The following is a 226,402-nucleotide window of genomic DNA, read 5'->3' as shown; positions in this document are numbered from 1 at the left end:
AGGCTGGGGCCGGTGCCGTCGGCCCGGGCCGGGGTCGCGGTGAGCAGCAGCGTGGTGGCGGCGGTGAGGGTGAGCACGAGACGGGTGGGGGTCACTGGTGCCTCACCCGGAGATCTTGATGCTGGCGGAGGTGAACGTCGGCAGCTGGAGGGTCACTTCGGTGGTGTCCGTGGGCGGCGAGGGAAATTGCATGAACACCGGTAGGGACTGGCCTCCTTGCAGCGTGCCCAGACCGGTCGTGGTGAGCGGACGGCCTTCCGTGTCGCGGAGTACGTAGTAGCGCTTCCTGCCCTTGGAGTCGACGAGGGTGGCACCGCCCAGTGACGGGCCGTTCTTGGTGATCTCGGTTTCGTTGCCGCTGAGGGCGGCCGGGATGAGCAGTTCCTTGGCCGCGTCGTTCTTCAGGTTGCCGTTCACCGTGACGAAGCCACCGGAATCACGTTGCGCGGACGTGACCTGGAGCAGCAGGCCGCCCGACCCCCTCAGTTCGGCGAGCGGCTGGTCCGACTGGCCCTCCTGGGGGCTCGGGCCGGAGTCACCCGTCTTGGAGGCGGACGACGAGCTGTGCGGCTTCTTGGCGTCATCGCCGCCGCTGCCGCCACAACCCGTCACGCCGACGGCCAGACCGGCCGCGAGAGCCCACGCGACCATCCCCCTGCGGGCCTTCGCAGTGAACCGAATGCTCATCGCTCCGCTTCCTTCGTCATTCATCGTTCGCTTGTCGGTCGGCTCGCACGGTCCGGTCGGCTCAGCCGGCCAGGTGGACGTCGAAGAGGTCCTCGGGCTTCGGAAGCCCCGCCGGATCGTCCGGCTTGGGCTGCCAGACCTTGTCCTTGCAGGTGAGTTCGGGCAGATCGGCGCCCTTGGCACCCGCGCCGGGGAGCTTGAACGTGCAAAGGGGTTCGATCTCGGCGACGGCATGCGCCGTCGACCTGACGTTCTCCGTCCCGGGCACGACGGAATGGCCGACGGACTTGTTCGTCTCCACGTCGGCCCGGTACTTCAGCAACTCCGGGGAAGAACAGGCGCTCAGCCGGGCGTCGTTCTGCGTGGCGAGCACCTGGGCCCGCCCGCATGGAGCGCCTGGGTCATCGATCCCCGCCTTGCCGTCGAGGATGTCCTGCCACTTCGTCGGGTCCAGCAGGACCTTCACCCACGCGCCCGTGAGCTGGTCACGTGTGTTCTGGGCGGCGGCGAGGGCCGCCGAATCGGCAGCTGTCTGGGCGCCGCTGCGGTTCACCGAGGCCTGGCCGACCGCGAGGTAGGCGAGAGCGAGAAAGAGCAGGCCTGCCACCACCGTGATGTAGATGGGGAAGGCCTGCCCTGCGTCGTTGCGCGGAGAGATCAGCCGCCGGTGACCTGGGCGATCTTGGTCCGGATCGCATCGAAGATCGTCTGCCCGATGCTCGTACCCGTGATCGCCAGCACGATCGCCACGACCACCGCGATGATGCCGAGGTACTCCACCGCGGTCTGGCCCCGGTCGCTGCGGGCGGCGCGGGTCTGCAGGTACGCGACGGTGGTGTTGAACCATTTGCTCACGGTTTTCCCCTCCAGCTTCGCCTCCGATCCGGGCACCGTACGGCCGGACGCGGTGGTCGTCACAGGGCCCCTGGGCCCAACTCCAGGCCCACTCCCCCATGTCACGCCACCCCCAGCCACTTCGCCGCGGCCTGGGATCTGGTGGCGGTCTGGAGCTTGGCGAAGATGCGGTTGATGTGGTTCTTGACCGTCTTCTCGCTGATGAAGCAGGTGGCGGCGATCTGCTGGTTGGTCATGCCGGACGCGATGAGGTCCATGATCTCCGCCTCCCTCGTACTCAGCCGGTACCGGGACCGGGACGACTGTCCCATAGAGGGTTGCATATGCGAAAGCGGTTTGGTTGAGCTTTCCCGTAAAATAAGGGGGAGTTGGGGGTTCACATGTGCAGATGCACTCGACTGGATCCCTTCCAGCAACGCCTTCGCCGCCCCCGGTGTCACGTGCGGCCGGCCCTCGTGCACATCCCGTACGGCCCGCACCAACTGCTCCGTGGTGAACTCGCCGTGCACCAGATAGCCTCCCGCCCCCAGCCGCAACGCCTCCCGCACCGTCTCCGTCTCGTGGCTGTAGGTGAGCATCATGACCGGGGCCAGCCGCACCAGGTGCGGCAATGCCGAGATTCCGTCGGTCCCCGGCATCCGGACGTCGAGGAGGACGACGTCGGGGCGGTGCCGCAGCGCCGCCTCGTAGGCCTCGCGGCCGTCCGTCGCCTCCGCCACCACCGTGGTGTCCGCGCGTCCGGACAGCAGGGCCGTCAGGCCCGCCCGGACCACGGGGTTGTCGTCGGCCACCAGCAGCCGCAGCGGCGGGGCGACGTCCGTGCGCGGCGGGAAGGGGTTCATCGCTGCCTCCTCTCGGGCCCGGCCACGATCGGCAGGGGAAGTTCCACGCGTACCTCCGTGCCCCGTTCCCGGTCGCCCCGGCCGATCCGGATCCGGGCGCCCGTCTGTGCCGCCCGCTCGACCATGCCGAGCAGACCGAAGTGGCCCGAGGCGCGGAGCCGGTCCAGGGTCGTGTCCGGCGGCAGGCCGGTGCCGTCGTCGAGGACCGACAGGCGCAGCAGGGCGCCGTGGATCTCCGCCCGCACCTCGACGTGGGTCGCGGACGCGTGCCGGTGGACGTTCTCCAGCGCCTCCGCCGTGATGGACAGCAGGTGGCGGGCCAGGGGGGAGGGCAGGGCGAGGGGTGTGGTGTCCGGGGGCGGGAGGGTGCACGTCACCGGTAGTCCCGTGCGGGCCGTGAAGTCGTGGGCGTACGACCGCAGTTCGGGCCACAGCGGCGTCCGGTCCCGGGCCTCGGCCACTGCTTGCCCGCCCTCCGGCGCCGCCTCCCGGCGCAGATCCCGCAGCAGCTCTCTCGACTCCGTCGCCGCCCTGCGCGCCGAACGGGACACCAGGCCGGCCTCGGACCTGATGCGGGCCGGGTCGGGGGACTCGGCCGAGGCGGTGGCGGCCAGGCCGTCGGCCGCGAGGGCCACGCCGTACAGGGTCTTGGCCACGGAGTCGTGCATCTCGCGGGCCAGCCGGGCACGCTCGGCGCTCACCGCCTCCGCCGCCGCGAGGCGCGCCTGGGTCGCCGTCAGGGCCTGGGTCGCGGCGCCGAAGCGGAGCATCAGGCCGCGCAGGGTCGAGCCCATGGCGCCGGAGATGACGCACAGGCCGGGCAGGAGCAGGGCCTCGGCGACCGGTGCGTGCCGGTCGGCCTTCAACGTGGCGTGGACCAGCAGCAGGATCAGGCCCTGGAGGGAGGCGAAGCAGGCCGCGCCCCGCCAGCTGTAGACCAGCCCGGCCAGCAGCGGGGTGCACACGCTGACGTAGGCCAGGGTCGTGTCCGGGCCGGCCGAGACGAGGAGGAGGGAGCCTAGGAGGGTGTCGGCGGCGAGGAGGCTGGGGTGGCGCAGCAGGAGGGGGCCGAAGCGTTCCCAGTCGCGGAAGAGGACGTAGGACACCATGAAGGTGACGACCACGGCCACGCCGACCAGGCGGACGCCCAGTCCCGGGGCCGCGTGGAGCAGGGCCGCCGGTGCCGCCAGGGCGATCATCGCCAGCCGGAACCCGAAGACCTGCCGGCACATCGCCTGGAGCGCACTGACCTGGATCTTCTCGGAGGGTTCGGCCTGCCGCGCCGCCGGCCCGGCCGCAGTCGTCGCCGCGGCCACCGCCTTCGGCCGACGCAGGAACCAGCCACCGATCCCGGTCAGCCGTCCCCCGCGTCGGCGACCGACCCCGGTCAACCGCCCCCCGGACCGGCCACCGCCTCCCGTCAGCCACCACCCGAACCAGCCGCCAATCCCCCTCAGCCACCCCGCGACCGCCCTCACCCGCCCCCCGGCCAGGGCACCGGCACCCGGCCACTCGCCCGCAGGTCCCCCGCTCCGCTCCGTCGCGCCGGCCACCGTCACCTCCGTCTCACTTCCCCGTGAGCGAGCCGAAGTCCACGCCGGAGCCCAGGATCAGGCCGGCGCCCAGCAGGAGCATCGTCGCCGGGACCATGAACGTGGTGATCATCAGCGTGGCCTTCGGTACCGCGCGGGCGGCCTTGCGGCGGGCGTTCTGGGCGTCGGTGCGGCGCATGTCCTTCGCCAGGGAGACGAGCGTGTCGACGATCGGCGCGCCCAGCTCCTCGCCCTGCTGGAGTGCCGTCACGAACATCGCCACCTGCTCGGAGTCGTTGCGCCGCCGCAGCTCCGCGAAGGCCTGGCGGCGGCTCATGCCGAGGTCCATCTGGCGCAGGGTGATGCGCAGTTCGTCGGCCCAGGGGCCCTCGTAGTGGGAGGCCACCCGGTCCAGGGCCTGGCGGAAGCCGAGTCCGGCGCTGACCACGACCGCGAGCACGTCGAGGAAGTCGGGCAGGGTGCGCTCGATGACGTCCTTGCGGACGCGGATCGCCGACCAGATGCCGACCTCCGTCCAGAACGCGCCGAAGAGCAGCAGCAGTATGGCGACGAACCACTGGCCGCGCAGGAGGAAGACCACGAAGCCGACGAGGCCGAGCGCGCCGTAGACCGCCCGCCGGGCCGCGTAGCGGTCTATGGTCAGGCCGCCGGGGTTGCCCGCGAGGTCGATCTTGCGGCGGTACCTGGCGACCAGGCGCGGGCCCATCAGGCGCAGCACGGCGGGGGCGTAGCGCATGCCCATGCGGTCGATGACCGAGCCGACCGCGCCGGTGCGGGTGGCGCCGACCTCCAGGGCGACGGCGAGGTCGCCGGGAAGCCTGGCGTCCGCGCGGTACATGCGGAGGCCGGCGAAGGCGCCCCAGACGCCGAGCCCCATCAGCAGCGCGAGCAGGATTCCCACCATCGGGCTCACTGTCGGACCCCCCATCGGATCGTCCGCCCCCTCACACGTCGATCCGGCTCAGGCGCCGGATGAGGACGAAGCCGACGGCGTACATCGCGAAGGCGACGACCACGCAGGCCTGACCGATCGATGAGCCGGTCATGCGGTCCAGCGCGCCGTCCTTGACGCCGTTCATCAGGAACAGCGCGCCGACGCCGAGGACGGGGACGGCGTACGAGGTCATGGTCACCTGGGAGAGCTGGGTGCGGATCTCGCGTCTCGTCTCCTTGCGCTCCTCCAGGGTTTCGGTGAGGTTCCGCAGGGCGGACACGACCTGGCCGCCCGCCCGGTTCGACAGCACCAACGTCGTGACCAGGACGACCAGTTCGCGGGACGGCAGCCGGTCGGCCAGCTCGCCCAGCGCGTCGTCCAGGGACTGACCGATCGCCAACTGGTCGGAGACCTTGGCCAGTTCCTGGCCCGCCGGGGCCTCCAGTTCTTCCGCCGCCATGCCGATCGCGGTGCGCAGGGCGAGGCCGGCCTGGGTGGCGTTGGCCAGGATGCGGGCCAGTTCGGGGAGTTGGCCGATGAAGCGCTCGATGCGTTTCTGGCGCTGCCAGTTGAGGAACTGCACGGCCACGCCGATGCCGAGCAGGCCGGCCAGCGGGCCGAAGAAGGGGGCCAGGGTCGCCTGGCCGATCAGCCAGAGCGCGGCGACCACGGCGAGCATGTAGACGAAGAACTCGCCCGGGGTGACGTCCAGTCCGGTGGCGGCGAGCCGCCGTTCCAGCCAGCGGCCGAAGCGGGTACGGCGCAGTCGCCGGTCCACGTCACGGAAGCGGCGCCGACGGCCGCCGGCCGACTCCGGGCCCGCGTGGGTGAGCCGGTCCACGAGGGCCGCGCGCTGGGCCCGGCCCGCGGCGTAGGCGTGCAGCCCGGCCACCGCCAGGGCGCAGGCCAGCAGCGTCACACCGGTGGTGAGCTGGACGAGGGTGTGCAGTTCCATGGTCCTGGTCCTACCTGGCTTCTCGGGTGGTGAGCTGGGCCGCCGTGTGGGCCACGCCGAAGGCCTGCGGGAGGGGCTGGCTCGCCATGTAGAGGCGGTCGGCGGTGCGGCGCGGGAGGGGGAAGTACTGGAAGCTGCCGTGGACGCGGCCGTCCGGCGTCATCGGCTGGGCGTCGAAGCGGGCGACCGTCGCCAGCCGGTACGGCTCCCCGCCGTGGCTGTCGAGCACGGCGATCTCGGTGATGCGGCGGGCGCCGTCGGCGAACCGGGTGAGCTGGACGATGACGTCGACGGCGCTGTTGATCTGGTCGTGCAGCGCGACGAAGGGGACCTCGACGTCGGACATGGAGGCGAGGGTCTGGAGCCGGGTCAGCGCGTCCTCGGCGCTGTTGGCGTGCACGGTCGCGAGCGAGCCGTCGTGGCCGGTGGACATCGCCTGGAGCATGTCGAGGGACTCGCCGCCGCGGACCTCGCCGACCACGATCCGGTCGGGGCGCATGCGCAGCGAGTTGCGGACGAGGTCGCGGATGGTGACGTGGCCCTTGCCCTCGACGTTCGGCGGGCGGGACTCCAGGCGGACCACATGGGTCTGCTGGAGCTGGAGTTCGGCGGAGTCCTCGATGGTGATGATGCGCTCGTGGGAGGGGATGAGTCCGGAGAGGGCGTTGAGCAGGGTCGTCTTGCCGGTGCCGGTGGCGCCCGAGACGATGATGTTGAACTTCGCCTGCACCAGCCCGGCCAGCAGATACACCATGTGCTCGTCCAGCGAGCCGAAGGAGATCAGCTCCTGGAGGGTGAAGGAGCGCGGGAAGCGGCGGATGGTGAGGATCGGGCCGGTCAGGGACAGCGGCGGGATGATGACGTTGACGCGCTCGCCGGAGGGGAGGCGGGCGTCCACCATCGGGTTCGACTCGTCGACCCTTCTGTTCACCGTCGAGACGATCCGCTCGATGGTCTGCATCAGCTGGTCGGCGGAGACGAAGCGCAGCGGCAACTGCTCGACGCGGCCCCCGCGCTCGACGAAGATCGCGTCGGGGCCGTTCACCATGATCTCGGTGATCGACGCGTCCTCCAGCAGCGGCTCCAGGATGCCGAGGCCGAGCGCCTCGTCCACCACGCGGCGGATCAGCTGGGCGCGCTCGACCGTCGACAGCACCGGGCCCTCGCGGCTGATGATGTGTCCGAGCACGCGCTCCAGCCGCGCCCGGCGTTCGGCCGCCGCGAGCGAGCTCATCTCCGCGAGGTCGATCTCCTCCAGCAGCTTGGCCCGGTAGGAGGCGACCAGGTGTCCGTCCTCGCCCCGGCTGCCGTGCTCCTCCGGAGTGCCGATGCGTGCCCGCAGGCTCATGGAATCGCTTCTCCCGGGTCAGTGGTCGAGGGGCATGGTGGCGGTCTTGGTGGCGTCGCCGAAGTCCCAGACGATCTTCGGGATGCGGACGGTGGCCGTGACGGTCACGGAGTCGCCGCCGGAGCCGGACGAGCAGCTCACCGTGATGCCGCTGCTGACGGCTCCGGCGCAGGCCTGCTGGGCGTCCTGGCGCAGGGAGGCGGCCCGCGCCCCGGCCCGGGCCGCCGTACCGGCCTGCTCGGCGGCGTAGGCGACGACGCCGATCTGGATCCCGGCCAGCGCGACGATCAGCAGGACGGGGATGAACCCCAGGTATTCGATGGCCACTTGGCCGCTGTCCCGGCCACGAAGGCGACGGCGGTACGGCATCTCAGTCCTTCACCTCCTCCACGGCACCGGCGTGCCCGTGCACGGTGAGGGGGAAGTCGACGGAGCCGGGGAAGAGGACGGGGACCTTGACGCCCACGTCCACGGTCACATAGCCGCTCTGGTCGCAACCGCTCACACTGGCACCCCCTCGCCACGCCCCCGACAGATGCTTCAGTGCCGCCTGCCGGCACACCCCGTACCGCTCCCCCCGCGGCGCCGCCGTCCCCGCCCGCACCCCCTCGTCCGCAGCATTCCCCGCGAGCGTGAAGGCGTACCCCACGAGCACGGCCTGCCACATGAGCACCAGGGTGAGAATGATCAGCGGTGTCATCCCGAGGAACTCGATGCTCACCTGCCCCCTGTCCCCGCCGGGCCTCCTCATCGCCCGCTCACTCCTTTCGCCGCCGGAATCCCACCGCGCCCCGTCCGCCGCCCCGATGGCCCTCCTCAGCCGCCGCCTTCACGAGGCCCAGCTCTCCGGCGAGCGCCCACAGCGCCTGCTTCACGGTGCTCCTGCCGTCGAGTTCATGGACCCGTCCCGCGTCCACGACGGCCTGAAGTTCCTTGAAATTGGCGGGTACGGCGGTGCGCGCGAGCGCCGTGCCCGTGATGCGCCGGACGAGCGCGGGCTGGATCTCCGCGCTGCGCGCCAGCCGGTTGACGACGGTCGTCGTCTCCTCGGCCTTGCGGATCTGGAGCCGGTCCCACATCCGTACGGTCCGTTTGGCGGCGCGTACGGCGATCACGTCCGGGGTCGTGACCAGCAGCGCGGTGTCGGCCATCTCCACGGCCGCCGCACCCGCGCCGCTCAGCTGGGCCCCGCAGTCGACGACGACGACCTCGTAGCGGGAGCGCAGGGCGCGGACGATCTGCCGGGCGGCGCGGTCGCCGACCTCCTCGCCGCGTTCTCCCTCGGCCGGGGCGAGGAGCAGGGCGAGCCCGGTGTCGTGGCGGAAGACGGCGTCGGCGAGGACGCGGGGCGAGATGTCGGTGATCGCGGCCAGGTCGGCGACGGACCGGCGGAACTGGATGTCCAGGTAGGAGGCGATGTCCCCGGTCTGGAGGTCCAGGTCGACCAGGGCGGTGGGCCGGCCGGAGGCCTGCGCGGCGAGGGCGAGCTGGACGGCGGCCAGCGTCGTGCCCACTCCCCCCTTGGCGCCGCTGACCGTGACGACGGTACCGCCGACGCCGCCCAGCACGTCGGTGCCGTGGCCGAGATGGCGCCGTACCCCGGTCGACCACTGGGCGACGGCCTGGACGCGGCTGGCGAGTTCCTCGTACGACAGCGGGAGGGCGACCAGGCCTCGGGCGCCGGCGTCCATGGCGGCGGCGAACAGCCCGGGGCTCGCGTCGGTGGTGACGAGGATGACGCCGACGGCCGGGAAGCGGAGCGCGACCTCGCGGATCAGATCGAGGGCCGCGACCGGGCCGACCCGCTCATGGACGACGACGACCTCCGGCAGTTCCTCCACGGACTCGGCGGCGAGCCGGGCGAGGGTGTCGACGAGCTGGGTGGAGTCGACGACGGGCGGCTGCGGCTCGGCGTCGGGGAGCTGGCTGAGGAGGGTGACGAGGGAGCGGACGGCGTCGGGGTCCGCACCGGCCGGGAGGATCCTGGTGGGCATGCGGGCCGCCTCTCACTTGTCCGTCGCGAGTTGGTACGTGCGGTCCTTGTCCGGAACGCTGGTCTCGCTGCCGGGGGCCACCAGGGCGAGCCGCACGCGCTGGGCGAAGGACTCGGCGTAGGTGATGCGCTGGGCGTCGAGGGTGGACAGCGCGAAGGTGATCGGGACGGCCTCGCTGGGCTGGCTCTGACTCTGGCTCTGGGTCTGGTTCTTGGTGGAGTCGTCGAGGGCGGTGATGCGGCCGACGTCGAGGACCCGGGCGTTGGTGACGATGATCTTCGACTGGTCGGGATCACCGTTGTTCTTCCCGGCGAAGGTGGCGTACACGTTGACCCGGGAGCCCGGAGTGATCTTTCCCGCGACCCCGGTCGCCGCGTCGATCATGATGGCGACCTCCTGCTGTCCGGGCTGGAGGGCGGGCTGGTCGACGATCATGTCGTTCTGGAGGAGCGACCCGGCGTGCAGGGTGGTGACGGCGATCTTGCCCTGGATCTGCCGCAGGTCGGTGACGGCGTTGGCGGACAGCCACCGCTTCGGCATCTCGATCTTCTCGAACTGGCCGGTGTCCAGGGCGGTGTACGGCTTCACGTCGGACCTGACCCGATAGGCGCTGACCTCGGGCCCGACCTTGGAATTGACGTTGTGGACGACGGAGAGCACGCCGGCGAACGCGCCGAGAGCGCACAGGACCGACAGGATCAGCAGTATCACGCCGCGGCGCTGACGGGAGTTCATGAACCGTGCAACCTCGTTGGGGGAATCGGTCGAGCGGGATACGAGTCTGTTTTCCGGGGCCGGTCAGGCGGGCGAGCGCTGTTCCAGGGCGCGGGGTGCGGCGGGTTCGTGGGCGGGCGGGGTGGCGGAGCAGAAGACGCACAGGTCGCCGATGACGTCCAGGCCGCACCAGTGACAGCTGGTCTGCCGTACGGAGGTGACCAGTTGGTAGAGGACCGACAGATCGGCGAGGTAGCCGCAGAACTCGATCACGCGGCCGGTGCCCCACCAGTCCCGGGACTCGGCGGGCAGCGGGACCTCGCGCACCCCGTGCACGCTCCACTGCCCGCCGAGTCCGCCGACCCACTCGCTCTGCAACTGCCCCTTGGCGACGAGCATCCAGGTGCTGAACTCGGGCCCCTTGAGCGTGGCTTCGGGCGCGATCTTGACGAGCTGCGGCTCGGGGTGGGCCAGCACGGCGAACTGGCTGCCCGGCACCCAGGATCTGGCGTGGGCCTTGAGCCCGACCGGCACCCGGTCCAGGCGCGCGACCGAGCCCAGCACCGCCCCGGCGTGGAGGTAGTGGGTGAGCAGCCGCCCGGCGGAGGCGAGGATCCCCGGGCTCAGATCGCAGGAGGCGAGCTGGCGCAGCTGCCGGGCGAGCACGGCGATGCCGAGCGGGGGCAGTTCGGGCCGGAAGAAGGCGACGCGGTCGCTCTCCAGCAGTGAGCGCAGGGTGTACAGCCGTTGCATGACGCTCGCGGGCGTGGCGCTGGAACAGACCACGACGAGGTACCCGTACTGCTCGATCAGGGCGTGGAGTTCCACGACCGCCTGCTCCAGCGGCTTCTGGTCGATACCGCTCAGCACGACGGCGGGCACGGTCCGTTCGTCCTGAGCCGGCAGTGCCATGTCGGCACTGGTCACGGCAATGGCAGTTGGCACGCGCAGCTCCCCGCTCTTCACACCCGCCGGCCGTCCGGGGCCACTCCCGTTCCGCCGGGACGACTTCACTGCGTGACTACCTGAGCACTGTATCCACGGCCGTATGGCCGGAGAACAGCGTTTGTGAAGCTCGCGTGGAACTCTCTCGGCACAAGTACCGCGCAAGTCCCGCCAAAACAGGACAGGTTGAGCGAGGTTGCGAAATCCATTTTGGTCTGGACCTCTTGACACCCGAATTGGTCTGGACCAAATTGTCAGCCCAGCGACGGCAACCATCCCTCCCCCCATCTCCCCATCTCCCTCCCGGAGGCCCCAGTGGAGCGCGCACCAGACACAGGCATACCCGGATACGGATACGGCAGACGGCGCATGACCCTGCTGTGGTCGGCCGTCACGACCCTGGCCCTGTCGGTCGCGGGCCTCACGGCGACCGCCGCCCCGGCAGCCGCGGCGGACGTCAACAACGCGACGAACGCGGGCTTCGAGTCGGGCCTGAGCGGCTGGACGTGCACGGCGGGCAGCGGCACGACCGTCTCCTCCCCGGTCCACAGCGGCTCGTCGGCACTGAAGGCGACCCCGGCCGGCCAGGACGACGCCCAGTGCACCGAGGCGGTCGCGGTCGCGCCCAACTCGACGTACACGCTGAGCGCGTGGGTGCAGGGCGGGTACTCCTACCTGGGCGTGACGGGCACGGGCACGACGGACGTCTCCACCTGGACCCCCGACACGACCACCTGGAAACAGCTGTCGACGACCTTCACCACCGGCGCGTCAACGACCTCGGTCACGGTGTACACGCACGGGTGGTACGGCCAGGCGGCCTACTACGCCGACGACGTCTCGGTCTACGGCCCCGACGGCGGCGGGGGCGGAGGCGGCACCCCGCCCCCCACGGTCCCGGCGACCCCGACCGGCCTGTCGGTCTCGTCCACCACGTCCTCCTCGGCCACCCTCTCCTGGTCCCCGGTGTCGGGCGCGACGGGCTACGACGTGTACCAGGACGGCACGAAGGCGACGGCGGTGACCGGCACGTCGGCGACGCTGACGGGCCTGTCGGCCGCCACGTCCTACTCCTTCCAGGTGTCGGCGACGAACGCGGCGGGCGAGTCGGCGAAGTCGACGGCGGTGACGGCGACGACGTCCTCCGGACCGAGCGGCGGAGGAGGCGGGGGTGTGCTGCCGAAGCACGCGGTGACCGGCTACTGGCAGAACTTCAACAACGGCGCGACGGTCCAGAAACTCTCCGACGTCCCCTCCTCCTACGACATCATCGCGGTGGCCTTCGCGGACGCGACGACGACGCCGGGCGCGGTGACCTTCAACCTCGACTCGGCCGGCCTCGGCGGCTACACCGTCGACCAGTTCAAGGCGGACATCAAGGCGAAGCAGGCGGCCGGCAAGAAGGTCGTCATCTCGATCGGAGGCCAGAACGGCACGGTGTCGGTGAGCGACTCGACGTCGGCGGCGAACTTCGCGAACTCCGTCTATGCGCTGATGCAGACGTACGGCTTCGACGGCGTCGACATCGACCTGGAGAACGGCCTCGACGCGACGTACATGACACAGGCGCTGCGCGCCCTGTCCGCCAAGGCCGGCTCGTCCTTCGTCCTCACCATGGCCCCGCAGACGATCGACATGCAGTCGACGTCGAACTCGTACTTCCAGACGGCCCTGAACGTGAAGGACATCCTGACGGTCGTCAACATGCAGTACTACAACAGCGGTTCCATGCTGGGCTGCGACGGCAAGGTCTACAGCCAGGGCTCGGTCGACTTCCTGACCGCCCTCGCCTGCATCCAGCTCCAGGGCGGCCTCTCCCCGTCCCAGGTGGGCCTCGGCCTCCCCGCCTCGACGAGCGCGGCGGGCAGCGGCTACGTGTCGCCGACCGTGGTGAACAACGCCCTCGACTGTCTGACGGCCGGCACGAACTGCGGCACCTTCAAACCGTCCAAGACCTACCCCGACCTCCGGGGCGCGATGACCTGGTCCACGAACTGGGACGCGGCATCGGGCAACGCGTGGTCGAGCCCGGTGGGGGCGCATGTGCATGCGCTGCCGTGAGGTGAGACAGCGGTAGTGGCGACGCCCGGGCCTTTGGGGTCCGGGCGTCGCTGCCTGTCGCGAGCGGTGACGGCCGCAAAGCTCCGGCTCACCCCTCGGCGAACAGCTCCGCCGCGTCCGTGGCGTGTACGGCCCGCTGGGCCCAGATTTCGAGCTGGTTGAGGTCCGTGCAGGCTTCGACTCGCTCGCGGATGGTGCCGGGGACCGGGATACCGCGCCGTTCCAGGACGCGGAGGACCGTCTCGCGACTCTTTTGGACGAGCCCTTCTTCCCGTCCTTCCTCGCGTACCTGCTCGGCCAGCGGGTGTCGCCAGAAGTACTGGATCGCGGTCATCAGGTCCCTCCGCATCTGCTTCGCCCGGGGGTCGGTCAGGCATGAGTCGATGAACTGCACGAAGACGGCGGCGCTGTCGGGGTCGATGGTCCGCAGGGCGGCGGCCAGGGATTCCGGTACGGCCGGAGCCTGCGGGCCACGCCCGTGTGTCATCCGGGCGCGGAAACAGGGCGGAGATCCTCGTCAATGGCCTGACGGTCCGTCAATGCGATTCCCGCGCCGCCTGGGACGGCACGACCCGCTGGTCACGGCCGACCGCACCCGCAACCCACCGGTGCAGAATCCGGCAGGGACTTCGGTGCTCGTGTCCGGAGCGCAAGCCACTGGTGCCGACGCGCCGGCTCGGACAAGCTGCGGCACATGGACTGGACGCCCCTGCTCTCCACACTGACCGGTGCCGTCATCGGCATCGCAGCCACTCTGATCGCCGATCGCAACCGGTGGCGGCGGGAGGAGGCCAGGCACGCGCTGGAAGTACGGCGCGAGGTGTACACGGAGTATGTTTCCGCCCTCAAAGCCGCAGGTGAGGAGATACGGGCCGTCGCTCTGGGCGACCACATGTCCGAGTCGGCGCGCGACGCGGCGGTGCGGGAGGCCGTGCGCGGCACCGGCATCTACACGGCAAGCGAACGCCTCTGGCTCGTGGGCCCGCCGCAGGTCGTGGAGGCGGGTAACGAGGCGTTCCACTGCCTGCGCGCGCTCCGTGACGCCTATGCCTGTGGAGTGGCTGTCGGCTCCGCCGACGACGCGCCCCTGATAGAGCGGCGACGCAAGGCCATGGCGCAGATGCGTCGCCTCATGCGTGAGGACCTGGGCATCGGACCCCTCGGAATCGAGTGATGGGTCTCCAGCCCGAGCTCGGCCCAGCCTCGCGAGGTCCCCGCCCACGGCGGCGAGCAAAACGAGTGGAAGGTGTGGGCGGCGTATTTCTGCTCGCTCGCGCAGGACAGCCTGTCGAAGGAGACCGAGTCGCCGTCACCGAGGCCCAACTCGTCCACTGAGGAACCGCCGGTCGGGCACGACCCCGACCGGCGCGCGTTCCGTCTCCGCCTACTCGCCGTCCTCGAAGTACGCGTCCAGCACCGCGTCGATCTGCTCGTCCCACTCCTTGAAGCGGGACTTCGACGCCGCCTCGATCTCGATCGGGTACCAGCGGCGCTCGGGGGTGTGGACCGTGATCGTGTAGCGCTTGCCGAAGCGGGGGGACTCCGTCTCGACCGCCGCGATCTCGTCCCAGCGGAACTCGCAGGACTCCTCGTCGAGGCGGAGGCGGACGCCCTTGCGGTCGGCCACTATCCGCGCCCGGCGGTCGGACGCCTCGAAGACCGGGCCGTCGCCGTCAGCGGCATCGCTGTCCGTGGTGCCGTCGGCCGTGACGTCGTCCGGCGTGGCGGTACCGGCCGCCTCCTCCGACTTCTCCGGAGCCGGAGCCGGATCCGGGTCCGGGTCCGGCTTCGCCTCCTTCGGCGTCGACGTGTCCGCCTTGGCCGGAGCCGTGAGCCCCGGGATGAAGGCCGGGTCGAAACCGGCGCCCGTGACGGGCTCGGTCTTCAACGGCTCGGCCTTCGACGGCTTGCTGCTCGCTCCTGTGCGCTGCTCCACGGCGGCAGTATGGACGACTTCCCTGTGCCGGAACCAGTCGGACCGCTCATCCCATGGGCAACATCAGTCACCTTCGGAGCCTTCAGGGCCTTTGGAGCCTTCAGACGAACAGGCTCACGGCCGCCGCCACGGCGAAACCGGACACCGAGAGCACGGACTCCAGGACCGTCCAGGTCCTGAGCGTGTCGCGTTCGCTGATGCCGAAGTACTTGGCGACCATCCAGAAGCCGCCGTCGTTCACGTGCGAGGCGAAGATCGAGCCCGCCGAGATCGCCATGATGACCAGGGCCACGAAGGGCTGGGAGTGATCGCCCTCGGTGAGGAGAGGGGCCACGATGCCCGCCGTCGTCACGATCGCCACCGTCGCCGAGCCCTGCGCCACCCGCAGGACCAGCGAGATCAGGTAGGCGAGGACGATCACCGGGAGGCCCACGCCGTGGAAGGTGTCCGAGAGCGCCTGGGCCACCCCGCTCGCCTTCAGCACCGCGCCGAAGATCCCGCCCGCGCCGACGACCAGCAGGATGTTGCCGACCGGCTTCAGCGACGAAGTGGACACGGCCTCAAGGGACTTGCGGGTCCAGCCGCGGCGGATGCCCAGCAGGTAGTACGCCAGGAGCAGGGCGAGCGTCAGGGCCACCATGGGCGTGCCGAAGAACTGGAGGACCGAGCGGGTGGGGGACGGGTCCAGGACGATGGAGGAGAAGGTGGCCGCGAGGATCAGGACCAGCGGGGTGCCGATGATCGTCAGGACCACGCCCAGCGGGACCGGGTTCTCCCGTGGTTCCACGCCCTGCGCGCGCTGCTCCGCCGTCACCGCCCGCTTCGCCTCCTCCGCCGCTTCGGCCATGTCCTGCGGTACGGCGACGAAGATCCGCCGGCCGATCCAGGCGGAGAAGGCCCACGCGGCCAGTACGGCGGGGATGCCGCAGACGACGCCCATGAGGATGACCCAGCCGAGCTGGACGTGCAGCAGGCCGGCGGCGGCGACCGGGCCGGGGTGCGGGGGCAGGAAGGCGTGGGTCATGGAGAGGCCGGCGAGGAGGGGCAGGCAGTAGAGGAGGATCGACTTGCCGCCTCGTTTCGCCGCGGCGTAGACCAGCGGGGCCAGGACGAAGATGCCCACGTCGAAGAAGACCGGGATGCCGAAGATCAGGCCCGTCAGGCCCATGGCCAACGGGGCCCGCTTCTCACCGAACAACGTCAGCAGGCGCGCGGCCAGTACCTCCGCTCCGCCGCTCACCTCCAGGATCGCGCCGAGCATCGTGCCGAGGCCGATGATGATCGCGACGTGGCCGAGGATGCCGCCCATGCCGGACTCGATGGTGGAGACGGCGCTGGAGCTCTGGACGGTGCCGAAGAGTTCGGTGACCGAGAGGCCGGCCAGCAGGCCCACGGCTATGGAGACGGCGAGGAGGGCCACGAAGGGCTGGAGCCTGACCTTGATGATCAGGAAGAGGAGGAGGGCTATGCCGATTCCGGCGACCGTGAGGAGTCCGGGGGTGCCGCCCAGGAGGAGGAGCAGGCCGCCGGTGTGGGGTGGGGCGGGTGGGGTCGTCGCGGCCAGGGGGAGGGAGAGCGGATGGGACATTCGGGGGTCCTCTTCGTAAATGCATCGTGCTTTCGGGCAGGGCGGGGCGCGGCACGGCGGCCCGGGGGTGGGGGACGCCGTGCCGTGCGGGACGTGCGGGAGGTGAGGGATCGTCAGGGACTCAGCCGAGTACGGCGAGCGCGTCGATCTCGATGAGGAGGCCGGCCGGGAGACCGACGTAGACCGTGGTCCGGGCGGCGGGCGGCTGGGTGAGGCCCTGCTCCTCGAAGTAGGTGTTGTAGATCTCGTTCATCTCGGCGAAGTGGTCCACGTCCGTCAGGTAGACGCGGATCATCATCACGTCGTCCCAGCTCGCGCCGCCCTCTTCGAGGATCGCCCGGACGTTGGCGAGGGTCTGGAGGGTCTGCTCGCGCAGGGTGGGGCCGGCCGGCGTCGGGGGCCTGCCCTCCTCGGCGGGCAGGAAGCCGACCTGGCCGGCGACCTGGAGGATGTTGCCCTTCCGCACGCCGTGCGAGAACTTCGCGGGCGGGGTGGTGTGCGTCTTCGGGGTGAGCGCGGTCTTCTCGGTCATCAGGGGGTTTCCTTGATCGGGGTTCTGCCGGAGTACTCGCCGCTGATCGCGTCCGCCGTACGGCGCACCAGCGGGAGCAGGGTGAGGAGTTCCTCGGCGGTGACGACCACGTTCGGCGCGGAGACCGACATCGCGGCGACCACCCGGCCGTCGGCGCCGCGGACGGGGGCGGCGACGCAGTTGATGGACTCCTCGTGGCCGCCGAGGTCGGTGGCCCAGCCCTGTTCGCGCACCGTGGCCAGCTCCTTGAGGTAAGCCTCGGCGTTCGGTGTCGAACGGGCCGTGTACAGGGGGTAGTCGAGCCGGTCCGCGAGGGCGCGGCGCTCGGGTTCGGGCAGGTCGGCGAGGAGGAGCTTGGCGACGGCCGCGACCGTGATGGCGACGGGCTTGCCGATCCGGGAGTACATGCGGACCGGGTAGCGGCTCTCCACCTTGTCGATGTAGAGGACCTCGCTCTCCTCGTGGACGGCGAGGTGCACGGTGTGGCCGCAGGCCTCGTTGAGGCGGACCAGGTGGGGGTGGGCGATCTCGCGGATGTCGAGGTTCTCCATCGCCTCCTGCGCGAGGGCGAACAGGCGGGCGCCGAGGCGGTAGCGCTGGTCGGACTGGCGGTAGACCATGCCGTGTTCGTGCAGGGTGCGCAGCAGGCGAAGGGCCGTGGACTTGTGCACGCCCAGGCGGTCGGCGACCTGCCCGAGGTCTGCGGGGCCCTCGGCGAGCAGCGGCAGGATGCTCAGGGCGCGGTCGACGGTCTGGCTCATGGGGTGTTCGCCTCCTGTTCGGCCACGTCGGCTTGCGTCCAGCCGGGGCCGAGTCGAAGTCTCCCCCATGCGGCGCCGCCGAGGGCGCTCAGCCGGTCGGCGTGGTCCCGGGCGGGGGGCGGGGCGAGGTCGCCGGGGGTGGTGAGGGCCGCGGCGGCGAAGAGGTGGCCGTGGCGCAGCCGGACCGACAGGGGCAGGCCGCGCAGGGTGGCGGAGAGGAAGCCGGCGGCGAAGGCGTCGCCGGCGCCGGTGGTGGCGACGACCTCCACGCGCAGGGCCGGTTCGAAGACGGGCGGCCGATGGCTCGCGAACGCCGTCGCGCCCCTCGCGCCCTGCTTCACCACCAGCACGTCCGGCTCGGGCAGCGCCGCGCGGACGGCCTCGGGGCCGCCCTTGATCCCCCAGGCCTGCTCCGCCTCGTCCTCCCCCACAAACACCATGTCCACGCGCCGGGCCAGGTCCAGCAGCACCAGCGGCCCTTCGGCCGTACGCCACAGCCCCGGCCGGTGGTTCACGTCGAAGGAGAGCAGCGGCCGCCCGGCGCGGGGTGCCGTCAGCGCGTGCATCAGCTCCCGGCACTCGGGCGACAGCGCCGCCGTGATCCCCGACAGGTGCAGCACCCGGCCCGCCCGTGCCGCCCCGAGGTCCACGTTGCCCGCGCTCATCACCGACGCCGCCGAACCGGTCCGGTAGTACACCACCTCGTGCGCGCCCGTGCCGCGGTCGCCGGCCGTGCGGAAGTAGATGCCGGTGGGCCGGAGCGCGTCGGTGCCCACGGCGCTCGTGTCGACCCCGTATCCGGCGATCCTCTCGACCAGGTGCTGCCCGAACCCGTCCGCGCCCACGCGGCTCACCCATCGTGCGGAGTGCCCGGCGGCCGCCAGCACGCAGGCCACGTTGGACTCGGCGCCGCCGATCGCGCGGTCGAAGGAGGGCACGTCCGCGAGGCGTCCCGGGCGGCTGGGCAGGAAGGTGACCATGGATTCGCCGAGCGTCACGACGTCCACAGGCTCGTGCGGAACGGTCCTGGCGCACATGGTGTCGTAAGCAGCGTCGTCGATGATGACTCCTGTCGATGCCCGGGCGGCGGCTCCGTTGACCCGGTGTCGGCGAGATGCTAGACACCAGTTAGCAATACATGCAATGACCGTTGCACAGATTGCAACAGTCAGGAGAGGGGCTCCATGCGCACCGAAGCGCTCGCCCGGCTGGCCGAGGAACGTGTCGACCACCGCTTCAAGGGCCTCCCGCCCGACGCCGACGGCCTGACCGTCGGCGAACTGGCCGCCCAGCGCCGCAACCTCTTCCGCGCGGCCGACGGCTTCGCCACCCCCGTCCTCGCCCTGTCCGCCGAGCGCCTGGAGCACAACCTGGCGCTGATGGAGGCGTACGCCGCCCGGCACGGGCTGGCCTTCGCCCCGCACGGCAAGACCTCCATGGCCCCGCAGCTCTTCCACCGCCAGCTCGAACACGGCGCCTGGGGCATCACCCTGGCGGTGCCCCACCAGGTGCGCGTCGCCCGGGAGTTCGGGGTCCGGCGGATCTTCCTCGCCAATGAACTCGTCGACGCCGCCGCCCTGCGGTGGATCGCGGCCGAGCTGGCCGCCGACCCGGAGTTCCGGTTCGTCGCCTACGTCGACTCCGTGCGCGGGGTGGAGCTGATGGACGCCGCGCTCAAGGGTTGCGCCAGGCCCGTCGACGTCGTCGTCGAGCTGGGGGCCGGCGACGGAGCCCGCACCGGTGTGCGCACGGAGGCGGACGCGCGGGCCGTCGCCGAGGCCGTGGGCCGTGCGTCCGGCACGCTGCGGCTCGTGGGGGTCGCCGGGTACGAGGGCGAGGTGCCGCAGCCCGATCCGGAGCGGGTGCGGGCGTATCTGCGGCGGCTGGTGGCGCTCGCCGCCGGGCTGGACCGCGCCGGGCTGTTCAAGGGCGCGCAGGAGATCGTCGTCAGCGCGGGCGGCAGCGGCTGGTTCGACTCGGTGGCCGAGGTGTTCGCGGAGATCCCCGAACTGTCCGCGCCCGTGCTGAAGCTGCTGCGCTCGGGTGCGTACGTCTCGCACGACGACGGGCACTACCGCCGGATCACCCCCTTCGCCCGCGTCCCGGAGGAGGGCGCGCTGGAGCCGGCCTTCCGGCTGTGGGCGCAGGTCGTGTCGCGGCCGACCCCGGAGCAGGCCTTCGCCAACGCGGGCAAGCGCGACGCGGCCTACGACCTGGACCTGCCCGCCGCCCAGGTGGTACGCCGCGGCGAGGTCGAGCGCCCGGCCGACGGGATCACCGTGACCGGGCTGTCCGACCAGCACGCCTGGCTGCGCACCGAACCGGGCGCGGACGTGGAGGTCGGCGACTGGATCGGGCTCGGGCTGTCGCACCCCTGCACGTCGTTCGACAAGTGGCAGCTGATCCCGGTGGCGGAGGCGGACGGGACGGTGGTCGACTTCATCCGTACCTACTTCTAGGGGGCCTTCCGTGCAGGACCTGGTCATCCGGGACGCCGACGTCGTGGACGGCAGCGGCGAACCGTCGTACCGCGCCGACGTGGTGATCGACGGCGGGCGGATCGTCTCGATCGTCAAGGAGGCCGCCCAGGCCGGCTGCCAGCGCCCGCGCGCCATGCGGGAGCTGGACGCGGAGGGCCTGGTCCTCTCCCCCGGCTTCATCGACATGCACGCCCACTCCGACCTCGCCCTGCTGCGCGACCCCGACCACAGCGCCAAGGCCGCGCAGGGCGTCACGCTGGAGGTGCTCGGCCAGGACGGGCTGTCGTACGCACCCGTGGACGACCGCACGCTCCAGGAGGTGCGGCGGGCGATCACCGGGTGGAACGGGTACGGCGACGACCTCGTCGTCGACTGGCGGTCGGTCGGGGAGTACCTGGACCGGCTGGACCGGGGCATCGCCGTGAACGCCGCGTACCTGATCCCCCAGGGCACGGTCCGGGCGCTCGCCGTCGGCTGGGAGGACCGCGCGGCGACGCCCGAGGAGCTGGACCGGATGCGGCGGTTGGTGGCCGAGGGCATGGAGCAGGGCGCGGTCGGGATGTCCTCCGGGCTGACGTACACGCCCGGCATGTACGCCCCGGACGCCGAACTGACCGAACTGTGCCGGGTGGTGGCGTCGTACGGCGGCTACTACTGCCCGCACCACCGCTCCTACGGCGCGGGCGCCCTTGAGGCGTACACCGAGATGGTGGAGCTGGCCCGGGAGGCGGGCTGTGCGCTGCACCTGGCCCACGCGACGATGAACTTCGGCGTGAACAAGGGCCGGGCGCCCGAGCTGCTCGCCCTGCTCGACGCGGCCCTCGGCGCCGGCGCGGACATCACGCTGGACACCTATCCCTACACGCCCGGCTCCACCACGCTGGCCGCGCTGCTGCCGAGCTGGGCGAGCGCGGGCGGGCCGGAGGAGATCCTGGCCCGGCTCGGCGACCCGGCGACGGCCGGGCGGATCCGGCACGGCCTGGAGGTGACCGGCGCGGACGGCTGTCACGGGGTGCCGGTGGAGTGGGAGACGATCGAGATCTCCGGCGTCACCGCCCCCGCGCTGGGCGCGTTCGTGGGGCGTACGGTCCGGGAGGCGGCACGGCTGCGCGGCGAGTCCCCGTGGGACACCGCCCGGCACCTGCTGCTGGCGGACCGGCTCGGCACGACGATCCTCCAGCACGTCGGGCACGAGGAGAACGTCCGCGCGATCATGCGGCACCGGGCGCACACCGGCGGCTCCGACGGCATCCTGCAAGGCGCCAAGCCGCATCCGCGGGCGTACGGCACGTTCCCGCGCTATCTCGGCCACTACGTACGGGAGTTGGGCGTGCTGGGCCTGGAGGAGTGCGTCGCGCATCTGACGTCCCGGCCCGCGGCCCGGCTGAGGCTGGCGGACCGCGGGCTGGTGCGCGAGGGGTACCGGGCCGACCTGGTGCTGTTCGACCCGGCGACGGTGGCGGCGGGCGCCACCTTCGCCGAGCCGCGCAGGCTGCCCGTGGGGATCCCGTACGTCCTGGTCGACGGCCGGTTCGTCATCGAGGACGGCAGGCGGACGGACGTGCTCGCGGGCCGCTCCGTCCGCCGCGCTCCGAAGTGACCCTGTTTCCCTACGGCTTGGGCAGGGTGCAGCCGGAGGCGTCCAGGTTCAGCTTGTTGCCGGTGGTGAAGCAGGCCGGGATGCCGTACGTCTCCTCGGCGTAGTTGATGCCCTGGCGGACGGTGACGTTGCCGCTCTCGTCGACCTCGCAGGGGTTGTTCTCGGTGCAGCGCTCGCCGTCCTCGTTGCCGGTGTTGTTGACGGCCACGACGTTGCCGGTGGCGGTGTCGATCACCGGGGAGCCGGAGGTGCCGCCGATGGTGTTGCAGGCGGAGGTGTAGCGCAGGGAGTCCTTCCAGGTCCAGTCGCCCTCCTTCAGCCGGTACACGAAGCCGTCCACGGCACAGCTGTAGATCGTCTTCCAGTAGCCGGAGACGACCTTGATGGCGGTGCCGGCGGTCGGGTGGGTGTCCTGCACGGTCAGCGGGCTGATGCCGTAGCTCTTCTTGATCGCCGCGTACGTGGTGGTCGTGCGGTAGATCGTGACGTCCGTGTCCGTCATCGTCGAGTACACGACCTGGTTGGCGCGCAGGGTGGCGATCTTGCTGCCGGCGGAGTTCAGCAGGCCGAAGGTGCGGCTGGAGGACTGGCCGGTGATGACCTCGCCGGGGCTGGGGAAGCCGGTCTCCAGGCAGTGGCCGTTGGTCAGGACGAGGGCCGGGTCGGTGTCCGCGGAGCCGGGGAAGCGGATGACCGAGCCGGAGCAGTTGCTGAGCGAGACGGTGCCGGCGAAGTCGACCGTGACCGCCTTGGCCGCGGGCGCCTTTGCGGTGTGCGGCTGCGCCGGGTGCGGGGCGGCCACCGCCGGGGTCGCGCCCAGGGCGGCCAGGGCCACGGAGGAGAGCACGGCAAGGAGAGGCTTGTTCATGTGGGGGTCCCCTCTGACGACATGGGCGACCGGAGATCTTCCGGCCGCCCTCATGCTTGTCATGCGCATTCTCAAGGTGCGAGAGGGGTGTGAACAAGAAGGCGTCAAGCGCCATAGGGGTTTCCCTGTGCGCCGCTCAGCGTCCCCACGGGCGCCCGGCGGCACCACCCGCGTGTCTCACGTGGCGGAAGACACGGCCCACGAGGCGATACCGGGCCGTAAGCTCACACATATGCAGGTGATCCAGTCGACCAAGCTCGCCAACGTCTGTTACGAGATCCGGGGCCCGGTGCTGGAGGAGGCCATGCGGCTGGAGGCAGCCGGTCACCGCATCCTCAAGCTCAACACCGGCAACCCGGCCGCCTTCGGCTTCGAGTGCCCGCCGGAGATCCTGGAGGACATCCTCCGCAACGTCTCGACGGCCCACGGGTACGGCGACGCCAAGGGTCTGCTCGCCGCCCGGCGCGCGGTCGTCATGCACAACCAGACGCTCGGCATCGAGACCGACGTCGAGCACGTCTTCATCGGCAACGGCGTCTCCGAGCTGATCGTGATGGCCATGCAGGGGCTGCTCGACGACGGCGACGAGGTGCTCGTACCGGCGCCGGACTACCCGCTGTGGACCGCCGCGGTCTCCCTCGCCGGCGGCACGGCCGTGCACTACCGCTGCGACGAGCAGGCGGACTGGACGCCGGACCTCGCCGACATCGAGCGCAAGGTCACCGACCGCACCAAGGCGATCGTGATCATCAACCCGAACAACCCCACGGGCGCGGTCTACGACGAGGCGGTGCTCAAGGGGCTGACGGACGTCGCCCGCCGGCACAACCTGCTGGTCTGCTCCGACGAGATCTACGACAAGATCCTCTACGACGGCGCCACGCACACCCCGACCGCGAAGGTCGCGCCCGATCTGCTCACCCTCACCTTCAACGGCATGTCGAAGGCGTACCGGGTGGCCGGGTACCGGGTGGGCTGGATGTCGATCTCCGGGCCGCGCGCACACGCCGACTCCTACATCGAGGGCCTGACGATCCTGGCGAACATGCGCCTGTGCGCCAACATGCCGGGACAGCACGGCGTGGTCGCCGCGCTCAGCGGACGCCAGTCGATCAACGACCTGGTACTGCCGGGCGGCCGGCTGAAGGAGCAGATCGACACCGCCCATGAGCTGCTGACCCAGATCCCGGGCGTGAGCTGCGTGCGGCCCAAGGGCGCGCTGTATCTCTTCCCGCGCCTCGACCCGCAGGTCTTCAAGATCAAGGACGACCGGCAGATGGTCCTGGACCTGCTCCGCCAGGAGAAGATCATGGTCGTCCAGGGCACGGGCTTCAACTGGCCCGAGCCGGACCACTTCCGGGTGGTGACCCTGCCGACGGTCGGTGATCTGCGGGACGCGATCACCCGGATCGGGAACTTCCTGGACGGATACGGCCAGTAGTAGTCGACGGACTTCATTCCGTGACACGACTCAACTTTAGACGAAATCCAAGCTAGGATGGTTTCCTGTCACGCACAGGAGGCCATCCCCCATGTACGAACCGATCCGCACCAAGTCGGTCCACAGCACAGTGCCCGGCGCCTCCTGCGACTTCCCCCACCGGTCGCGCGAGGAGGAACTGGACATCCAGCTCGCCGGACACCTCGCCGCGCTCCTCGCGGTCACCGACGAACTGCGCGGGCTGACCCCGTCGGCCGACCTGGACACCGCCGCCGAGCGGCTCGCCGGACAGGTGGCCCGGCTCCGCGGCGGGCGCCCCCCGCTGCGGGCCACCGCGTCCGCCGCCGGCGACCCCGCCGCGCTGCACCGGCGCGCGCACACCCTCGCGGGCCGCGCGCTCGTCGTCGCCGCGTCGCGCGCCGACACGGCGGTGGCGATCCTGACGGCCGGGCGCATGGACGCCCACGCCGCCGCGCTCACCGACCCGAAGGAACTCAGCACCACCCGCTGACCCCGGCCGGGGCACCCCGCGGGGCGCGTTGCAGTGCCGGGGCCGTGAGACGAATCGCGGGAATCGTCCTCGCGGTGCTGCTGATCGGCGGTGCGGTGGCCGCCGCCGTCGCGGCCCTTCTGCTCGCCGCTCGTCGTCGTGGCCCACCGCAGCACGGCCGACGTCCTCGCCGCCAACGGGCTCGCGGTGCTCGACGGCAGGGGCGGGGCTGTACGGCGCGGGCGCGCTGATCGCCCCGCCGGAGCGGCCCGCGCGGCCGGACTTCCCGGGCCCGCTGGAGCAACTGGCGTCCGTCCGGGCCGACTTCGGGAAGCTGACGGACTGTCCGGCCGGTGTCGACCTGCCGTCCGAGGCCGCCGCACGGCTCGCCGCCCTCACCGGGCTGCCGGCCGCGCTGCTGGAGCCGGGCTGGGTCGCCGAGGCCCTGGCCCAGGACGCGGAGGCGGTGGACGCCTTCGTCCGCACCCGCTGGTGGACCCGGCTGGCCCCGGGCACCGAGCCGCCCGAGCGGCATCTGGAGCGCCGGCTCGGCGCGCTGCACGAGGAGGCCGAGCGGCCGGCCTCGGCGCTGCGGGACACAGAGGGGCGCCGGCAGGAGGCGCACCCGCGGCACTTGGAGGACCGGGGCAACTGACACGGGTGCCCCGCACGCCGTTGTGCGGGGCACCCGGGGTCGTCCCACGGCCGGTCGTGACGATCGCTGGTCAGGGCATCCCAACCGGCCGTGGAGTCCGGGGCGGGGCTACGGCACTAGCCGAGGCGCTCCACCAGGGCGTGGTACTGGTCCCACAGCTCCTTCGGGGTGTGGTCGCCGAAGGTGTTCAGGTGCTCGGGGATGAGCGCGGCCTCCTCGCGCCACACCTCCTTGTCGACCGTGAGCAGGAAGTCCAGGTCGGACTCGGACAGTTCGAGACCGTTCGTGTCCAGCGCGCCCTTCGCGGGGAGCACGCCGATCGGCGTCTCGACGCCCTCGGCCCGGCCGTCGAGGCGGTCCACGATCCACTTCAGGACGCGGGAGTTCTCGCCGAAGCCCGGCCAGACGAACGTGCCCTCGTCGTTCTTGCGGAACCAGTTGACGTAGTAGATCTTCGGCAGCTTGGCCTGGTCCTTGCCCTTGGCGACGTCGACCCAGTGGCCCATGTAGTCGCCCATGTTGTAGCCGCAGAACGGCAGCATCGCGAACGGGTCGCGGCGCAGCTCGCCGACCTTGCCCTCGGCGGCGGCGGTCTTCTCGGAGGCCACGTTGGCGCCGAGGAAGACGCCGTGGTTCCAGTCGAAGGACTCGGTCACCAGCGGCACCGCGGAGGCGCGGCGGCCGCCGAAGAGGATCGCCGAGATCGGCACGCCCTTGGGGTCCTCCCACTCGGGCGCGATGATCGGGCACTGGGCGGCGGAGACCGTGAAGCGGGAGTTGGGGTGCGCGGCGGGCTCGGCCGAGTCCGGGGTCCAGTCGCGGCCCTTCCAGTCGGTCAGGTGGGCCGGGGTCTCCTCGGTCATGCCCTCCCACCACACGTCGCCGTCGTCGGTGAGCGCGACGTTGGTGAAGACCGCGTTGCCCCACAGGGTCTTCATCGCGTTGGCGTTGGTGTGCTCACCGGTGCCGGGCGCGACGCCGAAGAAGCCGGCCTCGGGGTTGATCGCGTACAGGCGGCCGTCCTCGCCGAACCGCATCCAGGCGATGTCGTCGCCGATGGTCTCCACGGTCCAGCCGGAGATCGTGGGCTCCAGCATGGCGAGGTTGGTCTTGCCGCAGGCGCTCGGGAAGGCGGCGGCGACGTACTTGGACTCAGCCCGGCTGGAAGCAGAAGGGGGCGGGGTGAGCTTGAGGATCAGCATGTGCTCGGCCAGCCAGCCCTCGTCACGCGCCATGACGGAGGCGATGCGCAGCGCGTAGCACTTCTTGCCGAGCAGGGCGTTGCCGCCGTAGCCGGAGCCGTAGGACCAGATCTCGCGGTCCTCGGGGAAGTGCGAGATGTACTTGGTGGAGTTGCACGGCCACGGAACGTCCTGCTGGCCCTCCTCCAGCGGGGCGCCGAGGCTGTGCACGGCCTTCACGAAGAAGCCGTCGTCGCCGAGTTCGTCGAGGACGGCCTGGCCCATGCGCGTCATCGTGCGCATGGAGACGGCGACGTAGGCGGAGTCGGTGATCTCCACGCCGATCGCGGACAGCTTGGAGCCGAGCGGGCCCATGCAGAAGGGGACGACGTACATCGTCCGGCCGCGCATCGAGCCGCGGAAGATCCCCTTCTCACCGGCGAAGATCTCCCGCATCTCGGCGGGGGCCTTCCAGTGGTTGGTGGGGCCGGCGTCCTCCTCCTTCTCGGAGCAGATGAAGGTCCGGTCCTCGACGCGCGCGACGTCGGACGGGTCGGAGGCGGCGTGGTAGGAGTGCGGGCGCTTGATCGGGTCGAGCTTCTTGAACGTTCCCTTGGCGACCAGTTCTTCGGCGAGCCGCTCGTACTCGGCCTCGGAGCCGTCGCACCAGACCACGCTGTCCGGCTGCGTCAGTTCGGCGATCTCGTTGACCCACGAGATCAGTTCCTGGTGGTTGGTGGGGAGGGGAGCCGCGTTGTCGCGCGCCACGGTTGCTCCTAAGTGAGGGTTTTTGGTTTGTCGCCCCGTGGGGGCCGCGACCCGGATGCTTCGCCGCGCCGATCTTGCGCGCGCTCATCCGGTGCCGACCGCACTCATTTGATCATCCGATGCGAATGCCCATCTGTCCAGGGGGCGTCACAGGTGAGCGACGTGACCCATGCCACGATTTTCATGAGTTCCGTGATTCTTTGCGTCCATGTTGGATTCAGCGGAAAGTTCTTTTGCGTTTTCCCTGGTCACCATCAGCCGTTGACGGACGACTTACGGTGTCGTAGGTACCATGCGCGCATGACTGCGTCCGTCCCCGACGCGCCCACGGACACGCCGGCCCACGGCCGCGGTCCCACCGCGCTCTCCTTGCCGCAGCAGGTCAAGCCGAAGCTGCGTGGCTGGCTGCACCTCGGCATGTTCCCGGCCGTACTCATCGCGGGGCTGGTGCTCACCGCCCTCGCCGACTCCACCAGAGGCCGCATCGCCTGCGGCATCTACATCCTGACGGCCTGCCTGCTCTTCGGCGTCAGCGCGCTGTACCACCGGGGCAACTGGAGCCCGCGGATGGACGGCGTCCTGCGCCGCCTCGACCACGCCAACATCTTCCTGATCATCGCGGGCACCTACACCCCGCTGACCCTGCTGCTCCTGCCGGGCGGCAAGGGCGAGTGGCTGCTGTGGGGGATCTGGGCCGCCGCCGCGGCCGGCATCGTCTTCCGCGTCTTCTGGGTCGGCGCCCCACGCTGGCTCTACACGCCCTGCTACCTCGCGATGGGCTGGGCGGCCGTCTTCTTCCTGCCGGACTTCATGCGCACGGGCGGCATCGCCGTCCTGGTCCTCGTGATCGTCGGCGGCCTGCTCTACAGCGCCGGCGGCGTCGTCTACGGCTTCAAGCGGCCGAACCCGTCACCGCGCTGGTTCGGCTTCCACGAGGTCTTCCACTCCTTCACGCTGGCCGCGTTCGTCGTGCACTACGTCGGCATCTCGCTGGTGGCGTACCAGCACGCGTAACCCCCACCGCCCACCACGGCCACAGCTCACCCGAGCTGTGGCCGTTTTTCATGCGCGTGACATCAACTCCCCATTGACAGTAGCCATATTTTGATAGCTACTCTCATTTCATGGTTGCTGTCACTGCGAACCCTCGACGCTGGTGGGCCCTCGGGGCCCTGGTCGCGAGCATGCTCACGCTCGGCTTCGACATGACGATCCTCAACGTGGCGCTGCCGACGATGGCCGCCGAGCTGGGCGCCGGGACCGGCGAGCAGCAGTGGATGGCAGACGCGTACGTCGTCGTCTTCGCCGCCCTGATGCTCCCGGCAGGCCTCCTCGGCGACCGGTTCGGGCGGCGCCGGATGCTGATCACCGGACTCGCCCTCTTCCTGGCCGGCTCCCTGATGGGTGCGCTGGCTCCCGACGTGAACTGGGTCGTCGCGGCCCGGGCGTTCATGGGCGTGGGCGGCGCGCTCGTCACCCCGCTCGCCCTGTCCGTGCTGCCCTCGCTCTTCGGCGCCGACGAGCGCGCCAAGGCCGTCGGCATCATCTCCGCCGCCTCCGCGCTCGGCCTGCCGCTCGGCCCGATCATCGGCGGCTGGCTGCTGAACCACTTCTGGTGGGGCTCGGTCTTCCTGGTCAACGTCCCGATGGCCGCGATCGGCATCGCCGCCTGTGTCCTCCTGCTCCCCGAGACCGGCGACCCCGCCTCCCCGCGCGTCGACGTCCTGTCCGCCGCGCTCACCGCGACCGGCCTCGGCGCCCTCATCTACGCGATCATCGAGGCGCCCGACCGCGGCTGGCACGACCCCCTGGTCCTGACGACGTTCGCGGCGGCCGCGGTGCTGCTCACCGCACTCGTGCTGCGCGAGCGGCGGGCCGAGCGCCCCATGCTCGACATGACGCTGCTGGCCCACCGCGGCTTCCTGTTCAACACGCTCGCCGCGACCCTGGTGATGTTCGTGCTGTCGGGCCTGCTGTTCGTGCTGCCCCCGTATCTCCAGGCCGTCCTCGGCCACGACGCCCTCGGCACCGGCGTGCGGCTGCTGCCGATGATGGGCGGCCTGATGGTGGCCGCGCGGGGCGCCCAACCGGTCGTCGCCAGGTTCGGCGCGCGGGCCGTGGTGAGCGCCGGGCTGGTGGTGCTGGCCTTCGCCGCGCTGCTCGGCAGCCGTACGACGGCGGGCTCCGGCTACGGCTTCGTCGCGCTGTGGCTGTCGATCACCGGCGTCGGCTTCGGCTTCGCCGTCGTGCCCGCGATGGACGGCGCCCTCGCCGCCCTGCCCCGCGACCGGGCCGGCAGCGGCTCGGGCCTGCTGATGACGCTGCGCCAGGTCGGCGCCGCCGTCGGCATCGCCCTGCTGGGCAGCCTGCTCGCCGGGATCTTCCGCGACCGGCTCGACGTCACCGGGCTGCCCCCGCACGCCGCGCACACCGCCGGCGACTCGGTGGTCGCCGCACACCTGATCGCCCGGCAGGCGGGCCCCGAAAGCGCGGCCCGCCTCGCCGCCTCCGCGAACGACGCCTACGTCCACGGCATGGGCGTGACCTTGCTGGTGTGCGGGATCGCCGCGCTGGCCGCCGCGCTGCTGGCGGCGGTCCTCCTGCCGAGGACGCCGTCACCCGCGCGGGAGGCGGAAACCGACGGCGCCACCATGGTCGTCGCCGCGGAGGATGCCTGACAATGAACCGTATGACGGCCGCACGTTCCCCCCTCTCCCCCGCCGAGCGCCCCCAGCTGGGCCTGCGCGAACGCAAGAAGATCAAGACCCGCGAGGCCATCCGCACCGCGACGTACGCGCTGATCAGGGAGCAGGGGTACGACGCCACGACCGTCGAGCAGATCGCCGAGCGGGCCGAGGTGTCGCCGTCGACCGTCTTCCGGTACTTCCCGACCAAGGAGGACATCGTCCTCACGGACGAGTACGACCCGCTGATCGTGGCGGAGTTGCGCGCCCGGCCCGCCGGCGAGCCGTGGATGGAGTCGATGCGGCACGTCATGCACAAGGCCCTGGAGGCCGGCACGGGCGAGGACCCCGAGGTGGTGCGGCTGCGCACCCACCTCACGGTGCAGGTCCCCGCCGTCCGCTCCCGGATGTTCGAGAGCATGTCGGAGACCGGCCGCCTGCTCCGCGGCGCCCTCGCGGAACGCTACGGCCTGGACCCCGACGCCCTGGAGGTCCGCGTCTACGCGATGTCCCTGATCGGCGGCCTGATGGAGGTCTCCATGTACTGGGCCGAGAACGACTTCGCGGGCGATCTGGGCGACCTCATGGACCGGGCCCTGACCGTCCTGGACCGGGGCCTGCCCCACGAAAACCGCTGAGAGCGCCCCGCCCCGGCATGCGATGCTGACGGGGTGAACGCAGCCGAGATCCACGTCGAAGTCGCCCCCGCGCTCCATGTGTTCGTACCGCAGTCCCGGCGCGGTGGTTCGACGGTGCTGGCCACGGACGGCGTCTCCACCCTCGGCCATGTCATCGAGTCCCTGGGCGTCCCGCTGACCGAGGTCGGCGCGCTGGTCGTGGACGGCCGCGAGGTGCCCGTGTCGCACATTCCGCGGGCGGGCGAGCAGGTGCGCGTGCGCCCCGTCGAGCGCCCCCAGCGGGTCCCCGGCGCCCCGCTCCGCTTCCTCCTCGACGTCCATCTGGGCACCCTGGCCCGCCGCCTGCGCCTCCTCGGCGTGGACACGGCGTACGAGTCGACGGACATCGGCGACCCCGCCCTCGCCACCCGCTCGGCGGCCGAGAAACGCGTGATGCTCAGCCGCGACCGTGGCCTGCTGCGCCGCCGCGAACTGTGGGCCGGCGCCTTCGTCTACAGCACCCGCCCCGACGACCAACTCCACGACGTCCTCGACCGCTTCGCCCCCGACCTGCGCCCCTGGACCCGCTGCACGGCCTGCAACGGCCTGCTGAAGCAGGCCACGAAGGACGAGCTGGCCGACCAGCTCAAGTCCGGCACCCAGCGCTCGTACGACGTCTTCGCCCAGTGCACGTCCTGCGGCCGGGCGTACTGGAAGGGCGCGCACCACGACCAGCTGGAGGCGATCGTGGAGCGCGCCCTGTCACAGCACGGCTAACGCCTGCTCGCATCCCCCTTGTCGCACGCGGTTCCGTTCCTGTTCCGGTCCAGCCCCAGCGGGTCGTCGCCGCCGTTGACCTTCAGGAGCCCGTAGCCGTTGCGCTTCAGCCAGGCGCACCGGGCGGCCGTCGTCTTCTGCACCCCGGGCGGGAAGGCCGTCGGCACGCAGACGTTGATCGAGCCGTAGTGCCGGTCGCAGCCGGACAGCGTCGGGCTGACCTGCTGGGACGTGCGCTTCTTGGCGGGCCCCGCGACCTTGCCGGTGAGGCCGTCGGCGAAGGCGTGGATGTGCGGGGACGCGGCGGTCAGGGCCGCCGGGCCCGTCAGGTGCACCCACTGGGCCACCGAGGGCACCCCGTTGGCGTCCACCGCGAAGAGCATGTACCAGCCGGGCGGCGCCAGGTTGGGGTTGTTCGTGATGTTCAGGTCGACGTTGTTGCCGTCGACCGAGAGGGGCAGGTCGACGAAGCGCTGGTTGGGATCGGAGGAGTGGGTGACCGCGGCCGGGCGGATCAGCTCCGCCTTGGCGATCGGGCGGTCGACGGTGATCCGCTGGGTGTCGCCGTACTTCCACTCCTGGCTGATCACCGAGGTGATCGTCGGCCGGGGGCCCTTGAAGAGGTAGGGCGGGGTGTAGATCGACACGTTGTGGTTCCAGCTGCCGTTGCCCGGGTTGTCGCCGGTGGCCATCACCCGGCCGTCGGGCAGCAGGAACGCCGAGGAGTGGTAGCCGCGGGACTCGGGGTCGGCGGCCACCTGCTGGAAGGCGTTGGTGGCGGGGTCGTACAGCGAGGACTCGTACACCGGGTTGGCGCGGTTGTGCAGGGCGCCGCCGGTCTCCAGCACCTTGCCGTCGGGCAGCAGCACCGTGGAGACGTACATCTTGCCCTGGCTGCCGGTCTCCGGGACCTTGCCGTTGCCCAGGTCGACCGTGCCCTGCGGGATCGGCGGACCGGCGACGTACGACGGGTTCGCCTGCTTGAGGTCGATCACGTCGGTGAGGCGGCCCGCGTCCGGGTTGGAGTCGATGTTGCCGCCGCCGACCGTCAGCACCCGCTGGTCCTGCGCCGGAGGCAGCAGCACGGACGACGACTGGTCCCGCTGGTCCTTGTTCTGCAGTCCCGGGATCTGGGTCACCGTGTTGGCGCCGTAGTCGTAGATCGCCGAGCCGGTGCCGGGGATGTTGTTGCCGAAGACATGGCTGCCCGTGTAGAAGAGGCGGCCGTCCTGCATGAGGACCATCGCCGGGTACAGGCCCCAGAACGACCAGGTCTGGTTGACCTTCCACGTCGGCAGCCACTGCTGGTCCTTGTCGGACCAGCGCTCGGCGGTCACGGACCCGGTGGAGTCCTCGCGCAGCCCGCCGAAGGTGATGACGTCACCGTTGCCCAGCTCGGTCGCCGACGGGTACCAGTGGCCGTCGTTGAGGTCGTTGGTCCTGGTGTAGTTCTCGGTCTTCGGGTCGAAGATGTACGAGTCCTTGAACCCCTCGTACCCGTGCGTGCCGTTCGGGTCCGGATAGGCCTTGTTGCCGCTCAGCACGAGCACCCGGCCGTCCTGCAACTGCACATGCCCCGCGCAGAACATGTCCTTCGGGGTGGGGATCACCTTGTACGTGCCGTTCACCGGGTCGTACACCGCGCTCGTGAACGTGCCCGCGTTGAAGGCGTCCTGACTGTTGCCGGAACCGGCGATCAGCAGCACCTTGCCGTTGCTGAGGACGACGGAGTGCATGGAGCGGACCGGGTTCTGCGTCGGCAGGACGGACCAGCTGCCGCCCGCGCACTGGTCGTTGGTGCCGGTGCACTGGGCGGGCGGGGTCACGTCCGGGACCTGGTCCATGGTGTAGTCGTCGGTGGTCGCCGAGCCGGTGCCGTAGACGGAGACACCCCAGGTGATGCGGTCGGTGCCGGGCGGGATCTCGGGGGTGCGGACGGTGGCCTGCGTCCAGGCCGAGGCCATGTCGAGGGTCTTGACGTCGGTCCAGTACTGCCAGCCGGCGGTCGTGTCGTGCCGGAACAGCGTGACGTTGGCGTCCGGCGTGGTGGTCTTGTACCAGACCCCGAGGTCGTACTGCTTGCCGACGGTCACGGCCGGTGCGCAGTCGGTGGACTCGGTCAGCATCGCCTTGCGGTCGCCGTCGACCCGGCGGGTCAGCGTGACCTTCATGGCCGTCGACCCGGAGTGCGCGTCCGAGGTCGTCTCGAAGCTGAAGTCGTTGTCGCCCCAGCCCGATTTCTCCCAGCAGTACGGCATGCCGTCCGTGCCGGCGGTCTCGAAGCCGGGGTTCTTGATCAGGTTGGCGGCCTCGGCGCTCTGCGGCGCGGCCAGGAGCAGACCGGCGGTCAGGGCGCCCACCCCGGCCAGCGCGGTCCGTCTGCGGTACTTGCTCAAGCGGCTCTCCTTGCTCGGCTCCCCCGGCGGCGGGGGAGGTAGACCAGCGCTTCGGTCCCGACGAAGCGCAGGACGAACGTCATGACCAGCGCGAGTGCGGTGGCCGGCAGGGCGCCCATGCCGAACCGGCCGACGAGCAGCGCGATCAGCGGGATGCGCAGCACCAGGTCGGCGTTGGCGAGCAGCGTGAACCGGCCGAGCCGGTCCCACCAGCGGCGGTGCGCGCGCCGGTCGCGGAACAGCAGTTGCTCGATGAGCAGGAAGTTCCAGGCGACGCCGAACTGGTTGGCGAGGATCTCGGCGGGCACGTAGTGCATGCCGAGGTCGGTGAGCGCCCACAGCCCGGCGAGGTTCGGCACGAACCCGCTGGCACCGATCAGCCCGAAGCCGACCATGCGGGCGACGGGCGAGGCGGTGCGCAGTCCGGCCAGATGGCGCAGGAAGCGGAAGCCCTCCTGCGCGGTCGACTTGGACTCCCCCGCGAACCGTTCCTGGAAGACGAACGGCACCTCGGCGACCCGGCCCGGACGGCTGCGGACGGCCAGCTCCAGGAGGATCTTGTAGCCGAGAGGCTTCAGCACCTCGGCGCTGACCGCGCTGCGCCGGATGGCGAAGAAGCCGCTCATCGGGTCGCTGATGCCGTGCAGCCGGCGCGGGAAGAGGGCCTTGGTGAGCCAGGTCGCGCCGCGCGAGACGGCCACCCGGTAGCCGCCGGCGAGCCCGGCCCGGCTGCCGCCCTCGATGTACCGGGAGGCGACGACGAGCCCGGCGTTCGCCCGCTCGCCGGTGGCCACCAACTCCGGTATCAGGGACGGCGGATGCTGGCAGTCGCCGTCCATGACGACGATCCACTCCGAGGTCGCGGCCTTGAGCCCCTCGACGACCGCCCCGCCGAGCCCGCCGACGGGTTCCGCACGGTGCAGCACGGCCACCGGGAACGGGCAGTCCTGGGCGGCCGCGCGGATCACCTCGGGGGTGTCGTCGGTGGAGTCGTCCACGAAGACGACCTCACAGGGCAGCCGCGCGGGCACCGACTCGGTGATCAGCCGCAGCAGCCGCCGGATGTTCGCGGACTCGTTGAAGGTCGGGACGACGACGGTGACGGCGCCGGGCTCAGCTATCTCTGCGGCGTCCAGGCCGGGTATCGGGGCGGTGTACTCGCTCATCGGGCGCCGCCCACTGCCTGGATCCGGCGGATCTCGATGCGGTCCGGGCCGCTGCCGAAGGTGGCGACCGGCACGGAGTGCTGGATGGCGGCCCTGACACCCGGCAGGTCCTTGGCGTCGCGGCGGACGGTCGGCGAGGCGACGACGTAGTCGATGTCCCGCCAGCCGTGCGGCAGGGTCCTGGTGACGGCCGGGTCGAGGTCGGCCTTGTAGAACCAGATGGCGCCGAGCCCGGGCCGGTACCCGGCGTGCACGAGGTCCAGCCAGAGGGCGTCGTCGACGAGGACCCGGGTGTCCTTCGGGTCCGCCACCTGGGTGCCGAGCCAGTGGGAGGCCTGCCGGTAGGGCTTGTTGGCGTCGGCGGTGACGGCGGTGCGGTCGCCGTCGTACCAGTGCGGCACGACGTAGGCACAGGCCGCGAGGGCGAGCACGGCGACGGCCGCGTACCGGCCGCCGGTGACGTACCGCCTCTCGCTCTCGGTCCGCCGGCGGCGCAGCACCGCGTGTGCGACGCACGCCACGCCGCCCGCCAGCACCAGGGCGAGGAAGGGCAGCGCGCCGATGATGTACATGGCGGGCAGATAGCCGTTCGGGCGCAGGGCGACGAGCGCGAGGACCGCCACGGCCAGGGCCGGTCCGGTGAGCGCGCGGGCGGTGCCGGACCAGCGCCGGGTGAGCAGCAGGAGCAGGGCTCCGGCGAGGCCGCCGAGGGGCAGGACGCGGTCGTAGTACAGCCAGGAGTGGAGCACGCCGTACGACCCCGAGCCCCGGTCGAGGAGGAAGCCGGAGCCCGGCCGGGACATCTGGTAGGTGATGCCGTCCCACAGGGACACGTGTCCGGCGCCGGGGAACAACTCGCCCTTCAGCAGCGCGAAGAGCGGATACGACAGGCCGATCAGGGCGCAGGCGGTGACGGCTCCGGTGAGGGCGAACTTACGGGTGTCGCGGTGGCTGTGCCGCCACATGGTGACGAACAGGGCGGGCAGGACGACGAGCATCGTCTCCTTGGTGAGCACGCTCGCGGCGGCGGCGAGGCCCGCGCCGAAGTGGTGCCAGAGGTGGCGGCTGGGCGAGGCGGCGAGGCAGAACGCCAGCAGCAGCCACAGCACGGCGATGTTGTCGAGGAAGATCTCCCGGCTGAGGACGACCGCGAGCGGGGAGAGCCCGAACAGGGCCGTGCCGAGCGCGGCGGCCCAGCGCGGCAGCGAGAGCCGGCGGCCGAGGACGTAGACGAGGACCGCGCTGACGCCGCTGATCCCGAGCATGGCGAGGCGCATGGTGGCGACCGTCATGGAGCCGGGGCTGAGCGCCGAGGGGATCCAGCCGAGCAGGGCTATCTGGATCCAGCCGAGCGGTGGGTGGTCGTACCAGTAGGTGTAGTGGGCGAGGCCCCGGCCCTGCTGGACGGCCCAGGCCTGGGCGAGGTAGGTGCCCTCGTCGTCGCTGAGGGTCGGGTAGTCGGCGATGTTCCAGCCCTGGACGACGAGGATCACGACGAGCAGGGCGCCGCAGAGCAGCAGGTCGGGCCGGGAGGAGCGGAGCCGTACCGGTGGCTCGGCCTGGCCCGCCGGAGGGTCCGTGGGCACAGGCCGGCCCTGCGCGGGGACCGTGGCTGCGGTCACCGCGGGAAGAGTGGAGGTCACGCGGGAACGTCCTCTCGGATCGGCTCGGCCGCGGTGAGGTGCGCGCCGACGTGCGAGGTCAACTCCCAGTCGTTCCGGCCGCGTTGCTCACGCCACACGGCGCGGATCGCGGCACCGGCGAGGAGGACCTGGTAGAAGGGGCCGCCCACGATGAGCTTGACGTAGTGGGTGAGGCGGACCCGCAGGCCGTACTGGACGCCGAAGTCGTGCAGCCCGACCACCTCGAAGACGAAGGTGACGACGGCGGTGACCAGCGGCAGGAAGGTGAGGAAGGCGACGCCGACGGGCACGTCGAGGAAGAGCGCGACGGCCGCGTTCAGCGGGATGACGACACCGGAGAAGGCCTGCATGAACGGGGTCATCAGGGTGTACCGGGCGAGCAACCGCTGCCCGAATCCCGGGAGTTCGCGCCAGTCCTTCTTCCGGTACACCTGGAGGAAGCCCTGGTTCCAGCGGGTGCGCTGCTTGAGGAGCGACATGAGCGAGCCCGGCGTCTCCTCGCGGGTGACCATGTCGGAGTCGTAGGCGACGACGACCTTCTTGCCGACGGACGAGAGCCGCACGCCCAGGTCGCAGTCCTCGGCCAGGCAGTCGGGGTCCCAGCCGTCGGCCTCCCTGAGGACCTGCGTCCGGACGAAGACGGTGTTGCCGCCGAGCGGGATGAACCCCTTCTGCGCGTGCAGGTGCAGCCGGGAGCGGAACCAGAAGAAGTACTCCAGGCAGTTGCGCAGGCTGTACCAGCTGGAGTGGAAGTTGATGAGCTGGACGCCGCCCTGGACGACGTCCGCGCCGGTCGCGCGGAAGGCGTGGTCGACGTGGGCGAGCAGCTCCGGATGGACCTGGTCCTCGGCGTCGAAGACCCCGACGACGTCGCCGCGGCAGTGCGGCAGCGCCGTGTTCATGGCCTTGGGTTTGTTCTTCTTCTCGTGGGTGTCGACGACGACCCGCACGCGCGCGTCACGCGTGGCGGCCTTCTCGGCCACCTCCGTGGTCTCGGGGTCGTCGTGCCCGACGATCACGATGATCTCGAAGTCGGTGTGTGTGGACTCCAGCAGCCGCTGGATGGTGTGGTCGAGTACGGCTTGCTCGTGCCGGGCCGGCAGGAGCAGCGAGAAGGACAGCTGCTCGCCCCCTTCCGGTCTGCCGAAGCGGGTGGAGGCGAGCACCTCGGGCGTGCGCCACGCGTGCATCTGCCACCACAGGGTGAACGCCGCCATCCAGAAAAGGGCAAGCGAGACGGCAGCGATGAAGACAGACGTCAGCAAAAGATCCCCCCAGATCCCCCTGAATCCCCTGAGCGCACGACGGTCGGTCATCACCGGGTCACTCGTCGTGTCGCTGTGGAGATCGTAGGAGGGATCTGTGAAGTGTGGGAGCTCTTCAGATAAATAGCTTGTTTCGGAACGGGGATGCGGTAAGCGGTATCTATCCGAACACCCGCTCACTTTCGGACAGTTGCCGCTTACCGCCTGCCGTGCGTGTCCGCAGCTCAGTGCTCGTTCAGGGCCGTACGCAACCGCTCCGGATCGGTCGTCGGCGCCTCGCACGTGAAGTTACGGCAGACATAGGCCGCGGGCTGACCTTCGACGAGCGGGCGGTCCGCGAGAAGCGGGAACTCGTCGCTCCCCGCCGCGCCCACGGCGACGACGGCACCGGGGGCGGTGCCCAGAAGTGCGGTGCGGTGCAAGGCCGTTGCGCTCTTGTCGGGGGTGGTGCCGGTTGCGACGACGGCGATCTCCCGCGGCCCGTCGCGCAGGGCCTCGGCGACGGCGAGCCCCCAGCCGATGAACCGCGGCACACGCGGCCCGAGCGTGGTGACGACCCCCAACGCCCGCTCGGCGGCGGTCCGATGGGGCTCGGAGCCGGTGTGCGCGGCGTAGCCGAGCAGCGCGCCCGCCGCGGCGGTCCAGCCGGAGGGGGTGGCGTTGTCGGTGGGGTCCTGCGGGCGGCGGATGAGCCGCTCGGCGTCGGCGGCCGTGTCGTACAGCGCGCCGGTGTCCGGGTCGGCGAAACGGGTGAGCACGTGGTCGAGGAGCAGCCCGGCGAAGTCGAGCCAGACGCCCTCCCCCGTGACGGAGGCGAGCGCGAGGAAGCCCTCGGCGACGTCGCCGTAGTCCTCCAGCACCCCGGCGTTGGCACCGGCGCGGCCGTCCTTGCTGGTCCGGGCGAGCCGGGCGTGCTCGTCGAGGTGCACGCGCACGAGGAGGTCGGCGGCGCCGAGGGCGGCCTCGACCAGGTCGGGCCGGTCGAAGTAGGCGCCGGTCTCGGCGAGCGCGGCGATGGCGAGCCCGTTCCAGGCGGCGACGACCTTGTCGTCCCGTCCGGGCGCGGGCCGCTGCCGGCGCTCGTTGAGCAGCCGCTCCCTGATGGCGGCGATCTTCCCGGCGTCGAAGAGGGTGTCCTGCTGGGGAAGCTGGAGGACGGACTGCCCGTGCTCGAAGGTGCCCTCGTCGGTCACGCCGAAGTACTGGGCGGCGAGGTCGCCGTCCGCGTCCCCGAGGACGGCGCGCAGCCGCTCCGGCGTCCAGACGTAGTACGCCCCCTCGACGTGCCGTCCGCTGCCGTCGTCGCTGTCGGCGTCGAGCGCCGAGGCGAACCCGCCCTGTTCGGTGCGCAGTTCACGGACGAGGAAGTCGGCGCTCTCCAGGGCGACGCGCCGGGCGAGATCGGCCCCTGTGGCCCGCCACAGGTGCGCGTACACGCGGCAGAGCAGCGCGTTGTCGTAGAGCATCTTCTCGAAGTGCGGCACGACCCAGTCGCGGTCGACGGAGTACCGCGCGAACCCGCCGCCCAACTGGTCGTAGATCCCGCCCCGGGCCATGCGCTCACAGGTGTCCCGGGCCATCTGCAGCGCACCCTCGGCGCCGGTGCGCGCGTGGTGCCGCAGCAGGAACTCCAGCACCATGGACGGCGGGAACTTCGGCGCCCCGCCGAATCCGCCGCGCTGCGGGTCGTACTCCCGGGTCAGCCCGAGCAGCGCCCGCGCCAGTTCCTCCTCGCCGGGCACCCGGTCGCCCTGGTGGCTGATCTCCCGCTGGGCGAGGTCGCGCACGATCTTCCCGGCGACCTCGCCGACCTCGTCCCTGCGGGTGTCCCACGCCTGCCGGACCCCTTCCAGCACCTGCCGGAAGGAGGGCATGCCGTGCCGGGGCGCGGGCGGGAAGTACGTGCCGAAGTAGAAGGGTTCGGCGTCCGGGGTGAGGAACACGGTCATGGGCCAGCCGCCCTGCCCGGTGGCGGCCTGCACGGCCTCCATGTAGACGGCGTCGACGTCGGGGCGCTCCTCGCGGTCGACCTTGACGCTGACGAAGTGTTCGTTGAGGTACTCGGCGGTGGCGTGGTCCTCGAAGGATTCGTGCGCCATCACGTGACACCAGTGACAGCTGCTGTATCCGACGCTCAGCAGCACGGGCCTGTTCGTCCTGCGGGCCTCGTCGAAGGCCTCGGCCGACCAGGGCCACCAGTCGACGGGGTTGTCGGCGTGCTGGAGGAGATACGGGGACGTCTCATGCGCCAGTCGGTTCACCGCTCCACTCTCCCACGGGCTCGGGGAGGGCGTAGAAACGCATCATCACCGGGCGCGCCCCCTCGGGCGCCCCCTCGCGCGCGTGCCCGAACCGGTCGAGCAGCGCGTGGTACTCCCTCATGAACGCGAGCAGTTCCTCCCGGGTCAGCCAGGTGCCGTGGCGCTGGATCTGGGCCCAGCCCTCGGGTCCGCGGTACTCCTCGTGGGCGCGCCGGTAGAGGGCGGAGTCGAACTCGATCTTGAGGTGGGCCAGTTCCGCGACGGCCGCGTACTCCTCGGGGGCCATGGTGGCCGGGTCGGGGGTGGTGTGGCTGAACGGCAGCGACCGCCACCACCGCTCCCGCCCGCCGGACTTCTCCGGGATCTCCTCGATGAGCTTCTGCTCGGCGAGTTTGCGCAGGTGGTAGCTGGTGGTGCCGGAGCTCTCGCCGAGTTCGCGGGCGAGCACGGTGGAGTTCGCCTCGCCGTGCCGGCCGAGGTATTCGAGGATCCGGCGGCGCAGCGGATTGCCGAGGGACTTGTAGAGGGCGGTGCGCTCCAGGCTGGTCATCTCGGGCATGCCGTCGGTCATGGCGCCACCGTAACCCTGAGAACCCTGAGACGTCCCTGATAATTGCCGAGATTTATTTGCAGAACTTTCTCTGCAGTCTACGGTGAAGACAGTCGCAGTCCGCAGTCCACAGTCCGGAGAGCGGAGACGCGGAGACGCGGAGACCAGGGACGGGAGAGGTGGCGAGGGGGACATGAGCATGGGCGGGAAATGGGCCCTGGTCCTGCTGGGATCGTCGGCGGTGCTGCTGGTGCCGTGGATGGTGGTGCTGGCCATGACACTGCCGGGCAGCGCACAGGTGGACAACTGGCCGCTGGCCTGGATCGGCCTCGACGTCCTCATGGCCGCGGGCTGTGCGGCGACGGCCCTGCTCGGCCTGCGCGCCGACCCCCGCGCCCGGCTCACGGCCTCGGCGACGGCGTCGGCGGCGGTGCTGGACGCCTGGTTCGACATAACGACGGCGGGCACCGGCGCCCCACTGGCCGAGGCGCTGCTGTGCGCGGTGGCGGAGGCGGCCCTCGCGGGAGCGTGCGTCCACTTCGCCCTGGCCAGGGACCGCCACCGCCGGCCGGCCGTCGGCACGAAACCCTCACCCCTCCGGTGATCGTCGCACCCTCGCCATCTCGTCCCGCCCGAAGGACACTCGTAGGCAAGGACATTGCCGCCGGAGGGGACGGGACATGCGCGAGAACCATCGGGCGGAGGCCGAACGGCTGCTGGTGCGGGCCGTGGAGGAGGAGGTACGGCGCTCGGGCGGCCGGATCGACGGGCAGATACTGCTGTCGCGGGCGCGCGGCGCGCTGGAGGCGATGGCGGGGGCGGCCGGCGAGGAGTACGAGGCGTACACCCACGCGCTCGACGAGACCGAGGCCGGACGGCTGACCTTCGCTCAGCGCTACGGCCGCGCGGGGGCCGGAACCTCCTTACTGGTGGCGGCCGTTGCCGCGGTCGCCGCGGCGGTGACCGACCTGTCCCTCGGCACCGGCGCCGGTACGGCCGTCGGCACGGGCGTCGCCGCGGGCGTGGCCGGTGCCGCCGCCTCCGTGGTGAGGGTGGCAGGCTCCCATCTGCCCGCCGCCCACCACCACGCCGGTGCGACGGGGCAGCCCGGCGGGCCCGAGCAGTTGCGGTTGCAGTGGCTGACCGCGCTGGAGGTGCGGGGCATCCGCCCGTTCCTCGACCAGCAGCGGATGCTCAGCGCCTCCACGGGCCCGAAGAAGACCACGAGCCCCACCCTGCGCGGCGCGGACAAGAGCGCGGCGGCCCGCAGGCGCACGGTGCTGGAGCAGTCGTTCGGCCAACTCCCCGAGCCGGACGGCCGGTTCGCGGGCCGCAGGACGGAGCTGGCGCGGATCCGCCAGTGGGCGCAGGCGGCCCGCGCGGCCACCGAGACCCGGCCGACGGTGGTCGTCCTGCACGGCGAGCCCGGCTCCGGCCGGACCACGCTCGCCGTGCGCGCGGCGCACGATCTGCGGGACCACTTCCGCGGCGCCGTGGTCGTGGACCTGCGCGGCGGCGGCCAGGAGCAGGCTCCGCTCCCCACCCGCGACGCCCTGCTGCACCTGCTCAACCGGCTCGGCGCACCCCGCGAACAACTGCTGTTCCGGGAGCGCTCGTCCCCCGACCAGCAGCTCAAACGGCTCTCCGAGCTGTACCACCAGCACCTGACCGGCCTGCCGGTGACGATCGTGCTGGACGACGCCCGCGACCCGGAGCAGGTGCGGGCCCTGGTGCCGGAGCGCTCCGACAGCCTGGTCCTGGTCACCGCCCGCACGGACCTCGACCTGCCCGCGGACCTGCCCGCCTGGGTGCACCACCTGCCGGTCGAGGCGCTGGACGCGGCGGGCGCCGAGGAGTTGCTGAACGCCGCCGCCGAGGACGCCTCGGGCCCCTACGACGCCGACTCCGCCGACCGGATCCGGGACCTGACCGGCGGTCTGCCGCTGGCGCTGCGCGTCGCGGGCTCCGCGCTCGGCCCCCGCTCGCCCCGGCAACTGGCGGCGGACCTGAGCGCGTACGGCCCGGTGGAGCCGGCGGAGCGCGCCCTGTGGCTGCGCTACAGCGACCAGCCGGAGCCCGAGCGCCGGCTGCTTCGACGGCTCGCGCTCGCGGGGCGCGCCTCGCTCGGCGTCGCGGCGGCCGCCGCACTGCTCGCCACGGACGAGGCCGAGGCCACCCGCCGGCTCACCGCCCTCGCCCGGGCCGGACTCCTCGACCATGTGCGCGGCAACCGCTACCGGCTGCACGACGTGGTGCGCGTCTTCGCCCAGGCCCGGCTGCTGGACGAGGAGGACCCGGCCGAGCGCACGGCCGCGCAGGAACGGCTGATCGTGAACTACGCGGATCTGGCCGACTCGGTGCTGCGCCTGGTCGACGGGAACATGTCGACGCGCTCGCACCAGTTCGGCCCGCACGGCTTCACCTCGCTCGACGAGGCGCTGCGCTGGCTGGACGACGAGTCCAGCTTCATCACGGCGGCCCTGCGCCAGGCGGAGGGCGTGAACCAGGCCGCGGTGCTGAACCTGCTGGGCGCGCTGTGCGACTACTGCCTGCTGCGCGGCGACCTGTACCGGCTCGGTGAGATCAGCGAGCTGGCGCAGGCCGTGGACGAGGGGCTGCTCATGCGCTCGGTGCAGTGGCGCACCGGCATCGCGGCCCGGCAGCTGGGCGAGCTGGACAAGGCGCGCACCACCCTCGCCTCGGTGGTCGACCTGTACCGGGAGGCGCATCACGACGCCGGCGCGGCCCGCGCCCTGTGCTCGCTCGGCATCACGCTGCACCACCAGGGCAACCTCACCGAGGCCGCCGCGAAACTCCAGGAGGCGCTGGACCTGCAGGCATCGCCGGAGCTGGCGACCGACCGGGCCTGGACGATGCACGCCCTCGCGGCCGTCCAGCGCGACCGGGCCCGGCTGTCGGAGGCGCTGGAGCTGCTCACCCGCTCCCTGGTCCTGCACCGCGAGGGCGGCTCGGTGCACGGCGAGGCCTGGGCCCACTTCCAGCTCGGCCAGCTGGCCCTGCGCATGGGCGACGTACCGCGCGCGGAGACCGAGCTGCGCACCGCTCTGGAGCGGTACGGGCAGACGCGTGACGCGCGCGGCGAGGCCTGGGCGCTGACCCAGCTGGCCCGGGCCCGCCTGGTGGACGGCGACGCCGCGCCGGCCGTCGAGGGCCTGCGGCAGGCGGGCGCCCGGCACCGGGAGAACGAGGACGCGCGCGGCGAGGCGTGGACGCTGTACTACCTGGGCCAGGCACTGGAGGAGTCCGGCGAGCTGGACCAGGCGGTGCGCGACCTGGAGCGGTCGCGCACCATGTTCTCCCGCATGCGGGACGTCTACGGCCTGGCCTGCGCCCGGCACCACTCGGCCCGGGTCACCCGGGACCAGCGGGCCGCGCAGACCGGTTCGCTGCGCAACTCCGGCTTCGCCCGCCAGCTCCTCGTGGACGCCCGCGCCGACTTCCAGCGCATCGGCGTCGCCCACGGCGAGGCGTGGACCTGCCTGGAACTGGCCGTGGTCGACGCGGGCAACGCGCGCACGCAGGCGGCGCTGGCCCTGTGCGACGAGGCACGGGACCTGTTCGCCTCCTACGGCGACCTGCGCGGTGAGGACTGGGCCCGCTTCCTGCGCTGCACCCTGCTGCCGTACGCGGCACCGGGCGGTACGGAGGTGGGCACGGCGGTCGCCCAGGAGGAACTGGCCCAGCTGGCCCGCGCCTCGCATCCCCTGCGGGACGAGAAGCTGGCCGAGGGCCTCGCGGCGTACGCCGTGCTGCTGGAGCGGGGCGCCAGCCTGGAGGCGGGCTGGCAGGCCTGGCGCCTGCGCATGACACCGGACCGCCACGCCCGCGAGGTGATGGGAGTGGCGGTACCGGCGGGGCGCTGACGCCCCGGGTCAGCCCCGCTGCGCCGCGGAGTCCGCCTTCTGCTCGGCCTTCGTGTCGGAGGCCTCCTTGAAGTCGACCTTGCCCATGTGCTTGCTCATCGACTTCATCAGGCCCCACACGGCCAGGGCCATCACCGCGAAGACGATGAAGCCGAGGACACCGGGGGTGACCTTGTTCTCGTCCACCTCCTTGGCGAGGGGGACGAGGTGCGTCACTGCCAGGCTCACGCTTGCGCTCATATCAGGCATTGTCGCGGATGCCCGCGAAGAGGTCGTCCTCGGGGAGGGATGTATCGACGAGGGACTTCGCCAGCTCGTACTCCTCCGTGGGCCAGACCTCCTTCTGGAGCTCCATCGGCACCTTGAACCAGCCGCCGTCCGGGTCGATCTGCGTGGCGTGCGCGATCAGCGCCTTGTCCCGGATCTCGAAGAAGTCCGCGCACGGAATGTGCGTGGTCAGCGTGCGCTCGACGCGCTCGATCTCGCTCCAGCGCTTGAGCCACTCGCCGTACGGCGACTCCAGTCCGCGGTCGAGCATCGCCTGGTGCAGCGCCTCGGTGCGGGGGCGGTTGAAGCCCTGGTTGTAGTAGAGCTTCAGCGGCTGGTAGGCCGGGCCGTACTCGCTCTCGGGGTACTTCTCGGTGTCCGCCGCGCCCTCGAACGCCACCATCGAGATCTTGTGGGTCATGATGTGGTCGGGGTGCGGGTAACCGCCGTTCTCGTCGTAGGTGGTGATCACCTGCGGGCGGAAGGCGCGGATCTTGCGGACCAGTTCGCCGGCCGCCTTGTCGATGTCCTCCAGGGCGAAGCAGCCCTCGGGCAGCGGGGGCAGCGGGTCGCCCTCGGGCAGGCCGGAGTCGACGAAGCCGAGCCACTCCTGCCCGACGCCGAGGATCTCGCGGGCCTCGTCCATCTCCTTCTTGCGCACCTCGTGGATGTGCTCCTCGATGTACGCGTCGCCCTGCAGCTTGGGGTTGAGGATGGACCCGCGCTCTCCCCCGGTGCAGGTCACCACCAGGACGTCGGCCCCCTCGGACACGTACTTCGCCATGGTGGCCGCGCCCTTGCTGGACTCGTCGTCGGGGTGCGCGTGTACGGCCATCAGTCGCAGCTGGTCAGTCAAGACTCAATCCTTGGTTAAGTCGGCGCCCCGCGGCTTGGGGTGCGTTCGGCGGCTTCTATAGTGACCGAATCGGGGGGCGAATAATTCCGCGGAGAGGACGATCATGAGTACGGCGAGTGCGCGGCTGCCCGAGGGCCGCTACGGCCGCTCCTCGGACGAGCGTGCCGACCGCAAGCTCCGGGTCGCCGCCGTGGTGCTGGGCGCCCTCCTGCTCTCCCTCGTCGGCTACTTCGCCTACCACTACGTCGCCGAGACCAAGATCAGCGCCCAGGTGATCACCTTCGAGGCCTCCGGCAACGCGGTCCAGGTCCATCTGGAGGTCCACAAGGACTCCGGCACCGACGGCTACTGCACCCTGCGCTCCCAGGCCGCGGACGGCTCCGAGGTGGGGCGCGCGGACTTCCGCTTCGACGGCAGGGCCACGCGGATCGACAAGGTCGTCACGCTCCGTACGACGGCGAAGGGCACCACGGCCGAGCTGCTCGGCTGTCACACGGGTTGATCCATCACCCCCAACAGGCACATGCTGACCTGCGTTGATGTGATTCTGATGGCTTATGTCCTCCCCCTTTGGCCCGTGAATTGTTAGGCTCGTGGTTTCGCCCATCCAAGAGGGAACATTCTTCTGGGTAGGGCGATGCTTTGTATTCCCAGTACCGACGAGGAGCACCCTGTGACCCAGACCAGCGAGAACGTCACCTGGCTGACCCAGGAGGCGTACAACAAGCTCAAGGCCGAGCTTGAGTACCTTACTGGTCCTGCGCGCACGGAGATCGCCGCCAAGATCGCGGCCGCGCGCGAGGAGGGCGACCTGCGCGAGAACGGCGGGTACCACGCGGCCAAGGAGGAGCAGGGCAAGCAGGAGCTGCGTGTGCGGCAGCTGACCCAGCTTCTTGAGAGCGCTCAGGTGGGCGAGGCTGCGACCTCCGCCGACGGCGCCGTCGCGCCGGGCATGGTCGTCACGATCGCCTTCGACGGTGACGAGGACGACACCCTTGAGTTCCTGCTCGCGTCCCGTGAGTACGCGAGCACCGACATCGAGACGTACTCGCCGCAGTCCCCGCTCGGCTCCGGCGTCCTCGGCCACAAGGTCGGTGAGGACGCGGAGTACGAGCTGCCGAACGGCAAGAAGGCCTCGGTGCGCATCCTGAAGGCCGAGCCGTACTCGGGCTGACCCACCGGCCCTTCCTGGCATCGAGCCCCCGGTGTCCGCCGGATCCCGTGGACACCGGGGGCTTCGCCGTGCCCGGAGCCGTCAGGCGGTGGCCGAGCGGTACTTGCGGACCGCGAGGGTGCGGAAGACGGCGATGATCAATATGGAGTAGATCAGCGAGGCCCAGACCGGGTGCTCCATGGGCCAGGCGTGCGAGGTGGACTGCCCGGGATCGGCGAAGAGCACGCGGCAGGCCTGCGCGGTGGCGCTGAAGGGGTTCCACTCGGCGACGTGCCGCAGCCACGGGGTCATGTGGCCGGGGTCCACGAAGGCGTTGGAGATGAACGTGACCGGGAAGAGCCAGATCAGTCCGCTGGACGTGGCCGCCTCCGGGGTGCGGACGGACATGCCGATCAGCGCGCCGATCCAGGTGAACGCGTAACCGAGCAGGAGCAGCAGGCCGAAGGCGGCGAGGACCTTGGCGACGTTGGTGTCGCCGTGGGTTCCGACGCGCCAGCCGACCAGCAGGGCGACCACGGCGAGCACGACCAGGGTGACGGCCGTCTGCACCAGGTCGGCGAGCGTGCGTCCGGTCAGCACCGCGCCCCGCGCCATCGGCAGGGAGCGGAAGCGGTCGATGAGCCCCTTGTGCATGTCGTCGGCGATACCGGCACCGGAGCTTGCCGTCGCGAACGTGACCGTCTGCGCGAAGATGCCCGCCATGAGGAAGTTCTTGTAGTCGACGGCGCTGGTGCTGCCGCCGATCTGCATGGAGCCGCCGAAGACGTAGGTGAACAGCACCACGAACATGATCGGCTGGATCAGCCCGTAGATGATCATCTCCGGGATCCTGGACATGCGGATCAGGTTCCGCTGCGCCACGACCATGGAGTCGCGGACGGACCAAACGAGAGGGTTTCCCGGCGGTGCCACCCGCACGGCGTCGGTGACGGCGCTCACTTCACGGCCTCCTTGCCGCCCCGCGGGCGGCTCTCGTCGTCGTTCTCGTCCCGGGCGTCCGGGCCGTCCGCTTCGGCGACGTGTCCCGTCAGCGACAGGAAGACGTCGTCGAGGGTGGGGCGGCGCAGCCCGATGTCGTCTATCTCGATCCCGCGGCTGTCCAGCTCCCGGATGATCTCGGCGAGCAGCTTCGCGCCGCCGGTGACCGGGACCGTGAGCTTGCGGGTGTGGTCCTCGACGGTGGTGTCGCCCTTGCCGAAGCCCCGCAGCACCCGCGCGGCGGTCGCGATGTGCTCGCGCTCGTGCACCACGACCTCGACGCGCTCGCCGCCGGTGCGGGCCTTGAGCTGGTCGGAGGTGCCCTTGGCGATGACCCGGCCGTGGTCGACCACCGCGATGTCGTGCGCGAGGTGGTCGGCCTCCTCCAGATACTGCGTGGTGAGCAGCAGGGTCGTACCGCCCGAGACGAGCTGCTTGATGACCTCCCACAGCTGCTGGCGGTTGCGCGGGTCGAGGCCGGTCGTCGGCTCGTCCATGAACATCACCGGCGGCGAGACCACCAGGGCCGCGGCGAGGTCGAGCCGGCGGCGCATGCCTCCGGAGTAGGTCTTGGCGGGTCGGTCGGCGGCGTCCGCGAGGTGGAACTGCTCCAGCAGCTCCGCCGCGCGCGCCTTGGCCGCCTTCGACCGCAACTGGTACAGCCGGCCGACCATCTGGAGGTTCTCCCGGCCGGTCAGATACTCGTCGACCGCCGCGAACTGGCCGGACAGGCCGATGGAACGGCGCACGGTGTCGGGGTGCTTGAGCACGTCCACGCCCGCGACGACCGCCTTGCCGCTGTCGGGGCGCAGCAGGGTCGTCAGGCAGCGGACGGCCGTCGTCTTGCCGGCGCCGTTCGGCCCGAGCAGGCCGAGCACCGTGCCCTCGGGCACATCGAGGTCGACGCCGTCCAGAGCCCTTACGTCGCCGAAGGTCTTCACCAGGCCTTCGGCATAGATGGCGCCTGGCATGTCTGTCTCCACGTCGTCGGGAATGGGACGTCCGGAGTTCTCCGGGAAAGCGTAGGTATGCACGCTCGAATACGCCTGCGGTTTTCCCGGTGCGGGCAGGCGGTCCGGCGGCACACGACACACCATAACGCGATGTATCGCGTCTCTCAAGAGGGATGACGACGGATTACGAGGGCTTACTCGAACGAGTGACCGTAGGGGGCGGGCTTCAGTCCATGACCGTGTAGCCCGCGTCGCGCAGGGCCCGGCCGACCTCGGCGCAGTGCACCGGGCCCTTCGTCTCCAGGTGCAACTCCACCTCCGCCTCCGTGAGCCCGAGCCGGGGGTCGGTGCGGACGTGGCTCACGTCGAGGACGTTGGCGTCGACCGCCGACAACACGCCGAGAAGCGTGGCGAGAGCGCCCGGGCGGTCCGTCAGCCGCAGTCGAACGGCCAGGTAGCGGCCCTGCGCGGCCATGCCGTGCCGCAGCACGCGCTGCATCAGCACCGGGTCGACGTTGCCACCGGAGAGCACCGCGACGACCGGGCCCTCGAAGGTGTCCGGCGCGGCCAGCAGCGCCGCCACCGGGCTCGCTCCGGCCGGCTCCACGACCAGCTTGGCCCGCTCCAGGCACAGCAGCAGGGCCGCCGACAGCTCGTCCTCGCCGACCGTACGCACCTCGTCGACCAGGTCCTTGACGATCCCGAACGGCACCACGCCCGGCCGCCCCACCTTGATGCCGTCGGCCATCGTCGCCGGGTTCTGCACCGACACCGGGTGCCCGGCGGCCAGCGAGGGCGGATAGGCCGCCGCGCCCGCCGCCTGCACGCCGACGATCCTGACGTCCGGCCGGATCGCCTTCACCGCGACCGCGATGCCGGCCGCGAGCCCGCCGCCGCCCATGCCCACGACGATCGTGCGCGCCTCCGGGCACTGCTCCAGGATCTCCAGGCCGACCGTGCCCTGACCGGCGATGACGTCCGGGTGGTCGAAGGGGTGGATGAACACCGCACCCGTCTTCGCCGCGTACTCCTCGGCGGCGGCCAGCGTCTCGTCGACCACCTGGCCGTGCAGGCGCACCTCCGCGCCGTACTCCCGGGTGGCGCTGATCTTCGGCAGCGGCGCACCCTTCGGCATGAACACCGTGGCGTGCACGCCCAGCAGCGCGGAGGCCAGCGCGACACCCTGCGCGTGGTTCCCGGCGCTCGCGGCCACCACCCCGGCCGCCCGCTCCTCCGGCAGCAGCCCGGCGATCCGCACGTAGGCGCCGCGCAGCTTGAACGAGCCGGTCCGCTGGAGGTTCTCGCACTTGAGGTGCACCGGCGCGCCGACCAGCTGCGACAGGTGCCGGCTGCCCTCCATCGCGGTCACCCGTGCCACGCCCGAGAGCATCTTCTGGGCGCCCCGCACGTCGTCGAGGGTGACGGAACGCAAGGAGTCAGCCGTGCCGTAGCTCATGACTCCAGCATCGCAGTTCACGGTCGTACCCGGCGGGTGTGACCAAGCACCGAGACCGGTTTGCGCAGCGCCGGTACGGGCCACGCCCGGGCCGCGTACCCTGTCCCCCAACCCAGCAGTCCTTCATGAAGCGAGCCTCCGGCCATGCCCACAACACCTGAAATGTCGATGGACATGACGACCGTCGGTGACACCGGTCTTCTCGACACCCTCCAGCACGAGGTGGCGGTGTTCGCGCGCCGTGCCGAACAGACCCGGCTCGGGGGCGTCGGGCAGGTGCGCAACTCCATGGACCGCGCGGCGTATCTGCTGCTCAACCGCCTTGACCGGGAAGGCCCGATGGGCGTCAAGGCGCTCGCGGCGAGCATGGGCATCGACTCCTCCACGGTCACCCGGCAGGTGGCCCCGCTGGTCGACACGGGGCTCGTCAAGCGCACCTCGCACCCCGAGGACGGGCGGGCCGTGGTGCTGCAGCTGTCCCCGCGCGGGGCGGCACGGCTGCAGGAGGTGCGCGACTCCAGGCGTCAGCTGATGGCCGAGCTGACCGAGGGCTGGGAGCCGGAGGACCGCGAGCAGTTCTGCTCGCTGCTCACCCGCTTCAACCGCGCGCTCTCCGCGCGGATGACACCGGGGAGCGTACCGGCGGAGCAGCCGCCGGCCTCCTGACCGCGGGGCACGCCCGACCGCGGCCACCGCCCGTTCCCTCCGACCGCCGCCAGGCCGTCCCCCGCCGTCACCACCGGTCGGTTCCGGCCTCTTGACCGGGGGCCGCCGCTGTCCTCATATGAGACCGGGTCCTGCGTCGTACGCGGTTCACCTGTCCCGTACCGGACAGGGCCCCGTGCGTGGGGGGGGAGGAACGGTGTCTGATCGGCAGGCGGCCCGACATGCCCGCCGGGCCCGGGAGTTCGAGACGTTCGTCGCCGGCGCCGCCGGGCGCCTGCTGCATGCCGCCACGCTGCTCACGGCGGAGGCACCGGACGCCAACCCGCGCGCGCGGCGCCTGCTGACGCACGCGCTCGCCCACACCTACGCGCACTGGGACCGCCTGCACGGCGAGGACCCGTACGACTGCGCCCGCCAGTTCCTCGCCGGCCGCTTCGCGCGCGCGACCTGGCACCAGTACGGCGTCTTCGGCCGCGCCCGACCGGATCCGCGCAGCCCGCTCGCCGCCCTGGCTCCGCAGGAACGGCTGATCCTGGTGCTACGGCTCTACGAGGGCGTCGCCGAGCAGCAGACGGCGGCCCTGCTGGGGCTGCCCATCGAGCGCGTGCACACCATCTGCGACCGCGCGACGGCCACCGTGTTGCACCCCGCCCGCCCGGCCGCCCCGCGCGCGGTGGGCACGAAGGTGGCACCGTCGTGAGGCGGGGCGTCCGTCACGAGACGTGCGGTGTCACGGCGGGTCCCACGCGTGCGTGGCGGGCGTCGTGAACCGAGCCGAGCGGGAGGCCGCCGTACGGCAGATCATGGAACGGGCCTCGGCGCCGGTACCGCAGGACCTGTGGGCGGAGGCGGTGCGCCGCGGTGAGCGTCTGCTGCGGCGCAGACAGGCGGTCCGCCGGATGCTGTGGCTGCTGGCGTGCGCCGCCGCCGTCGCGTTCTGTGTGTGGGCGGCCCGCGTGCACCCGTGGACACAGCCGCCGTCCCAGACGACACCGCCGCTCACGGGCTGGTGAGCCCGCCGCCCGGCACGCGTGCGCGAGCGCGCGTGCCGGGCGGGTACGACGGAGGTGCGGGGACGGCGTGCGGGGACGGCGGATCAGGCCTGGCCCAGGGCCTGCTGAAGGTCCTGGAGCAGGTCGTCGACGTTCTCGATGCCGACCGACAGACGCACCAGGTCGGCGGGGACCTCCAGCGCGGAGCCCGCCGCGGAGGCGTGCGTCATCCGGCCGGGGTGCTCGATCAGGGACTCCACACCGCCGAGCGACTCGCCGAGGGTGAACACCTTGGCGCGGTTGCACACCTCGACGGCGGCCTCCTCGCCGCCCTCGACACGGAAGGACACCATGCCGCCGAACGCCCGCATCTGCTTGGCGGCGGTCTCGTGACCGGGGTGCTCGGGCAGGCCCGGGTACAGCACCTGCGTCACGCGCCCGTGCCGGGTCAGCATGTCGGCGATCCTCGTGGCGTTCTCGCTGTGCCGGTCCATGCGCACCGCGAGGGTCTTGGTGCCGCGCAGCACCAGCCAGGAGTCGAAGGGGCCGGCGACGGCGCCCATCGCGTTCTGGTGGTAGGCCAGCTCCTCGCCGAGCGCCTGGTCGGAGACGATCAGCGCGCCGCCGACCACGTCCGAGTGACCGCCCATGTACTTGGTGAGCGAGTGCACGACGACGTCGGCCCCGAGCGCCAGCGGCTGCTGGAGGTACGGCGTGGCGAAGGTGTTGTCGACGACGAGCTTCGCGCCCGCGTCGTGGGCGACCTGGGCCACGGCGGCGATGTCGGTGATGCCGAGCAGCGGGTTGGAGGGGGTCTCCACCCAGACGGCCTTGGTCTTCGGGGTGAGCGCGGCGCGCACGGAGGCCGGGTCGCTGGTGTCGGCGACGGACCACTCCACACCCCAGCGGGTGGCGACCTTGGCGAAGAGCCGGAAGGTGCCGCCGTAGGCGTCGTTGGGGATGACCACGTGGTCGCCCGGGGTGAGCAGCGTGCGCAGCAGGGTGTCCTCGGCCGCGAGGCCGGACGCGAACGCGAGACCGCGGCGGCCGCCCTCCAGCGCGGCGAGGTTCTCCTCCAGGGCGGTACGGGTGGGGTTGGCGCTGCGGCTGTACTCGTAACCGCCGCGCAGCCCGCCGACGCCGTCCTGCTTGTAGGTCGACACCTGGTAGATCGGCGGGACGACCGCGCCGGTGAGGGGATCCGCGGTGTTGCCCGCGTGGATCGCGAGGGTCTCGAAGTGCTGACTGATGTGCCTGTCGCTCATGTGCACCGAGCGTAATGCGCCTTACCGGATGCCGTCGCCCGCCGGGCCCGAGGAGCGGTGCGAGGAGCGCCGGAAGAAGGGATTTCCCTGTGTCGGACGCCGCCCGTCCGGTACCGGGCGGCGCCTCGCCTGTCATGCCCCCGACGGGAGTTTTCCACAGTCTCCGGCGGGGGTTGGCACTTTGTCGGCGGTGTCTGGTTCGCTTGGGGCATGGCGATTCTCTGGCTGCTGATGGCGCTGCTCATGCTGAGCTTCGTCCTGCTCCCGTTCATGCGGCGCAGGCGCGGAGTGATCGAGCAGGTCCCCCCGGAACACCCGGACGCCGCCGACCCGGCGGCCTACGGCTTCGTGCGCCAGGAGGAGCTGGACATACGGATGCCCGGCGCGGACCAGGATCTGCTGGACGTGCTGGAGCTGGTGCAGCGCACGCAGGACTACCGCGCGGCGGCCCAGCTGCTGGCCGGCACCGAGAAGGAGGGCGAGCGGCGCCGGCAGCGGGTGCAGGCCTTCGCGGGCGCCGCCGCGCTGGAGCTGCAACAGCGGCCCGGCGGGGTGCACGAGACGCCGGGCGGCCAGTGGCTGCGGGTGTGGCGGGCCGAGCAGCCCAAGGACGCGGGCGGTGCCGCCGTGCACGCGGAGTTCCTGACGCAGCAGGCGTGGCGCACGTCGACGCCGGGCACGGACGACTTCCGGATCATCATGGAGGAGGCCCGGGAGGCGTGCGGACAGGCGGCCCTGCTGGCGCCCGGCGACCCGGTGCCGTACATCGTCGAGCTGTCCGTCGCCCGTGGACTGGCCTGTCCGCAGGCCGAGTTCGAGCAGCTCTGGCTGAAGATCCTCGACCGCGCGCCGCATCACATGGGCGCGCATCTGGCGGCGCTGCACTACTGGTGCGAGAAGTGGCACGGCTCGCGGCAGCTGGCGTACTCCTTCGCCGAGGCCGCGGCGGCCCGCGCCCCGCAGGGCTCGCTGCTCGCCGCGCTGCCGCTCTTCGCGGTCTTCGAGCACCTCCCCGAGGTGAACCTGGTGGCGGGCTTCTACCAGAGCGAGGTCGTCACCAAGGCGATGCACGGCGCCCTGCACGCGGTGCACTCGGCCCGCCCCGAGGACCCGATGCTGGCCCACGTCCGCCATCTGCTGATCTTCTTCCTGGTGCGCGCCGAGCGCTGGGCCGAGGCCATGCACCAGCTGATACACGTCGACGGGCACGTCGGTGCGCTGCCCTGGACCCTGTCCGCCGACCCGGCCGCCGAGTTCGCCGTCTACCGCGCACTCGCGGTGGCGGGTTACGAGGCCAACGGCGGCAGCCCCGCGAGCCTGCCGGGCTGAGCGGACGAGACGGTCCGGGTGAGCGGGGCCGAGTCCGCGGGCCGACCGGACGGGCCGGGTCCACGGGAGATGTGACGCAACGCTGACGGCGAGGGCGTGACCGGAATTCACCCACACCGCCGGACGTTCCTCCTGCGTGCCGGCCCGCTCACCGGGACCGGCCCCGCTCCGACCGACAGGGAGACCCCATGCTCTTCGGCCGCGTCCCGCAGCTGCCCACCCCCGAGCAGGCCCTCACGGGCCGCCCCTCACTCCCCTACGCGGTCCCCGACCGCCACACCGTCCTCGGCGCGCCGCTCCTCGGCCCCTACCCCGAAGGCCTGGAGATCGCCGACTTCGGGATGGGCTGCTTCTGGGGTGCCGAGCGCAGGTTCTGGCAGCTCCCGGCGGGCGTGTACACGACGCTGGTGGGCTATCAGGGCGGCTACACGCAGTACCCCACCTACGAGGAGGTCTGCTCGGGCCTGACCGGCCACACGGAGGTGGTCCGCGTGGTCCACGACCCGAAGGTGATCTCCTACGCGCGTCTGCTGAAGACGTTCTGGGAGTCCCACAACCCGACCCAGGGCTTCCGCCAGGGCAACGACGTGGGCACGCAGTACCGCTCGGCGATCTACACCCACACCCCCGACCAGGCCACCACCGCCGAGGCCTCCCGCACCGCCTACCAGCAGGTCCTCTCCGCCTCCGGCTACGGCACGATCACCACAGAACTCCTCCCCTCCGAAGGCCGCCCCTTCTACCCGGCGGAGGCGTACCACCAGCAGTACCTGGACAAGAACCCGGCCGGCTACTGCGGGCTGGGCGGTACGGGGGTCAAGCTGAGCGCCCCCTTCGAGACGAACTGGGGGGCTTCCTGCCCGACGGGCGTCGCTCCGGCGCCGGAGGTCACGGACAAGTAGCCGGTAGCCCGGTGTGGGTCCGACGCGGGCGCCGTGGCACCGGCAATGCGTACAGTGCCGCGGCGGGCGCTCTGCGTCGCAGTGAGCGGCAGTCGAAAATCGGTGGCCGCCTGTACCGGCTGACTCCACGCTGTACGCCATGGAACAACCGCAACGCGAGATCCGTGCGGACTACGCGGACTCCACGATCACCGTCTACCAGGCGTACGCCCCGGAAATCGGCCTGCCCGCCGTCCAGGAGGGCCGTTTCCCCACCGCGTGGAAGCGCGACAGGATGACGTGGATCAAGCCGTCGTTCCTGTGGATGATGTACCGATGCGGCTGGGGCGCCAAGGAAGGCCAGGAGACCGTTCTAGCGGTCGAGATCAGCCGTGACGGCTTCGAGTGGGCGCTGCGACACGCATGCCTGTCGAGCTACGTCCGCGGGGTTCACCCGAACCGGGCCGCATGGCAGAGCCAGTTGAAACGCGCGCCCACCCGCGTGCAGTGGGACCCCGAGCGGGATCTGCACCTGCGACCCCTGCCGTACCGGTCCCTGCAACTCGGCCTCTGCGGTGAGGCCGCACGACGCTATGCGGACGAGTGGACAGTCTCCATCCGCGACATGACCCCACTCGCCCACGAGATCCACGTCCTGGTCAACAGCGGCGATCTGGACTCCGCCACCCGGCTGCTGCCCCAGGAACGCCCCTATCCCGTCGAAGACGAACTTCTTGCCCACCTACGCGGATGACGGGCTGCTCCCCCGGCAACCGGCTCCGCCCTCCGGGTCACATGGCAGCACAGGCTCGCCAGGACGGAGGTCAAGCTGAGTACCCCGTTCGAGACGAACTGGGGGCGTCCTGCCCGACGGGGCTCACGTCGGCTCCTGCGGAGGAATGAACGGTGCCGGTGATCATGTCCGTTGATCGCCGGACGGACCCTGCTGCGCGCGCTGGAGACTTTGGAAGCCGGCCGAGCGGTCCGGCTCGACGAGGTCGACGCCTTCGCCGCCCGGCGCCACGCGGAGAAAGCGGCCGGCCGACGGACCCCACGCCGCATCGACGCGGCGTACCGGCCGGGGCCTCGCTGGCCGAGCCGCACGGCACCCTCTCGCCTTGGGCTCGTCGCCGCCGTCGCAAACCGTCACACGGCGTTCCGGCGTTCTCCCTTCCCGGACGAGAGCCTCTGCCTGGACGATCAGGTACAGCAACTGACCGACCTGAACGCCCGCCTCGACGGCTGCGCCACCCTGTACCTCACGAACCTCGGCCGGGTGGACGCTCCGACCCGGGGCACTCTGGCCGAGACGATCAGCGGAATCGAGCGCCTCATCCGTCCGGGCTGGGCGCCCCTGAACGGTGATCTCCTCCTGCGGCTGCGTTTCGCGGACCTCGTCGCATACGCCGCAGCGGTCCCGCTCGGGCATCGAGCGGTGCCCGACGAGTATTGGCTCCGGGCCGCAGGCGGGATGCGGGAGTCGCGAGTGGGGGGTGCGGGGAGGAACATCGGAGGCATGGAGGCAAGGTGGTGGCTATGGGGACGCCGTCCATGCATTTCAGCGAGAGTCCGGAGGATCCCTTCGCCCTCGGTCGTGGCGCCTCGGCCGTGCTCGACGATCGGGGCATCGTGGTCGGCTGGAGCACACGTGCGCAGGAACTGCTCGGGTACCCGGCCGGGGAGGTGATCGGAAGGGCCTGGCAGGACCTCCTGGTCGACGCCCGTGACCTGCCGGTCGTACGGTCCGTCGTGGTGGACGCCATGAGGGCGGGTGGATGGTTCGGCGTCCTGCCCGTCCGGGGCCGCGACGGACGCCGTGTGGAGATGGGTTTCCGGGCCCGTGCGGTCACCCGGGAGGGCGGTCAGGAGTGGCTCCTGGTCGGTGCTCCCGCCGCGGAGGTCATTGCCTGGCAGCGGGACCGTGCGCTGTTGGACGGCTTGTACCACCGGTCCCCGATCGGCCTGGTCACCTACGACCCGGACAGGAAAGTGATCCGGGTCAACCGTGCGGTCGAGAAGGCGAGCGGTGTCCCGGCCGAGGCGCCGGTGGGCCACCGCCCCCGCGCGTTCATGGTCGACGAGGACGCGGGTCCGGCAGACGAACGGGTCCGGCACGTCCTGGAGACCGGTGAGCCGTTGATCTTCACGGAGCAGTCCGCCCGGGCACGCCACGATCCCGGTCGGGAACGGATCGTGTCCGTCTCGGCGTTCCGCATGGAGGATCCATCGGGCCGGGTGCTCGGCGTGGCGGAGACGATCGAGGACGTGACCGACCGCCACCGGGCGCGACGCCGGCTCGCCCTGCTGAACGAGGCGAGCGCCCGGATCGGCACCTCCCTGGACGTGGCCCAGACCGCTCGGGAGCTGGCCGAGGTGGCCGTCGAGGGGCTGGCCGACTACTGCTCGGTGGACCTCCTCAAGCCCGTGACACTGGGTGACGAACCCGTTGCCGGCACGGCGGTTCCGCTGCTCCGGGCCGCCTTTTCGCCGGCGGAACACCGCCTCCCGTTCCGGGAGGGCGACATCGTCCCGCTGCTTCCGGAGTCCCCGCAGGCGCGGTGCCTGGCCGAGCGCCGCCCGATCCTCGAAGGGCTGCTGTCCCTCCGCCCCGAGTGGTACGCGATGGACCGGCGGCGCATCGAGATCGCCCTGGGTCTGGGCGTTCATTCGCTGATCGCGGTACCCCTGCTCGCGCGCGGGCTGGTGCTGGGCGTGGTGAGCCTGTGGCGGTCGCGCAGTTCGGAGCCCTTCGAGGACGACGATTCCGCGGTGGCCCAGGAGCTCTCCTCGCGTGCGGCCGTCTGCATCGACAACGCCCGCCGCTTCACCCAGCAGCAGAGCGCCGCGCTGACGCTTCAGCGCAGTCTGCTGCCGAGCGCGGCGTCCGACCTGCCGGCCGTGGAGGTGGCCTGCCGGTACCTCCCGGCCAGCGGTGAACCGGGCATCGGCGGCGACTGGTTCGACGTGATCCCGCTGTCGGGGGCCCGGGTCGCCCTCGTCGTGGGCGACATGGTCGGCCACGGCATCCACGCCGCGGCCTCGATGGGCCGGCTGCGTGCCGCCGTGCGCACCCTGGCCAGCCTCGACCTGGAACCGGACGAGGTGGTGGCGCGGCTGGACGACCTGGTCAGTCTGCTGGCGGCCGAACGGGAGGCGAACGCCGACGGCGACCCGTCGGCGATCGACCAGGTGCTCGGGGCCACCTGTCTCTACGCCACCTACGATCCGGTGTCACAGCACTGCTCCCTGGCCCGCGCCGGCCACCCGGCACCGGTGGTGGCGACCCCGGACGGCGAGGTGACCGTGCTCGACCTGCCCGCGGGACCACCGCTGGGCCTGGGCGGACTGCCCTTCGAGACGTACGACCTGGACCTCCCCGAGGGCAGTCTGCTCGCGCTCTACACCAACGGCCTCCTGGAAGCACGGAACGGCGACATCGACGCCGCGCTGGGGAGCCTGCGCACCTGCCTCGCCCACGCCACGGAACCCCTGGACCACACCTGCCGCAGCGTGGTCGAAGCGCTGCTGCCCAAGGACCACCTCCCCACCGACGACATCGCGCTGCTGATTGCCCGTACGCGGGTGCTGCCGCCGCAGGACGTCGCCTCATGGCAGCTGCCCCTGGAAGCGACCGCCGCCGCCCGCGCCAGGGAGCTGACCACGGCGCAACTGACCGAGTGGGGGCTGCCCGAACTGGCCTTCACCACCGAACTGGTCGCCAGCGAGCTCGTCACCAACGCCTACCGGTACGCGGCCGGACCGGTCACCCTGCGCCTCGTCCGTACGCACTGCCTGATCTGCGAGGTGTCCGACACCAGCCACACGTCCCCCCACCTCCGACGGGCCCTCAGCACGGACGAGGGCGGACGCGGTCTCTTCCTGGTCGCGCAGCTCACGGAGCGGTGGGGCACCCGTTACAGCCACGACGGCAAGACCGTCTGGACGGAGCAGCCGCTGCCGCCCGCGTGAAGCCGGCGGCCGTCGTTCACTGCGCGTGGAAGCCGCCCTCCGGCCAGGCCGGGGTGGGTCCGTCCAGGACGGGCTCGGCCGGGGGGGGTGAGCGTGGTGGATCATCAGCCGGGCGGCCTCGGTGGTCATGCAGGGCGCGGGGCCGCCGGGGCCGGGCCGGGCGGGGTGGTACATCGACACCATGAGCTGCCGGGGGCCCGCCGAGGGGACCCACGGGTCCGGGCGGTGCGCGTCGACGAGGTGGAGGGTGTCCCGGCCGACGGCGTACGGCCCGGTCGGGGCGGGCAGTTCGGCGGACCGTACCTGCTGTGGCTGCTGGGCCGCCGCGGCTGAACCGGTCGGGTCAGATCGTGGCCGTGTCGATCACGAAGCGGTAGCGGACGTCGCTGGACAGGACCCGCTCGTAGGCCTCGTTGATCTCCTGCGCGCCGATCAGCTCGATCTCGGCGCCGATGCCGTGCCCGGCGCAGAAGTCCAGCATCTCCTGGGTCTCGGCGATGCCGCCGATCATCGAGCCCGCGAGGGTCTTGCGGCCGCCGATCACCGAGAACAGGTTGAGCGAGATGGGCTCCTCGGGCGCGCCCACGTTGACCAGGGCGCCGTCCACCTTCAGCAGCGACAGCAGCGCGCCGAAGTCCATCGGCGCCGAGACGGTCGAGACGATCAGGTCGAACGTGCCGGTCAGCTGCTTGAAGGTCTCCGGGTCGCTGGTGGCGTAGTAGTGGTCGGCGCCCAGCTTCAGGCCGTCGTCCTTCTTGCGCAGGGACTGCGACAGGACGGTGACCTCGGCGCCCATCGCGTGGGCGATCTTGACGGCCATGTGGCCGAGGCCGCCCAGGCCGACGACCGCGACCTTCTTGCCGGGGCCGGCGTTCCAGTGGCGGAGCGGGGAGTACGTGGTGATGCCGGCGCACAGCAGCGGGGCGGCCACGTCCAGGGAGAGGCCGTCCGGGATGCGCAGGACGAAGTTCTCGTCGACGACGACCTTCTCGGAGTAGCCGCCGTAGGTGGGCTCGCCGTCCCTGCCGACGGCGTTGTACGTGCCGACCATGCCCTTGAGGCAGTACTGCTCGTGGCCGGCCAGGCAGTTCTCGCACTCGCGGCAGGAGTCGACCATGCAGCCGACGCCCACGCGGTCGCCGACGGCGAACTTCGTCACGCCGGTGCCGACCTCGGCGACGACGCCGGCGATCTCGTGGCCGGGCACCATCGGGAAGACGGCCTCGCCCCAGCCCTCGCGGGCCTGGTGGATGTCGGAGTGGCAGATACCGGCGAACTTGATGTCGATCAGGACGTCGAACTCGCCGACCGCGCGCCGCTCGATGGTCGTCCGCTCCAGCGGGGCCTTCGCGGCGGGCGCGGCGTACGCAGCAACAACAGTGGTCATGCCGGGGTTCTCCTCGTGGGGGTGGGCGCGCCCTGGCTGTCTTCTGCCGGGCGTGCTCTCCAGCCTGCCGGACATCCGGCGGTTCACCCAGGTCACAGCCCTGCGTACGACTGCTGTGCCTACCACTGGCGGGGTCAGGATGCCGTACGTACGACCAGGAATACTGGGCGTATGGAACGCAGCGACACACAGCCCGGAGCAGCCGCCGCGGGGCACGCCCTGGACCGGCGGGCCGAGCTGAGCGAGTTCCTGCGCAGTCGGCGGGCCCGGCTGAAGCCGGAGGACGTGGGGCTGCCGGACTTCGGGCGGCACCGGCGGGTGCCGGGGCTGCGCCGCGAGGAGCTGGCGCAGGTGGCCGGGGTGTCGGTGGCGTACTACACGCGCCTGGAGCAGGGCAACGGCCGCAACGTCTCGGCGGAGGTGCTGGACGCGATCGCCCGCGCCCTGCGGCTGACGGACGCCGAGCACGCGCACCTCACCCACCTGGCGAAGCCGAAGTCGCACAAGAAGAAGCCGGCGGCGCGGCAGCAGCAGGTGCGCCCGGCGCTGCGGCAGCTGCTGGACACGATGGACGGCGTACCGGCGTACATCGTCGGGCGGCGCTCGGAGATCCTGGCGTGGAACCGGATGGCGGCGGCGGTCTTCGGCGACTGGGCGGAGCTGGCGCCGGCCGAGCGGAACTGGGCGCGGCTGGTGTTCCTGCGGCCCGACTACCGTGAGCTGTTCGTCGACTGGCAGCAGAAGGCGATCGACATCGTGTGCGCGCTGCGCATGGACGCCGGCTGCTACCCGGACGACCCGCGGCTGTCGGCCCTGGTGGGTGAACTCTCCGTCAAGAGCGAGGAGTTCCGGCGGCTGTGGGCCACCCATGACGTCAAGGAGAAGAGTCACGGCGTCAAGCGGCTGCACCATCCGCTGGTCGGCGATCTGGCCCTGCACTTCGAGTCGTTCCGCCTGGCCGACGACGCGGACCAGTCCCTCGTCACCTACCACGCCGAACCGGACTCCGGGTCCGCCGACTCCCTGCGCCTGCTGGCCAGTTGGGGCACGGACGCGAGCCGGGCGGGCTCCTCCGTCTAGCCGGCCCCAACCGGTCGGCGGCGCAGGTCATCTGCCGAAGTACGCGTCCCAGATCGTGATGTCCGACGTGTTGCCCTTCTTGTCGGTGATCACGCAGCGGAGGGAGACGGACCGGCCCTCCGCCGGGTTCTTCAGGGTGATGCTGCCGTCCTCGACGGTGACCTTCCGGAAGGTCCTGCCGTCGTAGGAGGCGTACACCGTCAGGGACTTGAGGTTCCTGCCCGCGGCGGGGCCCTCGACGGTGACCGGGAAGGTGACGGTCCGGCCTGCGGGGACGCGGCTGTCCAGGCCGGTCCGGATGCCGTAGTGCGGCACGGAGGCCGGCAGTTCGGTGAACCCGTCACGCTTCTCGGAGCGGAAGGTCCAGGACGCGTCGATCCGCGAGGAGGCCCGCGCGACCTTCGCCGAGCGATTGACCGAGGTGGTCAGCCGGTAGGCGGCGTCCCCGGCGGGCACCGTGAAGGGCTCGCCGAACAGCGCGTCGCCGTTCGAGCCGGTCTCGGTGCCGTCGCGGTACAGGGTCGTCCGCACCGAGGTGAAGTCGGAGTACCCGGCGTGCCCGCCCGAGTCGGCGAACAGCGGCAGCGAGCCGTAGATCTTGTCGCCGTCGCGGAACAGACCGAGCCCGGCCCCGACGTGCGGGCCGAAGACCGCGGTGTTGACGGTCTTGGTGTAGGTGCGGCCGGCCTTGAACGTGAACTCGCCGAGCTCGTAGCCCGCGTCGGCGACCGCGTCCTGGCCGCTCCCGGCGTTCTGGGCGAACTCAAGCTGCCAGTTCACCCCGCCGATGGCGGACAGGTGCAGGGTCCGGGTGCCGGGCAGTTGCTGCGGGAAGCTGAGCGAGGTGGCGCCGTTCGCGCCGGGCAGCCGGCCGACGGCGTTCAGCGTGCCGGTCTTGCCGTTCGCGGCGGCGCCGAGCCGGGCCTTGACCGTGGCCAGCTCGCCCGCCCCGAAGTGCTTGGTGTAGCCGGTGGCGAGCTCGCTGACCGGGCCGCCGGTCGTGATGTCGTACTGCTCGCTCGCGCCCTTGGTCCAGTGGCCGTCCCACTGCTGGAACAGCGACCCGGCGGGCAGCCGCGGGCCCAGGTGGGCGCTGCGGAAGTTCCGGTACGAGTCGAGGAACATGCCGTAGTCGTACTCGCCGCCCCCGAGCGTGAGGGCGTATCCCGGATAGGCGAACCGCGAGGTGACGCCCTTGGCCGGGACGGTGATGTCCACCGGTCCGGCCCTGCGCGCGTCGATGGTGATCGTCTGCTTCCCGGACACGGTCAGCTTCGGCTGGGCGATCCAGTCGGTGCCCTTCGCGCCCTCCTTGTCCGCGTAGACGGAGGAGTTGAGGACGTACGTGCCCTTCCGCAGGCGCACCGTCACCGTGCCGGACGGGTCGTACGGGCTCAGCTGCGCGCCGGCCGCGAGACCGGCGACACCGTCGAGGCCGGTGTCGTAGTACTTCGCCGGCCTGCCGTCGCGGCCGATGACCTTCAGCGTGACGTCGTACGACTCCACCTCGCGTGTCACCGCCGCGGCCGTACGCACGCTCTGGCCGGCGCCGGTCGCGGTCACGTAGGCCGCGTAGGCGCCGTCGAGGGTGCCGCCCAGCCTGGTGTCGGCCGTGAGCCCGACGGAGGCCGTGCCGTGCGCCGGGACCGTCACCCGCTTCGCGCCGAGCGTGAAGAAGCCCGCCGGAGCCGCCTTCCCCCTGGGGTCCGTGGCCGTGCTGCTCAGGGTGAGGGTGACGGCCTTGTCCCCGAGGTTGCGGTACGTCATCTTCCCGGTGACCGGCTTGTCGTCGGTGTGCGGCCACTGCTGGACGCCGAGGTTGACCGAGACCGGGTCGGCGATCACCGACTGCGTGAGGGCCCTGTCGACCGCGACACGGCCCGCGCCCTGCTGGAACGGCGTGTAGTGGCCGCCCTCGGCGGAGCCGGTCAGCGCGCCCTTCAGCTCGGCGTAGCCCCAGTCCGGGTGCTCCTGTTTCAGGATCGCGGCGGCGCCCGCGACGTGCGGGGCGGCCATCGAGGTGCCGGAGAGGGTCAGGTAGCCCGCGGGCTTCTCGCCGACCTCCTTGTCGAGGACGCTGCCCCCCGCCGCGGCGGCGGTGATGTCCACGCCGGGGGCGGTGACGTCCGGCTTGATCGCGCCGTCGCCGGCGCGCGGGCCGGAGGAGGAGAAGTCGGCGAGCCTGTCCTTGTCGTCGACGGCGCCGACGGTGAGCGCGGCGTCCGCGCTGCCCGGCGAACCGAGCGAGTTCGGGCCGTCGTTGCCCGCCGCGACGGCGAACAGGATGCCCCTGGTCTCGGACAGCTTGTTCACCTCGGCCTCAAGGGGGTCGGTGCCGGGGCTGTCGTAGCCGCCGAGGCTGAGGTTGACGACCTCGGCGCCCTGCGCGGCCGCCCACTCCATGCCGGCGAGGACGCCGGAGTCGTCGCCGGAGCCGGTGTCGTCCAGGACCTTGCCGTTGAGGATCTCGGCGTCGGGCGCGACGCCCTTGTACGTGCCCGCGGACGCGGTGCCGGTGCCCGCCACGATGGAGGCGACGTGCGTGCCGTGCCCGGAGTGGTCGGTGGCGTCGGCGGCCGAGGTGAAGTTCCTGGACGCGATCACCCGGCCCTTGAGGTCCGGGTGGCCGGTGTCCACGCCGGTGTCCAGGACGGCGACCTTCACGCCCTTGCCGGTGTAGCCGGCCTGCCGGGCGGCCGGGGCGCCGGTCTGCGGCACGGACGTGTCGAGGGAGGCCTTGCGGACGCCGTCCAGCCAGACGTGCGCGATGCCGGAGGCCGCCGCGTCGCCGTCGGTGACGGCGCGCCACAGGGCGGCGGTGTCCCGCACCGGGGTCTGCACGGCGTCGGCGTCGAGCGCGGTCAGGGTGCGCCGCAGCCGGCCCGCGTCCCGGACGACGGCCTTGGCGGCCGCGGCGCCGCCGCGGTAGCCGACGATCACCTTCAGGCCGTCCTTCTGGGCCCTGCGGGTGGCGGTCCTGTTCAGCTCGGTGATGTCGAACAGGCGCTGGTCCAGCGTGCCGGAGGCCACCAGGCGGGCCGCGTCGGCGGGGATCACCAGCAGGTGCCCCGCGGCCCTGCGGACCTGGAACGGTATGTGCGCACGGCCCTCGGCCCGCTCCAGGCCGATGACCCGGCCCTTCGCGTCGAGGTCGACCCGGTCGCCGGTGATGAGGGTGACGTGGGTCTTGGCGGTGAGCGCGGAGCCGGTGGCCGGGGTGCCGAAGGCCGTGGCCGGGGGGCCCGCCGGCGGCCTCGCCGACGCAGGGCTGGTCACACCCGCGGCGAGGGCGACGGCCGCTGCCGCGGCCGCACCGGCCACGGCAACGGTTTTCACTTGTCTGCGCAAGTTCTCCCCCTGGAGACGGAGTGCCGGGCGAATACCCCGTTCACCCGGCCGGGGGTGGTCGTGTGCACATGAAGGCCACCCCCCGGACCACGCAGTATGCCGGGGGGTGTTCAAACGCCTCAACAGATGTGAGGACGGTAAGAGAAAGGTCGGGAAACTGTAACCCGGCGGACTGGTCACCGTTACACGACCGCGAAGTTCCTTATGGGAAAGCCGTGTTGGATCAAGGTCGGATACGAGTCAGGCGCCGGCGTTCTCCCTTACCGTGATCTTTCCCTTGCGGATGGTGGCCAGCCGCGGCGCCTTCTTCGCGAGGGCGGAGTCGTGGGTGACCATGACGAAGGTCAGCCCGTGCTCCTTCCACAGGCGTTCGAGCACGTCCATGATCTCGTCCCGCATGCCCTCGTCGAGGTTGCCGGTCGGCTCGTCGGCGAGCAGCACCTTGGGCTTCTTCACCAGGGCGCGGGCGATGGCCACGCGCTGCTGCTGCCCGCCGGACATCTCGCCCGGCAGATGTCCGAGGCGCTCGCCGAGGCCGACGGAGTGCAGGGCCTCGGCGGCGAGTTCGCGGCGCTCCTTGGCCTTGATGCCGAGGGGGACGAGGGCGGTCTCCACGTTCTCCTGGGCGGTGAGGGTGGGGATGAGGTTGAAGGACTGGAAGACGAAGCCGATGTTCTCGCTGCGGACCCTGGTCAGCCGGGCCTCGCTGAGCTTGGCCAGGTCGGTGCCGTCCAGGATCACCTCGCCGGAGGACGGCCGGTCCAGGCCGCCGAGCATCTGGAGGAGGGTGGACTTCCCGCCGCCGGTGGGGCCCTGGATGACGAGCCGGTCTCCGTCGCCGATGGTGAGGTCCACACCGTCGAGGGCGTGGACGGTGTCCTTGCCTCTGGTGTAGCGCTTGGTCACGTTCCTGAGGTCGTACATGGTGGCTCCTGGGGGGTCGGATTGGCGTACTGACGGACGAGCGGCCCTACTCCACCCGCCTCAGCGCGTCCGCCGGCCGCAGCCGCGACGCGCGCCACCCGCCGAACGCCCCGGCGACGAGGCCGCCCGCCACCGCGAGGCCCACCGCGAGGACGATCGTCGTGACGCTGACCGGGGCCGTCAGGGCGACCTCCAGGGTCTTCGCGGCCTGGCGGCCCGGACCGCCGAAGCCGCCGCCACCGCCACCGAACCCGCCTCCGCCGCCGAATCCGCCGCCGCCCGTGCCGCCGCCACCGCCCAACTGCGCCTGGAGCGTCGGGCTGACGGCCGTGACGACGTAGGCGCCGGCCAGGCCGAGCGCGATGCCGAGGGCGCCGCCGACCAGGCCGTTGACCATGGCCTCGCCGACCACCTGCCGGGTCACCCGGCCCGACCTCCAGCCCAGCGCCTTCAGCGTGCCGAACTCGCGGACGCGGCGGGAGACCGCGGACGAGGTGAGCAGGCCCGCGACCAGGAAGGCGGCGACCAGCACGGCGATGGACAGCCACTTACCGACGTTGGTGGCGAGGGAGGAGGCGGTGGACAGGGAGCCCGAGACCGTCTTCGCCAGGTCGGCGGAGGTGGTGACCGTCGTACCCGAGACGTTCTTCTGGATCGCGCTCTTGACGGAGTCGATCTTCTGGGAGTCGGTCGCCTTGACGTAGATCGTGGTGACCTTGTTCGCGTTGTCGCTCAGGGTCTGGGCCTGCTTGAGCGGGATGTACAGGTTGGCCGCCGCGTCGCCGCTGGTGGCCGTCGCGATGCCGATGACCGAGTACTTCACGTTCTTGATGGTCACCGTGGAGCCGGCCTTGAGGCTCTTCTCCCTGGCGTACGAGGCGTCGGCGACGGCGACCTTCGCGTCCGTCTCGGCCGTGGTGAACGTACGGCCGCTGGTGATCTTGGAAGAGGTCAGCGGGCCGAGTTCCGGCCTGGCCACGTCGGTACCGAAGACCGAGTACTGGTTGACGTCGAAGTTGGCGCCGCCGCCCTTGACCTCGCCCTGCGGCCCGCCGGTCCCGCCGCCCCGGCGGAAGCCGCCGGCGTCTCCCCCGTTCTGCTGGAACTGGCCGCGGGTGAACTGACCGCTGACCTTGAGCACGCGCAGGCTCAGCCCGCCCACGGCGGACGAGACGCCCTGCTGGTCGCCGACCTCGGTGACGGTGGAGGAGGCCAGGGTGGTGAAGCCCTGCACCATGACGCGGTCGCTGCTCTGCGTCGAGCTGTCGCCGTCGGCCTTGGCGCCGAACTGGAAGCGCGGCCGCTGCGCGTTCCCGGTGTCGGCGCTCGCCGCCTTGGTCACCGTCATGTCCGTGCCCAGGCCGTACAGCGACTGGAGCACCTTGTCCTGGGCCTTGCCCATGCCGCTCGACACGGAGTTGACCACGATGACCAGCGCGATGCCCAGCGCGAGTCCGGAGGCGACGACGAGGGCCGCCTTTCTGCGGCGGCGCAGTTCGCGCCTCAGGTAGGTGAAGAACATGGCCGCAAGCTAGGTACGGTCCGTGATGGCACCATAAGGCGGACATAAAAGAAGCATGAGAAGGCTGTGGCCCCGCCCATGACCGGCCCGGAAACACTGATGCCGCCCCCCGGGGGGGGCGGCATCAGAAAGCTGTGGGATCAGCGGCGTCAGACGGCCGAACCGGCCTTCCACTGCGCCCAGTTCATGTTCCAGCCGTTGAGGCCGTTGTCCGGCTGGACCGTCTTGTCACCGGTGTTCTGGACGACCACGACGTCACCGACCAGCGAGTTGTTGTAGAACCACGCGGCCGGCATGTTCTTGTCGCCCGCCCCCTTGACGTCCTGGAGGCCGACGCAGCCGTGGCTGGTGTTGACGCTGCCGAAGACGGACGGGGCGCCCCAGTAGTTGCCGTGGATGAAGGTGCCGGAGCTGGTCAGGCGCATGGCGTGGGGCACGTCCTTGATGTCGTACTCGCCCTTGCCGTCGGAGTCGGTGAAGCCGACCGTCGCGCCGTTCATCCGGGTCTGGGTGAACTTCTCCGCTATCACCATCTGGCCCTCGTACGTGGTGTGCTCGGGCGAACCGGCGGAGATCGGGATGGTCTTGACGACCTTGCCGTCCTGCGTGACCTTCATCTGCTTGGTCTTCGCGTCGACGTAGGAGACCTGGTTGCGGCCGATGTGGAAGGTGACCGTCTTCTGCTGGACGCCGTAGACGCCGCTCGCGCCCTCGACACCGTCGAGCGCCAGCTTGAGGGTGACGGTGGAGCCCTCCTTCCAGTACTGCTCGGGCCGGAAGTCCAGGCGGTTGGCGCCGAACCAGTGGCCGACGACCTCCTGGCCGCTGCTGGAGGTGACCGTGATGCCCTTCTGGACGGCCGCCTTGTTGGAGATCGCCTTGTCGAAGTTGATCGACACGGGCATGCCGACGCCCACGGTGGAGTCGGCGTCCGGGGTGTAGCTGCCTATGAAGCTGTTGGCCGGGGAGACCGTGGTGAAGGACGCGTTCTCGTGCGCCACGCGGCCCTGGGAGTCCGTGGCCTCGGCGGCGACCTTGTACGTGGTGGAGCGGTCCAGCTGGGCGGTCGGCTTCCAGCTGTGCTTGTCGGCGGAGAGCTGCCCGGCGACGGTCTTGCCGTCCTGGGTGGTCATCTGCACGCCCGTCAGGGTGCCCTTGGTGACCGTGACGGCGGCGGAGTTGTTGATGGAGGCGTTGTCGGAGCCGTCCTTCGGCGTGATCGTGATCTGCGCCTCGGACGACTTCTTCGCAGCGGCCGCGTCGGCCTTGGCCTGCGAGCTGTCGCCGCCGGCGGAGGCCTTGCCGCCGCCGGAACACGCCGAGAGCATCAGCACACTGCCGAGCAGGGCGGACGCGGCCATCAGGCTCCTGCGCCGCTTACTGTCCGTCATCACAAGCTTCTCCATCGTTGCCGAGTCGCGAATCCCCGAGAGTCCCCGTAAGACCTTTAACCTTCAACGCTACGGCCACGTCGTCCCGTTCCGGATCCAGTGGATCTGTGGGGCACACCACGTCCGCGACGGAGCGGAGGGTGCGGGAGGCGGCTCGTGCGCTGTCTGAGACGACGAAACCCCGGACGGCGGTTGCCGTCCGGGGCCAACACTGCCCCCGGGACGCTCAGACCATGCCGCCCACTTCCTCGTCGTCGCCGTCCACATCATCCTCGTCCAGGTCCCAGTCGGGCGAATCAGGGTCGTAGGCGATCCGCTCGCTCGACCAGGACGCCTGTTGGAGTTCCACCCCGGGCACCTCGCTGACCAGGTCGAACGGATCCACGAGATAGGCGAGGGCCTCCGCGGTGTCTTCCGTCACAGCGCCCTCGGCATGGGCCCGCTCGGCCTCCGGCAGCTCCGGATCCCGCGCGAGCCGGTCCAGCGCGGCCTTGGTGATCTCGTCCTCGCCGTGCACCTCAAGGACCAACTCCACCCGAAGCCGCACAAAACGTGATGTCTCTTCGTCGCTCATGGCGCGAGCGTACGACTGAAACCCCTTGTGACTTTCCTGTGACCCGCGCCTTTCACTAACATCGCCTCACACGGCCAATTCGCCAGCGTCACAAGGGGGATCGATATTCCGTGTCATCCGCTCGCCGTCCGCTGCTGACCGCCACCGCCGCGGGCACTCTGCTCTGCGCGCTGTGGTTCGTCCCGTCCGCGAACGCCTCGCAGGACTCCCCGGCGGACACCAGGGCCAGAGCGGCCGTGTCCGAGTACTCGTCGTACTCCACGACGTCGATCACGCAGCAGGCCCGAGCGGTCTCGCGGGCGACCTCCGCGACCGCACAGGACGCCGCCGACGCCACCGAACTCGCCGACACCGGAAGCCCCGACACGACGCCGTACGTCGTCGGCGGCACCCTTTTCCTCGCCGTGGGCGCCGGGTTCGTGGTGTATTCGGTGCGCCGCGAGCGACTGGGTTTCTGAACCGCCGACCTGACGTGGCAACAGGGCCCCCGCACCGGCGGGGGCCCTGTTGTGCTGCCGTCCCCTACTGCAGCGGACCGGTGACCGACTCGACCGCGGTGACCAGGTGGCCGCCGCGCACGAAGGCGTCGGCCGCGGCCAGGTCGGGCGCGAGGAACCGGTCCGGGCCCGGGCCCCGCACCCCGGCGCCGCGCGCGGCCTCGATGGCGGCCTGCGAGGCGGGGGCCGGGGTCAGACCCTCGCGCAGCTCTATGGCGCGGGTGGCCGCGTACAGCTCGACCGCGATGACCCGGGTGAGGTTGTCGACGGCGGTGCGCAGCTTGCGCGCGGCCGACCAGCCCATGGACACGTGGTCCTCCTGCATCGCGGAGGAGGGGATGGAGTCCGCGGACGCGGGCACGGCGAGCCGCTTCAGCTCGCTCACGAGCGCGGCCTGGGTGTACTGGGCGATCATGAGCCCGGAGTCGACACCGGCGTCGTCCGCGAGGAACGGCGGCAGGCCGTGGCTGCGGTTCTTGTCGAGCAGCCGGTCGGTGCGGCGCTCGGCGATGGAGCCGAGGTCGGCGGCGGCGATGGCGAGGAAGTCCAGGACGTAGGCGACCGGGGCACCGTGGAAGTTGCCGTTGGACTCGACCCGCCCGTCGGGCAGGACGACGGGGTTGTCGACGGCGGAGGCGAGCTCGCGCTCGGCGACGAGCCGGGCGTGCGCCATGGTGTCCCGCCCGGCGCCGGCGACCTGCGGGGCGCAGCGCACCGAGTAGGCGTCCTGGACGCGCGGGGCGTCGTCCTGGTGGTGCCCGGTGAGCTGGGAACCCTTGAGCACGGCCAGCATGTTGGCGGCGGAGGCGCCCTGGCCCGGATGGGGCCGGATGGCGTGCAGCTCGGGCGCGAGCACCTTGTCGGTGCCGAGCAGCGCCTCCAGGCTGAGGGCGGCGGTGACGTCGGCGGACTTGTAGAGGGTGTCGAGGTCGGCGAGCGCCATGACCAGCATGCCGAGCATGCCGTCGGTGCCGTTGAGGAGCGCCAGGCCCTCCTTCTCGCGCAGCTCGACCGGCGCGATCCCGTGCGCGGCGAGCAGCTCACCGGCGGGCCGCACCTGACCGTCGGGCCCTTCGGCGTCGCCCTCCCCCATGAGCGTGAGGGCGCAGTGGGACAGCGGGGCGAGGTCGCCGGAGCAGCCGAGGGAGCCGTACTCGTGGACGACCGGCGTGATCCCGGCGTTCAGGACGTCGGCCATGGTCTGCGCGACCTCGGGCCGCACACCGGTGTGCCCGGAGCAGACGGTCTTGAGCCGTAGGAACATCAGGGCCCGTACGACTTCGCGCTCGACCCGCGGCCCCATGCCGGCGGCGTGCGAGCGGACGATGTTGCGCTGCAGCTGGGCGCGCAGTTCCGGGCTGATGTGCCGGGTCGCCAGGGCTCCGAAGCCGGTGGAGACGCCGTAGACCGGGTCCGGCTTGGCCGCCAGCGCGTCCACGATCCCCCGGGCCGCGGCCAGGGCCGCCACCGCCTCCGCCGACAGCTCGACGCGGGCGCCGCCGCGCGCCACGGCGAGAACGTCGGACGCCGTGACACCGGACGTCCCCACCACCACAGTGTGCATATCCATATTCAGGAGCGTACGCATTGAATGCGGTGATGTCACTAGGGTGGATGTCACGAGTGGAGATCAGGAGCGACCCTTACCGAACCGTACGCCCTCCGCCTCACGGCAGACGCCCGCGGAACCGCCGCCGCTCGGCGGGCGCGAGATGCGGCGGCTCGTCCACCAGCCGTACGACCGGATCCTCGGCCCCCTCCCGCCCCGCCACCACCGGCCGCTCGGCGCGCAGGGCCTTCGCCCGGTACTGGGCGGCGTCGGCGAGCCGGAACAGCCGCCGCGCGTCGCCCACCTCCCCGATGGCGTCCGCGGTCGAGGCGACCCCGCACGCCACCCCCTCCCCCGGCTCCAACTCCCCTGCCCGGCGGCACAGTTCGTCGGCGGCCTCGACGACGTCGTCGACGGGCGGCCCGACGGCCAGCAGACAGAACTCGTCGCCGCCGAGCCGCGCGGCCAGCGCGCCCGGCACCATCGCCCCGCACAGCGACAGCACCGAGCCGAAGCGCTCCAGCAGCCGGTCGCCGACGGCGTGCCCCAGGGTGTCGTTGACCCGCTTGAGCCCGTTGAGATCACAGACCACCAGGCTGACGATCACGCCTTCGGCGCGGTGCCGTTCGACGGCCTCCTCCAAGTGGACGTCCACGGCACGGCGGTTGGCGAGCCCGGTGAGGGAGTCGGTGAACGCGAGCCGGCGGGCCTCCTCCAGCCGCTCGCTCTGCGCGAGCCCGGCGGCCACGACGGCGGCGAGCACGGTCGCGAACCCGGCGTCGCCGGGACCGAACACCGCGGCCCGCACCCCGCGGGCGACATACAACTCGCCCCAGGCCCGCCCGTGCAGCACAACGGGGGCGACGACACAGCAGCCACGCCCGCGCCGGCGCAGGGCGGCAACGCGCTGGTGGAAGTAGCCCGGCGTGCCCGCGGCCGTCCCCTCGGCGGTCTCCACCCAGGCGTTGGCCCCGCCCCCGCCCGCCCACCGCTCGTGCAGGAACTCGGTGATCTCCGGGAACTGGTGCACCGGATAGGTCTCCGCCTCGGGAAACTCCTCCTCGTCCGGCCGCCGGTCCCCCACGTTCACCAGGACCCTGAGCCGCCCCACCCCCCGCTCCCACACGGACAGCGCGGCGAAACTGCCGTCCAGCGCCCGGCACGCCCCGAGCGCGGCGGCCTGCCACGTCTCCGGTGGGGTACGCGCCGCCGCCATGCCCTGCGCCAGCGCGACGACGGCCGCAAGCCGCTTGTCCTCACCCATTACTCCAGGTTAGGGAGAATTCCGGGCAATCGGGACATCGGTCTGCCGCCGGAGGCGCCGCTTCACTCCCCGGGCCACTCCGGCTTGCGCTTCTCGTTGAAGGCCGCCACGCCCTCCGCCCGGTCCCCGGAGAACGCCACCGAGCGCCACGCCGCGTCCTCCACCTCCAGCCCGGCCCGCAGATCGAGCCCGTGCCCCAGCCGCAGCGCCCGCTTGGCGGCCCGCAGCCCGACCGGCGAGTTCCCGGCGATCCGCGCTCCCAGCGCCAGCGCCTCCTCCCGGTCCCGTCCCTCGTCCACCAGCTGGTCCACCAGCCCCAGCTCGGCCGCCTCCGCCGCCGCCACCCGCCGCGCCGAGAAGATCAGCTCGGCCGCGCGCGCCGCCCCGACCCGGCGCGGCAGCAACTGCGTACCGCCCCCGCCCGGAATGACCCCCACGGACACCTCCGGCAACCCCACCACCGCCGTGCGGTCGGCCACGATCAGGTCGCAGGACAGGGCCAGTTCGAAACCGCCGCCCAGCGCGAACCCGTGCACCGCCGCCACCGTCGGCATGGGCAGCTCCAGCACCCCGGTGTACGCCCCGCGCGTCACCGGCCGCTGCCGCAGCAGATCCGCGTCGCTGAACGAGTTCCGCTCCTTCAGATCGGCCCCGACGCAGAACGCCCGCTCGTGCGAGGACGTCAGCACCACCACACGCGCGTCCCGGTCGGCGGCCAGCGCCGTACACGCGGCCACGAGCGAGCGGGCCATCTCCGTGGAGACGGCGTTCATGGCCTTGGGCCGGTCGAGCACCAGCTCCGCGACCTGCCCGTGCCGCCGCACCAGCACGAACTCCCCGAACCGCTCCTCGCTCATGACACCCTCCGGCTCACGTGTTAACGCGGGTTAACTCCCTGTCGGCCCGATCATCGCAGCCGTACCGACCCCGGAAAACCCCGGGGGGCTACGCCCGTTCGAGTGACATCCCGCCCGACTCCCCGCACATCACCCACAGGACCGCATAGCGTGCGTCCGCCACGGCAGAGCCGGGGCGCACGGCGGGGAGGGAAGCCATGACACCGATACGTGCCCAGTTGCGTACGGCCGTCTCCACCACGGAAGCGGCACCGGACGAGAGCACCCCGCCCGGCGGCGTACGACGCGGTCGGCACCGCAAGCCGCGCCCCCGCAAGATGCTCCTCGCGGCCGGCGGCCTGGCCCTGGCCGCCGGCGCGCTGAGCCTGGTCCGCGTGGCCTCCGACTCGGGGGTGGACTCCCCAGCCACGGCGGAGGCCGACCCCCGCACCACCGGCACGACCGACCACGCGGCGAACACGGCCGCCTCGGTCACCGGCTCCCCCACCGCGCTGCCCTCGGCGACCTCCGCCATGGGCGGCAGCAGCCCGCTGCCGGCACGGCCCCGTCCGACCGCGGCCCGGCCCGCCGCACCGACGGCCGCCACGGCACCCCCCGCACCGGCGACCACCCCACCGCCCACGGCCACGCCGTCCCCGACGCCCTCGCACCCGGCCCCCACGGCCACGCGTCCCGCCCCCACCACCGCCGCGCCCACTCCCGCTCCGAGCCGGAGCGGCGAGGACCCGGCCCCGGGCGGACTGTGCGTACCGGTGATCGGCCTCTGCGTCGACACCCCGGGAGGCCCCAGGGGGTGAGCGTCAGGCGGGGGTGTCCCGCCGGGCCAGCAGCCACGGCTCGACCACGCCGAGCCCGCGCACCGGCCGCTGCCACATCGGCTGGAGCCCGAAGCGGTACGCCGGCGGCTCCTCACCCTCCTTCTCGGCGGCCGCCGCGGCCTCGGCCGCCTCCGTCTCCGAGGCGGGCGCCTCACCGGTGCGGATCAGCTCCTCGGCGAAGGCGCTGTCCACCAGCACGGCGTCGCGCGGCGCTATCGAGGTCAGCCGGGAGGCCAGGTTCACGGTCGTACCGAACACATCACCCATCCGGGTGGTGACCGTGCCGAACGCCATCCCCACGCGCAGCTCCGGCATCGTTTCGTCGTGGGCCATCGTCTCGACCAGCCGCAGCGCGATGTCCGCGGCCGTACCGGCGTCATCGGCCGCGTACAGCACCTCGTCACCGAGGGTCTTGATCAGCCGCCCGCCCCGCGCGGCCACCAGGTCGGCGGCGGTGGTCTCGAACGCCTCGACCAGCTCCCCCAGCTCCTCCTCCTCCATCCGCCGGGTCAGCCGCGTGAACCCCACGAGATCGGCGAACCCCACGGCGAGGCGCCGGTCGACCATCTCCTCGTCGTCGGCGGTCTGCACCACCCGCCCGGCCGACGCGGCGAGCTGCCGCCGCCACACGTAGACCAGGAACTCCTCCAGCTCGGGCAGGAGCAGCTCGACGATCGGATACGTCACCTCGGTGCGGGTCATCCCCGGCTCCGGAGGCTCGGTCAGGCCCTCCAGAAAGGAATCCATCTGCCATTCGGCCAGTCGGGCGGTGGTCTGCCCCGTGGACCGCGCCACCTGGACGGCCATGGCCTCGCTCAGCAGCCCCGCCTCCACGAGACCGGCAAGGCGCCGCAGGGCCAGCACGTCGGCCTCGGTGAGCGCCTTGGCCTGCCCGATGTCCGCGAACCCCATGGCCCGCCAGAACCGCGACGCCAGCTCCATGGAGACACCGGCGCTACGGGCCGCCTGGAAGGGGGTGTAACGGCGCTCCGCACCCAGGATGAGGTGTTCGAGACGCAGCGCGAGCGGGTCCTCGCCGGAGTCGGCGGCCTGCGGATCCGCTCCGGAGCCCGTGTCGTCGACGGTCACGCCTGCTGCCCTTCCGATCTGTCACGGTCAGATATCGACCGGCCTCAACTCTACGGCAGGTGTGCGCCAGCTCACTCCGTCGGGTTCGGCGGGGGGGGTTCCCCGCGCCCCTTCGTCAGGCAGGCCGCAGATGCACGATGTCCCCCGCCCCCACGGGCTCCTGCACCCCCTCCGCCGTGGCGATGACCAACCGCCCGTCCCCGTCCACGGCGACGGCCTCCCCCACCACCGCCCGGTCCCCCGGCAGCAGCGCCCGCACACTGCGCCCCAGCGTCGCGCACCCGGCGGCGTAGATCTCCTGGAGCCCGCAGGCGCCCGGATCCCCACCGGCCTCCCGCCAGCGCCCGTACCACTCCTCCAACGCCCGCAGCACGGCCCGCAGCAGCGGATCCCGGTCCGTCCCCGCCGCCCCGGCCAGCGCCAGCGATCCCGCCTGCGGCACCGGCAGTTCCTCCGTCCGCAGCGAGACGTTGATGCCGACGCCGATGACGACACCGTCCTCCCCCGCCCGCTCCGCGAGGATGCCACCGGCCTTGCGCTCCTCTCCGCCGACGGTCACCAGCAGGTCGTTCGGCCACTTCAGCGCCGTGTCGACACCCGCCGCCCGGGACAGCCCGGTCGCCACGGCGACCCCGGTGAGCAACGGCAGCCAGCCCCACCGGGCCACCGGCACCCCGGCGGGCCGCAGCAGCACGGAGAAGAACAGCCCCGACCGCGGCGGCGCCGTCCAGCGCCGGTCCAGCCGCCCCCGCGCAGCGGTCTGCTCCTCCGCGACCAGCACCACGCCCTCCGCCACGTCCCCCGCGGCGGCCCGCGCCACGAGGTCGTTGTTGGTGGACCCGGTGCGCTGGACCACCTCCACCTCGGTCCACAGGCCCCCGTCCCGCACCAGGGCGCGCCGCAGCGCACCGGCGTTGAGAGGGGGACGGTCCAGGTCGGACCAGCGGCTGCCGTTGTCGTCTGCTGCATCTCGGGGCGTCATGCAAGCCACCCTAGGTGTGGGAAACGCCGCACTGCTGATCGGTAGGCACGCCACTACGCTACGGATGAGTAATCGTCCCCCCTTTTGAGCAGGCAGGGAGCCGCGATCCCGATGTCCGAGCCGGCAGAGCGCAAAGAGATCGACATCCATACGACCGCGGGCAAGCTCGCGGATCTCGAGCGCCGTATTCACGAGGCGACGCACGCCGGCTCGGCACGTGCGGTCGAAAAGCAGCATTCCAAGGGCAAACTGACGGCCCGTGAGCGCATCGCCCTCCTCCTCGACGAGGACTCCTTCGTCGAACTGGACGAGTTCGCCCGCCACCGCTCCACCAACTTCGGCCTGGAGCAGAACCGCCCGTACGGCGACGGCGTCGTCACGGGCTACGGCACCGTGGACGGCCGCCCGGTCGCCGTCTTCTCCCAGGACTTCACGGTCTTCGGCGGCGCCCTCGGCGAGGTCTACGGCCAGAAGATCGTCAAGGTCATGGACTTCGCGCTGAAGACCGGCTGCCCGGTCATCGGCATCAACGACTCCGGCGGCGCCCGCATCCAGGAAGGCGTCGCCTCCCTCGGCGCGTACGGCGAGATCTTCCGCCGCAACACCCACGCCTCCGGTGTGATCCCGCAGATCAGCCTGGTCGTGGGCCCGTGCGCCGGCGGCGCGGTCTACTCCCCGGCGATCACGGACTTCACGGTCATGGTCGACCAGACGTCCCACATGTTCATCACCGGCCCGGACGTCATCAAGACGGTCACCGGCGAGGACGTCGGCTTCGAGGAACTGGGCGGCGCCCGCACGCACAACACCGCCTCCGGCGTGGCCCATCACATGGCGGGCGACGAGAAGGACGCGATCGAGTACGTCAAGCAGCTCCTCTCCTACCTCCCCTCCAACAACCTCTCCGAGCCCCCGGTCTTCCCGGAGGAGGCGGACCTCGCCGTCAGCGACGAGGACCGCGAACTCGACACCCTCGTCCCGGACAGCGCGAACCAGCCGTACGACGCGCACTCGGTGCTCGAACACGTCCTGGACGACGGCGAGTTCTTCGAGACCCAGGCCCTGTTCGCGCCGAACATCCTCACCGGCTTCGGCCGGGTCGAGGGCCACCCGGTCGGCATCGTCGCCAACCAGCCGATGCAGTTCGCCGGTTGTCTGGACATCGCGGCCAGCGAGAAGGCCGCCCGCTTCGTGCGCACCTGCGACGCGTTCAACATCCCGGTGCTGACCTTCGTGGACGTCCCCGGCTTCCTGCCCGGCGTCGGCCAGGAGCACGAGGGCATCATCCGCCGCGGCGCGAAGCTGATCTACGCCTACGCGGAAGCCACCGTCCCCCTCATCACGGTCATCACCCGCAAGGCCTTCGGCGGCGCCTACGACGTCATGGGCTCCAAGCACCTCGGCGCCGACCTCAACCTGGCCTGGCCGACCGCCCAGATCGCCGTCATGGGCGCCCAGGGCGCGGTCAACATCCTGCACCGCAGGACCATCGCCGAGGCGGAGGCGAACGGCGAGGATCTCGAAGCCGTCCGCGCCCGCCTGATCCAGGAGTACGAGGACACCCTCCTCAACCCCTACGTGGCGGCCGAGCGCGGCTACATCGACGCGGTGATCATGCCGTCCGACACCCGCGCCCACATCGTCCGCGGCCTGCGTCAACTGCGTACGAAGCGGGAATCCCTGCCCCCGAAGAAGCACGGCAACATCCCTCTCTAGTCGCTGGTCCCCCCCAAGTCCCCGCCAAGCCGTGCTGCCCCTGGGAGCGGTCATGAACATCAAGGTCGTACGAGGCAACCCGACCCCGGAGGAGCTGGCCGCCGCCCTGGCGGTGGTCCGCGCCCGCGCCGCGGTGGCAGCGACAACGCCGCCCGGCGCGAGCGGCCCGCGGGACGCGTGGTCCGACCCGTCCCGCATCGCGGCCAGGCGCGTCCCGAACCCGGGCCCGGCGTCGTGGACGCGCACGTACTGGCCGGCCTGACGCTTCGGTGGACGAGACCGTGCGCCAACTTGAGTAGCCGTACTCAGGCGCGCGCCCGCCACCGCACCGCACGCTGGACGCGTGCTCTGGTCAGACCCTGAAGACGAGCCGCCGGAGGACCTGCGCGAAGCGCAGGACATGCTCCGGCGGCTCGGTCTCTTCATGGCCGTGGCGATGATCCTGGCGATGCTGGTGATCGGTCTGAGGTGAGTAATCTGACCCCATGACCGCAACGCGCCGCAGGCGACTCATCCTCGCGTCGAAGTCCCCCGCCCGTCTGGGCCTCCTGCGCCAGGCCGGCCTCGAACCCGAGGTGATCGTCAGCGGGGTCGACGAGGACGCCGTCACCGCCCCCACCCCGGCCGAGCTGGCCCTCGCCCTCGCCGAGGCGAAGGCCTCGGTGGTGGCGGCCAAGCCGGAGGTGCACGGCGCCCTGGTGATCGGCTGCGACTCGGTGCTGGAGCTGGACGGCCAGGCCCTCGGCAAGCCCGCCGACGCCGAGGAGGCCACCGCCCGCTGGAAGGCGATGCGCGGCCGGGCCGGCACCCTCCAGACCGGACACTGCCTCTGGGACACGGAGGCCAACCGGTACGTCGCCGCGGTCGCCTCCACCGTCGTCCGCTTCGGCGAGCCCTCGGACGACGAGATCGCCGCGTACGTCGCCTCCGGCGAGCCCCTCTACGTCGCCGGGGCCTTCACCCTGGACGGCCGTTCGGCGCCGTTCATCGAGGGCATCGACGGCGACCACGGCAACGTGATCGGCATCAGCCTGCCCCTGGTGCGCAAGCTGCTGGCCGAACTGGGCATCGGCATCACGGAGTTGTGGGCACCGGCCGAATGACGAGCTGGGCGGGTACGGAGTCCTGCGGGTCCCCGTCCCCGTCCCGGGGCTCGCCGGGGGCCGTACGCGGCGCCGGGACGGCCGCCGCTCCCGGAGCCGGGGCGGAGCCCGGCTCGCCGGCGGCCGCGGGCTCCCCGCCCGCTCCCGCCCCGCCGCCGGAGGCGTCCGGCCGCACCCCGCCGTCACGGTCGTACGTCATCAGCAGCAGGACGATGAGCCCGAGCACGACCACCATGAACAGGAACGCCGTCCAGCCGACCAGCCCCCAGGCGAACGCCCCCAGCAGGCCGTGCACGACCGCGGCGCTGATCAGCACGACCCGGCCGAAGCCCGCGGGGGCGCGGTCGCGTATCGCGACCAGGACGGCCACCAGGGCGCACAGGGCGAAGTAGAGGCCGAAGACGACGCCGCCGATCTTCGAGGACGTCGCCATCGTCGACGGGTCGAGGCCGGCCAGGGACATGTCCTGCCGGTCGACGACGATTCCCAGGAACCAGTTCAGCGCCGCGATGAAGACCGCCTCCGCCAGAAGGACGACCGCCACGACCCACGCCACAGGTCTGCGCACCACCGCGGATCCACCCACTCTCGTGCCAGCGTTCCAGTTACCCCAGGTACGTTCGGTACATCGCGAACGCTACTAACGGGTAAACCGGGGGACAAGGGTTCGCGCGCCAGCAAAGAATCATTGGGCCATTCGTAGGGACTCGACAAAGAAACGGAGTGGGCCGCAGCACGCTCTCACAGAGACCTTGACCACATAACAGAGCTAGGGTTTCCCGGAGGAGCCGTGCGTGCTGTGGCGCGACAAGGGGTTTCGCGGTCGAGCGAGCCTCGAGTCACGCTCCGTGTGGGCAAGCTCACCATTGGGGACGGGTCGAAGTGCCGTGTCGGCAGTCCCTAAACTCGGCTTGTTTCAAGGAGGGAGCCTCAATCGTGCGCAAGGTGCTCATCGCCAACCGTGGCGAAATCGCTGTCCGCGTGGCCCGGGCCTGCCAGGACGCCGGAATCGCGAGCGTTGCCGTCTACGCCGACCCGGACCGGGACGCATCGCATGTCCGCGCCGCGGATGAGGCGTTCGCCCTGGGCGGTGACACCCCGGCGACCAGCTACCTGGACGTCGAGAAGGTCCTGAACGCGGCGCGCGAGTCCGGCGCCGACGCCGTCCACCCCGGCTACGGCTTTCTCTCGGAGAACGCCGAGTTCGCCCAGGCGGTGCTGGACGCGGGCCTGATCTGGATCGGCCCGCCGCCGCAGGCCATCCGCGACCTGGGTGACAAGGTGGCGGCCCGTCACATCGCCCAGCGCGCCGGTGCCCCGCTGGTGGCCGGCACGCCGGACCCGGTCAGCGGCGCGGACGAGGTCGTCGCGTTCGCCGAGGAGCACGGCCTGCCGATCGCGATCAAGGCGGCCTTCGGCGGCGGCGGCCGCGGCCTGAAGGTCGCCCGGACCCTGGAGGAGGTCCCGGAGCTGTACGAGTCGGCGGTGCGCGAGGCGGTCGCCGCCTTCGGCCGCGGCGAGTGCTTCGTCGAGCGTTACCTGGACCGCCCCCGCCACGTGGAGACCCAGTGCCTGGCGGACAAGCACGGCAACGTGGTCGTCGTCTCGACGCGTGACTGCTCGCTCCAGCGCCGGCACCAGAAGCTGGTGGAGGAGGCCCCTGCGCCGTTCCTGACCGACGCCCAGGTCGCCGAGCTGTACCGCGCCTCCAAGGCCATCCTGAAGGAGGCCGCCTACGAGGGTGCGGGCACCTGCGAGTTCCTGGTCGGCCAGGACGGCACGATCTCCTTCCTGGAGGTCAACACCCGGCTCCAGGTGGAGCACCCGGTGACCGAGGAGGTCGCCGGCATCGACCTGGTCCGCGAGATGTTCCGGATCGCCGACGGCGAGGAGCTGGGGTACGACGACCCGGCCCTGCGCGGTCATTCCTTCGAGTTCCGCATCAACGGCGAGGACCCGGGCCGCAACTTCCTCCCGGCCCCCGGCACGGTGACGAGGTTCGACGCGCCCTCCGGTCCCGGTGTCCGCCTGGACGCGGGCGTCGAGGCCGGCTCGGTCATCGGCCCGGCGTGGGACTCCCTGCTGGCCAAGCTGATCGTGACCGGCCGTACCCGCAAGGAGGCCCTTCAGCGGGCCGCCCGCGCCCTGGACGAGTTCCAGGTCGAGGGCATGGCGACGGCGATCCCCTTCCACCGTGCGGTGGTGAAGGACCCGGCCTTCGCCCCCGAACTCACCGGCTCCGCCGACCCGTTCACGGTCCACACCCGCTGGATCGAGACCGAGTTCGTCAACGAGATCAAGCCCTTCGCCGCCCCGGCCGACGCCGAGGCGGAGGAGGAGGCCGGCCGCGAGACGGTCGTCGTCGAGGTGGGCGGCAAGCGCCTGGAGGTCTCCCTCCCCTCGTCGCTCGGGATGTCCCTGGCCCGCACCGGCCTCGCGGCGGGCGCCAAGCCCAAGCGCCGCGCGGCCAAGAAGTCCGGCCCGGTGGCCTCCGGCGACACCCTCGCCTCCCCGATGCAGGGCACGATCGTCAAGATCGCGGTCGAGGAGGGCCAGGAGGTCCAGGAGGGCGACCTGATCGTCGTCCTGGAAGCCATGAAGATGGAACAGCCCCTGAACGCCCACAAGGCGGGCACCGTCAAGGGCCTCGCCGCCGAGGTCGGCGCCTCCGTCACCTCGGGCGCGGCGATCTGCGAGATCAAGGACTGACCGCGCCTTCGACACCTTCGGCGAAACGCCCGGCGGACCGACTTCGGTGGGTCCGCCGGGCGTTTCGTTTCAGCTGGGCGCCGGACACGCCCGGACCGGGAAGCCGCCCAGGAGGCTAACGCCGCCTCATGTCCGCGACGCGCCCCCGCTCGGCGCCCGTCGGCTCTCCCATCCCCGCGCCCGAGCGGAGCGGCATGTGCCCCCTGCGTGGCCCCGGCAGGGGAGCGCGGCGGGTCGCCGGGACCTGTTCACCCCCCGGGTTCCCGCTCGCCCCGGCCACGGCGATCTGCACCCCTTGGTCGGCAAGGGCCTGCAACTCGGTCGCGGCGCGGTCGTCGTGGGCCGGAGGCTCGTCGGTGACCAGGCGGGTGATGAGGTCCGTCGGCACGGTCTGGAACATGGTGTCCGTACCGAGCTTGGTGTGGTCGGCGAGGACCACGACCTCGGCGGCGGCCTGGACGAGCGCCCGGTCGACGGACGCCGAGAGCATGTTGGAGGTGGACAGGCCGCGTTCGGCGGTCAGACCGCTTCCGGAGAGGAAGGCCTTGGACACCCGCAGCCCCTGGAGGGACTGTTCGGCGCCGGAGCCGACGAGGGCGTAGTTGGAGCCGCGCAGGGTTCCGCCGGTCATCACGACTTCCACGCGGTTGGCATGGGCCAACGCCTGGGCGACCAACAGGGAGTTGGTGACCACGGTAAGTCCCGGTACCCGGGCGAGCCGGCGGGCCAGCTCCTGCGTGGTCGTACCGGCCCCGACGACGATGGCCTCGCCTTCTTCGACGAGGCCCGCGGCGAGGTCGGCGATGGCCGTCTTCTCGGCGGTCGCGAGATGGGACTTCTGGGGGAAGCCCGACTCGCGCGTGAACCCACCCGGCAGTACCGCACCGCCGTGCCGGCGGTCGAGGAGTCCTTCTGCCTCCAGTGCCCGCACGTCCCGCCGTACGGTCACTTCGGAGGTCTGGACGACGCGGGCGAGTTCACGGAGCGACACGGCACCGTTCGCTCGCACCATTTCGAGAATCAATTGGCGACGTTCAGCAGCGAACACGAAACTGACAGTAACCCCAGCGACCGTCTGCTTTCAGCAGTTTGCGCCGAATAACAGAAGTTGTTCGCATGGTGGGGCGGGAAGTGGTATAGGACCTATCCGCCCCGACTATGCCGTACGCACACGCGGCAACTCCCCGTGACCAGCGGGGAGTCCGGGTCCGCCGTCAGGCCTCGGCGCTCGCCTTGCGGCCGTGAAGCTGACGCGCCACCTCCGCGATCGACCCCGAAAGGGAGGGGTACACGGTGAACGCGTTCGCGATCTGTTCGACCGTCAGATTGTTGTCGACGGCGATCGAGATGGGGTGGATCAGTTCCGAGGCGCGGGGCGCCACGACGACACCGCCCACGACGATGCCCGTGCCCGGCCGGCAGAAGATCTTGACGAAGCCGTCCCGGATGCCCTGCATCTTCGCGCGCGGGTTGCGCAGCAGCGGCAGCTTCACCACCCGGGCGTCGATCTTGCCCGCGTCCACGTCCGCCTGCGAGTAGCCGACGGTCGCGATCTCGGGGTCGGTGAAGACGTTGGAGGAGACCGTCTTCAGGTTCAGCGGGGTCACCGCGTCGCCGAGGAAGTGGTACATGGCGATACGTCCCTGCATGGCGGCGACGGACGCGAGCGCGAAGACGCCCGTCACGTCACCGGCCGCGTAGACGCCCGGAGCGGTCGTACGCGAGACCTTGTCGGTCCAGATGTGACCGGACTCGCGCAGCTTGACGCCGGCCTCCTCCAGCCCCAGCCCGGCGCTGTTCGGAATGGCGCCGACGGCCATCAGGCAGTGCGTGCCGCTGATGACGCGCCCGTCGGCGAGCGTCACCTCGACCCGGTCGCCGACGCGCTTGGCGGACTGCGCGCGGGAGCGGGCCATGACGTTCATGCCACGGCGCCGGAAGACGTCCTCCAGCACGGCGGCGGCGTCCGGGTCCTCACCCGGCAGCACGCGGTCCCGGGACGACACGAGCGTGACCTCGGACCCCAGCGCCTGGTAGGCACCGGCGAACTCGGCGCCGGTCACACCGGAGCCGACCACGATGAGCTCCTCGGGCAGCTCGGTCAGGTCGTACACCTGGGTCCAGTTGAGGATGCGCTCGCCGTCGGGCTGGGCGTCGGGCAGCTCGCGCGGGTGACCACCGGTCGCGATGAGGACGGCGTCGGCGGTGAGGGTCTCCTCGGTGCCGTCGGCGGCGGTGACGACGACCTTGCGGGACCCGTCGAGGCCCTGCATGCCCTCCAGCCGGCCGCGCCCGCGCAGGACCCGGGCGCCGGCGCGCGTGACGGAGGCGGTGATGTCGTGCGACTGGGCGAGGGCCAGCCGCTTCACCCGGCGGTTGACCTTCCCGAGGTCCACCCCGACCACCCGGGCCGCCTGCTCCAGCGGCGGGGTGTCGTCGGCGACGATGATGCCGAGCTCCTCGTACGACGAGTCGAAGGTCGTCATGACCTCCGCCGTCGCGATGAGAGTCTTCGACGGCACGCAGTCGGTCAGCACCGACGCTCCGCCCAGACCGTCGCAGTCGACGACGGTCACCTCCGCGCCGAGCTGAGCGGCCACCAGCGCCGCTTCGTATCCGCCGGGTCCGCCACCGATGATCACGATCCGAGTCACGTACCCCATTGTCCCGCACGCTTCAAGGTGCTACTGCCCGGGGGCGGACGTGCGTGCCGCAGCAGGCCTTCTGTGGCAGGAGTGAGGGGAGGTCCGCGCACCGGGGGCTGCCGTACCCTCTGTCCATGTCGCTCTATGCCGCGTACGCCGGCAACCTCGACGCACGGCTGATGTCGCGCCGCGCACCGCACTCCCCGCTGCGCGCCACCGGCTGGCTGAACGGCTGGCGGCTGACGTTCGGCGGCGAGCAGCTGGGCTGGGAGGGCGCGCTGGCGACGATCGTCGAGGACCCGCTGGCGCAGGTCTTCGTCGGCCTCTACGACATCGCTCCCCCGGACGAGGAGTCCCTCGACCGCTGGGAGAGCGTGGGTCTCGGCGTCTACCGCCGCGTACGCGTGCGCGTGCACACCCTGGACGGCGAGGAGCCGGCCTGGACGTACGTCCTCGACGGCTACGAGGGCGGACTCCCCTCGGCGCGCTACCTCGGCGAGATCGCCGACGCGGCGGAGTCCGCGGGAGCACCACACGATTACGTGATGGAGCTGCGCAAGCGGCCCTGCTGACCGGGACCGGCTTCTAGACTCGGAACACCGGCGCACCGAACGGGAGATCGCATGGCCCCCACCACATATGACGTCTACTACACGGTGCAGGCCTCGGAGGCCCGCGACCGGCTCGACGACCGGCAGCGCGCCGCCTTCGACAAGGGCATCGCCCTGCTGGCCCGCGACCCCTTCCTGCCGGTGTCACGGCCCATAGGGTCCACCGGCGACGACCGTACGATCCGCCTCACCCAGAACATCCTGGTGGAGTACACCGTCAGCCGCGGCCGTCTGCTGATCTTCATCGTCGAGGTCTTCAACGACAAGGACGTCCTCATCACCGACGAGTGACACCCGGGCGCTCGCGGCATCCCTTGTCGGAAACGACAAGACAACGATCGCGATCCCGTGACGTCTGTCATCTACGCGCGTAGGCGAAGAGCGGCTACCCTCGACGACGTGAACGCATCTCTTCTTCCGGACGACATCCAGGGCGACCCGTACGCCGCCGCCGACGCCGCCGCCGCGCGCCTGCGCGAACTCACCGGCGCCGAGACCCACGACGTCGCCCTCGTGATGGGCTCCGGCTGGGCTCCGGCCGTCGACGCCCTGGGCGCTCCCGACGCCGAGTTCCAGGTCACCGAGCTGCCCGGCTTCCCGCCGCCGGCCGTCCAGGGGCACGGCGGCAAGATCCGCTCGTACGCCTTCGGTGACAAGCGCGCCCTGGTCTTCCTGGGCCGCACGCACTACTACGAGGGCCGTGGCGTCGCCGCCGTCGCCCACGGCGTGCGCACCGCCGTGGCCGCCGGCTGCAAGACCATCGTCCTCACCAACGGCTGCGGCGGCCTGCGCGAGGGCATGCGCCCCGGCCAGCCGGTCCTGATCAGCGACCACATCAACCTCACGGCCACCTCCCCGATCGTCGGCGCCAACTTCGTCGACCTGACGGACCTCTACTCCCCCCGCCTGCGCGCCCTGTGCAAGGAGATCGACCCCACCCTGGAGGAGGGCGTCTACGCGCAGTTCCCCGGCCCGCACTACGAGACCCCGGCCGAGATCCGCATGGCCCGCGTCATCGGCGCGGACCTGGTCGGCATGTCCACGGTCCTGGAGGCCATCGCCGCCCGCGAGGCCGGCGCCGAGGTCCTGGGCATCTCCCTGGTCACCAACCTGGCCGCGGGCATGACCGGCGAGCCCCTCAACCACGAGGAGGTCCTCCAGGCGGGCCGCGACTCCGCCGCGCGGATGGGCGAGCTGCTGGGCCAGGTGCTGGGCAAGCTGTAAGCGGGCCGAACGGGGGTCTGGGGGCGAAGCCCCCGGCGAAGACAAGGAGAGGTTGATTCCAAGGTGCACGACGATCTCATCGCCAGGGCCAAGGCATGGCTCGCCGAGGATCCCGACGCGGAGACCCGCGACGAACTGGCCAAGCTGATCGACGCCGGCGACGTGGCGGAACTGTCGGCCCGGTTCTCCGGCACGCTCCAGTTCGGCACCGCAGGCCTGCGCGGCGAACTCGGCGCCGGCCCGATGCGCATGAACCGCAGCGTCGTCATCCGGGCCGCCGCCGGCCTCGCCGCGTACCTGAAGGCTCAGGGCCACACCGGCGGGCTGGTCGTCGTCGGCTACGACGCCCGCCACAAGTCCGCCGACTTCGCGCGCGACACCGCCGCCGTGATGACCGGCGCGGGCCTGCGCGCCGCCGTACTCCCCCGCCCGCTGCCCACCCCCGTGCTCGCCTTCGCCGTACGGCACCTCGGCGCGGTCGCGGGCGTGGAGGTCACCGCCAGCCACAACCCGCCCCGCGACAACGGCTACAAGGTGTACCTCGGCGACGGCTCCCAGATCGTGCCGCCCGCCGACGCGGAGATCGCCGCCGAGATCGACGCCATCGCGAGCCTGAACGACGTACCGCGCCCGGAGTCCGGCTGGGAGACCCTGGACGAGTCGGTCCTGGAGGCGTACCTGGCCCGTACGGACGCCGTCCTGGCCCCCGGCTCCCCCCGCACCGCCCGCACGGTCTACACGGCGATGCACGGCGTCGGCAAGGACGTCCTGCTGGCCGCGTTCGCCCGCGCCGGCTTCCCCGCGCCGGTACTGGTCGCCGAACAGGCCGAGCCGGACCCCGACTTCCCCACGGTCGCCTTCCCGAACCCGGAGGAGCCGGGCGCGATGGACCTGTCGTTCGCGCAGGCCCGCGCCACCGGCCCGGACCTGGTCATCGCCAACGACCCCGACGCCGACCGCTGTGCCGTCGCCGTGAAGGACGGCGCCGACTGGCGGATGCTGCGCGGCGACGAGGTCGGCGCGCTGCTCGCCGCCCACCTGGTGCGCCGGGGCGCGACCGGCGTGTTCGCCGAGTCGATCGTCTCCTCCTCCCTCCTCGGCCGCATCGCCGAGAAGGCGGGCCTCCCCTACGAGGAGACCCTGACCGGCTTCAAGTGGATCGCCCGCGTCGACGGCCTGCGCTACGGCTACGAGGAGGCCCTCGGCTACTGCGTGGACCCCGAGGGCGTGCGCGACAAGGACGGCATCACGGCGGCCCTCCTGATCACGGAGCTGGCCTCGGGGCTCAAGGAGGACGGCCGCACCCTGCTCGACCTCCTCGACGACCTCGCCGTCGAACACGGCCTGCACGCCACCGACCAGCTCTCGGTCCGCGTCCAGGACCTCTCGCTGATCGCGGACGCCATGCGCCGCCTGCGCGAGCAGCCGCCGACCGAACTGGCCGGCCTGCCGATCACCCGGTCCGAGGACCTGACCCTGGGCACGGACAGGCTGCCCCCGACCGACGGCCTGCGCTACACCCTCGACGGCGCCCGCGTGATCGTGCGCCCGAGCGGCACCGAGCCGAAGCTGAAGTGCTACCTGGAGGTCGTCGTCCCGGTCGCGGACCACACCGCTCTCGCGGCCGCCCGCGCCCGCGCGACGGACCTCCTCGCGGCGATCAAGCGGGACCTGTCGGCGGCCGCCGGCATCTGAGCCGTACGCACGGCGACAGGGGCGGCCCCGGTCCGGGGCCGCCCCTGTCGCCGTGTGCGCTCAGTCCGAGGAGTCGGCGGGGATGCCGGCCGGCAGGCACGTCATCAACGCTGCGGGATTGCCGACGAGTACCAGGCTGCTGAGGAGCCCCCCGGTGGCCAGCTGGGCCGGCGCGCGGCAGGAGGAGAGGATCGTCGTTCCGCGATCCGGGGCAACGGGTGTGGGGGCGGCCCAGGCGGCGGAGGCCTGGCTCACTCCCGCAAGGGCGAGGAGGACGACAGCGGTCCGGGTGATCTTTCTTGCGTTCATGACCGTTTCAACGATCACCCCGTACCACAAGGCATTGCTCCCTTGCGGTGAGTCGCGGCGCAGCTTCGCCGCACCGGCACGCCTCAGCCCGTCGCCAGCAGGATCGCCAGCAGGATCGCGCCCGCCACCGCCGGCGCGGCCACCTCGTAGGCCCAGCGCACGGTGATCTCCCCCTGCGCCGACTCCGCCGCGCCGCGTCGCTCCAGAAGCTCGCGCAGCTCCCCCATGGCCTGGTCGGACTCCGCGCGGGTCGCACCGGCCGGGGCGGCGCCGCCGCCGACGGCACCGAAGCCGCCGAAGCCGCCGAGCCCGCCGAGGTTGCGTCGCGCGGGCCGGTCGCCGCGGGCCGCGTCCGCCGCCGCCCGCGACGTGCGCATCTCCGCCTTCTTGCGGGCCCGCAGCGAGACGGGCAGCGCCCAGAGCTGGTACTTGCCGCCCGCCTTCACGACGACCTCGTTGGAGTAGCCGGAGCGCAGGGAGGCGATCTCGCCCCAGGGCAGGCTGATCACGCGGAAGGGGTTGCGGATCCGCAGCCGGTCCTCGCTCGCGTAGACCGCCGGGCGCAGCGTGAAGGCGATCACCAGCGGCACGACCAGGATCATCCCGGCGAGCGCCAGCCACGGCGCGCGGCCGTGCCCCTGGAACAGGGCGTCGCAGCCCAGCCAGAGGATGACGGCGAGCAGCAGCACGCCGCCCACGAGCGCCATCGGCGAGCGGTAGGCCCGGTCCTTCACGGCGAGGGACGCGGGGGGCTGGTGGTCCGGGGTCGTCATGGCCCCGATTCTGCACGACATCCGCGGCGGCGGCCCACGTACCCCGGCACCGGCGCTCATCCGTGACCTCCGAAGGAGAGATGAGCAGCACAGGGCTTCCCGGGGGTATACATCCGCTACGCGCGTAGATATGCTCGTCTGGTGACCATGCCCACTACTGCTCCCCCAGCACACGCGCTCGCCGACGTCACCGCGTCCGACAGCACGCTGCGCCGCTTCCTGCACGGGCTGCCCGGCGTCGACGCGGTCGGCCTGGAGGCGCGGGCCGCGTCTCTCGGCACCCGTTCCATCAAGACCACCGCGAAGGCGTACGCCATCGACCTCGCCATCTCGATGGTCGACCTGACGACGCTGGAAGGCGCGGACACCCCCGGCAAGGTCCGGGCGCTCGGCGCCAAGGCGGTCCATCCCGACCCGACGGACCGGACGACCCCGACGACGGCGGCCGTCTGCGTCTACCCCGACATGGTGGCCGTCGCCAAGGAGGCCGTCGCCGGGTCCGGCGTCAAGGTCGCCTCCGTCGCCACCGCCTTCCCGGCCGGCCGTGCCGCGCTCGACGTGAAGCTGGCCGACGTCCGCGACGCCGTCGCCGCGGGCGCGGACGAGATCGACATGGTCATCGACCGGGGCGCGTTCCTCGCCGGCAAGTACCTGAAGGTGTACGACGAGATCGTCGCCGTGAGGCAGGCCTGCGGCACGAGCGCCCGGCTGAAGGTCATCTTCGAGACCGGCGAGCTGTCGACGTACGACAACATCCGCCGTGCCTCCTGGCTCGGCATGCTGGCCGGCGCCGACTTCATCAAGACCTCGACGGGCAAGGTGGCGGTCAACGCGACCCCCGCCAACACCCTGCTGATGCTGGAGGCCGTGCGGGACTTCCGTGCGCAGACCGGCATCCAGGTCGGCGTGAAGCCGGCCGGTGGCATCCGCACCACCAAGGACGCCGTCAAGTTCCTGGTCCTGGTCAACGAGACCGCGGGCGAGGACTGGCTGGACAACCACTGGTTCCGCTTCGGCGCCTCCTCGCTCCTGAACGATCTGCTGATGCAGCGTCAGAAGCTGGCCACCGGCCGCTACTCCGGCCCCGACTACGTGACGGTGGACTGATCCCCCATGGCTTTCGAGTACGCTCCCGCGCCCGAGTCCCGCTCGGTCGTCGACATCGCCCCCTCCTACGGCCTGTTCATCGACGGCGAGTTCGCCGAGGCGGCCGACGGCAAGGTCTTCAAGACGGTCAGCCCCAGCACGGAAGAGGTCCTCTCCGAGGTCGCCCAGGCGGGCGAGGCGGACGTCGACCGCGCCGTGAAGGCCGCCCGCAAGGCGTTCGAGAAGTGGTCGGCGCTGCCCGGCTCCGAGCGCGCCAAGTACCTGTTCCGCATCGCCCGGATCATCCAGGAGCGCAGCCGCGAGCTGGCCGTGCTGGAGACGCTGGACAACGGCAAGCCGATCAAGGAGACCCGCGACGCGGACCTCCCGCTGGTCGCCGCGCACTTCTTCTACTACGCGGGCTGGGCCGACAAGCTCGACCACGCCGGGTTCGGCCCCGCGCCGAAGCCCCTGGGTGTGGCCGGTCAGGTCATCCCGTGGAACTTCCCGCTCCTGATGCTGGCGTGGAAGATCGCCCCGGCCCTCGCGACCGGCAACACGGTCGTCCTGAAGCCCGCCGAGACGACCCCCCTGTCCGCCCTGTTCTTCGCGGACATCTGCCGCCAGGCGGGCCTGCCGAAGGGTGTCGTCAACATCCTTCCCGGCTACGGCGACGCGGGCGCCGCCCTCGTCGCGCACCCCGACGTCAACAAGGTCGCCTTCACCGGCTCCACGGCCGTCGGCAAGCAGATCGCGCGGACCGTCGCCGGTACGTCGAAGAAGCTCACCCTCGAACTGGGCGGCAAGGGCGCCAACATCGTCTTCGACGACGCCCCGATCGACCAGGCCGTCGAGGGCATCGTGACCGGCATCTTCTTCAACCAGGGCCAGGTCTGCTGCGCGGGCTCCCGCCTCCTCGTCCAGGAGTCGATCCAGGACGAGCTGCTGGACTCCCTGAAGCGCAGGCTCTCCACGCTGCGCCTCGGCGACCCGCTGGACAAGAACACCGACATCGGCGCGATCAACTCCGCCGAGCAGCTGGCCCGGATCACCGCGCTGGCCGAGCAGGGCGAGGCGGAGGGCGCCGAGCGCTGGTCGCCGAACTGCGAACTGCCCTCGTCCGGCTACTGGTTCGCCCCGACGCTCTTCACGAACGTCACCCAGGCGCACACCATCGCCCGCGACGAGATCTTCGGCCCGGTGCTCTCCGTCCTCACCTTCCGCACCCCGGACGAGGCCGTCGCGAAGGCCAACAACACGCAGTACGGCCTGTCCGCGGGCATCTGGACGGAGAAGGGCTCACGGATCCTGGCGGTGGCGGGCAAGCTCCGCGCGGGCGTGATCTGGTCCAACACGTTCAACAAGTTCGACCCGACCTCGCCGTTCGGCGGTTACAAGGAGTCGGGCTTCGGCCGCGAGGGCGGTCGCCACGGCCTGGAGGCTTACCTCGATGTCTGACCGCACCAATGAGCGTCTGAGCGTCTTCAAGACCTACAAGCTGTACGTCGGCGGGAAGTTCCCGCGTTCCGAGAGCGGCCGGGTGTACGAGGTGACGGACTCGAAGGGCAACTGGCTGGCCAACGCTCCGCAGTCCAGCCGTAAGGACGCCCGGGACGCGGTCGTCGCCGCCCGCAAGGCGTTCGGCGGCTGGTCCGGCGCGACGGCGTACAACCGCGGCCAGGTGCTCTACCGCGTCGCGGAGATGCTGGAGGGCCGCCGCGAGCAGTTCGTGCGCGAGGTCGCCGACGCCGAGGGCCTGTCGAAGTCGAAGGCGGCCGCGGTCGTGGACGCCACGATCGACCGCTGGGTCTGGTACGCGGGCTGGACCGACAAGATCGCCCAGGTGATCGGCGGCGCGAACCCCGTCGCCGGGCCGTTCTTCAACCTCTCCTCCCCCGAGCCGACCGGCGTGGTCGCCGTCCTGGCCCCGCAGGAGTCGTCGTTCCTGGGTCTGGTCTCGGTCCTCGCCCCGGTCATCGCCACCGGCAACACCGCGGTCGTGATCGCGAGCGAGAAGTCCCCGCTCCCCGCCCTCTCCCTGGGCGAGGTCCTGGCCACCTCCGACGTCCCGGGCGGCGTGGTCAACGTCCTGTCCGGCCGTACGGCGGAGCTCGCGGCCCCGCTGGCCGCGCACCAGGACGTCAACGCGATCGACCTGGCCGGTGCGGACGGCGAACTGGCCAAGGAGCTGGAGATCGCCGCGGCCGACAACCTGAAGCGGGTCCTGCGTCCACAGGCTGTGGATTACTCCGAGACGCCGGGGACCGAGCGGATGACGGCATTCCTGGAGACGAAGACGGTGTGGCACCCGACAGGCTCGCTCGGCGCGTCGGGGTCGTCGTACTGACCCATCGGAAACGCCACCGGGAAAGGGGCGGGGGTTGCGGCGGTGGCACACATCGCGCGGCCCCACGCCCCTTTTCGTGGCGCCTTCAGATGCCCGGCCCGCCCAGCACCCGGTCCGCCCCCGGCAGGCTGCCGATGGACGGGGCCTCCGCCACCGGCCCCGTCACCGTCTGCGTACCGACCGGCTTGAAGTCGGCCAACTGCGTGCCCACGCCGTTGTCCAGGGGGTCGACGCCCGTGCCCGCCAGGGGGTTGGGCTTGAGGCCGGCCACCGGGCCCGTGACGTAGGGGACCGTGGCCGCGAGGACCGCCAGGCCCGCCTGGGGGTCGAAGTCCCCGAGGGAGGTCGGGCGCGACGGCACCTTCACGGGTGGCGCGGCCGACTCCGCGTGCGCCGTGACGGCGCCGGCGCCCAGGGCCGCCCCTGCGGCCGCGAGGGCGATCAGGGCGCGCGGTGCGACGGGGGGTCGGGGGGAGTGCTGTCGGGCCATCGCTGGTGCCACCTTCCGGCGCGCAGGGTAATGGTATCGACACGCAGGGTAGTTGAGGCGGGAGTCACGCTCAAAAGCCGACCCGCGGGGTCGGCAGGCGGCCCACCATGCGTCAAACTGGTGTTCCGTGAGCATTCATCCTCCGGCCCCCGCCCGCGTCGTGCTGCTGTGCGGCCCCTCGGGTTCGGGCAAGTCACTCGTCGCCGCCCGTTCCGGGCTCCCCGTGCTGCGCCTGGACGACTTCTACAAGGAGGGTGACGACCCGACTCTGCCCCTGGTGCAGGGGAGTTCGGACATCGACTGGGACCACCCGGAGTCCTGGGACGCGGACGTCGCCGTCGAGGCCGTCATCCGGCTGTGCGCCACGGGCTCGACACCGGTGCCGGTGTACGACCTCGCGCTGAGCGCCCGTACCGGCGAGAACACGCTGCACATCGGCCGTACCCCGCTGTTCATCGCCGAGGGCATCTTCGCGGCGGAGATCGTCGAGCGCTGCCGGGAGCTGGGGGTGCTCGCGGACGCGCTGTGCCTGAGCCGCGGCCCGTTCACCACCTTCCGCCGGCGCTTCCTGCGGGATCTGCGGGAGGGCCGCAAGTCGGTGCCGTTCCTGCTGCGCCGGGGCTGGCGGCTGATGCGCGCGGAGCGGTCGATCGTCGCCCGCCAGGTGTCCCTGGGCGCGCACGCCTGTGACCGTGACGAGGCGCTGGGGCGGCTGACCGCTGCCGCGGCGGGGCGGCAGGTCCGGCAGCAGACGGCGGCCTGACCGGCGTACAGAAGCCGGCATCCAGCGAAAAAGCGGGACTGGACAGGCCCCCCCGGCCCTCCAGTCCCGCTTCTCGCGCTCCCCCGTGTTTCCCCCGTTCCCCCTCCCTGTTCCCCCCGTGGGCCCACCCCCCAGTGGTGTCCACGGCGGCCCCCGTTGTTCCCCCGTGTCCCCCTCGGGCCACCCCTCGGTGACCCCGGCCTTCAGGCGACCAGTTCGCCGAAGGCGTTCTCCTCGTCACGGCCGAAGCTGAGGACCTCGTCCTCGCGCAGCCGGCGCAGCGAGCGCCAGATGCTGGACTTCACCGTGCCGACACTGATGTTGAGGATGTCCGCGATCTCCGGGTCCGTGCGGCCCTCGTAGTAGCGCAGGACCAGCATGGTGCGCTGGAGTTCGGGCAGCCGGGCCAGCGCCTGCCACAGGACCGCGCGCAGCTCGGTGCCGCGCATCGCGTCCGTGTCGGAGGGCGTCTCCGGCAGTTCCTCGGTCGGGTACTCGTTGAGCTTGCGGCGCCGCCAGGCGCTGATGTGCAGGTTGGTCATGGTGCGGCGCAGGTAGCCGCCGACGGCTGCCTTGTCGCTGATCCGGTCCCAGGCCCGGTACGTCGAGAACAGCGCGCTCTGGAGCAGGTCCTCGGCCTCGAAGCGGTCGCCGGTCAGGTGGTAGGCGGTGGCGTACAGGGAGGCGCGGCGCTCCTGGACGTAGGCCGTGAACTCCGCCTCCGTCAGCGAGCGACGCCGCTCCCCCGAGCCCTCCCCCGTGTGCGTGTCGACCACCGACATGTACGTCGGGTGCTGACGCCCGGTGCCGCGAGCGCACCCCCGCCCGCTCACGGCACCGGACTTCTCGGAACCGGACCGGTGCGTGTGCACGTCGTGCAGACGCGTGACCACTGCGCTGGTGCTCATGCTGTGCAGCGTGTTCATCTCGCGCTCCCCGTCGTGGACGTCCGGTGGTTCGGTCCTGCCGGGCCGGCTTCCGACCGATCCGGTCGGCCGCCTGGCCCGTGACGAAAACTCTGCCGGGGGCACTTCATGGCCGTGTCCGCCGACTGTCACAGACCTGTCACAGGGGTCCTGCTCAGGGATGTCACAGGAAGTGCACATGTCGTGGCGGTAGGGAAGGGCTGGTGCGGGCAGGTGGGAGGACGGCGGGTCCATGGGCCAGAATGAGCCCGTGGCTTCCCTGTTGCTGATCGAGGACGACGACGCCATCCGCACGGCCCTGGAGCTCTCGCTGACGCGCCAGGGCCACCGGGTGGCGACCGCTGCCAGCGGTGAGGACGGTCTGAAGCTGCTGCGCGAGCAGCGGCCCGACCTGATCGTGCTGGATGTGATGCTGCCCGGGATCGACGGCTTCGAGGTGTGCCGTCGGATCCGGCGCACCGACCAGTTGCCGATCATCCTGCTGACCGCGCGCAGTGACGACATCGACGTGGTGGTCGGGCTGGAGTCCGGCGCCGACGACTATGTCGTCAAGCCCGTGCAGGGGCGGGTGCTCGACGCCCGCATCCGGGCCGTGCTGCGGCGCGGGGAGCGCGAGTCCAGCGACTCGGCGACGTTCGGCAACCTGGTCATCGACCGCTCGGCGATGACCGTGACGAAGAACGGCGAGGACCTCCAGCTGACCCCGACCGAGCTGCGGCTGCTGCTGGAGCTGAGCCGGCGGCCCGGTCAGGCGCTGTCCCGCCAGCAGTTGCTGCGGCTGGTGTGGGAGCACGACTACCTCGGCGACTCGCGCCTGGTGGACGCCTGCGTGCAGCGGCTGCGTGCCAAGGTCGAGGACGTGCCCTCGTCGCCGACGCTGATCCGTACCGTCCGTGGTGTCGGCTACCGCCTGGACACCCCTCAGTGACGGACAGGCAAGGGGGGCTGCGCGGCTGGACCGCGGGGCGTGCGAGGGGTCTGGCGCGGCTCAGGTTCACCAGTCTGCGGCTGCGGCTGGTCGTCGTCTTCGCGCTGGTGGCCCTGACGGCCGCCGTCTCGGCATCCGGCATCGCGTACTGGCTGAACCGCGAGGCGGTGCTCACCCGCGCCCAGGACGCGGTGCTGCGCGACTTCCGCCAGGAGATGCAGAACCGCGCGGGCGCGCTGCCGGCACACCCCTCGCAGGACCAACTCCAGCGCACCGCCGGGCAGATGGCGACGAGCAGCCAGGGCTTCAGTGTGCTGCTGGTCGGCCAGGACGCGAGCGGCAGGACGGTGTACGGCAACTCGGGCGGGATCAACGGCTTCTCGCTGGAGGACGTGCCGAAGTCGCTGCGCGCGGCGGTGAACAGGCAGCAGAAGGTGTCGGGCGCCAACAAGGAGCCGTACCACCTGTACTGGCAGCGGGTCGTGGCGCACGGCACGCCGTTCCTGGTGGCCGGTACGAGGGTGATCGGCGGCGGTCCGACCGGCTACATGGCGAAGTCCCTGGAGCCGGAGGCCAAGGACCTCAACTCGCTGGCCTGGTCGCTCGGCATCGCCACGGGTCTCGCCCTGATCGGCGCCGCGCTGCTCGCGCAGGCCGCCGCGACGACCGTGCTGAAGCCGGTGCACCGGCTCGGGGTCGCCGCCCGGCGCCTGGGCGAGGGCAGGCTGGACACCCGGCTGCGGGTCTCCGGCACCGACGAACTCGCCGATCTGTCCCGGACGTTCAACAACGCGGCCGAGGCGCTGGAGCACCGGGTCGCGGAGATGGCTGCCCGGGACGAGGCCTCGCGCCGGTTCGTCGCCGACATGAGCCATGAGCTGCGTACGCCGCTGACCGCCATCACCGCCGTCACGGAGGTGCTGGAGGAGGAGCTGGAGGCGGAGTCGGGCAGCATCGACCCGATGATCGAGCCGGCGGTGCGGCTGGTGGTCAGCGAGACGCGGCGCCTGAACGACCTGGTCGAGAACCTGATGGAGGTCACCCGCTTCGACGCGGGCACCGCCCGGCTGGTCCTGGACGACGTCGACGTCGCCGACCAGATCACCGCCTGCATCGACGCCCGCGCCTGGCTGGACGCCGTCGAACTGGACGCGGAGCGCGGCATCCACGCCCTGCTGGACCCGCGCCGGCTGGACGTCATCCTCGCCAACCTGATCGGCAACGCGCTCAAGCACGGCGGGTCGCCGGTGCGGGTGTCGGTGCGGGCGGCGGACGAGGAGGTGGTCATCGCGGTGCGCGACCACGGGCCGGGCATCCCGGAGGATGTCCTGCCCCACGTCTTCGACCGCTTCTACAAGGCGAGCGCCTCCCGGCCGCGGTCCGAGGGCAGCGGACTGGGCCTGTCCATCGCCATGGAGAACGCCCACATCCACGGCGGCGGGATCACCGCCGCCAACTCGCCCGACGGCGGGGCGGTGTTCACCCTGCGGCTGCCACGGGACGTCTCACGGCTGACCGAGGAGCCGGACGAGGGCGACGGCAAGGGCGGCGGGACCGACACGGACAGCACGAGCGGCACGGACAGTTCAGGAAAGGAGGGGTCATGACCGTACGACGCGCGACGGCACGAAGCCGGGCCGCACGCCGACTGCTGGCGCTGCCCCTCATGGGCCTGGCGCTCTCCGGCTGCGGCATCCGGGCCACGGAGGTGCCGACCGACTTCGGGGCGGCGCCGTCCCGGGTGCCGTGCTCGCTGGCCGGGCCGGACCGGTCCGCGCAGTCCTCGCGGGGCGTGCCCGTGCAGGTCTTCCTGCTCTGCGGGGCGTCCCTGGTGACGGTCGACCGGACGGTCGGCGTCGCCGTGGGCACCCCGGACGCCCGGCGCCGGGTGATCGTGGCCCAGGGGCTGCTGGACCAGCTGGCGGCATCGCCGTCCGCCGCCGAACGCTCCGCGGGCTACACGACGTACGTCCCGGGCGGCCTGAGCGTGTCGGGCCCCGGTCCGAAGGACCCCGAGGACATGCTCCGGCTGAGCACGCCTCCGGCGCACCTGACGTCGTACGCCCTGGCGCAGGTCGTCTGCACCCTGTCCGACTCGGCGGCGACGGAGGGCGACGGCTCGGTCATCCTGGCCGGCCCGGTCCCCGACACCCCCCGCCGCTACGCCTGCACGGACGACGTCCGCAACCGCCCGGGAAACGCGCAGCCGCCGTCGAGTGCGGTGCCGGCGAACTAGCGCCGCCGGGGTGCGGCCGGACCGTGGATGACACGTCGGGGAAACCGATGCGGAACCGATCGTGCCCGGGGCTGCGTCTAGGGGGTCGTGCAGCGTCAAGGCTCCTTCGGCGGCAGCGCCGCGTTCCGCATCAGGGTGGCAGGAGGCGTCCTCCTCGTCGCCCACCTCGCTCTCGTCGCCTGGCTGACGCTGCGCCCGCTGGACGTGCCCTGGGTGACACCGCCCAATCTGCATCCGCTGGCCGGCATCCGCGCCGACCTGGCACTCGGTGACCGGGAGGCGGCCCGGCGCCTCGGTGAGGGGCTCGCCCTGCTCGCCCCGCTGGGCGTGCTGCTGCCGGCGGTGCACGGCAGGCTGACCGTCTCCCCGCTCGCCTCCCTGATCCGTACGGCCGCGGCGGGCGCCCTGATCTCCCTCGGCATAGCGCTGCTGCAGACCGGGGTGCCCGGCCGGGTCGCGGACGTCGACGCGCTGCTGCTGAACACCGCGGGCGTCGTCCTCGCCCACCTGGCCGTCGTGCCGGCGGGCCGCGCCTGGCTGCGCCGCCGTGAGGCGGGGGGCGCGTGTGCCGCGCGGGAGGGCGCCGGCTCCGGGGCCGGGCGGCCCGTCACGCTCCAGGAGGAGCTGTCTCAGGGTCGCACCCCGACGATTCCCAGGGTCGGGATCGCCCCGTAGAGCGATGCTTCGCCCCCTTCGTCTCCCTACCGTGGAAGAAGGTCGAGGGACGCCACCGGGGCGGCCCCGGCCACCGGCCCGGCAGCGGGCCGACGACACGGAGGAGCCGCGATGACCGCCCTTGCCCGCCCCACCCACGGCCGCGTGATCGCCGGCGTGTGCGCCGGACTGGCCCGGCGTTTCGGCACCTCCGCGACGACGATGCGGGTGATCTTCCTGCTCTCCTGCCTGCTCCCGGGCCCGCAGTTCCTGCTCTACATAGCCCTGTGGATCCTGCTGCCCTCCGAGGAGAAGTCCCGCACCGCCTGGTAGACGTGCGAACGCCGTTGGGGCGCCCCGGAGGACAACTCCGGGGCGCCCCAGCGGCGTTGTGCCGGCCGGCGGCCGGGTCAGGCCGGGTCGGGCGGGGTCAGGCGACCGGGAGGCCGTTCACCGGGAGCCCGTGCGTGGGCAGGCCCGTGTGGGCCGTCGGCAGTCCGCCGAGCAGCCCGGCGGCCGGGGCGGTCGGGCTCTTGGCGAGGGCGTTCTGCGCGGCCGGCTGCGCGGCGGCGGCCGCGGTGCCCACGGCGCCCTGCCCCCGGCTCAGCGCGGCGTTGGCGGCACCCGGCAGCGTCTGGGTGACGGAGCCCAGGGCCTGGCCGGATTCCGGGAGGGCCGGGGCCGCGTTGGCCGCGCCCGCACCGACGGCGGCGAAGGCGGCGCCGAGGGCGGCGACACCGAGAGTCTTGACAGCAGACTGCTTCATCGTAAATGCATCCTTGAATGCGGAGACGGGAGAGGAGACGGGAGATCAGAGTCGATCCCAGCGGTCCTCGACCGTAAACACGCCGAACCGCACGCCGCAAACACCGAAATGCGGACACTATGTGAAAGCGCGTCCGCATTTCATGCCGAATACCGGGTGCGCTCACTCCTCCGAGTGAGCGGAGCCGCTGGTGGAGGCCGTCTGCTGGAACAGCCATTCGGATTTCAGTTCTGCATATCCGGGCTTGACGACGTCATTGATCATCGCAAGTCGTTCATCGAAAGGAATGAACGCGGATTTCATCGCATTGACGGAGAACCACTGGAGATCGTCGAGCGTGTAACCGAATGCCTCGACGAGATGCTCGAATTCCCGGCTCATGCCGGTGTGCGACATCAGCCGGTTGTCCGTGTTCACCGTGGCCCGGAAGTGCAGCCGGCGCAGCAGCCCGATCGGATGCTCGGCGTACGACGGCGCGGCCCCGGTCTGGAGGTTGGAGCTGGGGCACAGCTCCAGCGGGATCCGCTTGTCCCGGACGTACGACGCCAGCCGGCCGAGCCGCACCGAGCCGTCCTCGCGGACCTCGATGTCGTCGATGATCCGCACCCCGTGCCCGAGCCGGTCGGCGCCGCACCACTGCAGCGCCTGCCAGATGGACGGCAGCCCGAAGGCCTCGCCGGCATGGATGGTGAAGTGGTTGTTCTCGCGCTTGAGGTACTCGAAGGCGTCCAGGTGCCGGGTGGGCGGATAGCCCGCCTCCGCGCCGGCGATGTCGAAGCCGACCACGCCGGAGTCCCGGTACCGGTTGGCGAGTTCGGCGATCTCCAGGGAGCGGGCCGCGTGCCGCATGGCGGTCAGCAGCGCGCCGACCCGGATCCGGCGGCCGTCCTCGCGGGCGAGCCGTTCGCCCTGCCGGAAGCCCTCGTTGACCGCCTCGACGACCTCTTCGAGGGTCAGCCCGCGCTCCAGGTGCTGCTCGGGGGCGTAGCGCACCTCGGCGTAGACGACCCCGTCCGCGGCGAGGTCCTCGGCGCACTCCCGCGCGACCCGGACCAGCGCGTCCCGGGTCTGCATCACGCCGACGGTGTGCCGGAACGTCTCCAGATACCGTTCCAGCGAGCCGGAGTCGGCGGCCTCGCGGAACCAGATGCCCAGCTTGTCCGGGTCGGTCTCGGGGAGGTCCGCGTACCCGGTCTCCTGGGCGAGGGCGACGACGGTGCCGGGGCGGAGGCCACCGTCGAGATGGTCGTGCAGCAGAACCTTGGGCGCCCGGCGGATCTGGTCCGGCGTCGGAACGACCCCGATCGGTGCAGTCTGGCTCGTCATTTCCGCACTCTAACGCCTACGCGCGTAGAGGACCCGGTGAACGCGACGGCTCTTTCACCGCACTTTTCCGGCGCTTTCCCGCCGATACGCAACAGTGACCGCACGTACGGGTTTGGTACACCGCCCCTTCTGACACTGTTCTGTCATGGGACAGCAAGCGACGCCGGTCCGAACGGCCGGGCTGGGAAAGGCAGTCGGCCCGGAGCCGACGGCGGTGAGCGGAGCGGTGCTGCTGCTCCCCGGCGGGGAGGAGGTGTCCACCCGCCGGCCGTCCCCCGTGCGGGCGACGCTCGCGCTGCGCCCGCTGGGCCGCCGGTTCGTGCGCGCGGGGCGAGCCGAGGGGCTGGCCGTGCACACCGTGCGGTACCGCTACCGGGGCTGGAACGGCAGCGAGGCGCACCTGGCGGCGGACGCGGGGTGGGCCGTCGACGAGGTCGTACGGCGGTACGGGGACGTTCCCGTCTGCCTGGTCGGGGTCGACATGGGCGGCCGCGCGGCGCTGCGGGCGGGCGGCCACGAGGCGGTCAACTCCGTGGTGGCGCTGGCTCCTTGGCTCCCCGAGGACGACGTGGCCGCGCCTGCCGAGCCGGTGAAGCAGCTCGTGGGGCGGCGGGTGCTGATCGTGCACGGCACGAACGACCAACGCACCGATCCCGAGCTGTCGTTCCGGTACGCGGCGCGGGCGAAGAAGGTGAACCGGGAGGTGTGCCGGTTCGAAGTGCACTCCGACGGCCACGGGTTGACCGGGCACCGGGACGAGGTCGGGTGGCTCGCCGTCGACTTCATGCTCGGCGCGCTGTACGGACACCACCTGTCCCGGCCGGTCGAGGACGCGTTGGCCGCGCCGCCGCCGATCGGGTTGCGGATGCCGCTCGCGGCGGGCTTCGGCAGATCGTTGAAACGGTAGACCCGTCAGGGCAGCAGGTTGCCCCTTCGCGACAGCAGGAACTTCTTGAAGGCGGCCACCGGCGGGGTGTCCGGGCGGTCCGCGAGCCAGGCCACGCCGATCTCCCGCGCCGCCCTCGGGGCCGTGACCGTCAGTTCCACGACGCCCGGCCTCGGGACCGTCGGCGGGGGCAGGAGCGCGACCCCCAGGCCCGCCGCCACCAGGCCCCGCAGGGTCTCCGCCTCCTCGCCCTCGAAGGCGATCCGGGGGCGGAAGCCCGCCTCGCGGCACAGGGCGTCGGTGATGCGGCGCAGGCCGTAGCCGGGTTCCAGGGTGACGAAGGTTTCCTCGGCGGCCTCGGCCAGGCGGATGCGTCTGCGGCCGGCCAGGGCATGGTCGGCGGGGACGACCAGACGGAGTTTCTGCTCGTCGAGGCGGCGGGCGACCAGGTCGGGGGCGTCGGGGACCGGGGAGGTCAGGCACAGGTCCAGCTCGCCCGCGCGCAGCCGCTCCAGCATGGCCTCGCCGTAGTTCTGGACCAGGCTGAAGCGGATGCGCGGGTGGTCGGCGCGGAAGGCGTGCAGGAGGCCCGGTACGGTCTCGGCGCCCATGGTGTGCAGAAAGCCGAAGGCGACCTTGCCGGTGGCCGGGTCGGCGTCGGCGCGGACCTCCTCGGCGGCCCGCTCGACCTCGGCGAGGGCGCGTTCGACCGAGGCCAGGAAGGTGCGGCCGGCGGGGGTGAGGGAGACGGTGCGGCCGTGCCGGGCGAAGAGGTCGACGCCGAGGTCCTGCTCCAGGCGGACCATCGCGCGGGAGAGGGTGGACTGCGGGACGTTCATCTCGTGCGCCGCCCGGGTCACGTGCTCGGTGCGGGCCACGCCGGCGAAGTAGGCGAGGCGGGGGGCGAGCACCTTCGACATCTCAGACATGTCTTCTGTGTCACTGTTCGATGACAGGCGAGCCTGTGAGCTCTGCTGATGCGCCATGGGAACGATTATGGCGATTCCATGCATTGGACGCATGAGGCGGGCCGTCCCTACGGTCTAGGTATGTCTCCCGCCAGTACCGGGGCGTCCACCACCGTGGTCGCCACCTCGCCCGTCCCCGCCGCCGACGCCTCCGTCGACACCTGCGACTCCGCCGTCGACACCCGGCTGACCCCGGGCGGCCCCGGCTACCGCCGGATGAGCTTCGCCCTCTTCCTCGCCGGTGTCGCGACGTTCGCGCTCCTGTACTCCACGCAGGCCCTGCTGCCCCTGATCTCCGGCGAGTTCGGGGTCGCGGCGAGCGACGCGAGCTGGACGGTGGCGGCCGCGACCGGCGGACTGGCGCTGTTCGTGCTGCCGATGAGCGCCCTGTCGGAGCGCTTCGGCCGCCGTGCGGTGATGACGGGCTCGCTGGCCGTCGCGGTCGCCGTCGGCCTGCTGGTGCCGTTCGCGCCGTCGCTCGGCGTGCTGGTGGTGCTGCGAGCGGTGCAGGGCGCGGCGCTGGCCGGTCTGCCCGCCTCGGCGCAGGCCTATCTGGCCGAGGAGGTCCGGCCGAAGGCGCTGGTCACGGCGATCGGTCTGTTCGTCGCGGGCAACAGCGTCGGCGGGATGAGCGGCCGGATCATCACCGGCTGGGTGGCCCAGGCGTGGGGCTGGCGGGTCGCCGTCGCGGTGATCGGCGTGATCGCGGTCGGCTGCGCGGTCGCCTTCCGGCTGCTGCTGCCGGCGCCGAAGCACTTCACGGCGGGCTCGCTGCGGCCCCGGATCCTGCTCGGCACGGTCCGCGACCACCTCGCCAACCCGCTGCTGCGCCGGCTGTACGCGATCGGCGCGCTGTTCATGACGGTGTTCGGCGGCGTGTACACCGTGATCGGCTACCGCCTGACGGAGGCGCCGTTCGGGCTGCCGCAGGGCATCATCGGCTCGATCTTCCTGGTCTACCTGGTGGGCACGGTGTCCGCGTCGACGGCGGGCCGGCTGGTGGGCCGCCTCGGCCGACGGGGCGCGCTGTACCTGGCGGGCGGTACGACGACGGCCGGTCTGCTGCTGTCGCTCGCGCCCTCGCTGCCGCTGGTGCTGCTGGGTCTGGTGCTGATCACGGCGGGCTTCTTCGCGGGGCACGCGGTGGCGTCCTCGGCGGTCAGCAAGACGGCCACCCAGGGCCGTGCGCAGGCCTCGGCCCTCTACCAGTCGATGTACTACATCGGCTCCAGCGTCGGCAGCACGGTCGGTGCGACGGCCTTCCACGCGGACGGCTGGGGCGGCACGGTCGCCGTGGGTCTCCTCGCGGTCGTCGGTGTCGTGACGATCACCGTCGCCGGCTCGCGGGCGGCCCGGGTCGCGGCCCGGACGGCGCCCGTCGCCGCGCACTGAGTCCCCTCGTACGACTCGTACGACGCTTTCACCGAACCCCCTGCTCAGGGGCGGTTGTCAGTGGGCGCGGATATCGTCCGCCCTTGGTCAACCGGCCCACTGAGCAGGGGGTTTGTCGTATGGAATTCCGGATCGCGCGCGGGGAGCTGGCCGAGGCGGTCGCCTGGGCGGGGCGGGCGCTGCCCGCGCGGACGACGGTGCCGGTACTGGGCGGGCTGGTGCTGAGCGCGGAGCCGGGGCGGCTCTCGGTGTCGGGGTCCGACTTCGAGACGGCGGCGCGGGCCGGGGCCGACGCCGAGGTGGCGGTGCCGGGCCGGGTGCTGGTCCTCGGGCGGCGGCTGCTGGACATCTGCCGGGTGCTGCCCGACGGCCCGGTGAGCTGCGCGCTGGAGGGCAGCCGGTTCACGGTGGAGGCGGGCGGCACCCGCTTCGGGCTGTCGACACTGCCGTACGAGGAGTACCCGGCGCCGCCGACGGCGCCCGCGCCGTACGGCGAGGTGGACGCGGCCGGGTTCGCGACGGCAGTCGGACAGGTGGCGGTCGCGGCGGGCCGCGACGACACGCTGCCGGTGCTCACCGGGGTCCAACTGCGGCTCGACGGCGCGGAGATGACGCTGTCGGCGTCCGACCGGTACCGGTACGCGGTGCGCGCGCTGCCCTGGCGGCCGAGCGGCCCGGACGGTGAGGCCGTGGAGGTGCTGCTGCCCGCGCGGCGGCTGCTGGAGGTGGCGCGGGCGCTGGGGAAGTGCGGCACGCTGCGGATCCTGCTGGACCCGGCCACGGCGCAGAGCTCGGGAGCCGTCGGTTTCGAGGGCGGGGACACGCGCGCGGTGCTGCGGCGGCTGGAGGGGCGGCTGCCGGGGTACGGGACGCTGTTCGAGGTGGCGGGGGCTGCCGTGGCCGAGGCGGAGTGCGCGGCGCTCGCGGAGGCGGTGCGCCGGGTGGCCGTGGTGGCGGACGGGAGCAGCCCGGTGCGGCTGGACTTCTCGGCCGCCGAGGGCTCGCTGCTGGTGCGGGCGGGATACGGGGACGACGTGGCGGCGCAGCGCCTTCCGGTCGCCCTGAACGGGGCGGACGAGGTGACGGTGGCCTTCAATCCGTCGTACCTGCTCGACGCGCTGAACACCTTCGAGGGCGGTGAGCTGCGGCTGGAGATGCTGGGGGCGGGCCAGCGGGTGCTGCTCGGCGCGGGCGGGCCGCGGTCCGCGCACCGCCATCTGCTCATGTCCGTGAAGCAACTGGTCTGAGCTGGGCATTTTCGGACTCGGGGGGCCATTGTCAGTGGGCTGCGGTAGCTTCCGAAGTGCTGGGGCGCGAGGGTGCGCGAACAGGGACGGCCACAGGGGTGGGTGGACGATGGGTGACAGCACGGCGACGGTGGACCTGGACGTCGCACTGGAGAAGCACCGGACCGAGCTGACCGGATACTGCTACCGCATGCTCGGCTCCTCCTTCGAGGCCGAGGACGCGGTGCAGGACACCCTGGTGCGGGCCTGGCGGAGCTACGAGAAGTTCGAGGGCCGCTCCTCCCTGCGCTCGTGGCTGTACCGGATCGCGACGAACGTGTGCCTGGACATGCTGACGGCGGGCAACAAGCGGGCGAGGCCGATGGACCTGACGGAGTCGACCCCACTGGCGCAGGCGGCGCTCTCCCCCCGCCCGGAGAACACCTGGCTGGAGCCGATGCCGGACGCGCGGGTGCTGCCCCAGGTGCAGGACCCGGCGGAGGCGGCCGTCGCCAAGGAGTCCATCCGGCTCGCGTTCATGGCGGCACTGCAGCAACTGCCGCCCAAGCAGCGGGCGGTGCTGATCCTGCGCGAGGTGCTGGCCTGGAAGGCGAGCGAGGTCGCCGAACTGCTGGGCACCTCGGTCGCGTCGGTCAACAGCGCGCTCCAGCGGGCCCGGGCCACGCTCGCGGAGCGTGCCGACGCAAGCCCCGAGGGCGCGGTGTCCGACCCGCTGGACGAGGAGCAGCAAAAACTCCTGGAGCGGTACGTCAAGGCCTTCGAGGGCTACGACATGGCGGCGCTCACGGCGCTGCTCCACGAGGACGCCGTCATGACGATGCCGCCGTTCGACCTGTGGCTGCGCGGTACGGCGGACATCACCGGCTTCATGACCACCCTCGGCGCCTCCTGCGCGGGCTCCCGTCTGCGGCCGGTCATGGCCAACGGCCTGCCGGGCTTCGCGCACTACAAGCCGGACGAGGAGAAGGGCGGGTTCAGCCCCTGGGCGGTGCAGATCCTGGAGATCTCAGACGGCCGGATCACCGGTTTCCACTGCTTCCTCGACACCCGGCGCTGGTTCCCCCTCTTCGGTCTGCCCCTCCACCTGGAAGCGGAGTCCGACGAGGTCGAGAAGGGAGAGTAACGACGGGGCGGGATCCCGCAGCCGTATCCGCCCGCCGGCCCGGCGGGCGGTCAGCTCCAGCCGCGCCAGCAGATCGACGGCGCCCAGCCCCGGGGGCCCGAGCCCGCCCACGTCACACACGACGACCCGTGCACCGGTCGCCGCCAGCAGCGCCCGCACGTCGTCGCACAACTCCGGCACCTGGTCACGGCTGACGGCGCCGGGCAGCACGAACACGGCAGGTGTCTCGGCATTCACGACCGGTAGACCGCCGGGACGGTCGTAACTCATCGCGCACGCCGAAGGGGACCGGCGCAGGTCCACCGATCCCCTTCACCCGAACGGGAAATCCCCTGGTCAGGCGATCCGCTCCAGCACCACCGGCGACGCCGTGAAGTCCGTGCCGGCCGGGGCGATGTCGTACGAGCCCTCCACGGCCTCCAGCGCGTAGGCGAAGCGCTCGGGGGTGTCCGTGTGGAGGGTCAGGAGGGGCTGGCCCTCCTTGACCGTGTCGCCCGGCTTGGCGTGCATCTCGACGCCAGCGCCCGCCTGCACCGGGTCCTCCTTGCGCGCACGCCCCGCGCCCAGGCGCCAGGCGGCGACGCCGATGTCGTACGCGTCCAGACGGGTCAGCACGCCCGTGGACGTGGCCTTGATGACGTGCTGCTCCTTCGAGGTGGGCAGCGTGGCGTCCGGGTCGCCGCCCTGGGCCGCGATCATGCGGCGCCAGACGTCCATCGCCGAGCCGTCGGCCAGGGCCTTCGCCGGGTCGGCGTCCTTGACGCCGGCCGCGTCGAGCATCTCGCGGGCCAGGGCCAGCGTCAGTTCCACGACGTCCGCCGGGCCGCCGCCCGCCAGGACCTCGACCGACTCGCGGACCTCCAGGGCGTTGCCCGCCGTGAGGCCCAGCGGGGTCGACATGTCCGTCAGGAGGGCGACCGTCCGCACGCCGTGGTCGGTGCCGAGGCCGACCATCGTCGAGGCCAGTTCGCGGGCGTCCGCGAGCGTCTTCATGAAGGCGCCCGAGCCCACCTTCACGTCCAGGACCAGCGAGCCCGTGCCCTCGGCGATCTTCTTCGACATGATGGAGGACGCGATCAGGGGGATCGCCTCGACCGTGCCGGTGACGTCGCGCAGTGCGTAGAGCTTCTTGTCCGCCGGGGCCAGGCCGTCGCCCGCCGCGCAGATCACCGCGCCCGTGCCGTCCAGCACGGACAGCATCTCCTCGTTCGAGAGCAGCGCGCGCCAGCCGGGGATCGACTCCAGCTTGTCCAGGGTGCCGCCGGTGTGGCCGAGGCCGCGGCCGGAGAGCTGCGGGACCGCCGCGCCGCAGGCCGCGACCAGCGGGGCCAGCGGGAGCGTGATCTTGTCGCCGACGCCGCCCGTGGAGTGCTTGTCCGCCGTCGGGCGGGACAGCGACGAGAAGTCCATGCGCTCGCCCGACGCGATCATCGCCGCGGTCCAGCGGGCGATCTCGCGCCGGTTCATGCCGTTGAGCAGGATCGCCATCGCCAGCGAGGACATCTGCTCGTCGGCGACCTCGCCCCGCGTGTACGCGTCGATGACCCAGTCGATCTGCTCGTCGGTCAGCTCGCCGCGGTCCCGCTTGGTGCGGATGACGGAGATGGCGTCCATGGCCATGGCGTTCCCTTCGGAAGATGTGCGAAGTGTGCGGCCCCCCTGCGCGGATGCGGGTCAGGGGGGCCGTACACCGGAGTTACTTGGTGAGATGGGCCGGGCCGAAGGCCTGGGGCAGCATCTCGGAGAGGGGCAGGACGCCCTCCGGGGTGTCCAGGAGGAGGTCCGGGCCGCCGAACTCGTGGAGGAGCTGGCGGCAGCGGCCGCAGGGGACCAGCAGGGCGCCCTCGCCGTCGACGCAGGTGAAGTGCGTCAGCCGGCCGCCGCCCGAGCGCTGGAGGTCCGAGACCAGACCGCACTCGGCGCACAGGCTGAGTCCGTAGGAGGCGTTCTCCACGTTGCAGCCGGTGACCGTGCGGCCGTCGTCGACCCGGGCCGCCACGCCGACCGGGTAGCCGGAGTAGGGGGCGTACGCGCGGGACATCGCCTCGCGCGCCACCACCCGCAGGGCCTCCCAGTCGAACACTGCGGCTGCGCCCGTCACTTGCCCTGGCCCTTCCGGTAGCGCATGCCGTCCGCCTTGGGCATCCGCAGGCGCTGTGCCGACAGGGACAGCACCAGCAGCGTGACGACGTACGGGGTGGCGCCGACGAAGTCGCTCGGAACCGTGTCGGTGAGCAGGTACCAGACCAGGATCACCGCGGCCACGGCGAGGCTGACCACGCCCTGGAGCATCGCCTTGCGGTACAGCTTCCAGGCGGCCAGGGCCACCAGCAGCACCACCAGCAGGAGCAGCAGCGCGTGGACGGTCGTACCGCCGTTGCGCAGCTGGAGCGCGTCGGAGTAGCCGAACAGGCCGGCGCCCATGGCCAGGCCCCCCGGACGCCAGTTGCCGAAGATCATCGCCGCGAGGCCGATGTAGCCGCGGCCGCCGGTCTGGCCCTCCAGGTAGGTGTGCGAGGTGACCAGGGCGAGGAAGGCGCCGCCGAGGCCGGCGAGGCCGCCGGAGACGGCGACGGCCGCGTACTTGTAGGAGTACACGTTGACGCCGAGCGACTCCGCGGCGGTCGGGTTCTCGCCGCAGGAGCGCAGCCGCAGGCCGAACGGGGTGCGCCACAGCAGCCACCAGGTGCCGGCGAACAGCAGCGCGGCCAGGACCGTGACGACGGACAGGTGGGTGACCAGGCCGCCGAGGATGCCGGCGAGGTCGGAGACCAGGAACCAGTGGTGTTTCTCGATCGACTGCAGGCTGTCGGAGAGGCCGGGCACGGTGACGTCGGGCAGCGCGGCCACCGGCGGGGACTGCTTGGGGTTGCCGCCCGCGTTGGCCGCCGCGCCGCTGTTGAAGAACAGCTTGGCGAGGTACTGCGTGGCGCCGAGGGCGAGGAGGTTGATCGCGACACCGGAGACGATGTGGTCGACGCCGAAGGTGACGGTGGCGACGGCGTGCACCAGGCCGCCGAGGACGCCGAAGGCGATGCCCATCAGCAGGCCGAGCCAGGGGTTGGTCTGCCAGCCGATCCAGCCGGCGCCGAAGGTGCCGAGGATCATCATGCCTTCGAGGCCGATGTTGACCACGCCGGCCCGCTCGGACCACAGACCGGCGAGACCGGCGAGGCCGATCGGCACGGCGAGGCCGAGGGCGGCGCTGACCTGTCCGGTGGAGTCGAGGTCCTGCGAGCCGGTGATCACGCGGACGGCGGCGAGGAGCAGCAGTCCGCCGGCGACGATCATGAGGATCTGGCCGACGGAGCGGCCCGAGCGCTGCGGCGCGCCCGCCGCCTTGGGCGCCGCGGGCGGCGGCGTGTCGGTCATCGTGGCAGTCATTACGCCACCTCCTGCTTCTTCGTCGCGGCGGCCTGGGCCGCGAGTTCGGCGCCGACCTTCTGCTGCTGGCGCTTGAGGCCGTAGCGGCGCACGACCTCGTAGGCGATGACGACACACAGGACGATGACGCCCTGGATGACGCCGAGGATCTCCTTGTCGTAGCCCTGGAACTCCAAGTGGTTGGTGGTGCGTTCCAGGAAGCCCCACAGCAGGGCGCCGATGGCGATGCCGATCGGGTTGTTGCGGCCGAGCAGGGCGATGGCGATGCCGGTGAAGCCGATGCCGGTCGGGAAGTCGCTGCTGAACTGGTAGCTGTCGTTGAGCAGGGTCGGCATGCCGATCAGACCGGCCACCGCACCCGAGATGATCATGCTGGTGGCGACCATCTTCTTCACCGACACACCGCTCGCGGCGGCGGCGCTCTCGGACTGGCCGACGGTGCGCAGGTCGTAGCCGAAGCGGGTGCGGCCGAGGATGAACCAGTACGCGATGCCGACGGCGGCGGCGATGAAGATGAAGCCCCACAGCTCGCCGGACGGGCCGGTGTTGATGTTGAAGAAGTGCGACGAGGACGGCAGCGGCTTGGTGGCGACGACCGTGCCGCCCTGGTAGAGCTGGGCCAGCTTTCCGGGCTGCAGCAGGTAGGCGATGATCGCGGTGGCGATCGAGTTCAGCATGATCGTCGAGATGACCTCGCTGACGCCCCGGGTCACCTTGAGGATGCCGGCGATGGCCGCCCACAGGGCGCCGGTCGCCATGGCGCAGATCAGGATCAGCGGGATGGCGAGCCAGCCGGGGACGGTCAGCGCGCCGCCGAGGACGGCGGCGAAGAACGCGGCGAGCCGGTACTGGCCGTCGACACCGATGTTGAACAGGTTCATCCGGAAGCCGATGGCCACCGAGACACCCGCGAGGTAGTACGTGGTCGCCTTGTTGAGGATGTAGACCTGGCTGTCGCTGGCGAAGCCGTAGGTCAGCATGTCGTTGAAGGCGGGGCCGGGGTTCTTGCCGGTCGAGAGGATCACCAGGGCGGTGACGACGAGCGCGGCGACGACCGCCAGCAGCGGCGCGGCCAGGCCGAGAAGCAGCCGCTCCTTGTCGATCCGTGAGGTCAGCTTGTTCATCGCTCGTCGTCCTCTGTGTGCTCCAGGTGGCCGGAGGCCGCACCCGTCATGGCGGAGCCCAGCTCCTCGGGGGTGATCGTGGCGGGGTCGGCGTCGGCGACCAGGCGGCCGCGGTACATCACCCGCAGGGTGTCGGAGAGCCCGATCAGCTCGTCCAGGTCCGCGGAGATCAGCAGCACGGCCAGGCCCTCGCGGCGGGCCTCGCGGATGTAGTCCCAGATGGCGGCCTGGGCGCCGACGTCCACGCCGCGGGTGGGGTGGGCGGCGATGAGCAGCTTGGGGTCGTGGCTCATCTCGCGGCCGACGATCAGCTTCTGCTGGTTGCCGCCGGACAGCGAGGCCGCGGTGACGTCGATACCGGGGGTGCGGACGTCGTACGCCTCGACGATCCGCTCGGTGTCGGTGCGGGCGGCCTTGATGTCGAGCAGCGCGCCCTTGGAGTTGGGCTTCTCGGTGACGTGGCCGAGGATGCGGTTCTCCCACAGCGGCGCTTCGAGGAGCAGGCCGTGGCGGTGGCGGTCCTCGGGGATGTAGCCGATGCCGGCCTCGCGGCGGCGGCGGGTGGGGGCGTGGGAGATGTCGGCGCCGTCGAGGGTGATCACGCCGGCGTCGGGGTCGCGCATGCCCATGATCGCCTCGACCAGCTCGGACTGGCCGTTGCCCTCCACGCCGGCGATGCCGAGGACCTCGCCCTTGTGGATGGTGAAGGAGACCTGGTCGAGGACGATGCGCTCGATGCCGTCGAGGTCGGTCTGCGCCAGGTGCAGGCCGTCGACGTCGAGCATCGGGACGTCCGTGACGGTGGACTCCGTGGTCTCCGGGGTGGGCAGCTCGCTGCCGACCATCAGCTCGGCGAGCTGCTTGGGGGTGGTCCTGGACGGCTCGGCCGTGCCGACCGTCGTGCCGCGCCGGATGACGGTGATCTCGTCGGCGACGGAGAGCACCTCGCCCAGCTTGTGGGAGATGAAGATGACGGTGAGGCCCTCGGCCTTGAGCTCGCGCAGGTTGTCGAAGAGCGCGTCGACCTCCTGCGGCACGAGGACGGCGGTGGGCTCGTCGAGGATGAGGGTCTTGGCGCCGCGGTAGAGGACCTTGAGGATCTCCACGCGCTGGCGGTCGGCGACGCCGAGCTCCTCGACGAGGACGTCCGGGCGGACGTTCAGGCCGTACGCGTCGGAGATCTCCTTGATCTTGGCGCGGGCCCTGCCGCCGATGCCGTACAGCTTCTCCGCGCCGAGGGCGACGTTCTCCAGCACGGTGAGGTTGTCGGCGAGCATGAAGTGCTGGTGCACCATGCCGATGCCGCGGGCGATGGCGTCGCCGGGGTTGTGCAGGACGACCTGCTCGCCGTTGACCGTGATGGTGCCCTCGTCCGGCTGCTGCATGCCGTAGAGGATCTTCATCAGGGTGGACTTGCCGGCGCCGTTCTCACCGCACAAGGCATGGACGGTGCCCGTGCGGACGGTGATGTCGATGTCCTTGTTGGCGACGACGCCGGGGAAACGCTTGGTGATGCCGCGCAGTTCGACGGCAGCGGGAGGGCTGGACGCGTTGATGGCGCACTCTCCTCGGGGAAAGGGGCTGCATAGGGGAGGTGGCAGGCGTCGGCGACGCTAGCGCGGCAACTCCACGCTACACGCGTAGAGTTGACACATTGTTATGGCTCGGCGAGGGGTCGTGGGGACGACGCTCCCTCACCGAGCCGAGTCCGGCGAACCGGCCGGGTCCCTCAGCGGGAACCGGCCGGATCCGTCAGGTCACGGGGTGGTCTTGACCTTGATCTGACCGGCGATGATCTTCTGCTTCGCGGCGTCCAGCTTGGGCTGGATGTCGGCGATGAAGCCGCCGCTCGTGGCGAGCGAGACGCCGCCCTTGGCGAGCGAGTAGACGTTGTTGCCGGTCAGCGGCTTGCCGTCCTTGACGGACTTGATGAAGTCGTAGACACCGACGTCGACGTTCTTGACCATCGAGGTCAGGATCGAGCTCTTGTACTGGGCGAGACCCGGGATGTTGTACTGGTCGGAGTCCACGCCGATGGCCCAGGCGCCCTTGGCGCCGTGCACGGCCTCGATCGCGCCGTTGCCGGAGGAGCCGGCGGCCGAGTAGACGACGTCGGCGCCGTTGTCCAGCATGCCCTGCGCGGCCTGCTGGCCCTTGTCCGGGCTGGAGAAGCCGGAGGTGTCCGCGCCGTGGCTCAGGTACTGGGTGTCGACCTTGATCTTGGCGTTGGTGTCGTGGACACCCTGGACGTAACCCGCCTCGAACTTCTTGATCAGCGGGCTGTCGACACCGCCGATGAAGCCGACGTGGTCCTTCTTCGTCTTCAGCGCGGCGGCCACACCGGCGAGGTAGGAGCCCTCCTCCTCGGTGAAGGTGATGCTGTTGACGTTGCTGCCGGGCACGACGGAGTCGATGAGGCCGAACGAGGTCTTCGGGAACTGCTTCGCCACCTGCTGCACGGCGGGCGCGTAGGTGTAACCGACGGCGACGATCGGGTTGTACCCGGCCTGGGCCAGGTCCGTGAGGCGCTGCACCCGGTCGGCCGGGGTGTCCGAGGTCTTCGCGGTCAGTTCCTTGATGGAACCGCCGAACTCCTTCTCGGCCTTGTCGGCGCCGCGCGCGGCGGAGTCGTTGAACGAGCGGTCACCGCGGCCGCCGACGTCGTAGGCGAGACCGATCTTTACGCCGCCCTTCGCACCACCCGAGGAGGAGCTGGCATTGTTGTCGGAGGACGTGCTGCCACACGCGGTGGCAGTCACGGCGAGTGCCGCGGTCGCGAGACACGCAGCGGAAAGCTTGGCTACCCGGCGCACGGGAGGCTCCTTCACCTGACCTGAGCGCCGTGTCGGCGCTTGATGGGAGCACCTTGCCGGTGCTCCAGCCGGGACGCCCCGTCGGCGTCGGCTTCGCGGCATCGTAACGCGCGTAGATGTCGCAAAAAACCCCCTCTCGAAGCCGTTATCGATTCGAGGCAAACAGCATCTGAACTCACCCTCTTCGCCCCTGACACGGGGGTGTCGCGGTGTGTGCACGAATGGCTTACGGGCGTGTTGCGCCAGTCGGCGGAATGAGTAAGAACGAGTAAGAAAGAGCCCCCGACGAGGCCCCTTCTTACTCTTCCTTCCCCTCCGGGCTCAGGCCGGGGCGCCGTTCGCGTCCAGGAAGGCCGCTGCCGTGAACATCTCCACGCCGACCGTGATCGCGTGCTCGTCGGCGTCGAAATCACCCTGGTGCAGGTCGCGGACCGTGCGCTCGCCGGGGCGCCGGACCCCGAGCCGGGCCATGGCGCCCGGGACGCGCTCCAGGTACCAGGAGAAGTCCTCGCCGCCGAGGCTCTGCTCGGTGGACTCCACGGACTCCCGGCCCCGGCGCGCGGACATCGCCCGGCGCAGCAGGTCGGCGGACTCCTTGTCGTTCACGACCGGCGGCACCCCGCGCACATAGGTGATCTCGGACTTGGCGCGGTGCATCGTGGCGACCTCGTCGATGGCCGCGTGGATGATGTCGGGCGCCTGCCGCCAGGCCTCCAGGTCCAGGCAGCGCACGGTGCCGGACAGCTCGGCGTGCTGCGGAATGACGTTCGGCGCGTGCCCCGACTGGATCCGGCCCCAGGTCAGCGCCAGCCCGACCCGGGTGTCGACCCGGCGGGCGATCAGCGCGGGCACGTCGACGGCGACGCGGGCGGCGGCGGTGACGAGGTCAGTGGTCAGATGCGGCCGTGCGGTGTGCCCGCCGGGGCCGTCGAGCGCGATGTCCAGCCGGTCGCAGGCGCTGGTGATCGGCCCGTGCCGCAGCCCGACCCGCCCGGCGTCGACGCGCGGGTCGCAGTGCACGGCGAGGATCCGGCCCACGCCCGCCAGCACGCCGTCCTCGATCGCGTCCAGGGCGCCGCCGGGCATCACCTCCTCGGCGGCCTGGAAGATCAGCCGCACGGGCCGGGGCAGCAGGCCCTTGCCGTGCAGGTCCGCGAGGACGAGCCCGGTCCCGAGCACGACGGTGGTGTGCACGTCGTGCCCACAGGCGTGCGCCCGGTCGGGCACGGTGGACCGGTAGGGACAGTCGGTCTTGGTGTCCGGGATGGGCAGGGCGTCGATGTCCGCGCGCAGGGCGAGCAGCGGTACCGCCGTCCGCTCACCCTCGGTGAGCCCGATGTCGCACACGAGTCCCGTTCCCTTGCCGAGCACGCGGGGCTTGAGCCCTGCCTGCTCCAGCCGCTCCTTGATCGCGGCCGTCGTACGGAACTCCTGGTTGCCCAGCTCGGGGTGCATGTGCAAGTCGCGGCGGAAGGCGACGAGTTCGGCGTGCAGGGCTTCGCTCAGCGCGCCGGGGAGCACATCCCCCGCGAGGCCGGCCTCGGACTCTAGGGACATCAATTGCTTCACCCTCTGAAGGGTAGGACGCCCGGGTGGTCAACTGCCCCTCGATCAACAAAAGTTCAGCCCGTTAGGGGAGAAAATCTGACCAGCGGACGCATGGCGGCGGACTCTGACGGGTAAAACCACTGTTTCTCCTTCCACGGATACCATGCCTCACTACAGTCCTGCTCGACGTGTCCAGGAACCGGACCGGAGCCGCACCCCCTCCCGATAGGGTCCGGACGCGTGACCGACGCGACGGAGACGTTCCTCCATCCCACCCGGACCTCGTACGACACGATCGCGAAGGAGTACGCGGCCCGGTACCCGACCGGGCTCACGCACCCGCTGGACCGCACCCTGATCACGGCCTTCGCCGAGCTGGTCACGGCGAACGGCCCGGACCCGGTCGCCGACCTGGGCAGCGGCCCCGGCGGGGTCACCGCGCTCCTGCACTCCCTCGGGATCCCGGTCTTCGGTGTGGACCTCTCCCCCGCCATGGTGGCCCTGGCCCGCGAAACTCACCCCGGCCTGCGCTTCCATGTGGGTTCGATGACCGCCCTGGACCTCCCGGACGCCACGCTGGGCGGCATCCTCGCCCTCTACTCCACGATCCACGTCCCCGACGACCACCTGCCGGCCGCCTTCGCCGAATTCCGGCGCACCCTGCGCCCCGGCGCCCACGCCCTGCTCGCCTTCCAGACCGCGGACGAGCCCGGCCGCCTCCACCTCCCGGAGCGCTTCGGCCACGAGATCGACCTCGACTACTACTGGCGTACGCCGGAGCAGGTCACGGCGCTGCTGGCGGGGGCCGGGCTGGAGCCGGTCGCGACGGTACGGCGGGAGCCGTCCGGCGAGGAGCGCCGGGCGCGGGCGTTCGTGCTGGTGAGAAAGGCCGGCTGAGCCCCGGCCTGGCCCGAACCTTCCTCGCGCGCGGTGTCGTACACGATGCCGAGCGGCCGGCCGGGATCTTCGGTGATCGCGCCGGTTACCGGCGGTACGCGCTCCTGGCGCCGTCTGGTGACGAACGCACGGCGTCGCGAGAATCACCCTGAGTCACTACCTCCGAAAGAGGGGCTGCACAGTGGGCGTTCTCTCGCGGGCCGCATCCTGGCCGACGGCCGTGCTCCTGACCGCGTTCCTGTCCTGCGCGCCGACCGCCTGGGCCGGGCCACCGACGCCGGGGCCACCCGCGTTCCCCTCACCCGGGTGGACGGTGCCGGTCGCCGGGCAGTGGAACGCGCCGCCCTCGGCACCAGCCCCGAACGCCGTGGTGTCCGAGGTCAACAGGCGCCGTTCCGAGGAGGGTTGCGCAGCGGTACGACTGCGCACCTCGCTCGACCGGGCCGCCCAGGCACACAGCTCGGACATGGCCGCACACCGGCTCCTCACCCACACCGGTACGGACGGCAGCGCCCCCGAGAACCGGATGCGGACCGCCGGCTACCGCCCCGTCGCCACCGGCGAGACCATCGAGATCGGCCCCGCCGACGCGGGCGCGGCCGTCGCCGCGTGGATGGCCAGCCCGCCGCACCGCGCCATCCTTCTCACCTGCCGCTACACCGACGCCGGCGTCGGCAGGACGGACGGCCCCGACGGCGCCTGGTGGACCCTGGACCTGGCCTCGCGCGACTGACTTCTTCAGCCAGAGAACGCCACCGTCTGCAGCCGGTGCACGTCCTTGGCCGTTCCCGTGACGCCCGACAGGAAGCCCTGGGCGCGGGGGGACGCGGTCTCCGTCAGCCAGGTCGGGTCGATGTCGAAGACGGCCACCTTCACGCCCGTGCCCACCAGCGCGAGCGGCAGGGTGTGGACGACCGTCGAGGGGAAGCTGAGGATCGTGCGGCCGATCGGGCCGCGGCGGGCGATCAGTTCGAGGGGGAGGTCCGGGCGGACGATCTCCAGGCCCGTCTCGGTCGCCAGGCGGTGGAGTTTGTCCGTGCTCTCGCGGCGGTGGGCGAAATAGCGCGTCGCGCCGTGGGTCCTGGAGAGGGTGCGGACCGCTTCCACGTAGTGGTCGGCGTCCACCACGCCCGTCTCCACCAGTGACGTTCCGACCATGTCCGCGCCCTTGGTGATGCGCGGCGGGCCGAAGCGGGCGCGGGTCCACGAGAAGTCGTTGGCCGTGACCGTCACGCCCTCGGGCGTCTCCGTCACCGGCATCGAGGAGAAGACCTCCACCCGGCGCTTGGCGTTCGGCGTGAGCCGGCGGCGGGCCGAGGCGGAGACCGGGGCGAAGAGCAGGTCGCGCGGGCCGGGGCGGCCGCCCTTGCGGTGCCAGCGGACCAGGCGTTCGCCGCGGGCGAGCTGGGCCACGAACTCCATCGTGGCCGTGCCGTCGTCCACCACGACCAGGTCGCGGGCCTTGGTGATCGTCAGCAGCAGTTGGACGTAGCGGGAGAACGGGTCTCCCATCACGATCCGGTCGGCCCGGCGGAGCGCGCCCGCCAGGCCGCCGATCGTCGCGAAGGGCGCGGCCGGACCGCCGCGCGCCTCCTCCCAGCGCACCGTGTGCCCCTCGTCCCGGGCCAGCTCCGCCATGCGGCGCAGCTGGCCCCGGGTCATCGGGTCGGTCGGCGACAGCACGACGAGGGTGAGTTCCGCGCCGGCCGCTGAGGGGTCACCGGCCATCGTCCGCCGCACCTGCGCGGGCACGGACGGCAGCGGGTCCGGGGCCGGGCCCTGCAGTCCGTGCAGGTGTGCCCACTCCAGTACGTTCAGCAGCTGGACCGGGCTCTCCACGAAGGCGAGCGTGCGGGGAGGTTGGCCGGGCTGACCGGCGCGGGGGCTCATCGGCGTACGACCGTCCCGTCGTAGGACACGTAAGGGGCTCAACAGGCCGGGGCCGGGGGTCAGACCGTGACCGGCTCGCCCGCCGCCGCGGCGATCTCCGCCTCCGCGACGACACCGGCGACGCGGCGCAGCTTCTTCATCGGGCCCAGCTCGGAGTCGTAGACCTTCTTGACGCCGTCGCCGAGGGAGGCCTCGATGGTGCGGATGTCGCGGACGAGGCGGGTGAGGCCCTGCGGCTCGACGGAGGCGGCCTGGTCGGAGCCCCACATGGCGCGGTCGAGGGTGATGTGGCGCTCGACGAAGGTGGCGCCGAGGGCGACGGCGGCCAGCGTGGTCTGCAGGCCCGTCTCGTGGCCGGAGTAGCCGATCGGGACGTTCGGGAACTCCTTCTCCAGCGTGTTGATCACGCGGAGGTTCAGCTCCTCGGCCTTCGCCGGGTAGGTCGAAGTGGCGTGGCACATCAGGATGTTGTCGCTGCCCAGGACCTCGACCGCGTGGCGGATCTGCTTCGGGGTGGACATGCCGGTGGAGAGGATGACGGCGCGGCCGGTGGCGCGCAGGGCCTTCAGCAGCTCGTCGTCCGTCAGGGAGGCGGAGGCCACCTTGTGGGCGGGGACGTCGAACTTCTCCAGGAAGGCGACGGCCTCGGTGTCCCACGGGGAGGCGAACCAGGCGATCCCCTTCTCCTTGCAGTACTCGTCGATCTGGCGGTACTCGTCCTCGCCGAACTCCACGCGGTGGCGGTAGTCGATGTAGGTCATCCGGCCCCAGGGGGTGTCGCGCTCGATGTCCCACTGGTCGCGCGGGGTGCAGATCTCCGGGGTGCGCTTCTGGAACTTCACGGCGTCGCAGCCGGCCTCGGCGGCCACGTCGATCAGCTTGAAGGCGTTCTCCAGCTCACCGTTGTGGTTGATGCCGATCTCGCCGCAGATGTAGACGGGCTTGCCGGGGCCGACCTCGCGCGAACCGAACGAACGCATACGGGAGTTGGTGCTCATGGCAGGAGATGTCCTTACTTGGGGAGGGAATCGAGAGAGGGGCCGAGGATCCAGCTGGCGATCTCTCGGATCGCGCCGTCACCGCCGGGGAGGGTGGTGACCGCGCGTGCGGCGCCGCGTACGACGTCGTGGGCGCTCGCGACCGCCACGGGCCAGCCGACGAGGGCGAAGCACGGGAGGTCGTTGACGTCGTTGCCGACGTAGAGCACGCGCTCCGGCGCGATGCCCTGCTCCTCGCACCACTGCTTCAGCGCGAGGTCCTTGCGGTCGATGCCGTGCAGCACCGGGAGCTTCAGCTTCCGGGCGCGGGCGGCGACCACAGGGTTCTGTTCCGTGGACAGGATGAGCATCTTCAGGCCGCTCTTGCGCAGGGCCGCGATGCCGAGTCCGTCGCCGCGGTGCACGGAGACGAACTCCCGTCCGTCGGAGTCGATCAGCACCCGGTCGTCGGTCTGGGTGCCGTCGAAGTCCAGTACGACCGCGTCGACGTCCTCGGCGGTCGGCAGCGAACCGGGACGGTCCGCGTCGAAGAGGGGGGCCAGCGCGCGGGCGCGGGCCAGGTCGTGCGGGTCGTCGATCTCCAGCACGCGCGCGGGGTCCGTGCGGACGAGTTCCGTACGGCCGAAGAAGCGGTGCTGGTGCTTGCGGAAGCCGGCCGCGTCCATCGCGTAGGCGGCGCCGGTCTCCAGGAAGTCCTGGGGGCGGTCCTGGCGGCGGGGGCGGAAGGACTTGTCGTGGTTGACGCCCACGCCGCCCTCGGCCTCCGCGTCGGCCTCGCGCCAGACGAAGCCGTGGAAGGGGGCCACGGTGACCGCCGTGTCCGCGCCGTTCTCCACGACCGCGCCGGCCACCCCGTCGATGTCCTCGCGGACGATGAACGGGCTGGTGCACTGCACGAGCAGGACCGCGTCGACCGCCGCGCCGTGCAGCGCCTCGTGGGCGTCCATGGCGTGCAGGACGGCGGCCTCGGAGGTGGCCGTGTCCCCGGCGATGGCGGCGGGCCGCAGCACGACCTCGGCGCCGGCCTGCCGGGCGGCGGCCGCGATGGCCTGGTCGTCGGTGGACACGACGACGTCGGTCACCAGCCGGGTCGCCCGGCACTCGCGCACCGCGCGCGCCACCAGCGGCACACCGCCGACGGGGGCCAGGTTCTTGGCGGGCACGCCCTTGGAGCCGCCGCGCGCGGGGATCACCGCGAGCACCCGGCGCAGCGTCGCGCCCGGTCCCGCCTCGGGGTTGGACATGGAGTCTCCTTGGAAGGTCACAGCTCCCCCATCCGCCGGATCACGGGGGCCACGCGCTGCACGCCGTGGCGGTAGGCCCCGCGCGCGGCGCGGCGCACGATCTGGCGCACCGGGCCGGGTTCCTTGTCGGCGGCGGGCGCGCCGGGCAACGGGGCGCCGTCGGGGCCGAGGTGGTGGCGGGCGAGGATGCCGGGCAGGTATCCGGGCGCCGTCTCGGGTGTGTAGTAGGGGTTCAGCGGGGGCAGCCCGCCGGGCCGCTCCAGCAGGCCGGCGATGCGCTCGCGCGCGGTGTCGAAGGCCGTCTCGTACGAGCCGTCGACACCGACGCCCTGCCGGGCCACCCACTCCTCGTCCGCCGTCGGCCGGTGTCCGGCGTCGAGCTGGTCCCAGGAGGCGAGGCACCCGGAGCCGGTGAAGTGGTGGTTGCCGAGCACCTCGCGCACGCCCAGGTCGGTGAGGACGACCGTGGGGACACGCCGGTGCAGGGCCTCCAGGGCGGCCGTGGAGCTGACGGTGACCAGCAGGTCGGTGCGGTCCAGCACCTCGCCCATGTGCCCGTACACCAGCCGGAAGTTGGCGGGCACGGACATGCCCTGGACCAGCTTCTGGTACGGCAACTCCTCGATGTGGGTGGTGTGTTCACCCGGCTTGGAGCGCAGCTTCAGCAGCACCTCGCGCTCGGGGTGCCTGCAGGCGTGCTCGATGAGCCGGTTCAGCAGGTACGTACGGTCCTTGCGGCTGTCCGGGACGGACGGCTGGGCCGCGAACACCACGGTGTACGGCTCGTGTTCACCGGTGTACGGCGCCCCGCCGAGGAAGGGCAGGGCGACCTCGGTGACCGCGGAGGCGTCCGCGCCCACGCCCTCGTACACGGCCCGGAACCGGTCCGCGTCGTGCCGGGAGTTGGCGAGGACGAGGTCGGCGCCGTGCCGCAGCAGCAGGCCGTCGGCGAGCTTCTCGTAGACGACGCCGACGTAACCGGTGACGACCACCGGGCGCTCGCCCGAGCCCCAGGCGCCCCGCAGTCCGTGCAGCATCGCCTGGACACCGCCGCCGACCAGCGCGAGGACGAGGAGGTCGTAGGGCTCCCCGGTCGTCGAGTCGGTCATGGCGCGCAGGAACTCGACGCCGGTGACCTCGCGGAGCGAGTCCGCCCGGACGCCCACTTCCCTCAGCTGGCGGGCCGTGGGGGTGGCACGCCCCCGCAGGAGGTAGCCGTCGAGCCGGATCTCGGAGTCGGTGGGGGCGAGGCGCTGCGCGGTGAGCGCGCCCCACTTCCACCGGGTGTCGGAATCGGCGAGGACGGCGACCCGCAGGGACTTCGTAGCTCTTGCTGGCACGCCGAAGACGCTAGGAAGCGATTCCGTTGTGCGGCCCAACCCGAATGCAACAAACGGTTAACAGCACATCGCCGAATGGCGAATCGGGCCGTCAACTCGCCGGAAAAAAGCCCGGTTCACAGCTTCGCCACGTGTCGTTCACCCAGCATCAAGCAAGGCGTCAAGACGAATCACGGGCTTCCCCCTAACGTCCCTGACGTGGTCAAGCTCTCCGTCATCGTGCCGTTCTACAACGTGCAGCAATACGCTCCCGACACCCTCAGGAGTCTGAAGGCGAATGCCCGGGACGACTTTGAGTTCATTCTCGTGGACGACTGTTCCCGCGACGGGACACCGGACATTCTCGCGCGCGCGGAGCGCGAGCTGCCCGGGGCGGTCCATGTCCGGCACGAGCAGAACGGGGGGCTGGCGACCGCGCGCAACACCGGGATCGACCGGGCGCGCGGTGAGTACCTGACGTTCCTGGACGGCGACGACTGGCTCGCCCCCGGCTACTTCCCCCAACTGGTCGCCGCCATAGACGAGTTGGGCTGCGACTTCATCCGTACCGACCATGTGCAGTGCACCGCGCGCTCGCGCCAGGTGCACCGGGTGCCGGTCGGCCGGCGGGGCGTGGTGACGAGCCCGCGCGAGGCGATCCTGCCCGCCGACCGCTCGACGTCCGTCGACTACGCGTACGCGTGGGCCGGCATCTACCACCGGCGGCTCGTGGACAAGGGCCTGCTGCACTTCACCGACGGGCTGCGCACGGCCGAGGACCGGCCGTGGATCTGGAAGCTGCACCGGGAGGCGGAATCCTTCGCCGCGGTGAGCATGCTCGGTGTGTTCTACCGGCGCGGGGTCGCCTCGTCGCTCACCCAGATCGGCGATGTCCGGCAGCTGGATTTCATTCGCGCGTTCGACCAGGTCGTCGCGGAAACCGCCGAGGATCCGCAGGCCGATGAACTGCTGCCGAAGGCCGTCCGTACCTATTGCGCCATCATTTCCCATCATCTGGGATCCATCGAAAGGTTCGAGCCCGCGGTGGCGAAAAAGCTGAAATCCATGAGTGCCGCGGCCCTGCGGCGCATGCCGCAGGACGTGCTGGACGACGCGCTGGACTCCATGGACTTCCAGCGCGCCTCCAAGCTGCGCCGGCTGCGCCGCCGTCCCGCCCCCGCGGGGGCCGCCGCATGACGACCCAGATCTTCCAGGCGTCGACGCTGTACGGCACGGCCACGCTCGCCGCCGCCCTGGACTCCGGCTGCTTCGGCCCGGCCGACCGGCGGATCCTGCTGGTCTGCAACAACTCCACCACCCCGGAGACGACGCCCGCCCTGGACGAGGCACCCGGCTTCGAGAAGCTGCGCGACCGCTTCGACGAGGTGATCTCGTACAACGAGACGATCTTCCCGTTCCACCCGGGCGGCTGGGCCCCGCGGGTGGACGACATGCCGCTGTGGGAACGCTTCCTGCGCCACGAGTGGCGGCTGGGCGAGGACGACGTCGAGCTGGCCGTCGAGTCGATCCAGGTCAACCCGTCGCTGGCGCTCGGCCAGATCTTCACCGGCGCCCCCGTGACGGTCTACGCCGACGGCCTGATGAGCTACGGCCCCACCCGCAACAAGATCGACCCGCTGGTCGGCACCCGGGTGGACCGGGTGCTGCACCTGGACCTCGTCCCCGGCCTGAAGCCGCTGCTGCTCACCGAGTTCGGCGTCGAGGGCGAGATCGTGCCGACGGCCGCCTTCACCAAGGTGCTCGCCGGCCTCGGGCCCGTGAACCCCGAGGACGCGGAACTGCCGGACGTCGAGGAGCCGGCGCTGCTGCTCGGCCAGTACCTCTCGGCGCTGGAGATCCTCACCGCCGAGCAGGAGGACCAGCTGCACGTGCGGATGCTGCGGGGCGCGGCCGCGCTCGGGCACACCAAGGTGGTGTTCAAGCCGCACCCGTCCGCACCGGCGAGCTTCACCCGCTCGCTGGAGCAGGAGGCGCGGAAGCTGAAGGTCGAGCTGACCGTGCTCGACACCCCGGTCCTCGCCGAGGTGCTGTACCAGCGGATGCGTCCCGCGCTGGTCGTCGGCTGCTTCTCCACCGCCCTGCTCACGGCCCAGGCGCTCTACGGCCTGCCGGTCGCCCGGATCGGCACCGAGCTGCTGCTGGAGCAGGTCACGCCGTACGAGAACAGCAACCGGATCCCGGTCACCATCGTCGACGCGCTGCTGCCCGCGCTGGGCGACAGGGCGGCCGTCGAGGAGCAGCGCCGGGGCATGGACGTCGAGGAACTCGGTGCGCTGGTGCGGGCGGTGGGCTTCGCGATGCAGCCGAAGATCCTGCCGGGGCTGCGGCCCGAGGTCGAGGGCTGGCTGACGCGGAACCAGAACCCGCGGACCCTGCGCTACTTCAAGCGCCGACGGCTGACCTCCCTGGCCCTGCCCGGCGGGGTGCCGGCCCAACTGGCCTTCATCCCCCGCAACGCCACGGTGCGCCGGGTGGCCCGCAAGGCCCGCAGCCTGCGCCGGGGCGCGCGCAACTGAACCGGGCCGCGGGTCAGGGGCGCGCGAGCGGCCGGGCCCGGCGACGGCAGAACTGTGAAGACCATCCAGGAAGGACATGACCTCCATGGCAGCGTCACCGTCACCCCCCGGCCTCGCCGCCGCGCCCGGCCCGTTGATACCCCGCCCGGCCGCCGCACCGTCCGCCGCCGGTGGCGGACGCGCGAGCCGCCTCATGGCCCTGGACGGTCTGCGGCTCGTGGCCGCGCTGATGGTCTGCCTCTACCACTACACCGGGCGCGGCGGCACGGTCTCCGCGTCCTGGCACGGCAGCCCGGCGCACCTCTTCCCGACCCTGTCCCGGGCGGCCGTCTACGGCAACTTCGGGGTGCAGTTCTTCTTCGTCATCAGCGGCTTCGTGATCTGCATGAGCAGCTGGGGCCGTACGCTCGGCGACTTCTTCCGCTCCCGCGTGTCGCGCCTGTACCCGGCCTACTGGGTGGCGCTGTTCCTGGTCACCGGGGCGTCGCTCGCCATGCCCGTCGTCGTCCACGCGGTCCGGCTGGACGAGTTCCTGGTCAACCTGACGATGCTCCAGCAGCCGATGGGCGCGAAACGGGTCCTCGGCGTGTGCTGGACGCTCTGGGTCGAACTGCGCTTCTACGTGCTGTTCGCGCTGCTCGTCGTGGTGCGCGGGGTGACCCGGCGCCGGGTGGTGCTGTTCGCCTGTGTGTGGACGCTGGCGGCGGTGCTGTGCCACAGCTCCAGGAACGAGCTGCTGAACCAGGTGATCATGCCCGAGTACGCCCCCTTCTTCATCGGCGGCCTGGCGCTGTACCTGATCCACCGCTTCGGCAGCGACCTGCTCTCGTGGGGCATCGTCGCGATGTCCTGGCTGCTGGCCCAGCGGGAGGCCACCACCGGCCTGTGGGGCCACCACCCGCACCGTGATCCGTACGTCGTCATCCTGATCGTCACCATCGCCTTCGCGGCCGTCGCCGTCGTGGCGCTCGGCTGGGCGAGCTGGGCCAGGTGGCGCTGGCTGGTCACGGCGGGCGCGCTGACGTACCCGTTCTACCTGGTCCACGAGCACCTGGGCTGGTTCGTCATCCGGGTGCTGCACCGGAGCCTGGGCCTCGGCCCGTGGCCGACGCTCGTGGTGACCGTGCTGGGCATGCTGGCGCTGGCGTGGCTGATCCACCGGTTCGTGGAGAAGCCGTTCGGGCCCCGGTTGAAGCGGGCCCTCAAGACGGCGGGCACCGGTGTCCCGGAGCGGGCGGTCAGCTGACTCCGTACCGCGCCCCGATCCCCGCGACGACGACCGCCAGTCCTTCCTCGAACTGGCGGTCGTAGTCGTCGAAGAGCAGCTCGCCGGCCGCCGCCGCGAGCGGGAAGTCCGCGAGCCGCCGGGCCCGTTCCCCGACGTCGTACCCCTCCCGGCGCTCGCCCGGCAGGGGCCGCACGCCCTGTTCCTCGGTGACGAAGCCGATCGTGTACGCGTTCGCCGTCCGGCCCGCGTCGACCGCCTGTGCGAGGGTGAACCCGGCGTCCGTCAGCAGCCGCAGGTTCGCCTCCAGGGCGGGGGCGTGCTCGGTGCCCGTGAAGCGTGAGCCGCTGTAGACCTTGGCGCCGTCGCGATAGCCGAGCAGCGCGCCGCGCAGCCCCCGGCCCGTCTTCAGCAGCCGCTCCTGCCAGCTGTCGTCCGGATCGAGCGGCGTGGCGGCGACCATCCGCCGGTACATCTCCGTCGCCATCTCGTCCAGCAGCGCCTGCTTGTCCTTGAAGTGCCAGTACAGGGCGGGCGCCTTGACGTCCAGTTCATGGGCGATGGCGCGCACGGTCAGGCCGTCCAGTCCCGCCTCGTTCAGCAGCCGCAGGGCGGTGTCGGCGACGCGGCGGCGGTCCAGGGGGGCGCGGGGTGTGCGTTTCTCGGGGCTCACACTTGACAGCTTAACAGCGTTAAGGGCACCCTCATGGGCGACGGCACTTAACGCCGTTAAGGAGACGAAGGAGCATCGCGATGGACGTTCTGATCGTGGGCGCGGGTCCGACCGGTCTCGCCCTCGGCGCCGACCTGGCCCGGCGCGGAGTGGAGGCGCTCGTGGTGGAGCGGGCCGACGGCCTGTTCCCCGGCTCGCGCGGCAAGGGGATCCAGCCCCGCACCCAGGAGGTCTTCGACGACCTGGGCGTACTGGCCCAGATCCGCGCGGCGGGCGGACCGTACCCGGACCGGATGATCTGGAAGGACGGCGAGCGCGTCGGCGGGGAGCCGATGTTCGACACGGTCGCGCCGGACGAGGGCGCGCCGTACACCGAGCCGCTGATGGTCGCGCAGTGGCGCACGCAGGAGGTGCTGTACGCGCGCCTGCTGGAGCTGGGCGGCCGGGTCGCCTTCGGGTGCGAGGTGACGGGCGTCGCGCAGGACGCGGACGGGGCGGCCGTGGAGCTCGCCGACGGTACGGCGCTGCGCGCGCGGTACGCCGTCGCGGCCGACGGCGGACGCTCGGTGATCCGGCGGGCGCTCGGGATCGGCATGGCCGGCGAGAGCGTGGACCCGGCGCCGTTCATGGTGGCGGACGTCCGGGTACGGGGCCTGGACCGCGTGCACTGGCACACGTTCCCGAAGGACGACGGCACGGTCGTGGGCCTGTGCCCGCTGGCCGGCACGGACGACTTCCAGCTCCAGGCCCGCCTCCCCGAGGGCACGGCCCCCGACCTGTCCCTGGACGGCATCCGCACGCTGGTCGCCGCGTACACGCACCTGGACCGCGCCGACGTGACGGAGCTGCGCTGGGCGTCCGACTTCCGCCCGCGCGCCGCCCTGGCGGACCGCTTCCGGGCGGGCCGGGTCCTGCTCGCGGGCGACGCGGCCCACGTCCACTCCCCGGCGGGCGGCCAGGGCCTGAACACCAGCGTCCAGGACGCCTACAACCTGGGCTGGAAACTGGGCGCGGTGCTGCGGGACGGCGCCCCGGACACCCTCCTCGACACCTATGAGGAGGAGCGCCGGGCGAACGCGGCGGCCATGCTGGACCTGTCGACCGGGGTGCACCGGGGCGAGGTGCGACGCGGGCGCGAGACGGTCCAACTCGGCCTGGGCTACCGGGAGTCGAGCCTCACCGAGGAGACCCGCGCGAACCCGGCCGGGGTGCGGGCCGGCGACCGCGCGCCCGACGGCACGGCGGGCGGCGTACGCCTCTTCGACGCGTTCCGGGGGCCGCACTGGACGCTGCTGGGCGCTCCCGACGGCACGGTCCCCGGGGTGCGCTCGCTCCCGGCGGCCCCGGAGTCGTACGGCCCGGGTGTCTTCCTGGTCCGCCCGGACGGCTACGTGGGCTGGGCGGGCGAGACCACGGACGGACTCGCGGCCTATCTCTCCCGGGTCGGCCGCTGAGGAGCGCCGGTCCCCTGGGAGCTGCGAGGGCTACGAACTCGCCAGCGACAGCTTCACGGCGAAGCCGAGGAACAGCGCGCCGGCCGCCGACGTGGCCGTGGCCGACAGCCGCTTGCGGCGCCGGAACGCGGCGGCGAGCCGGGTGCCGCCGAATATCAGCGTGCTGAGGTACAGGAAGCTGGCCAGCTGGCCGAAGGCGCCGAGGATGGCGAAGGAGAGGGCCGGGTAGGCGTAGCCCGGGTCGACGAACTGCACGAAGAAGGCGACGAAGAACAGGATCGCCTTGGGGTTGAAGAGGCTCACGACGAGGGCCCGCCTGAAGGGCCGCTCCCCGGCGGCCCGCTCGGGCTCCGCCTGCGCCACGTCCTGCTCCCGCCGCGTCCGCCACAGCTGCCAGGCGGACCGCAGCATCCCCGTCGCCATCCAGGTCAGATACGCGGCGCCCGCGTACTTCACGATCCCGAACAGCACGGCGTCGGCCTTCAGCAGGGAGGCGACACCGGCCGCGGACAGCGTCATCAGCACGGTGTCCCCGCAGAACACGCCCGCGGCGGCGGTGTATCCGGCCCGCACGCCGCGGCGGGCGGCGACGGACAGCACGTACAGCGAGTTGGGACCGGGCAGCAGCACGATCAGGGCGAGGCCTGCCAGGTAGGTGGGGAGATCGATGACGCCGAACATGCGAATGAGTGTCGCACGGAGGTCTGACAATCCCCCCTGCCCGGCCGCTCAGAAGACGTCATGGGGTTCGTACCTCCCCCACACCTCCCGCAGCGCGTCGCACACCTCCCCGACCGTCGCCCGGGCCCGCAGCGCCTCCCGCATCGGATACAGCGCGTTGTCCTCGCCCCCGGCCGCCTTCTTCAGCGCGGCCAGCGCCGAGTCCACCGCCCGCCGGTCGCGCCGCGCCCGCAGCCGCTCCAGCCGCTCCGCCTGCCGGGCCTCGATCGCCGGGTCGACCCGCAGCGGCGCGTACGGCTCCTCCTCGTCCAGCCGGAAGCGGTTGACGCCCACGACCACCCGCTCGCCGGAGTCGGTCTCCTGGGCGATGCGGTACGCGTTCCGCTCGATCTCGGCCTTCTGGAAGCCCTGCTCGATGGCGGCCACCGCCCCGCCGAGATCCGCGACCCGGCGCATCAGGGCGAGGGCCGCCGCCTCGACGTCGTCCGTCATCCGCTCCACCGCGTACGACCCCGCGAACGGATCCACCGTCGCCGTCACGTCCGTCTCGTACGCCAGCACCTGCTGGGTGCGCAGCGCCAGCCGGGCGCTCTTGTCCGTCGGCAGCGCGATCGCCTCGTCGAAGGAGTTGGTGTGCAGCGACTGCGTGCCGCCGAGCACCGCGCCGAGGGCCTGGACGGCGACCCGGACGAGGTTCACCTCCGGCTGCTGCGCGGTCAGCTGGACCCCGGCGGTCTGGGTGTGGAAGCGCAGCATCAGCGACCTGGGGTTGCGCGCGCCGAACTCGTCCCTCATCACCCGCGCCCAGATCCTGCGCGCCGCACGGAACTTGGCGATCTCCTCCAGCAGCGTCGTACGGGCCACGAAGAAGAACGACAGCCGGGGCGCGAACGCGTCCACGTCCATGCCCGCCGCCACCGCCGTGCGGACGTACTCGATGCCGTCGGCGAGCGTGAACGCGATCTCCTGCACGGGCGAGGCGCCCGCCTCGGCCATGTGGTAACCGGAGATCGAGATCGTGTTCCACCGGGGGATCTCGGCGGCGCAGTACCTGAAGATGTCCGCCGTCAGCCGCAGGGACGGCTTCGGCGGGAAGATGTACGTCCCGCGCGCGATGTACTCCTTCAGCACGTCGTTCTGGATCGTGCCGGTCAGCCGGTCCGCCGGGACGCCCTGCTCCTCCGCCACCAGCTGGTACAGGAGCAGCAGCAGGGCCGCCGGGGCGTTGATCGTCATCGACGTCGAGACCTGGTCCAGCGGGATGCCGTCGAACAGCGCCCGCATGTCCTCGACCGAGTCGACGGCCACGCCGACCTTGCCCACCTCGCCGTGCGCGAGCGGCGCGTCGGAGTCGTGGCCCATCTGGGTGGGCAGGTCGAAGGCGACGGACAGGCCGGTGGTGCCGTGCGCGATCAGCTGCCGGTAGCGGGCGTTGGACTCGGCGGCCGTGCCGAAGCCGGCGTACTGGCGCATCGTCCAGGGGCGGCCGGTGTACATGCTCGGATAGACCCCGCGCGTGAACGGGTACCCGCCCGGCTCGCCCAATTGCCTCGCCGGGTCCCAGCCGGTGAGGTCGGCCGGCCCGTAGACCGGCTCGATGGGCAGCCCGGACTCCGACTCGCGTGCCTCCGGCTCAGCTGCCATGAACGCCTCCGCCCGCCGTACGTTTTGTCCCCTCTCACCATGCCCCGTAGTTCGGCGGCGGTCACGCGGGGAAGCATCCCCGGCATGAGGATCAGGGGCATCAGGGGCCCGCTCGCCGCCGTACGCATCTCCTCCGCCGCTCTCGCCGCCCTCACCGCCCTCGTCGGCTGCACCGTGCAGCCGATGACCGGCGCCGACGGCAAACCCGTCCCGCCCGTGCGCGTCGGACCGCCGTCGGGCGGCGCTCCCCGCACCGCCCGGACGGCCCCGGCCCCGACCGCCGCACCGCCCTCCCCGGCACTGTGGTCGCCGGGCGACAGCGGGCCCGGGGTACGGGAACTCCAGGCCCGGCTGCGCCAGCTGGACTGGCTGTTCGACGGGCCGACGGGGTCGTACGACGATCTGACCGAGCGCGCCGTCGAGGGGTTCCAGGGCAGGCGCGGGCTGCCCCGGACCGGGCGGACGGACACCGTCACCTGGCAGCGGCTGGTGGCGATGACGCACCCGCCCGGCGAGTGGGAGCTGTACCTGATGGGCGGTCAGCCGGCCGGCCCGCCCGATCCGCGCTGTCTGACCGGGCGCGTGCTGTGCATCGACAAGACGACTCGGACGCTGCGCTGGATGGTCGACGGGCGGACGGTGTCGGCCATGTCGGTGCGCTTCGGCGCGCAGTACTCACCGACCCGCGAGGGCGTCTTCCACGTCTACTGGAAGGCGCGGACCTGGACCTCCACGCTCTACCACTCGCCGATGCCGTACGCGATGTTCTTCAGCGGCGGGCAGGCGGTGCACTACTCCTACGACTTCGCGGCGCGCGGCTACGCGGGCGGCTCGCACGGCTGCGTGAACGTCCGCGACAGGGCGGCGATCCAGGAGCTGTTCGCGCAGGTGCGGGTGGGCGACAGGGTCGTCGTCCACTGGTGACGGACCCGTCGGCGACGGAGTGAAGGAGACGACGAAGGAGATAGGGCGCGGGCGGGACCGGGGGAACGTGTCCCGCCCGCGCCAGGTGCACGAGCCGTGGGTACGGGGGGAACCCCGGCTCAGTGCGACGGCCGATGACCAGTCGGCTCACTCTGTACTGCGTCGCAGGCTCCGGAAACGTCACACCCCGCGCCGAAAAAATTTCGTCGGTCACAAACGAGCAGGTCAGGAGCTTGACGGAGCGGAGTCGCCGTGGGATCCGCCGCCGTTGCCCTGGTCGCCGCCGCTGCCGCCCTGGCCGTGACCGCCTCCGTGACCGGGGCGGTCGCCGCCGTGGTCGCCGCCTCCCGGGTGACCGCCGCCGTCACCCTGCCCCTGGTCGTCACCGCCCTTGCCCTGGCCGCCGCCGTTCCCCTGGCCCTTGCCCTTGTCCTTGCCCAGGGGCTTTCCCTGGTCGCCGCCGTTGCCGCCGGACGCGGAGTCGAAGGCACCCAGGACCACCTTGCAGAAGCGGTCGATGTGCGAGGACCCGCCCGCCAGGTTCTCCAGCGTGCGCATCCGGCCGGAGTCCGGCGCCTTGCCGTCGCGGATGGCCCGGCAGGCCCCGGCGACGTCCTGCCAGCCGCCGCCCGGAACCCCGCTCGGGGCGCCCGCGGGTCCGCCGGGGCGCGGTCCGGTGCTCGCGCCCGGGGTGGCACCCGGGCTCGCGCCCGCGCCGCTCGGCACACCCGGACCCGGGCTCACCGGGGCGGACGGCGAGACCGAGGCGAGCGGTGAGGAGGAGCTCTGGTCGGCCGAGACGGAGGTGGCGGGGGCGGGCCGCTCGGTCCCGAACGTGGGCAGCACCCCGCTCCCGACGGCCATGGCGACCCCGCCGAGCATGCCCGCGCTCACTCCCGCGGCGAGCGCCAGGCGCGCGGGGCGGGCCCAACGGGGGCGACGGGGACGGCCGCCCGGGATTCCGGTACGGGCCGTGGGGGCCGGGCGGGCCGGGGCGCCGATGCGGATCAGACCGGCGTCGGAGGGCGAAGTGGGCGTGCCGGAGCGCTCGCCGGAGGCGTCCTCGGCGAGGGCGGCGGCGGTCCGCTCGGCCTCGGCGGCCTCGCGAGCCTTGCGGAACGCGGCCAGGGCGGCCTGTTCGCCGGGGAGTTCACCGGTGGCGGCAGCGCCCTGCGCGGACAGCGCGCCGAGCGCGCGGGAAAGTCGTTCGGCCTGGTCACGCGCGCGAGCGTCGACGACTTCCAGCGACTCACCGCGCAGCAGACGTTCCGCCGTCTCACGGTTCAGCCACTTGTCGTGCTCGTCGGCCATCACATGTCCTTCTGCGTCCGCGTACGCGTATGCGTCACAGTTGCGGACGACACCGCGCCGCGGCGCGGTTCTCGCTGGGGTGGGAGCGCGTCGAGGGCGCCCGCCGATTCCGGATCCTGGCCGAGCAGCTCCGCGAGCCGCTTCAGGCCCCGGTGCGCCGCGGTGCGTACGGCGCCGGCGCGTTTGCCGAGCGTCTCGGCGGCGGTCTTGGCGTCGAGGCCGACCACCACGCGCAGGACGACCGCCTCGGCCTGGTCCTGCGGGAGGCGCGCGATGAGGGAGAGGGTGCTGTCGGTGGCCAGCGCCTCGATGGCCTCGCCGGCCGTGTCGGACTCGGCGGCCCGGCCGGTCAGCTCCGTCTCGTCGCCGCCTATGGCGGGGCGCCGGCCGCGCATCCGTATGTGGTCCAGAGCGCGGTTGCGGGCGATCCGGGCGGCCCAGCCGCGAAACCTGTCGGCGTCTCCGCTGAACCGGTCCAGGTCGCGGGCGATCTGCAACCAGGCCTCCGACGCGACGTCTTCGGCGTCCGGATCCCCGACCAGCGTGCGGACGTAACCGAGCAGCCGCGGTTGCACGGCGCGGTACACCGTACGAAATGCGGTCTCGTCCCCGTCCTGTGCCGCACGCACCGCGGCGGTCAGCTCCGCGTCGTCCCCCAGCACGTGACTCCCTTTACGCCTGTTTCCTGGTCCGGCGCGAAAGGCACGTTACGGCGTCAAAGCGGTCCTCGTCCATGTCCGTCGACGAGTCTGTAGACGATGCAACTAACTCGTGACCAGGTGCGGGAGTGCGCAGGGTGAGCATCCGCGGGATCGGGGTGTGACAGAAAACGCACGCATGGCGCTGTAGGAAGTACGGGCCGCGCGCGGCCCGTCCGCGCGACGGCCGGGGCCTCTCCTGTGGGGGGTGGCGGCCCCGGCCGTTGCCCCGGCGGACCGCTGTTGCTTCTCCCGAGCCGCTACTTCTTCTTGTGGGACGGCTTCGAACTCGCCGCAGAGCGGCCGGATTTACCACTTCCGTCCTTGACAGCAGGACTTTGCGGCTTATCAGTGGACTTGTCAGTGGATTTACCGGTTTTGCCCCTGCTGTCGGTCTTCTGCTGCTGGGCGCAGTAGGCCGCGACGTGGTCCCTGCCGCCCGCGGCCGTCAGCAGCCGCTGCCAGGCCGTGGCGTCGAGCGCCTTGCCCTCACCCTCGACCTGCTCGTACGCGCGGCAGTGCGCGAGGGTGTCCTTGGCGGTGTCCGGGCGGTCCGGGTGCGCGCCGGGGGCGGCGGACGACCCGGCTGACGCGCCGGCACCGGCCCGCCCCGGGGCGCTCGTCACCGGGTGCGCGGGGTGCCCGGCGCCGTGGTCGCCGCCCGACGAGGAGCCGACCGCGCCGATCGCCGCCACGGCGACGCCGCCCAGCGTGAGGCTCGCGGCGAACACCGAGAGCGTGGCCTTCACCGACAGCCGCGCACGCCACGGCTGCCGGGGCCGCCAGTCGTCCCGGCGCCGGGTCCGCGCCCGGTGCGGGCCGGCGTCCCGTGCCGCGCGGAACGCGCTCACCGCGTGCTGCTCGCCGTCGGGGTCGACGGGACCGGTGCGCAGGACGTCCGCGAGGCTCGCCTCCAGTGCGGCGAGGCCGGCGCCGGGGACGTCGGCGGTGGACCGGGATCCGGGGGCGGCGTCCGCGCCGGGGTGTACGTGCCGACGGCCGGGCAGTCCGCCGCCGCTGTGCCGTTCACCCATGTCAGTTCCCGTCCCTGTCCGATCTGTCCGCCACAACTGCCGCACGCATGCCGTCCGCCTGGCCGGTCGCACGCCGCACGTCGCACGGGGCGCACGCGGCGTCCCGGCCCGGCCTTGTTCCATACGGCCCGTGGCCGCCGGCGTTCATCCGCGCGGTCGCGGGTGCCGGTCCGCCGTGGTTCATGTCGACTCCCCCAGCGTGCCGGCGCCGTCATCCGTCACACCCAGCTGGCGGGCGAGACGTTTCAGGCCCCGGTGCGCGGCCGTGCGCACGGCGCCGGGCCGCTTGCCGAGGACCCGTGCGGCGGCCGGTCCGTCCAGTCCGACGACGACGCGCAGCAGCACCGCCTCCGCCTGGTCGGGGGGCAGTGACCGGACCAGTTCGAGGGCGCGCTCGGTGGACAGGGACTCCAGCGCCTGGTCGTGGGTGCTGTGCGGTCCGGGCAGGTCCAGTACGTCCTGTTCGAGCGCGGTCGCCCGGGGCCGTACCCGCTGCCGGCGCAGATGGTCCAGGGCCCGGTGCCGGGCGATGGTGGCGCTCCAGCCGCGGAATCCGGCGCCGTCGCCCTTGAACCGGCGCAGGTCCCGGGCGACCTCCAGCCAGGCGTCGGAGGCCACGTCCTCCGCGTCGTCGCCGACCAGGCCGCGCAGATAGCCGAGCAGCCCGGGCTGGACGATGCGGTACGCGACCGCGAAGGCGGACTCGTCCCCCGCCTGGGCACGTGCGACGGCCTCGCCCAGCTCGGCGTCGTGCGCCTGCCGGCGCCGGCGTTCCCCTCCGTGACCCAAGAACCGTCCTCGTCCGTACCCAGCGAATGTGCGCGGTGCGATTCGATGCGCTCCCGCCGCGCTCGTCCCCCCAGCCAGATCAGCGCCGGAGCTCACAGAAACGTCACAGTGCCGGGGCCTCCCGCACGTCGTGCGAACGTCACCGGACGGTGCTCGCGTCGCGGCACAGCAGACGCAGGGAGCCGTGGCCGCCGTAGGCGCGGCGGGCCTCGTCGATGGGGTCCCAGATCCGGCCGTCGGGGGTGCGCACCCAGTGCTCTCCGCCGGTCGCCCACCACTCGGCGCCCGTCTGGCGGACGATCACCTCGCCGGCGTAGGCGCCGAAGCCGCGCAGCGCGCTCTCGACAGCGGCGTACGGCGGGCTCTCGCGGCGGATCTCGTCGATCATGCGGTCCACCCGCCACAGGCTCTGCGCCGAGTAGTCGAGCCGCACCCGGGCGCCCTCGCGCGCCATCGCCACGGTGTCGGCCGCCCACCGCAGCGGCTTCGCCGCGGCATGCGGCCGGGTCTCCTGCTGTGCTGTCACGTCCTGGGCTGTCACATAGGGAAGAGCGACCCGCACGGGCGAAGCGTCACCGTGTTCCGGATCGATTCGCCAACCGTTTCAGGACCACCCCAGGTCCACCCCAGGTCCGCCGCAGGCCGATCACAGGACCGCCCGCCCGCGTACCTCCCAAGCGCCTTCACGGAGCACTGCGCGCCCGCCTCGACACCACCGCCCGCAGCACCCGGCGCCCCTCCACCGAGACGTCCAGGGCGCCGCGCAGTCCGTGGGTGCCGTGCTCGGCGAGGAGGTCCAGGACGGTGCGCTGGCGGCGCAGCTCCGCGGCGACCAGCGGCGGCAGGTCCTCCGTGTCTCCCGCGCGCCCGGAGTCGAGGCCCTGGGCGGCCGGGGTGTCGTCGGCGGCGGGGTCCAGCAGCCGGTGGATCCGCAGCGAGGCGACCGAGCAGGCGTCGGCCCAGGGCCGTACCGCCGCGGCGGTGCGCACGGCCGGAGCCCCCTCCAGCATCCGCCGCGCCAGCCGCTCGGCCTCGTTCCCGGCCGGTTCGGCGGCGTCGACGCCGTGCCGGGCCCGCTCCAGGCTCGCGGCCCAGTCGGAGCCGTCGGCGAGGCTCGCCCACAGGGGCCGCAGCAGCTCGTCGTCGGCGCCGAGCAACGGCAGGCACCGATCCAAACAAGCCAACCCACTGGCGGCCAGCCCGCGTTCGTCGGCCTGCGCGATCTGCTCCACCAGGCTCATGAATGTCTCCCTCGACGCCAGGGCGCCGACCGGTACGGACCCCGTCCTTCCCCTTACTGCGTCGGGACTCCACCGGGTGTCACAGGGAGCTCACGCTCACCGCCCGTTCACCCCAGCGTGGCCGAAAGTCGCTGGAAGTCCGCCCAGGACAGGTCCGGCTTGCCCGGGTCCCACAGCTTCTGCACCGTCGCCCGCAACGGCAGCCGGATCCCGGCCGCGACCTGCGCCTCGGTCTGCGCGTTCGGGAAGTCGCACCACACGGCGAACGACCCGCCGAGGATCTGCCCGTCGTAGCGCGCCGGTACGGCGGACGTGCCGCGCAGCACCCTGGGGGTCCACTGCTCGTAGATCCGCCGCCCGGTCGGATAGACGAAGGTCTGCGGCTGGCCGAGGACGTAGTAGAGGAACTCGTCGTTGTAGTTGACGACCTTCCGGCCCGCGCTCAGGTACTCCGCCGGCTGCCGGGCGCCCAGTTCCTTGCCGGTCCAGTAGGCGACCTGGAGGTCCCCCGCAGGCCGCACGGAGGTGTCCTTGAAGAAGCCGTCGTTCCAGACCCGGACGGTCCGGTCGTGGGCGCGGACGGTGTCGGCGCGGTCGGCCAGCCAGCCGGTGGTCAGGTCGGCGACGGTGCCGCCGGAGCCGTAGGCCCGGCGCGCGGCGGCCCCGAGCTGCGGGTACGAGACCTGCGGGTTCGTCACGGTCAGCGCCTGGTACTCGTCGCCGCCCAGGTTCCACCGGTTGCCGGTGAACAGGCCCGCGTACTCGTTCAGCAGATCGTCCACGATTTTCGCGGACGCGGGCTTGGAGATGTCGATCGCGCCTGTCGTCGGCACCCCGTTCGCGTTGCGCAGGCGCAGGTCGGGGTGGGCGGCGAGGACGGCGCCCAGATGCCCCGGCGAGTCGATCTCGGGCACGACGGTGAGGTGCCGGCTGTCCGCCAGCGCCACGATCTTCTGGACCTGCGCCCTGGTCAGATGGTCCGGGGAGACGATCTCGGGGTGGCTGCCGGACTCGATCCGGAAGGCCTGGTCGTCGGAGAAGTGCAGCCCCAGCTCGTTGAACTTCAGGTCCCCCAGCTCGCGTATCCGGTCCTCGATCCAGGACTCGGAGAACGGCTTGCGCGCGATGTCGAGCATGAATCCGCGCACCTGCTTGGCGGGTTCGTCCCGCACGACCCCCTCCGGCGCCGTACCGCCGCCGTGGACCTCCTGCTTCAGCGTGCGGGTCCCGTAGAACACCCCCGCCGCGCCGGGTCCGCCGATGTCCACCCGCCCGTCGTGGACGGTCATCGTGTACGACTCCTGGTTCCCGCCCCCGCCGCCGAGCGCGAGCCGGACGTCCCCCGCCCGGACGTCGTCCTTGTCCTTCTGTCCCGCGTAGGCGATGCCCAGCTCCCCGGCGATGAGCCGCCCCGTGCCGGCCAGTGCGGCGTCGCCGATCACCACCCGGTCGCCCTTCTGCGGACTCCAGCCCGGACCGCGCGCCGCCGTGAAGGCGCGCACCGCGGGTATCGTCTCCGGCGCCCGGGACAGCGGGTAGGACCGGCTCGGCGTGGGGCTCGCGGCCACCGCGCCGCCGGACGCCGACTGCGCCGCGCCTCCCGTCCCCCCGCCGCCCGACGAGGCCCACACACCGACCCCGACGCCGAGCGCGACGGTCCCGACGAACGCGGCCGCCACGACGGCCCGCTTGCGTATCACCTGCTGCGCCGAGTCACGGCGCCTGTGCTGGGTCACCGGGCCAACGTACGGGTGTTCCCGTGTTCACCCGTCATCTCCGCGTTCCGAAACACTTCCATACGAGTGAATTTCAGGCATCGCGAAGACACAGAGTGACCACTCTCGATAACCTGACGACACATCTTTCACAGCATCCCCTGCACACCACATGTGACGCGAGGACCCACGCTGCCCGCCCACCGCCTGCCGTCTCTCCCCAGGCCCCTCGACGCCTTCAACGCGGCCCCCACCGACGAGGCCCACACCCTCCTCCTGCGCTGCCTGCACAGCCTGCGCTGGTCCCGCCGCATCGCGGACCACCGCCCCTACCCCGACCTGGACGCCCTCCTGGCCGCGGCGGACGAAGCGGCGTACGACCTGTCCCCGGGCGACCTGTCGGAGGCCCTGGCGGGCGAGTCGCTGCCCGAGCTCCCCGAGGGCACGTATTCGGCGGCCCACATGGCACTGAGCGCGGCACACGCGGCGTACGAGGCCCGATTCGGCCACACGTTCGTCATCTACCTGGGCGACGTCCACCCGGACGAGGCCCTCGACCGCGTCCTCGAAGCCATCCGATCACGATTGACAAACGATCCGGAGGAGGAGCGGGTGGTAGCCGCGGAGGAGCTCCGCCGCCTTGCAAGGAACCGGCTGGCGGTTTCCCTGGGGGGCGCGGGGCTGCATCCGTCAGCGGCTCCGCCGCGGGGCGCGGCCAGCCCCAACGCACCGGCAGTCGGCAGATAACCGGACACCCCACCCCAGTAGCCGCCCGGCCGATACCCCATCCGGTGCCAGTTTGATCACACCGGTAGGCCCCCCGTAAGCGCCACCGCACCGCATGGATACGATGCTGGGGGCCGGTGGACCGTACCCGGCCGGGCCCGACCGACAGAGAAGCCGGCGCGGCCCCAATCCCCGCTCCCGGAGGGACTTCCGTGCCGGCTGGAACGCTGTACCGCGGCCGGGAAGGAATGTGGTCCTGGGTGGCTCACCGAGTCACCGGCGTCCTCATCTTCTTCTTCCTGTTCGTCCACGTGCTGGACACCGCTCTCGTGCGTGTCTCCCCTGAGGACTACGACAAGGTCGTAGCCACGTACAAGACGCCGATCGTCGCGTGCCTCGAATACGGCCTCGTCGCCGCCATCCTCTTCCACGCACTCAACGGCCTGCGCGTCATCGCCGTCGACTTCTGGTCGAAGGGCCCGCGCTACCAGAAGCAGATGTTCTGGACCGTGATGGGTGTCTGGATCGTCCTGATGGTCGGCGCGATCTACCCCGTGCTCGGCCACGCCGCTCGTGTCCTGTTCGGGAGCTGACGCCGATGTCCACGACTGAAACCACCGCGTCCGGTGTCGGCCCCGTCGAGGGCGGCTCGTTCTACGACGTCGACAACCCGGCCCCGCTGATCGAGGCCCCGCGCAAGCGCACGAAGAAGACCCCCAAGTCCACCCGGGGCAACTTCGAGCTGGCCGCCTGGCTGTTCATGCGCCTGTCCGGCGTCGTGCTGGTCGTCCTGGTCCTCGGCCACCTGCTGATCCAGCTCGTGCTGGACGGCGGCGTCTCCAAGATCGGCTTCGCCTTCGTGGCCGGCCGCTGGGCCTCCCCGTTCTGGCAGGTCTGGGACCTGCTGATGCTGTGGCTCGCCATGCTGCACGGCGCCAACGGCCTGCGCACGGTCATCAACGACTACGCGGAGCGCGCGAACACCCGGCTGTGGCTCAAGGGCCTGCTCTACACCGCCACGGTGTTCACCATCCTGCTTGGCTCGCTGGTGATCTTCACCTTCGACCCGAACATCCGCTAGGCACGGGGCTGCGAGAATCATGAAGATCCACAAGTACGACACCGTCATCGTCGGCGCCGGCGGCGCGGGCATGCGTGCGGCCATCGAGTCGACGAAGCGCAGCCGCACCGCCGTGCTGACCAAGCTCTACCCCACCCGCTCCCACACGGGCGCCGCGCAGGGCGGCATGGCCGCCGCGCTCGCCAACGTGGAGGAGGACAACTGGGAGTGGCACACCTTCGACACGATCAAGGGCGGTGACTACCTGGTCGACCAGGACGCCGCCGAGATCCTGGCGAAGGAGGCCATCGACGCCGTCCTCGACCTGGAGAAGATGGGCCTGCCGTTCAACCGGACGCCCAAGGGCGAGATCGACCAGCGCCGCTTCGGCGGTCACTCCCGCAACCACGGCGAGGCCCCGGTCCGCCGCGCCTGCTACGCGGCCGACCGCACCGGCCACATGATCCTCCAGACGCTGTACCAGAACTGCGTCAAGGAGGGCGTGGAGTTCTTCAACGAGTTCTACGTCCTGGACCAGCTGATCACCGAGGTCGACGGCGTCAAGCGCTCCGCCGGTGTGGTGGCGTACGAGCTGGCGACCGGTGAGATCCACATCTTCCAGGCGAAGTCGGTCATCTACGCCTCCGGCGGCACCGGCAAGTTCTTCAAGGTGACCTCCAACGCGCACACCCTGACCGGTGACGGCCAGGCCGCGTGCTACCGCCGGGGTCTGCCGCTGGAGGACATGGAGTTCTTCCAGTTCCACCCGACCGGCATCTGGCGCATGGGCATCCTGCTGACGGAGGGCGCCCGCGGTGAGGGCGGCATCCTGCGCAACAAGGACGGCGAGCGCTTCATGGAGAAGTACGCGCCGGTCATGAAGGACCTCGCGTCCCGTGACGTCGTCTCCCGCTCCATCTACACGGAGATCCGCGAGGGCCGCGGCTGCGGTCCCGAGGGCGACCACGTCTACCTGGACCTGACCCACCTGCCGCCGGAGCAGCTGGACGCCAAGCTCCCGGACATCACCGAGTTCGCGCGGACCTACCTCGGCATCGAGCCGTACACGGACCCGATCCCGATCCAGCCGACCGCGCACTACGCGATGGGCGGCATCCCGACGAACGTCCAGGGTGAGGTCCTGTCGGACAACACCACCGTCGTCCCGGGCCTGTACGCGGCCGGCGAGGTCGCCTGTGTCTCCGTGCACGGCGCCAACCGCCTCGGCACCAACTCGCTGCTGGACATCAACGTGTTCGGCCGCCGTTCGGGCATCGCCGCCGCCGAGTACGCCCAGAAGGCCGACTTCGTCGAGCTGCCGGAGAACCCGGAGGCGTTCGTCGTCGAGCAGATCGAGCGGCTGCGCGAGTCCACCGGCAACGAGCGGGTGGCCACGCTCCGCAAGGAGCTGCAGGAGACCATGGACGCCAACGTCATGGTGTTCCGCACCGAGCAGACGATCAAGACGGCCGTCGAGAAGATCGCCGAGCTGCGCGAGCGCTACAAGAACGTCTCGATCCAGGACAAGGGCAAGCGGTTCAACACGGACCTGCTGGAGGCCATCGAGCTGGGCAACCTGCTCGACCTCGCCGAGGTCATGGCGACCTCCGCCCTGGCCCGCAAGGAGTCCCGCGGCGGTCACTACCGCGAGGACTACCCGAACCGCGACGACGTCAACTTCATGCGCCACACCATGGCGTACCGCGAGGTGGGCGACGACGGCACCGAGTCCATCCGTCTCGACTACAAGCCGGTCGTCCAGACCCGCTACCAGCCGATGGAGCGTAAGTACTGATGGCTACCCCCGTTCTGGACAAGGTGGAGGCGGAGGCCGCGGCCTCCTCGCACCTGATCACGGTCACCTTCCGGATCCGCCGGTTCAACCCGGAGGTCTCGGCGGAGGCGACCTGGGAAGACTTCCAGCTGGAGATCGACCCGAAGGAGCGTGTCCTCGACGGCCTCCACAAGATCAAGTGGGACGTCGACGGCACCCTCACCTTCCGCCGCTCGTGCGCGCACGGCATCTGCGGCTCGGACGCGATGCGGATCAACGGCAAGAACCGCCTCGCCTGCAAGACGCTGATCAAGGACATCAACCCCGAGAAGCCGATCACGGTCGAGCCCATCAAGGGCCTGACGGTCCTGAAGGACCTGGTCGTCGACATGGAGCCGTTCTTCCAGGCGTACCGGGACGTCATGCCGTTCCTGGTCACCAAGGACACGAACGAGCCGACGCGTGAGCGTCTGCAGTCGGCCGAGGACCGCGAGCGCTTCGACGACACCACCAAGTGCATCCTGTGCGCCGCGTGCACGTCGTCCTGCCCGGTGTTCTGGAACGACGGCCAGTACTTCGGTCCGGCCGCGATCGTGAACGCCCACCGCTTCATCTTCGACAGCCGTGACGAGGCGGGCGAGCAGCGCCTGGAGATCCTGAACGACCGTGACGGCGTGTGGCGTTGCCGCACGACCTTCAACTGCACGGACGCCTGCCCGCGCGGTATCGAGGTCACGAAGGCGATCCAGGAGGTCAAGCGCGCCCTGATCACGCGCCGCTACTGAGCCTCACGGCCCACCGCACCGAGGGCCCCGCTTCCGACTCCGGAAGCGGGGCCCTCGGGCGTTTTGGTCGGGTTTCCCGGCGGGCCGGTTCTAATCTGACGTCATGTCAGACGATGAGTCGTACGAACTGCTCGGCTTCGACAACGTCCTGCTGCCCGTCGGCGACCTCGGCGAGGCCGTCGCGTTCTACGAGCGGGCCGGATTCGGCGTGAGGTTCCGCTTCGACGAGGCCGGGATCGCGCAGCTGCGGGTCGGCGCGGAGACGCCGGGGATCCTGCTGCGGGTCGAGGAGGCGCTGATGCGCCGGACGCCGCCGTGGCCGTCCCCGCGGATCTGGCTGGAGGTACCGGACGCGCGGACGGCGGCACGGCGGCTGACCGAGGCCGGGATCCCCCCGCTCGACGAGGCGTTCCGGACGGTCACCGGCTGGACCGTCGAGATCGCCGACCCCTGGGGCAACATCCTCGGCTTCACGGACTACACCAAACGCCGGGAACTGGGACGCAGGGGCTGACGGCGGGCCCGCCCGCACTGACTAGGCTCTTCTACCGTGCCCGCGATGAACGACGGCCCGGAGCCGGCCGACTCCCCCAGCAGCAAGTCCGAGCAGACCCGTGCGCTGATCCTGGAGACCGCGATGCGGTTGTTCCAGGAGCGCGGGTACGACAAGACCACGATGCGGGCCATCGCGCAGGAGGCCGGGGTCTCCGTCGGCAACGCCTACTACTACTTCGCGGGCAAGGAGCACCTGATCCAGGGTTTCTACGACCGGATCGCCGCCGAGCAGCAGGCCGCGGTGCGGGAGGTCCTGGACCGGGAGACGGGCCTTGAGGAGCGGCTCGCGGGCGTGCTCACCGTGTGGCTCGACATCGCCCGGCCGTACCACGAGTTCGCCGTGCAGTTCTTCAAGAACGCCGCCGATCCCGACAGCCCGCTCAGCCCCTTCTCGCCGGAGAGCGCGCCCGCCCGCGCCCAGGCGATCGCCATCCACCGGGAGGTGCTGGCCGGGTCCAGGTCCAAGGTGTCGCCCGAACTGCGGGACGTGCTCCCGGAGTTGATGTGGCTCGCCCAGATGGGGCTCGTCCTGTACTGGATCTTCGACCGGACCGAGGGGCGCGAGCGCAGCTACCGGCTGGCCCGGCGCGGCGCCCGGCTGACCGCCCGCGGCGTGGCGCTCGCCCGCTTCCGGGTGCTGCGCCCCCTGGTCCTGGAGGTCCACGAGCTGTTCACGGACTTCCTGCCCGGCATGACCCGCGCCCTGCCGGACCCCCGGACGAAGGAGCCCAAGGACTCCAAGGGGCGTGCGCGGCAGGGCGGTTGATCAGATCCAGTTCAGGCGCCACAGCCGGAAGACGCCCGTGCCGTCGTCCAGGTACTGGCCGCCGCCGACGTCCTCGGTGCTGACCACGTAGTCCTTGCGCTGCCACAGCGGGATCAGCGGGACGTCCTGGGCGACGTCCGCCTGGATGTCCTTGAAGTCGTTCACGGTCTCGCTGCGGTCGGCGAACTGCTGGCTGTCCTGGATGAGATGGTCGACCACCTTGTTGCTGTAGCCGGTGCTCATCGTGGAGCCGGAGCCGACGAGGGCGGCGCCGAAGGTGTCCGGGTCGGGGTAGTCGGCCACCCAGCCGACCGCCCACGCGTCCATCTTCCCGGCGGCCCAGCGCTTCTGGAAGTCGGTCCACTCGTAGCCCTTGACGTCCACCTGGAACAGGCCGCTCGCCTCCAGCTGCTGCTTGAGCTGCGCGGCCTCCTCGGCGCCGGCGCCGTGCCCGATGCCGTAGCCGAAGGTGAAGCGCACCGGCAGGCTCACGCCGGCCTGGGTGAGCAGCGCGCGGGCCTTGGCGACGGACTGCGCCGGGTAGTCGTCGAAGAAGGACGTGGCATGGCCGGTGATACCGGTCGGGATCAGCGAGTACAGCGGGTCGACGGTGCCCCGGTAGACCGTCGCGGCCAGCTGCTCGCGGTTGACCAGCCAGGCCATCGCGCGGCGCACCCGCACGTCGTGCAGCGGGGAGTTCGCGCGCGTGTTGAGGTACAGGTTGCGGGTCTCGGCGCTGTCGGTCTCGGTGACGCGCTTGTTGGGGTCGCTCGGGTTCAGCTGGGCGAGCACGCCCGGCGACAGGGTCCGGGTGGCGACGTCGACCTGCCCGCCCTTCCAGGCGCTGTCGAGCTTCGCCGAGTCGGTGTAGTAGCGCAGCTCGACCGGCCGTCCGGTGCCGCCGATGTCGCCCCTGTAGCGCTTGTTCGGCGCGAGTTCGGCCTTCTCGTCCTTCGTGTACGACGTCAGCGTGTACGGGCCGGTGCCGTCGACCGAGGCGCCGGTGCGCAGGGCCTTCGCCGGGTACGCATCCTTGTCGACGATCGACCCGGCGCCGGTGGCGACCTTCAGCGGCCAGGTGGCGTCCGGGGAGGTCAGATGGAAGGTGACGGTGGTGGCGTCGTCGGCGCTCACCGAGCCGAGCGTGGAGAACAGCGACGCCGGGCCGACATCGGAGTTGATCTTCCTGACCCGGTCGAAGGAGTACTTCACGTCCTCGGCCGTCATCGCGCGCCCGCTCGGGAAGGTGATCCCGGAGCGCAGGGTGCAGCGGTACGTCTTCAGGTCCGAGCCCTGGAAGGCACAGCCCTTCGCCGCGTCCGGGACGGGGGTGACCCCGCCCGGCTCGAAGGTCAGCAGCGACTGGAAGACGTTGCTGAACAAGGCCCAGGAACCGGCGTCATAGGCGCCGGCCGGGTCCAGGTCCGTGACGGCGTCCGTCGTACCGACCGTGATCGTCTTGTTCTTGTTCTCCTGCGACGGCAGCAGTTGCCAGCCGCCGATTCCCACGACCGCGAGCACGAGCAGCGTCACGAGAATGCGCATGCGAACAGATCGCATGGATGGTGCCCTCCCCAGGACCCCTACAGGCCCTACCCCTGGCCAGCACGATTTGGCCACTCCCCCAAGTGACGCGGCTCACCTAATCACAGGAGTTTGATCCGGGGGAAGGGCTTTCTGACCAGATGAGCAAGAACTTACCCAGGAGTTGTTTCTTCCGGGTTTCACAGGTCCTGCACAGGGATGGGAGCGATTCCAGTCAGGGAGGGCACCATCGCGACGCTGTCCTACAGGACGGCGGCCGTCTCCGTGTCGCCGTACCTGAAGCCGTCGTTGTCGAAGTAGAAGACGGTGACCTCGACCTTGTCCCCCTTGTCGAAGTGCGAGCCCGCGGCCGGGCGCATGGTCACCAGCGCGACATGCTGGTCGTAGTCGCAGACCAGCCGGTCCTTCTTGACGGTGCCCGCGGCGATGGACTGGTCGTGCGGGCTGTGGTTGAGCGTCGTGGCGTTGGCCACCAGTTCGTGGTCCATGCCGACGTCGCAGGAGTAGGTGACCTTCACCTGCAGCCCGGGGGTGTGCAGGGACACCTTGTCGATGGACAGCAGGTTGGCCTTGGCCGCCGCCGACGGCGCGGCCGCCAGGGCGCCGGCACCGATCAGAAGAACGGTGGCGGCGGTTCCGGCGACGCGCCGGCGCAGACTCGATGACGTCATCCTGGTCTTTTCCTTCCCCCTTGCGCGATCGTCCCTGGTCGGGGCATGGAGGTCTTTCTCCAGCCAAGCGGACAACCGCGACAGTTGGTCAATTCGACCTGGATGTTACGTGATCATCGGACCGGACGAACCCGGTTATGACGTGCGGCGCAGTGTGCGCAGACCACGCAACCCGATGCCCCCGATGACCGTCCCCAATACGAAGGAGACGACGGCCAGCAGCAGGTGCACCCAGAAGTACGCGGTCGGACGACCATGGTCGAAGGCCAGCCCGCTGCCGTCCTTGACGAGGTTCTTGACGAAAGTGATCCAGATGACCCAGCTCCACACCCCGAAGGCGAGCAGGAACCAGGAGAGGCGGCGGCTGAGCGTCATGGGTCCAGTATCGCCGGGCCGTGTCCGGTTCCCCGCCGGGGGTGGGGGTGGATACGGGACGTCGCCGTCCGTGCCGGGTACGTTTCCGACCGTGTCCGCAACGAAGAAGCGCGTCCAGCGATCACTGCTGGCCACCTCCGCCACACTGCTGTCCCTCTCCGCCACCGTTCCCGCCGCGCTCGCCGCCCCCGCCCCCTCGACAAGCCCGACGGCCACGTCCCCGGCCCGGATGTCGGTCGTCGGCGGCACCCGGCTCGGGCAGCCCGGTACGCAGGTGAACCTCGCCTCCGGCGTGCCGGTGCTGCCGAAGGACATCACCGCCCGCTCCTGGATCGTCACCGACGCCGAGTCGGGCGACGTGCTGGCCGCGCACAACGCCCACTGGCGGCTGCCGCCGGCGAGCACGCTGAAGATGCTGTTCGCGGACACCGTGCTGCCCCGCTTCCCCAAGGGCACCACGCACAAGGTGCTGCCCTCGGACCTCGCGGGCATGGGCGACGGCTCCAGCGTGGTCGGGATAAAGGAGGGCAACAGCTACAGCGTCCACGACCTGTGGCTCGGGGTCTTCCTGCGCTCGGGCAACGACGCCGTGCACGTGCTGGCCGCGATGAACGGCGGGGTCGAGCAGACGGTCAGGGACATGCAGAACCACGCCGACGAGCTGCAGGCCCTCGACACGCACGTGGTGACCCCGGACGGCTACGACGAGGCGGGGCAGGTCTCGTCGGCGTACGACCTGACGCTGTTCGCCCGCTCCGGGCTCCAGAAGAAGGACTTCCGGGACTACTGCTCGACCGTGCAGGCGAAATTCGGCCCGGGCGAGATCCGGAACACCAACCGGCTGCTCAGCGGTGACGCCGACGTCCCCGTCTACCAGGGCATCGCGGGCGTGAAGAACGGCAACACCACGCATGCCGGCGCCACCTTCACCGGAGTCGCCGAGCGGAACGGCCGGGTGCTGCTCGTCACGGTGATGAACCCCGAGAAGCACGAGCACAACGAGGTCTACAAGGAGACGGCGAAGCTGTTCGACTGGGGTTTCCAGGCGGCCGGTAAGGTCAAGCCGGTGGGCGAGCTGGTGCCGCCGAAGAACGCCGTGCCGAGCCCCGGGCCGAGCGCGTCCGGCGCCGGTGCGGGGCACGGGTCCGGCGCGAAGCCCGTCGCGGGTGCCGCGGCCGGCTCCGGCTCCGGGATGGGCATCGCCGCGGCGATCGCGGGCGGGCTGCTGGTGCTGCTCGCGGGCGGGGCGTACCTGGTCAACCGCCGCTGGCCGCTGCCGGACCTGCTGCGCCGCCGGAACCGCCCGTGACCTCGGGAGTGTCCCCGGCCGGCTCGGGCTGCCCGTTCTGCGTCGCCGTCCAGGCGGCGCAGAACAGGACGAGTTTCGCGGTGAAGTTGATCCACAGCAGCAGCGCCACGGGGACGCCGAACGCGCCGTACATGCTCTTCGCCGCGACCCCCTGGATATAGCCGCTGAGCAGGAACTTCAGCAGCTCGAAGCCGACCGCGCCGAGCAGGGCGGCCACCAGCAGGCGGCGGCGCGGCGGCTCGACGCCGGGCAGCAGGGTCAGGACGTAGAGCAGGATGAGGAAGTCGGCGAGGACGGCGACGGCGACGGCGGCCGCGCGCAGCAGCGCGCTGCCCCAGCCGTACTCGGCGAGGCCCAGATGGCGCGAGACCAGGCCGACGGTGGCCGAGGCGAGCGTGGACGCGGCGAAGGTGAGCAGCAGGGCGCCGCCGAGGCCGACGAGGATGCCGGCGTCCTTGGCCTTGGCGAGGAACGGGTTCTCCGCCTTGTCCGGCAGCTCCCACACCGTGCGCAGGCAGCCGCGCATCTGGCCGACCCAGTTGATGCCCGTGAGCAGCAGCACGGCGCCCGCGATGAGACCGACGGTGCCGGCGTTGTGCACGAGCGTGGTGATGTTCAGCTGGTCCGAGACGACGCCCGGGAACTGCTCGGCGATCTTCTGCTCGACGTTCTTCTGCCGGGCCGGGCTGAGGGTGGCGGCGGTGATCGCGGCGGCCACGGTCAGCAGCGGGAACAGCGCGACGAAGCTGATGAACGTCATGGCGGCGGCCAGCCGCGACCACTTCACCCGGTCCAGCCGCTCGTAGCAGTGCCACGCGTGCGTGGTCATCAGGCGGGTGACGATCGGCCCGATGCCGGGGAGTCTCTTCAGCCAGTCCATGATCCGTTCCTGCCCCCGCCCACGCGCTCGTATGACATCCCACTAATCACCCGTTGTGTGCAGTGCGCGAATGTTCCGTAACTAACCTCCCATACCGGGACGATACGGTCCCCGACATGTCAGGAGACACGGTTCCCGTCATCCGTCCGCGGACTCACGAGGAGGCCGCGGTCGCCGTCCGCGCGTGCGGGGCGCGGGGCGCCGTCGCCCGGGGCGGACCGGACCGGGCCCTCGGGGACGCGGCGCGGAACGCGGGCGGTGCCGTCCTCGACATGACCGGGCTGGACCGCGTCCACGTCGTCGACGCCGCCGAGGGCATCGTGCTGTGCGACGCGGGCATCGGCCTGCGCCGGCTGGCCGAACTCCTGCTCCCGCTCGGCTGGTTGGTGCCCGCCTTCCCCGCCGCCCGGCACGTCACCGTCGGCGGCGCGATCGGCGCCGACCTGCACGGCGGCGACCACGACGGCGCCGGCTCCGTCAGCCGCCATGTGGTGGCCCTGGAACTGCTCACGGCCGACGGCGAGGTCCGCGCGGTCCGCCCGGACAGCGAGCTGTTCGAGGCGACGGCCGGCGGGCTCGGCCTGACCGGGGTGATCCTGACGGCCACGATCCGGCTGCTGCCGGTGGAGACGGCGTACCTGACCGTCGGCACCGAGCGCGCCACCGGCCTCGACGACCTGCTGGCCCGCCTGGCGGCCACCGGCACCGGCCGCTCGCACCGCTACGCGGCCGCGCACATCGACCTGACGGCCCGGGGCGCGGCCACCGGACGGGCGGTCCTCACCCGCGCCGGCCACACCCCGCGCGAGGCCCTGCACGTCGCGGCTGCGCGCGCACGGCGGCACCCGCTCGCCCCGCGCGCCCTCCAACTCCTGCCGCCCGTCGGCCCGTTGGCCTCCCTCGTGCCCGCCGGGATCCGGTATCTCACGGCGCCCCGCGCGCACCCCGGCCGGCTCCGGCACCTGTCCGCGTTCGGCCACCCGCTGGACACCGTCTCGCTCGGCGGCCGCTGCTACGGCCGTCTCGGCCGTGTGCGCTACCAGTTCGCCGTCGGCCACGGCCAGGAGGAGACCCTGCACCGCATCGTGCGGCGGGTCGCCGACCGCCGCTGTCCGTCGGCCCGCGCCGTCCTCCAGCGCCTCGGGGCGGGCGGTCCCGGCTGGCTGTCCTGTGCCGTGCCCGGCTGGTGGCTGGCCCTGGACCTGCCGGTCGCGCTGCCCGGCCTCGCCGCCTTCCTCGACGGACTCGACGAGGAGGTGGCCGCGGCCGGCGGCCGGGTCGGGCTCGCGCGGGACTCCCGGCTCCGCCCCGACCTGCTCACCGCCATGTATCCGCGCGCCGCCGACTTCCGCGCCCTGCGCGCCCGGCTGGACCCGCGCGGCGTCTTCACCTCCGACCTCTCCCGCCGCCTCGCCCTCTGACTCCTAGGAGCTGACGTGAAGGACGCCTTCGGTCTCCCCCAGTCCCTGCTCGTCCTCGGCGGCACGTCGGAGATCGCGCTGGCCACCGCGCGCCGGCTGATCGCCCGCCGCACCCGCACGGTGTGGCTGGCCGGGCGCCCCTCGCCCGCCCTGGAGGAGGCCGCCGAGAGCCTGCGCGGGCTCGGCGCCGACGTGCGTACGGCCGACTTCGACGCCCTCGACCCCGGCTCCCACGAGACCGCGCTCGGCAAGGTCTTCGCCGAGGGCGACATCGACCTGGTGCTGCTGGCCTTCGGCATCCTCGGCGACCAGGCCGAGGACGAGCGCGCACCGGCACGGGCCGTGCGGGTCGCCCAGACCAACTACACCGGGGCGGTCTCGGCCGGCCTGGTCGCCGCGGGCGCCCTCCAGGCGCAGGGCCACGGCTCGCTGGTCGTGCTGTCCTCCGTCGCCGGTGAGCGGGCCCGCCGCGCGGACTTCATCTACGGCTCCAGCAAGGCCGGCCTCGACGCCTTCGCCCAGGGCCTCGGCGACGCCCTGCACGGCACCGGCGTGCACGTCATGGTCGTACGCCCCGGGTCCGTCCACCGGCCTGAGACGCCGTTCGCCACCACCCCGGAGGCCATCGCCACGGCGATCGAGCTGGGCCTGCGCCGCCGCGCGGAGACCGTGTGGGTACCGGGCGTGCTCAGGGTGGTGATGGCCGCGCTGCGGCACACACCGAGGGCGCTGTTCAGGAGACTCCCGGTCTAGCGCACCGTTCCACCTCGGCGCCGCTCGCCTGGGGCGGGACCACGGAGCCCCCGAACGTGTACTCCCGCAGCTTGCGCCAGACGCCGTCGAGGCCCTGTTCGTAGAGGGCGAAGCCGGTGCACGGCCAGTCGGCCTCGAAGCCGGACAGCTCCGCGAAGGCGCGGTCCATGGCGGCCTCGCAGATGCCGTGCGCGACGGTGACGTGCGGGTGGTACGGGAACTGGAGCTCGCGCGGCACAGGCCCGGAGGCGTCCCGCACCCGCTGCTGGAGCCGGGCGCACTCATCGGCGCCCCGGACGACCCGGACGTAGACGACGGGCGAGAGCGGGCGGAAGGTGTCCGTGCCCGACAGCTTCATCGGGAAGGGGCGGCCGGCCGCGGCGACCTCGGTGAGGTGCGCCTCGACGGCCGGCAGGTCCGCCGCGTCGACCTCGGTCGGCGGCAGCAGCGTGACATGCGTCGGGATGCTGTGAGCCGCGGCGTCGCCGAAGCCCGCGCGCCGCTCCTGGAGCAGGCTGCCGTGAGGCTCCGGGACCGCGATCGACACGCCGATCGTTACGGTCCCCACGTCGTCTCCTGTCGTCCGCGCCCTGTGTTCTTACCGCGTTCTTCCCCGCCCGTGGCTATTGACTGTACGGCCACGGGTGTCCTGTGGGCAGGCGCGAGGGAAGTGATGTGCAGCGCTCTGTCCGGTGCGGCAGCCGGCTCAGTGCTTCGCCGGCAGGAATCCCACGCGGTCGTACGCCTGCGCGAGCGTCTCCGCGGCGACGGCGCGCGCCTTCTCCGCGCCCTTGGCCAGGATCGAGTCGAGCGTCTCGGAGTCGTCCAGGTACTGCTGGGTGCGCTCCTTGAACGGCGTCACGAACTCGACCATCACCTCGGCGAGGTCGGTCTTCAGGGCGCCGTACATCTTGCCCTCGTACTCCCGCTCCAGCTCGGCGATCGTGCGGCCGGTGAGCGTGGAGTAGATGGTGAGCAGGTTCGACACGCCCGGCTTGTGCTCCACGTCGTAGCGGATCACGGTGTCGGTGTCGGTGACGGCGCTCTTGACCTTCTTGGCGGTCGTCTTCGGCTCGTCGAGGAGGTTGATGAGGCCCTTCGGCGTGGACGCCGACTTGCTCATCTTGATCGTCGGTTCCTGGAGGTCGTAGATCTTCGCCGTCTCCTTGAGGATGTACGGCGACGGGATCACGAAGGTCTCGCCGAAGCGGCCGTTGAAGCGCTCGGCCAGGTCCCGGGTCAGCTCGATGTGCTGGCGCTGGTCCTCGCCGACCGGCACCTCGTTCGCCTGGTACAGCAGGATGTCGGCGACCTGGAGGACCGGGTACGTGAACAGGCCGACGCTCGCCCGGTCCGCGCCCTGCTTGGCGGACTTGTCCTTGAACTGGGTCATGCGGCTGGCCTCGCCGAAGCCGGTGAGGCAGTTCATGACCCAGGCGAGCTGGGCGTGCTCGGGGACATGGCTCTGCACGAAGAGGGTGCAGCGGTCCGGGTCCAGGCCGGCGGCGAGCAGCTGGGCGGCGGCGAGCCGGGTGTTGGCACGCAGCTCTGCCGGGTCCTGCGGGACCGTGATCGCGTGCAGGTCGACGACCATGTAGAAGGCGTCGTGCGACTCCTGGAGCGCCACCCACTGGCGGACGGCGCCGAGGTAGTTGCCGAGGTGGAACGAGCCGGCGGTGGGCTGGATACCGGAGAGCACGCGGGGTCGGTCAGCAGAGGCCATGTTCATCATTCTCTCAGGTGTGGACAGTGGCGACGGCACCGATCCGACCCCGCGCGCGGCAGCGGGTCAGCCCAGGTCGACCTCGGGGTACAGCGGGAAGCCCGCCACCAGGTCGGTCGCCCGCTGGGCGATCTCCTCGGCCACCTTCGCGTCCAGGACGTGGGAGGCCTTGCTCGGGGTGCCGGACTTCGTGGTGCCCGGTTCCGTCGTCGCAAGGACGCGGTCGATCAGGCCCGCGACCTCGTCCATCTCCGCCGTGCCGAGGCCGCGGGTGGTGAGCGCCGGGGTGCCGATGCGGATGCCGGAGGTGTACCAGGCGCCGTTCGGGTCGGCCGGGATGGCGTTGCGGTTGGTGACGATGCCGGAGTCGAGGAGGGCCGACTCGGCCTGGCGGCCGGTGAGGCCGTACGACGTGGCCACGTCGATCAGGTTGAGGTGGTTGTCCGTGCCGCCGGTCACGAGCGTGGCGCCGCGGCGCGTCAGGCCCTCGGCCAGCGCGCGGGAGTTGTCGACGATGCGCCGGGCGTAGTCCTGGAAGGCGGGCTGCCGGGCCTCGGCCAGGGCGACGGCCTTCGCGGCCATGACGTGCGGGAGCGGGCCGCCGAGGACCATGGGGCAGCCGCGGTCGACCTGGTCCTTGAGGGAGTCGTCGCACAGGACCATGCCGCCGCGCGGGCCGCGCAGCGACTTGTGGGTGGTCGTGGTGACGATCTGGGCGTGCGGGACCGGGTCGAAGTCGCCGGTCAGGACCTTGCCGGCGACCAGACCGGCGAAGTGCGCCATGTCGACCATCAGCGTCGCGCCGACCTCGTCGGCGATCTCGCGCATGATCCGGAAGTTCACCAGCCGGGGGTACGCCGAGTAGCCCGCGACGATGATCAGCGGCTTGAACTCGCGGGCCTGGGCGCGCAGCGCCTCGTAGTCGATCAGGCCGGTCGCCGGGTCGGTGCCGTAGGAGCGCTGGTCGAACATCTTGCCGGAGATGTTCGGGCGGAAGCCGTGGGTGAGGTGGCCGCCCGCGTCCAGGGACATGCCGAGCATGCGCTGGTTGCCGAAGGCCTGGCGCAGCTCGGCCCAGTCGGCCTCGGTGAGGTCGTTGACCTGGCGGGCGCCCGCCTTCTCCAGGAAGGGGACCTCGACGCGGTCGGCGAGGACGGCCCAGAAGGCGACGAGGTTGGCGTCGATGCCGGAGTGCGGCTGGACGTAGGCGTGCCGGGCGCCGAACAGCGCCTTGGCGTGCTCGGCGGCGAGGGACTCCACCGTGTCGACGTTGCGGCAGCCGGCGTAGAAGCGGCGGCCGATCGTGCCCTCGGCGTACTTGTCGCTGAACCAGTTGCCCATCGCCAGCAGCGTGGCCGGGGAGGCGTAGTTCTCGGAGGCGATCAGCTTGAGCATCTCGCGCTGGTCGTGCACCTCCTGGCCGATGGCGTCGGCGACGCGCGGCTCGACGGCGCGGATCACGTCGAGGGCGGCGCGGAAGGCGGTGGACTCGGTGGAAAGGGGCTGCTGCTCAGGCATCGGGGACCTCCGGACGGTGTGCGTACAGCGTTCACGTTCGGCCCAGGCGCACGGCACTGTTTTCCCGCGGGATCGCTGTCCCGCAGGGCCGCTCCCTGATGGTCGGTCCCATCCCAGCGCGCCAGTCACGGCCCGTTGATCAGCCTACCGGGCGGGCCGCGCACGACAGGCCGCGCGTCCACCATGCGAGCGAGGATGGGGTGAGGGCATCGAAGGGGGCACCGCCGCACCGGGAGCGATCATGACCACCGCCGAAGATCTCATCGCCGCCGCCGACGCGCACTGCGCGCCCACGTACGATCCGCTGCCCGTCGTCGTGGCCACGGCCGAGGGGGCGTGGCTGACGGACGTGGCGGGCCGCCGGTACCTGGACATGCTGGCCGGGTACTCCGCGCTGAACTTCGGGCACGGCAACCGGCGGCTGATCGAGGCGGCGACGGCGCAGCTGGGGCGGGTCACACTGACGTCGCGCGCCTTTCTGCACGACCGGTTCGCCGCCTTCTGCACCGAGCTGGCCCAGCTGTGCGGGATGGAGATGGTGCTGCCCGTGAACACCGGCGCGGAGGCGGTGGAGAGCGCGGTCAAGACGGCCCGCAAGTGGGGGTACAAGGTCAAGGGCGTGCCCGCGGAGATGGCGAAGATCGTGGTCGCGGGCGGCAACTTCCACGGGCGTACGACGACCGTGATCAGCTTCTCGACCGACCCGGAGGCCCGGGCGGACTTCGGGCCGTACACGCCGGGCTTCCAGATCGTGCCGTACGGCGATCTGACCGCGATGCGGGCGGCGCTGACGGAGAACACCGTCGCGGTGCTGCTGGAGCCGATCCAGGGCGAGTCCGGGGTGATCGTGCCGCCGGCCGGCTATCTGGCGGCGGTGCGGGAGCTGGCCCGGGAGCGGAACGTGCTGTTCGTGGCCGACGAGATCCAGTCGGGGCTCGGGCGGACCGGGCGGACCTTCGCGTGCGAGCACGAGGGGGTCGTGCCGGACATGTACGTGCTGGGCAAGGCGCTGGGCGGCGGGATCCTGCCGGTGTCGGCGGTGGTGTCGAGCGCGGAGGTGCTCGGGGTGTTCCGGCCGGGCGAGCACGGGTCGACGTTCGGCGGGAATCCGCTGGCGTGCGCGGTGGCGCTGGAGGTGATCGCAATGCTGCGCACCGGCGAGTTCCAGGCGCGGGCGGCCGAGCTGGGCGCGCGGATGCACCGGGCGCTGGCACAGCTGCCGGCCACCGGCGCGGTGACGGCGGTGCGGGGGCGCGGGCTGTGGGCCGGGGTGGACGTCGCCCCGCACGTCGGCAGCGGGCGGCAGGTCGCGGAGCGGCTGATGGAGCGCGGAGTGCTGGTGAAGGAGAGCCACGGCGCGACGATGCGCCTCTCGCCGCCACTGGTCGTCTCCGAGGCGGACCTGGACTGGGGGCTGGAGCAGGTGCGGGCGGTGCTCGAAGGGGCCTAGAGGATCACGTGCGGCACGAAGCGGGCGTACTCGTTCGTGATCAGGCCCGAGGACTCGCGGATGCCCAGGCCCGCCGGTTCGCCCTGGACGACCCAGGCGCCGAGGACGACGTGGTTGCCGTCGAAGGCGGGCAGCGGGGCGAGCTGCTGGTAGCAGCAGGGTTCGTCGCGCGAGGCCGGCGCGGTGCCCGGCCGGTGCACCGTGACGCCCGCGCCCTCGCGGCCGAGCAGGGGCTTGGCGACGTAGCCCGCGGTCGTGGCCAGCTCGCGCGGGCCGTCCAGGTAGGCGGGCAGGAGGTTCGGGTGGCCGGGGTACAGCTCCCAGAGGATCGCCAGCAGGGCCTTGTTGCTCAGGAGCATCTTCCAGGCGGGCTCGATCCACAGCGTCGAGCCCGTGCCGCCGCCGTTGTCGAGGGTGTCGAGGACGTGTCCGGCGAAGGCGTCCGTGGTCAGCCACTCCCACGGGTAGAGCTTGAAGATGCCGCGGATGAACCGGAGCCGGTTGTCGACGAAGCGGCCGGAGAGGGTGTCCCAGCCGATCTCCTCCATGGCCAGCCAGTCGGTGTCGAGCCCGGCCTGCTCGGCGGTCTCCTTCAGATAGGCGACCGTCATCAGGTCCTCGCCGAGTTCGTCGGCCGCGGAGTGCGCGAAGTGCAGCGGGGCGCCGGGCGGCAGCAACGCGGCCTGGGTCCGCCAGGCCTCGACCAGGCGATCGTGCAGGGAGTTCCACTGGTCGGCGCCGGGGAAGCGCTCCTCCATCCAGAACCACTGCGGGGAGGCCGCCTCGACCAGCGAGGTCGGGGTGTCGGCGTTGTACTCCAGGAGCTTCGCCGGGCCGGTGCCGTCGTGGCGCAGGTCGAACCGGCCGTACAGGGAGGGGAGTTCGGCCCGGCGCCGCCAGGACTCGGTGACCGCGGCGGCCACGCGCGGGTCGGTGATGCCGAGGTCGGCGAGGCGGTCCTGCGCCACGAGGTGCCCGGCGGCGGCGAGGCACATGGCGTGCAGTTCGGCGACGGTCTCCTCCAGCGCCTCGACCTCGTCCAGGGTGAAGACGTACGCGGCGCTCTCGTCCCAGTACGGGCGCAGGGAGTCGTCGGGGTGGCGGGTGAGGGGGTAGATCAGCCCCTGTTCCTCGACCGTCCGCTGCCAGCCGGGGCGGGGGGTGAGGGTACGGCGCTCCATACGGGCCTCAGCCGCCGGAGCTGTGGTGGCCGCCGCCGAAGCCGCCGCGGTGGACCCCGCCGTGGCTGCTGCCGGAGCTCTTGCGGGGCCTGGTGAAGGAGCCGCCGTCCGCCCAGGAGCCCTTCTTCGTGCCGCCGTAGTACCAGCCGCCGTCGACCGACGCCTTGGTGGACGTGCAGTTCTTGTCGGAGACGATCCTGTAGCCCCGGGCGAAGTCGTAGCTGCCGCGGTCCACGCAGCGCTTGTCCGGCTCGGACGAGCAGGCGGTCAGGGCGGCGGCCAGCAGGCCCATGCCGCCGAGGACGACCGTGCCGGAGCGCAGCCGGCGGCGCGTGTTCTCCATGGTGGAGTCTCCCCCGTATCGGACTTTGGTTCGTAGGACGTTCGGATCAGCCTAGAGATCGGTGAGAACCGCCGTTCAGGCGGCCTGCGGCTTTACCACTCGCCTAGAGTCCCTTTGTGTTGTTTGGAATGGTGTGCGCCCTGGGCGCGGCGGTCTGCTTCGGTACCGCGACGGTGTTGCAGGCGGTGGCCGCGCGGACGGCCGGTACGGGCGAGGGCGGTGAGGCCGCGCTGCTGCTGCGCGCGCTCAGACAGTGGCGGTACCTCGCCGGGCTGTCGCTGGACGGGCTCGGCTTCCTGTTCCAGATCGTGGCGCTGCGGTCCCTGCCGATCTACGCCGTCAGCGCCGCCCTGGCGTCGAGCCTGGCGGTGACCGCCGTGGTGGCGGCGCGCCTGCTGCGGGTACGGCTGAACGGCACGGAGTGGGGCGCGGTGGCCGTGGTGTGCGCCGGGCTCGCGATGCTGGCGCTGGCGTCCGGGCCGGAGGGCAGACAGGACGGATCGGACACCCTGCGGTACGTGATGCTCGCGGTGGCCGTCGGCATGCTGCTGCTCGCGCTCGCGGGCGGGCGGCTGACCGGGAAGGGCCGGTCGCTGGTCCTCGGGCTGGGAGCCGGGTTCGGGTTCGGGGTGGTGGAGGTGTCGGTGCGCCTGATCGACTCGCTCCGGCCCGCGCAACTGCTCACCAACCCGGCGACGTACGCGCTGGTCATCGGCAGTGGCGCCGCGTTCATGCTGCTGACCTCCGCCCTGACCCGGGGTGCGGTGACCACGGCCACGGCCGGCCTGGTGATCGGCGAGACGCTCGGACCGGCGGCGGTGGGCGTCGTCTGGCTGGGCGACCGCACCCGGGAGGGGCTGACCTGGCTGGCGGTCCTGGGCTTCCTGGTGGCGGTGGCGGGCGCGATGGCGCTGGCGCGCTTCGGAGAGGCACCGGGGGCCGAGGAGTCCGTCGCCTGAAAGCCGCCTGTGGTCAGGGCAGCACCCGGCACAGGGCCTCCAGTGCGCCCGCCCACGCGCTGTCCGGCGGGGTCGCGTACCCCACCACCAGCGCGTCCAGCGGCTCGGCGGCCGCCTCCGGGTGACGGTGGAAGGACAGGCCCTGGAGGGCCAGGCCCTGCCAGGCGGCGGCCTGGACCACCGACTCCTCCAGGCCCGGCGGCAGGCGCAGGAGGGCGTGCAGGCCGGCGGCGATGCCCGTGACCGTGACCTCGGGGGCGCGGGCGGCGACCGCTTCGGCCAGGGCGTCGCGGCGGCGCCGGTAGCGCTGGCGGGCGGAGCGGACCTGGCGGTCGTACGCGCCGGAGGTGATGAACTCGGCGAGGGTGAGCTGCTCCAGCACCCCCACGGTGTCGTGCGTGCCCTTGGCCTCGATCGCCTCCTGGGCCAGAGCGGGCGGCAGTGCCATCCAGCCCAGCCGCAGGCCGGGGGCGAGGGACTTGCTGGCGGTGCCGAAGTAGATCACGTGGTCGGGGTCCAGGCCCTGGAGGGCGCCGACGGGCTGGCGGTCGTAGCGGAACTCGCCGTCGTAGTCGTCCTCCAGGATCAGCCCGCCGGTGCGCCGTGCCCGGTCCACGACGGCGGCCCGCCGGTCGGGGTGCAGCGGCAGGCCCATCGGGAACTGGTGGGCGGGGGTGAGCAGGACCGCGCCGGCGTCGCCCGGCACCCGGGGGTCCGTGCCGAGTTCGTCGTACGGGAGCGGGGGTGTCGCGAGGCCCGCCTGCCGGAGCAGACGCCGGTACGCGTCCAGGCCGTACGACTCCACCGCCACCGCGCGCACCCCGCGCGCGGCGAGCACGGGGCCGATGATCCGCAGGGCGTGGGCGAAGCCCGAGGTGACGATGAGGGTCTCGGGGTCGGTGCGGACGCCGCGGACGCGGGCGAGGTAGCCGGCGAGGGCGGTGCGCAGTTCGGGGCGGCCGCGCGGGTCGCCGTAGCCGAGGGCGTCGTGCGGGGCGGTGGCCAGGGCGCGGCGGGCGGCTTTCAGCCACGCGGCGCGCGGGAAGGCGGCCAGGTCGGGGGTGCCGGGCAGGAGGCTGTACGTGGGGCGCGCCGGTGCCGTGCGCCGTGGGGCCGCCGCACCGCTGCGCGCCGGGTCCGCCGGGGTGACGGCGGCCCTTTCGGCCACGCGGGTGCCGGAGCCCTGGCGGGCGGTGAGCCAGCCCTCGGCGACCAGGTCGGCGTAGGCCTCGGCGACGGTGTTGCGGGCGATGCCGAGGTCGGTGGCGAGGGTGCGGGAGGACGGCAGCCGGGTGCCGGGGGCGAGGCGGCCGGTGCGGACGGCGTCGCGCAGGGCGTCGGTCAGGCCCCGGCGCAGCCCGCCCGCGCCGGTCGGTTCGAGGTGGAGGTCGACGCCGAGAGTGGCCCAAGGTTTCGCCATGGAAATGGACCATACCCCTGGGCTGCCTCGCTCGTAGGGTCGACGGCATGAGCACTGACATCAGCACCGAGAAGCAGGCCGAGTACGTCGCCGAGCACACGCCCCGGATGCAGTTCGCCGAGCACGCGCCCGAGGTCTACAAGGCGATGGTCCGGCTGGACGCCGCCGCCCGGCGGGGGCTGGACCCCACGCTGTACGAGTTGGTCAAGATCCGCGCCTCGCAGCTCAACCACTGCGCGTTCTGCCTCGACATGCACACCAAGGACGCGCTCGCGGCCGGTGAGCGCGTGGAGCGGATCGTGCAGCTCAGCGCGTGGGAGGAGTCGAAGCACTTCTACACGGAGAGGGAACTGGCGGCGATCGAGCTGACCGAGGCGATCACCGTCCTGACTGGGGGCACCTCCCGGACGGAGTCTGGGGGAGGCTTCGTGCCGGACGAGGTGTACGAGCGGGCCGCGAAGCAGTTCGAGGAGCCCGAGCTGGCCCAGCTGATCGCCGCGATCACGGTGATCAACGCCTGGAACCGGATCGGCGTGAGCACCCGGATGGTGCCCGGCCACTACCGGCCGGGGCAGCACGCGTGAGCCGTGGCGGCACGGTCGAGGAGTTCCGCGCGCTGCACCTGGGGCGCGCCCCGGGCGATCCGCTGGTCCTGCCCGGCCCGTGGGACGCGGCCAGCGCGCGGGTGTTCGCGGCGGCCGGGTTCCCGGCGCTGGCCACGCCGAGCGCGGGCGTGGCCGCGTCGCTCGGGTACGAGGACGGGGCGGTCCCGGCCGACGAGATGTTCGCGGCGGTCGCCCGGATCACCCGGGCCGTGGACGTGCCGGTGTCGGCGGACATCGAGGCCGGGTACGGGCTCGCGCCGCGGGAGATCGTGGAACGGCTGCTGGAGGCGGGCGCCGTCGGCTGCAACCTTGAGGACTCCGCCGGAGGTGTCCTGAAGGACCCGCACGAGCAGGCGGAGTTCCTCGCCGAGTTCCGCGCGGCCGCGGGCGACCGGCTGTTCCTCAACGCCCGCGTCGACACCTTCCTGCGCGGCGAGACGGATCCCGAACGGGCCATCGAGCGGGCCGCTTTGTACGTGGCGGCGGGCGCGGACTGCATCTTCCCTATCCGCGCCCCCGAGGACGTACTGCCGCTGCTGCGGTCCGGCATCCAGGGCCCGGTCAACGTCCACGGCCACCTGGACGCCACGGGCCCCTCGCTCGCCGAACTCGGCGAACTCGGGGCCACGCGCATCACGTTCGGACCGAAGCAGCAGCGCTGGGCGGCGCTGGCACTGCAGGGGATGACCGAACAGCTGAAGAAGCAGCTGAAGACGTAGGGCGGTTCAGGACAGCCACTTCTTCCACACGTCCGGGTGGCTGTCCACCCACTTCTTCGCGGCGTCCTGCGGGGACAGCTTCTGGTCGGCGATCATCAGGGAGACCTCGTTCTGGTCCTCGGTCGTCCACCGGAACTTCTTCAGGAAGGCCGCCGCCTTGCCGCCCGACCTGGCGAAGTCCGCGTTGAGGTACTTCTGCAGCGGGGTGTGCGGGTAGGCGCAGGCGACCTTCGCCGCGTCCGCGTCGCAGCCGTCCTTGTACGGCGGCAGCTTCACCTCCGTCATGGGGACCTTCTTGAACAGCCACTGGGGCGAGTACCAGTAGGTCAGGAAGGGCTTCTTCTCCTTGGCGAACTGTTTCATCTGGGTGATCTGCGCGGCCTCGGAACCGGCGAAGACCACCTGGTAGTCCAGGTTCAGATTGCCGACCAGGGCCTTGTCGTTGGTGACGTAGGACGGGGAGCCGTCCATCAGCTGGCCCTTGCCGCCGCTCTCCGGGGTGCGGAAGAGGCCGGCGTACTTGTTCAGGTTCTTCCAGTCCGTGATGTCGGGGTGCTGCTTCGCCAGGTAGGTCGGCACGAACCAGCCGATGTGGCCGGTCACGCCGAGGTCGCCGGCGCGGGCGATGGTCTTCTTGTCTTCGACGTACCGCTTCTCCTGGTCCGGGTGGCCCCAGTCCTCCAGGATCGCGTCGACGCGGCCCTGGCTGAGCGCGTCCCACGCGGGCACCTCGTCGACCTGGACGGTGTCGACGCGGTAGCCGAGCTTGTGCTCCAGGAGGTACTGGGCGACGGCCACGTTGGACTGCGCGCCCACCCAGGACTGCACGGACAGGGTCACGGACTTCGCGCCCTGCGCGTTGGCGAACGGCGAGGCCTGCTTGGTCATGTCGGCGGCGCCGCAGCCGGTGGCGAGCCCCAGCACGGCGAGGGCGGCCGGGACGGTCGTACGTACGCGCATGTCAGGCTCCCTTCCTCGCGCGGCGTTCGGTCGGCTGGGTCACCCGGTCCAGCATCAGGCCCAGGCAGACGATGGCGGCACCGGCCACCAGGCCGGTGGCGAGGTCGCCCTGGGCGAGGCCGAAGGCGACGTTGTAGCCGAGGGCGCCGCCGCCGACCAGACCGCCGATGATGACGACGGCGAGGACCAGGACCACGCCCTGGTTGACGGCGAGCAGCAACGAGCGCCGGGCGAGCGGGAGTTGGACCTGCCACAGCTGCTGGCGGCCGGTCGCGCCGAGCGAGCGCGCCGACTCCAGCGCGGCCGGGTCGACCTGGCGCAGGCCCTGCGCGGTGATCCGGACGACGGCGGGCAGGGCGTAGACGACGGCGGCCGCCACGGCCGGGGCGCGGCCGACGCCGAACAGCGCGACGACCGGGATCAGGTACACGAACTGCGGCATCGTCTGGAACACGTCCAGGACCGGGCGCAGGGCGCGCTCGACGCGGTCGCTGCGGGCGGCGGCGATGCCGGTCGCGAAGCCGAGGACCAGGGTGACGGCGACGGCGGCCAGCACCTGCGAGAGCGTGTCGAGGGCCGGGTCCCAGACACCGAGCACGCCGATCGCGGCCATCGCGAGGACGGCGGTCAGGGCGGTGGCCCAGGTGCCGATCAGCCAGGCCAGCGCTGCGACGATCAGCAGCACGGACCACCAGGGCAGCCACTGCAGACCGCCGCGGACCGGGTCCAGGACCCAGGTGGTGAAGTGGCCGGCCCAGTCGGCGGTGCCGCCGATGACCGGGACGCCGGAGTAGAGGTGGGCGGTCATCCAGTCGACGGCGCTGTTGACCGGCGCGGCGATGCCGAGGGTCCAGCCGGTGGGCCAGTTCAGGCCGTGCAGCAGACGGGCGGCGAGGGCGACGGCCGCGGTGACGGCGAGCGCGTACACCCAGCCGATGGTGCGGGGCGTCCCGGGCTGCGCCGTTCGCGCCGTACGGTCCTCGCCCGCGGCCGCGGTCACGCGGTCCAGGACGATCGCGAGCAGCACGATGGGGATGCCGGCCGCGAGGGCCTGGCCGACGTCGACGGAGGCGAGGGCCTGGTAGACGCGGTCGCCGAGGCCGCCGGCGCCGATGACCGAGGCGATGACGGCCATGGACAGCGCCATCATGATCGTCTGGTTGAGGCCGAGCAGCAGTTCCCCCCGGGCCAGCGGGATCCGGGCGGTCAGCAGCCGCTGGCGGCGGGTGGCGCCGAGGGACTCCACGGCCTCCAGGACCTCGGGGTCGGCGCCGCGCAGGCCGAGCGCGGTGAGGCGGGCCATCGGCGGGGCGGCGTAGACGACGGTGGCGAGGACGGCCGCGGGGACGCCGATGCCGAAGACCAGGACGACGGGGAGGAGGTAGGCGAAGGCCGGGAGCACCTGCATGGTGTCCAGGACCGGGCGCAGGGCGCGGTCGAGGCGGTCGGACAGGCCGGCGGCGAGCCCGAGCAGCACGCCCACGAGCACGGACGCGAGCACGGCCGCGACCATCAGCGCGAGGGTCTGCATGGTCGGCACCCACATGCCGAGCGCGCCGCACGCCAGGAACGCGGCGGCCGTGCCGGCGGCGAGCCGGACTCCGGCGACGCGCCAGGCGACCAGCGCGCCGAGGACCGTGACGCCGGTCCAGCCCAGGGCGAGCAGGGTGAGGTAGACGGCGCGCACGGAGAGGACGACGGCGTTGCTGATGTAGCCGAAGAAGTACAGGAACAGGGGGTGGCTGTCCCGGTTGTCGATGACCCAGTTACTGGCCGACGTCAGCGGCCCCGTCAGGCTGACGGTCAGCTCGTGCGGCCAGGCGCCGTTGCCCCAGCGGCCGAGGACGGGCAGCAGGACGGCGGTGAGGAGGGCGAGCAGCAGGAGCTTGCCCGCGGCCCGGCTCCTGAGGATCTTCGGTTTGGCGCCGCGGGCGGCCGCCACGGTGAGCGCTGCCATCAGACGGCCTCCGGGGTGCTGCTCGGCACGTCCGTGACACCGGCGACCACGTCCAGCAGCCGCTCGTGGTCGACGACGCCCAGGCATGTGCCCTCGTCCATCACGCGGGCCGGGGCGCCCGACCGGGCGACGGCCTCGATGGCCTCGGCGACGGTGGCGTCGGGGCGCACGGCCGGGCCGCCGTCCTCGTCGGCCGCGGCCGGGCGCATGGCGGTGCGGACCGTCATGACCTGCTCGCGCGGGACGTCCCGGACGAACTCGCGTACGTAGTCGTCGGCCGGGGAGCCGACGATCTCCTCGGGGGTGCCCAGCTGGACGACCTCGCCGTCGCGCATCAGGGCGATCCGGTCGCCGAGCTTGAGGGCCTCGGCGAGGTCGTGGGTGATGAAGACCATCGTGCGGCCCTCCTCGCGGTGCAGCCGGGCCACCTCGTCCTGCATGTCACGGCGGATCAGCGGGTCGAGGGCGCTGAAGGGCTCGTCGAAGAGCAGCACCTCGGGGTCGACCGCCAACGCCCGTGCCAGGCCCACGCGTTGGCGCTGGCCGCCGGAGAGCTGGCTGGGCCGGCGCTTCTCCATGCCCTCCAGGCCGACCTTCTTGACGACCTCGGCGGCGCGGGCGCGGCGCTCGGCCTTGCCGATGCCCTGGATCTCCAGGCCGTAGGCGACGTTGTCGAGGACGGTGCGGTGCGGGAGCAGACCGAAGTGCTGGAAGACCATCGCGGCACGGTGCCTGCGCAGTTCGCGCAGCCGGGCCTTGTCCATGGCGCGGACGTCCTCGCCGTCGATGGCGATCGTGCCGGCGGTCGGCTCGATGAGCCGGGTCAGGCAGCGCACCAGGGTGGACTTGCCGGAGCCGGACAGGCCCATGACGACGAAGACCTCGCCCTTGCGGACGTCGAAGGAGACGTCCCGGACGGCGGCCGTGCAGCCGGTACGGGCGCGCAGGCCGGCGGGGTCCAGCGCGGTGAGTTCGGCGTCGGCGGGGACGCGCTCCGCCTTCGGGCCGAAGACCTTCCACAGGCCCGAGACGGAGAAGACGGGCGTGTCGGTGCCGGTCGCGGTGGGCGGCTTGCGGGTGGGGACGGTGGCGCTCATCGGGCATCACCGCCCAGCTCGACGGCCTTCTCCCCGATGAGGTCGACGGCCTTCTCTCCGACCATCAGCACCCCGATCATCGGGTTCACGGCGGTCATCGTCGGGAAGACGGACGCGTCGGCGATCCGGATGCCCTGCATGCCACGAATCCTCAACTCCGGGTCCACCACGGCGAGTTCGTCGTCGGCGGCACCCATCTTGCAGGTGCCGGCCGGGTGGTAGACGGTGTGCGCGACCTTGCGGGCGTACTCGCTCAGCTCCTCGTCGCCGGTGACCTCCGGGCCGGGGGCGACCTCGCGCTTGAGCCAGCCGGCCAGCGGCTCGGACTTCGCGATCTCGCGGGCGATGCGGATGCCGTCGACCAGGGTCCGGCCGTCGTAGTCGTCCTCGTCGGTGAAGTACCGGAAGTCCAGCGCGGGCTTGACCTCGGGGTCGGCGCTGGTCAGGTACAGGCGGCCGCGGGACTTCGGCTTGGGGATGTTCGGGGTCATCGAGACGCCGTACGCGGGGCGTTCGTAGCCCAGCCGCTCCGGGTTGTCCGTGAACGGGATCTGGTAGAAGTGGAACATCAGGTCCGGGCCCGTGTGCTCGGGGTCGCGGCGCACGAACAGGCCCGCGTCGGAGTCCATCGCGGAGTTCTCCGGAATCGGCCCGTGGGTCTCCCAGACGATGACCGACTCGGGGTGGTCGAGCAGGTTCTCGCCGACGCCCGGCAGATCGTGGACGACCGGGATGCCGAGGGCCTCCAGGTCCTGGCGCGGGCCGATGCCCGAGTGCATGAGCAGGCGCGGGGAGTCGACGGCTCCGGCGCACAGCACGACCTCGTTGCGGGCCCGTATGAGCAGTTCCTCGCCGTCCTTGGTGCGCACGTGGACGCCCTCGGCGCGGGTGCCGGCCAGCTCCAGCCGGTAGGCCCGGGTCTCCAGGTAGATGTGGAGGTTGGGGCGCTCGTCCATCACCGGGTGCAGGTACGCCACCGAGGCGGAGGAGCGCTTGTTGTTCTCGGGGTGGTAGGCGAGGTCGAAGAAGCCGACGCCGTCGGTGAAGGGCTTCTTGTTGAAGCCCTCGACGCGCGGGACGCCGAGCGCCGCCTGGGCGGCGTCGACGAAGTCGCGGGCGATGGCGTTGCGGTCCTTCTCGTCGACCGGGACGATGTTGTTCTTCAGCCGGGCGAAGTACGCCTCCATCGGCACGGCGCCCCAGCCCTTGGCGCCGGCCTCCTCCCACTCGTCCCAGTCGGACGGCAGCGGCTTGAAGGAGATCAGGGTGTTGTGCGAGGAGCAGCCGCCGAGGACGCGGGCGCGGCTGTGCCGGATGTGGGAGTTGCCGCGCGGCTGCTCGACGGTCGGGTAGTCGTAGTCGAGGTCGCCGCCGAGCAGGCCCATCCAGCGGCGCAGGGTGAGGACGTCGTCGCGGTCGACGTCGGTGGGGCCGCCCTCGATGACGGCGACGGTGACGTCGGGGTTCTCGGTGAGGCGGGAGGCGATGACCGAGCCGGCCGTGCCGCCGCCGATGACGACGTAGTCGTAGAGGCGGGAGGGGGTGTGGGACATGGGGGTACTCCGAACGGACTTGCTGCGTGGGGACGTTGAGGGGGTCAGCCGGCGAACCAGCGCACGGGCCGGGGCGCGAGGTTCTGGTAGACGTGCTTGGCCTCGCGGTACTCGGCGAGTCCGGCGGGGCCCAGCTCGCGGCCGGTGCCGCTCCTGCCGAAGCCGCCCCACTCCGCCTGCGGGAGGTAGGGGTGGAAGTCGTTGATCCAGACCGTGCCGTGGCGCAGCCGCCCCGCGACCCGGCGGGCCCGGCCCGCGTCGGCGGTCCAGACGGCGCCCGCGAGGCCGTACTCGGTGTCGTTGGCGAGCCGGACGGCCTCGTCCTCGGTGCGGAAGGTCTCGACGGTGAGGACGGGTCCGAAGACCTCCTCCCGGACGACCTTCATCTCGCGGTGGCAGGCGTCGAGGATCGTGGGCTCGTAGAAGTACCCGGACTCCGGGCGGACCTCGCTCGGCTCCGGCCGCTTGCCGCCGCACCGCAGCACCGCGCCCTCGGCGAGCGCGGAGGCGACGTAGCCCTCCACCTTCTCGCGCTGCTGCGCGGAGACGAGCGGGCCGCACTCGACGCCGTCGGCGGTGCCGCGCCCGAGCCTGATCTTCTGGGCCCGGCGGGCGAGTTCGGTGACGAAGCGGTCCCGGACCGACTCCTCGACGATGAGCCGGGCACCGGCCGAGCAGACCTGGCCGCTGTGGATGAAGGCGGCGTTGAGTGCCTGGTCGACGGCGGTGTCGAAGCCCTCGTCGGTGGCGCAGGCGTCGGCGAAGACGACGTTGGGGTTCTTGCCGCCGAGTTCGAGCGCGACCTTCTTCACGGTGGGCGCGGCGGCCTGGGCGACCTTGACGCCGCTGACCAGGCCGCCGGTGAAGGAGACCAGGTCGACGTCGGGGTGCTCGGCGAGCCGGGCGCCGACGGTGTGGCCGGGGCCGGTGACGAGGTTCGCGACCCCGTCGGGCAGCCCGGCCTCGGCGAGCAGTTCGATCAGCGCGATGGTGGTCATCGGGGTGATCTCGCTGGGCTTGAGCACGAAGGTGTTGCCGGCCGCGAGCGCCGGGGCGATCTTCCAGCTGGCCTGGAGCAGCGGGTAGTTCCAGGGCGTGATGAGCGCGCAGACGCCCACGGGCTCGTGCACGACGACGCTGTGGATGTCGCTGGACCCCGCGTCCACGACCCGGCCGGGCGCCTCGGCGGCGACCAGGTCGGCGAAGTAGCGGAAGGCGTCGGCGACGCAGTCGATGTCGACGCGCCCCTCTTCCACGGTCTTGCCCGCGTCCCGGCTCTCCAGCAGGCCGAGCGCCTCGCGGTCGCGCACGAGCAGGTCGGCGACGCGGCGCAGCAGGGCCGCGCGCTCGGCGACGGGGGTGGCGGGCCAGGGCCCCTGGTCAAAAGCCTGCCGGGCCGCCGCCACGGCCCTTTCCGCATCCTTCTCGTCACCCTCGGCGACCACGGCGAACGGCCGGGCGTCCGCGGGGTCCAGGATCTCGCGTGTCACACCCGAGACCGCTGCCAGCCACTCTCCCCCCGCGTGGATGGTCGCCTGGGCCTGTCGTGCCGTTCCGTTCGCCATGTTCGGTGTTGCCTTCCGTTCCTGATCCATGCCCCTGCGTCACACACCTGCCACGCTCGGGGACCGCGTCCGCCTGCCCGGGCCGACGAGCGGCATGCGTAATCGGTGGTCGAAAGTGCGCCGTGTCACCGAAAGTACGCCTCAAAAGGGACGGAAGGGCGCGACTCGGACCGCTGCGCTCAGTCCATGGGCACCGCACAGTGCGTGCCGGACGGATGGGGCGGCCTCGCTGCCGGGCAACGGGGGACGGACAGCGCGGGTGGGCAGCACGGGAGAACGCGTGCACGGCGGGGGTCCCGCCGTGCACGCGTTCTCCCGGGTCCGTCAGGGGTTCAGGTCGTCGGCCCGCCCGCCGAGGTTGCGGATCATCCGGCGCAGGACGTCCAGCGCGGTGGCGTAGTCCTCCTCGGGGACGCCCTCGTGGATCTCGGCGCGCACCCGCCGCAGGACGTCGACGGCGCGCCGGGTGGCCTCCCGGCCGGCGTCGGTGGTGCGCACGCGGCCGGCCCCGTCGACGCTCAGCCAGGCACGGGCGACCAGGGTGTCGACGGCCCGCCCGATCTCCTCCGGCCCGGAGTCGAGGTGCGCGGCGAGCCGGTCCTGCAGCTCGGCCCGGGTGCGGGGAGCGTCTTCGGCGGCGATGTCCTTCAGGACCCACCACTGCGGCTGGGTGAGATCGATCCCGGCCAGCGCGCCGCGCAGATGGCGTACGACGGCCTGATGGGCGGCCCAGGTCCAGTAGCCGACGGGCTGGACGGCCGAGGGGGCGGCCTGCGGGGCGGCGGCGGGGGAAACGCGGACGGTCGTCATGGAGGCCACGCTAGGAGCGGCAGCGCCGGGGCGCCTCGCACGCGCCGCGAACGGGTGAGAGCCGAAGGCGTGCGCGGTCACCCCGCGCTTGAAATTCCTTCACCTCGCATACAACCGTTTCTTACCTTCGCGAGTCTCCGCATCCGAGCCAACAGGCTCCACATCACTCTCGTGCCGCCACGCAACCCCCACTGAGCGTGCGGCACGCTGTCCACTTGGGGAACGCAGATGCGCATTCGAGCCAGCCTGGCCACCGCGACCGTGTCCGGTGCCGTGGCGCTCACCTCTCTCGTCGCCCCGGCCGCGCACGCGGCCGGCAACCCGGCGGGCACCGCCGCGAAGCTGGCGGCGGCACCTTCTGTGGCCGCCGTCCCGGCCGACGACGTCCAGGGCGACACCAAGATCACCAAGGTCACCGTCAACGCCGATGCGGACCTCGTCGTGGGCGTCGGCAAGAAGTCCTTCAACATCTACGTGACCGCGAACGACCCGTCCGGCATCTACACCGCCGGCGCCTTCCTGTGGCACGGCACCAGCATCGACGGCGACAACCCCGACGTGGACGGCGTCCTCGCCACGGACCAGGACGCCACGTGCGACAAGTGGAGCGCCACCGCCGCCACGTGCAAGATCACCATCACGGTCGATCCCACCAGCGACCTGTACGACAGCTCCCTGAACGGCAAGTGGAACGTGGCGGCGTGGGCGGTCGGCAACGACTCCGACTACATCCAGAAGAACACGTACAAGAACCACTGGGTGAAGCGCGCCGTCAACGTCAGCGGCTTCAACGCGGGCCCGGAGCCGGTCTCCAAGGGCAGGACGATCACGGTCACCGGCACGCTGAACCGGGCGAGCTGGACCTACCTGAAGTACTACGGCTACGGCAGCCAGTCCGTCCAGCTGCAGTTCAAGAAGGCGGGCGCGAGCTCCTACAGCACAGTCAAGACGGTCACGTCGTCGTCCAGCGGTTACCTGAAGACCACGGTCACCGCCGCGGCGGACGGCACCTGGCGCTTCCACTACGCGGGCAACAGCACCTCGTCCGCCGCCGACGCGTACGACTACGTCGACGTGCGCTGAGCGCGCCAAGCGCCAAGCACCACGCACAGCCAGAGGCCCCGGAACACTCCGGGGCCTCTGGCCGTATCAGGTCTTCTACGGCGAACTCGCCGAGTGCGTCGCTCAGATGAGGCCGAGCGCGCGAACCGCCTCGCGCTCCTCCACCAGCTCCTGCACGGACGCGTCGATGCGGGTGCGGGAGAACTCGCTGATCTCCAGGCCCTGGACGATCTCGTACGCGCCGTTCCTGGTCGTGACCGGGAAGGAGGAGATGAGACCCTCCGGGACGCCGTAGGAGCCGTCCGACGGGATGCCCATGGAGGTCCAGTCGCCCTCGGCCGTGCCGTTGACCCAGGTGTGCACGTGGTCGATGGCGGCGTTGGCGGCGGACGCGGCGGAGGACGCGCCACGGGCCTCGATGATCGCGGCACCGCGCTTGGCGACGGTCGGGATGAACTCGTCGGCCAGCCACTTCTCGTCGTTCACGGTCTCGGCGGCGTTCTTGCCGGCGACCGTGGCGTGGAAGATGTCCGGGTACTGGGTGGCGGAGTGGTTGCCCCAGATGGTCAGGCGCTTGATGTCGGCGACCGTGGTGCCCGTCTTCTTCGCGAGCTGGGTCAGCGCGCGGTTGTGGTCGAGGCGGGTCATCGCGGTGAAGCGCTCGGCCGGGACGTCCGGCGCGGCGGCCTGCGCGATGAGCGCGTTGGTGTTGGCCGGGTTGCCGACGACGAGGACCTTGATGTCGTCCGCGGCGTGGTCGTTGATGGCCTTGCCCTGCGGCTTGAAGATGCCGCCGTTGGCCTCCAGCAGGTCGCCGCGCTCCATGCCCTTGGTGCGGGGGCGGGCGCCGACGAGCAGGGCCACGTTGGCGCCGTCGAAGGCGACGTTCGGGTTGTCGGAGATCTCGATGCCCTGGAGCAGCGGGAAGGCGCAGTCGTCCAGCTCCATCGCGGTGCCCTCGGCGGCCTTCAGCGCGGGCGTGATCTCCAGGAGGCGCAGCTTGACCGGCACGTCCGCGCCGAGCAGCTGGCCGGAGGCGATGCGGAAGAGCAGGGCGTAACCGATCTGGCCGGCCGCGCCGGTGACGGTGACGTTCACGGGAGTGCGGGTCATGGCGTTCTCCGTAAGGACAGCTGGCGGTGGGGCTTCCCGGCCCCGGGCGATGATCGATCTCTTGGCGTCAAGAGATCGATCCAGCGGTCAGGCTATCGCGCATCCGGCATGCGAGACGTACCGGGCCGTGTGGCTCGCCCCACAAGGCGGCCACCCGACGCAATCCCGGCCGTCGCCCGGCCCCGATCCGGCACCGGCCCGGCCGCGAACTGCCCATGACCTGGCCCGACCTGGCCCCGGCCCGGCCCAACGAAGCGGCGGCCGCCGGTCCGGGAGAGGGGGACGGAAGGCGGCCGCCGATGGGGGAGGTACCGGCTGGCCGGACTCCCGTGGGGGGTACCGTTCGCGTGCCCAGGATCCGCCGGGCCATGCACGCCCGTCCCGGAATTTCACCCGCACGATGTCACGCGGGTGCGGTTTCCTCCGTTTCGCCGCATTGTGCACCCCGTCCGCCCGTCACTTCGTGCACCCCGTCCGCCCGGAGGCGAGGGTCGCGCACGCCTTGGCCTGTGCCGCGTCCTGCACGGCGACCATCGGGGTGTAGGCGATGGCGTCGCCCACGGCGGTGATCCGCCCCGACTGGCGGACCGTACCGGCCGAGACCTCCACCCTGTCGCCCTGCGTGGCGCCGGTGATCCGGCCCCAGGCGGCGCCGCAGGCCTTGCTGTAGCGGACCTCCAGGGTGGCGGTGCCGACGGCGGCGGTCTTGGCGGTGCTCACCAGTTCGCCGCTGCACCCCATGGCCTCGGCGTCCTTGCCGGTGCACGCGGAGCCGGCGCACTTGACCCCGGGCGGCGGGCTCGTGTTCCGGTCGGCGGTGGGCGACGGCGGCTTGGCCGCGTCCTGGTGCCTGCCGCCGTCGCGGTGGGTGAAGAAGAAGACGCCGCCGATGATGACGAGCACGCCGACGAGCCCCGCGAGGAACATCGTCACCTGCTGCCGCCTCGCGCTCCCCCCGGCGGGCCGGGCGGCGTCGTGCGGCGCCGGGCCGCCCGGCGCCGGGGCGGACCCGCCGGCCTCCCCGGCACCCCGCGCCCCGGCCGCCGAGGCCGACCCGGAGCCGGCCCCGGCACCCGCGCCGGGCCGGGGGCTCGTCCTGGACGGGCCCTGATACCCGGCCAGGCCCCAGGAGTTCACGGAGTCACGGCCGGAAGCCGCTTCGGAGCCGGCGTCCCCGCTCTCGGCCGAGCCGCGGTCGCTGCCCGCGCCGTCGGCGAGGCCGCTGCCCGCGCCAGCGGCCGCGCCGCGCCCCGCCCCGCCCCGGACGTCCGCGTCCGGTCCCGAGGGCTGCACGGGAATCGTCGGCGACACACCGGCCGGTCCGGCGATGCCCGGAGTCGCCGTGGCACTGCCGTTCTTCCGGCCGGACAGACCCGGCAGCGCCTGCCCCGACGGCCCCCCGGTGGCCTCCGCCGCGCCGAACTCGCCCAGTGCCGCGCGGGCCTGGGAGATACGGATCGCCTCCATGGTGCGGTCGTGCCGCATCTCCGCCCGGCTCCAGGCGCGTTCGGCCAGCTCCCACATCGTGGTCAGGTGGACGGGGCTGGTACCGGTCACCTCGGCGAGCGCCACGACCGCGCCCTTCGGCGCGAGGAGCCGGCCGCCCAGGTAACGCTCCCAGGACGTCTTGCTGTAGCCCGTGCGGTCGGCCAGCGCGGCGACGCTCAGCCCGCTGTGGTCCACCAACCGCCGTATCTGACTGGTGAACTCCTTGATCTGCGGGTCCAGATCCTCCGGTAGGTCCTTCCAACGAGGCATCGCTTCCCCCCTTGCTCTCCCCCGGTACGTCCCGTCCTGGCTACCCACAAGGATGCCGTGCCTAAGGATCCCAGTTCCCGCAGTGGGAGCGCACGGGGGCACAGGCGGCGCGCGGACGCCGCGGCGGACCGGCCGGGGGACGCGCCGATGGCCCGCGTCCCCGGGGGAGGCGGGCCATCGGCGGCAGCGGGGCTAGTTGTTGCTGAGCGTGACGTGCAGGAGATCCTTCAGGAACGGGACGTGCAGCCACGGATTCGGCTGGACCATCATCGCGAACAGGACGATCGCGAGGCCGAGGACGCCGTAGGTGACGATGTCCGTGAACCGGGAGCGGACGGCGAGCATGCCGACGCTCGGCACGAACCAGCGCATGACCGCACCGGCCAGCAGGGCGGCGCCGATCAGCAGGGTGCCGAAGCGGAACGTGCCGAGCGCGGTCAGCAGCAGGCCGAGCGCGACCGTGCCCACCACGACCAGCATCGGCCACTGCCGGGCCGGGGCCGGCGAGGCACCCGACGCGGCCCGGCCGCCGCCCTCGGGCCGGGCGGTGTCCCGGGTGATCCGCGGAAAGCGGCGCGTGGTCTTCGCGGGCTGCTCCCCGGAGTCCTGGTGCGGCTCGCGGCCGGCGCGGGTGAGGGCCCCCGCGCGGCCGTCATCGGCCGGCACTGCGCTCCGCCGCCTCGACCACGTTGACCAGCAGGAGCGCCCGGGTCATCGGGCCGACACCGCCGGGGTTCGGGGAGATCCAGCCGGCCACCTCGGTCACGTCCGGGTGGACGTCGCCGACGATCTTGCCCTCGGCGTTGCGGGAGACACCGACGTCCAGGACGGCGGCGCCCGGCTTGACGTCCTCGGCGCGGATCAGGTGCGGGGAGCCGGCCGCCGCGATGATGATGTCGGCCCGCTTGAGGTGGGCGGACAGGTCGCGGGTGCCGGTGTGGCACTGGGTCACGGTGGCGTTCTCGCTGCGCCGGGTGAGCAGCAGCGGCATCGGCCGCCCGATGGTCACGCCCCGCCCGACGACGACGACCTCGGCGCCCTTGATCTCGACGCCGTGGCGGCGCAGCAGGGTGAGGATGCCGTTGGGGGTGCAGGGCAGCGGCGCGGGCTCGCCGAGGACGAGGCGGCCGAGGTTCATCGGGTGCAGGCCGTCGGCGTCCTTGGCCGGGTCCATCAGCTCCAGGACGCGGTTCTCGTCGATGCCCCTGGGCAGCGGCAGCTGGACGATGTAGCCGGTGCAGGCCGGGTCCTCGTTGAGCTCGCGGACGACCGCCTCGATCTCCTCCTGCGTGGCGGTGGCGGGCAGTTCGCGCTGGATGGAGGCGATGCCGACCTGCGCGCAGTCGCGGTGCTTGCCGGCGACGTACTTCTGGCTGCCGGGGTCGTCCCCGACCAGGATCGTGCCGAGGCCGGGCGTGACGCCCTTCTCCTTCAGCGCCGCCACGCGGGCGGTCAGATCGGACTTGATCGCGGCTGCGGTGGCCTTGCCATCGAGAATCTGGGCGGTCATACCCCTATCCTCGCGGATGACCCGCCCCCGGTTCCAATCCGGGTACCCCGCCGCCGTACCATCCCGCCCAACTGTTGATCAACTGTGTTGCACTTGCACAACACCTCCGCTCCTCGGCTGGACAAGCCCATATCCGGTCAAGAACGATGAGGGCACAGTGCAGCGGGCAGCTCATCGGGGGGACGGACCGCATCTGTAGAAACGCTTCCTCCGTGCAGTGCCGCGCCTCGTCCCCGCACTCGACCAAACGGAGGAACACCGCCATGAGCTACGGCGACCCGAACAACCCGTACGGCCCGCCGCCCCAGCAGCAGGGCTACGGCTACCCGCAGGGCCAGCAGCCGGGGTACGGCTACCCGCAGGCCCCGCCCGCCCAGCAGCCGTACGGCATGGGCGCCCCGATGACCGCGATGCCGGGCAACGTCAGCGGCGCCCGCGTGATGCTGTGGGTGATCGTCGGCCTGCAGGTGATCGGCGTGGCGCTGTTCGTCTTCTACGCGGCGATCGTGAACCACGCGAAGAAGGACAGCACCCTCCAGAACGACTCCCAGTTCCAGAAGTTCGCCGACTACGGCACCGGCATCCTGGTGGCCATGGCGGTGTTCGCGCTCGCCTGGGGCATCTTCGGAGCCGTCCTCGCCGCGAAGTTCAACACCGGCGGCAACGGCGTCCGCATCACCACCATGGTGTTCAGCATCATCACCGCGGTCCTCGGCCTGTACCCGTTCGTCGTCGTGGGCCTCGTCCACACGGTGCTGGCGATCCTGGTCGCCTGCTTCGTGGGTGGCGCCAACGGCAGGGCGTGGTTCAACCGTCTGCGCTACTGAGCGATTTCTCGCCAAATCACCGCCAGGGGCCGCGTCTCACCCGTCAAGGGGGAGGCGCGGCCCCGGTGTGTCCCCCTAGGCTGGCCGGGGTAGCCGTACTGTCCGACCCGGCTATCCGTCAGGCACGGGGAGACACACCGTGTACAGCATCATCGTCGTACCTCCGCCGACCACGGAGGGCGACCGCCAGCAGATCCGGCTCGCCCCCGGCGAGCGCCTCAGTTTCGGGCGCGCCCCCGGCAGCGGTCTGCCGATCCCGCACGACGGGGTCTCGCGCCGGGCGGGCGAGATCGTCGCGCAGGGCACGTTCTGGATACTGAGCAACCTGTCCGCGCGGCAGACGTACGTCGTGGAGAACCCCGAGGGCGCCGGTGAGCACATCAAGGTCGGCCCGGGCCGCCTCGACGCGCCCGTCCCCTTCGAGTTCTCCCGGATCGTGCTGCCCGCCGCCGGTGACCTGCTGCCGATCGAGGTGTGGGCGCCGCGCCACGACTACCTGGACGACGACGCGGAGCCGGACGGCGAGGCCACCGCGGCCGCGTTCTCCGTCGACCGCACGAAGCGCTACTTCTCCGTCCTGGCCGCCCTGTGCGAATCGCGGCTGCGCGGCGACCCGCACGCCCCGCTGCCCACCGTCGACCAGGTCGTGGACCGGCTGCGCCCCGCCTGGCCGGCCGCCTCGCGCACCTCGGTGCAGTGGAACATCGACTACCTGGCCGTGAAGCTGCGCCTCAAACCCGGCCCGGAGAGCGCCGATCCGGGCCCCCGCCTCAACGGCAAGAAGGAGTCCCTGGTCTCGCTGGCGCTCCGCTTCGACGTGGTGCGGGAGGACGACCTCGTCGTCCTGTCCGGCTCCGCGAGCCGGGCGGGCCGGTGACCGAGCCGTACGCCGTCCCCGTCCCCAGGGGCTACCGGGTCGGCGCCTGGGAGGTACGCGAGCCGATCGCGACGGGCGCCTTCGGCAGCGTCTACGCCGCCCGCCGCACCGAGCGGTCGCGGGACCTCCCCGACTCCGCCGCACTGAAGTTCCTGCCCACCGGCACCAACACCCCGCGCCAACTGTCCCATCTGCGCGAGCTCGTGGAGCGCGAGGTCACGCTGTACCGCCGCCTGGAGCGGCCGCGCCTGCTCCGCATGTACGACACGCTCGTCGTGGACGACCCCGGCCGCCCCGTCCTCGACGGCGCCACGGTCCTCGTCCTGGAGAAGGCCGAGGGCTCCCTGTCCGTCCTGCTCGCCGCAGCCCCGCGCCCGGACGCCGGCCCCGTCCTGCTCGCCCAGATCTGCGAGGGCCTGGCCCAGCTGCACGCGGCGGGCTGGGTGCACGGAGACCTGAAACCGGCCAACGTGCTGCTGATGCCGGACGGTTCGGCCCGGCTCGGCGACTTCAACATGGCCGCCGAGCTGGAGGGCACCCACGCCTACACCCCCGCCTTCTCCACCCCCGACTACACCCCGCCCGAGCTGCTGTGGGCGGAGATCGGCGACCGCGGCCGCCGCATCCGCCCCTCGGCCGACGTCTGGGCCTTCGGCGTGCTCGCCCACCTCGTCCTCACCGGCACCTTCCCGCTCCCCGGCGCGACCCCGACCGCCCGCCGCGACGCGGCGATGAGCTACGCGCGCGGCACCGACGCGCTGCGTCTGTCGCCCGAACTCCCGGACGCCTGGCGGGAGATCGTCCGCGACTGCCTGGCCCGCACGCACGCCGACCGCATCACGACGGAGCCGCTGCTGCGCCGGGTCGAGGCGGCGGCGGGCACGGGCGATCCGTCGCGCCTGCTCCGCCTGCCGCGCCTGCTCCGGCGCCGCAGACGCCTGCCGGCCGCGGTCGCGGGCCTCCTCGCCGCCGCGGCCCTCGCCTACGGCATCAGTGCCTGGCCCGGCGACGCAAGCACGCACGCAGGCTCGGACGGGAGCGGCGTCAGTGCCGCCCAGGCCGCCGCCGAGGCGCGTTACGGCGCCTCCGAACTCCGTACCGGCCAAGGCGTTCCGGTGCGGTACCGCCGTCTGATCGTGGACTCCGCCCACGCCTGCTCCGAGCCCGATGTCACGCCCGCGCTCATCGCGGCGATGCTGAAGTCCGAGAGCGACTTCGACCCGAACCTCTCCGACCCCGGCAAGCAGGAGTTCGGCATCGCCCGCTGGACCCCCGCCATCCTGCGCTGGTGGATGCGGGACGACGGCGTCCCCGCGTCGGCGACCCCCACGCCGCCGCTGACCCCGTCCGTCTCCGTCCCGGCCATGGGCCGCTACCTGTGCTACATCGACAACCACCTGAAGTCCGGCCTCCCCGGCGACAAACGGGTGCTGGTCTCCGCCGGCTACCGCACCTCGGTCGAGAAGGTGAACGACACGGGCGGAGTTCCCCCGAAGTACCGCGACTACTGCGCCCTTGTCGCCCACTACCTCAAGGAGTACGCGCCCCCGGGCAGGAAGTGACCCTGAGACTTCACAGGTACCGGCGGGCGGCGGGCGCTGTGAGGGTTGGAACCACTCCGCCACGGCGGAGTGACCACACCGTTCATGCAGCACCGTTCACATGGGGGAACACGTGAACATCGTCAAGCCCGCCGCGCTTCTCGTCGCGGCCACCGCCCTCGTCGCCGGCTCCACGGTCGCGGCCGTCGCCGACAGCGCCCCGGACGGCACCCGGGTCACCGGCGTCCAGCAGGTCGCCGACCACGTCCTCGCCGGGCACCCGAAGGTGCTCTCGTCCTCCGCCGACCAGGTCCGCTACGACGGCCTGACCGTCACGAAGGCCCCGCGGGGCAGGATGAGCGCCAAGGACCTGAACTGCGCCTACGGTCACCTGTGCATGACCGTCAACGGCACCAACTTCGACTTCTACAAGTGCCAGACCTGGACCGTCTCGAACTGGACCGGCGACGGCCCGTTCATCAACAACCAGACGCCGGGCACGGTCGCGAAGTTCTTCAACCAGGACGGCAGCGTCCGCTGGACGTCCACGGCCTACGAGTCCGGCACGGCGACCTGGGACCCGATCTACTCCCTGCGTCCCTGCTGACCGACAGACCGACGGCCTCCGGCTCCCTCGGGGGAGGGCCGGAGGCCGTCACGCGTTCAGGGCGCTCAGTGGAAGAAGTGACGCGTACCCGTGAAGTACATCGTCACGCCCGCCTTCTTCGCGGCCTCGACCACCTGCTCGTCGCGGATCGAGCCGCCCGGCTGGACGATCGCCCGGACGCCGGCGCCGATGAGGATCTCGGGGCCGTCGGGGAAGGGGAAGAAGGCGTCGGAGGCGGCGTAGGAGCCACGCGCGCGCTCCTCACCGGCCCGCTCGACGGCGAGCTTGCAGGAGTCGACGCGGTTGACCTGGCCCATGCCGACGCCGACCGAGGCGCCGCCCTTGGCGAGCAGGATGGCGTTGGACTTCACGGCCCGGCAGGCCTTCCAGGCGAAGGCGAGGTCCGCCAGTTCCTCGGGGGACAGGGCCTCGCCGGACGCCAGCGTCCAGTTGGCGGGGTCGTCGCCGTCAGCCTGGAGGCGGTCGGTGACCTGGAGCAGGAGACCGCCGTCGATCTGCTTGGCCTCGACCCGGTTGCAGGGGGCGCTCGGGGCCTTCAGGACGCGGATGTTCTTCTTCTTGGTGAGGGCTTCGAGGGCCCCCTCCTCGTAGTCCGGGGCGACGATGACCTCGGTGAAGATGTCCGCGACCTGCTCGGCCATCTCCTTGCTGACCGGACGGTTCACGGCGATCACGCCGCCGTAGGCCGAGACCGGGTCGCAGGCGTGCGCCTTGCGGTGGGCCTCGGCGGCGTCCGAACCGACCGCGATGCCACAGGGGTTGGCGTGCTTGATGATCGCGACGCACGGCTCGTCGTGGTCGTACGCGGCACGGCGCGCGGCGTCCGTGTCCGTGTAGTTGTTGTACGACATCTCCTTGCCGTGCAGCTGCTCGGCGGCCGCGAGGCCACCCCTGCCGTCGACGTAGAGGGCGGCCGGCTGGTGCGGGTTCTCGCCGTAGCGCAGAGTGTTCTCGCGCTCGAAGGTCGCGCCGAGGAAGTCGGGGAACCGCGAGTCGTCGACGGGGGCGTAGTCGCGCGCGAACCACGAGGCGACGGCCACGTCGTAGGACGCGGTGTGCTGGAAGGCCTCGGCGGCGAGCCGCTTGCGGGCGGTGAGGTCGAAGCCGCCGTCCTTGACGGCCGCGAGGACGTCGGCGTAGCGCTCGGGGCTGGTGACCACGGCGACGGAGGGGTGGTTCTTGGCGGCGGCGCGGACCATCGACGGGCCGCCGATGTCGATCTGCTCCACGCACTCGTCGTCCGAGGCGCCGGAGGCGACGGTCTCGCGGAACGGGTAGAGGTTGACGACGACGAGGTCGAACGGCTCCACGCCCAGCTCGGCGAGCTGCTCGCGGTGGCTGTCCAGCCGCAGGTCGGCGAGGATGCCCGCGTGCACCTTCGGGTGCAGCGTCTTGACCCGGCCGTCCAGGCACTCGGGGAAGCCGGTCAGCTCCTCGACCTTGGTGACGGGGACGCCGGCGGCGGCGATCCGGGAGGCCGTCGACCCGGTGGAGACGAGCTGGACGCCGGCCTCGTGCAGCCCCCGCGCAAGCTCTTCCAGCCCGGTCTTGTCGTAGACGCTGACGAGCGCGCGACCGATGGCCCGCTTGCTGCTGCTGTCGCTGGTCTGGGCGGTCACTGGATAACTACCTTTCGTCCCTCAATGCGATAGCCGTTGCGGGCGAGGCGCCCCACGACCTCGACGAGCAGCCTTCGCTCGACTTCCTTGATGCGCTCGTGCAGCGCGCTCTCGTCGTCCTCGTCCCGGATCTCGACCACGCCCTGGGCGATGATCGGGCCGGTGTCGACGCCGTCGTCGACGAAGTGGACGGTGCAGCCGGTGACCCTGGCGCCGTACGCGAGCGCGTCGCGCACGCCGTGGGCCCCGGGAAAGCTGGGCAGCAGGGCGGGGTGCGTGTTGACGAACCGCCCGCCGAACCGCGCCAGGAACTCCTTCCCGACGATCTTCATGAACCCGGCGGAGACGACGAGGTCGGGCTCGTGGTCGGCGACGGCCTCGGCGAGCGCCGCGTCCCACGCGTCCCTGGTGTCGTAGTCCTTGACCTTCCGCACGAAGGTCGGCAGCCCGGCACGCTCGGCCCGGGCGAGCCCCTCGATGCCGTCACGGTCGGCCCCTACGGCGACGATCTCGGCGCCGTACTGCTCGGCTCCGGTGCGCGCGATCTCGTCGAGGAGCGCCTGAAGATTGGTGCCGGATCCGGAGACCAGCACCACGAGGCGCTTGACCGCGGGGGCAGCGGGGGTGGCGGCCACGATGGGGCCCTTTCTCGGTTCTGTTCGGCTTTTCCCGGTCTTGTACATTCGTACGAATGCTTCGCGCCCCCGGATACGGGGAACTCTACGAAGCAGCCGACCGCCAGCAACGATACCGGCACACTGGACGGCCCCCTCGGGACGGGGGCGTGGCCGGAAGGTAGCGTTCGGGAGGAACCGGCTCGGGAACGCACGCGGTGTGCCATGCGTTTCCGGGGTGGAAGCTCACGTCGGACAGCCGAATTCACCCAGGGGAAGACGCTCTCTTGATGCCCCATCGCAGCCTGCGACTCCGCACGTTCACTCCGCGCCCGGCCCGGGGAGGCGAGAGCGGGCGCGGCGCCGCGCTGCTGCGGGAGCGGCCGTCCTCGCCGCCGCAGGCGCCGCGCGGAGGAGACCGGGACGGCGAGGGAGACGGCGCGGGGCAGCAGGACGACAACCCCTTCGCCCCGCCCCCGGAGGGCAGCCCGGACAACCCGTGGCGCCCCCGGCACCACGGAGGATCGTCGGGTGCGGACTCGGGCCCGGGCGGCTCCGGGGACGGCGGCCGGGGCGGCGGCCCCGAGGGCGGCTCCCCGTGGGGCGGCCAGTGGAGCGACCGGCAGCCCGGCCGCTCCCCCGGCGGCGGCTTCGGCGAGCGGCCCGGTCCCGGTGGCGGCCCCCAGGGCCCCGGCGGCGGCCCGGCCGGCGGCGGCATGCGCTGGGACCCGACGGACCCGGCCCAGCGCCGCGCCCGTTACGCACTCCTGTCGGGCATGTGGGCGGTCTTCTTCGCCCTGTTCAGCTGGCCGTACGTGTCCCTGCTCCTGGGCGTGCTGGCCCTGTACTGGGGCGTCAGCGCCCTGCGCGCGAGGCCCCGCACCCCGGGCCCGGACACCCGGCCGGCCCCCGACGCCGGCCGCCCCCAGGTGACGGCGGCGGTGGGCGGCCTGGTGACGGCGTCCCTGGCCCTGATGCTCGTCGCCTCGACCTTCACCGTCCAGTTCGTCTACCGCGACTACTACACGTGCGTGAACGACGCCCTGACCCACGAGGCGAAGCAGTCCTGCGACACCCTGCTGCCGAAGCAGCTGCGCGGGGTGCTGGGGGTCGGGAACAGCTGAAGTGCCCCCTGAGGGGCGCCAGTTGAATCACGGCGCTTCGGCAGGAGGCGGGGGCGGGGGCATGTCCTCCGGATCCGGTGCGGGGCCGTCGGGCTCGGCGGGCGTCTCGGCCTCGGCGATGTCGGCCTCGGTGATGCCAGCCTCCGGGATGCCGGCATCGGCGATCTCTGCCTCGGTGATCTCGTCGGCGGTCTCGTGCCGGGCGGCCGTCTCGCGCAGGGCCGCCCAGCGGGAGGTGCGCGCGAGGTCGTCGTGCCAGCCCGGAGGATACGGGTCGTCGGCCGGGAGGAAGTCGTACAACTCCTCCTCGGGGGCCCCGGGCACGACGGACCGGGACTCGGCCTCCTGCCCCTTCGCGGCGCCCTTGGTCGTGCCCTTGTCCTTGCCCTCGTCCCCGGTCTCGGGCCTCCCCGTCCCCTCGGCCGCGGACTCGGCGTCTTCCCCTGCCTGACCCTGCCGACCCTGCTCCCCCGTCCTGTCCTGCGCCGGAATCCCCCCGCCCCGCACCCACCACGTCCGCAGCCGCCAGGCCCGTACCACCAGCGCCACCGGCATCCCGAACGCCGCCGTCCAGAGTGCCGCCGCACCCCCGGTCTGCCAGCCCACCGGTCCGAAGCGGGCCAGCGCCGCCACGCCCAGCGGGCCCCCGGACAGTTCGGCGAGGAGCAGGCAGCCCGCCCCGCAGACCAGCGCCGTCAGCAGCACCACCCCGGCCGTGCGAGCCGCCGACCAGCGGGCCGACACCCTCTCCCCCTGCCGCGCGGGCCGCTCCACCGCACCCCGCGCCACGAACCACCCCGCCGTCACCCCGGCCGCCACCGGCAACGCCCCCGCCGCCCAGTTGAGCTGCGACCCGGCCCCCGCGTCCGGCACCGCCGCCAGCAGCGGGAACGGCGGCAGCAGCGGGGCCGGACGGGAGGCGAAGGGATACACGAGGTGCCCGGCGCCGAGCAGGAAGCCGGGGCCGAGGGCGTACGACGCGGCCCAGACCGCCGCATTGGGGATCAGCGCGACCCCGAGCAGCAGTACCGCACACCGCCCGGTCCAGCCCTCCGTCAGCTGAAGGAACGACGCCCGCGCCGCCCCGCCGTGCCACGCCAGCGACACCCCGACCAGCGCCGCCCCGCCGCCGAGCAGCACGGCCGTCGCCGCACCGGCGGCCCGTACGGCCGTGCCCAGCCGCCGCCACCCGTCGGCGCCGGACACCGGTCGCCGCACCTGTCCCGGCAGCATCCGCCACACCTTCAGCACGGGCTCACGCGGCCGGCCGTACGCCGTCCACACCCCCACCGCCGCCGTGACCCCCACGACGAGCGGCAGACACACCGTCACCCACGGCCATGAAGGCCGCAGTTCCGCGCCCGCGCAGTACAGCGCGGCCGGGCCACCGACGGCGAGATAACCGAGGACGACCCCCGTCCACACCGTGCGTGCGGGCACCAGCGGCGGTGCGTCGGCGTCGTCGCGGGGGTCGAAGACGGAGTCGGCGGGCGGGTCCACGCCGTCCCGGGCCGCCCGGTGGACCAGCCACACCGGCAGCGCGAGCAGCAGCAGCGGCGTCACCCCCACGGGCATGTGCGCGCCGGAGAGCGTGTCCGTGCGGACCAGTTCGACGCCGTGTGCCAGCAGCCACAGCGCGGCGGCGACATGCAGCGCGCCGCCCGGACCGCTGTCGGGATACGGCGACAGCACCCACAGCCCCATCACGAGCACGGCGAGCGAGCCGAGCCCGAGCCCCGCGGCGACGGCCCCGCCCAGGAGGCTCGCGGCCAGTCCGGGCGAGCGGTCGCGCAGCCGGGTCAGCAGGGTCGACAGCGACGGTCGGCGGCGAGCGGTCATCAGGGTCACGCCCGCCATGCTCCCAACGACACGCGCTTTCCCGTCGTAACAGGCGAACCCCCGTAGTGTCGCTCAATATACTTTTATGTTCATTTTCGTACGGAAGAGTGCACGGTGACGACGCTGCCCCGGGTTCCCTCCCCCGTCTCCCCGCCGGAGTCCCTGACGCCCGCTCAGGCCTTCGACGCGCTGTACGCGTTCTGCGCCCCCGCCCTCGTACGCCAGACCTACCTGCTCACCGGGCGCCGGGAGCTGGCCCGCGAGGCGGTGGAGCGGGCGTTCCAACTGGCCTGGCAGCGCTGGCCCGAGGTGGCCCGGGACCGCGATCCGGCCGGCTGGGTACGGGCGGTGGCGTACGACTGCGCGCTCTCCCCCTGGCACCGCTTCCGCCCCCGCCACCGGCACCCGGAGCCGCCGCCCGCCGACCCGGCCGGTCGCGCGCTGCTGCACGCCCTGCTGAAGCTGCCGCCGTCGTACCGGCGCACGCTCCTGCTCTACGACGGTGTGGGGCTCGACCTGCCGGAGACGGCGGCGGAGACGGAGGCCAGCACCCCGGCGGCCGCCAGCCGGCTGACCCACGCCCGGCAGGCCGTGGCGGCCCGCGTCCCGGACCTGGCCGACCCCCGCGCGCTCCACCGCGGGCTGCTCGAACTGGCCTCGGCCGAGCGGCTGCGGGCCGCGAAGCCGACCACCGTGCGGACCGTGAGCGAACGCCGGAACGCCTTCTGGACCCGGACGGCGATCGCCTTCACCGTGACGATCATCGGCGCGACGGCGCTCACCCTGCGCACGGCCCCTACGCACTACGAGGCACCGATCGCTCCCGCGCAGGCGGTGGGCGGCGTGCCGCCCCGGGTGGCGCCGGGTCCGCTGTCCCCGGCGGAGCAGGCCCTGCGAGCCAAGCTGCGCCGCGCGACGGAGAGGAGCGGGCCGCAGCGACTGGTACCGCTGGCCGGATGAACCCGGCTGGACGGGGACAGCGGAACAGCGGGAGCAGCGGGGACGGTGCGGACAACGGCGGCAGGCCCGCCCCCACCGCGGGGACGGGCCTGCCGGTGTTCCGCTGAGAAGGTCAGCCGCCCAGGATCTCGCGGGCGAGCTTGGCCGTCTCGGTCGGGGTCTTGCCGACCTTGACGCCCGCGGCCTCCAGGGCCTCCTTCTTGGCCTGCGCGGTGCCGGAGGAGCCGGAGACGATGGCGCCGGCGTGGCCCATGGTCTTGCCCTCGGGCGCCGTGAAGCCCGCGACGTAGCCGACGACCGGCTTGGTCACGTTCTCCTTGATGAACGCGGCCGCGCGCTCCTCGGCGTCGCCGCCGATCTCACCGATCATCACGATCAGCTCGGTCTCGGGGTCGTCCTGGAACGCGGCCAGGGCGTCGATGTGGGTGGTGCCGATGATCGGGTCACCGCCGATGCCCACGGCCGTCGAGAAGCCGATGTCACGCAGCTCGTACATCATCTGGTACGTCAGCGTGCCGGACTTCGAGACCAGGCCGATGCGGCCCGGCTTCGTGATGTCGCCCGGGATGATGCCGACGTTCGACTGGCCCGGGGTGATGATGCCGGGGCAGTTCGGGCCGATGATGCGGGTCTTGTTGCCCTTCTTGCCGGCGTACGCCCAGAAGGCGGCCGTGTCGTGCACGGCGATGCCCTCGGTGATCACGACGGCCAGCGGGATCTCGGCGTCGATGGCCTCGACGACCGCGTCCTTGGTGAACTTCTCCGGCACGAAGATCACGGAGACGTTCGCGCCGGTCTCCTTGATCGCCTCGGCGACCGTACCGAAGACCGGTACCTCGGTGCCGTCGAAGTCGACCTTCTGACCGGCCTTGCGCGGGTTCACGCCGCCCACGACGTTGGTGCCGTCACCGAGCATGAGCTTGGTGTGCTTCATGCCCGTGGCGCCGGTCATGCCCTGGACGATGACCTTGCTGTCCTTGTTGAGCCAGATAGCCATGGTGTGTTGGTGTCCTCGTCCTGAGTGCTTACTTGGCGGCGTGGGCCAGCTCGGCGGCCTTGTCGGCCGCGCCGTCCATGGTGTCGACGCGCTGCACCAGCGGGTGGTTGGCGTCCGTGAGGATCTTGCGGCCCAGCTCGGCGTTGTTGCCGTCGAGGCGGACGACGAGCGGCTTCGAGACGTTCTCGCCGCGGTCCTCCAGGAGCTTCAGGGCCTGGACGATGCCGTTGGCGACCTCGTCACAGGCGGTGATGCCACCGAAGACGTTGACGAAGACCGACTTGACGTCGGGGTCGCCGAGGATGATCTCCAGGCCGTTCGCCATCACCTGGGCGGAGGCGCCACCGCCGATGTCCAGGAAGTTGGCGGGCTTGACGCCACCGTGGTTCTCACCGGCGTAGGCGACGACGTCCAGGGTGCTCATGACGAGACCCGCGCCGTTGCCGATGATGCCGACCTCGCCGTCGAGCTTGACGTAGTTGAGGTTCTTCTCCTTGGCAGCGGCCTCGAGCGGGTTGGCCGCGGCCTTGTCGTGGAGCTCCTCGAAGTCGGGGTGACGGAACTCGGCGTTGTCGTCGAGCGACACCTTGCCGTCGAGGGCGATGACGTCGCCGGAGGCGACCTTCGCCAGCGGGTTGACCTCGACCAGGAGGGCGTCCTCCTTGATGAAGGTGTCCCACAGCTTGACGAGGACGTCCGCGACCTTGTCCGCGACCTCGGCCGGGAACTTGGCGGCCTCGACGATCTCGCGGGCCTTCTCCGGGGTCACACCGTCGATCGGGTTGATCGGCGTCTGGGCGACGGCCTCCGGGGTGTCCTTCGCCACCTCCTCGATCTCCATGCCGCCCTGGACGGAGGCGATGGAGAGGAACGTGCGGTTGGCACGGTCGAGGAGGAAGGAGACGTAGTACTCCTCGAGGATCTCCGGGGCGGTCTCGGCGATCATGACCTTGTGGACCGTGTGGCCCTTGATGTCCATGCCGAGGATGTTGTTGGCGTGCTCGACGGCCTCGTCCACGGAGGCGGCCAGCTTGACGCCGCCGGCCTTGCCACGGCCGCCGACCTTCACCTGAGCCTTGACGACGGACTTGCCACCCAGGCGCTCAGTGGCTGCGCGGGCCGCCTCAGGCGTGTCGATGACTTCACCGGCCAGCACCGGTACATCGTGCTTGGCGAAGAGGTCCCTCGCCTGGTACTCGAACAGGTCCACGCGCTTCCGTCCCTATCAGTGATCTCGCGGTTCGTTGGATGCGTGGGCGTGCCGCGAAGGGCAACGTGACGTCCGCTTGTCACAAGGGAGGCGCACACGGTGTCCGAGCGCGCGGCATGTCCGTCTCGCAGGTTATCCCCGCTCGCGGGGGCTCCCTAAATCGAGGGTCACACCCGAGCGGTGATACCTGTCACATGATGCCGGGTTCCCTGGCACGGCGTGCCGCGCACTGGCGCGATGTGCGAGGCCTCACCGGGCTGGGGTTGGCCCGGTGAGGCCTCTGGGCCGGCCCCGGTGGTTCCGGGACCGTGACGGTCGGCCTCCACCCCTATGGGGACCGGCCGTCTCACCCGTGGGGCCCCGCCCGAACGATCCGACGGCATTCGGCCGTCCGGGTCCGGACACCTCACGGAAGCGGGTCGGGCCCCTGCGCGTGTCCGTCAGTGATGGATCAGCAATGGATCAGTGATGCATCAGCGACGGAGCAGTGACGGATCACCGGCGATCAGAGGTGATCGGGGGGCGGTGATCGGCCATCGGTCGCCGGCGACCGGCGAGGCCCGAAGGAGGGGCGGCCGGAGCTAGCCGGGGAAGACAGGGATGTCCCGGTGCCGTTCCCGGGTGCGGGGCATGTCGGTGCGCACGGCGGTGCCGGGCACGAGCCACAGGGGGGCACGGTGACCGAGGGTGACGACATACACGTCGGCATGACGGGACGCGGTCCCCTCGGCCGCCTGCTTGCCCAGTACGCCGTTCGGGGTGCCGGCGGGCGCCGGACGACCGGGGGCGGCGACGGCACCGTTGGAACCGGCGGCGCCGTGGTGCGCGGAGGAACGCGCGGGGGGTGCGGCGCACGGGGACCCTGGGGCGCTCTCCGGCCCGTACGAGGCGAACGGGGCCGGCCCGGCCGGGGCCGCGGCACCGGCGTCGGTACGGGCGTGGCGCGGGTGCGCCGGGGCGGGCGTACCGACCGGGCTCGCGGGCCGGCTCGCCGTGCCCTCGCCCTGCCCCTGCCGGCTCGGCGCAGACACCGGCACGCCGACCGCATCGGGTACGTCCGGCACGTGGCCGAGGTCCGGCAGCGGGAGGGGGGCCGGCACGACGCGCTCGGCCGCTCCCCCGACGGTCCGGACGACCGTGGACACCGTCCCGGTGACCGTGGACACCGTCCGGTTCACCGTGGCCACCGTCCCCGTCACCGGGGACAGCACGCCTTGCACGTCCTGCATGTCCTGTGCAGAGGTGACGGTCTTCTCGCCGGTCGTGCGCGCCGGATGACTCTGCGCGGCCGCCCCGGAGTCCGACGGCGTCAGGGGCAGTACGGATGTCACGGACGTCGCGGACGCCGCGGATGTCGTGGACGTGAGGGACGTCGCCGCTCCCCCCGCCGGCGTTCCGTCGGCCGCGTGCGCCTGCTCGCCGAAGAGGAACCCCAGCGCGAACAACCCGCCGACCAGCAGCGTCAGTTGGAGCGTGCGCCGCCCGGCCGCCGTGCGCAGCACGCGCACGGTGGTTCCAAGGAGGGCGGCGGAAAAGGTCAAGGAGACTAACGTCCTCGGATCGGCACGGCAGGGACTCCACCGATCCTTCACGGCACCCCCAAGTCCGCGCAAGCCCCGTGTTACCGATGGGTAGCCATATCCCCTTTCATTCCTCCTGTCACGCGGTGTCCGGTATCGGCAGTGGTCGCTTCTCCAGGGCCGCCGCCATCACCTCGGGGAACAGGTCGGGCGTGCAGGCGAAGGCCGGTGCGCCGAGTGCGGCGAGCGCCGCCGCGTGCTCCCGGTCGTACGCCGGCGCGCCCTCGTCCGACAGCGCGAGCAGCGCCACGAACTGCACCCCGGACGCCTTCATCGCCGCGACCCGCTTGAGCATCTCGTCGCGGATGCCGCCCTCGTAGAGGTCACTGATCAGCACGACCACCGTCTCGGCGGGACGGGTGATCTGCGACTGGCAGTAGGCGAGCGCCCGGTTGATGTCCGTGCCGCCGCCGAGCTGGGTGCCGAAGAGGACATCGACCGGATCGTCCAGCTGGTCGGTGAGGTCGGCCACCGCCGTGTCGAAGACGACCAGCCGGGTGCTGATCGCCCGCATGGAGGCCAGCACCGCCCCGAACACCGACGCGTAGACCACGGACGCCGCCATCGAACCGGACTGGTCGATGCAGAGCACGACCTCCTTCTTCACCGACCGCGCGGCCCGCCCGTATCCGACGAGGCGTTCCGGCACGACCGTGCGGTACTCGGGCAGGTAGTGCTTGAGGTTGGCCGCGATGGTGCGGTTCCAGTCGATGTCGTGGTGGCGCGGGCGGCTGACCCGGGCACTGCGGTCCAGGGCACCGGTGAGGGTGGCCCGGGTACGGGTCGCGAGCCGCTTCTCCAGGTCCTCGACGACCTTGCGGACGACCGCGCGCGCCGTCTCCTTCGTCGTCTCCGGCATCGCCTTGTTGAGCGACAGCAACGTGCCGACCAGATGCACGTCCGCCTCCACCGCCTCCAGCATCTCCGGCTCCAGCAGCAGGGCGGACAGCCCGAGCCGGTCGATGGCGTCGCGCTGCATGACCTGGACGACGGAGGACGGGAAGTAACGGCGGATGTCGCCGAGCCAGCGCGCCACCGACGGCGCCGAGGCCCCGAGCCCGGCCGAACGGTCGCGCCCCGCCTGCGGTTTGTCCCCCTTGCCGTAGAGCGCGGCGAGCGTGCCGTCCATCGCCGCGTCCCGCCCGGACAGCGCGCATCCGGTCCCGTCGGCCTGCTCCCCGCCGAGCACCAACCGCCACCGCCGCAACCTCTCACTCGCCGGGTCGCCGACGCCGGGACCTGGACCGACGCCGGGGCTGGGGCCGGGACCGATGCCGGGGCCGGGACCGGTGGTCGTCGTGATCGGCTGGATTGTCATGTGCCCACCCCCGCAAGGCTGTTGTCGTCGGTCGTCCTCGGCTGCCCGCACAGGACCCGGCCCGGACCCTTGCCCGGGTCCGGGTCCGGGTCCGGCTTCTCGTCCCGGTCCTCCTCCAGGCCGAGCAGCAGCCGCAGCACCGGGAGCACGGCGTCGGCGCGCTCGGTGTCCGGCTCGGCGGCGAAGCCCGGTGCCGTCCCCGCCCCTGCCGCCCGGCCGGCGGTCCGCTCGCCCGGTCCACGCCGGACCAGTTCACCGAGGGTTCTGCGCACTCCCGGCTCGTACGCCGCGAACGTGCGCCGCAGCAGCGGCAGTACGTCCGTGAACGCCTCCGCCGGCACCCCCGTCAGCCAGTTGTCGACCAGGCCGAGCAGCCGCTCGTCGTGCACCAGCAGCAGCCCGCCCCCGCCGCCGACGAAACCCTCGATCCAGGCGGCCGCGTCGGCGGGCGGTGTCCCCGGCGACAGGACGAGCCCCATCAGCCGCGCCGCCTCCTCGGGCCCCAGCACGCCGTCGTCCAGCAGCAGCCGCACCGCCCGCCCCCGCAGCACACCGGCCACGGTGTCGCGCAGCGCCAACGCCCGCAGCACGGCCCGCCAGCGGTCCCGCAGCGCGCCGGGTCCGGCACCGCCACCGTCCCCTGCGCCGCCACTCCCCGCGCGTGCGTTCCCCGTGTCGGTGCCCGTGGCGGCCGCCGTCTCCGCCAGCAGCCCCACCGCCGTGTGCACGGCGTCCACATGGCCGCGCATCTCCTCCGCCGCGTCCGTGTCGAGCGCGGCGCAGGCCGGGGGCAGGCCGACGAAGATCCGCTCGGCGAGACCCGCCGCGACCCCGGCCAGCGCGCCGGTGTCGGTGCCCCGCACATCGCCGTAGCGCAGCGAGCGGACGAGGGCGGGCAGGGCCTCGGCGAGATGACCGACGTCGGTGTCGAGCGCGGCCCGGTCGGCCAGCACCCGCATGACCACCGGCAGGGTCTCCGGCACCCCCGCGAGCAGGCACTGCTCGGCGAGCGCGGTGACCTCGGCGAGGCCGCGCGCGGCCTCCGCGTCCGCCCCCGCCCTGGCCTGCGCGGCGCCCTGTACGGTCGTCCCCCACACGCCCGCCTCGGCGACCCGCACCGACAGCTCCGGCTCCCAGCGCAGCCGCCAGGTCTCCCGGAAGGTGCCCGTGCTCCCCCGCGACCGGGCCGGCTCGCCCCAGCCGACGCCGAGCAGCCGCAGCCGGTGCAGCAGTCTGCTGCGGGCGGCGTCCGTCTCCCCGCGCAGGTCCAGCTCCAACTCCCGCTCCGGCGCCTCCGGTTTGAGCCGAAGCGAGCGCTGCTGCCGGGCCAGGTCGCGCTGGAGCGGCACCGCCGGGGCCGCCTCCGGCACCTCCCCCAGCGCGTCCCCGACGACCAGCCGGTCGTGCACCAGCGCCAGCGGCACCTCGGAGCCGTCGCCCAGCACCGCGCGCACGGCGTCGGTGGTCTCGCTCAGCCCGGGCAGCGGGCGGCCGCGCAGCGCGGCCAGGGTCTCGGCGAGCCGGACGGCCTCGATGACATGGGCGGAGGAGACGATCCGGTCCTCCTCGCGCAGCAGCCTCGCCACCTTGGTCAGCCACCGCTCGACCGGCCGGTCGGGGGCGTGGAACAGATGGCCGTACCAGCCCGGCGAGTCGATGCCCGCGCCGTAGCCGCCGGCCCGGGCGAGCCTGCGGTGCGTCCACGGCACCCAGGTCAGGTCCGTCCTGACCTTGGGCAGCCCCTTCAGCAGGGCGCGGTCGGCGGTGACGGTGGTCTTCGCGCGCAGTGCGGGCACGTGCCAGGCCCCGCAGACCACCGCCACGTCGTCCCCGAACTCCTTGCGCGCGGCGCGCAGTTGGAGCCGCATGTGCGCCTCGCGTACGAGGTCACGCGCGTGCCCGTCCGCGCCGTACCGCTCGCGCAGCGCGCCCATGGCGTCCTCCAGGGCGGCGAACGGCGCGAAGGGATCCCGCTCACCCGGGCCCCGGTGCTCGACGACGTCCTCCCACCAGCGCTCGGGGTCGTCGTACCCCGCGGCCTCGGCGAGCGCGGCGAGCGGATCGACCCTGAACCGGCGGGTCTGATCACCGGCTTCGGGGGCGTCACCGATGTCCTGCGGGTCTCCCCTGTCGCCCGCGGCGCCCGGGTTCTCCTCGCTGCCCGCGGCGCCCGTGCTCTCCTCGCCGCCCGCCTCGGCCGGATCCTCCCCCGCGCCCCGTCCCGGCCGCCCGGTCCCGTCCGCAGACACGTCCCGCCCCTGCCACGCGAGCGTGTGCGTGGCAGGCAGGTCGACGAAGCGGGCCGTGACGCCCTGCTCCAGGGCCCAGCGGATCGCCACCCACTCGGGGCTGAACTCGGCGAACGGCCAGAACGCCGAGCGGCCGGGCTCGTTCACGGCGTGGGCGAGCAGGGCGACCGGGGGCCGCAGGCCGGGGTCGGCGGCCAGCGGGATGAGCGCGTCGGCCTCGGGCGGGCCCTCGATCAGGACGGTACGGGGACGGGCGGCGGCCAGCGCGGCCCGCACCGCGCGCGCGGAGCCGGGTCCGTGGTGCCGCACGCCGAGCAGGAGGGGGCCGGGGTCGCGGGCCCCGGGCCCGCGCGTGCCGTTCACGCGCTCACCTCCCGGCACGCGCGGTAGAAGTCCGTCCAGCCCTCGCGCTCGCGGACGACCGTCTCCAGGTACTCCTGCCAGACGACCCGGTCGGCCGCCGGATCACGGACGACCGCGCCGAGGATGCCGGCGGCGACGTCACCCGGGCGCAGCACGCCGTCGCCGAAGTGGGCGGACAGGGCGAGGCCGCTCGTGACGACGGAGATCGCCTCGGCCGTGGACAGCGTGCCGCTCGGCGACTTCAGCTTCGTGCGGCCGTCGGCGCTCACTCCGTCGCGCAGCTCGCGGAAGACCGTCACGACACGGCGGATCTCCTCGATGCCGTCGGGCGCGGCCGGCAGATCGAGGGAACGGCCGATCTGCTCCACCCGGCGGGTGACGATGTCGACCTCCGCCTCGGCGCTCTCCGGCAGCGGCAGCACCACGGTGTTGAAGCGGCGGCGCAGCGCGCTGGAGAGGTCGTTGACGCCTCTGTCACGGTCGTTGGCGGTGGCGATGAGGTTGAAGCCGCGGACCGCCTGGACCTCCTCGCCCAGCTCGGGGACGGGCAGCGTCTTCTCGGACAGGATCGTGATCAGCGTGTCCTGCACGTCGGCCGGGATACGGGTCAACTCCTCGACGCGCGCCGTCATGCCCTCGGCCATGGCACGCATGACGGGGCTGGGCACGAGGGCGTCACGGCTCGGGCCGTGCGCGAGCAGACGGGCGTAGTTCCAGCCGTACCGGATCGCCTCCTCCGGGGTGCCCGCCGTGCCCTGGACCAGCAGCGTGGAGTCTCCGCTGACCGCGGCCGCGAGATGCTCGGAGACCCAGGTCTTGGCGGTGCCGGGGACGCCGAGCAGGAGCAGGGCGCGGTCGGTGGCGAGCGTGGTGACGGCGACCTCGACGATGCGGCGCGGGCCCACGTACTTGGGTGTGATCACCGTGCCGTCCGGCAGGGTGCCGCCGAGCAGGTACGTCGCCACCGCCCACGGCGACAGCTTCCAGCGGGCCGGGCGCGGGCGGTCGTCCTGCCGGGCGAGCGCGGCGAGTTCGGCGGCGAAGGCGTGCTCGGCGTGCGGTCGCAGCGCCTGCGGCTCCCGGCGTCCGCCCACTGTCCCCGTTCCCCCGCTCGCCGTCCCGCTGCTCCCGCTCGCTTCGCCGGACGCCGCGTCGACGGGCGTCGCTTCCACGGACGTCACTTCCTCGGACACAGACATGGCTGAGGCCCCCTCCAGCTCGGCCGGTTCGGATCTGGCATCCACCGTGCACCACGCCACTGACAATCGCTCTGACCTGCACAAACGCCCACGCACGGCCGATTGTCAGTGGCGGGACCTACCGTCGGGGGCATGACTGAGCAGCGGGTGCGCTGGACCGCGGACCAGGTGCTGGCACTGGCGCCTGACGCCGCGTCACGCACGGCGGGGAGCAAGCTCGGCACGGCCGGTCCGTGGTCCGAGACGGGCAGTGGAGAGGGGACGGTGTGGGGACTGTGCAGGGGCAGTGGCAGCAGGCCGTACCAGACGGTGGTGGACCTGGCCGGACCGGCGTACAAGTGCAGTTGTCCGAGCCGTAAGTTCCCGTGCAAGCACGCACTCGGGCTGCTTCTGCTGTGGGCGGGCGGCGGCGCGGTGCCGGTGTCCGGCGAGCCGCCGGGGTGGGCCGGGGAATGGCTCGCCTCCAGACGCGGGCGGGTCGAGGGCAAACCGGCCCGGGGCGACGGGAGTTCCGCGTCCGGGCCCGCCGATCCCGAGGCGGTACGGCGGCGGGCCGAGCGCCGGGCCGAGCGGGTCACCGCGGGCGCGACGGAGCTGGAGCAGCGCCTCGCCGACCTGCTGCGCGGCGGCCTGGCCCCGGCCGAGCAGGCGGGGTACGGGGCGTGGGACGAGACGGCGGCCCGCATGGTCGACGCGCAGGCGCCCGGACTCGCGGCGCGGGTGCGGGAGTTGGGGGCGATACCGGCGTCGGGGCCGGGCTGGCCGGCCCGGTTGCTGGAGGAGTGCGCGCTGCTGCATCTGCTCGACCAGGGCTGGCTGCGCCGCGACGCGCTGCCGGACGCCCTCGCGGCCACGGTCCGCTCGCGGCTCGGCCTGCCCGCACCGGCGGACGGCCCGCCGGTGCGCGACCGCTGGCTGGTCCTCGCCCAGTACGACACGGTGGACGCGAAGCTGACGACCCGCCGGATCTGGCTGCACGGCGCCGATTCGGGCGACACCCGGCTGCTGCTGTCGTACGGCGCCGCGGGCCGGGCCCCGGAGCTGTCCCTGCCGGTCGGGCTGGCGCTGGACGCGGAGCTGTCCGGCCACCCGGGAGCCGCCCGGGCCCGGGCGAGCCTGGGCGAGCGCCACGCCCCGCCGACGCCTGCCGCGTTCCGCCCACCGGGCGTGTCGACGGGGGACGCGGCGGACCGGTACGGCGCGGCGCTGCGCGACGATCCCTGGCTGGAGTCGGTCCCGGTGACGCTGGAGCGGGTGGTCCCGGTCCCCGACGGCGAGACGTGGCAGCTGGCCGACGCCGACGCGGACACGGCCCTGCCCCTGACCCGGGCCGCCCGCTCCCGCCCCGGCCTGTGGCGCCTGACCGCCCTGTCCGGCGGCGCCCCCGTGACGGTCTTCGGCGAATGCGGCCACCGCGGCTTCACCCCGCTCACCGCCTGGGCGGCGGGGACGGACGAGGCGGTGCCGCTGTGCTGAGCGGGCCCGAGACGAAACGGAACGCCCTGAGCCATCAGGAGGGGGACGACATGAACGCGACCTCGGCCGCCCGGTCCGGCGCGGATCCCGCGGTTTCCTGGGACGACCTGCTCACCACCGCCCTGCTCGGCACCGACCGGCGCCCCTGGGCGGGTTCCGCACCCGGCCGGGAGGCTCCGCTGGCGCTGCTGGACGCGGCCGCCGTCGCGACCGTGCGGCGGCGGGCCGGGCTGCGCCCCGCGCGCGCGGGCCGACGGCCGGAGCCGGCGCCCGAGGACCCGCGCCCGGTCCTGCCCGCCGCAGCGGCCCGCCGCCTCGCCACCCTGCTGGCCGACCGCTCCGGCGCGGCGGGCAGCGGCCGCCGGGGCAGCTCCCCGGACCTCATGGAGCTGCTCCCGCAGTGGCTCGCGGCAGCCGTCGAGCACGGGTACGCGGCGCCCCCGCAGGCGCTGCCCGCCCTGCTGGACGCGGCCCGGGGGCGTACCGACCTGCGCCCGGCGGCACTGGCGTTCGCCGGCCCGCGCGCCCTGTGGCTGGCCCGGTTGAACAGGGACTGGCGCTTCGCCCTGCGCGCGGCCCCCGGCGGCGGTGCCGCACTGCCCGGCCCCGACGACGCCGAGGGGGTGGAGCGGCTGTGGCAGGAGGGGCTGTTCGCCGAGCGGGTGGCGCTGCTGGGCGCACTGCGCGCGCGTGAGCCCGCGCTCGCGCGCGAACTGCTGGCGTCGACCTGGCCGAAGGAGCGGGCGGAGGACCGGCTGATGTTCCTCGACACGCTGCGCGCGGGCCTCGCCGCCGGGGACGAGCCGTTCCTGGAGCAGGCGTTGGGCGACCGCAGCCGCAATGTCCGGGCGACGGCCGCGGAGCTGCTGTCGGCGCTGCCGCACTCGGCGCTGGCCGCGCGCATGGCCGTACGGGCGGCGGCCTGTGTGGCTCTCGACCGTACGGGACCCGTGCCGGCGATCGCGGTCGAGCCGCCGGTCGAGTGCGATTCGAGCATGGAGTGCGACGGTGTGGTGGCCACGCCTCCCGCAGGCAGAGGAGAACGCTCATGGTGGCTGGGGCAGTTGGTGGAGGCCGCCCCGCTCGGCAGCTGGCCGGAGCGGCTCGGCGGGCGCACCGCGCGGGACATCGTGGCGCTGCCCGTGGCCGACGGCTGGCAGGGCGAACTGCACGCGGCCTGGTGCCGGGCGGCGGTGCGGCAGCGCGACGCCGACTGGTCGAGGGCCTTGCTCGGCGCGCCGTCGGCGCCGGAGGCGGGCGGACCGGGGGCGGTGTCCCTGGCGGAGCGCGCGAAGCTGCTGGCGGCCCTGGAGCCGGCGGAACGGGCCGCGTGGGTGGCCGGGTTCATCGCGACACACGGCCTGTCGGAGGCGTTCCAGCTGCTCGGGGTGTGCGCCGTGCCCTGGGCGCCGCCACTGGGCCGCTCGGTCGTGGACGCGCTCAACATCGCGCGCGACGCGGGCAGTTACCCCTGGAGCTTCAGCGGGGTGATGGGACTGGCCGAGCGCTGCCTGGACCCGGCGGAGGTCGCACGGCTGGAAGGGCTGCTGGCGATACCCGACGAGCGGGAGGACGCGGCGCCGGGAGCCGGGGGCTACTGGGCGGAGGCCTTCCAGCGGCTGGTCACGACGCTGCGGCTGCGAGCGGCGATGGCGGACGAGCTGGCACCGGCCGGCACCCCCCGCGCACCCCGCCCGGACCTGCCGTCGGCTCAGCCGCCGGACGCGGCCCGCTGACCCGCGTTCTCGCGCACCCACTCCACGATCGACGCCGTGGTCGCCCCGGGGGTGAAGATCTCCGCGACGCCCTTCTCCTTCAGCGGCGCGATGTCCTCCTCCGGGATGATGCCGCCGCCGAAGACCAGGATGTCCTCAGCCTCGCGCTCCTTGAGCAGGTCGATCACCGCGGCGAACAGCGTGTTGTGCGCGCCCGAGAGGATGGACAGACCGATCGCGTCGGCGTCCTCCTGGATGGCGGTGTCGACGATCTGCTCCGGCGTCTGGTGAAGGCCGGTGTAGATGACCTCCATACCGGCGTCGCGCAGGGCACGAGCGATGACCTTGGCCCCGCGATCGTGGCCGTCGAGCCCCGGCTTGGCGACCACCACGCGGATCGGACCGGCTGCCACACCCATCACTGCCTCCATAGACGATCCCGGAAGCGATCGCTTCCGGCCCATCACGACAAGTACCGCACTTCTGGCGCGTCCCGCCACCCGTCGCGAAGTGAACGAACGTTATCTCCAGCATCCCGCAACCGGCAGTTTTACGGTGCGCAGCGAGGGGGAAATCACACGTGGGACATGAGGGCACACGGGGGATGGAGCCGTCCTCCGGCGTGCCGACAGGAGGTCGGCCCATGAAGGTCACCGGAGTACTGCCACTCTCTCTTGCGATCTACCGGCGCCTGTGGCCGGGACGGCTCGCCGGACTGTCCATGGCGCTGCTCAAGGCGACCGCCCTCGAGGCCGCGATCCTGGCCGGCCACCTGCTGCTCTATCCGACCGGCTTCGTCCAGGAGCGCCGCTTCCCGGCCCTGCCCGCGCAGAACGGCGCCGCCCGGCTGCCCGTCCGCTCCGGCCCGCCGGTCGTGCTGCTGCACGGCTTCATCGACAACCGCTCGGTGTTCGTACTGCTGCGCCGCAGCCTCGCCCAGCACGGCCGGCAGCGCGTCGAGTCGCTCAACTACTCACCGCTGACCTGTGACATCCGCACCGCGGCCGAACTGCTCGGGCGGCATGTCGAGGAGATCTGCGAGCGCACCGGCAGCGCCCGCGTCGACATCGTGGGCCACAGCCTCGGTGGGCTGATAGCGCGCTACTACGTGCAGCGTCTCGGCGGCGATCTGCGGGTGCGCACGCTCGTCACCCTGGGCACCCCGCACGCGGGGACCCGGGTGGCGCCGCTCGCCGACGCCCATCCGATCGTGCGCCAGATGCGGCCCGGTTCCGGGGTGATCGAGGAGCTGGCCCGGCCCGCGCCCGGCTGCCGTACGCGGTTCGTCAGCTTCTGGAGCGACCTGGACACCATCATGGATCCGGTGGAGTCGGCGTGCCTGGACCACCCCGACCTCGACGTGCAGAACGTCCAGGTGACCGGCATCGGGCATCTCGCCCTGCCGGTGCACCCCGCGGTCGCGGCCGGGATACGCGAGGCCCTCGACACGGCGCGCCCCGGGGACGCGCTCGCCGGCGGTCTGACGGTGGCGTGACCTACAGACGGCCTTGAGGTGACCAGCAGCCACCTCACATCGAACGCTCATCGAACTCTCGGCCAAACTCGTGTCCGGCGTCCCCCGAAAGTCCGCCGATTGCCCGTTTCCGGCCCACGCGAAACCGGCTGAAGATTGTCGCGCCCAGGTACCGGCGGGTACAGTCGCCGCACTGCTCTGGCAGCCCCTGTTGTCGAGGCGAAAGAGAAGTTGGTGAACGACCGTCACCCGTCGGGGACCATGACCACCCCGGCCCCGGCTTCTGACGCCTCCTCCGCGCACTACGGCCACGCGCCGTACGGGACGCACGAAGCCTCCTACGGCGACTTCACCACGTACGGCGGCTACGACGCCACCGGTTTCGCGCACTCCCACGACACCACCGGCACCTTCCACGGCGACCCGCTCTTCGGCAGCCTGCCCGGCCCGCAGACCACCGGCGCCTACGACACGACGCCGTGGCAGACCGGCACGACGCCGCACTACGACGCGTACGCGGCCCAGCACCACGCCGCCTACGACTCCGGCGTGCACGACGCCACCGCCTGGACCGTTCCCCCGCAGGCCACGGGCCATGACGTCAGTGGACAGTGGGACGCGAGCGGCTGGCTCCAACCCGAGCAGCCCGGCGGCATGACCCAGCAGTGGGAGTGGGGCACCCAGAGCTTCGAGACCGGCGCGTACGACGCCACGCAGTGGAACTCCCCCGGCCAGGCCGTTCCCGAGCAGGCCGGCGTGCCGTTCGACCAGCAGGCCACCGCCACGTTCGAGCAGGTCGGCGACCCGGCCGCGGACTTCCCTCAGACGGGGTACGCCGCCGACGATCCGGTGGGCACCGCAAACGGTGAACCGCCCGCCGCGAACGACCTGTTGGAGGAGCAGGAAGAGACCACGCCGACGACCCGGGCGGGCGCGCGCAGCGCCGGGCGGTCCCGGCGCCGTACGCCTGCCAAGCGCTCCGCGCTGCTGACCGTCGCCGTGCCCTCGGCCTGTGTGATGGGTGTCGCCGGGATCGCGGTCGCCTCGGTCGGTGCCTTCAGCGACGACAGCAAGGACACCGCCGCCACCGCCGCGGACGCGCACGCGGTCAAGCCGGCGATCGCCAACAGCAAGCTGGACGCCCAGCTCAAGACGCTCTCCGCCGACGCCCACGACTTCGCCGACCGGGCCAGCCGGACGCAGGAGCGGATCGACCTCAAGAACCAGCAGGAGCAGGACCGCAAGAAGGCCCTCGCGGAGGCCGCGCTCAAGGAGCGGCTGCGCCCCAAGTTCGTCCTGCCGGTCACGCAGAGGGGGCTCAGCGCCTACTTCGGCCAGGCGGGCGTGAACTGGATGTCGGTGCACACGGGCATCGACTTCCCCGTCTCCTACGGCACCACGGTGATGGCCGCCACCGACGGCACCGTCACCACCAAGTGGAACAGCGCCTACGGCAACATGCTGATACTGACGGCGAAGGACGGCACGGAGACCTGGTACTGCCACCTGTCCAGCTACCAGGTCCCCGCGGGCACGTCCGTCAAGGCCGGCCAGCCGATCGCGTATTCCGGCAACTCCGGCAACTCCACCGGCCCGCACCTGCACTTCGAGGTGCATCCGGCGGGCGGAGCGGCCGTGGACCCGCTGCCGTGGCTGCGCAGCCACGGCCTGGACCCGACCTGAGCCGCGTATCCCGACGTGAGCCGTGACGGTGTGAGCCCCGCCGGTCCGGCGGGGCTCACACCTTCCACTGCTTCTACAGCTTCTCGACCGGCGCGTAGCGCAGCAGCAGCCGCTTCGGCTTGCCGTCGCCGAAGTCGATCGTCGCCTGGGCCTTGTCGTCGGCGCCCGCCACCGCGACGACCGTGCCGAGCCCGAACTGGTCGTGGGTGACCCGGTCGCCGACCGCCAGCGACACCGCCGGCTTGTCCGTCGTACGCCGCGTGGCGAACCCGGACGCGCCCGCGGCCGACGAGCGCGAGCGGGACGAGGACAGCGAGGCGGCGATCCCGGAGGCCGGGCCGGAGGAGACCGGAGCCGTCGCGCCCGTCCGCTTCCACTCCAGGTGCGCGGTCGGGATCTCCTCCAGGAAGCGGGAAGGCGGGTTGTACGACGGCTGGCCCCAGGCGCTGCGCATGGACGACCGGGTGAGGTACAGCCGCTCACGCGCGCGCGTGATGCCGACGTACGCGAGGCGCCGCTCCTCCTCCAGCTCCTTGGTCTGGCCGAGGGCGCGCATGTGCGGGAAGACGCCGTCCTCCATGCCGGTCAGGAAGACGACCGGGAACTCCAGGCCCTTGGCGGTGTGCAGGGTCATCAGGGTGATGACGCCGGCGCCTTCCTCGTCCTCGTCGGGGATCTGGTCGGAGTCGGCGACGAGGGCCACCTGCTCCAGGAAGTCGGCCAGCGTGCCCTGCTCGCCCTCCGCGCGCTCCTGCTCGAACTCCAGGGCCACGGCCGCGAGTTCCTGGAGGTTCTCGATGCGGGTCTCGTCCTGCGGGTCGGTGGAGGACTGCAACTCGGCCAGGTATCCGGTGCGTTCGAGGACGGCCTCCAGCACGGTGGCCGGTCCGGCGCCGGACTCCACGATGGTGCGCAGGTCCTCCATCAGCGTGTTGAACCGCTTGACCGCGTTGGTGGAGCGCGCGGCCATGCCGTACGCCTCGTCCACGCGCTTGAGCGCCTGCGGGAAGCTGATCTTCTCGCGCTGGGAGAGGGCGTCGATCATCGCCTCGGCGCGCTCGCCGATGCCCCGCTTGGGGACGTTGAGGATGCGGCGCAGCGGCACCGAGTCCTCGGGGTTGGCGAGAACGCGCAGGTAGGCCAGGACGTCCCGGACCTCCTTGCGCTCGTAGAAGCGGACGCCGCCGACGACCTTGTAGGGCAGGCCGACGCGGATGAAGACCTCTTCGAAGACACGGGACTGGGCGTTGGTGCGGTAGAAGACGGCCACGTCGCCCGCCTTGGCGTCGCCCGCGTCGACCAGGCGGTCTATCTCGTCGGCGACGAACTGGGCCTCGTCGTGCTCGGTGTCGGCGACGTAGCCGGTGATCCGGGCGCCCTGGCCGGCGTTGGTCCACAGGTTCTTCGGACGGCGGGACTCGTTGCGCTCGATGACCGCGTTGGCGGCGCTCAGGATCGTCTGGGTGGAGCGGTAGTTCTGCTCCAGCAGGATCGTCGTCGCGTTCGGGTAGTCCTCCTCGAACTGGAGGATGTTGCGGATCGTCGCGCCCCGGAAGGCGTAGATCGACTGGTCCGCGTCACCGACGACGCACAGCTCGGCGGGCGGGAGGTCGTGCTCGCCCGGCGGGGCGGCGACGTCCTCGGTGACGTCCTCGGCGGCGCGCTCGACGGTGCCGACCAGTTCGCGGACCAGTGCGTACTGGGCGTGGTTGGTGTCCTGGTACTCGTCGACCAGGACGTGCCGGAAGCGGCGGCGGTAGTGCTCGGCGACGTCCGGGAAGGCGCGCAGCAGATTGACCGTCGTCATGATCAGGTCGTCGAAGTCGAGCGCGTTGGCCTCGCGGAGGCGGGACTGGTAGAGCGCGTAGGCCTGGGCGAGGGTCTTCTCGAAGCCGTCGGCGGCCTGGGCGGCGAAGTCCTCCTCGTCGATCAGCTCGTTCTTCAGATTGCTGATCTTGGCGCTGAAGGACTTGGGCGGGAAGCGCTTGGGGTCGAGGTCCAGGTCGCGGCAGACCAGGGCCATCAGGCGCTTGCTGTCGGCGGCGTCGTAGATCGAGAACGACGACGTGAAACCGAGCTTCTTCGACTCGCGCCGCAGGATGCGCACGCACGCGCTGTGGAAGGTCATCACCCACATCGCGTGCGCGCGCGGGCCGACGAGCTGCTCGACGCGCTCCTTCATCTCGCCCGCGGCCTTGTTGGTGAAGGTGATCGCGAGGATCTGGCCCGGGTGCACGCTCCGCTCGGCGAGCAGGTGGGCGATGCGGTGGGTGAGCACACGGGTCTTGCCGGAGCCGGCGCCGGCGACGATGAGCAGGGGGGAGCCGGCGTGGACGACCGCGGCGCGCTGGTTGTCGTTCAGCCCCTCCAGCAGCGCCGCCGCGTCGAGTGCGGGGCGGGGGGCGCCGTCGCGGTAGTAGGAATCCCGGTCCGGCGGCACGTCGAACTTCCCGCCGAACAGATCGTCCGGAAGCGGCTCCGGAGCGTGATCGTCCTCGGGCGGCGGCGGAGGCTCCTCCTCGCGCCCGCGCGGGGGCTGGAGGTCCGCCAGGAAGCTGTCGTCAAAGAGGCTGCTCATCGCTCTCCGAGTCTAGGGCGCCCCACCGACAACCGGTCGCCGTCCCGGGAAGAAGACCGCGCGGGCGAAGGGGCGAACATCCCTTACCCAGCGGAATCACCCGATGACCCGGACGTGATTCCGGTCTCGGATCACGAAAATGTATCGGACATATCACGCACCAACCTTCACACTAGCCACACGAGTTGGCTAGGTTGCGGTCGGGCCGCGTGCGCGGCCCCCGCCGAGTCCGGCCCGTCCCGTACGGGGCACCCGGAGCCGGGGACCCACCGAACCTGGGGTGAATCGGCCGAATCCCGTCCGGGACGACGCCGTAGGGCAACCCTTCCGAACCACCGCCCGAACCCGACAGCTAACCCGGTAGGCGGACCATTGGAAGGAGTCGCCTCCCTTGGCGTCGCACCGCAAGCCGCGCCCCGGCGGGACCACCGCGGCGGGTATACGCACCCCCGCTCTCGCCACCGCCGCCCTCACCTCCATAGCCATGCTGTCCCAGACCGCCGAGGCCGCCCCGGGCACCGACCACAACCGGCCGAGCCTGGAGGAGGTGGAGAAGAAGGTCGACGACCTCTACCGGCAGGCGGAGTCGGCGACCGAGAAGTACGACGCGGCCAAGGAGCGCACCGGCAAGGAGCGCGGCCACGTCGACGCCCTCCGCCAGGAGGTCGCCCGCCGCACCGACAGCCTCAACAAGGCCCGCGAGGAGCTGGGTTCGTTCGCCGCGGCCCAGTACCGCACCGGCGCCGCCGCGCCGAGCACGGCCACCTTCCTGCTGGCGAACGACCCGCAGGACTACTTCGACCAGACCCAGCTGATGAACCGGCTGACCACGCGCGAGAAGAGCGCGGTCGACGCCTACATCGGCGATCAGGCCGCCACGATGAAGAAGCGGCGGGAGGCCGCCGAGAGCCTCCAGACGCTGACCACCTCGCAGCAGGACCTCCAGACGGCCAAGACGACCGTCCAGAAGAAGCTCGCCTCCGCGCGCGAACTGCTCTCGCAACTGACGGCCCAGGAGAAGGCGCGACTCGCGCAGATCGAACAGGCCAAGCAGCAGGAGGCGGCGCGCAAGGCGGCCGAGCTGGCGAAGCAGCAGGCCGCGGCCCGGGCCAAGCAGCAGAGCAGTTCGTCCGGCTCGTCGTCGTCCGGCTCCGGCGGGTCCACGTCCACGGGCTCGACGGGTTCCACCTCTTCGGGGTCCTCGGGATCCTCCGGCTCGTCCGGTTCGTACGACACGAAGGCCGAGAAGGCCCTCGCCTTCGCCCGCGCCCAGATCGGCAAGCCGTACGTGTGGGGCGCCACCGGGCCGGGCTCCTACGACTGCTCGGGCCTGACCCAGGCCGCATGGAAGGCAGCCGGCGTCGCGCTCCCGCGCACCACGTACGACCAGGTGAACGCCGGCACCACGGTCTCCCTGGCGGACGCGCGCCCGGGCGACCTGATCTTCTTCTACGACGACATCAGCCACGTCGGCCTCTACATCGGCAACGGCATGATGATCCACGCCCCCAAGCCGGGCGCCTACGTCCGCGAGGAGTCGGTGTACTACGGCGGAGAATCGATCATCCACAGCGTGGTCCGCCCGGGCTGATCTCCGCACCGGTGCCCACGCGCGCGTACCGGCGTTTCCCGGCCACGCGCGCGTACCGGCTGTTCTCGCGCCTCGGCTCCGCGTCCCGGACCTGGCCTGGTACGTCGTCCTGCCGGCGGCCGAGGCGGCGCGGCCCCGGCCCGGCTACGACGTACGGCGGTGGTCGACGGTGTTCCCGATGGGGATGACGGCGGCTGCGACGCTTTCCGTCGCGGCCGCCGTGCGACTCCCGTGGCTCCGGTGGCCGGGGCGGGTGCTGGTGTGGGTGGCGGTGGCGGCGTGGCTCGCGGTCGGCGCCGGAGCGGTGCGCGCGGCCCGTACGGCGGGAGGGACGGCCGTCAGGTCCACAGGACGGCGATGAAGATGTTCGCCATGGTCAGCAGGCCGACGACGCCGAAGGCACCCTTCTCGACCTTCTCCTCGTCGCGCTTGACGTAGACCAGGCCGAGGATCACGATCAGCAGGGCCAGCTTCAGACCGATCTTGATGGTGTTGATGTGGTGGTCACCGGCCTGGTTGAGGCCGACCAGCACCACTCCGGTGACGAGCATGGTGAGCGCGCCGTGCAGCATCCCGGGGACGAAGCGGGCCGTGCCCTGGCCCATCGCCTTCATCTGGGTGAGGAAACCGCCGAGCAGCGCCGCGATGCCGATGATGTGCAGGCCGACGAAGAGATGGATGAGTACGTCCATGAGGCCGGAGCCTAATCAGGGCGATGCGGTCCCTCGCCACCGGGCCCTGGCACAGCCGTCCGCACCCGGCCGTCCACCGCTGCGGATCTTGCATATATGCGGCCCATAGCACCTCACGCCTCCCGCCTGTTCCGCTTTCCGCGCATCGGTCACCACGCCACGTGAAGGGGACGACTCCGGACCGGCCGCACGATCACGTACGGTCACTTACCGATCTGTCGACGCCAGTTCCGTACACTGCGTTACCTACCCGTCACACTCCGGCCTAGCGTCCTCCCCCAGGTGACCGGCTCCCCATCACCGCCCGGGCCAGGGGCGGCGGCCGGGCACCACCGCCGAGAAGGGTCCGGCGGCGGCCCGTTCCCCCTGTGCGGGCCACCGCCGGACGCAGGCACCGCTGGGCCGGACCGCACGGCCCACGGACCGCTCGGCCGTCGGATCGTGTCGAGTCGCACGGAAGGACGTGACAGTCCAGGTGGCAGCGCACCGCAAGCCCCGGCAACGCCCGATCGGCCCCACGGCCCGGACCGCTGCCACGCTCGCCCTGACGGGCGCGGCCACCGCGACGGGCTTCGGCGGTTCGGCGCACGCCGAGCCCCCGCCGACACCGGCACAGGTGAAGGCCAGGGTGGACGCGCTGTACCAGCAGGCCGAGGCCGCGACCGAGAAGTACGACGGTGCCAAGGAGGCGGCGGACAGCACCCGGCGCAGGCTCAACGCCCTGCGCGACGAGACCGCCCGCAAGCAGGACGGCCTCAACTCGGCCCGGGAGGCGCTCGGTTCGTTCGCCACGGCGCAGTACCGCGCCGGCGGCTTCTCCCCCGCCTGGCAGCTGGCCCTCTCCGACAACCCCGACCGGTACCTGGCCGACGCCGCGTTCGCCGAGCGGGCCGGTGACCAGCAGGCCGCCGCCGTGTCCCGGGTGCGCGAACAGCTGCGGGAGATCGAGCAGTTGCGCGGCGCGGCGCGCGTCCAGCTGACGTCGTTGCGCTCCCGGCAGGCGGAGCTGCGGCGTCAGAAGACGACGATCACCGGCAAACTGGGCGAGGCCCGGCGGCTGCTGGCGCGGCTCACGCCGCGGCAGCGGTCCGCGGTCACCGGCGACGGCGGCACCCGGGGGCGTGCCTCCCGGTCCGCCTCGGACGTCCGGGACGCCCTTGCACAGGCCGGGCCCGCCGCGGCCCCCGACACGCGGGCGGCGGCGGCCGTCGGCTACGCCTACGCCAAGCTCGGCAGCCCCTACGTGTGGGGGGCGACCGGCCCGAACGCCTTCGACTGCTCGGGCCTGGTCCAGGCCGCCTACCGCTCCGCCGGCATCTCCCTGCCCCGCACCACCTACGCCCAGATCGACGCGGGCCGCCGCGTCTCCCGCTCCGAACTGCGGCCCGGGGACCTGGTGTTCTTCTACTCCGGCGTCAGTCACGTCGGCATCTACGTGGGAGGCGGACTGATGATCCACGCCCCCAACCCCTCGGCGCCGGTCCGGCTGGCCCCGATCGACCTGATGCCGTTCGCGGGGGCGACCCGGGTGGTGTGAGGGCGCCCCCCAGGGGTCCCGGAGCCGGTCGGGGTCAGACCAGGCGGCGGGCCGTCGCCCAGCGGGTCAGCTCGTGGCGGTTGGACAGCTGGAGCTTGCGCAGGACCGCCGAGACATGGGACTCGACCGTCTTCACCGAGATGAACAGCTGTTTGGCGATCTCCTTGTAGGCGTAGCCGCGGGCGATCAGCCGCAGCACCTCGCGCTCGCGCTGGGTGAGGCGGTCCAGGTCCTCGTCCACGGGCGGGGCGTCGGTGGAGGCGAAGGCGTCCAGGACGAACCCGGCCAGCCGCGGCGAGAAGACCGCATCGCCCTCCTGCACCCGGAAGATCGAGGCGACCAGATCGGTGCCCGTGATGGTCTTGGTGACATAGCCTCGGGCGCCGCCGCGGATCACTCCGATCACGTCCTCCGCCGCGTCCGACACGGACAGCGCGAGGAAGCGGACGGGCTGCTCGGCGTCCGCCATCAACGCCGCGCACCGGCGCAGCACTTCGACCCCGCCGCCGCCCGGCAGGTGGACGTCGAGGAGGACCACCTCGGGCCGGGTCGCGGTGATGACCGTGACCGCCTGGTCGACGTCCGCTGCCTCCCCGACCACCTCGACCCCGGTCTCCGCGGTCTGGCCGATCTCGGCCTGGACACCGGCGCGGAACATCCGGTGGTCGTCCACGAGCACGACCCGTACGTGCCGTCCGGCCGCGCCGGCCCCCGTCGTACCGTTCGTCTCGGTCGCGTCGCTCATGACGTCTTCTCCGCCCTCTCCATCTCCAGCTCGACCTCCGTGCCGCCGCCGGGCACCGCCCGCAGCCGGGCCGTGCCGCCGTTGCGCTCCATGCGGCCGATGATCGATTCTCTGACGCCCATCCGGTCGGCGGGTATCGCGTCGGGGTCGAAGCCCGGTCCGCGGTCGCGCACGGACACGAAGACCGTCCTCCCCTCGACTTCGGCATAGACCTGTACGGCACCGCCCTCGCCACCGTACTTGGCGGCGTTCACCATCGCCTCGCGCGCGGCCTGCATCTGCGCACGGGTCCTGTCGTCCAGCGGGCAGTCGCCGACGACGACCACCTCGATGGGCACACCGTGCTTGTCCTCGACCTCGGCCGCGCTGCGCCGCACCGCCTCGGCGACCGTGTCCGGCTCGTCGGCCTCGTCCTTGCCGGTGCCCTCCGGCTTGTACAGCCAGGTGCGCAGGTCGCGCTCCTGGGCTCGGGCGAGACGGCGCACCTCGCCCGCGTTGTCCGCGTTGCGCTGGATCAGGGTGAGGGTGTGCAGCACGGAGTCGTGGACGTGCGCGGCGACCTCGGCGCGCTCCTGGGCGCGGATGCGCATCAGGCGCTCCTCCGACAGGTCCTGGGTCATGCGGACCAGATAGGGACCTGCGAGCAGCGTGATGCCGACGAGGACGGCGAGCGCCGCCTGGAGGACCGCGCCGAGGTGGGCGGCCGACCCCTGGAGCACGAAGACGGCCGAGACACCGGCCGTGACGAGCAGGACACCGCCGGCCGCGCGCAGCAGCGTCAGTGTGCGGCGCCGGCGGCCGACCTCGACCCAGCGGGCCCGGCGTGCGTTGTCCGCCTGCCTCCACACCAGGGCGACACCGGCCGCGACGAGCACGGCCGGCACCAGATACGCCTTGGCGGCGCTGGTCAGGTTGACGCTGCCCACGAACACCATGGACACGGCGACCATGAGGAGCAGCGCGACGATCTGCCCCTTGTCCGGTCTGCGGGCCACGAGTCTGCGGCGGCCGCCCGGCGCGGTCTCCGCGGCGACCGGCGGCTTGTGACCTCCGACGCCGCCGACGCCGAGGGGGACGAAGAACCAGAAGGCCGCGTACAGCAGCGCGCCGAGGCCGTTGGCCATGAACAGGCCGACGAAGACGAGCCGCACCCAGATGACGGGCAGCCCGAGATGCCCGGCGAGGCCCCGCGCCACTCCGCCGAGCCAGCGTCCGTCGCTGCTGCGGTAGAGCTTGCGCGGCGGCCGCGGGTCGTCGACTGGCAGGCTTGCGGCTTCCGGCATGCCAATGATGGTCACATGACCGGCGGGGCCAGGCATCAGGGTCGGCCCCCGAGACGCCCCTGATCTTCGGCGGAACCGGGTCGGGGAGCGCCGGGCGAGTAGGGTCCGGTGCCGGTCGAACGGCTCCCCGCCCCTTCTCAGGGCCGAATTCAGGGTTCGCCCAGGGTCGTCCCGACTGCCGTCGCGACGGCCGGGCCGTCACCATGGACGCATGACGGATCACGAGCACGCCGCGACGGGTCCGGGACCCGGCCCCGGCCCGCGCCCGGCCCCGGGCACCGGACCGACGGATGCCGGGCCCGCCGCGACACGGAAGACGGGAGCGGCCGGCCCCGGCACCGACACCCCCGCCGGGGAAGAGGAGCAGGAGCAGCAGGCCGTCACGGCCTTCGACCGGTTCCGGCGCGACCGCCGGCACAAGATGATCGCGGGCGTGTGCGCGGGCCTGGGCCGGCGGACGGACATGGACCCGGTGATCTTCCGGATCACGCTGGCCGTGCTGTCCGCGACCGGCGGCATCGGCCTGATCTTCTACGGCTTCGTCTGGCTCCTCGTGCCGTTCGAGGACGAGGAGGAGAACGAGCTGCGCAAGCTCCTGACCGGCCGGGTCGACGGGCAGGCGCTCGCCGCCGTGCTGTTCGCCCTGGTCGGCTGCGGGATCTTCCTGACCCTGCTGCGAAACGGCGGGGTGCTGACCTTCGCCGCGGTGCTCTCTCTCCTGCTGGCGGGCGCCGGGTACTGGTCACGGCGCCGCGGCGGTGCCGACCCCGACCCCCTCGCCGCACAGGCCGCCGCCGACGCCCCGCCGGAGGCCCAGGCGCCGCCGGTCGTCACCACCTATCCGTCCTGGTGGCGGGACCCGATCGTCAAGGACGGCACCCATGTCGGCGGCACGGGCTATCTGTGGGGGCCCGGCGACACCCGCGACCGCGACCTGACCTCGGTCGTCGACGTGCGCGTCGCGTTGCCGTGGCCGCACACCGGCTCCATACAGCCGCGGCCGGCCGCGCCCCCGAGACCGCGCGGACCGCGCTGGATCGGCGGCTGGGTGTTCCTGCTCGCCCTGGTGGCGGGCGGCCTGGGCACGGGGCTCACCTGGGACACCCGCCCGCTGGGCACCAGCCTCCAGACCGGTCTCGCCTGCGCGCTGGCGGTCTTCGGCCTGGGCCTCGCGCTCAGCTCCTTCCTGGGGCGCACGGGCGCCGGGACGGTGTTCCTGGCGCTGGTCACGGCGGTGCTGCTCGCCGGGGCGACGGCCATGCCGAAGGACATCACCACCCACTGGAGGGACACCTCCTGGACACCCGCGGCGACGGCACAGGTCCAGCCGCGCTACGACCTCGGCACCGGTCGGGGCACCCTCGACCTGACCCGGGTACGTCCGGCCGAGGGAGAGACGGTCACGACGAACGCCCATGTGGGAGCCGGGCAGCTGCGGGTGATCCTGCCGGCGGCCGGGACCGTGCGGATGGACATCGAGGTGGGAGTCGGCGACATCCGGCTGCCGGGGGACAACAGGAAGGACGTGGACGTGCGGCCACGCAGGCTTCAGAACGTGACACTGGCGCCGGCCAAGGGCGCCGAGAGCGCCGGCACGCTGGACCTCGAACTCGGGGTCGGTGCGGGACAGGTGGAGGTCAGCCGTGCTGCGTCATGAGTTCCAGCCCGGGAGGCTGATCGCCGGGCTCTTCCTCACCGCCGCAGGGGCGGTCTGTGCGGGAGCCGCGGGCGGGCTGTGGAAGACACCGTGGTTCGCGATCGCACCGCTGGTCGTGACCGGCCTGTTCCTGGCCGCTGTGGCAGGGGGCGTGGCCCGGGCGATACGCAGACGGAGCGGCACGGAGGGCGACTGACGGCAGCCGGCCGCCGACCTGCCTACCGGTATCCGCCCTGCCGTCGTCGGGATCGCCAGAGCGCGTCCAGGGAGAGGTAGGGGGCGCCGGCCAGGATCAGGGGGAGCCAGGCCATCAGGTAGGCGAGGTCGTTGCCGTAGTAGTAGGGGGTCGTCGCCCAGCTCACGGTCAGCCACAGGCTGAGCGAGATCAGCGCGCCGCCGAGCGCGGCCAGCCGGGCGAGCAGGCCGAGCAGGGTGCCGATGCCGACGGCCAGTTCACCGAAGGCGATGGCGTAGCCGAAGCCGACGGGGCTCTTCAGGGCCAGGTCGACCAGGGCCGGGACGGCGGCGGAGTCGCGGGCCGCGCGCATGATGTCGCCGACCGAGCCGGTGCCGCCGGACTTCATGAAGGCGCTGTCGGTGAGCTTGTCCAGGCCGGCGTAGATGAAGGTGACGCCGAGGAAGACGCGCAGCGGGAGCAGGGCGTAGTGGGCGGCCGTGTCCCGCCAGCCGCGGGGGCCGTTCAGCCGGTTCATGTGCGTGTCCGTCCGCATGCCGTGAGTCATCGTCGCCAGCCGCCTCTCGCCCGCCGTCCCACCCCTCACTCGACGATACGTACGACAGTCAGGGCCGGTTCAATCCCCTCCCGGAGGTTTTTCCGGAATTCGGGTGCTTGTGCGAAGCAGGCATGTGAAAGCGCGAAAGGACGAAAGGAAGGGAGGAAGACATGACGGTGACGCGGCGGCGGGCCGGGTCACTCCGTCACCCGGACCGTGTACCGGTTGGTCGCCACCCCGGCCGCGGTGACCACCTGGACCTCCACCGAGCCCGGCTCGACCTCGACCGGTACGGGGACGGTCAGGACGGTGTCGGTGGGGTTGCGGAAGCCACCCGTGACGGGAATCAGAGGGACGTGCACATCGACGGTGCCGATGCGGACCACCATCCGGGAGAGCCGGTCGGCGGTCCGGGCACCGGGCGGGACGAAGCCCGCGCCGCGGATCTCGATGTCGTCGCCGGTGCGGATCGGCCCGTCCAGGTCGCCCGGTTCGCGGGCGCGGACCACGGAGAGGACGACCGGGCGGCCGCCCTCGGCGTACTTGCCGGCCAGGTAGGTGGCGGCCGAGATCAGCACGATCACGGCCAGCCCCCAGGGCAGATCCGGCAGTTGGTCGGGCCGGCGGGCGAGCCGTACGGCGGCGAACACCAGGGCGACGGCGCTGATGACGGCGTACTGGATGTCGCTGAAAGCGCCCCGGCCGGAGTCGTCGGTGAGCAGGTCGGCGGCGCGCGGCCGGTGGGCCGGCACCTTCTGCAGCCGCTGGGCGAGGATGCGCAGCGCCACCACGCGGCGGACCAGGACGGCGATGCCGCACACCACGCCGAGGACGGTCACCACGCCCGTGCCGCGCGCGAGGTCGAGTCCCGAGATCAGCGCGTCGCGTTCGGCGTGGCCGGAGGCGGCGGCGAGCCGGGCGGCCAGCAGCAGCACGGCGTAGCCGACGAACAGCACCCAGGCGGCGGCCACCGTGCGGGAGGTGGACATCCGGTTGTCCTCGCCGATCACCGGGGCGAGCGCTCCGCCGCGGGCGCGGTGGAGCCGGCCGGCGGTGGTCAGGGCGCCGGCGACGACGAGCGCGGCGAGCAGCGCCGCGGTGCGGGCGGTGGTCCAGCCCGCACCGATCGCGGTGAGCGCCTCGCCGAGCAGGAGGGCGACGACGCCGCCCCACACCGCGACCACCGTGCGCAGCCACAGCCCGGCGACCCACGCCTCGCCCTCGGCGCGGCCGCGCTCCGCGACGGCCTCCGCGCGCTGGGTCAGTTCCTCCGACACCCACTGGCGGGACGCCGAGGCCGAGTGCGCCACGCCTGCCGGCAGCCCCTGCCCCGCGGCGAACTCGTCCCGTCGGCGCAGGAACGCGGCGACGGCCCGCCGGTGCCCCTCGCGGGCGCCGTGCGGACAGTCCTCGCAGGTGCAACCGCCCTCGTGGGTCCCGTCGGCACCCGTGTCCTGTCTCGCCTCCTGCACCGCCACGCCGGACGCCCGCCTTCCCCACGACTTGTCGACACGGCCGGCGGCCCCTCGGCAGGCCGTCTCGTCGCCGCACAACTCCCCCGCTTCGTCAGCGAATTGTGCCCTACGGCGAGCCGTCCGGGCTTGTCGGACCGGGTCAGGGCGGGTGAAGTGAGGGCCTGTGTGTTGACTCGGCCGGCGAGGAGTTCGCGTCGGCGAAGGCGGTCGTGCTCGGGGAGTTCAGCTGAGCAGGTCCGGTTCGCTGCGGCTGATGTCCTGCCACAGCGGCTGGTAGTTGATCCAGGCCACGAGGTCGCCGCCGAGCTGTTCGCGGGTGGCGACGGCCAGTTTGTGGTCGATGAGGACCGGGCGGCCGGCCGCCTTCGCCATCAGCTGCACCTGGCAGGAGCGTTCCATGGACAGGAACCACCAGGCCGCCGCGTCCACCGAGTCGCCGACGGTGAGCAGTCCGTGGTTGCGCAGGACGAGCGCCTTGCGGGAGCCGAGGGCGGTGGCGATGCGGCGGCCTTCCTCGGCGTCGACGGTGACGCCGCTGTAGGCGTCGTAGAGCGCCACGTCCTCGTAGAAGGCACAGCTCTCCTGGGTGATCGGGTCGACCAGCTCGCCGAGCGCGGCCAGGGCGCGGCCGTGCACGGAGTGGCAGTGGGCGACGGCGACGACGTCGGGGCGCGCGGCGTGGACCTGGGCGTGGACGGTGAACGCGGCCTGGTTGACGTGGTAGCGGCCCTCGATGACCTGGCCGTCCTGGTTGGCGAGGACGAGGTCGCTGACGGTGACGTGCTTGAACGGCATGCCGAAGGGGTTCACCCAGAAGCAGTCGGTGAACTCCGGGTCGCGTGCGGTGATGTGGCCCGAGACCCCGTCCTCGAATCCGCTGCGCCCGAAGACCCGCAGGGCCCCGGCGAGTCGCTCCTTGCGGTGCCGGCGTTCGTCCTCCGCCGAGTCGTGCATCGGCGGCATGGCGAAGCGGAGCTGGTCGGTGGGCAGCGGCAGGGGCGAGGTCGGCCCGTGCATAGGTCCTCCAGCGCTGGATTGCGGTCTGGGCCGGAAGTTACCCGCGGTCAGCGCAAAAGGGCAGAGTCGTTTTGTAAAGATGACGTACGCAGCGAATACACGACAGAGGTTGTCCGGTTTACCGGTGAGACTGTCGCGTATGACGTCCGTGAACTGGGAGGCCTTCGCCTCCGCCGAACCCGAACTGGCCCGGATCACCGAGGAGCGCTTCCGCGCCCACCGGCATCATGTGCTCGCCACCGTGCGCAAAGATGGTTCGCCGCGCACCTCCGGGCTGGAGACCGACTTCCGTGGCGGCGAGCTGTGGCTCGGCATGATGGACCGCTCGCTGAAGGCCCTCGACCTGCTGCGCGATCCCCGCTTCGCGCTCCAGGCGAACCCGGGCGAGGGCACGGAGATGGGCGGCGGGGACGTACGGATCTCGGGCCGGGCGTACGAGGTCGAGGGCGAGCGGAAGTCCGGATACGCGAAAGAGGCGGAACCGCCGGAGCCGTTCCACCTCTTCCGTACCGAGCTGACGGAGGTCGTGCGGACCTACGTCGAGGACGAGCGGTATCTCGTCCTCCAGGTCTGGAAGCCCGGTGCGCCCCTGCGCACGGTCAGGCGCGCGTAGGAGCCGTGGGAGTCAGCCGGTCACTCCCACTCGATGGTGCCCGGGGGCTTCGAGGTCACGTCGAGGACGACGCGGTTGACGTCCCGGACCTCGTTGGTGATGCGGGTCGAGATACGGGCGAGGACGTCGTAGGGCAGCCGGGACCAGTCGGCGGTCATGGCGTCTTCGGAGGAGACCGGGCGCAGCACGATCGGGTGACCGTAGGTGCGGCCGTCGCCCTGGACGCCCACGCTGCGGACGTCGGCGAGCAGGACCACCGGGCACTGCCAGATGTCACGGTCCAGGCCGGCCGCGGTCAGCTCCTCGCGGGCGATGGCGTCGGCGTCGCGGAGCAGGTCCAGACGCTCCTTCGTCACCTCGCCGACGATGCGGATGCCGAGACCCGGGCCCGGGAAGGGCTGGCGCTGGACGATCTCGTCCGGCAGGCCCAGCTCCTGGCCGACCATCCGGACCTCGTCCTTGAACAGCTTGCGCAGCGGCTCGATGAGCTGGAACTCAAGGTCCTCGGGGAGGCCGCCGACGTTGTGGTGCGACTTGATGTTGGCGGTGCCGGTGCCGCCGCCGGACTCGACCACGTCCGGGTACAGGGTGCCCTGGACCAGGAACTCCACGGCCGGGCCCGCGTCGGCGATGATCTCGGCCTGCGCCTGCTCGAAGACGCGGATGAACTCCCGGCCGATGATCTTGCGCTTCTCCTCGGGCTCCGAGACGCCCTTGAGCGCGGTCAGGAAGCGCTCCTCGGCGTCGACGACGACCAGCTTGACGCCGGTCGCGGCCACGAAGTCCTTCTCGACCTGCTCGGTCTCGCCCTTGCGCATCAGACCGTGGTCGACGTACACGCAGGTCAGCTGGTCGCCGATGGCGCGCGCGACGAGGGCGGCGGCGACGGCGGAGTCCACGCCGCCGGACAGACCGCAGATCGCACGCTTGTCGCCGACCTGCTCGCGGATCGCGGCGACCTGCTCCTCGATCACGTTGCCGGTGGTCCAGGACGGGGTCAGGCCCGCGCCGCGGTACAGGAAGTGCTCCAGCACCTGCTGGCCGTGCGTGGAGTGCATGACCTCGGGGTGGTACTGGACGCCGTAGAGCTTCTTCTCGTCGTTCTCGAAGGCGGCGACCGGGACGACGTCCGTGGACGCGGTCACGGAGAAGCCCTCGGGGGCGGCGGAGCAGGCGTCGCCGTGCGACATCCACACGTGCTGCTCGGCCGGGGTGCCCTCGAAGAGGGTGGAGGACGTCCGGGAGACGTGCAGGTCGGTGCGGCCGTACTCGCGGGCGCCGGTGTTGTCCACCGTGCCGCCGAGGACCTGCGCCATCAGCTGGAAGCCGTAGCACATGCCGAAGACGGGCACGCCGGCCTCGAAGAGCGCGCGGTCGAGGCGGGGGGCACCCTCCTCGTAGACCGACGAGGGACCGCCGGAGAGGATGATCGCCGCGGGGTTCTTGGCGAGCATCTCCTGGACCGGCATGGTGCTCGGCACGATCTCGCTGTAGACCCGCGCCTCGCGGACGCGACGGGCGATGAGCTGGGCGTACTGCGCGCCGAAGTCGACGACCAGGACGGTGTCGGGGGCGGCGGCAGCGGTGTTCGCTGATGACACGGGGTGCCTTCTGGTGGTCGGGCGGGGGTCTGTGGTTCCGATTCTAACGGGGCGGGGGTGGGACCTCTTCGGTCAGGCGCCGTGGCATACTGACCGCATGCTCGCGCACTCGACCTTCCTCTTTACCTATGGCAACCGGCCCGCCGGCTGCCATGGTCGTGCTGCTTGAGCTGAGCGAACGCCAAGCGACTTCCCAGGCGCCCCGGGCCGACAAGGCCCGGGGCGCCTGACGTTTTCCGGGTTCTGTCGTTCCGGGGCTCCCCAGACAGCCGCCCACCGGTCCCAGCGACCCTCACCCAGGAGCCCCGAACATGACCACCACCTCCCCGGAAGCGCCCGAAGCCCCGGAAGAGACCATCGCCGGTGCCCGTGAGCGCATCGACGTGCTCGACGACCGGATCATCGGCCTCATCCAGGAGCGGATGGCCGTCTCCGCCGTCGTGCAGCAGACCCGCATCGCCTCCGGCGGGCGGCGCGTGCACCTCTCCCGCGAGATGGAGATCCTCGGCCGCTACCGCGAGGCCCTCGGCAAGCCCGGCACCCCCCTCGCCATGACCCTGCTCGAACTGTGCCGGGGTCGCATCTGAGTTCTACCGCCGTCTCACCCGTACGGCGCGTGACCGGCCCGCGCACCGCTTCGTTGAGGGGTTGTCCGTGCCAGCCAGGGGCGGGCCCGACAGAACCACGCGTGGCTCGCTGGAGCGATGAGGCGTACGGGTCGTGCCGTGCGCCGTGGGACCTCGCTCCGGAAAGTGACCGGACGGCAGGGGACAGCAGCCCGGTCACCCCAGAGAACGGTCGGCTCCGGGGACGCCCGGGGCCGACCGGCGGGAAAACTGCACATCAGCACCAGTGCCGGGTCGAACGATGCGCCGCAGCCCCGGGTCCCCGCGCAGACAGCGAACGACGGCACGACGGCACTGCTGCCTCCTCCGACCGCCGACCAGCGGTGCGCCCCCCGGCACCGCTTCCCAGGCACCGACGCTGCCCTGCCGTCGGTGCTGACTGAAAGAGAAGGGCCCCGCGACCTCTCCGTCCCGCGGGGCCCTTCGTCATGCCCAAGGCCCTTCGGCATACCCGAGAAGGCACCGGCAAGTGACTCGGATCACATCGAAATCCGGTGCCGCCGGGGCAACCGTTCATGGTTCTCGCTGATCAAACCTGCCGAGTCGTACGAGGGACCTGCTTTCGGAGGGGGATGCAGGTCCCTCTGCGCCGATTCCTGTGCAGGTTCCTGCGCCGGCCCGCGCGGGGCGCCGCGCTTACTTCTTCGGCGGCACCGCCGGAATCCCCAGGAACGGCAGCCGCAGTGCGCCGAAGGCGTCCTGCGGGACCGCCGGGGACTGCGGTTCGACCGGCTTCAGGCGCTCGTACGCCGCTCCCGGTGCCGGGCGCGGGTCCGCCTCGCCCTTGTTCGGCCAGAACGACATCGCACGCTCGGCCTGCGCGGTGATCGTCAGCGAGGGGTTCACGCCCAGGTTCGCCGAGACCGCGGCGCCGTCCACGACCGAGATGCCGGGGTGGCCGTAGAGACGGTGGTACGGGTCGATCACTCCGGTCTCCGCCGAGTCGCCGATGGGGCAGCCGCCGAGGAAGTGCGCGGTCAGCGGGGTGCCCATCAGTTCGCCGACGTTGCTGCCGGCGAAGCCGTTGATCTCGGCGGCGAGCACGCTCGCGGCCTCGGTGGCGGCCTTGATCTGCTTGGGGTTGGGGGCGCCGTGGCCCTGGCGGGCGGTGAGCAGGCCCTTGCCGACGCCGTTGGGCTTCAGGTACGTCGTCAGCGAGTTGTCCAGGGACTGCATGACCAGGCCGATGATGGTCCGCTCCGACCAGCGCCGGTTGGACAGCGACCGCAGCACCAGGAGCGGGTGCCTGGCCGCGTTCGTCAGCCAGGCCAGCGCGCGCGAGGAGCCCTCCGCGTACGGCACCTGGAGGATCGACAGGCCGCCCATCGCGTTGGAGCCCTTGCCGTAGCGGACCGGCTCGATGTGCGTGTTCTCGTCCGGGTGGATCGAGGACGTGATCGCGACGCCCTGCGTGAAGTCGGCCGCCGCCGTGCCGTGTGCCTTGCGGTAGCGGCGGTTGTCGGTCTGCGCGCCGACCAGCGCCTCGGAGTTGGTCCGGGTCAGGTGGCCGAGGCGCTCGGACAGGTACGGCAGCTGGCCGCCGGACCGCATCCGGTGCAGCAGGGTCTGCGTGCCGTAGGTGCCGGCCGCGAGGACGACCTTCCGGGCGGTGAACAGACGGCCCTCGCCCTTCTTCTTCCGGTCCGTCGGCAGGGTCGCCACCGCGTACCCGCCGCGCGAGTCGTCCGTGACGGACACGACCGTCGTCATGGGGTGCACCTCCGCGCCCGCCCGCTGGGCGAGGTGGAGGTAGTTCTCGTTGAGGGTGTTCTTCGCGCCGTGGCGGCAGCCGGTCATGCACTCGCCGCACTCGGTGCAGGCGTTGCGGGACGGGCCCGCGCCGCCGAAGTACGGGTCGGCGACCTCCTGCCCCGGGCTCGCCTTCGCCGTCCCGTCGGCGTCCTTGCCGTCACCGAAGAACACCCCGACCGGGGCCAGATGGAAGGTGTCGCCAACGCCCATCTGCTGGGCCGCCGCCTTCAGATGCACGTCGGACGGCGTCATCGTCGGGTTCAGGCGGACGCCGAGCATGCGCCGGGCCTGGTCGTAGTACGGCCGCAGCTCCTCCTGCCAGTCGGTGATGTCCTTCCACTGCGGGTCCTCGAAGAAGGGCTTCGGCGGGACGTAGAGGGTGTTGGCGTAGTTGAGCGAGCCGCCGCCCACGCCCGCGCCGGCCAGCACCATCACGTTGCCCAGCAGATGGATGCGCTGGATGCCGTACAGGCCGAGCTTCGGGGCCCAGAGGTAGTTCTTCAGGTCCCAGGAGTTCTTCGGGAGGGCCTCGCGGGTGTAGCGGCGGCCGGCCTCCAACACGCCTACCTTGTACCCCTTTTCGGTCAGGCGGAGGGCGGACACCGCACCGCCGAATCCGGAGCCGACGATCAGGACGTCGTAGTCGTAGGCGTCGTGCGGCACGTGTGCTCCTCGTTGGGTCGTCCTCGTCGGGCCGTCAAGGGAAGGGGAATCGGGTCCGTCAAGGGAGTAAGGGAATTACCTGAACCGGAACGCCTTCATCACCCGAAGACTCGTGCTCATGAAGCGGGCGTAACTCGCGTCGTCCATCCCCAGCGACGGCGCCATCGGCAGCAGCCGCTGCTGGGCCACCGTCTGGGCCTCGGTGTACTTGAGGATGCCCTCCGAGCCGTGCCGGCGGCCGAGACCGGAGTCCTTCATGCCGCCCATCGGGGACTGGACGCTGCCGTAGGCGGGCGCGTAGCCCTCGTTGACGTTGACCGTGCCGGTGCGCAGGCGGGCGGCGACCTCGCGGCCGCGCCGGGCGCTGCCCGTCCAGACCGACGCGTTCAGGCCGTACGGCGTGGCGTTGGCGCGCTCGACCGCCTCGTCGTCGGAGGAGAAGCGGTAGACCGAGACGACCGGCCCGAAGGTCTCCTCCGCACAGACGGCCATGGAGTCCTCGACGCCGTCCAGGACGGTGGGCTCGAAGAAGTAGGGGCCGATGTCGGGGCGGGCCCGGCCGCCCGCGAGCACCTTCGCGCCCTTGCCGACGGCCTCCTCGACGTGCCGCTCGACGGTCTTCAGCTGGCGTTCGCCCACCAGCGAGCCCATGTCGGCGCCGTAGGCGAGGGAGTTGCCGAGCCGCATGGCCCGGGTGCGGGCGGCGAAGCGCTCCAGGAAGGCGTCGGCGACCGACTCGTGGACGTACAGCCGCTCGATGGAGATGCAGAGCTGTCCGGCCGAGGAGAAGCAGGCGCGTACGGCACCGGCGGCGGCCTTCTCGATGTCGGCGTCGTCCAGCACCAGCATGGCGTTCTTGCCGCCGAGTTCGAGGGAGACGCCGACCAGACGGGCGGCGGCGCCCTGGGCGACCTCGCGGCCGGTGCGGGTGGAGCCGGTGAAGGAGACGTAGTCGGCGTGCCGGACGACCTCGGGGCCGACGACCGGGCCCTCGCCGAGGACGACCTGGAAGACGCCCTCGGGCAGACCGGCCTCGATCAGCAGGTCGCGCGCCCACAGCGCCGTCAGACAGGTCTCCGTGTCCGGCTTCATCACCACGGCGTTGCCGGCCACGAAGGCGGGCAGGGCGTCGCCGACGGACAGTTCCAGGGGGTAGTTCCAGGGGGCGATCTGGCCCACGACCCCGCGCGGGTGGCGCAGTTCGGTGACCTTCGTCAGGGTCGGGATGGCGCCGGTGTGCCGCTTGGGCCGCAGATAGGCGGGGGCCTTGCGGCCGTAGTGGCGGGCCGCGACGGCGACGGCCTGCACCTCCTCGTGCGCGTGCAGCCGGGCCTTGCCGGTCTCCAGCTGGATGAGGTCGAGGACCTCGGCCTGCCGCTGGAGCACCAGGTCGTGGAAGCGCAGCAGCACGGCGGCCCGCCGCCCCACCGGGGTCCGCCCCCACACGGACTGCGCGGCGCGGGCGGCCTCGAAGGCCTTCTCCACGTCCTCGGGGGTGGACTCGGGCAGGTCGGCCAGCTTCTCGCCGGTGAACGGGGTGTGGTTGGCGGTCCGGCCGGAGCCGACCACGCCCTTGGTGAGCCGGGCCACCAGTTCCGGGGTGACCACGTCGGCGGCGGTGCGGGCGCCCTCGGGGGCGGGCGCGAGGGGGTTGGTACCGGCGATGTCCGAGGCCTGCGTGTCCGTCATGAGGCGCAGAGTATGCCGGAGCACAGCCTTTGTGTACCCGTCGGTAACGGGGATTCACGACCTGCTCACACACCGCCAGTGATCACTGGCAGTGAATGTGCTGATCAGGGCGTTGACACCCGCCCGAACAGAACGATCATTCGAGTCCGGCTTTTTTCGCCAGGAGCAGGCCGAGGGTGGTGCGCGGGGTGCGGCGACGCGGTCCTGCCGCGGGGCCGGCCTCGGCCGCCTCGGCCGCCTGGACCTGCCGTACGGCCCGCGGCGGCACGGGCTCCGGTACGGGGGTGAGCCCGAGGTACTCGTGGAGTGCGGCCGCGACCTGCGCCGCGTCGGGGCGGGCCGCCGGCTCGTCGGCGTTCAGCCGGTCCAGCAGCGGGCCGAGCGCGCCCAGCGGCACCTGGCCGGCGACCTCGACGGCCCCGGTGCCCCCTGTGCCCTCGGTGGCCTCACTGTCCCCGCGGCCCTCGGTGTCCTCCCCCACCGCGGCCCGCAGCAGCGCGCCCAGGGACCACAGGTCGGAGGCCGGTCCGGCGCCGGGGCCCGCGGCGCGCTCGGGGGCGACGAACCCGGCGGGCGCCGCGCCGGGGTGGCCGTCGCCGGTTCCGAAGTCGGTGACGACGACCCGCCCGGTGCCGGACTCCAGCAGCACGTTGGCCGGCTTGACGTCCCGGTGCACGATGCCGACGGCGTGCGCGGCGCGCAGGGCGCCGAGGACGGCGAGCCCGATCCGGGCGGCCTCGACGGGCGGCAGGGGCCCGCGCCGCAGCACCTCGCGCAGCGACTCGCCCTCCACCAACTCCATGACGATCCACGGGACATGACCCTCGGTGACGACGTCCAGCACCGTGACGGCACAGGGGTGGCGCACCCGGGCGGCGGCCCTGGCCTCCGTGGAGAGCCGGTGGGCGATACGGCGGCTGTCCTCGTCGTCGGCCGGATCGCCGGGCAGCAGCGGCTCCTTGAGGGCGACCTGCCCCTGCCCGGCCTCGTCCTGTGCGCGCCAGACCGTCCCGGTGGGCCCGGAGCCGAGGCGACCGGTGAGGCGGTAGCGGCCACCGATCAGACGTGCGCCGGGCGGGTGTTCGCCGTCTTCAGTCATGCCCCATGAGTACCGTGTGCACCAGGCCGTTGTCGAAGCGAACGGTCAGGGCCCCGCGCGGGGGCGGCAGTTCGGGCGGTCGCTCCACCGGTGCGGGGTGAATCCGCGAGGCACGGTGCGCACCCCCACGGCACCTCCACCGCCCGCGAAGTCCGCCGGTATCACCGACTCCCGCTCGGCGGCCGCACGTTCCAGCGCCGGATCCACAGGGGCCGGGATCCGGTCACGAAGCCGTGACCGAGAAGGTGTCCAGCGCCACGTCGAAGTACTCCCGTGCCTCCCGCACCTTGCCGACCGGCGCCGACACCCACACGTCGTACAGCCGCCCGGACTCCTCCCAGCACAGGTCGTAGGTGTGCCGCGGGCCCTCCGCCGCGCTGAAGCCGGCCCAGCTGAACTCCCAGAGCGCGGCCGGGTGTCCCGCGTGCACGGCGCGGGTGACCCGGCCGTCGTGGTAACCGGGATTCGTGTGCGGGCCGTCGGCCGCCGACCGCTCCATCGCCGCCTGCGGGCCGCCCGGCCGGGCCGCGCCGACCCGGATGCCGAGGCGGAAGGTCCCGCCCGGCGAGAGGTAGAAGACGCGCTCGCCCTGCGGGCTGCGGGTGAAGTCCTCCGGTACGGCGAGGGAGTAGCCGGCCGGGTCCCGGGCCGTGCGGTAGCCGGAGGGCGCGGTACGGGAGTCGGTGCCCGTCGGACCCGGCGAGGCGGTCGGCGAGGGGGGCGAGGGTGAGGTCGAGGGCGGACGGGTGCCGGTACTGCCGGTTCCGGTCGCCGGGGACGTCGCCGTACCGCCGGGGCTGCCGCCCCCTCCCGCGTCGTCCCCGTGCAGCAGCAGTGCGGCCGACACGCCGGCTCCGGCCAGCGCGGCGACGAGCACCGCCGCGATCAGCACCCCGCGGGTGGCGGTCCGGGGCGGCGGGACGGCCGAGGGAGCGGGGGCGGCGGGCGGGCGCGGCACGTCCGGCCGGGTCGGCGAGTAGGGCGCCACCGCCCCGGCCGTACGGCTCCCCGTACGGCTCCCTGTGCGATGTCCCGTACGGCTGCCCGCACCCGGCCGCGCCGTACGCCCCCCGCCGGTCCAATGACCGCGCGACCCGCCCGCCGCGGCGGCCGCGCCCGGTGCGTCCGGCGTCCGTCCCGTCTCCAGGTACGTCCGCAGCATGTCCTCGGCGTCGGCCGCGCCGAGCCGCCGCTCCGGGTCGCGCTCCAGCAGCCCCCGCACGACGGGCAGCAGCGGCTCGGCCTCGGCGGGTGGCCGGATCTCGGCGGCGACGACGGCGTGCAGGATGCCGCCGATCGAGTCGCGCCGGAACGGCGACTCGCCGCTGAGCGCCGTGCACAGCAGCGCGCCCAGCGACCACAGGTCGGACTCCGGCCCGGTGCGCACCCCCGACATCCGCTCGGGCGCGGTGTACTCGGGCGAGCCGACGAAGGAGCCCGTCTCGGTGAGTGTGGTGGCGCCCGCGACCTGCGCGATGCCGAAGTCGGTGAGCACGACCCGGCCGGTGCCCGACTCGATCAGCACGTTCGCGGGCTTGATGTCCCGGTGCAGCACCCCCGCCTCGTGCGCCGCGCGCACCGCGCTGAGCAGGGCGACCCCGATGCGCGCGGCCTCGGGGGCGTCGACCGGGCCGTGCCGGGCGATCCGGTCGGCGAGCGAGCCGCCCTCGACCAACTCCATGACCAGATACGGTCGTTCGTCCTGCTCCACGACGTCGTGCACGACGATGATGTGCGGATGCCGCAACTGGGCGACCGCCCGCGCCTCGCGGAACGTACGGTCCTGGCGGCGCCGCGTGTCGTCGTCCGGGAGCGCGTCGTCCGCGAGGATCTCCTTGACCGCGACCCGGCGCCCCAGCAACTCGTCGCTCGCCCGCCACACGACGCCCATGCCGCCGCGCCCGATGCGTGCCTCCAGACGGTAACGGCCCGCGATCACCCGGAAGTCGGCGCCCTCGGTCCCCATGCGCCCCATCATGCCGCACCGGACCCGCGCGCTCCGGGACACCGATCAGCCAAGCAGTACCGATCGACCAGCGGTTTTCGGCCGTATCAGCCGCGCCGGCCGCATCGGGCGCCCTCGGCGGTCCTGAGCGGCCGTCAGCTGTTGCCCGGTTCCTGCCAGCCCTGGAGCACCCACGTGAACTGCTTGCTGGTCCGCGCCCAGTCCTCGGCCGGCGTCGACATGTAGATGGCGTACTCGACGCCCGAACGGGAGTAGTACGTCTCCTCGATGGCGTGCCGCGGTCCGGCGACGTACGGCGGGTCCTTCTTCAGCGCGTTCCAGGTGTACTCCCACAGCGCGCCCGGGCGGTCGCGGTAGATGTTCCCTTTCATCTGCACTTTTTTGTAGTCGACCAGTCGCTGGAGCTGCGTCTCCAGGTCCTTCTGGTGCAGAAGGGGCGTGGCGAAGTCCGGGGAGCCGTCGATGGCGATGCGCACGAAGTGCTTGCCGTCGTCCGGGCTGTAGTCGATCTGCTTGAGGTTGCCCTGGATCTCGTAGACCTTCCGCTTCCAGCCCTTGGGCAGGGTGAGGCTGAAGCCGAGCGGGTCGTGGTGGGTCTCCCAGTCGGCCGGGATCGTGCCGTCGGGGTCCTGCGAGCTCGCGGCGCTCGCGGAGGGGTCGGTGGCCGGGCCCGCGCCGCCGCTCGACCCGGTGCTGCTCGCCGCCGCGCCCCACTCCTGGACGGCGACCGCCGCGCCGCCGCCGAGCACGGCGGCCGCCGCGACGACGAGGGCGAGGGTGCGCAGCCGGCGCCGGGGACGGCCCCGTCCCGCGCCGCCGCGGCCCGCGGGGACCGCGGCCGATCCCGCCGGTCCGCGCGGGGCGGGTGCCACGGCCGTCGGTCCGGTCATCGAGCGGCCGGCGCCCGGCGCGGCCGGGTCGCCGTAGCCGGGGACGGTCGCGCCGGTGCCGTAACCGGTACCGGAGGTGCCGGGGCCGTAGCCCACGGAGGCGCTGCTGGTGTGCAGGCCGGAGTTCTGGGTCGGGACGAAGGCCTGCGCCGCGTCGGGGCGGCGGCCCTCCGCCGCCTCGGCGAGCAGCTGCTCCGCCTCCTCGGCGCCCGGTCGCCGGTCGGGCTCCTTGCGCAGCAGGGCGGATATGACGGGACCGAGCGCACCGGCGTGGCGCGTCTCGGCGGCCTCCTCCTCGACCACGGCCTGCATGGTGCTCAGCGGTGACGTGCGGCGGAAGGGCGAGCGGCCCTCGACCGCCGTGTACAGCGTGGCGCCGAGCGCCCACAGGTCCGAGGACGGGCCCGGGTCGTGGCCGCGCACCCGCTCCGGCGCGAGATAGTCGACCGAGCCGACGACCTCTCCGGTGCGGGTGATGGTGGAGTCGCCCTCGATCTGGGCGATGCCGAAGTCGGTGAGCAGGACCCGGCCGTCCTTGCCGAGGAGTACGTTGCCGGGCTTGACGTCCCGGTGCAGCACACCAGCGGAGTGCGCGGCGCGCAGCGCCCGCAGCACCCACAGGCCGATCCGCGCGGCCTCCCTCGGTTCGACGCGGCCGCGCTCCTTGACCTCGTCGGCCAGCGAGTTGCCCTCGACCAGCTCCATGACGATCCACGGGCGGCCGTCGTGTTCGAGGACGTCGTGCACGGTGACGACGGCGGAGTGGTTGATGCGCGCGGCGGCCCGGGCCTCGGCCCGGGTACGGGCGAGCAGCACGGCCCGGTCGCTGTCCGAGACGTAGAGGGCCGCCGTCAACTCCTTGACGGCGACCGTCCGGTGCAGCACCTCGTCGTGGGCGCGCCACACCCGGCCCATGCCGCCGCTGCCGATGGAATCGGCGAGCCGGTAGCGGCCCGCTACGAGCAGGCCCTGCATCTGATTCACGTTGCCCCGCAATGCTCTTGACAGGCTCAGACTAAGGACCGGCCCGCCCGCAGGGAACCAGCGGGGTACCAAGGTGACAGCACTGTGACGCTTGTCGCCTGCCCAAGCGCTTTCCGCCGGTTACCCGGCGCGCTCAACCGGTGCCCGTGGCGCTCAACCGGTGTAGGTGTACGTCTCGGTGGCCTGCTCGTACAACCGGGTCACCTGGTCCCGCTCGGAGTCCGGGCCACGGACCTGGATGATGTGGTAGCGGCCGTTCAGCAGGATCGCCATGTTGCGCACGAACAGGTCGCGCCCCTGCCCGTCGGTCCAGGTGAACTGCCCCTCGGCCATGGTCCGTCCGCCCACCTCGATGGTCCGCAGCCCGGTGGCCGTGGCCCAGCTGGAGTCCCGGTACGGCTGCAGCTCGCTCTCCTTGTCCCGCTGGTACGCCATCGGGTCACTGCCGTAGGCCGCCGCGTTGTCCCTTCCGGGTACGACGATCAACTCGAAGTTCCCCTGCCCGTACACGACCTCCCCGCTGCCGTTCTTCGGGGTGCGGCCCCAGCCCTTGGCGACGGCGATCTTGAAGCCGCCGGGGTCGGTGCGCAGAGTGAAACCGTCGCCGACGCTCGGATCGCCCCCGGTCTGGGTCTGGGTGGCGGGCGCGGACGCGGAGGGACCGCCGTCCGCGGACTGCCCGGAGGAGGGCTGCGGGCCGGAGGGCTGCGGGTCGTGCGAGGGCGCGGGGCTCGCCTCCCCCGCGCTGCCGGTCCGGTCGCCGCCGGCCGCTCCGTCGTGCCCCTGCTTGGGCAGGAACAGCATCGCGTACGCGATCGCGCCGGCCAGCAGGAGCAGGATCAGCACAAGCAGGGTCCGGCCGAGACCGCGCGGCGAACGCGCCTCGCCCCCGGCCCGCTCAGGGGACCGCTTGTGCCGGCCGTGCGGCGAGGCCTCCGCCGCACGGGCACGCCGGCGCCGCAGCCGCACCAGCTCGCCGCGGCGCCGGACGATCGGCAGCCGGCGCGGGTCGCTGGGCGGCACGGTCACCACGTGCGTACCGGCGTCGGGCTCGGGCGCGCACCGCACCAACGACCGCAGCCAGCCGCCCAGTTCCTCGAAGTCGAGCCGCTCGGTCGGATCCTGCCGGAGCAACGACTCCACGACCGGCCGCAGCGGCCCGCACTCCTCGGCGAAGGCGGGCGGCTCGGCGCACACGAGCTGCACCAGCTCGGCCGTCGACTCCTCCGGGTACGGCGCGTGCCCCTGCACCGCCCGGAACAGCAACGCCCCGAGCGCCCACAGGTCGGTCGCGGGCCCGATCGGCGCCGCCAGCTGCCAGTTCTCGTGCACGGGCCCGGCCTGCTCCGGCGCCCACCGCTCGGTCACCGGCCCGACCACCGTCATCCGCACCTGCCGCGCCCTCTCGGCCGCCAGAGCGGTCACGGGCCCACGCGGAGGCCCGGCCAGAACACCGGACTCATCCCAACGGGAGACACCGGCGGACTGCGAGGGCAGAACCTGACGGGTGGCATCGATGCCGGGGAGGGGGGAGGAGGGCTGCTCGGGGGCGGCGGGGTTCTGGCCGGGCGCGAGCGGGCTCCCGCCGGGGGCGAGTGAGTTCTGGCCGGGGACAGCGGGGGGCTGGCCGGGGGTGAACGGGGTCCGGCCGGGCGCCAGCGGGCTCTGACCGGACGCGGCGGCGTTCCGGCCCGGGACGGCGGGGGCCCGGCCGGGGCTGACAGGGCTCTGACCGAGTGCGAGCGGGCTCTGGCCCGGCACGGCGGGGTTCTGGCCGGGGACGAGCGGGTTCCGGCCGAGTGCGGCGGGGTTCTGGCCGGGGACAGCGGGGTTCTGGCCCGGCATGGCCGAGGGGCGCCGCCCGTCCGAGGGCAGCCCGTGGCCGCCGTGGGGGTTTGCTCCCGGAGCGGGGAGTGTCGGATCGGCGCCGTAGGTGGTGCTGCCCTCGGCGGGCGGGCGGGCGCCGGGCAGTGCGGGGCGTCCGGTCTGCCGGGACTCCTGCACCCGGGCGGCGGCACGCGCGCCCGCGCGATACGCGGCGATGGCTCCGGCGCGGGCGGCCCGGATGTCGGCCCCGCTCGCCCCGCTCGTCCCACCCGTACCGCTCGCTCCGCTCTCCAGGGCCCGCGGTTCTGGCGTATCGGCGCCGCCCGACGTCCCGTCGGCGCCCGGCAGGCCGCCGGCCGCCCTCGCCCGGATCGCCGCCCGGCGCGCGGCCTCGGGATCGACGTCGGCGGACGGAACACCGCCCGCCGGGCCACCGGAAGAGGCGGCGGCTCCCTGCCCACCGCCGAACGCACCGTCGGCACCGTCCGCACCGTCCGCACCGGCATCCGCCGCCCACCCTCCGGCGAACGCACCCCCGCCCCGCCCCGCAGGCCCACCCACGCGACCGTCACCCGGGCCGCCGGTGGACGCCGTCCCGGTCT

The 226,402-nt window shown here is 72.1% G+C and carries 207 protein-coding genes, 1 pseudogene and 2 riboswitches (2 of these 210 running past the window's edge); of the genes and pseudogenes, 86 read left to right on the top strand and 122 right to left on the bottom strand.

Annotated elements, in window-relative coordinates; all coding sequences use genetic code 11:
* From AC4OXY_RS30750 to AC4OXY_RS30685, 14 genes are all read right to left on the bottom strand, one after another.
* Positions 1–95, bottom strand: the beginning of a protein-coding gene (locus AC4OXY_RS30750; RefSeq protein WP_362818405.1) for an OmpA family protein. 523 nt of this gene lie to the left of the window's left edge; only the first 95 of its 618 coding nucleotides appear in the window; the start codon lies at positions 93–95; its stop codon lies off the left edge, out of view.
* Between the two features lie 7 nt (positions 96–102).
* Positions 103–687, bottom strand: coding sequence for a hypothetical protein (locus AC4OXY_RS30745; protein ID WP_491991425.1), 585 nt, complete (start codon positions 685–687; stop codon positions 103–105).
* A 61-nt stretch (positions 688–748) separates the two neighbouring features.
* Complete coding sequence (locus AC4OXY_RS30740; protein ID WP_491994664.1) at positions 749–1,345, bottom strand: pilus assembly protein TadG-related protein; 597 nt, start codon at positions 1,343–1,345, stop codon at positions 749–751.
* Positions 1,345–1,542, bottom strand: a complete 198-nt coding sequence (locus AC4OXY_RS30735) for a Flp family type IVb pilin (protein WP_071381377.1) — start codon at positions 1,540–1,542, stop codon at positions 1,345–1,347. The genes AC4OXY_RS30740 and AC4OXY_RS30735 overlap by 1 nt, the downstream gene beginning before the upstream one ends.
* A 101-nt stretch (positions 1,543–1,643) precedes the next feature.
* The gene (locus AC4OXY_RS30730) at positions 1,644–2,384 is read right to left on the bottom strand and encodes a response regulator (protein ID WP_402063895.1); all 741 of its coding nucleotides are present in this window, start codon (positions 2,382–2,384) and stop codon (positions 1,644–1,646) included.
* Positions 2,381–3,616 (bottom strand): sensor histidine kinase, encoded by a 1,236-nt coding sequence (locus AC4OXY_RS30725; RefSeq protein ID WP_491994663.1) that lies wholly within the window; start codon positions 3,614–3,616, stop codon positions 2,381–2,383. The genes AC4OXY_RS30730 and AC4OXY_RS30725 overlap by 4 nt, the downstream gene beginning before the upstream one ends.
* A 334-nt stretch (positions 3,617–3,950) precedes the next feature.
* Positions 3,951–4,838, bottom strand: a complete 888-nt coding sequence (locus tag AC4OXY_RS30720; protein ID WP_356026576.1) for a DUF5936 domain-containing protein — start codon at positions 4,836–4,838, stop codon at positions 3,951–3,953.
* A gap of 43 nt (positions 4,839–4,881) precedes the next feature.
* Complete coding sequence (locus AC4OXY_RS30715) at positions 4,882–5,826, bottom strand: type II secretion system F family protein (RefSeq protein ID WP_491991424.1); 945 nt, start codon at positions 5,824–5,826, stop codon at positions 4,882–4,884.
* 10 nt (positions 5,827–5,836) lie between these two features.
* Positions 5,837–7,174: a TadA family conjugal transfer-associated ATPase gene (locus AC4OXY_RS30710; RefSeq protein WP_356026377.1), complete on the bottom strand. Its 1,338-nt coding sequence runs from the start codon at positions 7,172–7,174 to the stop codon at positions 5,837–5,839.
* An 18-nt stretch (positions 7,175–7,192) separates the two neighbouring features.
* Positions 7,193–7,543: a TadE/TadG family type IV pilus assembly protein gene (locus tag AC4OXY_RS30705; RefSeq protein WP_356026374.1), complete on the bottom strand. Its 351-nt coding sequence runs from the start codon at positions 7,541–7,543 to the stop codon at positions 7,193–7,195.
* A gap of 1 nt (position 7,544) precedes the next feature.
* The gene (locus tag AC4OXY_RS30700) at positions 7,545–7,925 is read right to left on the bottom strand and encodes a TadE family protein (RefSeq protein WP_376291260.1); all 381 of its coding nucleotides are present in this window, start codon (positions 7,923–7,925) and stop codon (positions 7,545–7,547) included.
* Positions 7,926–7,932: 7 nt separating this feature from the next.
* A complete protein-coding gene (locus AC4OXY_RS30695; RefSeq protein ID WP_491991423.1) occupies positions 7,933–9,168 on the bottom strand; it encodes a CpaE/TadZ family protein in 1,236 nt (411 codons plus the stop codon).
* 12 nt (positions 9,169–9,180) lie between these two features.
* The gene (gene cpaB, locus AC4OXY_RS30690; protein WP_491991422.1) at positions 9,181–9,903 is read right to left on the bottom strand and encodes a Flp pilus assembly protein CpaB; all 723 of its coding nucleotides are present in this window, start codon (positions 9,901–9,903) and stop codon (positions 9,181–9,183) included.
* A 63-nt stretch (positions 9,904–9,966) separates the two neighbouring features.
* Complete coding sequence (locus AC4OXY_RS30685; protein WP_356026574.1) at positions 9,967–10,794, bottom strand: hypothetical protein; 828 nt, start codon at positions 10,792–10,794, stop codon at positions 9,967–9,969.
* 402 nt (positions 10,795–11,196) lie between these two features.
* Between AC4OXY_RS30685 and AC4OXY_RS30680 the strand changes: the two genes are divergently transcribed.
* Positions 11,197–12,888 carry a chitinase gene (locus tag AC4OXY_RS30680; protein WP_491991421.1) on the top strand — a complete coding sequence of 564 codons (1,692 nt, stop codon included), beginning with the start codon at positions 11,197–11,199 and terminating at the stop codon, positions 12,886–12,888.
* Positions 12,889–12,976: 88 nt separating this feature from the next.
* On the opposite strand, the gene AC4OXY_RS30675 is transcribed toward AC4OXY_RS30680, so the two are convergent.
* Positions 12,977–13,375 carry a hypothetical protein gene (locus tag AC4OXY_RS30675; RefSeq protein WP_491991420.1) on the bottom strand — a complete coding sequence of 133 codons (399 nt, stop codon included), beginning with the start codon at positions 13,373–13,375 and terminating at the stop codon, positions 12,977–12,979.
* A gap of 207 nt (positions 13,376–13,582) precedes the next feature.
* Between AC4OXY_RS30675 and AC4OXY_RS30670 the strand changes: the two genes are divergently transcribed.
* Complete coding sequence (locus tag AC4OXY_RS30670) at positions 13,583–14,062, top strand: hypothetical protein (protein WP_491991419.1); 480 nt, start codon at positions 13,583–13,585, stop codon at positions 14,060–14,062.
* A gap of 210 nt (positions 14,063–14,272) precedes the next feature.
* On the opposite strand, the gene AC4OXY_RS30665 is transcribed toward AC4OXY_RS30670, so the two are convergent.
* The 5 genes from AC4OXY_RS30665 to AC4OXY_RS30645 all read right to left on the bottom strand — a co-directional run bounded on the left by AC4OXY_RS30665 (position 14,273) and on the right by AC4OXY_RS30645 (position 18,742).
* Complete coding sequence (locus tag AC4OXY_RS30665) at positions 14,273–14,824, bottom strand: hypothetical protein (protein WP_491991418.1); 552 nt, start codon at positions 14,822–14,824, stop codon at positions 14,273–14,275.
* A 100-nt stretch (positions 14,825–14,924) separates the two neighbouring features.
* A complete protein-coding gene (locus AC4OXY_RS30660) occupies positions 14,925–16,412 on the bottom strand; it encodes a GntP family permease (protein WP_402063905.1) in 1,488 nt (495 codons plus the stop codon).
* A gap of 121 nt (positions 16,413–16,533) precedes the next feature.
* Entirely contained in the window at positions 16,534–16,944 is a 411-nt protein-coding gene (locus AC4OXY_RS30655; protein WP_356026353.1) for a RidA family protein, read from the bottom strand.
* Entirely contained in the window at positions 16,944–17,705 is a 762-nt protein-coding gene (locus tag AC4OXY_RS30650; RefSeq protein ID WP_491991417.1) for an IclR family transcriptional regulator, read from the bottom strand. The genes AC4OXY_RS30655 and AC4OXY_RS30650 overlap by 1 nt, the downstream gene beginning before the upstream one ends.
* Positions 17,702–18,742, bottom strand: coding sequence for a sugar kinase (locus AC4OXY_RS30645; RefSeq protein ID WP_491991416.1), 1,041 nt, complete (start codon positions 18,740–18,742; stop codon positions 17,702–17,704). The genes AC4OXY_RS30650 and AC4OXY_RS30645 overlap by 4 nt, the downstream gene beginning before the upstream one ends.
* Before the next feature lie 147 nt (positions 18,743–18,889).
* On the opposite strand from AC4OXY_RS30645, the gene AC4OXY_RS30640 reads away from it, so the two are divergent.
* Together AC4OXY_RS30640 and AC4OXY_RS30635 are read left to right on the top strand one after the other, a co-directional pair.
* Complete coding sequence (locus AC4OXY_RS30640) at positions 18,890–20,164, top strand: amino acid deaminase (protein WP_356026345.1); 1,275 nt, start codon at positions 18,890–18,892, stop codon at positions 20,162–20,164.
* A 10-nt stretch (positions 20,165–20,174) separates the two neighbouring features.
* A complete protein-coding gene (locus AC4OXY_RS30635) occupies positions 20,175–21,785 on the top strand; it encodes an N-acyl-D-amino-acid deacylase family protein (protein ID WP_491991415.1) in 1,611 nt (536 codons plus the stop codon).
* Between the two features lie 10 nt (positions 21,786–21,795).
* On the opposite strand, the gene AC4OXY_RS30630 is transcribed toward AC4OXY_RS30635, so the two are convergent.
* Positions 21,796–22,653 carry a trypsin-like serine peptidase gene (locus tag AC4OXY_RS30630; protein ID WP_362818374.1) on the bottom strand — a complete coding sequence of 286 codons (858 nt, stop codon included), beginning with the start codon at positions 22,651–22,653 and terminating at the stop codon, positions 21,796–21,798.
* Between the two features lie 232 nt (positions 22,654–22,885).
* Between AC4OXY_RS30630 and AC4OXY_RS30625 the strand changes: the two genes are divergently transcribed.
* The 3 genes from AC4OXY_RS30625 to AC4OXY_RS30615 all read left to right on the top strand — a co-directional run bounded on the left by AC4OXY_RS30625 (position 22,886) and on the right by AC4OXY_RS30615 (position 25,239).
* Positions 22,886–24,094: a pyridoxal phosphate-dependent aminotransferase gene (locus AC4OXY_RS30625; RefSeq protein ID WP_356026339.1), complete on the top strand. Its 1,209-nt coding sequence runs from the start codon at positions 22,886–22,888 to the stop codon at positions 24,092–24,094.
* Between the two features lie 91 nt (positions 24,095–24,185).
* The gene (locus tag AC4OXY_RS30620) at positions 24,186–24,605 is read left to right on the top strand and encodes an SCO4983 family protein (RefSeq protein ID WP_376291238.1); all 420 of its coding nucleotides are present in this window, start codon (positions 24,186–24,188) and stop codon (positions 24,603–24,605) included.
* 208 nt (positions 24,606–24,813) lie between these two features.
* Entirely contained in the window at positions 24,814–25,239 is a 426-nt protein-coding gene (locus AC4OXY_RS30615) for a hypothetical protein (RefSeq protein WP_491994662.1), read from the top strand.
* A 116-nt stretch (positions 25,240–25,355) separates the two neighbouring features.
* On the opposite strand, the gene AC4OXY_RS30610 is transcribed toward AC4OXY_RS30615, so the two are convergent.
* Positions 25,356–27,188 (bottom strand): phosphoenolpyruvate carboxykinase (GTP), encoded by a 1,833-nt coding sequence (locus AC4OXY_RS30610; RefSeq protein WP_356026334.1) that lies wholly within the window; start codon positions 27,186–27,188, stop codon positions 25,356–25,358.
* A 300-nt stretch (positions 27,189–27,488) separates the two neighbouring features.
* Between AC4OXY_RS30610 and trhA the strand changes: the two genes are divergently transcribed.
* The 4 genes from trhA to AC4OXY_RS30590 all read left to right on the top strand — a co-directional run bounded on the left by trhA (position 27,489) and on the right by AC4OXY_RS30590 (position 31,266).
* Entirely contained in the window at positions 27,489–28,202 is a 714-nt protein-coding gene (gene trhA / locus AC4OXY_RS30605) for a PAQR family membrane homeostasis protein TrhA (protein ID WP_356026332.1), read from the top strand.
* Positions 28,203–28,312: 110 nt separating this feature from the next.
* Positions 28,313–29,866 carry an MFS transporter gene (locus AC4OXY_RS30600; protein WP_376291233.1) on the top strand — a complete coding sequence of 518 codons (1,554 nt, stop codon included), beginning with the start codon at positions 28,313–28,315 and terminating at the stop codon, positions 29,864–29,866.
* 11 nt (positions 29,867–29,877) lie between these two features.
* Entirely contained in the window at positions 29,878–30,510 is a 633-nt protein-coding gene (locus tag AC4OXY_RS30595) for a TetR/AcrR family transcriptional regulator (protein WP_467492605.1), read from the top strand.
* Positions 30,511–30,543: 33 nt separating this feature from the next.
* Positions 30,544–31,266 (top strand): Mut7-C RNAse domain-containing protein, encoded by a 723-nt coding sequence (locus tag AC4OXY_RS30590; protein WP_362818368.1) that lies wholly within the window; start codon positions 30,544–30,546, stop codon positions 31,264–31,266.
* On the opposite strand, the gene AC4OXY_RS30585 is transcribed toward AC4OXY_RS30590, so the two are convergent.
* From AC4OXY_RS30585 to AC4OXY_RS30560, 6 genes are all read right to left on the bottom strand, one after another.
* Positions 31,263–33,662 (bottom strand): galactose oxidase early set domain-containing protein, encoded by a 2,400-nt coding sequence (locus tag AC4OXY_RS30585; RefSeq protein WP_491991414.1) that lies wholly within the window; start codon positions 33,660–33,662, stop codon positions 31,263–31,265. The genes AC4OXY_RS30590 and AC4OXY_RS30585 overlap by 4 nt on opposite strands.
* Positions 33,659–34,828 (bottom strand): glycosyltransferase, encoded by a 1,170-nt coding sequence (locus AC4OXY_RS30580; protein ID WP_356026320.1) that lies wholly within the window; start codon positions 34,826–34,828, stop codon positions 33,659–33,661. The genes AC4OXY_RS30585 and AC4OXY_RS30580 overlap by 4 nt, the downstream gene beginning before the upstream one ends.
* Complete coding sequence (locus tag AC4OXY_RS30575; RefSeq protein WP_491991413.1) at positions 34,825–36,471, bottom strand: ArnT family glycosyltransferase; 1,647 nt, start codon at positions 36,469–36,471, stop codon at positions 34,825–34,827. The genes AC4OXY_RS30580 and AC4OXY_RS30575 overlap by 4 nt, the downstream gene beginning before the upstream one ends.
* Positions 36,468–37,736, bottom strand: a complete 1,269-nt coding sequence (locus tag AC4OXY_RS30570) for a glycosyltransferase (RefSeq protein ID WP_402063921.1) — start codon at positions 37,734–37,736, stop codon at positions 36,468–36,470. Before AC4OXY_RS30570 ends, AC4OXY_RS30575 begins: the two co-directional genes overlap by 4 nt.
* A gap of 224 nt (positions 37,737–37,960) precedes the next feature.
* Complete coding sequence (locus AC4OXY_RS30565) at positions 37,961–39,997, bottom strand: thioredoxin domain-containing protein (protein WP_491991412.1); 2,037 nt, start codon at positions 39,995–39,997, stop codon at positions 37,961–37,963.
* Positions 39,978–40,568 (bottom strand): ArsR/SmtB family transcription factor, encoded by a 591-nt coding sequence (locus tag AC4OXY_RS30560; protein ID WP_356026310.1) that lies wholly within the window; start codon positions 40,566–40,568, stop codon positions 39,978–39,980. Before AC4OXY_RS30560 ends, AC4OXY_RS30565 begins: the two co-directional genes overlap by 20 nt.
* A 172-nt stretch (positions 40,569–40,740) precedes the next feature.
* On the opposite strand from AC4OXY_RS30560, the gene AC4OXY_RS30555 reads away from it, so the two are divergent.
* Together AC4OXY_RS30555 and AC4OXY_RS30550 are read left to right on the top strand one after the other, a co-directional pair.
* Positions 40,741–41,151, top strand: a complete 411-nt coding sequence (locus tag AC4OXY_RS30555; RefSeq protein WP_362818356.1) for a hypothetical protein — start codon at positions 40,741–40,743, stop codon at positions 41,149–41,151.
* A gap of 76 nt (positions 41,152–41,227) precedes the next feature.
* Positions 41,228–44,431 (top strand): tetratricopeptide repeat protein, encoded by a 3,204-nt coding sequence (locus AC4OXY_RS30550; RefSeq protein WP_491991411.1) that lies wholly within the window; start codon positions 41,228–41,230, stop codon positions 44,429–44,431.
* 9 nt (positions 44,432–44,440) lie between these two features.
* On the opposite strand, the gene AC4OXY_RS30545 is transcribed toward AC4OXY_RS30550, so the two are convergent.
* Positions 44,441–44,680, bottom strand: a complete 240-nt coding sequence (locus tag AC4OXY_RS30545; RefSeq protein WP_079173157.1) for a hypothetical protein — start codon at positions 44,678–44,680, stop codon at positions 44,441–44,443.
* Positions 44,673–45,554, bottom strand: a complete 882-nt coding sequence (gene mca / locus AC4OXY_RS30540; protein ID WP_356026302.1) for a mycothiol conjugate amidase Mca — start codon at positions 45,552–45,554, stop codon at positions 44,673–44,675. Before mca ends, AC4OXY_RS30545 begins: the two co-directional genes overlap by 8 nt.
* A 103-nt stretch (positions 45,555–45,657) precedes the next feature.
* On the opposite strand from mca, the gene AC4OXY_RS30535 reads away from it, so the two are divergent.
* Together AC4OXY_RS30535 and greA are read left to right on the top strand one after the other, a co-directional pair.
* The gene (locus tag AC4OXY_RS30535) at positions 45,658–46,056 is read left to right on the top strand and encodes a DUF4307 domain-containing protein (protein WP_356026300.1); all 399 of its coding nucleotides are present in this window, start codon (positions 45,658–45,660) and stop codon (positions 46,054–46,056) included.
* 171 nt (positions 46,057–46,227) lie between these two features.
* Positions 46,228–46,728 carry a transcription elongation factor GreA gene (gene greA / locus AC4OXY_RS30530; RefSeq protein WP_356026298.1) on the top strand — a complete coding sequence of 167 codons (501 nt, stop codon included), beginning with the start codon at positions 46,228–46,230 and terminating at the stop codon, positions 46,726–46,728.
* 81 nt (positions 46,729–46,809) lie between these two features.
* Here the strand turns inward: greA and AC4OXY_RS30525 are convergent, their stop codons facing one another.
* From AC4OXY_RS30525 to ilvA, 3 genes are all read right to left on the bottom strand, one after another.
* Positions 46,810–47,667: an ABC transporter permease gene (locus AC4OXY_RS30525; RefSeq protein ID WP_362818352.1), complete on the bottom strand. Its 858-nt coding sequence runs from the start codon at positions 47,665–47,667 to the stop codon at positions 46,810–46,812.
* Positions 47,664–48,677: an ATP-binding cassette domain-containing protein gene (locus AC4OXY_RS30520; RefSeq protein WP_356026293.1), complete on the bottom strand. Its 1,014-nt coding sequence runs from the start codon at positions 48,675–48,677 to the stop codon at positions 47,664–47,666. Before AC4OXY_RS30520 ends, AC4OXY_RS30525 begins: the two co-directional genes overlap by 4 nt.
* A 208-nt stretch (positions 48,678–48,885) precedes the next feature.
* Positions 48,886–50,115, bottom strand: coding sequence for a threonine ammonia-lyase (gene ilvA, locus AC4OXY_RS30515; RefSeq protein WP_356026290.1), 1,230 nt, complete (start codon positions 50,113–50,115; stop codon positions 48,886–48,888).
* 162 nt (positions 50,116–50,277) lie between these two features.
* Between ilvA and AC4OXY_RS30510 the strand changes: the two genes are divergently transcribed.
* The 3 genes from AC4OXY_RS30510 (at position 50,278) to AC4OXY_RS30500 (ending at position 51,794) form a co-directional block, all read left to right on the top strand.
* Complete coding sequence (locus tag AC4OXY_RS30510) at positions 50,278–50,781, top strand: MarR family winged helix-turn-helix transcriptional regulator (protein ID WP_356026573.1); 504 nt, start codon at positions 50,278–50,280, stop codon at positions 50,779–50,781.
* Between the two features lie 196 nt (positions 50,782–50,977).
* Positions 50,978–51,481 carry a sigma factor-like helix-turn-helix DNA-binding protein gene (locus tag AC4OXY_RS30505; protein WP_362818349.1) on the top strand — a complete coding sequence of 168 codons (504 nt, stop codon included), beginning with the start codon at positions 50,978–50,980 and terminating at the stop codon, positions 51,479–51,481.
* Between the two features lie 64 nt (positions 51,482–51,545).
* Positions 51,546–51,794, top strand: a complete 249-nt coding sequence (locus tag AC4OXY_RS30500) for a hypothetical protein (RefSeq protein WP_491991410.1) — start codon at positions 51,546–51,548, stop codon at positions 51,792–51,794.
* A gap of 83 nt (positions 51,795–51,877) precedes the next feature.
* Here AC4OXY_RS30500 and AC4OXY_RS30495 read toward each other — a convergent pair whose 3' ends face one another.
* The gene (locus tag AC4OXY_RS30495) at positions 51,878–53,038 is read right to left on the bottom strand and encodes a cystathionine gamma-synthase (RefSeq protein ID WP_491991409.1); all 1,161 of its coding nucleotides are present in this window, start codon (positions 53,036–53,038) and stop codon (positions 51,878–51,880) included.
* Positions 53,039–53,248: 210 nt separating this feature from the next.
* Between AC4OXY_RS30495 and AC4OXY_RS30490 the strand changes: the two genes are divergently transcribed.
* The 3 genes from AC4OXY_RS30490 to AC4OXY_RS30480 all read left to right on the top strand — a co-directional run bounded on the left by AC4OXY_RS30490 (position 53,249) and on the right by AC4OXY_RS30480 (position 56,002).
* Positions 53,249–54,367, top strand: coding sequence for a hypothetical protein (locus tag AC4OXY_RS30490; RefSeq protein ID WP_491991408.1), 1,119 nt, complete (start codon positions 53,249–53,251; stop codon positions 54,365–54,367).
* Positions 54,368–54,555: 188 nt separating this feature from the next.
* A complete protein-coding gene (msrA, locus tag AC4OXY_RS30485) occupies positions 54,556–55,269 on the top strand; it encodes a peptide-methionine (S)-S-oxide reductase MsrA (RefSeq protein ID WP_491991407.1) in 714 nt (237 codons plus the stop codon).
* A 139-nt stretch (positions 55,270–55,408) separates the two neighbouring features.
* Positions 55,409–56,002 carry a DUF4291 domain-containing protein gene (locus AC4OXY_RS30480; protein WP_376291208.1) on the top strand — a complete coding sequence of 198 codons (594 nt, stop codon included), beginning with the start codon at positions 55,409–55,411 and terminating at the stop codon, positions 56,000–56,002.
* A gap of 162 nt (positions 56,003–56,164) precedes the next feature.
* Here the strand turns inward: AC4OXY_RS30480 and AC4OXY_RS30475 are convergent, their stop codons facing one another.
* Positions 56,165–56,677 (bottom strand): hypothetical protein, encoded by a 513-nt coding sequence (locus AC4OXY_RS30475; RefSeq protein ID WP_491991406.1) that lies wholly within the window; start codon positions 56,675–56,677, stop codon positions 56,165–56,167.
* A gap of 122 nt (positions 56,678–56,799) precedes the next feature.
* On the opposite strand from AC4OXY_RS30475, the gene AC4OXY_RS30470 reads away from it, so the two are divergent.
* A complete protein-coding gene (locus tag AC4OXY_RS30470; protein WP_356026265.1) occupies positions 56,800–59,217 on the top strand; it encodes a SpoIIE family protein phosphatase in 2,418 nt (805 codons plus the stop codon).
* A gap of 343 nt (positions 59,218–59,560) precedes the next feature.
* On the opposite strand, the gene AC4OXY_RS30465 is transcribed toward AC4OXY_RS30470, so the two are convergent.
* Positions 59,561–60,604, bottom strand: coding sequence for an NAD(P)-dependent alcohol dehydrogenase (locus tag AC4OXY_RS30465; protein WP_356026262.1), 1,044 nt, complete (start codon positions 60,602–60,604; stop codon positions 59,561–59,563).
* A gap of 171 nt (positions 60,605–60,775) precedes the next feature.
* Between AC4OXY_RS30465 and AC4OXY_RS30460 the strand changes: the two genes are divergently transcribed.
* Entirely contained in the window at positions 60,776–61,684 is a 909-nt protein-coding gene (locus tag AC4OXY_RS30460; RefSeq protein WP_362818337.1) for an MmyB family transcriptional regulator, read from the top strand.
* A gap of 27 nt (positions 61,685–61,711) precedes the next feature.
* Here the strand turns inward: AC4OXY_RS30460 and AC4OXY_RS30455 are convergent, their stop codons facing one another.
* From AC4OXY_RS30455 to AC4OXY_RS30435, 5 genes are all read right to left on the bottom strand, one after another.
* On the bottom strand, positions 61,712–65,020 hold the full coding sequence (locus AC4OXY_RS30455; RefSeq protein WP_491991405.1) for a S8 family peptidase: 3,309 nt from the start codon (positions 65,018–65,020) through the stop codon (positions 61,712–61,714).
* A 252-nt stretch (positions 65,021–65,272) separates the two neighbouring features.
* Positions 65,273–65,956, bottom strand: a complete 684-nt coding sequence (locus AC4OXY_RS30450) for an ABC transporter ATP-binding protein (RefSeq protein ID WP_356026255.1) — start codon at positions 65,954–65,956, stop codon at positions 65,273–65,275.
* Between the two features lie 46 nt (positions 65,957–66,002).
* Positions 66,003–67,478 (bottom strand): ABC transporter permease, encoded by a 1,476-nt coding sequence (locus AC4OXY_RS30445; RefSeq protein ID WP_491991404.1) that lies wholly within the window; start codon positions 67,476–67,478, stop codon positions 66,003–66,005.
* A gap of 149 nt (positions 67,479–67,627) precedes the next feature.
* The gene (locus AC4OXY_RS30440) at positions 67,628–68,869 is read right to left on the bottom strand and encodes a L,D-transpeptidase (protein ID WP_356026250.1); all 1,242 of its coding nucleotides are present in this window, start codon (positions 68,867–68,869) and stop codon (positions 67,628–67,630) included.
* Between the two features lie 226 nt (positions 68,870–69,095).
* Positions 69,096–69,443 carry a hypothetical protein gene (locus AC4OXY_RS30435; RefSeq protein WP_356026247.1) on the bottom strand — a complete coding sequence of 116 codons (348 nt, stop codon included), beginning with the start codon at positions 69,441–69,443 and terminating at the stop codon, positions 69,096–69,098.
* A gap of 110 nt (positions 69,444–69,553) precedes the next feature.
* On the opposite strand from AC4OXY_RS30435, the gene AC4OXY_RS30430 reads away from it, so the two are divergent.
* Positions 69,554–69,901, top strand: coding sequence for an LAETG motif-containing sortase-dependent surface protein (locus tag AC4OXY_RS30430; protein WP_362818327.1), 348 nt, complete (start codon positions 69,554–69,556; stop codon positions 69,899–69,901).
* Between the two features lie 64 nt (positions 69,902–69,965).
* Here the strand turns inward: AC4OXY_RS30430 and hutH are convergent, their stop codons facing one another.
* From hutH to AC4OXY_RS30415, 3 genes are all read right to left on the bottom strand, one after another.
* Entirely contained in the window at positions 69,966–71,504 is a 1,539-nt protein-coding gene (gene hutH / locus AC4OXY_RS30425; protein WP_356026568.1) for a histidine ammonia-lyase, read from the bottom strand.
* Between the two features lie 103 nt (positions 71,505–71,607).
* Positions 71,608–72,753 (bottom strand): GGDEF domain-containing protein, encoded by a 1,146-nt coding sequence (locus tag AC4OXY_RS30420; protein ID WP_491991403.1) that lies wholly within the window; start codon positions 72,751–72,753, stop codon positions 71,608–71,610.
* 62 nt (positions 72,754–72,815) lie between these two features.
* On the bottom strand, positions 72,816–73,610 hold the full coding sequence (locus AC4OXY_RS30415; RefSeq protein WP_356026240.1) for an enoyl-CoA hydratase/isomerase family protein: 795 nt from the start codon (positions 73,608–73,610) through the stop codon (positions 72,816–72,818).
* A gap of 197 nt (positions 73,611–73,807) precedes the next feature.
* On the opposite strand from AC4OXY_RS30415, the gene AC4OXY_RS30410 reads away from it, so the two are divergent.
* Positions 73,808–74,407 (top strand): hypothetical protein, encoded by a 600-nt coding sequence (locus AC4OXY_RS30410; protein WP_356026238.1) that lies wholly within the window; start codon positions 73,808–73,810, stop codon positions 74,405–74,407.
* Between the two features lie 3 nt (positions 74,408–74,410).
* On the opposite strand, the gene AC4OXY_RS30405 is transcribed toward AC4OXY_RS30410, so the two are convergent.
* Together AC4OXY_RS30405 and AC4OXY_RS30400 are read right to left on the bottom strand one after the other, a co-directional pair.
* Positions 74,411–75,517 carry an adenylate/guanylate cyclase domain-containing protein gene (locus AC4OXY_RS30405; RefSeq protein WP_356026236.1) on the bottom strand — a complete coding sequence of 369 codons (1,107 nt, stop codon included), beginning with the start codon at positions 75,515–75,517 and terminating at the stop codon, positions 74,411–74,413.
* A gap of 115 nt (positions 75,518–75,632) precedes the next feature.
* Positions 75,633–76,499: a biotin--[acetyl-CoA-carboxylase] ligase gene (locus AC4OXY_RS30400; RefSeq protein WP_491991402.1), complete on the bottom strand. Its 867-nt coding sequence runs from the start codon at positions 76,497–76,499 to the stop codon at positions 75,633–75,635.
* Positions 76,500–76,610: 111 nt separating this feature from the next.
* Between AC4OXY_RS30400 and AC4OXY_RS30395 the strand changes: the two genes are divergently transcribed.
* From AC4OXY_RS30395 to AC4OXY_RS30380, 4 genes are all read left to right on the top strand, one after another.
* Positions 76,611–78,215: an acyl-CoA carboxylase subunit beta gene (locus AC4OXY_RS30395; RefSeq protein ID WP_356026231.1), complete on the top strand. Its 1,605-nt coding sequence runs from the start codon at positions 76,611–76,613 to the stop codon at positions 78,213–78,215.
* A 52-nt stretch (positions 78,216–78,267) separates the two neighbouring features.
* The gene (locus AC4OXY_RS30390) at positions 78,268–78,477 is read left to right on the top strand and encodes an acyl-CoA carboxylase epsilon subunit (protein WP_356026229.1); all 210 of its coding nucleotides are present in this window, start codon (positions 78,268–78,270) and stop codon (positions 78,475–78,477) included.
* An 81-nt stretch (positions 78,478–78,558) separates the two neighbouring features.
* Positions 78,559–78,687, top strand: coding sequence for a morphogenic membrane protein MmpB (gene mmpB / locus AC4OXY_RS30385; protein WP_263636389.1), 129 nt, complete (start codon positions 78,559–78,561; stop codon positions 78,685–78,687).
* A gap of 13 nt (positions 78,688–78,700) precedes the next feature.
* On the top strand, positions 78,701–79,318 hold the full coding sequence (locus AC4OXY_RS30380; protein WP_356026226.1) for a Maf family protein: 618 nt from the start codon (positions 78,701–78,703) through the stop codon (positions 79,316–79,318).
* Here AC4OXY_RS30380 and AC4OXY_RS30375 read toward each other — a convergent pair.
* The gene (locus tag AC4OXY_RS30375) at positions 79,290–79,886 is read right to left on the bottom strand and encodes a hypothetical protein (RefSeq protein ID WP_376291185.1); all 597 of its coding nucleotides are present in this window, start codon (positions 79,884–79,886) and stop codon (positions 79,290–79,292) included. The two genes, AC4OXY_RS30380 and AC4OXY_RS30375, sit on opposite strands and share 29 nt — an antisense overlap.
* Before the next feature lie 368 nt (positions 79,887–80,254).
* Between AC4OXY_RS30375 and AC4OXY_RS30370 the strand changes: the two genes are divergently transcribed.
* Positions 80,255–82,027, top strand: a complete 1,773-nt coding sequence (locus AC4OXY_RS30370) for an acetyl/propionyl/methylcrotonyl-CoA carboxylase subunit alpha (protein WP_376291183.1) — start codon at positions 80,255–80,257, stop codon at positions 82,025–82,027.
* A gap of 115 nt (positions 82,028–82,142) precedes the next feature.
* Here the strand turns inward: AC4OXY_RS30370 and AC4OXY_RS30365 are convergent, their stop codons facing one another.
* Positions 82,143–83,075 carry a DeoR/GlpR family DNA-binding transcription regulator gene (locus AC4OXY_RS30365; RefSeq protein ID WP_356030282.1) on the bottom strand — a complete coding sequence of 311 codons (933 nt, stop codon included), beginning with the start codon at positions 83,073–83,075 and terminating at the stop codon, positions 82,143–82,145.
* A gap of 166 nt (positions 83,076–83,241) precedes the next feature.
* Complete coding sequence (locus AC4OXY_RS30360) at positions 83,242–84,690, bottom strand: NAD(P)H-quinone dehydrogenase (protein ID WP_356030281.1); 1,449 nt, start codon at positions 84,688–84,690, stop codon at positions 83,242–83,244.
* Between the two features lie 116 nt (positions 84,691–84,806).
* Here AC4OXY_RS30360 and AC4OXY_RS30355 point away from each other — a divergent pair, with 116 nt between their 5' ends.
* The 4 genes from AC4OXY_RS30355 to AC4OXY_RS30340 all read left to right on the top strand — a co-directional run bounded on the left by AC4OXY_RS30355 (position 84,807) and on the right by AC4OXY_RS30340 (position 88,202).
* Positions 84,807–85,244 (top strand): gamma-glutamylcyclotransferase, encoded by a 438-nt coding sequence (locus AC4OXY_RS30355; protein WP_356030279.1) that lies wholly within the window; start codon positions 84,807–84,809, stop codon positions 85,242–85,244.
* A gap of 51 nt (positions 85,245–85,295) precedes the next feature.
* Positions 85,296–85,574, top strand: coding sequence for a type II toxin-antitoxin system RelE family toxin (locus AC4OXY_RS30350; protein ID WP_356030278.1), 279 nt, complete (start codon positions 85,296–85,298; stop codon positions 85,572–85,574).
* Positions 85,575–85,682: 108 nt separating this feature from the next.
* Positions 85,683–86,507, top strand: coding sequence for a purine-nucleoside phosphorylase (locus AC4OXY_RS30345; RefSeq protein WP_356030276.1), 825 nt, complete (start codon positions 85,683–85,685; stop codon positions 86,505–86,507).
* 63 nt (positions 86,508–86,570) lie between these two features.
* Positions 86,571–88,202, top strand: a complete 1,632-nt coding sequence (locus AC4OXY_RS30340; RefSeq protein WP_491991401.1) for a phospho-sugar mutase — start codon at positions 86,571–86,573, stop codon at positions 88,200–88,202.
* Positions 88,203–88,262: 60 nt separating this feature from the next.
* Here the strand turns inward: AC4OXY_RS30340 and AC4OXY_RS30335 are convergent, their stop codons facing one another.
* Both AC4OXY_RS30335 and AC4OXY_RS30330 read right to left on the bottom strand, forming a co-directional pair.
* Positions 88,263–88,511, bottom strand: coding sequence for a hypothetical protein (locus tag AC4OXY_RS30335; RefSeq protein ID WP_356030273.1), 249 nt, complete (start codon positions 88,509–88,511; stop codon positions 88,263–88,265).
* An 83-nt stretch (positions 88,512–88,594) separates the two neighbouring features.
* Positions 88,595–89,284 carry a PH domain-containing protein gene (locus AC4OXY_RS30330; protein ID WP_491991400.1) on the bottom strand — a complete coding sequence of 230 codons (690 nt, stop codon included), beginning with the start codon at positions 89,282–89,284 and terminating at the stop codon, positions 88,595–88,597.
* A gap of 147 nt (positions 89,285–89,431) precedes the next feature.
* Here AC4OXY_RS30330 and deoC point away from each other — a divergent pair, with 147 nt between their 5' ends.
* From deoC to AC4OXY_RS30315, 3 genes are read left to right on the top strand one after another with little or no spacing between them, the layout of a single operon-like run.
* Positions 89,432–90,391: a deoxyribose-phosphate aldolase gene (gene deoC / locus AC4OXY_RS30325; RefSeq protein ID WP_356030291.1), complete on the top strand. Its 960-nt coding sequence runs from the start codon at positions 89,432–89,434 to the stop codon at positions 90,389–90,391.
* A 6-nt stretch (positions 90,392–90,397) separates the two neighbouring features.
* Positions 90,398–91,828, top strand: coding sequence for an aldehyde dehydrogenase family protein (locus AC4OXY_RS30320; RefSeq protein WP_491991399.1), 1,431 nt, complete (start codon positions 90,398–90,400; stop codon positions 91,826–91,828).
* Positions 91,821–92,717, top strand: a complete 897-nt coding sequence (locus AC4OXY_RS30315) for an aldehyde dehydrogenase family protein (protein WP_356030268.1) — start codon at positions 91,821–91,823, stop codon at positions 92,715–92,717. The genes AC4OXY_RS30320 and AC4OXY_RS30315 overlap by 8 nt, the downstream gene beginning before the upstream one ends.
* Before the next feature lie 85 nt (positions 92,718–92,802).
* On the opposite strand, the gene AC4OXY_RS30310 is transcribed toward AC4OXY_RS30315, so the two are convergent.
* The gene (locus AC4OXY_RS30310) at positions 92,803–93,207 is read right to left on the bottom strand and encodes a hypothetical protein (RefSeq protein ID WP_362818307.1); all 405 of its coding nucleotides are present in this window, start codon (positions 93,205–93,207) and stop codon (positions 92,803–92,805) included.
* 127 nt (positions 93,208–93,334) lie between these two features.
* Here AC4OXY_RS30310 and AC4OXY_RS30305 point away from each other — a divergent pair, with 127 nt between their 5' ends.
* On the top strand, positions 93,335–93,970 hold the full coding sequence (locus tag AC4OXY_RS30305; protein WP_362818304.1) for a uridine kinase family protein: 636 nt from the start codon (positions 93,335–93,337) through the stop codon (positions 93,968–93,970).
* A gap of 203 nt (positions 93,971–94,173) precedes the next feature.
* Here the strand turns inward: AC4OXY_RS30305 and AC4OXY_RS30300 are convergent, their stop codons facing one another.
* On the bottom strand, positions 94,174–94,896 hold the full coding sequence (locus AC4OXY_RS30300; protein ID WP_491991398.1) for a SigE family RNA polymerase sigma factor: 723 nt from the start codon (positions 94,894–94,896) through the stop codon (positions 94,174–94,176).
* Positions 94,897–95,146: 250 nt separating this feature from the next.
* Here AC4OXY_RS30300 and afsQ1 point away from each other — a divergent pair, with 250 nt between their 5' ends.
* From afsQ1 to AC4OXY_RS30275, 5 genes are all read left to right on the top strand, one after another.
* On the top strand, positions 95,147–95,824 hold the full coding sequence (afsQ1, locus tag AC4OXY_RS30295) for a two-component system response regulator AfsQ1 (protein ID WP_356030262.1): 678 nt from the start codon (positions 95,147–95,149) through the stop codon (positions 95,822–95,824).
* Positions 95,821–97,431 (top strand): ATP-binding protein, encoded by a 1,611-nt coding sequence (locus tag AC4OXY_RS30290; RefSeq protein WP_491991397.1) that lies wholly within the window; start codon positions 95,821–95,823, stop codon positions 97,429–97,431. Before afsQ1 ends, AC4OXY_RS30290 begins: the two co-directional genes overlap by 4 nt.
* Entirely contained in the window at positions 97,428–98,060 is a 633-nt protein-coding gene (locus tag AC4OXY_RS30285; protein ID WP_491991396.1) for a hypothetical protein, read from the top strand. The genes AC4OXY_RS30290 and AC4OXY_RS30285 overlap by 4 nt, the downstream gene beginning before the upstream one ends.
* 87 nt (positions 98,061–98,147) lie before the next feature.
* The gene (locus AC4OXY_RS30280; protein ID WP_356030258.1) at positions 98,148–98,735 is read left to right on the top strand and encodes a VanZ family protein; all 588 of its coding nucleotides are present in this window, start codon (positions 98,148–98,150) and stop codon (positions 98,733–98,735) included.
* Between the two features lie 111 nt (positions 98,736–98,846).
* Entirely contained in the window at positions 98,847–99,047 is a 201-nt protein-coding gene (locus AC4OXY_RS30275; protein ID WP_356030257.1) for a PspC domain-containing protein, read from the top strand.
* Positions 99,048–99,144: 97 nt separating this feature from the next.
* Here AC4OXY_RS30275 and AC4OXY_RS30270 read toward each other — a convergent pair whose 3' ends face one another.
* On the bottom strand, positions 99,145–99,480 hold the full coding sequence (locus tag AC4OXY_RS30270; RefSeq protein ID WP_356030256.1) for an ATP-binding protein: 336 nt from the start codon (positions 99,478–99,480) through the stop codon (positions 99,145–99,147).
* A gap of 162 nt (positions 99,481–99,642) precedes the next feature.
* Positions 99,643–100,806, bottom strand: coding sequence for an adenosine deaminase (locus AC4OXY_RS30265; RefSeq protein ID WP_356030254.1), 1,164 nt, complete (start codon positions 100,804–100,806; stop codon positions 99,643–99,645).
* Positions 100,807–100,951: 145 nt separating this feature from the next.
* Here AC4OXY_RS30265 and AC4OXY_RS30260 point away from each other — a divergent pair, with 145 nt between their 5' ends.
* The gene (locus AC4OXY_RS30260) at positions 100,952–101,713 is read left to right on the top strand and encodes an alpha/beta hydrolase (RefSeq protein WP_491991395.1); all 762 of its coding nucleotides are present in this window, start codon (positions 100,952–100,954) and stop codon (positions 101,711–101,713) included.
* Between the two features lie 5 nt (positions 101,714–101,718).
* Here the strand turns inward: AC4OXY_RS30260 and AC4OXY_RS30255 are convergent, their stop codons facing one another.
* Positions 101,719–102,678 carry a LysR family transcriptional regulator gene (locus tag AC4OXY_RS30255; RefSeq protein ID WP_362818292.1) on the bottom strand — a complete coding sequence of 320 codons (960 nt, stop codon included), beginning with the start codon at positions 102,676–102,678 and terminating at the stop codon, positions 101,719–101,721.
* A 63-nt stretch (positions 102,679–102,741) separates the two neighbouring features.
* On the opposite strand from AC4OXY_RS30255, the gene AC4OXY_RS30250 reads away from it, so the two are divergent.
* The 3 genes from AC4OXY_RS30250 (at position 102,742) to AC4OXY_RS30240 (ending at position 106,422) form a co-directional block, all read left to right on the top strand.
* Complete coding sequence (locus tag AC4OXY_RS30250) at positions 102,742–104,052, top strand: MFS transporter (RefSeq protein WP_362818289.1); 1,311 nt, start codon at positions 102,742–102,744, stop codon at positions 104,050–104,052.
* Positions 104,053–104,171: 119 nt separating this feature from the next.
* A complete protein-coding gene (dnaN, locus tag AC4OXY_RS30245; protein ID WP_491991394.1) occupies positions 104,172–105,299 on the top strand; it encodes a DNA polymerase III subunit beta in 1,128 nt (375 codons plus the stop codon).
* A gap of 109 nt (positions 105,300–105,408) precedes the next feature.
* Positions 105,409–106,422: a sigma-70 family RNA polymerase sigma factor gene (locus tag AC4OXY_RS30240; protein ID WP_356030247.1), complete on the top strand. Its 1,014-nt coding sequence runs from the start codon at positions 105,409–105,411 to the stop codon at positions 106,420–106,422.
* Here AC4OXY_RS30240 and AC4OXY_RS30235 read toward each other — a convergent pair.
* From AC4OXY_RS30235 to AC4OXY_RS30200, 8 genes are all read right to left on the bottom strand, one after another.
* On the bottom strand, positions 106,306–106,692 hold the full coding sequence (locus AC4OXY_RS30235; protein ID WP_356030246.1) for an STAS domain-containing protein: 387 nt from the start codon (positions 106,690–106,692) through the stop codon (positions 106,306–106,308). The two genes, AC4OXY_RS30240 and AC4OXY_RS30235, sit on opposite strands and share 117 nt — an antisense overlap.
* A 66-nt stretch (positions 106,693–106,758) precedes the next feature.
* A complete protein-coding gene (locus tag AC4OXY_RS30230) occupies positions 106,759–108,036 on the bottom strand; it encodes a thymidine phosphorylase (protein WP_491991393.1) in 1,278 nt (425 codons plus the stop codon).
* 82 nt (positions 108,037–108,118) lie between these two features.
* On the bottom strand, positions 108,119–108,523 hold the full coding sequence (locus tag AC4OXY_RS30225) for a cytidine deaminase (protein ID WP_376291159.1): 405 nt from the start codon (positions 108,521–108,523) through the stop codon (positions 108,119–108,121).
* Positions 108,520–109,806 (bottom strand): ABC transporter permease, encoded by a 1,287-nt coding sequence (locus tag AC4OXY_RS30220; protein WP_356030242.1) that lies wholly within the window; start codon positions 109,804–109,806, stop codon positions 108,520–108,522. Before AC4OXY_RS30220 ends, AC4OXY_RS30225 begins: the two co-directional genes overlap by 4 nt.
* Positions 109,806–110,930, bottom strand: a complete 1,125-nt coding sequence (locus AC4OXY_RS30215) for an ABC transporter permease (protein ID WP_356030241.1) — start codon at positions 110,928–110,930, stop codon at positions 109,806–109,808. Before AC4OXY_RS30215 ends, AC4OXY_RS30220 begins: the two co-directional genes overlap by 1 nt.
* Entirely contained in the window at positions 110,927–112,453 is a 1,527-nt protein-coding gene (locus AC4OXY_RS30210) for an ABC transporter ATP-binding protein (protein WP_356030287.1), read from the bottom strand. Before AC4OXY_RS30210 ends, AC4OXY_RS30215 begins: the two co-directional genes overlap by 4 nt.
* Positions 112,454–112,687: 234 nt before the next feature.
* Positions 112,688–113,743 carry a BMP family lipoprotein gene (locus tag AC4OXY_RS30205; RefSeq protein WP_491991392.1) on the bottom strand — a complete coding sequence of 352 codons (1,056 nt, stop codon included), beginning with the start codon at positions 113,741–113,743 and terminating at the stop codon, positions 112,688–112,690.
* A gap of 321 nt (positions 113,744–114,064) precedes the next feature.
* Positions 114,065–115,300 (bottom strand): amidohydrolase, encoded by a 1,236-nt coding sequence (locus AC4OXY_RS30200; protein WP_376291155.1) that lies wholly within the window; start codon positions 115,298–115,300, stop codon positions 114,065–114,067.
* A 231-nt stretch (positions 115,301–115,531) separates the two neighbouring features.
* Between AC4OXY_RS30200 and AC4OXY_RS30195 the strand changes: the two genes are divergently transcribed.
* A complete protein-coding gene (locus AC4OXY_RS30195; protein WP_356030237.1) occupies positions 115,532–116,188 on the top strand; it encodes a class I SAM-dependent DNA methyltransferase in 657 nt (218 codons plus the stop codon).
* A 181-nt stretch (positions 116,189–116,369) separates the two neighbouring features.
* Entirely contained in the window at positions 116,370–116,921 is a 552-nt protein-coding gene (locus AC4OXY_RS30190; protein WP_376291153.1) for a CAP domain-containing protein, read from the top strand.
* A 5-nt stretch (positions 116,922–116,926) separates the two neighbouring features.
* On the opposite strand, the gene AC4OXY_RS30185 is transcribed toward AC4OXY_RS30190, so the two are convergent.
* The 4 genes from AC4OXY_RS30185 to AC4OXY_RS30170 are packed head-to-tail and all read right to left on the bottom strand — an operon-like array spanning position 116,927 to position 121,660.
* Positions 116,927–118,078, bottom strand: coding sequence for a hypothetical protein (locus AC4OXY_RS30185; protein ID WP_356030234.1), 1,152 nt, complete (start codon positions 118,076–118,078; stop codon positions 116,927–116,929).
* 59 nt (positions 118,079–118,137) lie between these two features.
* On the bottom strand, positions 118,138–119,076 hold the full coding sequence (locus AC4OXY_RS30180; protein WP_356030232.1) for an N-acetylneuraminate synthase family protein: 939 nt from the start codon (positions 119,074–119,076) through the stop codon (positions 118,138–118,140).
* Positions 119,077–119,090: 14 nt separating this feature from the next.
* A complete protein-coding gene (locus AC4OXY_RS30175; protein WP_356030230.1) occupies positions 119,091–120,320 on the bottom strand; it encodes a cytidylyltransferase domain-containing protein in 1,230 nt (409 codons plus the stop codon).
* Positions 120,321–120,337: 17 nt separating this feature from the next.
* Positions 120,338–121,660, bottom strand: coding sequence for a DUF6716 putative glycosyltransferase (locus AC4OXY_RS30170; protein ID WP_491991391.1), 1,323 nt, complete (start codon positions 121,658–121,660; stop codon positions 120,338–120,340).
* Between the two features lie 198 nt (positions 121,661–121,858).
* Here AC4OXY_RS30170 and AC4OXY_RS30165 point away from each other — a divergent pair, with 198 nt between their 5' ends.
* From AC4OXY_RS30165 to AC4OXY_RS30155, 3 genes are all read left to right on the top strand, one after another.
* Positions 121,859–122,836: a glycosyltransferase family 2 protein gene (locus AC4OXY_RS30165; RefSeq protein ID WP_356030227.1), complete on the top strand. Its 978-nt coding sequence runs from the start codon at positions 121,859–121,861 to the stop codon at positions 122,834–122,836.
* Complete coding sequence (locus tag AC4OXY_RS30160) at positions 122,833–124,176, top strand: polysialyltransferase family glycosyltransferase (protein WP_356030225.1); 1,344 nt, start codon at positions 122,833–122,835, stop codon at positions 124,174–124,176. The genes AC4OXY_RS30165 and AC4OXY_RS30160 overlap by 4 nt, the downstream gene beginning before the upstream one ends.
* Positions 124,177–124,261: 85 nt before the next feature.
* Positions 124,262–125,422, top strand: coding sequence for an acyltransferase family protein (locus AC4OXY_RS30155; protein ID WP_491991390.1), 1,161 nt, complete (start codon positions 124,262–124,264; stop codon positions 125,420–125,422).
* On the opposite strand, the gene AC4OXY_RS30150 is transcribed toward AC4OXY_RS30155, so the two are convergent.
* Entirely contained in the window at positions 125,415–126,074 is a 660-nt protein-coding gene (locus AC4OXY_RS30150; protein ID WP_362818273.1) for a TetR/AcrR family transcriptional regulator C-terminal domain-containing protein, read from the bottom strand. The genes AC4OXY_RS30155 and AC4OXY_RS30150 overlap by 8 nt on opposite strands.
* A 74-nt stretch (positions 126,075–126,148) precedes the next feature.
* Between AC4OXY_RS30150 and AC4OXY_RS30145 the strand changes: the two genes are divergently transcribed.
* Positions 126,149–127,528: an FAD-dependent monooxygenase gene (locus AC4OXY_RS30145; RefSeq protein WP_491994661.1), complete on the top strand. Its 1,380-nt coding sequence runs from the start codon at positions 126,149–126,151 to the stop codon at positions 127,526–127,528.
* Positions 127,529–127,558: 30 nt separating this feature from the next.
* Here the strand turns inward: AC4OXY_RS30145 and leuE are convergent, their stop codons facing one another.
* A complete protein-coding gene (leuE, locus tag AC4OXY_RS30140; protein WP_356030220.1) occupies positions 127,559–128,209 on the bottom strand; it encodes a leucine efflux protein LeuE in 651 nt (216 codons plus the stop codon).
* A gap of 48 nt (positions 128,210–128,257) precedes the next feature.
* Positions 128,258–129,853, bottom strand: coding sequence for an acyl-CoA mutase large subunit family protein (locus AC4OXY_RS30135; RefSeq protein WP_356030218.1), 1,596 nt, complete (start codon positions 129,851–129,853; stop codon positions 128,258–128,260).
* An 84-nt stretch (positions 129,854–129,937) separates the two neighbouring features.
* On the opposite strand from AC4OXY_RS30135, the gene AC4OXY_RS30130 reads away from it, so the two are divergent.
* Positions 129,938–130,777, top strand: a complete 840-nt coding sequence (locus AC4OXY_RS30130) for a L,D-transpeptidase family protein (RefSeq protein WP_362818270.1) — start codon at positions 129,938–129,940, stop codon at positions 130,775–130,777.
* A 225-nt stretch (positions 130,778–131,002) separates the two neighbouring features.
* Here AC4OXY_RS30130 and AC4OXY_RS30125 read toward each other — a convergent pair whose 3' ends face one another.
* From AC4OXY_RS30125 to AC4OXY_RS30095, 7 genes are all read right to left on the bottom strand, one after another.
* Positions 131,003–132,088 (bottom strand): hypothetical protein, encoded by a 1,086-nt coding sequence (locus AC4OXY_RS30125; RefSeq protein ID WP_491991389.1) that lies wholly within the window; start codon positions 132,086–132,088, stop codon positions 131,003–131,005.
* The gene (locus tag AC4OXY_RS30120; RefSeq protein ID WP_356030214.1) at positions 132,088–132,750 is read right to left on the bottom strand and encodes an RNA polymerase sigma factor; all 663 of its coding nucleotides are present in this window, start codon (positions 132,748–132,750) and stop codon (positions 132,088–132,090) included. The genes AC4OXY_RS30125 and AC4OXY_RS30120 overlap by 1 nt, the downstream gene beginning before the upstream one ends.
* A 296-nt stretch (positions 132,751–133,046) precedes the next feature.
* Positions 133,047–133,820, bottom strand: coding sequence for a hypothetical protein (locus AC4OXY_RS30115; RefSeq protein ID WP_491991388.1), 774 nt, complete (start codon positions 133,818–133,820; stop codon positions 133,047–133,049).
* A gap of 180 nt (positions 133,821–134,000) precedes the next feature.
* On the bottom strand, positions 134,001–134,609 hold the full coding sequence (locus AC4OXY_RS30110; RefSeq protein WP_356030210.1) for an RNA polymerase sigma factor: 609 nt from the start codon (positions 134,607–134,609) through the stop codon (positions 134,001–134,003).
* A gap of 139 nt (positions 134,610–134,748) precedes the next feature.
* Positions 134,749–135,135 carry a hypothetical protein gene (locus AC4OXY_RS30105; protein ID WP_356030208.1) on the bottom strand — a complete coding sequence of 129 codons (387 nt, stop codon included), beginning with the start codon at positions 135,133–135,135 and terminating at the stop codon, positions 134,749–134,751.
* Between the two features lie 157 nt (positions 135,136–135,292).
* Entirely contained in the window at positions 135,293–135,850 is a 558-nt protein-coding gene (locus AC4OXY_RS30100; RefSeq protein WP_362818264.1) for a hypothetical protein, read from the bottom strand.
* A 107-nt stretch (positions 135,851–135,957) separates the two neighbouring features.
* Positions 135,958–137,586 carry a beta-N-acetylhexosaminidase gene (locus AC4OXY_RS30095; RefSeq protein WP_491991387.1) on the bottom strand — a complete coding sequence of 543 codons (1,629 nt, stop codon included), beginning with the start codon at positions 137,584–137,586 and terminating at the stop codon, positions 135,958–135,960.
* Positions 137,587–137,739: 153 nt separating this feature from the next.
* Here AC4OXY_RS30095 and AC4OXY_RS30090 point away from each other — a divergent pair, with 153 nt between their 5' ends.
* The 7 genes from AC4OXY_RS30090 (at position 137,740) to AC4OXY_RS30060 (ending at position 143,231) form a co-directional block, all read left to right on the top strand.
* Positions 137,740–138,312: a 2-oxo-4-hydroxy-4-carboxy-5-ureidoimidazoline decarboxylase gene (locus AC4OXY_RS30090; protein WP_491991386.1), complete on the top strand. Its 573-nt coding sequence runs from the start codon at positions 137,740–137,742 to the stop codon at positions 138,310–138,312.
* Between the two features lie 191 nt (positions 138,313–138,503).
* On the top strand, positions 138,504–138,884 hold the full coding sequence (gene sdhC / locus AC4OXY_RS30085; RefSeq protein WP_079173146.1) for a succinate dehydrogenase, cytochrome b556 subunit: 381 nt from the start codon (positions 138,504–138,506) through the stop codon (positions 138,882–138,884).
* Positions 138,885–138,889: 5 nt separating this feature from the next.
* The gene (locus AC4OXY_RS30080; protein WP_356030203.1) at positions 138,890–139,372 is read left to right on the top strand and encodes a succinate dehydrogenase hydrophobic membrane anchor subunit; all 483 of its coding nucleotides are present in this window, start codon (positions 138,890–138,892) and stop codon (positions 139,370–139,372) included.
* Between the two features lie 19 nt (positions 139,373–139,391).
* Positions 139,392–141,146 carry a succinate dehydrogenase flavoprotein subunit gene (gene sdhA / locus AC4OXY_RS30075; RefSeq protein WP_356030201.1) on the top strand — a complete coding sequence of 585 codons (1,755 nt, stop codon included), beginning with the start codon at positions 139,392–139,394 and terminating at the stop codon, positions 141,144–141,146.
* On the top strand, positions 141,146–141,910 hold the full coding sequence (locus AC4OXY_RS30070; RefSeq protein WP_356030199.1) for a succinate dehydrogenase iron-sulfur subunit: 765 nt from the start codon (positions 141,146–141,148) through the stop codon (positions 141,908–141,910). Before sdhA ends, AC4OXY_RS30070 begins: the two co-directional genes overlap by 1 nt.
* A gap of 103 nt (positions 141,911–142,013) precedes the next feature.
* The gene (locus AC4OXY_RS30065; RefSeq protein WP_356030197.1) at positions 142,014–142,424 is read left to right on the top strand and encodes a VOC family protein; all 411 of its coding nucleotides are present in this window, start codon (positions 142,014–142,016) and stop codon (positions 142,422–142,424) included.
* Between the two features lie 36 nt (positions 142,425–142,460).
* Positions 142,461–143,231, top strand: a complete 771-nt coding sequence (locus AC4OXY_RS30060; protein ID WP_376291133.1) for a TetR family transcriptional regulator — start codon at positions 142,461–142,463, stop codon at positions 143,229–143,231.
* On the opposite strand, the gene AC4OXY_RS30055 is transcribed toward AC4OXY_RS30060, so the two are convergent.
* The 3 genes from AC4OXY_RS30055 to AC4OXY_RS30045 form a co-directional block, all read right to left on the bottom strand.
* Positions 143,232–144,776, bottom strand: coding sequence for an ABC transporter substrate-binding protein (locus AC4OXY_RS30055; protein WP_356030194.1), 1,545 nt, complete (start codon positions 144,774–144,776; stop codon positions 143,232–143,234).
* 242 nt (positions 144,777–145,018) lie between these two features.
* Positions 145,019–145,447 (bottom strand): hypothetical protein, encoded by a 429-nt coding sequence (locus tag AC4OXY_RS30050; RefSeq protein ID WP_376291131.1) that lies wholly within the window; start codon positions 145,445–145,447, stop codon positions 145,019–145,021.
* A gap of 135 nt (positions 145,448–145,582) precedes the next feature.
* The gene (locus tag AC4OXY_RS30045) at positions 145,583–145,822 is read right to left on the bottom strand and encodes an SCO4848 family membrane protein (protein WP_071370040.1); all 240 of its coding nucleotides are present in this window, start codon (positions 145,820–145,822) and stop codon (positions 145,583–145,585) included.
* Positions 145,823–145,913: 91 nt separating this feature from the next.
* Here AC4OXY_RS30045 and AC4OXY_RS30040 point away from each other — a divergent pair, with 91 nt between their 5' ends.
* Positions 145,914–147,131, top strand: a complete 1,218-nt coding sequence (locus AC4OXY_RS30040) for a D-alanyl-D-alanine carboxypeptidase family protein (protein ID WP_491991385.1) — start codon at positions 145,914–145,916, stop codon at positions 147,129–147,131.
* On the opposite strand, the gene AC4OXY_RS30035 is transcribed toward AC4OXY_RS30040, so the two are convergent.
* A complete protein-coding gene (locus AC4OXY_RS30035; protein ID WP_356030189.1) occupies positions 147,079–148,011 on the bottom strand; it encodes a YihY/virulence factor BrkB family protein in 933 nt (310 codons plus the stop codon). The genes AC4OXY_RS30040 and AC4OXY_RS30035 overlap by 53 nt on opposite strands.
* A gap of 116 nt (positions 148,012–148,127) precedes the next feature.
* Between AC4OXY_RS30035 and AC4OXY_RS30030 the strand changes: the two genes are divergently transcribed.
* Together AC4OXY_RS30030 and dprE2 are read left to right on the top strand one after the other, a co-directional pair.
* Positions 148,128–149,432: an FAD-binding oxidoreductase gene (locus tag AC4OXY_RS30030; RefSeq protein ID WP_491991384.1), complete on the top strand. Its 1,305-nt coding sequence runs from the start codon at positions 148,128–148,130 to the stop codon at positions 149,430–149,432.
* 15 nt (positions 149,433–149,447) lie between these two features.
* Complete coding sequence (dprE2, locus tag AC4OXY_RS30025; RefSeq protein WP_356030186.1) at positions 149,448–150,185, top strand: decaprenylphospho-beta-D-erythro-pentofuranosid-2-ulose 2-reductase; 738 nt, start codon at positions 149,448–149,450, stop codon at positions 150,183–150,185.
* Here dprE2 and AC4OXY_RS30020 read toward each other — a convergent pair.
* The 3 genes from AC4OXY_RS30020 to AC4OXY_RS30010 all read right to left on the bottom strand — a co-directional run bounded on the left by AC4OXY_RS30020 (position 150,166) and on the right by AC4OXY_RS30010 (position 153,426).
* Positions 150,166–150,753: a 2'-5' RNA ligase family protein gene (locus AC4OXY_RS30020; protein ID WP_491991383.1), complete on the bottom strand. Its 588-nt coding sequence runs from the start codon at positions 150,751–150,753 to the stop codon at positions 150,166–150,168. The genes dprE2 and AC4OXY_RS30020 overlap by 20 nt on opposite strands.
* Positions 150,754–150,891: 138 nt before the next feature.
* On the bottom strand, positions 150,892–151,917 hold the full coding sequence (gene trpS, locus AC4OXY_RS30015; protein WP_376291120.1) for a tryptophan--tRNA ligase: 1,026 nt from the start codon (positions 151,915–151,917) through the stop codon (positions 150,892–150,894).
* Between the two features lie 57 nt (positions 151,918–151,974).
* Positions 151,975–153,426: a glycine hydroxymethyltransferase gene (locus AC4OXY_RS30010; protein ID WP_491991382.1), complete on the bottom strand. Its 1,452-nt coding sequence runs from the start codon at positions 153,424–153,426 to the stop codon at positions 151,975–151,977.
* A gap of 33 nt (positions 153,427–153,459) precedes the next feature.
* Positions 153,460–153,565, bottom strand: a riboswitch (ZMP/ZTP riboswitch).
* A gap of 102 nt (positions 153,566–153,667) precedes the next feature.
* Here AC4OXY_RS30010 and rocD point away from each other — a divergent pair.
* Positions 153,668–154,876, top strand: coding sequence for an ornithine--oxo-acid transaminase (gene rocD, locus AC4OXY_RS30005; RefSeq protein WP_491991381.1), 1,209 nt, complete (start codon positions 153,668–153,670; stop codon positions 154,874–154,876).
* Here the strand turns inward: rocD and AC4OXY_RS30000 are convergent.
* Positions 154,873–156,057, bottom strand: coding sequence for a glutathionylspermidine synthase family protein (locus tag AC4OXY_RS30000; protein ID WP_491991380.1), 1,185 nt, complete (start codon positions 156,055–156,057; stop codon positions 154,873–154,875). The two genes, rocD and AC4OXY_RS30000, sit on opposite strands and share 4 nt — an antisense overlap.
* Before the next feature lie 7 nt (positions 156,058–156,064).
* Positions 156,065–156,400: a hypothetical protein gene (locus AC4OXY_RS29995; protein ID WP_356030177.1), complete on the bottom strand. Its 336-nt coding sequence runs from the start codon at positions 156,398–156,400 to the stop codon at positions 156,065–156,067.
* Positions 156,401–156,528: 128 nt separating this feature from the next.
* Here AC4OXY_RS29995 and AC4OXY_RS29990 point away from each other — a divergent pair, with 128 nt between their 5' ends.
* Positions 156,529–157,359, top strand: coding sequence for a DMT family transporter (locus tag AC4OXY_RS29990; protein WP_356030284.1), 831 nt, complete (start codon positions 156,529–156,531; stop codon positions 157,357–157,359).
* Between the two features lie 13 nt (positions 157,360–157,372).
* Here AC4OXY_RS29990 and pdxR read toward each other — a convergent pair whose 3' ends face one another.
* Positions 157,373–158,779 carry a MocR-like pyridoxine biosynthesis transcription factor PdxR gene (gene pdxR / locus AC4OXY_RS29985; RefSeq protein ID WP_491991379.1) on the bottom strand — a complete coding sequence of 469 codons (1,407 nt, stop codon included), beginning with the start codon at positions 158,777–158,779 and terminating at the stop codon, positions 157,373–157,375.
* 47 nt (positions 158,780–158,826) lie between these two features.
* On the opposite strand from pdxR, the gene AC4OXY_RS29980 reads away from it, so the two are divergent.
* Both AC4OXY_RS29980 and AC4OXY_RS29975 read left to right on the top strand, forming a co-directional pair.
* The gene (locus AC4OXY_RS29980) at positions 158,827–159,363 is read left to right on the top strand and encodes a carboxymuconolactone decarboxylase family protein (protein ID WP_362818235.1); all 537 of its coding nucleotides are present in this window, start codon (positions 158,827–158,829) and stop codon (positions 159,361–159,363) included.
* Positions 159,360–160,103, top strand: coding sequence for an isocitrate lyase/PEP mutase family protein (locus tag AC4OXY_RS29975; protein ID WP_491991378.1), 744 nt, complete (start codon positions 159,360–159,362; stop codon positions 160,101–160,103). Before AC4OXY_RS29980 ends, AC4OXY_RS29975 begins: the two co-directional genes overlap by 4 nt.
* A gap of 6 nt (positions 160,104–160,109) precedes the next feature.
* Here AC4OXY_RS29975 and AC4OXY_RS29970 read toward each other — a convergent pair whose 3' ends face one another.
* The 6 genes from AC4OXY_RS29970 to AC4OXY_RS29945 all read right to left on the bottom strand — a co-directional run bounded on the left by AC4OXY_RS29970 (position 160,110) and on the right by AC4OXY_RS29945 (position 168,045).
* Complete coding sequence (locus tag AC4OXY_RS29970; RefSeq protein WP_356030173.1) at positions 160,110–161,063, bottom strand: ABC transporter substrate-binding protein; 954 nt, start codon at positions 161,061–161,063, stop codon at positions 160,110–160,112.
* A 1-nt stretch (position 161,064) separates the two neighbouring features.
* Positions 161,065–163,020 (bottom strand): ABC transporter permease, encoded by a 1,956-nt coding sequence (locus tag AC4OXY_RS29965; RefSeq protein WP_362818233.1) that lies wholly within the window; start codon positions 163,018–163,020, stop codon positions 161,065–161,067.
* Positions 163,020–164,117 carry a quaternary amine ABC transporter ATP-binding protein gene (locus AC4OXY_RS29960; RefSeq protein ID WP_362818231.1) on the bottom strand — a complete coding sequence of 366 codons (1,098 nt, stop codon included), beginning with the start codon at positions 164,115–164,117 and terminating at the stop codon, positions 163,020–163,022. Before AC4OXY_RS29960 ends, AC4OXY_RS29965 begins: the two co-directional genes overlap by 1 nt.
* Complete coding sequence (locus AC4OXY_RS29955; RefSeq protein ID WP_491991377.1) at positions 164,114–165,670, bottom strand: GMC family oxidoreductase; 1,557 nt, start codon at positions 165,668–165,670, stop codon at positions 164,114–164,116. The genes AC4OXY_RS29960 and AC4OXY_RS29955 overlap by 4 nt, the downstream gene beginning before the upstream one ends.
* Positions 165,671–165,714: 44 nt before the next feature.
* Positions 165,715–167,235: an aldehyde dehydrogenase family protein gene (locus AC4OXY_RS29950; protein WP_491991376.1), complete on the bottom strand. Its 1,521-nt coding sequence runs from the start codon at positions 167,233–167,235 to the stop codon at positions 165,715–165,717.
* 324 nt (positions 167,236–167,559) lie between these two features.
* Positions 167,560–168,045: a MarR family winged helix-turn-helix transcriptional regulator gene (locus AC4OXY_RS29945; RefSeq protein WP_491991375.1), complete on the bottom strand. Its 486-nt coding sequence runs from the start codon at positions 168,043–168,045 to the stop codon at positions 167,560–167,562.
* 228 nt (positions 168,046–168,273) lie between these two features.
* Between AC4OXY_RS29945 and AC4OXY_RS29940 the strand changes: the two genes are divergently transcribed.
* Positions 168,274–169,128, top strand: coding sequence for a DUF5707 domain-containing protein (locus AC4OXY_RS29940; RefSeq protein WP_491991374.1), 855 nt, complete (start codon positions 168,274–168,276; stop codon positions 169,126–169,128).
* Positions 169,129–169,230: 102 nt separating this feature from the next.
* Here AC4OXY_RS29940 and AC4OXY_RS29935 read toward each other — a convergent pair whose 3' ends face one another.
* The 4 genes from AC4OXY_RS29935 to AC4OXY_RS29920 form a co-directional block, all read right to left on the bottom strand.
* Positions 169,231–170,220 (bottom strand): malate dehydrogenase, encoded by a 990-nt coding sequence (locus tag AC4OXY_RS29935; RefSeq protein ID WP_356030164.1) that lies wholly within the window; start codon positions 170,218–170,220, stop codon positions 169,231–169,233.
* A 456-nt stretch (positions 170,221–170,676) separates the two neighbouring features.
* Positions 170,677–171,978: a DUF2690 domain-containing protein gene (locus AC4OXY_RS29930; RefSeq protein ID WP_491991373.1), complete on the bottom strand. Its 1,302-nt coding sequence runs from the start codon at positions 171,976–171,978 to the stop codon at positions 170,677–170,679.
* Positions 171,979–172,170: 192 nt separating this feature from the next.
* Positions 172,171–172,644 (bottom strand): DUF3017 domain-containing protein, encoded by a 474-nt coding sequence (locus AC4OXY_RS29925; protein ID WP_491991372.1) that lies wholly within the window; start codon positions 172,642–172,644, stop codon positions 172,171–172,173.
* Complete coding sequence (locus AC4OXY_RS29920; RefSeq protein ID WP_356030159.1) at positions 172,631–173,488, bottom strand: bifunctional methylenetetrahydrofolate dehydrogenase/methenyltetrahydrofolate cyclohydrolase; 858 nt, start codon at positions 173,486–173,488, stop codon at positions 172,631–172,633. Before AC4OXY_RS29920 ends, AC4OXY_RS29925 begins: the two co-directional genes overlap by 14 nt.
* A gap of 263 nt (positions 173,489–173,751) precedes the next feature.
* Here AC4OXY_RS29920 and AC4OXY_RS29915 point away from each other — a divergent pair, with 263 nt between their 5' ends.
* From AC4OXY_RS29915 to AC4OXY_RS29900, 4 genes are all read left to right on the top strand, one after another.
* Entirely contained in the window at positions 173,752–174,315 is a 564-nt protein-coding gene (locus AC4OXY_RS29915) for a hypothetical protein (protein ID WP_356030158.1), read from the top strand.
* Positions 174,316–174,454: 139 nt separating this feature from the next.
* Positions 174,455–175,192 (top strand): FHA domain-containing protein, encoded by a 738-nt coding sequence (locus AC4OXY_RS29910; protein ID WP_491991371.1) that lies wholly within the window; start codon positions 174,455–174,457, stop codon positions 175,190–175,192.
* Complete coding sequence (locus AC4OXY_RS29905) at positions 175,189–176,754, top strand: serine/threonine protein kinase (protein WP_491991370.1); 1,566 nt, start codon at positions 175,189–175,191, stop codon at positions 176,752–176,754. Before AC4OXY_RS29910 ends, AC4OXY_RS29905 begins: the two co-directional genes overlap by 4 nt.
* Positions 176,755–176,854: 100 nt before the next feature.
* Positions 176,855–177,340 (top strand): hypothetical protein, encoded by a 486-nt coding sequence (locus AC4OXY_RS29900; protein WP_356030153.1) that lies wholly within the window; start codon positions 176,855–176,857, stop codon positions 177,338–177,340.
* Positions 177,341–177,405: 65 nt separating this feature from the next.
* On the opposite strand, the gene purH is transcribed toward AC4OXY_RS29900, so the two are convergent.
* The gene (gene purH / locus AC4OXY_RS29895) at positions 177,406–178,980 is read right to left on the bottom strand and encodes a bifunctional phosphoribosylaminoimidazolecarboxamide formyltransferase/IMP cyclohydrolase (protein ID WP_491991369.1); all 1,575 of its coding nucleotides are present in this window, start codon (positions 178,978–178,980) and stop codon (positions 177,406–177,408) included.
* Positions 178,977–179,615, bottom strand: coding sequence for a phosphoribosylglycinamide formyltransferase (gene purN, locus AC4OXY_RS29890; protein WP_356030150.1), 639 nt, complete (start codon positions 179,613–179,615; stop codon positions 178,977–178,979). Before purN ends, purH begins: the two co-directional genes overlap by 4 nt.
* 269 nt (positions 179,616–179,884) lie before the next feature.
* On the opposite strand from purN, the gene AC4OXY_RS29885 reads away from it, so the two are divergent.
* On the top strand, positions 179,885–180,718 hold the full coding sequence (locus AC4OXY_RS29885) for a hypothetical protein (RefSeq protein ID WP_491991368.1): 834 nt from the start codon (positions 179,885–179,887) through the stop codon (positions 180,716–180,718).
* 27 nt (positions 180,719–180,745) lie between these two features.
* Here the strand turns inward: AC4OXY_RS29885 and AC4OXY_RS29880 are convergent, their stop codons facing one another.
* Positions 180,746–182,575 (bottom strand): cell division protein PerM, encoded by a 1,830-nt coding sequence (locus AC4OXY_RS29880; RefSeq protein ID WP_491991367.1) that lies wholly within the window; start codon positions 182,573–182,575, stop codon positions 180,746–180,748.
* 96 nt (positions 182,576–182,671) lie between these two features.
* Here AC4OXY_RS29880 and AC4OXY_RS29875 point away from each other — a divergent pair, with 96 nt between their 5' ends.
* A complete protein-coding gene (locus AC4OXY_RS29875; RefSeq protein ID WP_356030145.1) occupies positions 182,672–183,517 on the top strand; it encodes an RNA polymerase sigma factor in 846 nt (281 codons plus the stop codon).
* A gap of 112 nt (positions 183,518–183,629) precedes the next feature.
* Here the strand turns inward: AC4OXY_RS29875 and sucD are convergent, their stop codons facing one another.
* The 6 genes from sucD to AC4OXY_RS29845 all read right to left on the bottom strand — a co-directional run bounded on the left by sucD (position 183,630) and on the right by AC4OXY_RS29845 (position 192,433).
* On the bottom strand, positions 183,630–184,514 hold the full coding sequence (gene sucD / locus AC4OXY_RS29870) for a succinate--CoA ligase subunit alpha (protein ID WP_071370071.1): 885 nt from the start codon (positions 184,512–184,514) through the stop codon (positions 183,630–183,632).
* A gap of 28 nt (positions 184,515–184,542) precedes the next feature.
* Positions 184,543–185,724 (bottom strand): ADP-forming succinate--CoA ligase subunit beta, encoded by a 1,182-nt coding sequence (gene sucC, locus AC4OXY_RS29865; protein WP_356030144.1) that lies wholly within the window; start codon positions 185,722–185,724, stop codon positions 184,543–184,545.
* A gap of 581 nt (positions 185,725–186,305) precedes the next feature.
* Positions 186,306–187,265, bottom strand: coding sequence for a hypothetical protein (locus AC4OXY_RS29860; protein ID WP_491991366.1), 960 nt, complete (start codon positions 187,263–187,265; stop codon positions 186,306–186,308).
* A gap of 118 nt (positions 187,266–187,383) precedes the next feature.
* Positions 187,384–188,622, bottom strand: coding sequence for a VWA domain-containing protein (locus tag AC4OXY_RS29855; protein WP_491991365.1), 1,239 nt, complete (start codon positions 188,620–188,622; stop codon positions 187,384–187,386).
* Positions 188,619–191,234 (bottom strand): DUF5682 family protein, encoded by a 2,616-nt coding sequence (locus tag AC4OXY_RS29850; protein ID WP_491991364.1) that lies wholly within the window; start codon positions 191,232–191,234, stop codon positions 188,619–188,621. Before AC4OXY_RS29850 ends, AC4OXY_RS29855 begins: the two co-directional genes overlap by 4 nt.
* Positions 191,231–192,433, bottom strand: coding sequence for an ATP-binding protein (locus AC4OXY_RS29845; RefSeq protein ID WP_356030138.1), 1,203 nt, complete (start codon positions 192,431–192,433; stop codon positions 191,231–191,233). Before AC4OXY_RS29845 ends, AC4OXY_RS29850 begins: the two co-directional genes overlap by 4 nt.
* Positions 192,434–192,565: 132 nt before the next feature.
* On the opposite strand from AC4OXY_RS29845, the gene AC4OXY_RS29840 reads away from it, so the two are divergent.
* Together AC4OXY_RS29840 and AC4OXY_RS29835 are read left to right on the top strand one after the other, a co-directional pair.
* Positions 192,566–193,909, top strand: a complete 1,344-nt coding sequence (locus AC4OXY_RS29840; protein WP_491991363.1) for an SWIM zinc finger family protein — start codon at positions 192,566–192,568, stop codon at positions 193,907–193,909.
* 50 nt (positions 193,910–193,959) lie between these two features.
* The gene (locus AC4OXY_RS29835) at positions 193,960–195,645 is read left to right on the top strand and encodes a DUF5691 domain-containing protein (protein ID WP_491991362.1); all 1,686 of its coding nucleotides are present in this window, start codon (positions 193,960–193,962) and stop codon (positions 195,643–195,645) included.
* Here the strand turns inward: AC4OXY_RS29835 and icmB are convergent.
* A complete protein-coding gene (gene icmB / locus AC4OXY_RS29830) occupies positions 195,621–196,043 on the bottom strand; it encodes a coenzyme B12-dependent isobutyryl CoA mutase small subunit (protein ID WP_362818198.1) in 423 nt (140 codons plus the stop codon). The two genes, AC4OXY_RS29835 and icmB, sit on opposite strands and share 25 nt — an antisense overlap.
* Positions 196,044–196,267: 224 nt before the next feature.
* Here icmB and AC4OXY_RS29825 point away from each other — a divergent pair, with 224 nt between their 5' ends.
* A complete protein-coding gene (locus tag AC4OXY_RS29825; RefSeq protein WP_356030133.1) occupies positions 196,268–197,119 on the top strand; it encodes an esterase/lipase family protein in 852 nt (283 codons plus the stop codon).
* A 213-nt stretch (positions 197,120–197,332) separates the two neighbouring features.
* Positions 197,333–198,781, top strand: a complete 1,449-nt coding sequence (locus AC4OXY_RS29820) for a M23 family metallopeptidase (protein ID WP_356030132.1) — start codon at positions 197,333–197,335, stop codon at positions 198,779–198,781.
* A gap of 73 nt (positions 198,782–198,854) precedes the next feature.
* Here the strand turns inward: AC4OXY_RS29820 and pcrA are convergent, their stop codons facing one another.
* Positions 198,855–201,359, bottom strand: a complete 2,505-nt coding sequence (gene pcrA, locus AC4OXY_RS29815) for a DNA helicase PcrA (RefSeq protein ID WP_362818194.1) — start codon at positions 201,357–201,359, stop codon at positions 198,855–198,857.
* 211 nt (positions 201,360–201,570) lie between these two features.
* Positions 201,571–201,743: riboswitch (cyclic di-AMP (ydaO/yuaA leader) on the top strand.
* A 7-nt stretch (positions 201,744–201,750) separates the two neighbouring features.
* On the opposite strand from pcrA, the gene AC4OXY_RS29810 reads away from it, so the two are divergent.
* On the top strand, positions 201,751–202,950 hold the full coding sequence (locus AC4OXY_RS29810; protein ID WP_376291069.1) for a C40 family peptidase: 1,200 nt from the start codon (positions 201,751–201,753) through the stop codon (positions 202,948–202,950).
* Positions 202,951–203,038: 88 nt separating this feature from the next.
* Positions 203,039–203,311: pseudogene (locus AC4OXY_RS29805) on the top strand (SLAC1 family transporter); the annotation flags it as partial.
* Here AC4OXY_RS29805 and AC4OXY_RS29800 read toward each other — a convergent pair.
* On the bottom strand, positions 203,289–203,642 hold the full coding sequence (locus AC4OXY_RS29800; protein WP_071370084.1) for a hypothetical protein: 354 nt from the start codon (positions 203,640–203,642) through the stop codon (positions 203,289–203,291). The pseudogene AC4OXY_RS29805 and the gene AC4OXY_RS29800 sit on opposite strands and share 23 nt — an antisense overlap.
* A 475-nt stretch (positions 203,643–204,117) precedes the next feature.
* Here AC4OXY_RS29800 and AC4OXY_RS29795 point away from each other — a divergent pair, with 475 nt between their 5' ends.
* Positions 204,118–205,179 (top strand): C40 family peptidase, encoded by a 1,062-nt coding sequence (locus AC4OXY_RS29795; RefSeq protein WP_402064019.1) that lies wholly within the window; start codon positions 204,118–204,120, stop codon positions 205,177–205,179.
* A gap of 34 nt (positions 205,180–205,213) precedes the next feature.
* Here AC4OXY_RS29795 and AC4OXY_RS29790 read toward each other — a convergent pair whose 3' ends face one another.
* Both AC4OXY_RS29790 and AC4OXY_RS29785 read right to left on the bottom strand, forming a co-directional pair.
* Positions 205,214–205,924: a LuxR C-terminal-related transcriptional regulator gene (locus tag AC4OXY_RS29790; protein WP_356033417.1), complete on the bottom strand. Its 711-nt coding sequence runs from the start codon at positions 205,922–205,924 to the stop codon at positions 205,214–205,216.
* Complete coding sequence (locus AC4OXY_RS29785; protein ID WP_362818189.1) at positions 205,921–207,207, bottom strand: ATP-binding protein; 1,287 nt, start codon at positions 207,205–207,207, stop codon at positions 205,921–205,923. The genes AC4OXY_RS29790 and AC4OXY_RS29785 overlap by 4 nt, the downstream gene beginning before the upstream one ends.
* 211 nt (positions 207,208–207,418) lie before the next feature.
* On the opposite strand from AC4OXY_RS29785, the gene AC4OXY_RS29780 reads away from it, so the two are divergent.
* Both AC4OXY_RS29780 and AC4OXY_RS29775 read left to right on the top strand, forming a co-directional pair.
* Complete coding sequence (locus tag AC4OXY_RS29780; RefSeq protein ID WP_376291065.1) at positions 207,419–208,864, top strand: PspC domain-containing protein; 1,446 nt, start codon at positions 207,419–207,421, stop codon at positions 208,862–208,864.
* Entirely contained in the window at positions 208,851–209,060 is a 210-nt protein-coding gene (locus AC4OXY_RS29775; RefSeq protein WP_356033425.1) for a hypothetical protein, read from the top strand. Before AC4OXY_RS29780 ends, AC4OXY_RS29775 begins: the two co-directional genes overlap by 14 nt.
* A 22-nt stretch (positions 209,061–209,082) precedes the next feature.
* Here the strand turns inward: AC4OXY_RS29775 and AC4OXY_RS29770 are convergent, their stop codons facing one another.
* The 3 genes from AC4OXY_RS29770 to AC4OXY_RS29760 form a co-directional block, all read right to left on the bottom strand.
* Complete coding sequence (locus AC4OXY_RS29770) at positions 209,083–209,607, bottom strand: DoxX family membrane protein (RefSeq protein ID WP_356033427.1); 525 nt, start codon at positions 209,605–209,607, stop codon at positions 209,083–209,085.
* 188 nt (positions 209,608–209,795) lie between these two features.
* Positions 209,796–211,076, bottom strand: a complete 1,281-nt coding sequence (locus tag AC4OXY_RS29765; RefSeq protein ID WP_356033429.1) for a hypothetical protein — start codon at positions 211,074–211,076, stop codon at positions 209,796–209,798.
* Between the two features lie 219 nt (positions 211,077–211,295).
* Positions 211,296–212,090, bottom strand: coding sequence for a class II aldolase/adducin family protein (locus AC4OXY_RS29760; protein ID WP_356033432.1), 795 nt, complete (start codon positions 212,088–212,090; stop codon positions 211,296–211,298).
* 139 nt (positions 212,091–212,229) lie between these two features.
* Between AC4OXY_RS29760 and AC4OXY_RS29755 the strand changes: the two genes are divergently transcribed.
* Entirely contained in the window at positions 212,230–212,703 is a 474-nt protein-coding gene (locus tag AC4OXY_RS29755) for a pyridoxamine 5'-phosphate oxidase family protein (protein WP_356033435.1), read from the top strand.
* 20 nt (positions 212,704–212,723) lie between these two features.
* Here AC4OXY_RS29755 and guaA read toward each other — a convergent pair whose 3' ends face one another.
* Positions 212,724–214,304, bottom strand: a complete 1,581-nt coding sequence (gene guaA, locus AC4OXY_RS29750) for a glutamine-hydrolyzing GMP synthase (protein ID WP_356033438.1) — start codon at positions 214,302–214,304, stop codon at positions 212,724–212,726.
* A gap of 311 nt (positions 214,305–214,615) precedes the next feature.
* On the opposite strand from guaA, the gene AC4OXY_RS29745 reads away from it, so the two are divergent.
* Positions 214,616–214,891: a chorismate mutase gene (locus AC4OXY_RS29745; protein ID WP_356033441.1), complete on the top strand. Its 276-nt coding sequence runs from the start codon at positions 214,616–214,618 to the stop codon at positions 214,889–214,891.
* A gap of 675 nt (positions 214,892–215,566) precedes the next feature.
* On the opposite strand, the gene AC4OXY_RS29740 is transcribed toward AC4OXY_RS29745, so the two are convergent.
* The 6 genes from AC4OXY_RS29740 to AC4OXY_RS29715 all read right to left on the bottom strand — a co-directional run.
* Entirely contained in the window at positions 215,567–217,345 is a 1,779-nt protein-coding gene (locus AC4OXY_RS29740; protein ID WP_356033443.1) for a GMC family oxidoreductase N-terminal domain-containing protein, read from the bottom strand.
* A gap of 75 nt (positions 217,346–217,420) precedes the next feature.
* Positions 217,421–219,034 (bottom strand): succinic semialdehyde dehydrogenase, encoded by a 1,614-nt coding sequence (locus AC4OXY_RS29735; protein WP_356033446.1) that lies wholly within the window; start codon positions 219,032–219,034, stop codon positions 217,421–217,423.
* A 136-nt stretch (positions 219,035–219,170) separates the two neighbouring features.
* Entirely contained in the window at positions 219,171–220,133 is a 963-nt protein-coding gene (locus AC4OXY_RS29730; RefSeq protein WP_491991361.1) for a serine/threonine-protein kinase, read from the bottom strand.
* A 223-nt stretch (positions 220,134–220,356) separates the two neighbouring features.
* Positions 220,357–222,099 (bottom strand): serine/threonine-protein kinase, encoded by a 1,743-nt coding sequence (locus AC4OXY_RS29725; protein WP_491991360.1) that lies wholly within the window; start codon positions 222,097–222,099, stop codon positions 220,357–220,359.
* A 134-nt stretch (positions 222,100–222,233) separates the two neighbouring features.
* Positions 222,234–223,964, bottom strand: coding sequence for a serine/threonine-protein kinase (locus AC4OXY_RS29720; RefSeq protein WP_362818172.1), 1,731 nt, complete (start codon positions 223,962–223,964; stop codon positions 222,234–222,236).
* Between the two features lie 162 nt (positions 223,965–224,126).
* Positions 224,127–226,402, bottom strand: partial view of a serine/threonine kinase C-terminal domain-containing protein gene (locus AC4OXY_RS29715; protein WP_491991359.1) — the 3' portion only. The gene runs 727 nt beyond the window's last position; only the last 2,276 of its 3,003 coding nucleotides appear in the window; the start codon falls outside the window, past its right edge; its stop codon occupies positions 224,127–224,129.

The sequence above is a fragment of the Streptomyces sp. HUAS MG56 genome (assembly GCF_058673395.1).
Note: the sequence above shows the minus strand (reverse complement) of the source record. Positions and strands in the feature narration are given on the sequence as shown.

Bases quoted from the DNA above. Each gene is read 5' to 3' on its own strand.
- AC4OXY_RS30030 (WP_491991384.1), top strand. From the start codon at position 148,128: ATGTCAGGAGACACGGTTCCCGTCATCCGTCCGCGGACTCACGAGGAG.
- AC4OXY_RS30115 (WP_491991388.1), bottom strand. From the start codon at position 133,820: ATGGGTGAACGGCACAGCGGCGGCGGACTGCCCGGCCGTCGGCACGTA.
- AC4OXY_RS30555 (WP_362818356.1), top strand. From the start codon at position 40,741: ATGAGCATGGGCGGGAAATGGGCCCTGGTCCTGCTGGGATCGTCGGCG.
- AC4OXY_RS30285 (WP_491991396.1), top strand. From the start codon at position 97,428: ATGACCGTACGACGCGCGACGGCACGAAGCCGGGCCGCACGCCGACTG.
- AC4OXY_RS30745 (WP_491991425.1), bottom strand. From the start codon at position 687: ATGAGCATTCGGTTCACTGCGAAGGCCCGCAGGGGGATGGTCGCGTGG.
- AC4OXY_RS30045 (WP_071370040.1), bottom strand. From the start codon at position 145,822: ATGACGCTCAGCCGCCGCCTCTCCTGGTTCCTGCTCGCCTTCGGGGTG.
- AC4OXY_RS30235 (WP_356030246.1), bottom strand. From the start codon at position 106,692: ATGAGTTACGACCGTCCCGGCGGTCTACCGGTCGTGAATGCCGAGACA.
- AC4OXY_RS30670 (WP_491991419.1), top strand. From the start codon at position 13,583: ATGGACTGGACGCCCCTGCTCTCCACACTGACCGGTGCCGTCATCGGC.
- AC4OXY_RS30125 (WP_491991389.1), bottom strand. From the start codon at position 132,088: ATGGCCGACGAGCACGACAAGTGGCTGAACCGTGAGACGGCGGAACGT.
- AC4OXY_RS30320 (WP_491991399.1), top strand. From the start codon at position 90,398: ATGGCTTTCGAGTACGCTCCCGCGCCCGAGTCCCGCTCGGTCGTCGAC.
- AC4OXY_RS29800 (WP_071370084.1), bottom strand. From the start codon at position 203,642: ATGGACGTACTCATCCATCTCTTCGTCGGCCTGCACATCATCGGCATC.
- AC4OXY_RS29900 (WP_356030153.1), top strand. From the start codon at position 176,855: ATGGGGGAACACGTGAACATCGTCAAGCCCGCCGCGCTTCTCGTCGCG.
- AC4OXY_RS30065 (WP_356030197.1), top strand. From the start codon at position 142,014: ATGTCAGACGATGAGTCGTACGAACTGCTCGGCTTCGACAACGTCCTG.
- rocD (WP_491991381.1), top strand. From the start codon at position 153,668: ATGACCACCGCCGAAGATCTCATCGCCGCCGCCGACGCGCACTGCGCG.
- AC4OXY_RS30175 (WP_356030230.1), bottom strand. From the start codon at position 120,320: ATGTCCAACCCCGAGGCGGGACCGGGCGCGACGCTGCGCCGGGTGCTC.
- AC4OXY_RS29855 (WP_491991365.1), bottom strand. From the start codon at position 188,622: ATGACAATCCAGCCGATCACGACGACCACCGGTCCCGGCCCCGGCATC.
- AC4OXY_RS30545 (WP_079173157.1), bottom strand. From the start codon at position 44,680: ATGCCTGATATGAGCGCAAGCGTGAGCCTGGCAGTGACGCACCTCGTC.
- AC4OXY_RS30675 (WP_491991420.1), bottom strand. From the start codon at position 13,375: ATGACACACGGGCGTGGCCCGCAGGCTCCGGCCGTACCGGAATCCCTG.
- AC4OXY_RS29880 (WP_491991367.1), bottom strand. From the start codon at position 182,575: ATGGCGGGCGTGACCCTGATGACCGCTCGCCGCCGACCGTCGCTGTCG.
- AC4OXY_RS30270 (WP_356030256.1), bottom strand. From the start codon at position 99,480: ATGAAGCAGTCTGCTGTCAAGACTCTCGGTGTCGCCGCCCTCGGCGCC.
- AC4OXY_RS30695 (WP_491991423.1), bottom strand. From the start codon at position 9,168: ATGCCCACCAGGATCCTCCCGGCCGGTGCGGACCCCGACGCCGTCCGC.
- AC4OXY_RS30335 (WP_356030273.1), bottom strand. From the start codon at position 88,511: ATGAACGCAAGAAAGATCACCCGGACCGCTGTCGTCCTCCTCGCCCTT.
- AC4OXY_RS29930 (WP_491991373.1), bottom strand. From the start codon at position 171,978: ATGCCTCGTTGGAAGGACCTACCGGAGGATCTGGACCCGCAGATCAAG.
- AC4OXY_RS30655 (WP_356026353.1), bottom strand. From the start codon at position 16,944: ATGACCGAGAAGACCGCGCTCACCCCGAAGACGCACACCACCCCGCCC.
- AC4OXY_RS30355 (WP_356030279.1), top strand. From the start codon at position 84,807: ATGTCGCTCTATGCCGCGTACGCCGGCAACCTCGACGCACGGCTGATG.
- hutH (WP_356026568.1), bottom strand. From the start codon at position 71,504: ATGCACACTGTGGTGGTGGGGACGTCCGGTGTCACGGCGTCCGACGTT.
- AC4OXY_RS29955 (WP_491991377.1), bottom strand. From the start codon at position 165,670: ATGTCCCACACCCCCTCCCGCCTCTACGACTACGTCGTCATCGGCGGC.
- AC4OXY_RS30450 (WP_356026255.1), bottom strand. From the start codon at position 65,956: ATGTACGACCTCAGGAACGTGACCAAGCGCTACACCAGAGGCAAGGAC.
- AC4OXY_RS29935 (WP_356030164.1), bottom strand. From the start codon at position 170,220: ATGACCCGCACTCCCGTGAACGTCACCGTCACCGGCGCGGCCGGCCAG.
- AC4OXY_RS30620 (WP_376291238.1), top strand. From the start codon at position 24,186: ATGTACGAACCGATCCGCACCAAGTCGGTCCACAGCACAGTGCCCGGC.
- AC4OXY_RS30660 (WP_402063905.1), bottom strand. From the start codon at position 16,412: ATGTCCCATCCGCTCTCCCTCCCCCTGGCCGCGACGACCCCACCCGCC.
- AC4OXY_RS30440 (WP_356026250.1), bottom strand. From the start codon at position 68,869: ATGACGGACAGTAAGCGGCGCAGGAGCCTGATGGCCGCGTCCGCCCTG.
- cpaB (WP_491991422.1), bottom strand. From the start codon at position 9,903: ATGAACTCCCGTCAGCGCCGCGGCGTGATACTGCTGATCCTGTCGGTC.
- AC4OXY_RS30310 (WP_362818307.1), bottom strand. From the start codon at position 93,207: ATGGCCCGACAGCACTCCCCCCGACCCCCCGTCGCACCGCGCGCCCTG.
- AC4OXY_RS29945 (WP_491991375.1), bottom strand. From the start codon at position 168,045: ATGACGACCGTCCGCGTTTCCCCCGCCGCCGCCCCGCAGGCCGCCCCC.
- AC4OXY_RS29760 (WP_356033432.1), bottom strand. From the start codon at position 212,090: ATGCACGGGCCGACCTCGCCCCTGCCGCTGCCCACCGACCAGCTCCGC.
- AC4OXY_RS29720 (WP_362818172.1), bottom strand. From the start codon at position 223,964: ATGCAGGGCCTGCTCGTAGCGGGCCGCTACCGGCTCGCCGATTCCATC.
- AC4OXY_RS30470 (WP_356026265.1), top strand. From the start codon at position 56,800: ATGCATTTCAGCGAGAGTCCGGAGGATCCCTTCGCCCTCGGTCGTGGC.
- AC4OXY_RS30300 (WP_491991398.1), bottom strand. From the start codon at position 94,896: ATGAACACGCTGCACAGCATGAGCACCAGCGCAGTGGTCACGCGTCTG.
- AC4OXY_RS29920 (WP_356030159.1), bottom strand. From the start codon at position 173,488: ATGACCGCCCAGATTCTCGATGGCAAGGCCACCGCAGCCGCGATCAAG.
- AC4OXY_RS30380 (WP_356026226.1), top strand. From the start codon at position 78,701: ATGACCGCAACGCGCCGCAGGCGACTCATCCTCGCGTCGAAGTCCCCC.
- AC4OXY_RS29730 (WP_491991361.1), bottom strand. From the start codon at position 220,133: ATGACTGAAGACGGCGAACACCCGCCCGGCGCACGTCTGATCGGTGGC.
- AC4OXY_RS30625 (WP_356026339.1), top strand. From the start codon at position 22,886: ATGCAGGTGATCCAGTCGACCAAGCTCGCCAACGTCTGTTACGAGATC.
- AC4OXY_RS30330 (WP_491991400.1), bottom strand. From the start codon at position 89,284: ATGACGACCCCGGACCACCAGCCCCCCGCGTCCCTCGCCGTGAAGGAC.
- AC4OXY_RS30315 (WP_356030268.1), top strand. From the start codon at position 91,821: ATGTCTGACCGCACCAATGAGCGTCTGAGCGTCTTCAAGACCTACAAG.
- icmB (WP_362818198.1), bottom strand. From the start codon at position 196,043: ATGGGTGTGGCAGCCGGTCCGATCCGCGTGGTGGTCGCCAAGCCGGGG.
- AC4OXY_RS29725 (WP_491991360.1), bottom strand. From the start codon at position 222,099: ATGGGGACCGAGGGCGCCGACTTCCGGGTGATCGCGGGCCGTTACCGT.
- AC4OXY_RS30200 (WP_376291155.1), bottom strand. From the start codon at position 115,300: ATGTCCCTAGAGTCCGAGGCCGGCCTCGCGGGGGATGTGCTCCCCGGC.
- AC4OXY_RS30275 (WP_356030257.1), top strand. From the start codon at position 98,847: ATGACCGCCCTTGCCCGCCCCACCCACGGCCGCGTGATCGCCGGCGTG.
- AC4OXY_RS29780 (WP_376291065.1), top strand. From the start codon at position 207,419: ATGACGGATCACGAGCACGCCGCGACGGGTCCGGGACCCGGCCCCGGC.
- dnaN (WP_491991394.1), top strand. From the start codon at position 104,172: ATGGAATTCCGGATCGCGCGCGGGGAGCTGGCCGAGGCGGTCGCCTGG.
- AC4OXY_RS29885 (WP_491991368.1), top strand. From the start codon at position 179,885: ATGCCCCATCGCAGCCTGCGACTCCGCACGTTCACTCCGCGCCCGGCC.
- AC4OXY_RS29755 (WP_356033435.1), top strand. From the start codon at position 212,230: ATGACGTCCGTGAACTGGGAGGCCTTCGCCTCCGCCGAACCCGAACTG.
- msrA (WP_491991407.1), top strand. From the start codon at position 54,556: ATGCTCTTCGGCCGCGTCCCGCAGCTGCCCACCCCCGAGCAGGCCCTC.
- AC4OXY_RS30395 (WP_356026231.1), top strand. From the start codon at position 76,611: ATGTCCGAGCCGGCAGAGCGCAAAGAGATCGACATCCATACGACCGCG.
- AC4OXY_RS30180 (WP_356030232.1), bottom strand. From the start codon at position 119,076: ATGAGCACCAACTCCCGTATGCGTTCGTTCGGTTCGCGCGAGGTCGGC.
- AC4OXY_RS29995 (WP_356030177.1), bottom strand. From the start codon at position 156,400: ATGGAGAACACGCGCCGCCGGCTGCGCTCCGGCACGGTCGTCCTCGGC.
- AC4OXY_RS29970 (WP_356030173.1), bottom strand. From the start codon at position 161,063: ATGCGCGTACGTACGACCGTCCCGGCCGCCCTCGCCGTGCTGGGGCTC.
- AC4OXY_RS29735 (WP_356033446.1), bottom strand. From the start codon at position 219,034: ATGACGGACACGCAGGCCTCGGACATCGCCGGTACCAACCCCCTCGCG.
- AC4OXY_RS30230 (WP_491991393.1), bottom strand. From the start codon at position 108,036: ATGGACGCCATCTCCGTCATCCGCACCAAGCGGGACCGCGGCGAGCTG.
- AC4OXY_RS29835 (WP_491991362.1), top strand. From the start codon at position 193,960: ATGAACGCGACCTCGGCCGCCCGGTCCGGCGCGGATCCCGCGGTTTCC.
- AC4OXY_RS30130 (WP_362818270.1), top strand. From the start codon at position 129,938: ATGAGGATCAGGGGCATCAGGGGCCCGCTCGCCGCCGTACGCATCTCC.
- AC4OXY_RS30705 (WP_356026374.1), bottom strand. From the start codon at position 7,543: ATGCCGTACCGCCGTCGCCTTCGTGGCCGGGACAGCGGCCAAGTGGCC.
- AC4OXY_RS30520 (WP_356026293.1), bottom strand. From the start codon at position 48,677: ATGCCAGGCGCCATCTATGCCGAAGGCCTGGTGAAGACCTTCGGCGAC.
- deoC (WP_356030291.1), top strand. From the start codon at position 89,432: ATGCCCACTACTGCTCCCCCAGCACACGCGCTCGCCGACGTCACCGCG.
- AC4OXY_RS29915 (WP_356030158.1), top strand. From the start codon at position 173,752: ATGAGCTACGGCGACCCGAACAACCCGTACGGCCCGCCGCCCCAGCAG.
- AC4OXY_RS30400 (WP_491991402.1), bottom strand. From the start codon at position 76,499: ATGACGCCCCGAGATGCAGCAGACGACAACGGCAGCCGCTGGTCCGAC.
- AC4OXY_RS30420 (WP_491991403.1), bottom strand. From the start codon at position 72,753: ATGGGTGAGGACAAGCGGCTTGCGGCCGTCGTCGCGCTGGCGCAGGGC.
- AC4OXY_RS29980 (WP_362818235.1), top strand. From the start codon at position 158,827: ATGAGCACTGACATCAGCACCGAGAAGCAGGCCGAGTACGTCGCCGAG.
- AC4OXY_RS30475 (WP_491991406.1), bottom strand. From the start codon at position 56,677: ATGCCCGAGCGGGACCGCTGCGGCGTATGCGACGAGGTCCGCGAAACG.
- AC4OXY_RS30580 (WP_356026320.1), bottom strand. From the start codon at position 34,828: ATGAGCGAGTACACCGCCCCGATACCCGGCCTGGACGCCGCAGAGATA.
- AC4OXY_RS29845 (WP_356030138.1), bottom strand. From the start codon at position 192,433: ATGTCTGTGTCCGAGGAAGTGACGTCCGTGGAAGCGACGCCCGTCGAC.
- trhA (WP_356026332.1), top strand. From the start codon at position 27,489: ATGACTGCGTCCGTCCCCGACGCGCCCACGGACACGCCGGCCCACGGC.
- AC4OXY_RS30495 (WP_491991409.1), bottom strand. From the start codon at position 53,038: ATGAGCGACAGGCACATCAGTCAGCACTTCGAGACCCTCGCGATCCAC.
- AC4OXY_RS30630 (WP_362818374.1), bottom strand. From the start codon at position 22,653: ATGAACAAGCCTCTCCTTGCCGTGCTCTCCTCCGTGGCCCTGGCCGCC.
- AC4OXY_RS30100 (WP_362818264.1), bottom strand. From the start codon at position 135,850: ATGAGCCTGGTGGAGCAGATCGCGCAGGCCGACGAACGCGGGCTGGCC.
- AC4OXY_RS30135 (WP_356030218.1), bottom strand. From the start codon at position 129,853: ATGGCAGCTGAGCCGGAGGCACGCGAGTCGGAGTCCGGGCTGCCCATC.
- AC4OXY_RS30080 (WP_356030203.1), top strand. From the start codon at position 138,890: ATGTCCACGACTGAAACCACCGCGTCCGGTGTCGGCCCCGTCGAGGGC.
- AC4OXY_RS29825 (WP_356030133.1), top strand. From the start codon at position 196,268: ATGAAGGTCACCGGAGTACTGCCACTCTCTCTTGCGATCTACCGGCGC.
- AC4OXY_RS30415 (WP_356026240.1), bottom strand. From the start codon at position 73,610: ATGAGCGAGGAGCGGTTCGGGGAGTTCGTGCTGGTGCGGCGGCACGGG.
- AC4OXY_RS29745 (WP_356033441.1), top strand. From the start codon at position 214,616: ATGACCACCACCTCCCCGGAAGCGCCCGAAGCCCCGGAAGAGACCATC.
- AC4OXY_RS30700 (WP_376291260.1), bottom strand. From the start codon at position 7,925: ATGAGGAGGCCCGGCGGGGACAGGGGGCAGGTGAGCATCGAGTTCCTC.
- AC4OXY_RS30435 (WP_356026247.1), bottom strand. From the start codon at position 69,443: ATGAGCGACGAAGAGACATCACGTTTTGTGCGGCTTCGGGTGGAGTTG.
- AC4OXY_RS30480 (WP_376291208.1), top strand. From the start codon at position 55,409: ATGGAACAACCGCAACGCGAGATCCGTGCGGACTACGCGGACTCCACG.
- pdxR (WP_491991379.1), bottom strand. From the start codon at position 158,779: ATGGCGAAACCTTGGGCCACTCTCGGCGTCGACCTCCACCTCGAACCG.
- AC4OXY_RS30260 (WP_491991395.1), top strand. From the start codon at position 100,952: ATGGGACAGCAAGCGACGCCGGTCCGAACGGCCGGGCTGGGAAAGGCA.
- AC4OXY_RS30010 (WP_491991382.1), bottom strand. From the start codon at position 153,426: ATGCCTGAGCAGCAGCCCCTTTCCACCGAGTCCACCGCCTTCCGCGCC.
- leuE (WP_356030220.1), bottom strand. From the start codon at position 128,209: ATGTTCGGCGTCATCGATCTCCCCACCTACCTGGCAGGCCTCGCCCTG.
- pcrA (WP_362818194.1), bottom strand. From the start codon at position 201,359: ATGAGCAGCCTCTTTGACGACAGCTTCCTGGCGGACCTCCAGCCCCCG.
- sucD (WP_071370071.1), bottom strand. From the start codon at position 184,514: ATGGCTATCTGGCTCAACAAGGACAGCAAGGTCATCGTCCAGGGCATG.
- AC4OXY_RS30685 (WP_356026574.1), bottom strand. From the start codon at position 10,794: ATGGCACTGCCGGCTCAGGACGAACGGACCGTGCCCGCCGTCGTGCTG.
- AC4OXY_RS30250 (WP_362818289.1), top strand. From the start codon at position 102,742: ATGTCTCCCGCCAGTACCGGGGCGTCCACCACCGTGGTCGCCACCTCG.
- AC4OXY_RS30710 (WP_356026377.1), bottom strand. From the start codon at position 7,174: ATGAGCCTGCGGGCACGCATCGGCACTCCGGAGGAGCACGGCAGCCGG.
- AC4OXY_RS30350 (WP_356030278.1), top strand. From the start codon at position 85,296: ATGGCCCCCACCACATATGACGTCTACTACACGGTGCAGGCCTCGGAG.
- AC4OXY_RS30000 (WP_491991380.1), bottom strand. From the start codon at position 156,057: ATGGAGCGCCGTACCCTCACCCCCCGCCCCGGCTGGCAGCGGACGGTC.
- AC4OXY_RS30640 (WP_356026345.1), top strand. From the start codon at position 18,890: ATGCGCACCGAAGCGCTCGCCCGGCTGGCCGAGGAACGTGTCGACCAC.
- AC4OXY_RS30265 (WP_356030254.1), bottom strand. From the start codon at position 100,806: ATGACGAGCCAGACTGCACCGATCGGGGTCGTTCCGACGCCGGACCAG.
- AC4OXY_RS30715 (WP_491991424.1), bottom strand. From the start codon at position 5,826: ATGGAACTGCACACCCTCGTCCAGCTCACCACCGGTGTGACGCTGCTG.
- AC4OXY_RS30680 (WP_491991421.1), top strand. From the start codon at position 11,197: ATGACCCTGCTGTGGTCGGCCGTCACGACCCTGGCCCTGTCGGTCGCG.
- AC4OXY_RS30600 (WP_376291233.1), top strand. From the start codon at position 28,313: ATGGTTGCTGTCACTGCGAACCCTCGACGCTGGTGGGCCCTCGGGGCC.
- AC4OXY_RS29790 (WP_356033417.1), bottom strand. From the start codon at position 205,924: ATGAGCGACGCGACCGAGACGAACGGTACGACGGGGGCCGGCGCGGCC.
- AC4OXY_RS29950 (WP_491991376.1), bottom strand. From the start codon at position 167,235: ATGGCGAACGGAACGGCACGACAGGCCCAGGCGACCATCCACGCGGGG.
- AC4OXY_RS29770 (WP_356033427.1), bottom strand. From the start codon at position 209,607: ATGACTCACGGCATGCGGACGGACACGCACATGAACCGGCTGAACGGC.
- AC4OXY_RS29785 (WP_362818189.1), bottom strand. From the start codon at position 207,207: ATGCCGGAAGCCGCAAGCCTGCCAGTCGACGACCCGCGGCCGCCGCGC.
- AC4OXY_RS30445 (WP_491991404.1), bottom strand. From the start codon at position 67,478: ATGTTCTTCACCTACCTGAGGCGCGAACTGCGCCGCCGCAGAAAGGCG.
- AC4OXY_RS30055 (WP_356030194.1), bottom strand. From the start codon at position 144,776: ATGCGCATTCTCGTGACGCTGCTCGTGCTCGCGGTCGTGGGAATCGGC.
- AC4OXY_RS30550 (WP_491991411.1), top strand. From the start codon at position 41,228: ATGCGCGAGAACCATCGGGCGGAGGCCGAACGGCTGCTGGTGCGGGCC.
- AC4OXY_RS30360 (WP_356030281.1), bottom strand. From the start codon at position 84,690: ATGGGGTACGTGACTCGGATCGTGATCATCGGTGGCGGACCCGGCGGA.
- AC4OXY_RS30490 (WP_491991408.1), top strand. From the start codon at position 53,249: ATGGCGATTCTCTGGCTGCTGATGGCGCTGCTCATGCTGAGCTTCGTC.
- AC4OXY_RS30050 (WP_376291131.1), bottom strand. From the start codon at position 145,447: ATGACGTCATCGAGTCTGCGCCGGCGCGTCGCCGGAACCGCCGCCACC.
- AC4OXY_RS30535 (WP_356026300.1), top strand. From the start codon at position 45,658: ATGAGTACGGCGAGTGCGCGGCTGCCCGAGGGCCGCTACGGCCGCTCC.
- AC4OXY_RS30070 (WP_356030199.1), top strand. From the start codon at position 141,146: ATGGCTACCCCCGTTCTGGACAAGGTGGAGGCGGAGGCCGCGGCCTCC.
- AC4OXY_RS29990 (WP_356030284.1), top strand. From the start codon at position 156,529: ATGGTGTGCGCCCTGGGCGCGGCGGTCTGCTTCGGTACCGCGACGGTG.
- AC4OXY_RS30390 (WP_356026229.1), top strand. From the start codon at position 78,268: ATGAACATCAAGGTCGTACGAGGCAACCCGACCCCGGAGGAGCTGGCC.
- AC4OXY_RS30730 (WP_402063895.1), bottom strand. From the start codon at position 2,384: ATGAACCCCTTCCCGCCGCGCACGGACGTCGCCCCGCCGCTGCGGCTG.
- trpS (WP_376291120.1), bottom strand. From the start codon at position 151,917: ATGATGAACATGGCCTCTGCTGACCGACCCCGCGTGCTCTCCGGTATC.
- AC4OXY_RS30160 (WP_356030225.1), top strand. From the start codon at position 122,833: ATGACGACCCAGATCTTCCAGGCGTCGACGCTGTACGGCACGGCCACG.
- AC4OXY_RS30510 (WP_356026573.1), top strand. From the start codon at position 50,278: ATGTCGATGGACATGACGACCGTCGGTGACACCGGTCTTCTCGACACC.
- AC4OXY_RS30240 (WP_356030247.1), top strand. From the start codon at position 105,409: ATGGGTGACAGCACGGCGACGGTGGACCTGGACGTCGCACTGGAGAAG.
- AC4OXY_RS30465 (WP_356026262.1), bottom strand. From the start codon at position 60,604: ATGACCACTGTTGTTGCTGCGTACGCCGCGCCCGCCGCGAAGGCCCCG.
- AC4OXY_RS30725 (WP_491994663.1), bottom strand. From the start codon at position 3,616: ATGTGCCGGCAGGTCTTCGGGTTCCGGCTGGCGATGATCGCCCTGGCG.
- AC4OXY_RS29840 (WP_491991363.1), top strand. From the start codon at position 192,566: ATGACTGAGCAGCGGGTGCGCTGGACCGCGGACCAGGTGCTGGCACTG.
- AC4OXY_RS30460 (WP_362818337.1), top strand. From the start codon at position 60,776: ATGGAACGCAGCGACACACAGCCCGGAGCAGCCGCCGCGGGGCACGCC.
- sdhA (WP_356030201.1), top strand. From the start codon at position 139,392: ATGAAGATCCACAAGTACGACACCGTCATCGTCGGCGCCGGCGGCGCG.
- AC4OXY_RS29965 (WP_362818233.1), bottom strand. From the start codon at position 163,020: ATGGCAGCGCTCACCGTGGCGGCCGCCCGCGGCGCCAAACCGAAGATC.
- AC4OXY_RS29940 (WP_491991374.1), top strand. From the start codon at position 168,274: ATGCGCATTCGAGCCAGCCTGGCCACCGCGACCGTGTCCGGTGCCGTG.
- AC4OXY_RS30650 (WP_491991417.1), bottom strand. From the start codon at position 17,705: ATGAGCCAGACCGTCGACCGCGCCCTGAGCATCCTGCCGCTGCTCGCC.
- AC4OXY_RS30215 (WP_356030241.1), bottom strand. From the start codon at position 110,930: ATGAACAAGCTGACCTCACGGATCGACAAGGAGCGGCTGCTTCTCGGC.
- AC4OXY_RS30255 (WP_362818292.1), bottom strand. From the start codon at position 102,678: ATGGCGCATCAGCAGAGCTCACAGGCTCGCCTGTCATCGAACAGTGAC.
- AC4OXY_RS30595 (WP_467492605.1), top strand. From the start codon at position 29,878: ATGACGGCCGCACGTTCCCCCCTCTCCCCCGCCGAGCGCCCCCAGCTG.
- AC4OXY_RS30410 (WP_356026238.1), top strand. From the start codon at position 73,808: ATGACACCGATACGTGCCCAGTTGCGTACGGCCGTCTCCACCACGGAA.
- AC4OXY_RS30220 (WP_356030242.1), bottom strand. From the start codon at position 109,806: ATGACTGCCACGATGACCGACACGCCGCCGCCCGCGGCGCCCAAGGCG.
- AC4OXY_RS30185 (WP_356030234.1), bottom strand. From the start codon at position 118,078: ATGAGCCCCCGCGCCGGTCAGCCCGGCCAACCTCCCCGCACGCTCGCC.
- AC4OXY_RS30035 (WP_356030189.1), bottom strand. From the start codon at position 148,011: ATGGACTGGCTGAAGAGACTCCCCGGCATCGGGCCGATCGTCACCCGC.
- AC4OXY_RS30560 (WP_356026310.1), bottom strand. From the start codon at position 40,568: ATGACCGACGGCATGCCCGAGATGACCAGCCTGGAGCGCACCGCCCTC.
- AC4OXY_RS30155 (WP_491991390.1), top strand. From the start codon at position 124,262: ATGGCAGCGTCACCGTCACCCCCCGGCCTCGCCGCCGCGCCCGGCCCG.
- AC4OXY_RS30645 (WP_491991416.1), bottom strand. From the start codon at position 18,742: ATGTGCGCCAGGACCGTTCCGCACGAGCCTGTGGACGTCGTGACGCTC.
- AC4OXY_RS29960 (WP_362818231.1), bottom strand. From the start codon at position 164,117: ATGAGCGCCACCGTCCCCACCCGCAAGCCGCCCACCGCGACCGGCACC.
- ilvA (WP_356026290.1), bottom strand. From the start codon at position 50,115: ATGAGCTACGGCACGGCTGACTCCTTGCGTTCCGTCACCCTCGACGAC.